The organism is Actinoplanes octamycinicus (assembly GCF_014205225.1).
GTDB lineage: Bacteria > Actinomycetota > Actinomycetes > Mycobacteriales > Micromonosporaceae > Actinoplanes > Actinoplanes octamycinicus.
Map to the genome: position 1 here is coordinate 4,175,624 of NZ_JACHNB010000001.1, position 230,686 is coordinate 4,406,309.

Annotated in this window: 120 protein-coding genes and 2 pseudogenes (2 of these 122 cut by a window edge); 66 read left to right on the top strand and 56 right to left on the bottom strand. The window is 72.5% G+C overall.

Going from position 1 to position 230,686, the window contains the following annotated elements; translation table 11 throughout:
* The 7 genes in view from BJY16_RS18710 to BJY16_RS18740 are tightly spaced (each overlapping or abutting the next) and all read right to left on the bottom strand, a layout consistent with a single transcriptional unit that may run on beyond the window.
* Positions 1-1,036 carry the start of an SWIM zinc finger family protein gene (locus BJY16_RS18710; RefSeq protein ID WP_185040692.1) on the bottom strand. The gene continues 1,055 nt to the left of window position 1, outside the view, so the window shows 1,036 of its 2,091 coding nt (coding positions 1-1,036); it begins with the start codon at positions 1,034-1,036; its stop codon lies off the left edge, out of view.
* The gene (locus BJY16_RS47220) at positions 1,033-4,884 is read right to left on the bottom strand and encodes a DUF5682 family protein (RefSeq protein WP_185040694.1); all 3,852 of its coding nucleotides are present in this window, start codon (positions 4,882-4,884) and stop codon (positions 1,033-1,035) included. The genes BJY16_RS18710 and BJY16_RS47220 overlap by 4 nt, the downstream gene beginning before the upstream one ends.
* Entirely contained in the window at positions 4,868-5,992 is a 1,125-nt protein-coding gene (locus BJY16_RS18720; RefSeq protein ID WP_185040695.1) for an ATP-binding protein, read from the bottom strand. The genes BJY16_RS47220 and BJY16_RS18720 overlap by 17 nt, the downstream gene beginning before the upstream one ends.
* On the bottom strand, positions 5,989-10,704 hold the full coding sequence (locus tag BJY16_RS18725; RefSeq protein WP_185040697.1) for a hypothetical protein: 4,716 nt from the start codon (positions 10,702-10,704) through the stop codon (positions 5,989-5,991). The genes BJY16_RS18720 and BJY16_RS18725 overlap by 4 nt, the downstream gene beginning before the upstream one ends.
* Positions 10,701-13,505, bottom strand: a complete 2,805-nt coding sequence (locus BJY16_RS18730; protein WP_185040699.1) for a hypothetical protein — start codon at positions 13,503-13,505, stop codon at positions 10,701-10,703. The genes BJY16_RS18725 and BJY16_RS18730 overlap by 4 nt, the downstream gene beginning before the upstream one ends.
* Positions 13,502-18,163 carry a hypothetical protein gene (locus tag BJY16_RS18735; RefSeq protein ID WP_185040701.1) on the bottom strand — a complete coding sequence of 1,554 codons (4,662 nt, stop codon included), beginning with the start codon at positions 18,161-18,163 and terminating at the stop codon, positions 13,502-13,504. Before BJY16_RS18735 ends, BJY16_RS18730 begins: the two co-directional genes overlap by 4 nt.
* On the bottom strand, positions 18,160-19,020 hold the full coding sequence (locus BJY16_RS18740) for a DUF4132 domain-containing protein (RefSeq protein ID WP_185040702.1): 861 nt from the start codon (positions 19,018-19,020) through the stop codon (positions 18,160-18,162). Before BJY16_RS18740 ends, BJY16_RS18735 begins: the two co-directional genes overlap by 4 nt.
* 120 nt (positions 19,021-19,140) lie before the next feature.
* Here BJY16_RS18740 and BJY16_RS48455 point away from each other — a divergent pair, with 120 nt between their 5' ends.
* Positions 19,141-21,420: a putative bifunctional diguanylate cyclase/phosphodiesterase gene (locus BJY16_RS48455; protein ID WP_185040704.1), complete on the top strand. Its 2,280-nt coding sequence runs from the start codon at positions 19,141-19,143 to the stop codon at positions 21,418-21,420.
* A gap of 9 nt (positions 21,421-21,429) precedes the next feature.
* Here the strand turns inward: BJY16_RS48455 and BJY16_RS18750 are convergent, their stop codons facing one another.
* The gene (locus tag BJY16_RS18750; protein ID WP_185040706.1) at positions 21,430-22,002 is read right to left on the bottom strand and encodes a hypothetical protein; all 573 of its coding nucleotides are present in this window, start codon (positions 22,000-22,002) and stop codon (positions 21,430-21,432) included.
* Between the two features lie 46 nt (positions 22,003-22,048).
* Between BJY16_RS18750 and BJY16_RS18755 the strand changes: the two genes are divergently transcribed.
* Positions 22,049-22,723, top strand: a complete 675-nt coding sequence (locus BJY16_RS18755) for a response regulator transcription factor (RefSeq protein WP_185046535.1) — start codon at positions 22,049-22,051, stop codon at positions 22,721-22,723.
* A gap of 1 nt (position 22,724) precedes the next feature.
* Here BJY16_RS18755 and BJY16_RS18760 read toward each other — a convergent pair whose 3' ends face one another.
* On the bottom strand, positions 22,725-24,083 hold the full coding sequence (locus BJY16_RS18760) for a HAMP domain-containing sensor histidine kinase (protein WP_185040708.1): 1,359 nt from the start codon (positions 24,081-24,083) through the stop codon (positions 22,725-22,727).
* 397 nt (positions 24,084-24,480) lie between these two features.
* Between BJY16_RS18760 and BJY16_RS18765 the strand changes: the two genes are divergently transcribed.
* Both BJY16_RS18765 and BJY16_RS18770 read left to right on the top strand, forming a co-directional pair.
* Positions 24,481-26,472, top strand: coding sequence for a M4 family metallopeptidase (locus BJY16_RS18765; RefSeq protein ID WP_185040709.1), 1,992 nt, complete (start codon positions 24,481-24,483; stop codon positions 26,470-26,472).
* A 22-nt stretch (positions 26,473-26,494) separates the two neighbouring features.
* A complete protein-coding gene (locus BJY16_RS18770; RefSeq protein ID WP_185040711.1) occupies positions 26,495-27,073 on the top strand; it encodes a hypothetical protein in 579 nt (192 codons plus the stop codon).
* A 59-nt stretch (positions 27,074-27,132) separates the two neighbouring features.
* Here the strand turns inward: BJY16_RS18770 and BJY16_RS18775 are convergent, their stop codons facing one another.
* Both BJY16_RS18775 and BJY16_RS18780 read right to left on the bottom strand, forming a co-directional pair.
* Positions 27,133-32,589: an ATP-binding protein gene (locus BJY16_RS18775; RefSeq protein WP_185040713.1), complete on the bottom strand. Its 5,457-nt coding sequence runs from the start codon at positions 32,587-32,589 to the stop codon at positions 27,133-27,135.
* Positions 32,590-32,755: 166 nt separating this feature from the next.
* Positions 32,756-35,923, bottom strand: a complete 3,168-nt coding sequence (locus tag BJY16_RS18780; RefSeq protein ID WP_185040714.1) for a penicillin acylase family protein — start codon at positions 35,921-35,923, stop codon at positions 32,756-32,758.
* A 204-nt stretch (positions 35,924-36,127) separates the two neighbouring features.
* Between BJY16_RS18780 and BJY16_RS18785 the strand changes: the two genes are divergently transcribed.
* From BJY16_RS18785 to BJY16_RS18840, 12 genes are all read left to right on the top strand, one after another.
* Positions 36,128-38,467, top strand: coding sequence for a nitrate- and nitrite sensing domain-containing protein (locus tag BJY16_RS18785; protein ID WP_185040716.1), 2,340 nt, complete (start codon positions 36,128-36,130; stop codon positions 38,465-38,467).
* On the top strand, positions 38,464-38,889 hold the full coding sequence (locus tag BJY16_RS18790; protein WP_185040726.1) for a roadblock/LC7 domain-containing protein: 426 nt from the start codon (positions 38,464-38,466) through the stop codon (positions 38,887-38,889). Before BJY16_RS18785 ends, BJY16_RS18790 begins: the two co-directional genes overlap by 4 nt.
* Before the next feature lie 49 nt (positions 38,890-38,938).
* Positions 38,939-39,274: a DUF742 domain-containing protein gene (locus BJY16_RS18795; RefSeq protein ID WP_185040728.1), complete on the top strand. Its 336-nt coding sequence runs from the start codon at positions 38,939-38,941 to the stop codon at positions 39,272-39,274.
* Positions 39,275-39,293: 19 nt separating this feature from the next.
* The gene (locus BJY16_RS18800) at positions 39,294-39,851 is read left to right on the top strand and encodes a GTP-binding protein (RefSeq protein WP_221502833.1); all 558 of its coding nucleotides are present in this window, start codon (positions 39,294-39,296) and stop codon (positions 39,849-39,851) included.
* Between the two features lie 62 nt (positions 39,852-39,913).
* A complete protein-coding gene (locus BJY16_RS18805; protein WP_185040732.1) occupies positions 39,914-40,192 on the top strand; it encodes a hypothetical protein in 279 nt (92 codons plus the stop codon).
* A 5-nt stretch (positions 40,193-40,197) separates the two neighbouring features.
* On the top strand, positions 40,198-41,844 hold the full coding sequence (locus BJY16_RS18810) for an alpha/beta hydrolase (RefSeq protein ID WP_185046536.1): 1,647 nt from the start codon (positions 40,198-40,200) through the stop codon (positions 41,842-41,844).
* A 14-nt stretch (positions 41,845-41,858) separates the two neighbouring features.
* Positions 41,859-42,374, top strand: coding sequence for a hypothetical protein (locus tag BJY16_RS18815; RefSeq protein WP_185040733.1), 516 nt, complete (start codon positions 41,859-41,861; stop codon positions 42,372-42,374).
* Between the two features lie 31 nt (positions 42,375-42,405).
* Positions 42,406-45,297, top strand: a complete 2,892-nt coding sequence (locus BJY16_RS18820) for an AAA domain-containing protein (RefSeq protein ID WP_185040735.1) — start codon at positions 42,406-42,408, stop codon at positions 45,295-45,297.
* Between the two features lie 67 nt (positions 45,298-45,364).
* A complete protein-coding gene (locus BJY16_RS18825) occupies positions 45,365-46,144 on the top strand; it encodes a peptidoglycan-binding protein (protein WP_185040737.1) in 780 nt (259 codons plus the stop codon).
* Between the two features lie 9 nt (positions 46,145-46,153).
* Positions 46,154-47,623 carry a hypothetical protein gene (locus BJY16_RS18830; RefSeq protein ID WP_185040739.1) on the top strand — a complete coding sequence of 490 codons (1,470 nt, stop codon included), beginning with the start codon at positions 46,154-46,156 and terminating at the stop codon, positions 47,621-47,623.
* Between the two features lie 77 nt (positions 47,624-47,700).
* Complete coding sequence (locus BJY16_RS18835; protein WP_185040741.1) at positions 47,701-49,086, top strand: LysM peptidoglycan-binding domain-containing protein; 1,386 nt, start codon at positions 47,701-47,703, stop codon at positions 49,084-49,086.
* Between the two features lie 19 nt (positions 49,087-49,105).
* A complete protein-coding gene (locus tag BJY16_RS18840) occupies positions 49,106-49,471 on the top strand; it encodes a hypothetical protein (protein ID WP_185040744.1) in 366 nt (121 codons plus the stop codon).
* A 228-nt stretch (positions 49,472-49,699) separates the two neighbouring features.
* Here the strand turns inward: BJY16_RS18840 and BJY16_RS18845 are convergent, their stop codons facing one another.
* Positions 49,700-51,307, bottom strand: coding sequence for a xylulokinase (locus BJY16_RS18845; protein WP_185040746.1), 1,608 nt, complete (start codon positions 51,305-51,307; stop codon positions 49,700-49,702).
* Complete coding sequence (locus tag BJY16_RS18850; RefSeq protein WP_185040748.1) at positions 51,308-53,521, bottom strand: aminotransferase class III-fold pyridoxal phosphate-dependent enzyme; 2,214 nt, start codon at positions 53,519-53,521, stop codon at positions 51,308-51,310. It abuts the gene before it with no gap.
* Between the two features lie 126 nt (positions 53,522-53,647).
* On the opposite strand from BJY16_RS18850, the gene BJY16_RS18855 reads away from it, so the two are divergent.
* Positions 53,648-54,814, top strand: coding sequence for a PucR family transcriptional regulator (locus BJY16_RS18855; protein WP_185040750.1), 1,167 nt, complete (start codon positions 53,648-53,650; stop codon positions 54,812-54,814).
* Here the strand turns inward: BJY16_RS18855 and BJY16_RS18860 are convergent.
* Positions 54,784-55,254: a hypothetical protein gene (locus tag BJY16_RS18860; protein WP_185040754.1), complete on the bottom strand. Its 471-nt coding sequence runs from the start codon at positions 55,252-55,254 to the stop codon at positions 54,784-54,786. The two genes, BJY16_RS18855 and BJY16_RS18860, sit on opposite strands and share 31 nt — an antisense overlap.
* A 125-nt stretch (positions 55,255-55,379) precedes the next feature.
* Here BJY16_RS18860 and BJY16_RS18865 point away from each other — a divergent pair, with 125 nt between their 5' ends.
* Positions 55,380-56,549, top strand: coding sequence for a cytochrome P450 (locus BJY16_RS18865; RefSeq protein ID WP_185046537.1), 1,170 nt, complete (start codon positions 55,380-55,382; stop codon positions 56,547-56,549).
* Between the two features lie 56 nt (positions 56,550-56,605).
* Here BJY16_RS18865 and BJY16_RS18870 read toward each other — a convergent pair whose 3' ends face one another.
* Positions 56,606-57,985, bottom strand: a complete 1,380-nt coding sequence (locus BJY16_RS18870) for a glycoside hydrolase family 6 protein (protein ID WP_185040756.1) — start codon at positions 57,983-57,985, stop codon at positions 56,606-56,608.
* 253 nt (positions 57,986-58,238) lie between these two features.
* On the opposite strand from BJY16_RS18870, the gene BJY16_RS18875 reads away from it, so the two are divergent.
* The gene (locus tag BJY16_RS18875; protein WP_185040758.1) at positions 58,239-58,430 is read left to right on the top strand and encodes a (2Fe-2S)-binding protein; all 192 of its coding nucleotides are present in this window, start codon (positions 58,239-58,241) and stop codon (positions 58,428-58,430) included.
* 54 nt (positions 58,431-58,484) lie between these two features.
* A complete protein-coding gene (gene bfr, locus BJY16_RS18880; protein ID WP_185040760.1) occupies positions 58,485-58,967 on the top strand; it encodes a bacterioferritin in 483 nt (160 codons plus the stop codon).
* Between the two features lie 90 nt (positions 58,968-59,057).
* Here the strand turns inward: bfr and BJY16_RS18885 are convergent, their stop codons facing one another.
* The 9 genes from BJY16_RS18885 to BJY16_RS18925 form a co-directional block, all read right to left on the bottom strand.
* Positions 59,058-59,729 (bottom strand): DUF6518 family protein, encoded by a 672-nt coding sequence (locus BJY16_RS18885; RefSeq protein ID WP_185040762.1) that lies wholly within the window; start codon positions 59,727-59,729, stop codon positions 59,058-59,060.
* A gap of 177 nt (positions 59,730-59,906) precedes the next feature.
* Positions 59,907-60,689 carry an OmpA family protein gene (locus BJY16_RS18890; protein WP_185040763.1) on the bottom strand — a complete coding sequence of 261 codons (783 nt, stop codon included), beginning with the start codon at positions 60,687-60,689 and terminating at the stop codon, positions 59,907-59,909.
* Positions 60,686-60,976: a hypothetical protein gene (locus BJY16_RS18895; RefSeq protein ID WP_185040765.1), complete on the bottom strand. Its 291-nt coding sequence runs from the start codon at positions 60,974-60,976 to the stop codon at positions 60,686-60,688. The genes BJY16_RS18890 and BJY16_RS18895 overlap by 4 nt, the downstream gene beginning before the upstream one ends.
* A 100-nt stretch (positions 60,977-61,076) precedes the next feature.
* Complete coding sequence (gene lexA / locus BJY16_RS18900; RefSeq protein ID WP_203759295.1) at positions 61,077-61,823, bottom strand: transcriptional repressor LexA; 747 nt, start codon at positions 61,821-61,823, stop codon at positions 61,077-61,079.
* 240 nt (positions 61,824-62,063) lie between these two features.
* Positions 62,064-64,289 carry a putative bifunctional diguanylate cyclase/phosphodiesterase gene (locus BJY16_RS18905; protein ID WP_239177938.1) on the bottom strand — a complete coding sequence of 742 codons (2,226 nt, stop codon included), beginning with the start codon at positions 64,287-64,289 and terminating at the stop codon, positions 62,064-62,066.
* Between the two features lie 230 nt (positions 64,290-64,519).
* Positions 64,520-65,308, bottom strand: a complete 789-nt coding sequence (locus tag BJY16_RS18910) for an SAM-dependent methyltransferase (protein ID WP_185040767.1) — start codon at positions 65,306-65,308, stop codon at positions 64,520-64,522.
* 29 nt (positions 65,309-65,337) lie between these two features.
* On the bottom strand, positions 65,338-66,618 hold the full coding sequence (locus BJY16_RS18915; protein WP_185040768.1) for an RNA polymerase sigma factor: 1,281 nt from the start codon (positions 66,616-66,618) through the stop codon (positions 65,338-65,340).
* A complete protein-coding gene (locus BJY16_RS18920) occupies positions 66,615-66,986 on the bottom strand; it encodes a YciI family protein (RefSeq protein ID WP_185040769.1) in 372 nt (123 codons plus the stop codon). Before BJY16_RS18920 ends, BJY16_RS18915 begins: the two co-directional genes overlap by 4 nt.
* Complete coding sequence (locus tag BJY16_RS18925) at positions 66,983-67,630, bottom strand: DUF998 domain-containing protein (protein WP_185040771.1); 648 nt, start codon at positions 67,628-67,630, stop codon at positions 66,983-66,985. The genes BJY16_RS18920 and BJY16_RS18925 overlap by 4 nt, the downstream gene beginning before the upstream one ends.
* Positions 67,631-67,739: 109 nt before the next feature.
* On the opposite strand from BJY16_RS18925, the gene BJY16_RS18930 reads away from it, so the two are divergent.
* From BJY16_RS18930 to BJY16_RS18940, 3 genes are all read left to right on the top strand, one after another.
* The gene (locus BJY16_RS18930) at positions 67,740-68,336 is read left to right on the top strand and encodes a sigma-70 family RNA polymerase sigma factor (RefSeq protein WP_203759287.1); all 597 of its coding nucleotides are present in this window, start codon (positions 67,740-67,742) and stop codon (positions 68,334-68,336) included.
* Positions 68,333-69,316, top strand: a complete 984-nt coding sequence (locus BJY16_RS18935; protein ID WP_185040775.1) for a maleylpyruvate isomerase family mycothiol-dependent enzyme — start codon at positions 68,333-68,335, stop codon at positions 69,314-69,316. Before BJY16_RS18930 ends, BJY16_RS18935 begins: the two co-directional genes overlap by 4 nt.
* Before the next feature lie 166 nt (positions 69,317-69,482).
* Positions 69,483-70,745, top strand: coding sequence for a cation:proton antiporter (locus BJY16_RS18940; RefSeq protein WP_185040777.1), 1,263 nt, complete (start codon positions 69,483-69,485; stop codon positions 70,743-70,745).
* 225 nt (positions 70,746-70,970) lie between these two features.
* Here BJY16_RS18940 and BJY16_RS18945 read toward each other — a convergent pair whose 3' ends face one another.
* The gene (locus BJY16_RS18945) at positions 70,971-72,464 is read right to left on the bottom strand and encodes a polysaccharide deacetylase family protein (protein ID WP_185040779.1); all 1,494 of its coding nucleotides are present in this window, start codon (positions 72,462-72,464) and stop codon (positions 70,971-70,973) included.
* A 178-nt stretch (positions 72,465-72,642) separates the two neighbouring features.
* Between BJY16_RS18945 and BJY16_RS18950 the strand changes: the two genes are divergently transcribed.
* Positions 72,643-73,527 carry an aminoglycoside phosphotransferase family protein gene (locus BJY16_RS18950; RefSeq protein WP_185046540.1) on the top strand — a complete coding sequence of 295 codons (885 nt, stop codon included), beginning with the start codon at positions 72,643-72,645 and terminating at the stop codon, positions 73,525-73,527.
* A 26-nt stretch (positions 73,528-73,553) separates the two neighbouring features.
* On the opposite strand, the gene BJY16_RS18955 is transcribed toward BJY16_RS18950, so the two are convergent.
* The 4 genes from BJY16_RS18955 to BJY16_RS18970 are packed head-to-tail and all read right to left on the bottom strand — an operon-like array spanning position 73,554 to position 77,805.
* The gene (locus BJY16_RS18955; RefSeq protein WP_185040785.1) at positions 73,554-74,519 is read right to left on the bottom strand and encodes a PfkB family carbohydrate kinase; all 966 of its coding nucleotides are present in this window, start codon (positions 74,517-74,519) and stop codon (positions 73,554-73,556) included.
* Positions 74,516-75,736: an AGE family epimerase/isomerase gene (locus BJY16_RS18960; protein ID WP_185040787.1), complete on the bottom strand. Its 1,221-nt coding sequence runs from the start codon at positions 75,734-75,736 to the stop codon at positions 74,516-74,518. The genes BJY16_RS18955 and BJY16_RS18960 overlap by 4 nt, the downstream gene beginning before the upstream one ends.
* Positions 75,737-75,781: 45 nt before the next feature.
* Positions 75,782-76,621 (bottom strand): LacI family DNA-binding transcriptional regulator, encoded by an 840-nt coding sequence (locus BJY16_RS18965; protein ID WP_239177937.1) that lies wholly within the window; start codon positions 76,619-76,621, stop codon positions 75,782-75,784.
* A gap of 26 nt (positions 76,622-76,647) precedes the next feature.
* A complete protein-coding gene (locus tag BJY16_RS18970; RefSeq protein ID WP_185040791.1) occupies positions 76,648-77,805 on the bottom strand; it encodes an ROK family protein in 1,158 nt (385 codons plus the stop codon).
* A 149-nt stretch (positions 77,806-77,954) separates the two neighbouring features.
* Between BJY16_RS18970 and BJY16_RS18975 the strand changes: the two genes are divergently transcribed.
* From BJY16_RS18975 to BJY16_RS19015, 9 genes are all read left to right on the top strand, one after another.
* Positions 77,955-79,268: an ABC transporter substrate-binding protein gene (locus tag BJY16_RS18975; RefSeq protein WP_185040793.1), complete on the top strand. Its 1,314-nt coding sequence runs from the start codon at positions 77,955-77,957 to the stop codon at positions 79,266-79,268.
* Positions 79,265-80,182 (top strand): carbohydrate ABC transporter permease, encoded by a 918-nt coding sequence (locus BJY16_RS18980; protein ID WP_185040794.1) that lies wholly within the window; start codon positions 79,265-79,267, stop codon positions 80,180-80,182. The genes BJY16_RS18975 and BJY16_RS18980 overlap by 4 nt, the downstream gene beginning before the upstream one ends.
* A gap of 5 nt (positions 80,183-80,187) precedes the next feature.
* The gene (locus tag BJY16_RS18985) at positions 80,188-81,078 is read left to right on the top strand and encodes a carbohydrate ABC transporter permease (protein WP_239177936.1); all 891 of its coding nucleotides are present in this window, start codon (positions 80,188-80,190) and stop codon (positions 81,076-81,078) included.
* Positions 81,075-83,429, top strand: coding sequence for a glycoside hydrolase family 2 protein (locus tag BJY16_RS18990; RefSeq protein ID WP_185040796.1), 2,355 nt, complete (start codon positions 81,075-81,077; stop codon positions 83,427-83,429). The genes BJY16_RS18985 and BJY16_RS18990 overlap by 4 nt, the downstream gene beginning before the upstream one ends.
* The gene (locus tag BJY16_RS18995) at positions 83,426-85,882 is read left to right on the top strand and encodes a cellulase family glycosylhydrolase (RefSeq protein WP_185040798.1); all 2,457 of its coding nucleotides are present in this window, start codon (positions 83,426-83,428) and stop codon (positions 85,880-85,882) included. Before BJY16_RS18990 ends, BJY16_RS18995 begins: the two co-directional genes overlap by 4 nt.
* 64 nt (positions 85,883-85,946) lie before the next feature.
* Positions 85,947-87,053, top strand: a complete 1,107-nt coding sequence (locus tag BJY16_RS19000; RefSeq protein ID WP_185040800.1) for a sugar ABC transporter substrate-binding protein — start codon at positions 85,947-85,949, stop codon at positions 87,051-87,053.
* Positions 87,054-87,339: 286 nt separating this feature from the next.
* Positions 87,340-88,518: a peptidase MATCAP family protein gene (locus BJY16_RS19005; protein ID WP_203759282.1), complete on the top strand. Its 1,179-nt coding sequence runs from the start codon at positions 87,340-87,342 to the stop codon at positions 88,516-88,518.
* Positions 88,515-89,507 (top strand): ATP-grasp domain-containing protein, encoded by a 993-nt coding sequence (locus BJY16_RS19010; RefSeq protein ID WP_185040804.1) that lies wholly within the window; start codon positions 88,515-88,517, stop codon positions 89,505-89,507. Before BJY16_RS19005 ends, BJY16_RS19010 begins: the two co-directional genes overlap by 4 nt.
* Positions 89,508-89,573: 66 nt before the next feature.
* Complete coding sequence (locus BJY16_RS19015) at positions 89,574-90,290, top strand: GH25 family lysozyme (protein ID WP_185040806.1); 717 nt, start codon at positions 89,574-89,576, stop codon at positions 90,288-90,290.
* 461 nt (positions 90,291-90,751) lie between these two features.
* On the opposite strand, the gene BJY16_RS19020 is transcribed toward BJY16_RS19015, so the two are convergent.
* Complete coding sequence (locus BJY16_RS19020; RefSeq protein ID WP_185040808.1) at positions 90,752-91,633, bottom strand: LysR family transcriptional regulator; 882 nt, start codon at positions 91,631-91,633, stop codon at positions 90,752-90,754.
* 69 nt (positions 91,634-91,702) lie between these two features.
* On the opposite strand from BJY16_RS19020, the gene BJY16_RS19025 reads away from it, so the two are divergent.
* Positions 91,703-92,587 carry an NAD(P)H-binding protein gene (locus BJY16_RS19025; RefSeq protein WP_185040810.1) on the top strand — a complete coding sequence of 295 codons (885 nt, stop codon included), beginning with the start codon at positions 91,703-91,705 and terminating at the stop codon, positions 92,585-92,587.
* A 182-nt stretch (positions 92,588-92,769) separates the two neighbouring features.
* Here BJY16_RS19025 and BJY16_RS19030 read toward each other — a convergent pair whose 3' ends face one another.
* The 3 genes from BJY16_RS19030 to BJY16_RS19040 form a co-directional block, all read right to left on the bottom strand.
* The gene (locus BJY16_RS19030; protein WP_185040812.1) at positions 92,770-93,741 is read right to left on the bottom strand and encodes an extracellular catalytic domain type 1 short-chain-length polyhydroxyalkanoate depolymerase; all 972 of its coding nucleotides are present in this window, start codon (positions 93,739-93,741) and stop codon (positions 92,770-92,772) included.
* Positions 93,742-93,804: 63 nt separating this feature from the next.
* Positions 93,805-94,800, bottom strand: coding sequence for a glycosyl hydrolase (locus BJY16_RS19035; RefSeq protein ID WP_185040813.1), 996 nt, complete (start codon positions 94,798-94,800; stop codon positions 93,805-93,807).
* A gap of 119 nt (positions 94,801-94,919) precedes the next feature.
* Positions 94,920-95,747: a LacI family DNA-binding transcriptional regulator gene (locus BJY16_RS19040; RefSeq protein ID WP_185040814.1), complete on the bottom strand. Its 828-nt coding sequence runs from the start codon at positions 95,745-95,747 to the stop codon at positions 94,920-94,922.
* A gap of 43 nt (positions 95,748-95,790) precedes the next feature.
* Here BJY16_RS19040 and BJY16_RS19045 point away from each other — a divergent pair, with 43 nt between their 5' ends.
* From BJY16_RS19045 to BJY16_RS19055, 3 genes are read left to right on the top strand one after another with little or no spacing between them, the layout of a single operon-like run.
* Positions 95,791-96,957 carry an ROK family transcriptional regulator gene (locus tag BJY16_RS19045; RefSeq protein ID WP_185040815.1) on the top strand — a complete coding sequence of 389 codons (1,167 nt, stop codon included), beginning with the start codon at positions 95,791-95,793 and terminating at the stop codon, positions 96,955-96,957.
* A gap of 53 nt (positions 96,958-97,010) precedes the next feature.
* Positions 97,011-97,583 (top strand): RNA polymerase sigma factor, encoded by a 573-nt coding sequence (locus BJY16_RS19050; RefSeq protein WP_203759280.1) that lies wholly within the window; start codon positions 97,011-97,013, stop codon positions 97,581-97,583.
* Positions 97,583-98,578, top strand: a complete 996-nt coding sequence (locus BJY16_RS19055; RefSeq protein ID WP_185040817.1) for a CU044_5270 family protein — start codon at positions 97,583-97,585, stop codon at positions 98,576-98,578. Before BJY16_RS19050 ends, BJY16_RS19055 begins: the two co-directional genes overlap by 1 nt.
* Here the strand turns inward: BJY16_RS19055 and BJY16_RS19060 are convergent.
* Positions 98,571-99,353, bottom strand: a complete 783-nt coding sequence (locus tag BJY16_RS19060) for an AraC family transcriptional regulator (protein WP_260418291.1) — start codon at positions 99,351-99,353, stop codon at positions 98,571-98,573. The genes BJY16_RS19055 and BJY16_RS19060 overlap by 8 nt on opposite strands.
* A 52-nt stretch (positions 99,354-99,405) precedes the next feature.
* On the opposite strand from BJY16_RS19060, the gene BJY16_RS19065 reads away from it, so the two are divergent.
* A complete protein-coding gene (locus tag BJY16_RS19065) occupies positions 99,406-99,915 on the top strand; it encodes a VOC family protein (protein ID WP_185040819.1) in 510 nt (169 codons plus the stop codon).
* 15 nt (positions 99,916-99,930) lie between these two features.
* On the opposite strand, the gene BJY16_RS19070 is transcribed toward BJY16_RS19065, so the two are convergent.
* Together BJY16_RS19070 and BJY16_RS19075 are read right to left on the bottom strand one after the other, a co-directional pair.
* Entirely contained in the window at positions 99,931-102,273 is a 2,343-nt protein-coding gene (locus BJY16_RS19070; RefSeq protein WP_185040821.1) for a thiamine pyrophosphate-binding protein, read from the bottom strand.
* A gap of 22 nt (positions 102,274-102,295) precedes the next feature.
* Positions 102,296-103,498: a trans-sulfuration enzyme family protein gene (locus BJY16_RS19075; protein ID WP_185040823.1), complete on the bottom strand. Its 1,203-nt coding sequence runs from the start codon at positions 103,496-103,498 to the stop codon at positions 102,296-102,298.
* A 122-nt stretch (positions 103,499-103,620) separates the two neighbouring features.
* On the opposite strand from BJY16_RS19075, the gene BJY16_RS19080 reads away from it, so the two are divergent.
* The 3 genes from BJY16_RS19080 to BJY16_RS19090 all read left to right on the top strand — a co-directional run bounded on the left by BJY16_RS19080 (position 103,621) and on the right by BJY16_RS19090 (position 106,827).
* On the top strand, positions 103,621-104,115 hold the full coding sequence (locus BJY16_RS19080) for an Lrp/AsnC family transcriptional regulator (protein ID WP_185040825.1): 495 nt from the start codon (positions 103,621-103,623) through the stop codon (positions 104,113-104,115).
* A 97-nt stretch (positions 104,116-104,212) separates the two neighbouring features.
* Positions 104,213-106,012 carry a CocE/NonD family hydrolase gene (locus tag BJY16_RS19085; protein WP_185040827.1) on the top strand — a complete coding sequence of 600 codons (1,800 nt, stop codon included), beginning with the start codon at positions 104,213-104,215 and terminating at the stop codon, positions 106,010-106,012.
* Between the two features lie 215 nt (positions 106,013-106,227).
* Complete coding sequence (locus BJY16_RS19090; protein WP_203759278.1) at positions 106,228-106,827, top strand: DUF4352 domain-containing protein; 600 nt, start codon at positions 106,228-106,230, stop codon at positions 106,825-106,827.
* Here BJY16_RS19090 and BJY16_RS46455 read toward each other — a convergent pair whose 3' ends face one another.
* On the bottom strand, positions 106,828-107,442 hold the full coding sequence (locus tag BJY16_RS46455) for a PH domain-containing protein (RefSeq protein ID WP_203759291.1): 615 nt from the start codon (positions 107,440-107,442) through the stop codon (positions 106,828-106,830).
* Positions 107,443-107,689: 247 nt separating this feature from the next.
* Between BJY16_RS46455 and gntF the strand changes: the two genes are divergently transcribed.
* The 3 genes from gntF to BJY16_RS19110 are packed head-to-tail and all read left to right on the top strand — an operon-like array spanning position 107,690 to position 109,741.
* A complete protein-coding gene (gntF, locus tag BJY16_RS19100) occupies positions 107,690-108,982 on the top strand; it encodes a guanitoxin biosynthesis pre-guanitoxin forming N-methyltransferase GntF (RefSeq protein ID WP_239177935.1) in 1,293 nt (430 codons plus the stop codon).
* 52 nt (positions 108,983-109,034) lie between these two features.
* The gene (locus tag BJY16_RS19105; protein ID WP_185040829.1) at positions 109,035-109,256 is read left to right on the top strand and encodes an SHOCT domain-containing protein; all 222 of its coding nucleotides are present in this window, start codon (positions 109,035-109,037) and stop codon (positions 109,254-109,256) included.
* Positions 109,256-109,741 carry a DUF6325 family protein gene (locus BJY16_RS19110; RefSeq protein WP_185040831.1) on the top strand — a complete coding sequence of 162 codons (486 nt, stop codon included), beginning with the start codon at positions 109,256-109,258 and terminating at the stop codon, positions 109,739-109,741. Before BJY16_RS19105 ends, BJY16_RS19110 begins: the two co-directional genes overlap by 1 nt.
* A gap of 27 nt (positions 109,742-109,768) precedes the next feature.
* Here BJY16_RS19110 and BJY16_RS19115 read toward each other — a convergent pair whose 3' ends face one another.
* Both BJY16_RS19115 and BJY16_RS19120 read right to left on the bottom strand, forming a co-directional pair.
* On the bottom strand, positions 109,769-110,185 hold the full coding sequence (locus BJY16_RS19115; protein ID WP_185040832.1) for a hypothetical protein: 417 nt from the start codon (positions 110,183-110,185) through the stop codon (positions 109,769-109,771).
* Between the two features lie 452 nt (positions 110,186-110,637).
* Entirely contained in the window at positions 110,638-112,959 is a 2,322-nt protein-coding gene (locus BJY16_RS19120) for a glycosyl hydrolase family 18 protein (RefSeq protein ID WP_185040834.1), read from the bottom strand.
* 92 nt (positions 112,960-113,051) lie between these two features.
* Here BJY16_RS19120 and BJY16_RS19125 point away from each other — a divergent pair, with 92 nt between their 5' ends.
* The 8 genes from BJY16_RS19125 to BJY16_RS19160 all read left to right on the top strand — a co-directional run bounded on the left by BJY16_RS19125 (position 113,052) and on the right by BJY16_RS19160 (position 122,579).
* Positions 113,052-113,900, top strand: coding sequence for a helix-turn-helix transcriptional regulator (locus tag BJY16_RS19125; protein ID WP_239177934.1), 849 nt, complete (start codon positions 113,052-113,054; stop codon positions 113,898-113,900).
* Positions 113,901-113,981: 81 nt separating this feature from the next.
* Positions 113,982-114,794 (top strand): dioxygenase family protein, encoded by an 813-nt coding sequence (locus BJY16_RS19130; protein ID WP_185040836.1) that lies wholly within the window; start codon positions 113,982-113,984, stop codon positions 114,792-114,794.
* A gap of 182 nt (positions 114,795-114,976) precedes the next feature.
* Positions 114,977-117,241 (top strand): glycoside hydrolase domain-containing protein, encoded by a 2,265-nt coding sequence (locus tag BJY16_RS19135; protein WP_185046548.1) that lies wholly within the window; start codon positions 114,977-114,979, stop codon positions 117,239-117,241.
* Positions 117,241-117,804 (top strand): hypothetical protein, encoded by a 564-nt coding sequence (locus tag BJY16_RS19140; protein ID WP_239177933.1) that lies wholly within the window; start codon positions 117,241-117,243, stop codon positions 117,802-117,804. The genes BJY16_RS19135 and BJY16_RS19140 overlap by 1 nt, the downstream gene beginning before the upstream one ends.
* A gap of 210 nt (positions 117,805-118,014) precedes the next feature.
* Entirely contained in the window at positions 118,015-118,338 is a 324-nt protein-coding gene (locus BJY16_RS19145; protein ID WP_185040838.1) for a PadR family transcriptional regulator, read from the top strand.
* Complete coding sequence (locus BJY16_RS19150; protein ID WP_185040840.1) at positions 118,335-119,264, top strand: hypothetical protein; 930 nt, start codon at positions 118,335-118,337, stop codon at positions 119,262-119,264. The genes BJY16_RS19145 and BJY16_RS19150 overlap by 4 nt, the downstream gene beginning before the upstream one ends.
* Positions 119,265-119,851: 587 nt before the next feature.
* Positions 119,852-121,132 carry a poly(ethylene terephthalate) hydrolase family protein gene (locus BJY16_RS19155; RefSeq protein WP_239177932.1) on the top strand — a complete coding sequence of 427 codons (1,281 nt, stop codon included), beginning with the start codon at positions 119,852-119,854 and terminating at the stop codon, positions 121,130-121,132.
* An 82-nt stretch (positions 121,133-121,214) separates the two neighbouring features.
* Positions 121,215-122,579, top strand: a complete 1,365-nt coding sequence (locus tag BJY16_RS19160; RefSeq protein WP_185040844.1) for an extracellular catalytic domain type 1 short-chain-length polyhydroxyalkanoate depolymerase — start codon at positions 121,215-121,217, stop codon at positions 122,577-122,579.
* Positions 122,580-122,778: 199 nt separating this feature from the next.
* Here BJY16_RS19160 and cspE read toward each other — a convergent pair whose 3' ends face one another.
* The 6 genes from cspE to BJY16_RS19190 form a co-directional block, all read right to left on the bottom strand.
* A complete protein-coding gene (cspE, locus tag BJY16_RS19165) occupies positions 122,779-122,982 on the bottom strand; it encodes a transcription antiterminator/RNA stability regulator CspE (RefSeq protein WP_185040846.1) in 204 nt (67 codons plus the stop codon).
* Positions 122,983-123,212: 230 nt separating this feature from the next.
* Positions 123,213-124,637, bottom strand: a complete 1,425-nt coding sequence (locus BJY16_RS19170; protein WP_203759276.1) for a polysaccharide deacetylase family protein — start codon at positions 124,635-124,637, stop codon at positions 123,213-123,215.
* A 37-nt stretch (positions 124,638-124,674) separates the two neighbouring features.
* Positions 124,675-126,096 (bottom strand): cellulose binding domain-containing protein, encoded by a 1,422-nt coding sequence (locus tag BJY16_RS19175; RefSeq protein ID WP_185040847.1) that lies wholly within the window; start codon positions 126,094-126,096, stop codon positions 124,675-124,677.
* Entirely contained in the window at positions 126,093-127,616 is a 1,524-nt protein-coding gene (locus BJY16_RS19180; RefSeq protein ID WP_203759274.1) for a glycosyltransferase, read from the bottom strand. The genes BJY16_RS19175 and BJY16_RS19180 overlap by 4 nt, the downstream gene beginning before the upstream one ends.
* A 113-nt stretch (positions 127,617-127,729) precedes the next feature.
* The gene (locus BJY16_RS19185) at positions 127,730-129,001 is read right to left on the bottom strand and encodes a nucleotide sugar dehydrogenase (protein ID WP_185040855.1); all 1,272 of its coding nucleotides are present in this window, start codon (positions 128,999-129,001) and stop codon (positions 127,730-127,732) included.
* 386 nt (positions 129,002-129,387) lie between these two features.
* Positions 129,388-130,923: a sigma-70 family RNA polymerase sigma factor gene (locus BJY16_RS19190; RefSeq protein ID WP_185040857.1), complete on the bottom strand. Its 1,536-nt coding sequence runs from the start codon at positions 130,921-130,923 to the stop codon at positions 129,388-129,390.
* Between the two features lie 387 nt (positions 130,924-131,310).
* On the opposite strand from BJY16_RS19190, the gene BJY16_RS19195 reads away from it, so the two are divergent.
* Both BJY16_RS19195 and BJY16_RS19200 read left to right on the top strand, forming a co-directional pair.
* A complete protein-coding gene (locus BJY16_RS19195; RefSeq protein WP_185040859.1) occupies positions 131,311-132,612 on the top strand; it encodes a glycoside hydrolase family 10 protein in 1,302 nt (433 codons plus the stop codon).
* Between the two features lie 38 nt (positions 132,613-132,650).
* Positions 132,651-134,129 (top strand): non-reducing end alpha-L-arabinofuranosidase family hydrolase, encoded by a 1,479-nt coding sequence (locus BJY16_RS19200; RefSeq protein ID WP_185040861.1) that lies wholly within the window; start codon positions 132,651-132,653, stop codon positions 134,127-134,129.
* A 454-nt stretch (positions 134,130-134,583) separates the two neighbouring features.
* On the opposite strand, the gene speB is transcribed toward BJY16_RS19200, so the two are convergent.
* Genes speB through BJY16_RS19230 form a run of 6 tightly spaced genes read right to left on the bottom strand, consistent with a single transcriptional unit; the run spans position 134,584 to position 142,626 of the window.
* Complete coding sequence (gene speB / locus BJY16_RS19205) at positions 134,584-135,576, bottom strand: agmatinase (protein ID WP_185040863.1); 993 nt, start codon at positions 135,574-135,576, stop codon at positions 134,584-134,586.
* Between the two features lie 30 nt (positions 135,577-135,606).
* Positions 135,607-137,364, bottom strand: a complete 1,758-nt coding sequence (locus tag BJY16_RS19210; RefSeq protein WP_185040865.1) for an acetyl/propionyl/methylcrotonyl-CoA carboxylase subunit alpha — start codon at positions 137,362-137,364, stop codon at positions 135,607-135,609.
* 28 nt (positions 137,365-137,392) lie between these two features.
* Positions 137,393-137,620, bottom strand: a complete 228-nt coding sequence (locus BJY16_RS19215; protein ID WP_185040867.1) for an acyl-CoA carboxylase epsilon subunit — start codon at positions 137,618-137,620, stop codon at positions 137,393-137,395.
* A complete protein-coding gene (locus BJY16_RS19220) occupies positions 137,617-139,194 on the bottom strand; it encodes an acyl-CoA carboxylase subunit beta (RefSeq protein WP_185040869.1) in 1,578 nt (525 codons plus the stop codon). The genes BJY16_RS19215 and BJY16_RS19220 overlap by 4 nt, the downstream gene beginning before the upstream one ends.
* Positions 139,184-140,959 carry a fatty acyl-AMP ligase gene (locus BJY16_RS19225; protein ID WP_185040871.1) on the bottom strand — a complete coding sequence of 592 codons (1,776 nt, stop codon included), beginning with the start codon at positions 140,957-140,959 and terminating at the stop codon, positions 139,184-139,186. The genes BJY16_RS19220 and BJY16_RS19225 overlap by 11 nt, the downstream gene beginning before the upstream one ends.
* Before the next feature lie 38 nt (positions 140,960-140,997).
* Complete coding sequence (locus BJY16_RS19230) at positions 140,998-142,626, bottom strand: flavin monoamine oxidase family protein (protein WP_239177940.1); 1,629 nt, start codon at positions 142,624-142,626, stop codon at positions 140,998-141,000.
* A 284-nt stretch (positions 142,627-142,910) separates the two neighbouring features.
* Here BJY16_RS19230 and BJY16_RS19235 point away from each other — a divergent pair, with 284 nt between their 5' ends.
* The 9 genes and pseudogenes from BJY16_RS19235 (at position 142,911) to BJY16_RS19275 (ending at position 223,142) form a co-directional block, all read left to right on the top strand.
* Positions 142,911-143,840 (top strand): ACP S-malonyltransferase, encoded by a 930-nt coding sequence (locus tag BJY16_RS19235; RefSeq protein WP_203759269.1) that lies wholly within the window; start codon positions 142,911-142,913, stop codon positions 143,838-143,840.
* 114 nt (positions 143,841-143,954) lie between these two features.
* Positions 143,955-164,258 (top strand): SDR family NAD(P)-dependent oxidoreductase, encoded by a 20,304-nt coding sequence (locus tag BJY16_RS19240; protein WP_446472254.1) that lies wholly within the window; start codon positions 143,955-143,957, stop codon positions 164,256-164,258.
* Positions 164,259-164,278: 20 nt separating this feature from the next.
* Positions 164,279-174,316, top strand: coding sequence for a type I polyketide synthase (locus BJY16_RS19245; RefSeq protein ID WP_185040881.1), 10,038 nt, complete (start codon positions 164,279-164,281; stop codon positions 174,314-174,316).
* Between the two features lie 65 nt (positions 174,317-174,381).
* Positions 174,382-179,859, top strand: a pseudogene (locus tag BJY16_RS19250) (type I polyketide synthase); the annotation flags it as partial.
* A 219-nt stretch (positions 179,860-180,078) separates the two neighbouring features.
* Positions 180,079-204,879 carry a type I polyketide synthase gene (locus BJY16_RS47230; protein ID WP_185040891.1) on the top strand — a complete coding sequence of 8,267 codons (24,801 nt, stop codon included), beginning with the start codon at positions 180,079-180,081 and terminating at the stop codon, positions 204,877-204,879.
* A 26-nt stretch (positions 204,880-204,905) separates the two neighbouring features.
* Positions 204,906-214,889, top strand: coding sequence for an SDR family NAD(P)-dependent oxidoreductase (locus BJY16_RS19260; protein ID WP_376698038.1), 9,984 nt, complete (start codon positions 204,906-204,908; stop codon positions 214,887-214,889).
* Between the two features lie 20 nt (positions 214,890-214,909).
* A pseudogene (locus tag BJY16_RS19265) lies at positions 214,910-221,107 on the top strand (type I polyketide synthase); the annotation flags it as partial.
* 127 nt (positions 221,108-221,234) lie between these two features.
* Positions 221,235-221,783: a CcdC protein domain-containing protein gene (locus BJY16_RS19270; protein WP_185040897.1), complete on the top strand. Its 549-nt coding sequence runs from the start codon at positions 221,235-221,237 to the stop codon at positions 221,781-221,783.
* A 150-nt stretch (positions 221,784-221,933) separates the two neighbouring features.
* Positions 221,934-223,142: a glycosyltransferase gene (locus BJY16_RS19275; RefSeq protein WP_185040899.1), complete on the top strand. Its 1,209-nt coding sequence runs from the start codon at positions 221,934-221,936 to the stop codon at positions 223,140-223,142.
* Positions 223,143-223,273: 131 nt separating this feature from the next.
* On the opposite strand, the gene BJY16_RS19280 is transcribed toward BJY16_RS19275, so the two are convergent.
* On the bottom strand, positions 223,274-226,093 hold the full coding sequence (locus tag BJY16_RS19280) for a helix-turn-helix transcriptional regulator (protein ID WP_275408074.1): 2,820 nt from the start codon (positions 226,091-226,093) through the stop codon (positions 223,274-223,276).
* 70 nt (positions 226,094-226,163) lie between these two features.
* Positions 226,164-226,946: a thioesterase II family protein gene (locus tag BJY16_RS19285; RefSeq protein ID WP_185040903.1), complete on the bottom strand. Its 783-nt coding sequence runs from the start codon at positions 226,944-226,946 to the stop codon at positions 226,164-226,166.
* Positions 226,947-227,452: 506 nt separating this feature from the next.
* Between BJY16_RS19285 and BJY16_RS19290 the strand changes: the two genes are divergently transcribed.
* Positions 227,453-227,698 (top strand): DUF5988 family protein, encoded by a 246-nt coding sequence (locus BJY16_RS19290; protein ID WP_221502000.1) that lies wholly within the window; start codon positions 227,453-227,455, stop codon positions 227,696-227,698.
* A gap of 110 nt (positions 227,699-227,808) precedes the next feature.
* On the top strand, positions 227,809-228,234 hold the full coding sequence (locus BJY16_RS19295) for a cold-shock protein (RefSeq protein ID WP_185040905.1): 426 nt from the start codon (positions 227,809-227,811) through the stop codon (positions 228,232-228,234).
* A 71-nt stretch (positions 228,235-228,305) separates the two neighbouring features.
* Here the strand turns inward: BJY16_RS19295 and BJY16_RS19300 are convergent, their stop codons facing one another.
* Positions 228,306-228,779, bottom strand: a complete 474-nt coding sequence (locus BJY16_RS19300) for a DUF1453 domain-containing protein (RefSeq protein WP_185040907.1) — start codon at positions 228,777-228,779, stop codon at positions 228,306-228,308.
* 68 nt (positions 228,780-228,847) lie between these two features.
* Here BJY16_RS19300 and BJY16_RS19305 point away from each other — a divergent pair, with 68 nt between their 5' ends.
* The gene (locus BJY16_RS19305; protein WP_185040909.1) at positions 228,848-229,498 is read left to right on the top strand and encodes a TetR/AcrR family transcriptional regulator; all 651 of its coding nucleotides are present in this window, start codon (positions 228,848-228,850) and stop codon (positions 229,496-229,498) included.
* Here the strand turns inward: BJY16_RS19305 and BJY16_RS19310 are convergent.
* Together BJY16_RS19310 and BJY16_RS19315 are read right to left on the bottom strand one after the other, a co-directional pair.
* The gene (locus BJY16_RS19310) at positions 229,441-230,274 is read right to left on the bottom strand and encodes a carbon-nitrogen hydrolase family protein (protein ID WP_185040911.1); all 834 of its coding nucleotides are present in this window, start codon (positions 230,272-230,274) and stop codon (positions 229,441-229,443) included. The genes BJY16_RS19305 and BJY16_RS19310 overlap by 58 nt on opposite strands.
* Positions 230,271-230,686, bottom strand: partial view of a class I adenylate-forming enzyme family protein gene (locus BJY16_RS19315; RefSeq protein ID WP_185040913.1) — the final stretch only. 1,003 nt of this gene lie beyond the right edge of the window; 416 of the gene's 1,419 nt are visible here — the last part of the coding sequence; its start codon lies off the right edge, out of view; it ends in the stop codon at positions 230,271-230,273. The genes BJY16_RS19310 and BJY16_RS19315 overlap by 4 nt, the downstream gene beginning before the upstream one ends.

The following is a 230,686-nucleotide window of genomic DNA, read 5'->3' on the forward strand; positions in this document are numbered from 1 at the left end:
GGCTGAGCCGGACCTCGCCGAGGTCGACCGACGTCCGGACGGTCGCCGTGGTGGCCGGGCTCTCCGCCGGCCTGACGTCGGCGACCACCCAGAGCCGCCCGGTCCGGTCGGCCAGGTAGGTCGCCGCCCCGGCGTGCCCGGTCACGGTCCGCACCGGTTCGCAGAAGAGCCCGTGCAGCCGCAGGTCACCGACCGGCTCGTAGTCGCGGCGGGCGACCCCGGCCGCGCCGCCGTCGCCGGACGTCAGCCGGTGGCAGGCGGTGAGCAGGTCGAGCAGGTCGTCGGTGAGATCGGCGAGACGGAACCACGGATCGTCGCGCCGCGCCGCCCGCAGCATCTCGACGACCCGGACCGCGGCGGCCGCCGGGCTGTGCAGGGCGACGGCGCGGGCCTGGTGGACGGCCCGCAGCAGATCGGCCTGGGCCACCGCACCGGCGCCCGGGATGCCGCCGGTCAGCACCGCGGCTCCGGCGGCCCACAGGTTCCGGGCCGCGTCCGCCTGCGCTGGTGACACCGGACCGCCGCGTGATGCCGGAGCGCCGGATGCGGGGCCGCTGGGTGGTGCTGGAGCGCCGGATGCGGGGCCGCTGGGTGGTGCCGGAGCGCCGGACGCGGGGCCGCCGGGTGATGCCGGACCGCCGGTCGCCGGACCGCCAGGTGATGCCGGAGCGCCGGATGACGCGGGGTTCTCCGATGACGCTGGGCCGACCAGCGTGGCGGGGCTGGCGGGGGACTCCGGAGCGTCTCCGGGTGGCGGGGTGGCGGTGTGGATCGGGGCGGCGCTCAGGACGGCGGCCCGGTGCAGGCAGCGGGGCGCGAGCAGGCAGGTGCAGACCGCGTCGGCGGCCGCGGTGACCGGCACGGCGAGGGTCACCGACGTCTGGTCGTCGGGCCGGACCGTGACCCGGTCGCCGTCCGGCGAGACCGGCCAGGTCAGTGCCTGCGGGATCAGGTCGTCGAGGCGTTTGCGCAGGCGGGCCGGGAGGGCCGCGACGGCCTCCGCGGTGACCGCCGGGTCGACCGGGGGCAGGCTCATCGGACCCGCTCCCCGATCCAGCCGGCCAGCTCCGACGGGCTCAGCGCGGCCACCGGCATCCCGGCGCCGGCCAGCTGCGACGCGATCCCGGTGCTGTAGCGGGGCCGGCCCTGGTCGTTCAGGCTGGCGCAGCCGAGCAGCGTCACCCCGTCGTCGACCAGGGCCCGGGCCGCCTCCAGGAGCCCGGCCACCGGATAGCCCTCCTCGAAGTCGCTGATCGTGATCACCAGGGTGCGGCTGGGCACGGTGGTGATCTGCCGCGCGTACCGCAGCCCGGCCGCGATGTGCGTCCCGCCGCCGACCCGGATCTCCAGCAGCAGCGACAGCGCGTCGGTGACCCGGTCGGTCAGGTCGATCACCTCGGTGGCGAAGGTGACGAAGTGCGTCCGCAGCGCCGGCACCCCGGCCAGCACCGACGCGGTGAGCGCCGCCCAGATCGTCGACTCCTCCATCGAGCCGGAGACGTCGACCAGCAGGATCACCTGCCAGTCGACGCTGCGCCGGCCGGGGCTCCGGAACACCGGCCGGTCCGGGATGATCCGGGGGCCTCCGGTCGCATCCTTGCGTACGGTGTGCAGGTTCTGCCGCACGGTGCCGGCCAGGTCGAGCCGCCCGGACGGTCGCCGGGTCGGCCGTGGCGTGCCGATCCCGGTCAGCGCCGGCCGGATCCGCCGGGCCAGCTGCGCGGTCAGCTCCGCGGTGAGCCGCGCGACCAGCGGCCGCAGCCGGGCCAGCCGGGCCTCGGGCAGCCCGCCGGCCATCGACAGCACCGCGTGCAGCAGGTCGATCGACGGCCGCACCCGCTCCGGGTCCACCGCCAGCACCGCGTCGAGCCGTCCCCGCTCCGCGGCCCGGGCCAGCACCTCGTCCCGCACCGTGGCGCCGAAGAGATCCTCCAGGTCGGTGAGCCAGTCCCGGATCTCCGGGTACGCCGGCTCGCGCCCACCGCCGCCTGCGCCGCCGGGGTCCACGCTGTACGCCCCTTCGCCCCGCCCGGCCCCGTAGAGCTCGTCCAGGGCCGTGGCCATCCGTCGCTGCTTTGGCGCCAGTCTCTCGGTCTCCCGGCCCAGCAGGAGCCGCCACCGCTGCACCGGCGAGATCCGGCCCCACCCGCCGCCGGTCCCGGTGTCCGACGTGGTCACCGCAGCGGCGGTCCCCGGCGTGGAAGGGGCGGTGATGGTGTCAGGCGTCGGAGGGGCGCCCGCGGCGTCTGGCGTCGGAGGGGCGCCGGTGGTGTCCGGCGCCGGAAAGGCAACAGTGGCTGGGGTGGGCGTCGCGGTGGTGGTGGCTGGGGTGGGCCGCGCGGTGATCGTGGCCGGCGCGGGAGGTTCGGTGATGCTGGCCGGCGTGGGCGTGGGCGTGGGCGTGGGCGTGGGCGTGGGCGTGGCGGTGGTGGCCGGCGCGGGAGGTTCAGTGGTGCTGGCCGGCGTGGGCGTGGCGGTGGTGGTGGCCGGCGCCGGAGGTTCAGTGGTGCTGGCCGGCGTGGGCGTCGCGGTGGTGGTGGCCGGCGCGGGTGCGGCGGGCTCCGCCGGGGACAGGCCGAGCGTGTGCAGGGCCGCCAGCCCGGCCCGGTCGGCGGCGATCCAGGCGGCCAGCGTGACCGCGTCGGCCGGCAGCCGGTCGTCCAGCGTGCCGTGGCGCTCGCCGACCGTCCGCAGCAGACGGTCCCGATCGGCCGGGCTCAGCACGTCGAAGCCACCGCGCAACCCGGGCAGCCGCCGGACGAACACGTCGTCCGGCATCCGCTCCACCGCGTCCAGCAGCGGCGCCAGGAAGTCGCCTCCGGACTGCAGCAACGCCCCGGCGACACCGAGCGCCCCACGCAGCCGATCGGCCGCCCGGGCGTCCGGCGCGTCGGCCCACGACCCGAGCCGGGTGCCGAACCCCTCCGCCGTCTCCTGCCCGAGCAGCACCCCGACGCCGCTCGCCGCCCCGCTGATCAGCGGTGACCCGTCCCGGACCAGGCCACGGACCGCCCGGCCGAGCCGCAGCCGCCGGCCCGCCTCGTCGGCGGACTGGACCAGGTCGAGCAGCGCCCGCGCGTCCTCGATCCGGTCCGACCCGGCGAGCCCGTCGACCGCCGCCACCGCGGCCGCGTGCAGCTCCTCGCGAGCCGTCGGCAGGCCGTCGAGCGTGCCGTCGAAGCCCGGGACGTGACCGCGCTCGATCCGGCTGAGCAGCTGCAACCCCGCGATGATCTGCTGGATGGCGCCGCCCCGGCAGACCGTTTCGCGTACGTCGGAAAGCCGGTGACCGGCCAGCTCCGGCAGACCGCAGGCCACCGCCTCCGCCAGGCCCGTCAGGGCCTGCTCCGGGGTCGATCCACCGGCCTGCCTTTCCCGGCGGCGGCGCGCGGCCAGCATCCCCTCGGCCGCCTGGGCCAGGGTGACGCCGTGCAGCCCGGCCAGCGCCAGTCCGGCGTCGGTGCTCGGCGTCCACCGCACCTGCCAGTTCGTGGTCAGCGTTTCGCCGCCGGCGACCGGCCCGGCCGGACCCGCCTCGCCGTAGGCCGCGCCGCATGCCGCGAGCCGCCGGATCGCCAGCTCGCGGGCCCGGTCGGTGGGGGAGCGCAGCGGATCGAGCCGGATCCGCCGGCCGGGCTGGCCGGGACCGGGAAGTCTCAGACCGGCGAGTTCCCGCTCGGCGGCCGGCCGCAGCCCGGTCACCGGCGCGCCGGCCGGCAGCCGCCCCCGCTGCCGGCCGACCAGCACCTCGGCCATGGCCTGCGCGACGGTCCGGCCGGCACCGGCCGGCGCGCCCTGGGCCAGCACCGTCTGCAGCGCCTCGACCAGCTCGCCGCGTCCGGGGGCGGGCAGGCCGCGCAGCCCGGCCAGGTCTCCGGCCAGCCGGGCCACCTCGGCCGCCTGGCCCGGACCGGCCGGCTGCTTGCGTTCCCGCAGCGCCCGGGTCACCTCGACGGCGAACCGGCCGGCCGCCGCCCGGATCCGTTCCGGCGCCGCGCCGCCCTCGAAGACAGCCTGCTGCCAGCGCGGATCGCGGATCCCGGCCGGGTACCCGGACCGGGCGTCGAGCAGGTCGAACGTGTAGGGGACCAGCGAGATCACCGGCTCCGGCCCGCGGAGCGCGGGCGGCTCGGCGCCGGGCAGCGACGGGTCGAGGAGGGCGGGCGCGTGGAAGGCGCCGATCACCGCGGCGACCCTTCCTCCGGTACGCCGCAGCGCACCCCGCATCCATGCCTCACGCCGCAGGTCGAGGGGCTCGACCCGGTCCCGGGCAGCGTCCTGACGCAGCGTCCACCCGGCCGCCAGCGCGGCCCGCCGCACCGCCTCCGGCGAACTGCCCGGCGCCGCCGCCTCGATCCACCGGTCCCACAGGTCGTCGCCGGCCCGCCCGGACACCGTCGCGTGCACCGCCGCCCCAAGACCGGGCCCCGGCCCGTGCCCGTCCCGCCCGGCCGCCGTGGCGCCTTGACCGGGCCCCGGCCCGTCGCCGACGGCCACCGGCGGGGTCCGGCCGGCGGTCCACGCCGGGTCGGTCAGCGGCAGGTCCGCGCAGACCACCGGCACGTCGTGGACCCGCGCCCAGCGGATCGCGGCCAGCTCCGGGCTGAAGTCGGCGAACGGGTAGAACGCCGGCGCCCCGTCCACCCCGGCCGCGGCGAGCGCGACCGGGGCCACCGTGCCCGGGTCGGCCAGCCACCGGATCCACGGTTGCGCCTCGGCCGGCAGCTCCACCAGGACGGTGGCCGGCCGGAACGCGTCCAGCAGGGCCGGCACGGCCGCGGCCAGCACCGGCGAGTGATGCCGCACGCCGATCAGCCGCACCCGCGGGTCCTCGGCGAGCGCGTCGACCGCCGCCCGCGGGTCCGGGTCAGTCCTGGAGGACATCGCGGTGCTCCCACAGCTGCCGCCACATCCGGGAGCCGGCCTCGGCGCGCCGCCGCAGCGCACCGTCCCAGTAGGCGAGCAGCCGCCCGGAGTCCGCCGGATCGTCCTTGCGCACCACCCCGAGCAGGTGCCCGGGCAGCAGCGACAGCGGATCCGGCCCGGGCAGGTACGCCGCCGCCAGCCCGATCGACGCCGCCACCGCCACCGCTTCGGCCGTGCTCATCACCGACGACGGCCGCTCCACCGCCCAGCCCTCGGCGCTCCGCCCGGTCCGCAGGTCCCGGAACGCGGTGACCAGCGTCTCCAGCACCGCCTCGTCCACCGCGAACCGGGCCCCGCCGCGCTCCACCGCGGCCCGCGCCTGCCGGCTGACCAGCGCGACCTCGGCGTCCAGGTCGGCGATCGGCGGCACCACCTCGAAGTTGAACCGCCGCTTGAGCGCCGCGGACATCTCGGACACCCCGCGGTCGCGCAGGTTCGCCGTGGCGATCAGGCAGAACCCGGGCACCGCGTAGCTGACCGCGCCGTCCTGCCCGGCCAGCTCCGGCACGCTGATCCGCCGCTCGGACAGGATCGAGACCAGGGCGTCCTGGATCTCCGGCAGGCAGCGGGTGATCTCCTCGACCCGGGCCACCGCGCCGGTGGTCATCGCGGTCAGCACCGGCGACGGCACCAGCGACTCCGGGGACGGGCCCTGGGCCAGCAGCAGGGCGTAGTTCCAGCCGTAGCGCAGCTGGTCCTCGGTGGTGCCGGCGGTGCCCTGCACGGCCAGCGCGCTGGTCCCGCAGATCGCCGCGGCGAGCAGCTCGGACAGCATCGACTTGGCGGTGCCCGGCTCGCCGACCAGCAGCAGCCCGCGCTCGCCGGCCAGGGTGACCACGCAGCGCTCGACCAGGGCCCGCTCGCCGACGAACTTCGGCTCGATCACCCGCCTGCCGCCCGGCCCGTCGACCGGCGCGCCGCCCGACCCGGCGATGAAGGTGACCACCGCGCGGGGCGTCAGCCGCCACCCCGGCAGGCGCGCACCGTCGTCGGCTGTGGCGAGGAAGGTCAGCTCCTCGGCGTACCGAAGCTCGGGTGGGTCGATCTGTCGGTGGGCGGCGGTCACGGTTTCTCCTGCAGCTCGTGGTAGCGGGGCGGGTCACCGGCGAGGACCCGGCCCCAGGCGGTGCGGAACAGCTCCGGCAGCGGCATCGGCACGATCCGGACCCGGCCGGCCTCGGCGTACATGGCCTGTTTCCAGCTCTCCACCGGCAGTCGCGGCGCCCGGGCCTCCTGCCAGCCACCGGGCAGGAACACCGGACGCCCGGCGCGGGCCCGCTTGGCGGCGACCACCAGCCCGGCCTCGGTCAGCGCCCGTTGCGCGGCCCGCAGGGCGGCGGTCTTCCAGCCGTTCCAGGCCAGCACGGCCCGGTCGGCCGGGTCCGGCAGGGCGAGCAGCTGCAGGTAGTAGGCGGCCGCGTCGGCGGCCAGGCGGTGCCGCTCAGCCACCTCGGCGACCAGGTCCGGAGCGCTGACCCGCGGATCATGCGGGTCGCCCACGACGCCGTCCGGGGTGCTGACCGCCCGATCGATCCAGTCGGACAGCACGATCCGCAGGGCGACCGCGTTCAGTACGCCGATGTGCTCCAGCGCCGGGTCGTCGGCCCCGGACAGCCAGGCCGGGACCAGGTGGTGCGCGACCTGGTCCCGCCAGCCGTGGCCCTCGACCAGCACCGGCCCGAGGTCGGGGAACCGGTCCGGCTCGTGGAAGCCGCCGCCGATCAGCAGGTCCGGGTTGCGCAGCCGCTCCCGGACCAGCCGCAGCGCCTCGGGCAGCGCGGCCCGCAGCGGGTCGCCCCACGGCAACCGGTAGGCCAGCCAGGCCAGCGCGGTGCCGGCCGCGCGGAGGTGCGCGCCCTCGAACGGCTCGCCCGCGCCGGACGTGGTGTGCAGCTGCCAGGCGTCCTGGGCCGTGGTGCGCCCGTCGGTGGTCAGCCAGTCCCCGGCGGTGGGCGCGGCGATCGCGGTCAGCACGCTCAGCGCGGTCACCGCCCGGGACTCGTCGAGGACCCCGGAGAACTCGGCGACCAGATCCTCGGAGACCGCCGCCTGCCGTCCGCGCAGCGCGATCCACCGCTCGGCGATCGCCGCCACGTCCGGCCCGTGGGTCCACAGGTCGGCCGGCTCGGCCGGCATCGCCGCGTCCAGCAGCGCGATCCGATCGGCGAAGGTCAGCTGTGTCAGGGTGATCCGGGCGGCCTTGGCGTGCGCCGCGGTGAGCCCGATCCGAGCGCGCTGCTGGGCGCCGAGCCCGTCCCGCAGCGCCGCGCCGGGCAGTCCGGCCAGCAACAGCACGGCCGTGGCCCGGGTCATCCCGGTGGCCGCGGCCAGCTCGTCGGCGGCCGCCGGGCGCCACGGCGCCGGTCCGCGCTCGGCGAGCAGGGCGAGGAAACCGCGCAGCCGGTCGCCGCCGAACCGCCCGGTGAGCGGGGTCTGGGTGCGCACCGTCAGCCCGGCCGGCTCCGGGAACACGCCGTCCGGCGCGACCTGAACGATGTCGCGCCGCCACTGGCTGCCCTCCCCGCGGCCGAAGTGCCGGGTGGGCGGGAGAAGCACGGTCAGGCACGGCCCGTCGCGGTGCACGTCCACGGTGTCCAGGCTCATGCTCTCCTGAGTGGCCGCCAGCACCCGGACCGGCGGCCCGGAGCCGTCCAGCGGGGTCCCGGCCACAGTGGCCAGGAAGTGCGCCAGAGCGGCCCGATCGGCGTCGCTGGTGATCGGCGAGGCGGCCCGCAGGGCGAGGCCGCCGAGGCCGGCCAGCAGGCTGACCCAGTGCGCGCTGAGCGCCGGGAGGTCGGCCGGGGTGTCGCTGCCCGGGTCAGCGAGCATCGCGCCGATCCGCTGGATCTGCGTGGTGATCTGGTGACGGCTGCTGGCCGGCGAGCCCGAGTAGTAGGTGGTGTCCGGGTCGCAGAGCCCGTCCCAGGACACCCGCAACGCGCTGTCGCCGACCGGTGGGCGGGCCGGCGCCGGATCCGGGCGCGGCGCCAGGTGCCGGGAGATCTCGGCGATCCGCCGGCGCAGCACCACCGTGCGGGCGACCAGGGCGCCGACCCGGGCCCGCAGCCGGTCGTCGGTGATCGCCGGGAGGTGGGCGGCGACCCGCGCGGCCGCCGCCTCGCCGAGCGCCACCGTGCCGGTCACCGCGTCGTCCACGGCGAGCAGCGCCGCCGCGGTCGTCTCGTCGACGGCCCGCAGCGCGGCCGACCCGGCCTCGTCCCGGGCCCGGAGCCCGTGCCACCAGTCCAGCGGCGGCAGGGTGGCGGTCAGCTCGACCTGGTCGTCCAGCGGGTGTTCGCCGCCGGCCGTCCAGATCCGCAGGCGCACGTCCGGGTACAGGTGCGCGCGAGTGACCGGCAGCGGCGCTGTCCCGCCCGGCAGCAGCACCGCGCCGAGCAGCAGCTCCTTGGTGCTCCGGTGCGGATCCCGGTCCGGGTCGAGGTCCGGGATCCGCACCCGGCGGCCGTCGATCCCCTCGCCGGTCTGCACGCCGCCGGGTCCGGCGGTCACCCGCCAGCCGGTCATCCCGTCCCGGACGCCCAGCGGCGAGCCGGCGAACCCGGCCGGGACCGGCCGCAGCGCGCACGCGGCCGGGACCAGGTCGCCGCCCGCCGCCGCGAAGAACGCCGGGACGCTGATCCGCCCGGCCTCCCCGGTCCGCGGATCGAACTCCTGCCACCGCCACTCCCACCGGCGCTCGGCCACCTCGTGCCGCTCGCAGCGCCAGAACGCCTGCCCGTCGGTGACCACCCGGTACGCCCGGTCCGGCGCCCGCATCTCACCGGCCCGCACCGGCCGGCTCCCGACGGTCAGCCCGCCGCCCGGGATCGGGAGCGGCACCGGCAGGTCACCGGACTCCCGCAGGCCGATCGCCCAGAGCCCGGTCACCACCTCGTCAGGGCGGGACGACCAGTACGTCCGATGACCACCAGCGCGGGAGAACCAACTCACCAGCAGGTCGCCGTCCACCCAGGCGCACCGCACGTGGTCGTGGTGGATCGGCTCCAGTCCGGCCGGGAACCGGAACACGTGCTCGGTGACCGAGCCGTCCGGCCGGACGATCTGCGCCGCCCGCACGTCGTGCAGCACCATCTCCGGCCACGCCGTCCCGGCTCGCGGCACCTCCAGCCGGCGGACCGCCTGCTCGTACGCCGGCCAGGTCAGCTCGGCGAGCAGCCCGCCACGCAGGTTGCGGGCGAGCACGGCCGCCAGATCGGTGGACCGCAGCCGGTGGAAGGCGTCCGCGGCGAGCGCCATGCCGTCCGGCGACCAGAGCGCGCCCAGCTCGGTCAGCACCTCGTCGAGGACCGCCACGGTGCCGGTGCCGGCCCGCTCGGCCAGCTCCCCGGCCAGCTCGGTCAGCATCGCCCGCGGGCCGGCCGCGCCGAACGCGGTCCGCAGCGTGTCGGCCGGCAGCGCCGGGCTGGTCAGCGCGGTGCCGGTGCGCAGCCGGCGGAGCATGCCGCGCACGCTGTCCCGCAGCAGCGGGCGCAGGACCGGGTCGGCGGCGATCGCGGTCAGCTCCCGGCGGCCGGCGCCGTCGTCGGCCACCCAGCGCTCCAGCCGGAAGCCGGAGGCGTGGTCCAGCGGACCCACCGTGGCCGGCACCCCGAGCGCCAGGCACAGATCGAGGACGTCCAGGTCGGTCCGGGGCGCGCCGGGGGCCGGCTGCACACCGCCCTCGGCGATCAGCCGGGGCGCGAGCCGCTCGACCAGCGCCAGCAGCCGGGTGCTGCGCCGGCCGCCGCGCCGCTCGTGGTGGCCGCGCAGGAGCCGCTGCAGCCACTGGCCGGCCGACCCGGGCCAGGCCGGGCCGGTGACCGCGACCAGGTCGTCCACGGCGCCGGCGTCCGCCAGCAGTTCCAGCCACTGGTCGGTGAAGCCGGCCTGGTAGCCGGCCGGATCGGGGGTGATCTCCAGGAGCCGGGCGCGGACCGCGGCGTCGCGCCGGCCGAGCCGGCTCAGACTCTTCCGGTACGCCTGCCAGACCGCCGGGTGCGCCCGGGCCATCGCCGGGAACCCGAGCAGCCGGCCGGCCACCTCGTCGGCCTCCGCCTCGGCGTCCAGCCCGGCCGCGGTCGCCAGCCGCGCCAGGTCGGCCGCCATCGACGCGTGCGGCAGCAGGCCACCGCCGACCCGGCGCAGCGACAGCGTCTTGACCAGCTGGTACGCCTCCGGCCCGGGGCGTCGCCCGGCCACCTCACGGGCGTACCCGCTGAGCATCGAGGCGGTCAGCGCCCCGGCGAAGGCGAACTCCAGGTGCACGTCCCGGACCCGGCTCTCGTCGACCGGGAGTCCGTGTACCTGCTCGGCCCGCCGGGCCTCGGTGAAGCAGGTGCCGGCGGACCGCTGGTTGTCCGCCGCCAGGAAGGCCCGCCCGGCCTGTTCCCAGAAGGTCGGCAGCAGCTGCGGCGCCGCCTCGCCGAGCCGCTGCGCCAGCGCCCGGTAGCCGTCCAGGGCCAGGCCCGGTTTCCGGCCGGCGGTCCGGGCGAGCCCGGCCATCTCGTGGACCAGGGCGAGCGCGTGCCGGGCGTGGGCCGGGTCGTGGACCAGCGCCCAGGCCGGGAAGCCCAGCGCCTGCCGGGGCCCGTGACCCACGGTGGCGACGCCGGTCCCGGTGAAGCCGAGGAACTCCATGGTCAGGTCCTCGGCCGGACCGACCGTCGCGCCGACCAGCCGGACCACCGTGCGGTCGGCCAGCGCCGGATGCCGGTAGGCGCGGGCGGTCACCGCGTCCTGGGTAGCGTCGGTGGCCGGGCCGGGCAGGACGGCGCTCATCGGGAACTCCTCCGGGTGCGGGTGGCGATCTCGGCGATCCGGCGGCGCAGCCGCACCGCGTGGGCCGCCACGTCGGCGATCCGGTCGGCCAGCACGGTGTCGGTGACCGCGGGCAGGTGCGTCCGGACGGTGGCGGCCACCGCCGCCCGCAGAGCGTCCGGATCGGCCACCGCGTCGTCGACGGCGAGCAGCGCCGCCGCGGTGGTCTCGTCGAGCCCGCGCAGCGCCGCCGACCCGGCCTCGTCCCGGGCCCGCAGCGCGTGCCACCAGTCCAGCGGCGGCAGCGTCGCGGCCGGCAAGTGGTGCTCCTCCAGCAGGTGCTCGCCATCCGAGGTCCAGATCCGCAGGTGCCGGCCGGCCCTCGTGATCAGCAGCGGCGCCTCGGCGGCGGGCAGCGACAACGCGCCGGCCAGCGTCCCGGGATACGGCAGGTCGGGGCTGCCGGACAGCACGGCCGCCCGGCCGTCGACCCCCATGCCGGCCTCGCTCCCGTCCGCGGTCCGGATCGCCCGCCAGCCGGCCAACCCGTCCCGGACGCCCAGCGGCGACCCGGCGAACTCGGCCGGGACCGGCCGCAGCCATGAGTCGCCCGGAATCAGGGCGTCGCCGGCCTCGGCGAAGAACGCCGGGAGGCCGGGTGGCCCCGCCCGGCCGGTCCGCGGGTCGAACTGCCGCCACCGCCAGGTCCGGTGCAGCACCCCGGCGTTCGGGTCGGCCGGCTCGTGCCGCCAGTACGCCCGGCCGTCACCGGCGAGGTGCCAGCCGTCCGCGGAGAGCACCCGGGTGTCCCCGGCGTGGACCGTCTGCTGCCCGGTGGTGAGCCCGCCACCCGGGACCGGCAACGGCGGCGACCAGAAGCCGTGCGCCGGGTGGAGTTGCCACTCGCCCTCGATCAACCGGTCCGGGCGGGACGACCAGTAGCCGGCCTGGACTCCGTCGCCGTGCCAATACACCAGCAGGTCACCGTCCACATACAGACAGCCGAGCTGGTTCCACGAGCGGCGCGGAGCGTGCCGCTGCCCGGCCGCCGGGAAGCGGAACACGTGCTCGGTGACCGAACCCTCCGGGCTGATCACCTGGGCCGCCCGGTCGTCGTGCAGCACCAGCTCCGGCCAGGCCAATCCGACGTCGATCCGGCTCAGTCGGCTGGCGGCCCGCTCGTATGCCGGCCAGGTCAGCTCGGCCAGCAGACCGGCTCGCAGGGTGCGGGCGAGCACGGCGGGCACGTCGACCTCCAGCAGCGCGCGGAAGGCGTCCGGGGCGAGCGCCATGCCGGCCGGCGACCAGAGCGGGGCCAAGCCGGTCAGGCTCCGGCTGAGCCCGGCGACCGCTCCGGCGCCGGCCCGTCCGACCAGGTCGTGAATCAGCTCGATCAGCACGGCCCGGATCCCGGCCGCGCCGAACACCTGGCCGATCACCGCGTCGCCGAACGGCGGGCTGGTCAGCGAGCCGTTGTCGGGGAAGCGGCCGAGGGCGCTCCGGACCCCGCGGCGCAGCAGCGGCCGCAGCCGCGGGTCGGCGGCGATCGCGGCCAGGTCGCGGCGGCCCGCTCCGGTGTCGTCGACCCACGCGGTGACCTCCAGCCCGTGCTGGTAGCCATCGGCCCCGATGTCGGCCGGCACACCGGTGGCCAGGCAGAGGTCGAGGACGTCGAGGTCGGCGGTCGACGGGTGGGTGGCGAGGACCACCTCGCCCTCGGTGACCAGGCGCGGGGCCAGCCGCTCGACCAGCGCGAGCAGCCGGGCGTTGCGCCTGCTGTCCCGGACGGCGAAGCGGCGCAGGTCGAGGAAGCGCTCCAGCCACCGTCTCGCCGGCGCGTCCGGCGCCGCCAGGTCGGCCGCCGCGCCGGTCGCCTCCAGCAGCTCCAGCCACTGGTCCCGGATGTCGGTCTGCCACCCCGGCGGGTCCGGCATGATCTCCAGCAGCCGGGCCCGCACCGTGGCGTCGCGCCGGCCGAGCCGGATCAGGCTGGTGCGCAGCGACTTCCACACCGCCGGGTGGGACCGGGCCATCGCCGGGTAGCCCAGCAGCCGGGCGACGACCTCGTCGGTCTCCCGGTCGGCGGTCCGCCCGGCGGCCCGGGCCAGGCGGGCCAGCTCGGTGACCATGCCGGCGTGCGGCGCCGAGCCGCCGGCGACCCGGCGCAGGGTGAGCGAGCGGACCAGCTCGAACGCCTCCGCCGGCGGTCGCCGCTCGGCGACACCCCGCGCGTACGCGGTCAGCATCGCCGCGGTCAGCCCGCCGGCCAGGGCGAACTCCAGGTGCACGTCGCGCACCCGGTCCTCGTCGACCGCCAGCCCGTGCACCTGCTCGGCCCGCCGCGCGTCGCTGAAGCAGGTCCCCGCCATCCGCTGGTTGCCGGCGGCCAGGAAGGCCCGCCCGGCTTGCTCCCAGAACGTCGGCAGCAACCGCGGCGCCGCCGCCTCGAGCCGGCCGGCCAGCGCCGCATACCCCTCCCGGGCCCGGCCCGGCTTGTGCCGCGCCGTCCGGGCCAGCCGCTCCATGTCCTTGACCAGGGCGAGGGCGTGCCGCCCGTGTGCCGGGTCGTGCACCAGCGCCCAGGCCGGGAAGCCGAGCGCGGACCGCCGGCCGTGCCCAACCGGGACCGCGCCGGCCGCGTCGAAGCCGAGGAACTCCATGCTCAGGTCCTCGGCCGGGCCGACGGTCGCGCCGGTCACCCGCACCACGGTCCGCCCGTCCAGCACCGGGTGCCGGTAGGCGCGGGCGGTCATCATGTCCAGGCCGGCGTCGGCCGGCGTCCCGGGCAGGATCGCGCCGGCCTCCAGCAGCGCCTCGCTCATCGCGGGCTCTCCCCGAGGTCGTGGTAGCGGGGGAGGTCACCCGCGACGACCCGGTCCCAGGCGGCGGTGAACAGCGCCGGCAGGGTCCGCGGGACCAGCAGGACCGGTCCACCGTCCACATAGAGCGGCAGTTTCCAGGTCTCCACCGGCAGCCGCGGCGACTTGGCGGCCTGCCAGCCGCCGGGCAGGAAGACCGGCCGGGCGGCCCGCTCGCGTTTGGCGGTGACCAGCAGACCGGCCTCGGTCAGGGCGGCCTGTGCCGTGCGCAGGGCCGGCGTCCGCCAGCCGGTCCACCCGGTCACCGCCTTGTCGGTCGGGTCCGGCAGGGCGAGCACCTGGAGGTAGTACGCCGCCGGGTCGGCGTCCAGCCCGAACCGCTCGCGCACCGCGTCGACCAGGTGCGGCACGCTGACCCGCGGATCGTGCGGATCGCCGGCCGCGCCCGGTGGGGTGGTCAGCACCTCGTCGATCCAGTCGGCGAGCAGCACCCGCAGGCCGGTGGCGGTCGGCTCGTCGATGAAGCCGAGCGCCGGGTCGTCCGGCCCGGTGAGGTGCGCCGGGGCGACATGGAAGGTGATCCAGGCGGCGTTGCCGTGCCCGTCGACCAGGGCCGGCCCGGCCTGCGGCCGTCTCGCCACCTCGCACGACCCGTGACCGACCCGCAGGCCCGGGTGCCGCAGCCGCTCCCGGACCAGCCGCAGCGCCTCGGGCAACCTGGCCCGCAGCGGATCGTCCCAGGTCAGTGAGTACGCCAACCAGGGCAGCGCGATCGCGGCGGCGGTCAGGTACCGCCCGTCGAAGGGGACGCCGCGGTCGGACTGCATCCGCGCGCCGTACCGGGCGTCGGACCGGCCGTCGGTGGTCAGCCAGTCACCGGCCGACGGCCCGGCGATCGCCTGCACCACGCTCGCGGTCAGGTCCCGGTCGATGACCCGGGCCAGGCCGGCGACCAGGTCCTCGGGCACCGCGGCCCGCCGCCCGCGGATCCGGATCCACGCCTCGGCGACCGCCGCCACGTCCGGCCCGTCGGTCCAGAGGGCGGCCGGGTCGGCCGGCATCGCCGCGTCGAGCAGGGCGACCCGCTGCGGCCCGGTCAGCTCGCGCAGGGCGGCGTGCGCCACCTTGGCGTGCGCGGCGCTCAGCCCGAGGGTGGCGCGCTGCCCGGCGGTCAGGAAGTTCGCCTCCCAGGAGGCGATCGACGGCAGCCCGGCCAGCAGCAGGACCGCCTCGGCCCGGGGCATCCCGGTGGCCGCGGCGAGCGTCTCGGCGGCCACCGGCCGCCACGGCGCCGGCCCGCGCTCGGCGAGCAGGGCGAGGAAAACGGTCAGCCGGTCGCCGGCCAGCCGTCCGCTGGGCCGCAACTCCTGGTCGACGGTGGCGCCGGCGGGCGGGGTGAACACCCCGTCGGCGGCGAACTGGACCGCCGTCCGCTCCTCCTGGTCGCCCGGCCGGAACCAGTGCGGGCCGACCGGCAGCACCATGGTGACCTGCGTGCCGTCGCGCCGCACCGGCTCGATCGAGGCGCCCCGCGGGTGGCTGAGCGCCAGCACCCGCAGCGGGACGTCGCCCGCCAGCGGGGTGCCGGCGAGCGCGCCGAGGAAGCCGGCGAGCGCCTGCCGGTCGTCGTCGCCGGTCACCGCGGACGCGGCCCGGATCGCGAGCGCGCCCAGCCCGGCCAGCGCCGGCGGCCAGATCGACGGGACCTCGGGCACCGACTCCGGCTCGCCGCCGGCCAGGACCGTGCCGATCGCGCCGAGCTGGGTCAGGACGTCGTAGCGGACCTCCGGCCGCCGCCCGTACCCGTGGTAGTGGTCGCGGTCGAATCCGCAGAGCCCGGCCCACGCCTGGTCCAGCGCGGTGTCGGTGACCGCCGGCGCCGGGGCGGACCCGGCCGCGGGCTGCTCCGCCAGGTGCCGGGTGACCTCGGCGATCCGGCGGCGCATCCGGACCGCTCGCGCCACCACCTCGGTGATCCGCTCCCGCAGCGTGGCGTCGGTGACCGCGGGCAGGCACGCCTCGACCCGCGCCGCGACGGCCGCCTTGACCTCGGCGGTGCCGGTGACCGTGGCGTCGACGTCGAGCAGCGCGGCCGCGGTCGGGTCGTCGAGGGAGCGCAGCGCGGCGGACCCGGCCGCGTCGCGTGCCCGCAGCCCGTGCCACCAGGCCAGCGGCGGCAGCGTGGTGGTGCCGTCCGGCAGCTCGGCGAGCAGGTGCTCGCCGTCGGCGGTCCAGACCTGCAGGTGGCCGCGCGGATGGCCGGCCAGCCGGGTGACCGGCAGCGGCGCGTCCGCGCCGGGCAGCAGGACGGCGGCGCTGAGCCGCGCCGTCCGGGTGCTCTGCCCGAACCGGACCAGGGTCCGCTCCGGCAGGATGACCCGGCGACCGTCGATGCCCTCGCCGGCCTGGTCACCGGCCGCGGTGACCTCGGCCCGCCAGCCGACCATCCCGTCCCGCCAGCCCAGCGGCGACCCGCAGTATCCCGCCGGGGCCGGGCGCAGCTGGCAGGCCTCGGCGACCAGCGGCCGGTCGGTGGTGAAGAAGGCGGGCACGCTGACCCGGCCCGGGTCGCCGGTCCGCGGGTCGAACTCCCGCCACTGCCACCGGTCGCCGGCCATGGTCCCGTCGACCGGCTCGCAGCGCCAGACCGCCTGCCCGTCGGTGGCCACCGGGTACACCGTGGACGGGCAGTGCTCGTCGCCGGGGTGGATCGGCAGGGTGCCGGTGGTGGCGCCACCGCCGGGCACCGGCAGCTGCACGGTCGCCACACCCCAGCGGGCCGGGGTCAGCCGCATCGTGGTCTCGAACACCCGGTCCGGCCGGGACGCCCAGTACGCCCGGCCGGTCTCCCAGTTCCACCCGGCGACCAGCAGGTCGCCGTCGACGAGCCGGCAGCCGGTCTCCTGGAACGGCCGGCCCACCAGCGGCAGCCGGAACGTGTGCTCGGTGACCGCGCCGTCCGGGGTGAGCAGATGCGCCGACCGGTGGTCGTGCACCACCAGCTCCGGCCAGGCGTCGCCGAACTGGGCGCGCAGCTTCTCCTTGGCCGCCGCCTCGTACGCCGGCCAGGCCAGCTCGACCGGCAGCCCGGCCCGGAGCGTGCGGGCCACCAGGGCCGGCAGATCGATGCCGAGCAGCCGGCGGAACCCGGCCGGGGCCAGCGCCATGCCGGCCGGGGACCAGAGCGCGGCCAGCTCGGTGAGGTCGTGGTCGAGGCCGGCGACGGTGCCGTCGGCGGCCCGGGCGGTCCGCTCGTCGATCATCTCGACCAGCACATCCCGCACGCCGGGCGCGCCGAACGCCTGGCGCAGCGTCTCGTCGGGCAGCGCCGGGCCGGTCAGCGAGCGGCCGTCGCGCAGCCGGCTGATCGCGGTGCGCAGGCTGCGGGCCAGCAGCTGCCGCCAGCGCGGGGCGGCGGCGATCGCGGTCAGCTCCCGGCGGCCCGGCCGGCTGTCCCGCACCCAGGCGTCGAGCGGCAGGTCGTGGTCGCGGTCCGGGTCGCCGAAGCTGACCGGCACCCCGGCGGCCAGGCACAGGTCGAGGACGTCGACGTCGACGCCCCAGGCGGTGTCGGCGAGCCGCACCCCGCCCTCGGCGGCCAGCCGGGGCAGCATCCGCTCGACCAGGCCGAGCAGCCGCTCGCTGCGGCCGTCGCGGGAACCGGAGCGCCGCATCCGCAGGAACCGCTCCAGCCACTGGGCGGCCGAGCCGTCCGCGGCATCGGTCGTGGTCAGGGCGGTCGTCGCGGTGGAGTCCTCGAGCAGCGCCAGCCACTGCTCGGTCGGGTCGGTGTCGTAACCCGGCGGGTCCGGGATGATCCGGAGCAGCCGGGCCCGGACCGCGGCGTCCCGCTTGCCGAGCCGGACCAGGCTCTTCCGATACGCCTTCCAGACCGACGGGTGCGACCGGGCCACCGCGGGATAGCCGAGCAGCCGGGCGGCGACCTCGTCGGCCTCCCGCTCGGCGTCCCGGCCGGCCGCCTTGGCGAGCCGGGCCAGGTCGGCCGCCATCGACGCGTGCGGCGGCAGCCCGCCCGCCACCCGCCGCAGCGACAGGGTCTTGACCAGCTCGTACGCCTCCAGCGGCGGGCGCCGGTCGACCACCTCCCGGGCGTGGGCGCCGAGCATCGCGGCGGTCAGCGCCCCGGCGAAGGCGAACTCCAGGTGCACCTCGCGCACCCGGTCCTCGTCGATGATCAGCCCGTGCACCTGCTCGGCCCGCCGCGCCTCGGTGAAGCAGGTGCCGGCCGTCCGCTTGTTGTCCGCGTCGAGGAAGGCGCGGCCGGCCTGCTCCCAGAAGGTCGGCAGGAACTGCGGCGCCGCGGCGCCGAGCCGGGTGGCCAGCGCCTGATAGCCGTCCATCGCGGCGCCGGGCTTGCTCCGGGCCGTCCGGGCCAGCCGCTCCATCTCCTTGACCAGGGCGAGCGCGTGCCGCCCGTTGGCCGGGTCGTGGATCAGCGCCCAGGCCGGGAAGCCGAGCGCCTGCCGGGTGCCGTGCCCCACCGCGGCCGCGCCGGCCGTCGCGAAGCCGAGGAACTCCATGCTCAGGTCCTCGGCCGGCCCGAGGCTCGCGCCGACCAGCCGGACCACCGTGCGGTCGTCCAGCACCGGATGCCGGTAGGCGCGGGCGGTCAGCACCTCCGGGTCGCCAGCCGTGCTCATCGGGCCGGCTCCTCCTCGACGACCCGGCCGGCGAACAGGTGGGCGGCCATCCGCAGGCCCTCGGACCAGGCCACCGGCGGCACGTCGGCGGTGGCCAGCTGCTCCCCGGCGGCGTCGGCGAAGGACAGCTCGGAGGTCTCCGCCTCGTAGCCCGGGTCGCCGTCGCCGATCCACACCGAGGCGACCACGCTGCGGCCGTCCTCCCAGATCCGGCAGACGGCGGTGCCACCCTGCACCCGGTAGCCGGCCGAGGTGGCCCGGGTCTGCGCGTGGCGCAGCTCGGCGAACCGGGCGCCGGCGTGCCGGGTCAGCTCGCGCCGCTGCTCGGCCGGGTCGGCCGGCTTGTGCCAGACCTCCCGGAACAGCTGCAGGGTGCCCTGCTCGACGCCGAGGTCGGCGGCGAACTCGCGCAGGTCGGCCAGGTCGGGCAGCCGGACCGGGTGCGGGATCAGGACCTGCTCGGCGGTGATCCGGGTGGACTCGCCGTCCAGGTCGACGACGCCGAGGCCCTTGTCCGCGTCGGCGTCGCGCAGCAGGGCCGCGGTGGACGGGTCCGCGCCGGCCGGGACCACCACCAGGTCGCGCAGCACCGCCCGCCACGCCTCGTCCGCCCACACCTGGGCGAGCAGCGCGACCGGGACCGGCAGCGACCGGATCATCCAGCGCTCCACCTCGGCCCGGCAGGTCTCCTCGTGCCGCTGCAGCCACTCGACCAGCTGGCGCAGGCCGACCACCGCCTCGTGGTCCTTGAGCGCCTTGGGCATGCTCTTGAGCACCTTGCCCCCGGCGGTGCGCGCGATCACCCGGCGCCCGTCGACGCTCACCTCGTAGCCGGCGCCCGCCGGAACCCAACCCATCTGGCACAACCCCCTCGCCGAAACGTGAGGCGGATTGTGCCAGTGGGCACCGACATTTTCTCAGGGTCCGGGCTCCTCGTTCCGATCTTTGAGGGGACCAGGACCGCGGTGGAGGTGGGAGTGTCGACGTTCAGCCGGCTGCGGCGCGACCCGGTCCTGCTCGCCCTGTGCGGGTTCACCCTGCTCGGGTGCCTGCTCTTCGTGCTGCTCGACGGCCGCACGATCGACCAGGTGCGCGTCTACTGGGCGGCGCAGGTGCCGCTCGACGCCGCCCTGGCCTACGGCGGGTGGCGGCTGCGGCAGCTCGCGCACGTCCGGTTCCGCCGGTTCTGGACCATGATCAGCTTCGCCGGGGCGTGTTTCACCGCCGGCGACAGCTTCCAGACGCTGAGCGTGCTGCTCGCCCCGGGCACGCCGTCGCTGTCCGGCGGCGCGGTGCAGACGGTGCTCTTCACGGTCGGGATGAGCAGCAACGTGGTGGCCTGCCTGATCTTCCCGCAGGGGCTGCACACGCTCCGCGAGAAGTTCGTCTTCTGGCTGGACGCCACCACGGTGCTGGCCGGCGGCGGCGTGGTCGCCTGGTGCTTCGCGGTCAACCCGGTGGCCGGCGCCGGGGACAGCCGGGTCAACGACAGCGTGACCGCGGCGCTGGTGCTGGTCGCGACGTTCTCGGCGACCAAGGTGGCGCTGGTCCAGGCGCCGCCGATGCGGCGGATCGCGGCCTGGCCGATGGTCAGCGCCGCGATGGTCCAGGGCGTCGCGACGTTCCTGCCCGGCGATTTCCAGACCCTCGATCATCCGTACGTCTTCGTGATCCGCCTGGCCCCGTCGTTGCTGATCGCCCTGGGACCGTGGATCCAGCAGGTGATCGTCCGTTCCGGCGAGGCGCACCAGCCGGTCCAGCGCCGCCCGTACAGTCTCCTGCCCTACGGCATGATCGCCGTGACCTTCGTGGTCTTCTTCCTGATGCTGCCGGAGCGGACCAGCTCGCAGATGTACGGCGCGACGATCGGCGTCGTGGTGATCACCTGTCTGGTCGCCGGTCGCCAGCTGGTCGCCTTCCACGACAACGCGCTGCTGATCTCCCGTCTCGACCGGGCGATGGACGAGCTGCGCGTCCGGGCCTCCGTCGACTCGCTGACCGGGCTGGCCAACCGGGCGCACTTCGGCGAGCTGACGCAGCGCTGCGACACCGGCGGCGCGCTGCTGCTGATCGACCTGGACGACTTCAAGACCACCAACGACACGATGGGCCATCTGGCCGGCGACGAGCTGCTGGTCGCGGTGGCGCACCGGCTGCGCGAGGCGGTCCGGGACGGCGACGTGGTGTCCCGGCTCGGCGGCGACGAGTTCGCGGTGCTGCTGCCCGGCGCCGACCAGGCCGGTGCCGGCCGGGTGGGCGAGGAGATCCTGCGGCGTCTCGCCGAGCCGATCGAGGTGCAGCAGCACATCATCGTCAGCCGGGCCAGCATCGGCGTCACCCGGGTCACGCCCGGCGACGACCCGCAGAGCCTGCTCAGCAACGCGGACATCGCCATGTACGAGGCGAAACGCCGCGGCAAGGGAATGTGGGTCGCCTACACCGAACAGATGGGCGCCCGGATCGGCGCCGAGGCGGTGCTCATCCGGGAGCTGGCCACCGCCCTGGAGGAGGACCAGTTCACCCTGGTCTACCAGCCGATCGTGCGGCTCGCCGACGAGCGGCTGACCGGGGTGGAGGCGCTGATCCGGTGGAACCACCCGACCCGGGGCCTGGTCTCGCCGGTGGAGTTCATCCCGGTCGCCGAACGGACCGGGCAGATCGTCGCGATCGGCCGGTGGGCGCTGCGCGAGGCGTGCCGGCAGGCCGCCGTGTGGCGCGCCGAGCTGCCCGGCGCCGAGCCGCTGACCGTCGGGGTCAACGTGGCCGGGCGGCAGCTGCGCGACGCCGCCCTGGTCGGCGACGTGGCGGCGGCGCTGTCCGGCAACGGGCTGCCACCCGGCTGCCTGAGCATCGAGGTGACCGAGACCGCGGTGCTCGACGACGAGGAGTCGCACGCCGCCATGCTGGCGTTGCGCGAGCTCGGCGTCCGGCTCGCGCTGGACGACTTCGGCACCGCGGCGTCCTCGCTCGGGCTGCTGCTCACCTGCCCGGTGACCACGCTGAAGCTGGACCGCTCGTTCGTCGAGTCGATCACCACGGTGGGCCGGCAGTCGGCGGTGGCGACCGCGGTCAGCCAGATGGCCGCGGCGCTGGAGTTCAGCTCGGTGGCCGAGGGGATCGAGACGGCCGAGCAGCGGGACCTGCTGCGCGATCTCGGTTATCGGTACGGCCAGGGCTACTACTGGTCGCGGCCGGTCCCGCCGTCCCGGATCACCGAGCTGCGCGCCGCCGGCCGGGCGACCGCCGCCGTCGCCTGACCGGGACGCTCAGCCGCCGTACTCCTCGACGATCTGGGCGCCCGGCCCGGCGTTCCAGTACAGCGTGATGACCGAGGCGTGCGACGGGCCGGCCAGCCGGGCGACGACCAGCGTGTCGCTGCGCCGGGTGACGGTCACCGCGTACCCGGGGAGTGGGTCGGCGCCGACCACGTCGATCCGGGTCGACGAGTAGGCGACGATCACGTCGCCGCCCTCCGACTGGACCCGGTAGCGCGGGCGCACGTCCGGCGCCGGCGGGGCCGGGCTCGGCGAGGGGCTGGCCGAGGTCAGGGACGGCGCCGGCCGCGGGGTGGTCGTCCGGGTGGCCGCCGCGCTGGACGGCTTCCGGCGCGGTCGCGGCGACGAGTGGCTGGGGCGCGGCGTGGCCGGCGCGGCCGACGACGGCAGGGCGTCGGCGACCCCGAACCGGACCTCGGTGTAGCGGCGGTTGGCGTCGATCGCCACCGGCGCCTCGTCGGTGATCGCGGGCGCGACGCCGAGCCGCACCCCGAGCCAGGAGACGGTGACGGCGGCGACCGCCGCGGACAGCCACGCGATGACGAAACGCCAGCTACGGCCCACGATGACGGCCCTCCTCGGTGATCGATAGATTGTCGCCATGGCGGACGTGCTGGTGATCGAGGACGATCGCGACATCCGGGAGGCGGTCGACCGGCTGCTCACCATGGCCGGGCACGACGTGCGGCTGTGCGGGACCGCGCTCGACGGGCTCCGCGAGCTGACCCGCCAGCGCCCCGACGTGGTGGTCCTGGATCTGAACCTGCCCGACCTGGACGGCGCGGCGGTGCTGCGCGGCATCCGGTCGACGTCCGCGGTGCCGGTGGTGGTGGCCACCGCCCGGGGCGCGGAGAGCGAGATGATCCGCCTGCTGCGGGCCGGCGCCGACGACTACGTGGTGAAGCCCTACTCCGCCGAGCAGCTGGAGGCGCGGATCGCCGCGGTGCTGCGGCGCGGGCCCGGGCCGGCCGCCGCGACGCTGACCGTGGGCGGGCTGGAGCTCGACCCGGAGGCCCGGACCGCCTCGCTCGACGGCGTGCCGCTGCAGCTCTCCCGGCTGGAGTTCGACCTGCTGGCGTACCTGATGCGGCGGGCCGGGAAGGTGGTCACCCGGCGTCAGGTGCTCGACGACGTCTGGGGCCCGGAGGGCCGCTCGCCGGAGACCGTCGACGTCCACGTGACCTGGCTGCGCCGCAAGCTCGGCGAGCGGGCCGCCGCGCCGCGCTACCTGCACACCGTGCGCGGCGTCGGCATCCGCCTCTCCGCCCCCGGCGAGACCAGCTGACTCAGCGCCGGGCATGCGCACCGCCGCCGAGACGTTTCCACAGGCCGGCGCGGGGTTCCGGGGCGGGCGCGTCGTCGTCGGCCACGCCGAGCGTGAGCACCACCTGGGCGCCGCCGAGATCGCTGCGGCCGACGGTGAGCCGGCCGCCGGTGTCGGCGGCGAGCCGCCGGGCGATGTCCAGCCCCAGCCCGGTGGAGTCGGCGCCGCTGGCGCCGCGGGCCAGGGCGCTCTCCGCGTCCCGGAAGCCGGGGCCGGCGTCGTCCACCACCACCGAGACCGTGGCGTCCGGGCCGCGCTGCACCGACACCCGGCAGGCGGCGGTCTCCGGGGTGTGGTGGAAGACGTTGCCGAGCAGCACGTCGAGAGCCTCGGCGACCATCGAGAAGGCGGCCGGCACGGTGATGCCGGCCGGCGGCGGCTGGGTCTGCCACGGCCGGCCCTGGTCCTCGGCGAGCGCGCCCCAGAACGCGGTCCGGTCGGTCACCACGGCGCCCAGGTCGCAGCGCAGCCGGGGCCGGGCCGCCAGCGGCCGGGCGGCCTCCACGATCACGGCGTTGATCTCCTGCTCCAGCCGGTCGACCATCCGCGCCTGGCGGTCCCGGTCCGGGCCGGCCGGCAGTGTCTCGGTGTTCAGCCGCAGCGCGGTCAACGGCACCCGGAGCCGGTGCGACAGGTTCGCGGCGAGGGCCCGCTCGGTGGCCAGCAGCTCGGTGAACCGGTCGGCGAGCACGTTCAGCGCGCCCCCGACGTCCTCGATCTCCCGGGGGCCGCTCGGCCGGACCCGGGCGTGCAGGCTGCCCGCCCCCAGCGCGGTGGCGGTCCGGGCCAGATCCCGGCTGGCTCCGACCACCCGGGCGGCGAGCCGGTCGGCCAGCACCGTGGAGACCCCGACCAGCACGATCGCCTCCCCGATCAGCACCAGCCAGGCCAGGCCGACACCGTCGCGCAGCGAGGCGGCCGGCACGTAGACCTCGATCACCGCGATCAGCCCCTCGGGCAGCGCCACCGGCCGCAGGTAGACCTGGCCGCCGGCCGCCTCGACCGTGGCGGCGACCTGCTGCTGGCGGACCCGCACGACCAGGTCGCCGCCGACCCGGGAGGTGCCCACCGTGCCGAGCGTGGGCAGGTGCGCCGCCAGCTGCCCGTGCTTGCCCGCCTCGGTACTCATGATCGAGTTCAGCACCAGGTCGCGGTCGGTCGCCACGACCAGCACCGCGGACAGCCCGAGGGCCTGCCGTTCCGCCTCGCGCAGCGCGCGGTCGCGGACCGCGGTGCGCACCAGCATCGCCAGCGGGATGACGAAGGCCAGCGCCACCAGCGTGGTCACCGCGAGGGCGACCCATACGTAACTGCGTCTCATTCCGTGACCACCGCTAATTGAAAGATCAGGAGCCGACCATAGCTGCCGGTGGTGATCCGCGCGATTCTCGCCCGCGTAACCTTAAGCGCACCGGAAGACCGGCTATCGGTGCGATCACGAACCGGTCCCGCGGTCTTGCCTGGTCGCCGGTGACGACACCGGTACCTCTCGTCGATGTCCGGCATCGGCTCGATAAAGCTTGGCGAAAGCCCACCGTAAGACGCTGAACCCCAGCCTTATCGAGGGTTAAGCATTTCTTAAGCGCATTGACGCGGTCATTCCCGCCACCGAAAACTGGCCCTCGCTCGGCACACGAGCCATTCCTCACTTCGCGACGGCGGGACGACCGGGCACAACCCGGACATCGGCGCCGCGACCATTCGCGCAAGGAGCACCGTTGAAGCACAAAGTCGCGCTGGCGAGCGGGATAGCGGCAGTCACCGTCGCCGGTTCCCTCGCCCTCACCATGCCGGACGGGAACGCGGCCACCTCCCCGGCGGCCGAGACCGCGCCCGCCACCGCCGCCGCGGTCCCGACGGCTGTCGCCACCTCCCGGGCGACGACGTCCGCCGCCGCGCTGGTGGCGAAGAAGCCGAAGCTGTTCTTCAAGAGCGGTCACGACCAGCTGGTGAAGCGTCAGGTGGTCAGCCAGTCGGGCCTGCAGTACGTCTCCTACACCCGGTCGTACCAGGGTCTGCCGGTCGAGGGCGGCGACGCGGTCGTGGTCACCGACGCGAACGGCGCGGTGCTCGGCAACTACGTGGCGCAGGACCAGGCGCTGTCGGTCGGCACCAAGGCGAAGATCTCCGCCGCGGCGGCCGTCAGGACCGCCCGCAAGCAGCTCGCCAAGGTGGACTCCGCGGACCGCGGCACGCTCAAGGTGGTCGCCCGCGAGGCCGGCGTCCTGGCGTACGAGGTGGTCCTCGACGGCCGGAAGCGGGTCGACGGCGCCCTGGTCCCCAGCCACCTGCACGTCTTCGTGGACGCCGGCACCGGCAAGGTGATCAGCGACCTGACCCGCGACGACGTCGTGGACGCCGCCGGGCACGGCGCCTACTACGGCGACGTCACGATCAACACCACCAACTCGGGCGGACGGTTCACCATGAGTGACCCGGCCCGCCCCGGGCTGCAGTGCGGCGGTCAGAACGGCGCCGCCTTCACCAGCACCACCGACACGTGGGGCACCGGCAACGCCACCGACCTGGTGACCGGCTGCGTCGACGCGATGTACACGGTCACGCAGGAGTGGAACATGCTGCGCGACTGGCTGGGCCGCGACGGCATCGACGGCAACGGCCGCGCCTTCCCGATCCGGCTGGGCCTGGACGACGTCAACGCGTTCTGGAACGGCTCGCGGGTCGAGATCGGGCACTCCAGCGACAACCGGCGGCTGCTCACCGTGATGGACGTGCTGGGCCACGAGTTCGGGCACGCCATCAACCAGTTCACCCCGGGCGGCTCGAGCAGCGGCAACGAGGCCGGTGGCCTGAACGAGTCGACCGGCGACATCTTCGGCGCGCTGACCGAGTTCTTCGCGAACGACGCCCGTGACCCGGGCGACTACACCGTGGGCGAGATGGCCAACCTGGCCGGCAGCGGGCCGATCCGGAACATGGCCGACCCGTCCAAGCTCGGCGACCCGAACTGCTTCTCCAGCGCCATCCCGAGCACCGAGGTGCACGCCGCGGCGGGTCCGCAGAACCACTGGTTCTACCTGCTCGCCGAGGGCAGCCGGCCGACCAACGGCCAGCCGGCCAGCCCGACCTGCAACAACAGCACGGTGACCGGGCTGGGCATCCAGAAGGCCGGCAAGATCTACATGGCCACGCTGATGCGCAAGACCAGCGGCTGGACGCACGCCAAGGCCCGGGCCGCCTCGGTGGCCGCGGCGGCACAGCTGTTCGGCAACGGCACCGAGTGCGCCACCGTCAAGGCGGCGTGGAACGCGGTCAGCGTCCCGGCCGCCGCGGGCGAGCCGTCCTGCACCGGCGGATCGACCACCAGCCCGAGCGCCACCGCGTCGCCGACGGCCACCGCCACGCCGACCGCCACCAGCTCGCCGACCGGCGCGCCGTCCGGTGACTGCCAGGCCGGCTTCTCCTCGCACGACAGCGGCGCCGTCGCCGCCGGCGCCACCGCGGTGACCGGCACCTTCACCGCGGGCAGCGGGCGGCACACCGCCTGCCTGGCCGGTCCGGCCGGCGCCGACTTCGACCTCTACCTGGACAAGAGTGTCAACGGGCGGTGGACCAACGTGGCCCGGTCCACCGGGGAGACGGCGCGGGAGAATCTCACCTACACCGGCACCGCCGGCAGCTACCGCTACCGGGTGGTCTCCTACGCCGGGTCCGGCAACGCCGTGCTCGGCTGGAACCTGCCCGGCTGATCGACCGGGCCGGATCGGAACGATGACGATGGAGGTGACCGGGGTGCGAGCGTTGCGCCTCCCCGTGGTCCTGGCGACGCTGCTGATCGGCGGCGTGGCCGGGTGCGCGGACAACATTCAGGGCGCCGCGCCGGCGGCCTCGGTCAGCCCGGCGGCACCGTCCGCCGCCGGGCCGGCCTCCGTTCCGGCGGCCACCGGCGCGGCCACCGCCACGGCGGCGGCCAGCGTCACGGCCACCGCCACGGCCGCGCCGGTGGGGAAGGCGTTCCCGCTGACCGTGACCCGCCGGGGTGGTTTCGCCGGGGTCGACGACCGGGTCGTCATCGCGGCCGACGGTTCGGCGGTGGTGACACATCGGGGGAAGGCGCCGGTGCGGACCTCGCTGTCCGCCGGCACCATGGCGGAACTGCGCCAGCTGCTGACGGCGCCCGAGTTCACCGGCCGGCGGACCCCTTCGGCGTCCCCGGCGGTCTGCGCCGACGGCTTCGAGTACGAGATCGTCAGCGCGTCGGTCGCCACCGCGGTGCACGGCTGCGACGCCGCGCACGCCATCGCGCAGAACCCGGTGCTGACCCTGGTCGCGGGTCTGTTCCAGGCCTGAGAACGGAGCGGCGGGCCACCTGAGACCTCAGGTGGCCCGCCGCTCTGCTGTCCATCAGGTCAGGACTGACGTCCCCGGATCGCCTCGATGATCCGCGGCCGCAGCTCGGCCGCCTTGATCACCGCGTCGACCGAGCCGACCTCGACGGCCCGCTGGATGCTGTGCACCCGGTCGAACTCGGCCGCCACCTCACCCAGCTTCTCCGCCCGGACCGACGAGCGCAGCTCGTCCAGCTCGGCCGCGAGCGCGCTGCGGTCGGCCCCGCTGGCCGCGGAGACCCGGGCCTCCATGGCGGTGATCCGCGGGTCGGTCGCGGTGCGCTTGTTGACGTCGCCGGTGAACACCACGGCCGCGGCCGGTGCGCCACCGAGGACCGAGGCGAACGAGCCTTCCAGGGCGAGGACGGTCATGTTCGGGTTGAGTGCCTTGGAGAAGACGACGAACGCGCCGCCGTGGTAGCGGGAGATCACGGTGAACACGATCGGGCCCTGGAAGTTGACGATGGCCCGGCCGATCTCGGCGCCGTATTCGAGCTGGAGTTTGCGCATCGATTCGGGGGAGCCGTCGAAGCCGGACAGGTTCGCCAGTACCACGAGGGGGCGGTTGCCGCTGGCGGCGTTGATCGCCCGGGCTGCTTTCTTCGAGGAGCGGGGGAACAGGGTGCCGGCGGTGTAGGTGTCCGGGCCGTCGGTGGGCGGGAACCCGCGGCGCGGGACCGAGCGGGACTCGATGCCGAGCAGGCAGACCGGCATGCCGCCGAGGTGGGCGTCCTGCACGACGGCGGTTTCCGCGTCGGCCATCCCGGCCCAGCGTTCCAGCACCGGGTGGTCCTGGTCGGCCAGGGCGCGCATGACCGTACGGATGTCGAACGGCTTCTTGCGGTCCGGGTTGGAGGTGGCCGAGAAGATCTCGCCGACCGTGGTGAAGTCGCTGCCGTCGACCACGTGCGGGAAGTCGGAGATGTCCCGGTCGACCGGGTCGGTGCTCTCGACCGGCCGCGGGCCGGCCTCGCCCGGCACCACGTAGGTGTGGTCGTAGTGCGACATGAGCACGTCGCGGGCGGCCATCAGGTTCGGCGCCCAGTACTGGGCCTGGCCGTTGGGTCCCATCACCCGGTCGTAGCCGCCGATGCCGAAGTTGTCCTCGGCCGACACGCCGCCGGAGAAGTCCAGGGACTGTTTGCCGGTCAGCACCATCGCCGAGTCCGGGGTCATCACCAGGATGCCCTTGGTGTGCATGAGCATGGTCGCTTCGGCGTTCCAGTACGGCTGGGCGCCCACGTTGATCCCCGCGACCACGATGTTGATCTCGCCGCCGGCCTGGGTGAACTCGACGATCCGCTTGAGCGCGGCGGCCACCCAGTCCATGTTCTCGGTACCGGAGCTCATCGAGATCCGCGCCCCGGAGGACAGCGCGTACCACTCCAGCGGCACCCGCAGCGACTCGGCCAGGTCGAGAGCCGCGATCACCCGGCGGCACTCCGGCTCGGACAACGCGCCCAGCGACTTGGTCGGGTCACCCAGCAGCACCACCCGGGTGATGCCCTCCGGATGCCGCGACGTGACCGTCCGGACCACGCCGGCGACCAGCGCGGACGCGTTCTTGCCCTTGGGTCGGTCGACCGGCACGAGTTGGTGCTGCTCGTTCAGGTCGTGCTCCTCGAACGAGCCGAGGAACTCGACCAGCTCGTACGGATAGACGGTGTTGCGGCTGCTGGCCCGGAGCACCTTCTGCCGGTAGCCGTCGAGCGGCTCGACCGGGTCGGTGGTCGGCTTGCCGAGGATCAGCTCGGTCCCGCCGGTCGCGCTGAACGTGATCCGCACGTTCACCTTGACCAGCTCGCCGGTCCGCTCGTCGCGCCGCCGGGCGATGAACAGGATCTCCTCCAGGCCGGCGCCCGCCGTGGTCGGCGACACCCGCCGGGCGATCATCTCCATCTCGGCGTGGGTGAGGCCGAGCTCCGGCCACACGTAGATGACGATCCGGTTGGTGTTGAACCGCTTGTCCGACGCCCGCCGGGACTGCGCCCGCCGGATGCCGTCCAGGCAGGTGCTGATGGTGTCCTCGGTGGTCGGCAGGGCGACCAGCCGGCCGTCCTGCTCGCGCAGCTCGGTCAGGTCGCGGATCTGGGCGAACGCGACGAGCCGGTCGTCGGCCGGGTTCTCCCGGGCGACGCACTGGAAGAGGTAGATCTCCTCGTCCGCCGACGGCAGCCGGGTCAGGTCGAACTTGCGCAGGCGCTCCAGCTGCATCCGCTGCGCGATGTACGGGTGCAGCCCGCGGATCAGCCGCTCCTCCTCCATCCCGGTGGTGGACGGCCGGAAGGTGAAGTGGTGGTGCATCACCGCGCCGCTGCGCCCGGCGACCGTGGCGGTGACCCGGCGCACCTGCGGCGGCATGGCAACCCCGCTGATCACCTCGTGCAGGGCGGTGGCCATCTCCTCGGTGTCGGCCGGCTGGCCCTCCCACGCGAGGTAGATGTCGGCGTCGATGGCGCCGTCCCCGCCGGCCAGCTCGGCCAGCCCGGCCAGGGTGCGGCCCAGGTTGTCGAAGCCCTCGGCGGCCGAGACGACCCGCGCACCCTCCTTCTCCGCGACGACGAACGAGACGCCGCCGGAGACGGTGGAGCGGACCGCGTCCAGCCCCTTGTTGCCGTAGTAGCGCCGGGTCAGCACCTCGAGCAGGACCGAGTTGTCCAGGTTGTGGCGGACCAGGCGCTGGCCGAGCAGCCGGACCAGCGGCTCGGTGCTGCGGACCATCGTGGCGATCCGGTCGGCGCGGTCCGGCGACTGCGGGAACTCGTCGAGGTGCCGCAGGTGCTTGCGGATCTCGGCGTAGACCCGGGCCCGGTTGCGGCGCAGCAGCGGCTGGCCGAACCAGGTGAAGACCACACCGCGGGCCAGGTCGGCGACCGCCGGGAAGCGCACCTGGGTCGCGGCGACCAGGCGCTCCAGGGCGAGACCGGCCGGCTCGTGCAGGGTGGCGTCCGGCGGCGGCTCCTGCAGCCAGGCGCGCAGCAGGGCGGCGACCACCGCGGCGTCGACGCTGCCGCGCTGCTGGGCCAGGAAGATGCGGAAGACCGCGGCCTCCAGGTCCGGGGTCCGCTCGAACTCGGTCACGCCGTAGTGGCCGAGCGCCTTGGCCAGCTTGGTCCGGAACGACTGCGGCAGGCCGGCCCGCTCCACGTCCAGGCTCTGCAGGTAGGTGTGGAAGAACTCGCGGGCGCTGTGCACGTGGGTGTCGCCCGGCTCCTCGCCGGCCGGCCGGTTGCGGCTCAGCTCGGCCAGGTCGGCGAAGACCTCGATCAGCGCGACCTCGCGGTCCAGCGGCCGCCGGCCCTCCTCGATCGCGACGGCCCGGGCGGCCAGGTAGTCGTCCAGCACCCGGCGCTCGTCGTGCGGGTCGACGTCGAAGCCGAGCAGCAGGCTGCGCAGGTCCTCCTGGCCGCGGGCGACGCGCTGCCGGGCCGGCTCCCCGTCCGGCGCGGCGGGCAGGTCGATCGGAGCGGCCGTGGTGGCCGCCGCCTCCTGGGCGTCGTCACCGCCGACCGGCTCCAGGCGCAGCAGCGCGGCGCCGGCGTCCACCTTGCTGCCGACCGCGACCAGCACCTCCTTGACCCGGGCCCGGAACGGCGCGCGCAGCACCGCCTCCATCTTCATGGCCTCCAGGACGAGCACCGGCGCGCCGGCCTCGACCTCGGCGCCGGCCTCCAGCGGGGTGGCCACCACCAGGGCGGGCATCGGGGAGCGCAGCACGCCGCCCTCGTCCCGGCTGATCCGGTGGGTGACGCCGTCCACCTCGACCAGGGTGATCGCGCCGTGCGTGCCGGTGAGCAGCTTGTGCCGCACGCCGTTGACCACGATCCGGCCGCTGTGCTCGTCGAACCGCTCCAGGATCACGTCGGCCAGCCGGACGTCGTCGCCGGCCTCCACGCCGACCCGGAACCGGTGCGCGCCGACCCGGGCCACCCGCACCCGGTACGTCGATCCGCGCAGCTTCAGGTCGAGCGGCGCCCCGCTCTCGTGCCGCACCTGCGGCCGCCCGCCGAACGCGGTGGAGAGCAGGCGCTGCTGCTCGACGTGCTCCTCGTCCTCGTAGGCCTCGATCGCGGCGGCCGCGAGGGCCACCCCGGAGTGCCGGTCGGAGACCAGCCGGCCCTCGCCGCGGACCCGGTCGATCCAGCCGGTGTCGGCGCTGCCGTCGATCACCTCGGGCTGGTCGAGCAGGTCGAGCACGAAGCTCTTGTTGGTGGCGCCGCCCTGGATCACGACGGTGGTCTCGGTCATCGCGCGGCGCAGCCGGCCGAGCGCCTCGTCCCGGTCCTTCCCGTACGCGATCACCTTGGCGATCATCGAGTCGAAGTCGCCCGGGATGCTGTCGCCCTCGCTGACCCCGGTGTCCACCCGGATGCCCGGGCCGGCCGGGAACTCCAGCCGGACGATCTTGCCGGGGGAGGGGGCGAAGTCGCGGTCCGGGTCCTCGGCGTTGAGCCGGGCCTCGATCGCGTGCCCGCGCTCGACCGGCCGCTCACCCTCCAGCCGGTTGCCGGAAGCCACGTGGATCTGCAGCTTGACCAGGTCGGTGCCGGTCACGTACTCGGTGATCGGGTGCTCGACCTGCAGCCGGGTGTTCACCTCGAGGAAGGCCAGCAGGTCCTCCCCGGGGTGGTAGAGGAACTCGACGGTGGCCGCGCCGCGGTAGCCGACCGCGACCGCGAGCCGCTCAGCGGACGCCTTGAGCTCGGCGGCCCGCTCGGCCGGCATCACCGGGGAGGCGGACTCCTCGATCACCTTCTGGTTGCGCCGCTGCACCGAGCAGTCGCGCACGCCGATCGCCCACGCGGTGCCCTGGCCGTCCGCGATGACCTGCACCTCGACGTGCCGGGCGCCGGTGACCAGGCGCTCCAGGAAGACGATGCCGCTGCCGAACGCGCGGGCCGCCTCCTGGCTGGTCCGCTCGTAGGCGTCGGCCAGCTCCTCGGCCGAGGCGACCTTGCGGATGCCGCGCCCGCCACCACCGGCGGTCGCCTTGAGCATCAGCGGGTAGCCGATCCGCTCGGCCGCCTCGAGCGCGGCCTCCAGCGTCTCGACCGGGCCGCGGCTCCATGCCGCGACCGGCACGCCGACCTCCTCGGCGATCAGCTTCGAGCCGATCTTGTCACCGAGCTTGCGCATGGCCTCCGCGCTGGGCCCGATGAACGTGATCCCGATCCGGTCGCACAGCTCGGCGAACGCCGGGTCCTCGGCGACGAAGCCCCAGCCGACCCAGGCGGCGTCCGCGCCGGTCTGCACCAGCGCGTGCTCCAGACCCTTGAGGTCCAGATAGGGCCGGGAGGCGGCGGGACCGAGATCGTAGGCGATGTCGGCCTCACGGACGAAGGTGGCGGTCCGGTCGACGTCGGTGTAAAGCGCGACGGTCTCGATCTGCGCGCCGGTCTCCGCGGCGAGCTCCCGGACGGCGTGGATGAGCCGCATCGCGGCCTCACCACGGTTGACGATGGCGATTCGTTTGAACACCCGATCGAGCCCTTACCTCAGCGAAAACCTTCGCCAGGAGACTACAGGTGGTAAAGCCGGATGACGGGTAACCGCCCTGCTCCGAATGCGTCTCGGGGTTACTCGTGAGTATTACCGAGCGGTAATTCAGCCTGGTCCGCCGAGGGTGGCGGACCAGGCTGTCACATCAATGTGAATAAATCTCCAGCTCAAATAGTGAGATGCCGTAACTGGTCGCCCGGGTCTGCCCGGTGAGCCGCACGTAGCGCGCGTCGGTCGGGGTCAGCACGACGTTGTCGACGCCGCCGTTTCCTCCGGTCACCGCGGCCACCTCGGTCCAGGTGGTCCCATTCGCCGAGGTCTCGATCCGGTACGCGGTCGCGTACGCCGATTCCCACGAAGTGACCACCCGGGCCACCCGCGTCGTGGCGCCCAGGTCCACCCGGATCGACTGGTTGTCCGACCAGGAACTGGCCCACCGGGTGCCCGGTCTGCCGTCGACCGCGTTGCTCGCCGGATAGCCGAGTTGCGTGCTCGACGCGCTGACGCTCTTCCCGCTCGCCAGATTGCTCACCGAGTCGCCCCGCTTCGCGGGGAAGGACACCACTTGCTGGTACGTCGGCCGGTTCTGCCACCCGATCAGGTCGTGGGTGATCCCGCCCAGCGGCGACTGCAGGATCGCGTCGGCGCACCACTGGTCACCCGCCGAGCAGTGCTCGTCGCCCGGGTAGGTGGTCCCGGCCGGCTCGGCCAGCGCGGCGCCGAGGCTGGTCAGCAGCGCGCTCCGGCAGGCGCTCACCGTCCCGCCGCCGCAGTACTTCGTCGACCAGTTCGGCACCGCGTCGCCGAGCACCGCGCGCAGGTCCTTGTCCACCCAGCCCCACCAGCCGTACTGGAACGCCGAGCCCTTGTGCGCCTGCGACTCGTTGGCCGAGGTGGGCAGGTCGGAGACCGGGCCGGTCTGTCCGCCGGACGGCGACTCGTTGATCTGCAGCGCGTCCACCAGGGCGTCGAACAGCCCGCTGCCCAGCCCGGCGGAGAACTGCGCCTGGACCAGCTTCGGCCACCACGCGTCGAAGAGCCGGATGGCGTCCGCGTCGGCGTACGCCTTGCTGCCCGCCGCGGTCTCCCGGCGCAGCGCGCCGTTGCTGAGCCAGGCGCGCAGCTTGGCGACCGCGGCCGCCTGCGCCGGGTCGGTGACCGCCGCGGTGTCGATCACCCGCAGGAGCACCGGCAGCACCTCCTTGCCGCGCAGGTCGGTCAGCCCGGCCTGCTCGACCAGCTTGAGCAGGGACGCCCGGTCGTACTTCGTGCCGGCCGCGATGCCCGCCTTGAGCGGCGCGTCGAGCAGGTCGCCGCGGTGCACCGAGCCGAAGCTGAAGTTGCCGTCCGCCGCCGAGAACCCGGCCGCCTGCTTGTTGTTCCAGCTGATGAAGTAGTCCTGGTTCACCGCCTGCGGGTGGGCGGTGCTGCCGTTCCAGCTCAGCCACTCGTTGGCGGGGTCGCCCCAGTTCGGCAGGTTCGGGTCGACGGTGCCCGGCCGGACCGGCTGAGCTCCCGAGGTGTACATCGCGTTCTGCGTGGAGTTGACGTAGAACCAGTTGAACGCGAACGGGATGTTCGACGCGGCGGTGGTGAAGCCGGCCGCGGTGCCCATCTGCTCCGGCTCGTTGAACATCTGGAACCCGATCGCCGAGTCCGCCTCGTGCCGGTACGTCGATCGTTGCCCGGTGAACGCCACCGGCGTCCCGCCCACCGTGCCCCGCCAGGTGACCAGGCCGTACCTGGTGCGCTGCACGGTCAGCCGGTAGGAGCCGGCCGCCGTGGAGTCGGCGACGGTCGGCTTCCACGAGTTGGTCCGGGTCAGGTTCTCCATCGCCGTGCACGTCCCGTGGTACAGGTACGACGTGGACGCCGTGGTCGGCGCGCTGCCGTCGGCGTTGCAGAGCCGCACCGCGTACGTGTCGGTGATGTCCTGAATGGAGGAAGTCGCGCTCCACGCGTAGTCCGGCCCGCGGCCGAGCAGCGTGTAGAGGTTCAGTCCGCTGAACGCGACGCCGCGGCTGCTGATCCCCGGACCCTGCAGCTCCTGGAGCATCAGCAGCTGCGGGGCGAAGTAGCCGGTCTGCGGGCCGAAGACGGCGACCGGGTGGCCGGTGGCCGAGTTCGCCGCGGACACCACGGCGGCGTTCGACATGCCGCGGCTGGCACTGTCCATGGTCAGCGTGCTCAGCGACTTGGCGATCGCGCTGCTCCCGCTCGTGCCACTGGCCGCGGAACCCGTCCTGTCGAAGACGATCTCCTGCGGGACCGCGCTGCCCGGGTCCGGCATGGCCACGCCGGCCGCGTTCGGGTTCCCCGCGCCGTACGGGAAACTCTGCCCGTCGTGCAGGGTCAGCACCGCCTCCGGGTCGTTCTGCGAGCGGAACTGCTGCCACACCCGGTCGCCGGCGGTCGCGCCGTACTTCGCCCGGGCGGCGATCCGGACCAGCGCGGACTGCATCTCGGTACCGCCGCCCCCGCCGAACAGGCCGCCGATCACGCCGGCCACCGCGATCAGGTCGGTCGGCACGAAGTCCGCCGGGCCGCCCTCGTTGGTGATCGCGTCCAGGTGCCCGGTCAGCACGTACTCGCCGGGGCAGTCCCGGGCCGCCATGCAGTCGTCGATGTACTTGTTGACGCCGGCCAGGTACTGCACCACGTCGTCGTAGAGCTGCGCGCCCCGGGCGCCGGACGCCCGCAGCGTGTCGAGCTGCGCCTGCAGGTCCGCCTCGGTGTACGGCGAGTTGCGCCAGACGCTCTGCTCCAGCTCCCGGTTGCCCGCGGCGCCCCCGGCGAACGAGGTGAGCGAGCCCCGCGCCACGTGCCGCATCAGGTCCATCAGGAACAGCCGGTCCTGCCCGCCGGCGTACCCGGCGCCGAACATCGTCCCGGCCCGGGTGGTGCCGGTGACGTGCGGGACGCCGAGCGCCTTGTCCCGCACGATCGTCACGTCCGCGCGCGGGGAGACCGTGCTGGCCACGTTGGTCGAGGCCACCCCGTACGACGAGTCGTTGAAGAAGGAGTTGATCTGGGAGGGGGTCAGCCCGGTGTAGCTGTACGCCAGGTTCGCGTACGGCCGGAGCTGATCGTCGGCGTGCGGCGGCTGGGTGCCGAGCACCTGGTGCGCCAGGATCTGCGCGAGATCGGCGTCCCCGTTCTGCCCGGGCGGCAGGATGTCGGAGCACTCGCCGAGGCAGTAGTCGTTGGTCGCGAACGCCGCGGTGGCCGGCTGTTCGCTCACCTGGACCAGGACTGCGGTGGTCAGGAGTGAGGCGGAGAGGGCAGCGGTGAGCTGCGAGAAGCGTCGGCGCATGGACGGTCCCTTCGGGGTCACGCTCGAACGCGAAAATCGTTCATAGATGTTAAAACGTCGATGTAACGCGGCGCCAGAGCGAACAGCGCGCCGCCGTCCCCCGAATGGGGGCGTTCCCCGATCGGGGTGTTGACCGGGCGTTGACGGACGCCAATCCTGGGCGGTCACGGAACGACTCCGAACCACCACTGGGGGGTACCGAGGATGCGGCGCAGCACCCGGCGCGACCACACCATCCGCGGGCGCGTCGTACGGATGCTGGCGCTGCCGCTGGCGGCCATGCTGACGCTGCTCACCGTCATCTACGTCAACGAGATCTCCCGCTACCGCGACGCGTCCGCCGCGGAACGCCGGATCACCCAGATCCTGGCCCTCCAGGGACTGATCCAGGAGCTGCAGAACGAACGCGGCCTGACCGTCGCGGTGCTCGGCGGCAACACCGCCTTCCGGGACCGGATCGCCCCGGCCCGGCAGCGGGTCGACGCCCAGCGCGCCGAGCTGGCCGCGGCGCTGGCCGGCGCCGACGACCAGCTGGACGGCCTGGCCCGGATCCGGGCGGCGGCCGACACCGGCGACGGGGAACGCGCCGAGACCTTCGACTTCTACACCGGCGTGATCGAGCACCTCGCCGACGACACCCGGCACCTGGAGATCGTCGACGACCTGGAGCTGCGCCGCGGCGCCGAGTCGCTGGAGATGCTCACCGAGGTCAAGGAGGCGACCGCGCAGGAGTGGGTGTTCCTGGACGGGGTGATCACCGCCGGCGGCTTCCGCAGCGGCGAGTTCTCCGAGCTGCTGAACATCGTCGCCGCCCGGGACCTGTCGCTCGGCGAGTTCGACGAGTTCGCCGACCCGGCCGCAGCAGCCGCCAAGACCACCCTGATGAGCAGCGACGCGGCCACCCGGGCGCACGCCGTGGAACGCGCCGCGCTGCGCGCCGGCGACCGGCAGAGCCTGCTCGCCGACTCGGCCGCCTGGTGGACCGCGGTGGCCACGATGCTCGACGACATGACCGGGCTGGCCCAGCAGATCGGCGCGCGCACCCTGGCCCGGGCCGAGGAACTGCGCGACCGGGCCACCCTGCGGCTGGCGCTGCTCTCCGCGGTGGTGCTGCTCTGCCTGGCCGGCTCGGCCTACCTGGCGATCGGCGCCACCCGCTCGCTGGCCGAGCCGCTCGCCGAGCTGGCCGGCGAGGCCGACCGGCTGGCCGGTGACCGGCTGCCGGAGGCGGTGCGCCGGGCCGCGGCCGGCGAGGACACCGGGCCACCCGGTGAGGTGCCGGTGGCCGGCGGCGCCAGCGCCGAGGTGCGCCGGGTCGCCGACGCCTTCGACCGGGTGCAGAAGACCGCGTACGAGCTGGCCACCGAGCAGGCCCGGCTGCGCCGCAGCACCGCCGAGTCGCTGGCCGACCTGGGCCGCCGCAACCAGAACCTGCTCCGCCGCCAGCTCGGCTTCATCACCCGGCTGGAACGCGAGGAGACCAGCCCGGGCGGCCTGGCCAACCTGTTCGAGCTGGATCACCTGGCCACCCGGATGCGGCGCAACGCGGAGAGCCTGCTGGTCCTGGTCGGCGCGGCCAGCCCGCGGCAGTGGCCGGAACCGCTGCCGCTGGCCGACGTGATCCGGGCCGCCGTCTCCGAGGTGGAGGAGTACCGGCGAGTGGTGCTGCGCCGCCTGGACGACGCGATGGTGCAGGGCGCGGTGGCCAGCGGACTGGCCCACATGCTCGCCGAACTGATCGAGAACGGACTCACCTTCTCCCCGCCGGACCTGGAGGTGGAGATCCACGGGCGGCGGGTCGGCGACGGCTACCTGATCGCCGTCTGCGACCAGGGCGTCGGGATGAGCGACGCCGACCTGGACCGGGCCAACCAGCGGCTGCGCGGCGAGGGCGACTTCATGGTCGGGCCGGCCAAGTTCCTCGGGCACTACGTGGTCGGCCGGCTGGCCGCCGAGATGCGTGCCGAGGTGCGGCTCACCCCGTCCGCGGTGACCGGGGTGACCGCCCGGATCAGCCTGCCCGCCGAGCTGCTCGCCGAGCCGCCGGAGATCGGCCCGGCGGCCCCGGCGCCGGAGCCGGTCCGGCTGGAGCAGCCGCGCACCGCGGACCCGATGCGGATCCGGCCACGAGCTCTGGAAGTCGACTACGTGGTGGTCACGGAGCGCCCGGCGATCGCCGGGCTGGACTCCGATCGTACGGCGAATGGTCTGCGAAAACGCATCCCTCGTGCGCGCCGGGCGGATCGTGACCCGGTGCCTGCCCCGCGCGGCTCGCATTCCTCGCGTGGCTCGCATGCCTCGCACGTCTCGCACGGCTCGCATGCCTCGCACGACGAGCCCACCGTCGCGGTCAGCGACGCCCCCGGCGCGGTGCGGGACCGTCTCACCGCCCTGCGCGCCGGCCTCGAACGGGGCGCCCGGCCCTTCGCCGAGACCGCCACCTCCTTCGGCGATACCGCCACCTCGTTGGGCGGCACCGCCACCTCCTTCGGCGATACCGCCACCTCGTTCGCTGAAGCCGCCACCTCCGAGGAGAACCGATGACCGTGGAAGCGCCCGCCGACCGGCACCAGTTCAACTGGATGCTCGGCAACTTCGTCCATCAGACCGACGGCGTGCGGGACGCCGTCGCGGTCTCCTCGGACGGGCTGCTGATCGCCGGCTCGGACGGGCTGAGCCGGGCCGAGGCGGACCAGTTGGCCGCGATCGTCTCCAGCATGGCCAGCCTGGCCCGGACCGCGTCGCGCCGCTACGACTTCGACGGGCTCAAGCTCGTCATGATCGAGATGCGGCGCGGCTTCCTGGTGATCTCGGTGATCCCGGGCGGCAGCTGCCTCGGCGTGGTGGCCGGCGGGGACAGCGACCTGGGCCTGGTCGGCTACGAGATCGCCCGGCTCGCCGAGCGCTTCGGCGACCTGCTCACCCCCGCGCTGATCGCCGAGTCGCGGCAGAGCCTACCGAGATGAGCGGGCTTGCGAGCGCCGGCCGCCGCCGGGGTGCGGCGGAGGTGGCGCGATGAACTCGGAAGACGGGCCGATGGTCCGGCCCTTCATGATCACCGGCGGGCGCACCGAGCCGATGCACGACGGGCTGCGGATCGAGACCCAGCTGTACGCCGCCCCGGCCGCGCTCTCCGCGCCGCTGCGGTTCGAGGCCCGGCGGATCGTCGAACTCTGCCAGTCGCCGCGATCGATCGCGGACCTGGCCTCGGCGCTGAGCGTGCCGCTCGGCGTCGTCCGGGTGATCGTCGCCGACCTGATCACCGAAGGCTTCGTGCTCGTGGACCAGAGGCCGGGGGAGCTGTCCACCACACTGATCGAGAGGATCCGGGATCGTGTTCGGGCGCTCTGAAACGGTCACCGCGTCACCACTGGTGGCCGTCAAAATCGTCATCAGCGGCGGTTTCGGGGTCGGCAAGACCACCTTCGTCGGCGCGGTCTCCGAGATCGAGCCGCTGGTCACCGAGGCGGAGTTGACCGAGAAGTCGATCGGCGTGGACGACACCTCGGCGGTCGCCCAGAAGACCACCACCACGGTCGCCCTCGACTTCGGCCGGATCACCCTGGACGAGGCGCTGCTGCTCTACCTGTTCGGCACGCCCGGCCAGGACCGCTTCGCCTTCCTCTGGGACGACCTGGTGGACGGGGCGCTGGGCGCGATCGTGCTGGTCGACACCCGGCGGATCGAGGACTGCTTCCCGGCCATCGACTACTTCGAGGACCACGACATCCCGTTCATCGTGGGCGTCAACACCTTCGACGGGGCGCGCCGCTTCGAGCACACCGAGATCCGCGAGGCGCTCGGCCTCACCGACGAGCTGCCGATGGTCGAGTGCGACGCCCGCCGCCGCGAATCGGTCAAGACCGTCCTGGTCACCCTCACCGAGCGCGTCCTGGCCCGCCGCCTGGAACGTGCCGCGTCGCTCTAGGCATTGAACTGCCGCATCGAAATCGGTGTACCTCCTGTCGAAGCGCACGAGGGGAGGGACCGATGCTCGGGGTGGACATTGAGGCCCTGCGCGGAATCGGCGCGGAGGTCGGCGCAGCCGCCACCACATTGCGGAAGCTGCCAGCTCAAGGTCTCGCGCCGGCCCCGCGCCCCGGTTCGTCCGCGGCCGTCGCCGCCCAGGCCGCCGCGAAGGCCTGGCTGGCGGACCTGCGGCGGCTCACCGCGGACGTCACCGGCTTCGGCGCCCGGCTGACCGACGCGGCCCGCGACCTGGAGACCACCGATCGGGAGAACGCGGGCGACCTCCGGGGGCCGCGATGAGCGAGATGACCCTGGCCGACCTGCTGGTCCTCGACGTGGCGCCCTGGCACACCGCCGCCGACCAGTGGCAGCGGTTGGCGCGGGGCGTCGACGACGCCGCGGAACAGCTGATCCGCGGCACCCGGGACCTGCCGCACGCCTGGCCGGAGGGCGCCGGGTCGGCCGCGGCGGCCGAGCGGGCGGCCGCCCTGCGGGCCGAGGTGAGCAACACCTGCAACCCGGCGAAGCGCATCTTCGACGCGATGGACCAGCATGCCTACGGGATGAGCGCGCTGCGCCAGCAGGCGGAGGGGATCGTGGCCGAGGCCCGGCGGGCCGGGTACTCGGTGGACCCGGCGACCGGCGGCATCACCGCGCCAGCCGCGGCCTACTCGGCGGGCCATCTCGAGCACACCGCGCGGCAGACCGGGTTGCTCCTCAACGACCTGCGGTCGGTCGTCGAGCGGGCGCGCGCCCTGGACGACTCCACCGCCAACGCCATCACGATCAACATTCCCACCCCGAGGACCGGTTTCGGTACGACCCAGCTGCAACCTGTTTCGCGTACCGACCTGGAGGCGCAAGCCCAGCGCACCCCGGCCCAGGTCCGGGCATGGTGGGAGTCGCTGACCCCGCAGCAGCAGGAGCAAGCGATCCTCGACTTCCCCGACCTGGTCGGCGCGTTGGACGGCATCCCGATCACCGACCGAGACCTGGCGAACCGGTCGGTCCTGCTGCGGGAGGACGGCGTGCTCAAGCAGGAACTGGCCACGTCCCAGGCGCGGAGCGACTATCTGCGGAGCATGTACCCGAGCCGGCTCGCGGAGGTGTATCCGCACGTCCTCGACCCGAAGGCGGCCTGGGAGACGGAGCTCATCAAGCTGCAGCGGCAGCAGGGCGAGCTGTCGGGCAAACTGCGCGGACTGAACGCGATCAGCTCCCGCCTCGCCGACCCGAACAAGCCGGACGCGTTCTTGGTCGGTCTCTCGACGGCGGATGACGGAAAGACGATCGTCGCGGTCGGCAACCCCGACACCGCGGACAATGTCGTCACCTATGTACCGGGGACCGGCGAGCAACTCTCGAAGGTCAGGGGCGGCATAGACCGAGCCGATGTCATGGCCGGGGATGCCAATGACCTCGATCCGAAGGCGAAGACTGCGGCGGTGTACTGGTTCGGCTACGACGCTCCGGACGACATCTTCAAGAATGCCGGCTCCAAATCGTATGCCGAGGCCGGCGGCCCCATCCTCGACAAGTTCCAGACCGGCCTGCGAGCCACCCATGAGGGCGAGGTCCCGTCGCACAACACTGTCCTGGGGCACAGCTATGGTGCGACCACCGTCGGTCATGCTGCGATGAGTTCCAGCATCAGTGCCGACAAGGTGGTCTTCGTCGGATCGCCGGGTGTGGACGTCAACCACGCCTCGGAGCTGACCGGCGTCCGGCCGGAACAGGTGTATGCGACGCGCGCGGCTCACGACATGATCCGGGCCGTCCCCGACTGGGGTGTGATCCACGGGAACGATCCGAGCGATCTGGACTTCGGTGCCCGGAACTTCGCCAGTAACCCGGGTAACCCGAACAACGAGGGCGCTACCCACTCGGCCTACTGGGACCCCGGCAATATCGCCCGGAAGAACATAGCAATGATCGTCACCGGCCAGCTGTAGCGAAGGAACGGACCGTGAAACTGGGAAGGCTCATCGGCGCAAGTCTGGTGGCGTGCATCGTTGCTGTGGTCGCCGCATGCGGAGAGGACAAAGCATTGCAGCCCACCGAGACGAACACGCAGGCATCTGAACGTGTGGAGAAGTTGATCCAGGAAGCGTTTGCGCAGTTGCCCCCGGGCAGCAGCCTCAAGCCTGGCATCGATGTGAAGTCTCTGCCGTGTGACGATCCCACCGATGGCGGCCCCGCAGGTCGCGTCATCGTCGAGAAGCGCTATTCGATTCTCCCGCCGGCTGATGGCGCCTGGCAGGCTGATCAGGTCATCCCCGTGCTGGCGGCGTTCTGGCAGCAGCAAGGCTACAAGGCCTACTCGGACCAGCGGTCCGACAAGCGCTACCCCGTCTACTCAGTCGAGACACCGGACGGATATCTGGTGACCGTCCAGGGCTGGGACCGAGAGGATCACCTCGACTACACGCTCGGTGGCGACTCGCCGTGCATCTGGGAGAACGGGACGCCGGACCCGCAGTAGCGCGAGCGGGTGCGCGGTAATCTCGCACGCGATGTTGCCGCCGACTGTGCTTGCCGTGCTGGCCGAGCTGGCGCCGGCCGCGGCTGAGCGGACCCTGGACGTGACCCGCGGGGCGCAGCCGCTGGTCTGGCTGGAGGTCGCGGAGAAAGCGCCGCGGCAGGCCGCCGTCGAGCGGCTCGCCGCGCTGGACGCGCTGCACCGCGAGGAGCGGATCCTGTACCGGGGCTGGGGGTTCCTGGCCGGCCAGGCCGAGATCGAGGGCAAGCCGCGGAAGGTCCGGGTGCCGCTGCTCAGCCAGCCGGTGCACCTGGAGCGGACGCTGCTCGGTTACCGGGTCGTCCCGGCCGGGGACGTCGAGGTGACGCCGCTGGTCGAGGACCGTGAGCTGGCCGCCGCGCTGGAGGCCGCGCCGGGGCTGGCCGCGCCGGGCTGGCTGGAGGCGCTGGGCAGCCGGGCATGGTTGCAATCGGTCGCGGACGCCACCGGCTTCACGGTCGGCGCGATCGTCGGCACGCACCGGGAGATCCCGGCCAGCGGCCTGGTGCTGGTCGCCGCCCCGGCGCTCTTCGTGGTCCGCGACGTCTTCGGCGTCGGTCTCGCGGACAGCCTGCGCAGCTGGGCCGGCCGCGACCTGTCCGGCACCGCGCTGGCCGCCGTCTACAGCAGCCCCGAGCCCACCGCCCGGGACCGCGATCAGCCCGGTGCCGATGCCCGCGGCAGGGCCCTCGATGAGAACCGCGACCAGGGCCGCGACGGCGCGGCGGACGAGGGCGGGGACGACCCGGTGATCTCGCCGCTGCCGCTGACCGGATCGCAGGCCAGGGTGGTGCGGCGGGCCAGGGCGGCGCCGATCACGGTGGTCTCCGGGCCGCCCGGCAGCGGCAAGAGCCACACGGTCGTGGCGGCCGCCCTGGAGGTGGTCGACCGCGGCGGGTCGGTGCTGGTGGCGACCCAGTCGCCGCACGCCGCCGAGGTGCTGGCCGGTCTGCTGGCCCGCTATCCGGGCCCGCCGCCGGTGCTGTTCGGCGACGCGACCGGCCGGGCCGGCCTGGAGGCCGAGCTGACCGCGGGCGCCGATCGAGGGGTCGAGGCATCGCTGATCCGTTCCGGTCAGGCGCGGGTGCAGGCCGCGGCGTCTTCGGTACGCGAGAAGCGCACCGCCGTGTGCCGCGCGCTGGAGCTGGAGCAGTGCGCCGCGACGCTCCCGGACTACCAGCCGCTCCTGCCGCGCCTCGCCGCCGAGGTCCCGGGCGCCTTCGACGACACCGTGGATCTCGACGAGGTGCGGGCGCTGCTGGCCGCCGGCCCGGGCGACGGCTGGTGGTCCCGGTGGCGGGCCCGAGCCGCCCGGCGCAAGGCGTTCCGGCTGCTCGGCGTGAGTGACGCCGCGAGAAGGGACGCCGCCGTGAGCGAGGCGCTCGCCGCGGCCACCGCGCAGCGTGCCGCTTCCCACCTCGCCGCGACCGGGGGCACCGACCTGGCCGCCGCCTGGTCCGCCCTGCACGACGCCGAGCACGACCTGCGCGAGGCGGCCGGCCGGGCGATGCGGGACGCCGCCCGGGGCGCGGACCGCTGGACCCGGGAGGCCCGGCGGGCGGCCGGCGCGCTGGCCACCGCCCTGCGCGCGGGCCGCAACCGGCGCCGCGAGCTGCTCGCCCGGATGGCCGCCGCCCCGTTGGTCCGCGCGCTGCCGCTGTGGATCGGCACGGTCGCCGACGTGGAGGACCTGCTGCCGCCCGAGCCCGGCCTGTTCGACCTGGTGGTGATCGACGAGGCGTCGCACGTGGACCAGATCCGGGCCGCCCCGGTGCTGGCCCGGGCCCGGCGCGCGCTGATCGTCGGCGATCCGCGGCAGTTGCGGTTCGTGTCGTTCGTCAGCGACGTCGACGTCACCCAGGTGCTGGACCGGCACGGCGCCGACGAGCGGCTCGACGTGCGCCGGGTGAGCAGCTACGATCTGGCCGCGGCGGCCGCCCCGGTGACCTGGCTGGCCGAGCATCACCGCAGCGTGCCGCATCTGATCGACTTCCCGGCGCGGCGGTTCTACGGCGGCCGGGTGTCGGTGCTGACCCGCACCCCGGCGGCCGACGCGATCGACGCCGTCGACGTGCGGCACGTGTCCGCCGCCGAGGTGGTCAAGGGCGTGAACCGGGCCGAGGTGACGGCCGCGCTGGCGGCGGTCGAGGAGCTGGCCGCGGCCGGGCACCGCGGGATCGGCGTGATCAGCCCGTTCCGCGCGCAGGCCGAGGCGCTGGAGGCGGCCCTGGTCGCGGCGGTGCCCGCGGAGCGGATCGAGGAGCTGCGGCTGCGGGTCGGCACGGTGCACGCGTTCCAGGGCAGCGAGGCCGACGCGGTGGTGGTCTCGCTGGGCCTGGTGGACGGCGACTCGGCGGGCCGGCGGCGGTTCGTCACCGATCCGCAGCTGTTCACCGTGATGGTCACCCGGGCCCGGCGCCGCTTGGTCGTGCTGACCTCGCTGACCGCGCCGACCGGCCTGCTCCGGGACTACCTGGCGCACGCCGAGGGCCCGCGCGCCGCCGAGCCGGGCCCGGCGCCGGCCGGCTGGGCCGCCGAGCTGGCCGCCGAACTGGACCGGCTGGACCTGCCGGTGCAGCCGGGCTACCAGGTCGGGCCGTGGACCGTCGACCTGTGTGTGGGCCCGGTCGGCGTGTTCACCGGGGTGCACCCGGACGGGCCGGCCGCGCACCTGGAGCGGCAGGGCGCGTTGCACCGGGCCGGCTGGCAGTTGATCGAGGCGTTCCCGAGCCGCTGGCAGGGCGATCCGCGCCGGGCCGCCCTGGAGATCGCCGAGGTGGCGGCCGGTCGGATCTGGGACATGGGGTTCAGCGAGACGCCGGGCAGCGGCACGATGTCGGTGAAGGCGCCGCGAGCCGATCGCGCCCGGCGCTCACCCCGCACCTGACGCCCGGCTCGGGCACACCATTCGTCGCGCCCATCGGCGCTCCGCACATCTGTCCGGGGAGGACCAGATGGCGAACATCTTCACGCAGAACACCAGTTCGTTGTCCAGCTTCATCCGTACCGAGGTCGAGTTCGGCGGCCCGGTCGCCAACGGCTCCCGCGGCACCGCGGTGCGCCGCGTCCAGGAGTGGCTCACCCTGCACGACCACGGCGTGGTGGTGGACGGGATCTTCGGCCCGGCCACCGGCCGCGCGGTCGCCGCCTTCCAGTCCGATCACGGCCTGGCCACCACCAGCACCGTCGACCAGCAGACCTTCGACCGGCTGGTGGCGCCGATGGTCGGCGTGCTCAAGCAGCGGGTCACCCGGTCGGTCCCGCTCGCCGAGGCGGTCGTCGAGTACGCCAAGGCCCACCTCGAACCGCACCCGCGCGAGGTCGGTGGCCCGAACAGCGGCCCGTGGGTGCGGCTCTACATGAGCGGCCGGGAGGGCGAGGCGTTCGCCTGGTGCGCCGGCTTCGTCACCTTCCTGCTCGACCAGGCCGCCCAGTCGCTGAAGGCCGGCAAGCCGATCACCGGCTCGGTCTCCTGCGACACCCTGGCCGCGCAGGCCACCCAGGCCGGTGTCTTCCTGGCCGGCAGCGAGGCGGCCGGCAAGCTCACCCCGGGCAGCATCTTCCTGGTCCGCCGGGTGCCCGGCGACTGGACGCACACGGGCGTCGTGACCGAGGTGCACGACAGCACCTTCGACACCATCGAGGGCAACACCAACGACGCCGGGCAGCGCGAGGGCTACGAGGTCTGCGCCCGGACCCGGTCGTACGACGACAAGGACTTCATCCTCATCTAGGGGGACACCATGCCGGATGCCTTCAAGATCCTCAGAGATCTCGAGATGAAAGCCGTCGGGGTGGATCCGCAGACCCAGAAGATGCAGGAGGGCTACTTCGTGTCCTTCCGCAACGTCGGCCTGCCGATCCGGACCGAGGACTACGCCAACCCGTTCAGCCCGGTCGGGGTGAACCTGAACAAGCCGCGACCGGAGACCGCGCCGGCCTCCCCGGCGGACGCCGAGAAGACCGGCAGCGAGCAGGCGAACATCGACGCCGAGCTGGAGGGGATCACCCGGGCGCAGCGCAGCTACCTGAACACCTTCCTGCTCACCGACGCCAAGCTGCGGATGAGCAACACCTATCAGGTGATGCCGACCAACCGGTCGATCGCCGACTCCTGGTGGGCGATCATGACGGGCGCCAACGGCATCCCGCCGAAGACCGACATCAAACCCGAGCTCAAGGCGGCGTACGACAAGGCGCGCGCGTTCCTGATGGACGCCGACGACAACCCGACCGCGAAGTACCAGAAGTACCTGGACTACCGGGAGAAGTACCGGACGGCGGTGAAGGCGTACAACCGGGCGTACAGCGCCGCGCTGACCGACCCGAAGAAGCTCGGCCGGTTCCCCCAGGAGGGCAAGCTCTACCAGGACGACGTGGACTCGGCGTTCGACGAGTGGCAGGGCTTCGGCGCCAAGAGCGAGGTGGAGAAGGCGCTGGCCACGCTGGCCGCGCAGGGCACCGACCCGGCCATCGCGCTGATCGCCCGGGCCAAGCGTCGCTGGGAGAACAGCCTGCTCAACTTCCCGAGCGTCGGCAACATCCCGTACGTGATCCTGAGCCCGGAGTCCTGGTGCGTCGCCGACGACGACACCGGCTGGTACGACTACACCAAGACCGACCTGCACAACGAGAGCCACAGCTCGTCGTCGAGCACCGCGATCAAGGCGGGCGGTGGCCTGAACCTGGGCTTCTGGAGTGTCGGCGGCTCGTTCTCCAACGAGAAGACCCAGAGCAACCTGAACATCCAGGGCGACTCCCTGGACATCCGGTTCAAGTACACGGTGGTCGACATCAACCGGGTCGGTGTCGACACCTCGCTGCTCTCGCTGAAGAACTGGTTCCTGTTCGGTGACTACCCGAAGCACACCATCTCCCGGGGCACCATGTCCCAGGAGCTGCCGGCGACCGGCCAGGAGGTGTTCCTGCCGTCGATCGTGACCAGCCTGATCCTGGTCAAGGACTTCGAGATCGGCTGGACGAACTGGAAGAAGGAGTGGGCCGACAAGACGTCGTCGACCTCGGCCAGCGCGTCGGTCGGCTACGCCTGCTTCGCCCTCAACGGCTCGTACGAGCACCGCAGCCAGAAGCACGACTTCGAGGCCGACTCCAGCGGCGAGCGGCTGAAGAGCCCCGGCATCCAGCTGGTCGGCTACGTGTCGGAGATCCTGCCGGCCTCGCCGGCGCACGACTCCTCGGAGTTCATGCAGTAATCGACCACCGGGCCGCGGGGCGACCTCCCTCCGCGGCCCGGTCCCTCTGTCTGGCCGATCTCCGGAAGGACATCGCCGTGGGTCTGCTCACCCAATCACTGCTCAAGCCCGTCCAGGACTGGGCCAAAGCCGAGTTCGGCACCCCGCCCGGCGCGCAGGTGGCGTTCCGCTTCGACCGGTTCGGCGTCACCCTGACCGAGGCGGACTTCATGGTGCCCGGCCACCCGGAGCTGGGCATCTCGCCGGAGATGGCGATCGAGCGGTTCTCCGATCTGGTCAACCGGGTGCCGATCGGGGTGGAGGACGGGGACGACGACGTCACGTTCTCCGAGATCGACATCGACACCACGTACTTCCACCGGCTGGTCGACGCGGCCGAGCCGTACCTGCCGGCGAGTCTGCCCGGTCCCGCCCGGGAACACCGGATCACCGCTGTCAGCGTGCTCAAGGCGGAGGCGACTGCGGTCTGGGAGAAGCACTCGGTCGCCTCGGTGACCGGACAGGGCGATTCGGTCCGGCTCTCCACCCCGGCTCCGATCAACTGGTACGACTTGGGCAACTCCGCCGGGTGGCAGTCGCGCTCGTTCCCCATCGCCGGCTCCGACCAGGCCCCGGCGGTGAAGACGTTCCAATGGCGGCTGGCGCCGGACGACGCGCAGATCGGCAAGGCGGTCCAGCTGCCCGCGGCGGAGGTGCGCAAGCTGCCCACCGCTGACGTGCTGCGCCGCGCCGCCCAGCTGCAACGTGGCGATCCGGTCGAGCCGGTGCAGTTCACCGCGGTTCCCGGCGCCGTGGCGAAACCCGTCCTGCGTCCGCTCCCGGCGGACCTGATCAAGGTGTCGATCGCCGACCGGATGCTGGCGAAACGGCGGCTGCTGGAGAACGCGCCGGTGAAGGCGGCCACCACCAGTGCGCAGACGACGGTCGCGTTCGACGCGTGCCTGGTCCGTATCGACCGGCCCTGGCTGTTCTGGCCCTTCCTGACCGATGTCACCTGGGAAGCCGTCGGGCTCAGCCGGGGCGGTCTCAGCGCGGCGAATGCGATCGGTTCGCTGGGCTGGCTGCCGACCGGCCTGCTCGCGATCCGCAACTTCACGATCACCAGCAACTGGTCGGCGCAGGACGTGGAGGCGTCGGCCACCGCGACCAGCTTCGGGCCGTTCGCGGTCGCCGGCAAGATCGCCAACGGGGTGCTCTCCGGGCCGCCGGGCAGCATCCAGGTGATCGGCTGGCTGCTCCAGCAGCTGCCGACCCTGCCGCCCAACGACGAGGTGCCCGCGGCGCCGGCGCCCACCCCGGCGCCCGTCCCGAAGCGGCAGTACACGGTGGCCAAAGGGGACACCCTGTGGAAGATCGCCCGGATGATGTACGGCGACGGGAAGCGGTGGAAGAAGATCGCCGACGCCAACCACATCACCGACCCGAACAAGATCAAGGTCGGGCAGCGACTGGTCATCCCGTGAAGGGGCGAACGTGGACGACATGGACAAGCTCCTCGACTTCGACCGGCGGCTGAGCGGGCTGGTGGCGAAGCCGGCCGGCTGGGACGACGAGTTCCGGCAACTGGTGAGCTCCGGGTTCACCCGCCGGTCGTGGGACCCGGAGACGCCGGTCCGGGGTGTCGACGAGGTGGTCGAGGAGATCGAGGCGGGTCCCGGCCGCCCGGTGCGGGTCTCCGCCGAGCACGGCTGGCTGCACAGCAAGCTCGGCGTGGTCACCACCACCTGCACCTGGGACGGGATCAGCGACGACGACGACGTGCAGGTGGTCCGGGTCTACACCCGGTACACCGAGACGTGGCGCTGCGAGTACTGGCAGGAGACCCGCGCCCACCGCCCGGCGGTCTGACCGCGACGGACAGCCGGACCCGCACGACGCGCGTAGCGGTCGTGCGGGGGCCGGGCCTCGCGGGCCGACTGGCACGGTGCGCCGAGTCGTACCGTGAAAATCGCACCACGGTCCGCATCGAAAAGCGAGCCGGACCGCATCGCGGCCTGGCGGGATGCGCTGACCGGTCGAGGCATCCGGTTCAGGCGCGGTCCGGGTCGGATGCGCTGACCGGTCGAGGCATCCGGATCAGGGGCGGTGCGGGCCGCCGGTCGCGCGGTGCAGCCGCTTGTAGACCGGCGCCAGCCGCTTGTGCAGCTGCGTGTAGACCTCGTAGATGTCGCTGTAGACCGCGCGGTCCGGGCCCGGCTCGAAGACCTCGTCGTTGCGGGCCAGGTCCGGGATGTCGGAGAAGGCGATCATGCCGGTGCCGACCGCGCCGATCCAGCCGGCGCCCCGCGCGTTCACCTGCACCGGGTTCGCGTCGCGGCGGATCTCGATGTCCAGCACGTCGGCGAAGATCTGGCACCACGAGCGGGACCGGGCCGCGCCGCCGGTGATCACCATCGACGACACCGGCGCGCCGAGGAAGCGGTCCACCGCCTTGGCCATCCACCGGGTGTTCAGCGCGACCCCCTCGAACACCGCCCGCAGCAGGTCGGACCGGGTCGTCTCCAGGGAGATGTTCAGGAAGCCGGCGCGCAGATGCGGGTCGTCGACCGGCGCCCGCTCGCCGTAGAGCCACGGCATGTAGAGCACGCCGTCCGCGCCGGCCGGCACGCTCGGGATGATCTTGTCGAAGGCGTCGAAGATGGTGCCCTCGTCCCGGCTGATGTGCCCGGCGGCGAGCAGCGGGTCGTCGTACTCCACGATCTTGTCGCGCAGCCAGGTGAGGTTCGCGCCGGCGGTGGCCTGCAGCGCGGTCATCAGGTAGCGGTCCGGCAGCGCGCACGGGATGGACGCGATCCCGCTGCCCACGTCGGTCTTCTTGGCCGGCACGTGCGCCGCGATCCACGACGAGGTGCCCAGGTAGAGGTGCGGCTCGTGGTCCCGCACAGTGCCGGCGCCGATCGCCGCCGCGGTGTTGTCGATCGCCCCGGCCACCACCCGGATCGAGGCGGGGAGGCCGAGGTGATCGGCAGCGCTGGGGGCGAGCGTGCCGATCACCTCGGTGCATGTCACGATCGGCGGGAACTTGTCCCGGTCGATCCCGCTGGCCGCGACCAGCGACGGCGCGTACCGGATGGCGGTCGCCTTGCGGTTGTCGGTGACCCACGAGGTGAGGATCGAGTCGACGGTGGCCACCGTCCGCCCGGTCAGCTTCAGGTTGATCCAGTCCAGGACGTTCAGGAAGGTCTTCGTCCGCGCGTACACGTCCGGCATCTCGTCGCGCACCAGCAGCATGTGCGCGGCCGGATCCTTGCCGGTGATCGACGGCATCCCCCCGGTCAGCCGCAGCCACCGGGCGATTCTCACGATCGAGATGCCGTCGTACGACGGGAAGCCGCCGAACTGGCGACGCAGGTGCGGCGCTCCGCGCATGTCCAGCCAGCTGATGCACGGGGTGAGCGGCTCACCCGCGGCGTCGACGGCGATCGTCCCCTCGCCCTGGGTCGACGAGCAGATCGTGGTGACCGCGCGCAGGTGCGCCGGGTGGTCCCGGCCGAGGTCGGCGACCACCTCGGCGAGGGCATCCCACCAGGCGAGCGGGTCCTGCTCGGCGCCGCCGCCGGGCAGCACCCGCAGCGGCACCGGGCGCTCGGCCCAGCCGGTCACCGTGCCGTCCGCGGCGACCAGGGCCGCCTTCATCCCGGAGGTGCCCAGGTCGATCGCCAGCACCTGCGGCGCGATCGCCATCTAGACCCCCTCGACCAGGGCGAAGACCTGGTCGAACCGGGCGAGCGCGTCGTCGATGACCTCGTCGGTGTCGGCCAGCGAGGTGTACATCCGGGAGCCGGCCAGGGTGATGATGCCGTGCGCCGCGTACGCCGCGCCCATCTGTTCCATCAGCGTCTTGCGCGCCTTGTTCTCCTTGAGCAGCTTGATCGGGCTGCGCATGTCGAGCAGCATCACGCCGCTGCACTCCAGGTGCACGATCGACCCCTGGTTGTACGCCACGTAGGGCAGCCCGTACTTGTCGATCAGCCGCTGCAGGCCCCGGGTGAGCCGGTCCCCGGCGCGGCCGGCGATCACCGGCGCGTTGGTCCGGGCCATCTCCTGGATCGCGAAGTACCCGGCCGCGCAGGACAGCGGGTTCGCCGACAGGGTGCCGCCGACCTGGATGTGCGCGCCGCTCTTGCCGTCCAGGCCGGAGCCGAACACGCTCATGATGTCGGCCCGCCCGCCGACCCCGCCGGCCATCGGGTAGCCGCCGGAGACGGCCTTGCCGAAGACGGTCAGGTCCGGGGTGACCCCGAAGTAGCCGGCCGCGCCGCCCATCCCGGTGCGGAACCCGGTGACCACCTCGTCGAAGATCAGCATCGCGCCGAACTCGGTGCACAGCTTGCGCACCGCCGCGTTGTAGTCGTGCGGGACCGGCCGGGTGCCGGACTCCGGCCCGAACGGCTCGACGATCACCGCGGCGGTGCCGCCGCGCAGCCGGTTCTCGATCAGCTTGCGCTTGAGCGTGCCCAGGTCGTGCGGGAACGCCTCGCGGGTGCGGCCGGTGGCGCCCCACGGGATGCCCTTGGCGTTCATCCGGAAGCTGCCCGGCACCCGCAGCCCGTAGACCACGGTGTCGGACCAGCCGTGGTACGCGCCGCCGACCTTGATCACCATCTTCTTGCCGGTCTTCGCCCGGGCCGCCCGGACCGCCGCCATCACGGCCTCGGTGCCGGAGCCCAGCGACCGGTACATCTCGATGTGCGGCATGTACTTGTTGATGATCTCGGCGAGCTTCAGCTCGTATTCGTGGAACAGGCCGGTGACCGGGCCGCTCTCCTTGATCACCGCGGCCACCCGCTCGTTCACCGGGCCGTAGTTGCTGCCCAGGATGGTCGGGCCGCCGGCCTGCAGGAAGTCGATGTAGACGTTGCCGTCCCGGTCGGTCAGGTGCGCGCCCTCGGCCTTGTCGATGGCGAGCGGGAACGGGTAGTTGAAGGCCAGGTTGTGCTGGACGCCGCCGGGGATCCGCTTCCTGGCCCGCTCGGTGATCTCCTTGCTGGCCCGGCACTTGGTCTCGAAGTAGTTCAGCGTGTCCAGCAGGGCGTCGTGCCGCAGCCCGCGCACCGGCTGGGCGACCAGGGCCTTGAGCCGGCGCATGGTGTCCGGGACGTCGAGGTACTCGCTGATCATGTAGCCGTGGTCTTCTTCCGGCGCCGTGTCCGGGACTTCGGACACGCTGGGAAGCGGCTCGTCGGAAGGGACCCGGATCGGTTCGACCGCGTCCACGATCTGCGAGGCGATCCGCTTCTCGTCCTTGCGAAGCTTGCCGAAAGCGATCTCCCGGATCGCCGCCGGAATCGTGTAGACCTTCCCGGCCTCCGAGGTCAGCGCCATCAGATAGGCGATCGACACCTTCTCCAGCAGCGCCATGGTGAACACCGCCCGCGACGGGTCGGTGCCCAGCGCCACCACGCCGTGGTTCGCGATGATGAACGCGTTGTCCCCGCTCGCCACCTTCTTCTGCACGTTCTTGGCGAGGAAGCCGGTGCCGGACGGCGCGTAGTCGATGATCGCCACCTCCTTGCCGAGGAAGCGCACCTGCTCGTCGGTGAGCGCCGGGATCGGCTTGCGGAGGAAGGCGAGTGCGGAGGCGTACGGCTGGTGGGTGTGCACGATCGCGTTGACGTCGTGCCGCTCGCGGTAGATGTTCGCGTGCATCCCGCACTCGATCGACGGCACCAGGCCGCCGGCGCCGTCCTCGTCCGGGACGTGCTTGCCCCGGAAGTCGACGATGCAGACGTCCTCGACGCGCATCTTGTCGTAGTCGTAGTTGCTCGGCGTGACGGCGTACAGCTCGTGGCCGGGGATCCGGACCGAGACGTTGCCCTCGGTCGCCTTCAGGTATCCACGGTCGAGCATCGTCCGGCACATGTCGACCACGTGCTGGCGGGACAGTCGGTGTTTCACGGCGGGTCCGATCCTGGTGCGTCGGGTGTGACCGACACCATCGTCGCCCCGGCCCGGGGAGGAGGCACCGTGTCCCGGCCAGCAATCTGCACCCCGGTTGTTATCACCGGGTGACAAAATTCGGCGATGACGACCCCGTGGCGGCGCGTGCCGGCTGACCTGGCGACCGCCATGCGGCCCCGCCTGCCGGACGCCGTCCCGGCCATCGCCGACGCGGTCACCGCGGCGAACCCGGCGCTCGCGGATACCTCGAAAGCCAAATTCGACCGCGATCTGCGTACGGCCGTGCAGGTCGCCATCGAGGGTTTTCTCGACCTGGCCGGCACCGACGAGCCGGCCCTGCCCCCACGGATCCGGGAGGTGTTCGTCGCCCTGGGCGCCGCCGAGGCCCGCGAGAACCGGGGCCCGGAGCTGCTCCTCGGCGCCCTGCGCACGGCCGCGCGGGTGCTGCTGCGGACCGCCTCCCAGTCCCTCGCCGAGTCCCGCCCGGTCACCGTCGACGAGATCATCGACCTGTCCGACGCGACCAGCGCGTTCGTCGACGAGCTCGCCGCGGCCTGTACCGACGGGCTGGCCCGGCAGCTGCGCGAGCAGGCCGGCGAGGGCGACCGGCGCCGCCGCCGGGCCGCCGACCTGCTGCTGCGCGGGGGCGTGCCGGCCGACGTGGTCCGCGAGGCGGTCACCGCGATCGGCTGGCCGGCCCCGGACCGGATCGTCCCGGTGCTGCTGCCGCCGGACCAGGCCCGGGACGCCCGGTTCCGGTTCGCCGCGGACGGCGTGGTCGCCGAGCGCGCCGGGGACGCCGTGCTGCTGCTCCGCTCCGGCCCGCGCGCCGAACGGTCCGCGCTGGCCGAGGCCCTGGCCGGCCGCGACGCCGTGGTCGGCCCGGTGCTCTCCTGGACCGAGGTGCCCGAGGCGGTCCGGCTCGCCGAGCGGGCCGCCGAGCTGATCGGCACCGGGCCGGCGCCGGTCTTCGTCGAGGACCACTTCGCCGCGCTGGCGCTGCGTGGCGAGCCGGGCGCGCTGGCCGCGCTCGCCGCCCGCCGGCTGGCCCCGCTCGGCGGGCTGCGCCCCGGCCAGCGCGACCAGCTGCTCGACACGCTGGCCTGCTGGCTGCGGCACTGGGGTTCGCGCGGCGCGGTCGCCGCCGAGCTCTACGTCCACCCGCAGACGGTCAGCTACCGGCTGAACCGGCTGCGCGACCTGCTCGGCCCGGACCTGGACGACCCGGCCGCCCGGTTCGAGCTGCTGCTGGTGCTCAGTCAGCGGTCGTACGCCACCAGGGCGCTGTAGAGCAGGGCGGAGACGGCCGCCAGCCCGAGCCCGCAGATCCACGGCCCGGCGGCCAGCAGCCGGGCCGTCTCCGGCTGCCCGGTCGCGTAGCAGATCCAGGCGGCGATCATCGACACCGTGCTCAGCACCGGCAACAGCGGCACCAGCCAGGCCAGGTAGAGCCGCCACGGCGCGGGCGACGGCACCTGGTCGCTGAGGACCATCCAGGCCACCAGCCCGGCGCCGGCGACCAGCACGGTCAGCCCGGCCAGGGTGCTCAGCACCAGCCAGCCGGCCCCGCCGGGCGGCCCGTCCAGCACCCCGCTCAGACTCGGCACCCCGGCCCCGGCCCAGCGCAGGATCACCCAGACCAGGGCGAGCGGCGCCGCGGTCAGCACCAGGATGACCACCCCGCACCCCAGCCCGGTCGCACACCCGAGCGCCTGCCGGCGCGCGCTCACCGGTGGCTTCCGTCCCGCATGCCGCCGACGCTACCAAGCCACCCGGCCCCGCAGCGGCATCCCGCTCGGGTGACGGCCGGTGGCCGGCCCGGGCGCTGGCCGGGTACGGCCATGATGACGGGGTGATGGACACCGCCTCGCGTCATGAGTTCCGGGTGCTTGCCGCCGCGCACCCGAGGTTGCCGATGCTGCTGACCGCCGGCCGGCTGGCCCGGCGGCTGCGGAAGGTGCCGCGGATCGGCTGGGTGACCGCCGACCCGCTGACCGCGCGGCGGATCCTCAACGATCCGGAGCACTTCACGCTGCTCGGCGAGGGCGGCGTCGGGCACCTGTGGGCGCAGGTGCTCGGCGACTGGGTCTACGAGATCTTCGACGGGCCCGGGCACCACCAGCTGCGGTCCCGGACCCGCGACCTGTTCACCGACGAGAGCGCCCGGCGGCTCACCGACCGGGTGATCGGCCCGCGGCTGGCGCGGGCCGGGGCGGAGCTGCGCGCCGGGCGCAGCGTCGACGTCGCCGACCTGGCCCGGGTCCTGGTCGGCCGGATCGTCGCCGACCTGCTGCTGTTGCCGGTGGCCGACCGCGACGAGTCGTACCGGGAGATCTTCGCCACCGGCGAGGAACTCGCCGCCCTGGCCCTCGGGACCACCGCGAGCACCCACCTCCCGCCGGAGACGATCGGGCGGGCCAAGGAGATCGTCGGGCGGCTGACCGCCAACGTGGCCGGCTCCTGGCGGACCGCGCCCGCGGAGACCGTCCTCGGCCGCTGCCGTGACCTGGGGCTGACCCAGCAGCAGGCGGAGGGGCTGGCCACCCTGCTGATGGTGGCCGGGACCGAGACCGCGGCCAGCGCGATGGCCCGGACCGTGGCGATCCTGCACGACACCGGCGCGCAGCACCGGCTCCGCGCCGAGCCGGACCTGCTGGCCGACGCGGTCCGCGAGGGCCTGCGGGTGACCACGCCGGCCCCGCTGATCGGCCGGGCGGTCGCCGCCGACGTCACCATCGACGGCCGCCGGCTGCGTGCCGGCGAGCGGGTGCTGATGCTGACCTGGACCGCGAACAACGCGGCCGGCGGCTTCGACCTGGACCGCGGCTACCTCCCGGAGCAGCGGCAGCTCTGGTTCGGCGCGGGCCGCCACCTCTGCCTGGGCGCGCCGGTCGCCCGCGCCGAGATCACCGGTCTGCTCCGCACCCTGCTCGACACCGGCCGCCCGTGGGCGATCCGCGGCCGCCGCTACCGCCGCGAGGTGCTGATCCCGTCCTACGACGCGCTGCCGGTCACCCTGGTCTAGGAATGGGGAAGGCCCGCCCCGCACCTCGCAGCGGGACGGGCCTTCGCGTCGGAGGGTCAAGCGGCGGTGCAGGTCACCGCCGGGGTGGTGACGGCGCCGCTGCCGATCAGGCCGAACTCGGCGGTGGCGCCGGCGCCCAGGGTGCCGTTCCACGACACGTTGCGGACCGAGACCGCGGAGCCGCTGGTGGTCAGCGTCCCGTTCCACACCTGGCTGATCGCCTGGCCGGTGCCCAGCGTCCAGGAGACGGTCCAGCCGCTGATCGCCTTGCCGGCGGTCACCGTGACGTTCGCCTGGTAGCCGCCGGACCACGAGCTGGTCACCTTGAACGCCGCCGTGCACCCGGCCCCGGACGGTACCGACGGCGACGAGGAGGACGGGGGCGGGTCGGACGGCATCGACGACGAGGCCGACGGCGACGGCGACGAGGGGGTCGGCGAGCTGGTCACCGGCGGGTTCGGCGCCCCGTTGGCCAGGCTGTAGGCCAGGTCGGGCTGGAACGAGCCGGCCGCGTACCGGCAGCCGTCCGCCTCGCCCGGCGGTTTCACCCAGAGGAAGGCGTCCACGTTGCCGTCGTTGGTGGTGGTGGTCGGGTAGTTCCCGATCCGCCGGTCGGTGTTGTCGTCGCCGCACCAGTCACCGGCCGCTCCGCCGTTCCGGCTGGTGTCCACCACCTGGCGCTTGCCGGTGATGCCGCGCCCGTTCAGCGCGTTGATGACCGCCCGGCCGAACGCCGTCTCGCTCGACGTCGGGTTGAAGTTGGAGACGTTGGTGTAGAACCCGTCGGCGTCCGCCACGCCCGCCGCGGCCAGCCGGTTGGCCTGCTCGGTGGCGCTGTTCCAGGTGGAGTGCCCGCCGTCCAGGTAGACCTTGGCGTTCGGGTTGCCCGCCTTCAGGGTGCGGGTGGCGGTGGCCAGCGTGTTGTCCCGGGCGGTGATCTCACTCGCGCTCAGGCAGGTCTGCAGCGCGATCGAGTCCGGTTCCAGGATCACGATCACGGTCCGGTTGCCCAGCGAGCGGGCGATCGAGGAGATCCAGGTCTGGTACTGGGTGAGGTCCGGCGCGCCGCCGGCGCTGGCGCCGCCGCAGTCGCGGTTGGGGATGCCGTACGCGGTCAGCACCGGGATCTGCCCGGCCGCGTTGGCCGCCCCGACGTAGCCGGACACCTCGGAGCCGATGGTGTTCAGGTTGAAGTTGCTGAGCCAGCGCGAGGCCGGCTGACTGGCGATCTTGTCGCGGATCGCCGCGGTCCGGTAGTCGTTGGGGTTGGCGGCCACCCACCGGGCGACGGCGGTGCCGTCCGCTTCCCGGTAGAGGGTGCCGCTGATCGTGCCGGCTTCGGCGGTACCGGCCGCGAGGAGCACGGCGCCGGTCGCCACGGTGGCGCCGGCGGCGGCCGCCGCCAGCCATCTGCGGTGCGGGGAAACGGGGGACATGGCTTCCTTCCGAAGGGGAGAAGGCCTACTGGGAGCGCTCCCAACGTAACGGCATCGACATCGGTTAGCAATCCGTACGACTCGATGTCCCGGCTTCCGTCAGTGGGACGGTGTGCTCCCGGCGCCTGGGAAGCGCCCCTCGGGTGCCGCCCGGTGACCGCTCGTGTGGCGGTCGCGACTAGATCGGCAATTGCGTGACCAGCACTTTTAGGGCACCCTAAGCTAGGTAAGCCTAACCATCAGAGGTCGCCCCGTGTACGTCTGTATCTGTTACCACGTCCGTGAGCGTGAAGTCCGTTCCGCGATCCAGTGCGGCGCCCGGACGGAGGAGTCGGTCGGCGACGCCTGTGGGGCCGGCACCGGTTGCGGCAGCTGCCTGGACCGGATCGGTGAGCTGATCGAGGAGGAGGCGACCGCCGACACGCTGCTACCCTCCGCTGCCTAGTCGTTACGGGAAGTAGGCTTACTCCCCAGATCGCCATATTTGGGGGTATTTGGCATGCAAGGTGACGCCCGTGTCATCGAGTTCCTCAACGAGCAGCTCACCGCGGAACTGACCGCGATCAACCAGTACTTCCTGCACGCCAAGATGCAGGACAACTGGGGTTACACCGTGCTGGCGAAACACACCAGGGCCGAGTCGATCGACGAGATGCGGCACGCCGAGGTGCTCACCGACCGGATCCTCTTCCTCGACGGCCTGCCGAACTATCAGAAGCTGTTCGCGCTGCGGATCGGCGAGACGGTCAAGGAGCAGTTCGAGTGCGACATGAAGATCGAGGTGGAGGCGGTCGACCGGCTGCGCCGCGGCCTGGAGTACATGCGCTCGGTCGGTGACATCACGTCCGCCCGGATCTTCGAGGACATCCTGGCCGACGAGGAGCACCATGTCGACTACCTGGAGACGCAGCTCAGCCTGATCGAGAAGCTCGGCGAGCCGCTCTACCTGCAGAACGTCACGGAGCACCCGGAAGCCGGCTGATCCGCCCGGCGGCGGCCTTCTCATGGCGGCTTCCTCATCAGCCGCGCGAAGGCGGTGTGGTGGGCCGTGGGGAGGCGGCCCGCCCGGAGATCAGCGGAAACCGGCGACGCTGAGCAGCGCGAACCCGGCGGCGGTCAGCGGCAGCGCGTAGATCAGGACCAGACCGCGGCGGCGCCAGGTGGGCGCCACCCAGGCGGTCACCCCGAGACCCAGAGTTACCAGTACGGCCATCGCCGCCGCCTGGCCACCGGTCGAGTAGTCGGGGTTGCCGATCCGGGTGGCCTGCAACCCGGCCTCGGCGAACAGCACCGCGCCGGGCAGCGCCAGCGCCACGTCCCGGAACGACTCGGGCAGCCGGCCCCGGCCGCGGGCCAGCGCGCCGCCGGCGCCGAAGACCAGCCCGGCCACCACCCCGAAGCCGGCCCAGAGCACCGCGTTCGCATCGTGCAGATTCGACCAGTCGTCGTGCTGGATCAGCGCCGCGGCCAGGTAGTAGCTCGGCACCGCGGTGACCAGCAGGACCACCGCGGCGAGCAGGCTGACCGGCAGAGTCCAGCGGGCCCGGAGGGTGAACAGGAAGGCGGCCACCGCCCAGACCGCGATCGAATTCCCCAGATCGCCGAGCGGGGCCGGGACCACCTTGATCCAGACGAAGTCCAGCGCGCCCAGCAGCACCCCGGCAGCCAGGGCCAGCAGGGTGGCGGAGGTGGCCCGGCGGGTCGGGGTGCCGGGCCGGGAGGCGGTGCGCTGGTCGATCGTCATGGCATCGAGCCTAGGAGCCGGACCGGCCCGGCACATCGCACCACGGTCGGACCCGCGCCGCCGGCGCCTCTGCCGAACGGCCGACCTTCCCCCTGGTCACGGCCGGCCCCGGCGGTTCCGGCCGCGGCTGGGCATCGGCCCGTCCCGCGGTTGGTTCCACCGGACGCGGCCGACCGGTCAGCCGGTGGCGATCGGCTCCACGCGGCGGTTCCGGGCACGGTGCGCCGGAGTGTCATCGGGGACCAGGGGGCGGGTCTCGCCGTAGGCGGCGACGGTCAGGCGGTGCGCGGCCACGCCGTCGGCGAGCAGGACGGCGCGTACCGCTTCGGCGCGTTGCCGGCTCAGCCGCAGGTTGGTCCGGCGGGAGCCGCGGGAGTCGGTGTGGCCCTCGAGCCGGAGACGGACGCTCGGGTTGGCGGCGAGCAGCGCGGCGATCCGGTGCAGCGACGCCCGCGAGGCGGCGGTCAGCTCGGCGCCGTCGGTGGGGAAGGTCAGCGGCGGCAGCGCGGACAGCTGAGCCCGGAAGTCGGCGGTCGACGGGGTGGGCGCCGACGCGGTGGGCGGGGTGCCCGCCGTCGGGGCGGGTGGGGTGCCGACCGGTTCGGTGGGCTCGACCTCGGTGCGGACCGGTGGGGTCGAGGCGACCTCGGCGCGGACCGTGCGGACGCCGTCGACCGCCGCGACGATCCGCTGGGCCCGGTCGGCGTCCGCTGCGGAGCCGACCACCACCACGCCGTCGCGGCCGGTGAAGGTCACCTCGGCGGCCGGCTGACCGGCAGCGGTCAGGGCCTGCGCGCAGCGGCGTTCGAGGTCGTTCTCGATGCGGTGCCGGTTCGGGCCGAGCTGGGCGGCGAGCAGGGCGGCCAGGCCGGCGACCGGGAGCAGGACGGCGAGGCGGCGGCGGGCCTTCCCGGACAGTCGCGGCCGGCGGCTGGGGCCCGGGCGGACCACCGCGATCATCGGGTCGTCTCCGGCCCGGTGTCGGCGGGAGTGGGGCGCGGTGACGGGCGGCGGCGCGGAACGGGAGCCGGATGCGCGACGGGTTCCGATCGGTCGTTTCCCGTGGTCGCATTCCCTGCTGGAATCGGCGATTCCGGCGGTTTGCCGGGAAGGAAACGCTTGTCGTCACGACTCGCGGTCAACCGCCCGGTGACCAGGCCGAGAAGGAACGCGAGCGCCAGGAAAACGAGCGACTGGCCGACGAACCAGGTCACCATGACCTCCCGGAACGGCCCTGTGATGATCATCGTATCGGCTCGTTTTGCCGCGCGCAAAATGCGCGGAGAAAATGCGGTGCGTGCCCCATCCACTACGGAATGGCGGCCATTTGTTTCCGCAATTTTGCGGTCACACGCTGCGCAGGACCGAGACCACCTTGCCGAGGATCACCGCGTGGTCGCCGTCGATGTCGGCGTAGGCCGGATTACGCGGTTCCAGGATCACGTGACCGCCCCGGCGGCGGAACACCTTGACGGTGGCCTCGTCGTCGATCATCGCGGCCACGATGTCGCCGTTGTACGCCTCCGGCTGCTGCTTCACCACCACCAGGTCGCCGTCGCAGATCGCCGCGTCGATCATCGAGTCGCCGCGGACCCGGAGCGCGAACAGGGTGCCCCGGCCGACCAGGTCCCGGGGCAGCGACAGCACCTCGTCGGCGGTCTCCTGGGCCGGGATCGGCGTGCCGGCGGCGATCTCGCCGAGCACCGGGACGCCGATCGTGGCCGGCCGGTCGCCGGTCCGCTCGGCGCGCGGCAGGAACATCCGGATGTCCACCGGCCGGGTGGCCCGGCCGCGGCGCAGCAGGCCGTACTCCTCCAGCACCCGCAGGTGCCGCGCCACCGTCGAGGTGGAGGCGAGCCCGAGCGCGTCGGCGATCTCCCGGGTGGACGGCGAGTAGCCGTGCCGCTGGGCGTGGTCCCGGATGACGGTGAGGATCCGGCGCTGCCGCTCGGTCAGGATCGAGTCGTCGAAGTCGTCATCCGCAAGCACCCGACGATCTTGCCTGATCGCCCCGGCGCCCGGCGAACGGGCTCGCCGGGCGCGCCTCTTTCGTGGTTCCGCCTCGTCCGCGGCAACGCCGGTTGCGTGGCTCAGCCGGGGTCATCCACATCAGCGCGTTGTCCACAGGGCCGCCTCGGACGAATCCGCTTCCGCGCCACACTGTCTTCGGGGCGGCCCCCTGGGTGGGCGGGGGCTGTCGAGTTGGCGGATCGAGCCGCCACCGGAGCGACCAGTTCGAGCGCGCGTGGCGGGCCGTGCCCCGAGCGGCCCGGCGGAGGGGTGGACGCGGGACTGCGCGCGGGGCGGGCGCTGCGGGCGTACCGGACAGGGGGTTCAGGCGGCGGCCGGGTGCGGCTGGGCGAGCAGTGCGTCGATCGCGGCCGGCGGCAGCGGGCGGGCGAACAGGAAGCCCTGCGCGTGGCGGTAGCCGAGTTCGAAGAGGCGGCGCGCCTGGTCGGCGGTCTCCACCCCCTCGGCGACGGTGCGCAGACCCATGGTCTCGGCGATCCCGGTCAGCGCGGTGACGATCGCCTCCTGCTGCGGGGTGCCGCCGAGCCCGTCGACGAACGACTTGTCCACCTTGATGGCGTTCACCGGGCAGGTGCGCAGCAGGCCGAGCGAGGAGTGCCCGGTGCCGAAGTCGTCCAGCGCGATGCTGACGCCGAGCTGGGCGAGGGCGGTCACGGTGGCCAGTGCCCGGCCGCCGCCGAAGACCGCGGTCTCGGTGATCTCGATGGTCAGCCGGTGGGCGGGGACCCGGTGCCGGGCGAGCGCGGCCGCGACGATGTCCGGCAGGGCCGGGTCGACCAGCTGCCGGGCGGAGACGTTGACCGCGATCGAGGTGAGCGCGTCCGGGCCGTGCCGCCGCTGCCACGCGGCGGCCTGGGCGCAGACCGCGTCGATGATCCAGGCGCCGAGTTCGACGATCAGGCCGGTGTCCTCGGCGACCGGGATGAACTCGGTCGGCGGGACGGTCCGGCCGTCCGGGCGGGTCCAGCGGATCAGCGATTCGACGCCGGTCATCCGGCCGTGCGGGAGTTCCACGATCGGCTGGTAGAGCAGGTGGAACTCGCCGTTCGCCAGGGCGCGGCGCAGCTCGGCGGCGACGGTGGCGCGCTGGGTGAGCCGGCGTTCCAGCGAGGCGTCGTACCGGACCAGGCGGATGCCGCCGGCGGCGGCCTCGCGCAGGGCGATCTCGGCCTGCCGGTAGAGGCCGGTGTCGCCCTCGGCGACGCCGATCGACAGGTCGACCAGGACGTCGTGGCCGGCCGCGTGCAGCGGCTCGGTGTTCACGGCGAGCAGCGGGCCGGACCGGTCGGTGCCGGGCAGCAGCACGCCGAACTCGTCGCCGCCGAGCCGGGCCACCACGGCGTCCTGGCCGGCGAGCGCGGTGAGCCGGTCGCCGAACGCGATCAGCAGGGCGTCCCCGGCCGCCGGGCCGAGGCTGTCGTTGATCTCGCGGAACTCCTTGAGGTCGAGCAGCACCACGGTGTGCGGCCCCTCGGCGGCGGCCACCGCCGCGGTGAACCAGCGGCGGCTGACCAGGCCGGTGAGTTCGTCGTGCATGGCCTGGCGGGCGACCGTGCGCAGCAGGGTGCCGTTCTCCGCCAGGGCGATCGCCTGCCGGGCCACCACCAGCAGGAGCAGCAGCGCGGTGCCGGTCACCTGGACGGTGCTGAGATGGCCGGTACGCAGCCGGACGACGACGAGCAGCACGGTCACCAGCACGGTGGCGACCAGCGGGACCGCGGTGCCGCGACGGTGACCGGCGAGGCCGACCACCCGGCGGGGGCGGGCGGTCGCCGCGTGCCGGTGCTGCGCGTGCGCGGCCAGCGCGCCGCAGAGGCCGACGAAGGGCAGCACCGCGGCGCTGCCGTTCAGGTGCGGCCACGGCTTGAGCAGCGTCATCAGGACGGTGGAGAGCGGTCCGGCCAGGCCGATCGGGGCCAGCCACCACAGCGCGGCCCGGGGGACCGGGCTCTGCCGGGCCGACATGATCTTCACGACCACCACCACGCCGGCGACCGCGATCGCCATCATCGCGATGTTCAGCCACCAGGCCTGGGCGGAGACGCCGAACCGGTCCACGAACCAGTCGACGTACTGGGAGGCGGCGATGCCACCGGTGACCGCGACCACCGCCACGTCCAGGACCGCGGTGGTCAGCTGGCGCCAGCTGCGGCCGCCGCCGGGCAGCCGGAGCAGCGCGGCGATGGCCAGGACCGTGCCGATCAGGTAGAGCAGCAGGGTGCGGGCGCCGAGCGGGGGCATCCCGGTGTTCGGCACGGTCAGCACGTCGACGGTCTGGCTGACCCCGGCGGCGAGCACCCCGCCCATCGCGAGCGCGACCCGGCGCCAGAAGGCGCGCAGCGGGCCGTCGGTGCCGGCCGCCGCGGCGCGGAACCCGGTGACCGCCATCGCCAGCCCGGTGACGGCCGGCAGCCAGACCAGCACCAGCGGCAGGCCGGTGTGGGTGCCGAGCAGCACCAGCAGCACCTCGGCCACCGCCATGACAACGGCGACCGGGGCGTACCAGGCTCGCCAACGCGCCGCCGTCACACTCGCCTCCCGTCCGTGCGTCCTACCGCATGTCGGGAGATCGGCCGGGACGCCGCCTAGTTGAGGACCGGGGCGAAATCCGCTCCAGGACGAGCGCCACGCCAGCCCGGTGTCGCCGAGGTCGTCGAGCACCCGCCCGGTCCGGAGCGCAGACGAGCGGGCCGCCGGCACCTCCGTGGAGGAGCTGACCGAGCTGGTGGTCGCCGAGCACCGGACCTCGCGGCGGCGTCCTACTTGATCGCGACGCCGCCGTACATGTAGACGTCGGCGTCGTCGACCTTGCGGTCCTCGGCGACCGGGTGCCAGTGGTGCACCGGGACCACGCCCGGCTCGATCAGGTCGAAGCCGGTGAACAGCGCCTCCACGCCGGCCCGGGTGCGGGCCACCACCGGGACGCCGTTCTGGTTGTAGGTGCGGACGGTGCCGACGCCGGCCGGGTCATTTTCCACGGTGACCGCGGAGATCGCCAGCGCGCTGCCGGCCGCCAGCGGGGCCATCAGCCGGGCGATGATGTCCCGGGCCTGGTCGTCGTCGACCACGTGCTGCAGCACCGCGATCAGGCTGACCGCGACCGGCCTGGTCAGGTCGAAGCCGTCGGTGACCGCGTCCGCGCCGAGGATGGTGTCCGGCTCGCGCAGGTCGGCGTCGAGGTAGGCGACCGTCCCGGTGCCGACCGGGGTGAGCAGCGCCCGGGCGTGCGCCAGCACCAGCGGATCGTTGTCCACGTAGATCACCGTGGCGTCCGGGGCGGTGCCCTGCGCCACCTCGTGCAGGTTCGGATGCGTCGGCAGGCCGGTGCCCACGTCGAGGAACTGCCGGAAGCCCCGCTCGGCCAGGTGCCGCACCGCCTTGACCATGAAGCGCCGGTTCGCGTTCATCGAGACCGGCAGTTTCGGGGTGTGTTTCAGCATCTCCTCGGCGGCCCGCCGGTCCGCCTCGAAATTGTCCTTGCCGCCCAGCAGGTAGTCGTAGATCCGGGCCGAGTGCGGACGATCCGTCTGCAGGTCGCGCGGTGGCATGCGAACTCCTAGAAACGTTCGTCGGGGCTTCAACCTGACACATCGGGCGGTGCCTCGGCTACCCCACCGGGCCAATCAGTACCGAGACGGTACGCGCGGCCGATCAGGTACCGCCGTTCCACCGTGTTCCCGGTCAGCCCGGCCGCCTCCCGGTAGAGCCCGGCCGCCGCCTCGCTGTCCCCGGTCATCTCCAGCAGGTGCGCCCGGACCGCCCGCTCCCGCTGCCGGGTCAGCTCCTGGGTGGACAGGCCGTGCCGCCGGTCCAGCTCGTCGAGCAGCGCCAGCCCGCGCTCCGGCCCGTACGCCTGGGCGACCGCGACCACCCGGCCGAGCCGCACCGGCGCGGTCGGGCTGACCCGCTCCAGGCCCCGGTAGAGCGCGGCGATCTGCGGCCAGTCGGTCTGCGCCGCGGTGCCGGCCGTGGCGTGCACCGCCGCGATCGCCGCCTGGATCCGGTACGGCCCGGCGTCCGGCTCGCCCCAGACCCCCTCGACCAGCGCGACACCCTCCCGGACCAGCCCGGCGTCCCAGCGCGACCGGTCCTGCTCGGGCAGCGGCACCAGCCGGCCGTCGGCGCCGGTCCGGGCCGGCCGCCGCGCCTCGGTGAGCAGCATCAGCGCCAGCAACCCGGTGGCCTCGGTGTCGGCTGGCGTGGCGGCGCGCAGCATCCGGGCCAGCCGGATCGCCTCGTGCGCCAGGTCGACCCGGCCGAGCTGGTCGCCGCGGGACACCAGGTAGCCCTCGTTGAAGATGAGGTACAGCACCTGCAGGACGGCGGCGTGCCGGGCCGCCCGGTCCGCGTCGACCGGCGGGGTGAACCGGGCACCGGCCGCCGCCAGCCGCTGTTTCGCCCGGCTGATCCGGGTCCGCATGGTGGCCTCGCCGACCCCGTAGGCGTGCGCGACCTCGGCGGTGCTCAGGCCGCCCACCGCGCGCAGCGTGAGCGCCACCCGGGCGGCCTGGTCGAGGGCCGGGTGGCAGCAGAGCAGCAGCAGGGTGACGCTGTCGTCGACCGCCGGGGCCGGTCCGGCCGGCGCGGTCGCGAGCACCGCGGCCCGGTGCTCGCGCTGCCGGCGGGCCTGGTCGGCGCGGAGCAGGTCGACCAACCGGCGGTAGCCGATCCGGATCAGCCAGCCGCGCGGATCGGCCGGGACCCCGGCAGCCGGCCACTGCCGGCTCGCCGCCAGCAGCGCCTCCTGCACCGCGTCCTCGGCCAGGTCGAAGTGGCCGAAGCGGCGGACCAGCGCGCCGAGCACCTGCGGCGCCTCGGTGCGCAGCAGGTGCTCCAGGGCCCGGCCGGTGCTGGTCACCCGGCCAGGTCCGCGCACATGATCGGGCGGATCTCGATCGGCTCACCCAGGATCGCGACGATCCGGCCGGCGATCTCGACGGCGCGTTCCTGACTGACGCAGTCGATCACCGCGTAGCTGGCGAGCACCTCCTTGAGCTCGGCGAACGGCCCGTCGGTGGCGATCACCCCGTCGTCGGTACGCCGCACCGTGGTGCTCACCACCGGATGGCCGAGCCCCTCGCTGCCGACGAACTCGCCTGTCTCGGTCAGCTCCTGCTGGAACTTCTGGTAGACGGCGAACGCCGCCATCGCGTCCTCGGAGCCGGCGCCGGCGTCCGCGGCGTCCCAGGCGTCGGCCGGGGTGTAGGCGAGCAGCAGGAACTTCATCGGACGGTCCTTCCGGTCAGCGCCGACAGGGCCAGCGCGGTGGTCCAGGCGAACGAGATCAGGCCGGTCACCGCGAGCTGCACGCTCGCGTGCGCGGCCGGCGTGGGCAGCAGCAGCACCAGCGCCACCAGGCCACTGAGGACCGCCGGCGCGACCGCCCGCCGCCGGATCGACCGGACGACGTGGACGACGCAGGCGCCGGCCAGGGCGGTGAAGGCGAGCACCGCCGCGGTGGCGTGCGCGACGGCGTGCCCGGACATCTGCTCGGCCCGGCCGGCCGGGGCGCCGGCCGGGAAGCCGTATTCCGGGTCCGGGGCGACCAGCCCGGCGACGACCAGCCCGGCGCCGAAGAGGCCGAGGAAGACGGCGAGCGTCCGCCGGCCCGGGGCGGCCAGGGCCACGGACAGCGCGACGATGCCCAGCCCGGTCAGCACGAAGGTGAGCGTCTGCAGCCAGCCGAGGTGGCCCAGCTGGAGCATGCTGAGCGGGTGCCGGCGCAGGTCGAAGCCGTCGCGGGTGAGCAGCTGCGCCAGCGACGAGGTGACGAAGAGCGGCCCGGCCCAGGCACCGGCGAGCAGCAGGGCACGGGTCCCGGGCCGGGTCCGGGTGATCGGTTCGGCGGTCGTTGCGGCGATGGCGGTCATGAGGTCCTCCCGGTGGGTTGTCTGCCGGTACCTCGAAGCCACTGCGGACATCATGACAACGCTGGCAAGTGACCTGGGTCACATACGTGGAGGGCTACAGTGGCCGGAGGTGGAGGTGAGCGCCGTGCTGGAGAAGCGTGCCACCGACGCGGCCGAGGACGACGCGCGGCTGCGTGACCGCCTCGTGTTCGGCGACCAGACCGCCCTCGCCGACCTGCACGACCGGTTCAGCGCCCTGGTCTACACGATCGCCGCCCGGGTGACCCGGGACGGCCCGGCCGCCGAGGACGTCACCCAGGAGGTGTTCCTGGCGGTCTGGCAGCACCCGCACGCCTTCGAGCCGGCCAAGGGCAGCCTGCGCGCCTGGCTGGCGATGCTCGCCCACCGCCGGGCGGTCGACCTGGTCCGCCGCGAGGAGGCGCAGCGCCGGACCGCGCGGGACGGCCGGCTGCACGCCGGGGCGGTCAGCGGCGGCGACCCGGTCGGCGACCAGGTGTCGGCGGCCGACACCAAGGCCCGGCTGGCCGCCGCGCTGCGAGAGCTGCCCGAGCACCTGGACCGCGCGGTCACCCTGGCCTACCTGGAGGGCCGCACCTACCGGGAGGTGGCCGCCGAGCTGGGCCTGCCCGAGGGCACCGCGAAATCCCGGCTGCGCGAGGCCCTGCGCCGGCTGGCCGAGGCGCTGCACGACGGGGAGGCGAGATGAACCGCCACGAGGAGGTCGCCGAGCTGCTCGGCGCGTGGGCGCTGGACGCCTGCCCACCCGACGAGGAGTTGCTCGTCGAGGCACACCTGGACAGCTGCCCGGTGTGCGCCCGGGAGGCCCGGGAGCTGCGCGAGGCGGCCGCCGCGATCGGGGGCGCCGAGTTCCGGCCGCCGCCCGGGTCGCTGGACCGGCTGCTGGCCACCGCCCGGGACCGCCGGCCGCCGGCGACCGCGACGGTCTCCGCCGCCGGGCCGTACGCCGCCCAGGTCGCCGCGCTGGACCTGCTGCTGTCCGGGCTGACCCCGGCGGAGTGGCGGCGGACGGCCTACGGCGAGCTCACCGTGCACGACCTGCTCGCCCACCTGGCCGCCGTGGACGGGCTGGTGGCCGCCGCGCTCGGGCTGCCGGTCGAGCCGCCGGCCCGGCCCGGCGAGACCTTGACCGTCCGCACCGAGACAGTGCTGCGCCGGGAACGGGACCGCCCGGCCGAGCAGACCCGCCGCTCCTGGCGCGCCCAGGCGGACGCGGTGTGCCGGTCCCTGGTGACCGGTCCCGAGGTGGCGGCGGTCTTCCTGGGCCAGCCGTTGCCGCTGGCCGACGCGATGACCGCCCGGGCGTACGAGACCTGGATCCACGGCGAGGACATCGCCGCGGCGACCGGCCGGCCGGTCGTCCCGCCGCTGCCGGAGCACGTGCACCCGATGGCCGACCTGGCCGCCCGGTTGCTGCCCCGGGTGGTCCGCCGGCGACCGGCCGCGGTCCGGCTGCACCTCACCGGCCCCGGCGGCGGCACGTGGACCGTCCCGCTGAGCCCGGTGGCGGTCCGGCCGGCCGCGGAGCTGACCCTGGACGTGGTGGAGTTCTGCCGGCTGGCCGGCGCCCGCCGCGACCCGGCCCGGCTCGACGTGCGGATCGACGGGGACGGCGCGCTCGCCCGCGAGTTCCTCGCCGCCGTGCCCGCCCTGGCCCCGGTGCCCTGAGGCCACGACATCGCCGGGTTCCCGGTCCGGCCGCCGCAGCCGGGTGCTCAGGGCGTACCGAAATCATCGCCTGGCGATCCGGACCGGACGGCGGACCGTGACCCGGCCGCGGTCCTCACCCGTCCGGGATGACGGCGACCCGCGGCGTCCGGCATAGCGTGACCGCATGGACGCGGCGGCGGTGGCTTCGGTCGCGCTGATCGTGTTCGTCTGGGGGCTGTTCTCGGTCCGGCTGGGCCGCGCCGACCTGAGCGCGCCGATCGTCTTCGTCGCCGCCGGGCTGGTGCTCGCCGAAGGGCTGCACGTCGTCGAGGTGGACGTCCCGCCGGAGGCGGTCAAGCTGCTGGCCGAGGTCACCCTGGTGTGGGTGCTGTTCGCCGACGCCTCCCGGGTCGGGCTCCGCGAGCTGCGCGCCGACCTCGGCGTCTACGTGCGCCTGCTCGGGGTCGGGCTGCCGCTCACCATGGTGGCCGGGACGCTGCTGGCGCTCGGGCTGTTCGGCGACACCGGGTTCTGGCTCGCGCTGCTGGTCGGGGCGGCACTGGCGCCGACCGACGCGGCGCTGGGCGCCTCGGTGATGACCAACCCCGAGGTGCCGGACCGAGTCCGCCGGCTGATCAATGTGGAGAGCGGGCTGAACGACGGCATCGCGACGCCGGTGGTGATGCTCGCGATCGCCGCCGAAGGCATCCACCAGCACGGCCTGAGCGCCGCGCTGATCGAGCTGGCGATCGGCGCCGGGGCCGGGATCCTGGTCGGCACGGTGGGCGGGCGCGGGCTGCGGCTGGCCCGGCGCCGCGGCTGGGCGTCCGAGGACTTCGCCGGGCCGGCCGTGCTGGCGCTGACGCTGGTCGCCTACGCGGGCACGCTGTGGCTGGCCGGCAACGGCTTCGTCGCCGCGTTCGTGGCCGGGCTGGCGTTCGGGCACGTGGCCCGGCGCGGCGAGGAACGGGAGATCTACTACGTGGAGCAGACCGCCGGGCTGATGTCGCTGCTGACCTGGCTGGTCTTCGGGGCGGTCGCGGTGCCGATCGTGCTCCGCGGCGCCGGCTGGGCGGACCTGCTCTACGCGGCGCTGAGCCTGACCGTGGTCCGGATGCTGCCGGTGGCGCTCGCGCTGATCGGCAGCCGGCTCCCGGCGCTGACCGTGGCCTTCCTCGGCTGGTTCGGGCCGCGCGGGCTGGCCTCGGTGATCTTCGCGGTGATCGCCCTGGAGGAACTGCCCGGCGAGGCCGGCCGGGCGGTCACCGTCATCGGGGTGACCGTGCTGCTCAGCGTGCTGGCGCACGGCTTGACCGGGAAACCCCTCGCCGATCGGTACGCGGCACGGATCGCCGGGGTGGAACATCCGCCGCCGGAGCGGCAGCAATCCGGGCCGTTGCCGGTGCGCGGGTTGCTGCCGCATCGCGTCGCGGAGAAGCGTCCCTGACCTGAGGGTGGTCGCTGCTGACTTATCCACATCAGCGCGCTGTCCACAGGCTGGCCTCGCTCGGCCGCCCCTCCGCGTCACACTGGTCTGGGGCGGCTCCCCCTGGGCGGGTGGGGGATCGGGAAGCAGCCGGATCGGTCCGCGAGCAGCGGCCGACGCCCTCCGCCGGCCACCCCTCATCGCGACCCCGCCGCCGGACAGCGGCCGGCGTCGGGCGCGGCGGTTCTACAAGGCGACGAACTGAAGCCCTCGGGCCTTCAGGGCCGGCAGGACCACGCTGAGCGCCTGGTAGGTCTGCGAGCGGTCGCCGCCGCCGTCGTGGCAGAGCAGGATCTGGCCCGGGCCGGCGGCCAGCATCCGGTGCTCGATCTTGGCGGCGCCCGGGCGGGTCCAGTCGCGCGGGTCGTTGCTCCAGTCCAGTGGGAGCAGACCGGCCTGCGCGACGCCGCGCAGCAACTGCGGGGACCAGTCGCCGCCGGGCGAGCGGAACAGTTTCGGGACGTACCCGGTGGTCTTATTGATCTTGTGCTGGGCCCGGTGGATCTCCTTCTCGACCAGCGCCGGCGGCTTCTTGCCCAGCTTGGTGGGGTGGCTCCAGGTGTGGTTGGCGAGCTGGTGGCCGTCGCCGATGACCAGCTTGGCGACCGTCTCGTGGCCGAGCACCTGGTTGCCGATCATGCAGAACAGCGCCGGGACGTGGTAGCGCTCCAGCAGCTTCAGGATCTTCGGCGTCCAGACCGGGTGCGGGCCGTCGTCGATGGTCAGCGCGATCGCGTCGGAGGGGAAGGCCGGCTTGCCGGTGGCCTTGGCGTACTCGGCCAGGGTCTTGATCGGTTTCCGCTGCACCGGCAGCGGGGGAGCGGTGACCGTGGTGCTCTCCGGGACCCGGGACCGGACGACCGTGGGCTGGCTCGGGATCGGCTTGGCGGTCCCGTCGGCCGAGGGGGACGACGAGGAGTGGACGGCCGCCGCGGTCGCCGCGGCCGCCACCCCGGCCACGCCGGACAGGCCGAGGAGCAGCCGGCGCCGGGTCAGCACGGGCCGGCCGGGAGAGGCCGGACGCGGCGGGGTGGCCTGCCCGGGGACCGCTGCGGGCGGTGCCGGTGGCTTCGTCGCGGCCGGGGGAGTGGGTAGCGCGATGGTGGCGTCGGCGGTCCGCTGAGCGGTGAGTGCGACGGTGGCGTCGGCGGGCGGCTGGGCGGTGAGTGCGATGGTGGCGTCGGCGGGCGGCTGAGCGGTGAGTGCGATGGTCGGGTCGGCGGGCGGCTGAGCGATGGTCGGGTCGGCGGTCAGGGCGACGGTGGCCTCATCGACGATCGGTTGCGCGGTCAGGGCGATCGTGGCCTCGTCCGCGGCCGGTTGACCGGTCAGCGCGATCGTCGCGTCGTCCGGAGCGGGCTGGGCGGTCATCGCGACCGTCGCCTCGTCCGCCGCACCGTCAGCGGGAAATGCCTCGGTCGCCTCGTCCGCTGAGATGCCGGCGGGAATCGCCTCGGTCTCCTCGTCGGCCGCCGGCTCGGCCGCTGTCGGCTCGGGCGCTGCCGGCTCGGTCGCCTCGTCGCCTGCTGCGATCAGTGCGGTGGTCTCGTCGCCCGGTGTCATCGGCACGGTGGGCTCGTCCGCCGCGGGTGTCACCGCGGTGGCTTCCTCGGCCGGCGCCGCGTCGGTCTGGTCGGATGTGGCGGCGCCAGGTGGTGTCACCCTGGGCTCGTCGGACATCGGGTTTCCTCCGCTTCGACGCTACCTGCCGACACGTCCGCAGGGCCCGTCGTTGAATTGATCGGCTTGCCAGCGCGCGAGGCTAGCACTCGCCGTCAATTTCGACCGAGATGGCGGACATCTGCTGGTAAATGACGTGCCGGAATCGGTCACCGATGCCACAGTCACTCCGGTGAAGATGCACCCCGATCAGGTCGACATCAGCGCCGGGACGGTCGCGGCCCTGGTCGCGAGCCAGTTCCCCGAGTGGCGGGCGCTGCCGATCGTGCCGGTCCCCTCCGACGGCACGGTGAACGCGCTGTTCCGGCTCGGTGACGACATCGTGCTGCGGTTCCCGCTGCGGCCGGCCGCCGGCGAGGAGCGCCGGCAGGAGCTGGCCGACGAGCAGGAGAACGCGCGCCGGGTCCGCCGGCATGTCCCGCTGCCGGTTCCCGAGCCGCTCGGGCTGGGCCGGCCCGGTCCCGGCTATCCCGGTTTCTGGTCGCTGTCCCGGTGGATTCCGGGACGGACGGTCACCCCGCGGGAGATGGGTGATCCGGACGTCTTCGCCGCCGATCTGGCCGGGTTCGTGACCGCCGTGCACGCGATCGACACCGAGGGCCGGGTCTGGAACGGGCGCAGCCGCGGTGGCCCGCTGCACCTCGCGGACGCCGAGGTGCGGCAGGCGCTGCGGGCGAGCGGCCGGCTCACCGACACCGGCCGGCTCGCCCGGATCTGGGACGAGTGCCGGGACGCGCCGGCCGGCGCCGGTCCCGGTGTCTGGCTGCACGGCGACCTGATGCCGGGCAACCTGCTGGTCCGCGACGGTCGGCTGGCCGCGGTCATCGATCTGGGCGCGATGGCGGTCGGCGATCCCGCCGTCGACCTGATGCCGGCCTGGAACCTGCTGCCGGCGAGCGCCCGGGAGACCTACCGGCGGGCGCTCGCCGTGGACGACGCGACCTGGCAGCGCGGCCGCGGCTGGGCGCTGGTCCAGGCGATCATGGCGCTGCCGTACTACGTCGACACCAACCCGGCGATGGCCGCGACTGCCCGGCACACCCTCGACGCCCTGCTCGCCTGACGCCCCGGGGAGACGACAAGGCCGGCTCAGGTGCGGGCGTCCAGCTCCACCCGGGTCGGCGGCGCGGCACCGGCCCGCGCCACGGTGAGTCCCGCGACCAGGGCGGCGTGGGAGAGCACCTCCCGGACCTCCGCCGCACCGATCGCCCGCAGCCGCTCCCGCGCCGCGACCCCGAGCAGCTTCCGCCCCTCCAGCGCGTCGAGCAGCCCGGACATGAAGGCGTCCCCGGCCCCGACGGTGTCGACCACGGTCACGGTCACCCGGGGCACCGACACCTCGGCGCCGGCTGTCACCGCGACCGCGCCCTCCGCCCCCAGCGTCACGCAGACCAGTGCCGGGCCCCGCTCCAGCAGAGCGCGGGCCGCGTCCCGCGCCGGCGTCCCGGGGTAGAGCCATGCGAGGTCCTCGTCGCTGGCCTTGACCACGTCACTGACCGCGGCGATCGCCTCCACCCGGGCCCGGCAGTGCTCCCGGTCGCCGACCAGCGAGGGCCGGATGTTCGGGTCGTAACTGATGGTCGTGGTGGCCCGCCGGGCGTGCACCAGCGACTCGACGTCGGTGCCGCCCGGCGCCATCAGCGCCGCGATCGACCCGGTGTGCAGGTGCGCGGCCGGCTCGTCCGGGGCCGGGCCGCCCGGCCAGCGCGGCCAGTCGACGGCGAAGTCGTACCGGGCGGAGCCGTCCGGCTGCAGCTCGGCGAGCGCCCGGGAGGTGACCCCGGTGATCGGCGCGAGCAGGTTCACGCCGGCGCCGGTGAGGTGCTCGCGCAGCAGGTCACCGGCCGGGTCGGCGCCGAGGTGGGTCCACAGGCCGACGTCGTTGCCGAGCCGGGCCAGGCCGACCGCCACGTTCGCCGGGCTGCCGCCGGGCAGTTCCCGGCGGGCGGTGCCGGGCAGTTCCCGGCGGGCGGTGCCGGGCAGTTCGGGGTCGGCCGTGCCGGGCACGGTGAGGACGTCCAGGATGGACTCGCCGACGACCAGGAAGCGCCTCATCGCACGGCTCCCATCGCGCAGGCCGCGGCCAGGCCGGGAGTGAGCGGGGCCCGCGGGATCAGGGTGGCCTGCACCGCGTGGTAGAGGTCCGGCTTGCCCGGCCAGGTCGACGCGGCCGGCCGGTTGGCGGTGTCCAGCTCGTGCCACCAGGAGCCCTGCTCGCGGTCCAGGAAGTGCTCGCGCACGTAGGCCGACCAGGTGTCGAACCACTCGGCGCAGTCCCGCTCGCCGGTGCGCCGGTGCAGGGCGGCGGCCGCGGCGAGCGCTTCGGCGGCGACCCAGTGCATCCGTTCCCGGACCACCGGGGTGCCGTCCCAGTCGGTGGTGTAGACGAAGCCGGGCGCGCCGTCGACCGCCCAGCCGTCCGCGACGGCCTGGTGGAACAGGGCTTCCGCGGCGGGCGACAGCCAGTCCGGAGCGGCCGTGCCGAGGGTCGCCTCCAGGTGCAGGATCAGCCGCGACCACTCCAGGGCGTGGCCGACCGTCGCGCCGAACGGCTTGAACGGGTCCCGCGGCCGGTCCCGGTGGTAGTCCAGCAGGGGCCGCCATCCGGCGTCGTAGTGTTCCGGCAGCCGCCAGCCGTGCGCGCGGCCCCAGCCGGTGGTCCGCTCGGTGATCGCCAGGGCGCGGTCCAGGCACTCCCGCTGCCCGGTCGCGTCGTAGGCGGCGAGCATCGCCTCGACCGCGTGCATGTTGGCGTTCAGCCCGCGGTAGTCGTCGAGCCGCTGCCACCGGGTGTCCCACTCGTCGGCGAACATCCGGTGCTCCGGTTCCCAGAACCGCCCGGTGAGCGTGCCGAGCGCCTCGGTCAGCAGCCGGCGGGCGCCCGGCCGGTGGGCCAGCGTGCCGGAGGCCGCGGCGAGCACCACGAAGGCGTGGTCGTAGCAGGATTTCCCGGTGGCCGGCACGCCGTCCGCGGCGACCGAGGGGTGCCAGCCGCCGTGCCGGTCGTCGTGCAGCACCCCGGTCAGGCCGGCCAGCGCGGTGTCCGCGAGGGTGTCGGCGCCGGGCACGCCGAGCAGGTGGGCCAGGCTGTAGACGTGCGCCATCCGGGCGGTGATCCAGGTCTGGACCGGGGCGTGCAGGTCCGGCGTGCCGTCGGTGCGCAGCCAGGCCGCGCCGCCCAGCGGGTGCGGGAACGCGCGCCCGAAGCCGAGCAGCCGCCCGGTCTCCTCGGGAAGCCAGCCGGTGTCCGGCGGGGGTGTGACCGAAGACATCAGTAGATCTCTTTCTCTCAGATCAACAACACGATTCGCGTACGGTCAGCCCGTGCTGTCCCGTTCCACGATGTGCGCCTGCGGGGCCTCGTACACCTCGTGCACGGAGTGTTCGCGCATCGCGTCGAGCACCGCGCCCGCGGCGATCTCGCCGATCCGGCCGACGTCGTGGCTCATCGCGGAGAGCGCCGGCAGCGCGAGCTGGCACTGCGCGGAGTCGTCCCAGGCCACCACCGAGAGGTCGCCGGGCACGCTGAGGCCGTGCTTGCGGATCGTCTCCATGCCGCTGAGCGCCATCACGTCGTTGTCGTAGACGATCGCGGTCGGCCGGACCGGGTGGCCGGCCAGCAGCTGGGCGGTGGTCACCCGGCCGGACTCCTGCGAGTAGTCGCCCTCGGCGCTGATCAGGGTGACCCCGCGGTCGGCCGCCTCGGCCCGGAAGCCGCCCAGCCGCAGCTGGGTGTGCGCCAGTGAGCGCGGCCCGCTGACGTGCCCGACCACGGTGTGCCCGCGGCCGGCCAGGAACCGGACCGCCTCCCGGGCCGAGCCGGCGTCGTCGGTCCAGACCGTGGGCAGCCCGTCCGCGGTGGACGGGTCGCCGACCACCACGGCCGGCAGGCCGAGCCGGCGGACCAGGTCGACGCGCTCGTCGCCGGGGCTGAGGTCGACCATGATCACCGCGCCGACCCGCTGCTCGGCCGACCACTGCTGGTAGGTGGCGCTCTCCGCCGTGTGGTCGGTGACCACCTTGACCAGCACCGAGATCCCGGCCGGGATGAGCAGCCGTTCCAGCCCCTCGATGAACTCGTGGTAGTACGGCTCCTCGCCGAGCACCTGGGACGCCCGGGCCAGCACGAGGCCGACCCGCCGTGGTCGTTGTGTCACCGGTTCCTCCCCTTCGGGTGGCTTTCTCACGAGGTCCGTCCCGGGGTGTGGCCGGGCGCCACGGCCGCCTGGACGACCAGCACCGCGGCGCCGATCCCGGCCGCGTCGCGGGGCTGGGCGGAGATCTCCACGGACACGCTGTGCCGGTGCCGGGAGTACGCCGCGCCGTCCAGCTGGGCGCGCAGCCGGCGGGCGAAGATCGACCCGGCGAGCGCGACGCCCGGGCCGGTGAGCACCAGCCGGCCCAGGTCGAGCAGGTTCACCACCGAGGTCGCCGCCACCGCCAGACAGGTGGCCGCCTGGTCCAGCACCGCGTAGGCGGCCGCGTCGCCGTTGACCGCGGCCCGGGCGATCGCCTCGTACGCGTGCGACTCGCCACCGTCCAGCGGCAGCCGGGACCGCAGCTCGGGGATCTTCCGGGCGGCCTGCACGGTGGCCCCGGTGGACGCGTACTGCTGCACGCAGCCCCGGTTGCCGCACGGGCACGACCGGCCCCGGTGGTCGATGGACATGTGCCCGAACTCGCCGGCGCCGAAGCCGGCCCCGCGGAACAGCGCGCCACCGAAGACCAGCCCGGCGCCGATCCCGGTGCCCAGGTAGAGGCACCCGAACGCCTGCTCGCGGGAGACCCGGCGGCTCCAGAACTCGCCCAGCGCCGCCGCGGCCGCGTCGTTCTCCAGCAGGACCGGCACCCCGATCCGGGCGGACAGCTCGGGGCGCAGGCCGGACGGCAGCGTGCCGGGGGCCACCACGGCCAGCCCCTCGATCCGCTCGCGGGGCAGGTCCAGGCCCGCGGTGAAGTGCTCGAACCGGTCGGCCAGCCGGTCCGCCCGGCCGTCGTCGCCGGGCAGCCGGGGGACCGCCTCGCGGCCGACCACGCCGCCGGTGAGGTCGACCGCGACGCAGGTGACGGTCTCCGGGCCGAGGTGGAACCCGATGCCGAAGCGGCTGGCCGGGTTGATCGCGATGAGCTTGCGCGGCCGGCCGTGCGCCGAGTCGAGCGAGCCGATCTCGTGGATGATGCCGTCCGCGATCAGCTCCCGGACGATGTTCGAGATCGACGGCTGGGTGAGGCCGGTCAGGTCGACGAGCTCACCGCGGCTGATCGCCACCGCGGACCGGATGACGTCGACGATGAGGGCGCGGCTGCCCGGCCCCGCCGCCGGCGCTTCTCGACGTGCCATGCGGTGCCACCTCCCTTTTCTGGCCTGTTCCGGATGGAGCCGCTGAGATTACAGCACCGGATAAATTAATAATCTAATCTTGACACCGTCGTAACGGCCGTCTCATGCTGGGCGCTCCACAGGGCTGAACAAGCAGGACGGATACCGGCATGATCAATAGAAGGACCTTCCTCGGCCTCGGCACGGCCGCGGCGCTGGCGCTCACCGCCGGCTGCACCGGCGGCGCGAGCGACGACACCGCCGACCAGGGCGACTTCTCCGGCGACATCAAGGGCACCATCACGGTGCTGACCAACCGCACCGACCTGGTCAGCACGACGCTGCCGGAGTACGCGAAGAAGTTCGAGGCCAAGTACCCGGGCACCAAGGTCACGTTCCAGGGCGTCACGAACTACGACGACGACGTGACCACCCAGCTCAGCGGCGGCGACTACGGCGACGTGCTGATGGTCCCGAACCCGGTCGCCATCGACCAGTACAGCCAGTTCTTCGAGCCGCTCGGCACCCAGGACGAGCTCAAGGCGAAGTACCGGTTCCTCAGCCCGGCGACCTACCAGGGCAAGGTCTACGCGCTGTCAGTGGGCGGCGTGGCCAAGGGCTTCGTGATCAACAAGCGGATCTGGGCGCAGGCCGGGATCACCGCGCCGCCGAAGACGCCGGAGGAGTTCCTGGCCGGCCTCAAGGCGATCGACGCCAAGACCGACGCCGTGCCGTACTACACCAACTACAAGGACGGCTGGCCGCTCGCCGAGTGGAACACCCACCGGGCGATCCTGGGCGACCCGGCGATCAACGACAAGTTCCCCGCCGACGCCAACCCCTGGCAGGCCGGGAAGATCCAGTACATCGAGGACGGCCTGCTCTTCGACATCGTGCACAACAAGCTCAGCGAGAAGGACCCGCTGACCACGAACTGGGAGAGCTCCAAGCCGATGATCGCCTCCGGCAAGGTGGCGACCATGCTGCTCGGCTCCTGGGCCGTCCCGCAGATGCAGGCCGCCGCGAAGGACTCCGGCGCCAACCCGGCGGACATCGGCTTCTGGCCGTTCCCCTACCAGACCGGCGGCAAGTTCCACGCCAACATCGACGGTGACAAGCTCGCCGCGGTCAGCAAGAACTCGAAGAACAAGGCGACCGCCAAGGCCTGGCTGGACTTCTTCGTCAACGAGTCCGGCTTCTCGACCGACCAGCAGGCCATCCCGCCGGCCATCGACCAGCCGCTGCCCAAGGGCCTGCAGGAGTTCACCGCCACCGGCGTCGAGCTGGTCGAGACCCCGGCCGCGGCCACGAACGCCGGCAAGGAGGACGAGATCATCAAGCAGTCGGAGATCGACCTGAAGGGCCCGATCTACCGGCAGAAGATGGTCGACGTCGCGCGCGGCGCGGCCAAGGGCGACAAGGACTCCTTCTTCGCGGACCTCAACAAGAGGTGGAGCGCCGCTCAGAGCTCGGTCATGAAGTGACGAGCCAGTCCACCGCCGTCCGGCCCGCCGTCGAGGCGGGCCGGGCCCGGCGGAAGATCCTGCACAGCCCCTGGTTCTACGTCGCGCCGGCCCTGATCCTGCTGATCACGTTCACCTACGTGCCGGTCGGCAACATGATCTGGTACAGCTTCCACAAGTGGGACGGCCTGGACGTCACCATGGACCCGGTCGGCCTGGACAACTACGTCCGGGTCTTCACCGACGAGCAGTACTGGCGGGTCTTCCTGATCAGCCTCTACTACTTCGTCGCGTCGTTCGCGCAGATCGCCATCGCCCTGTACTTCGCGGTCGTGCTCTCGTTCAGCGTCCGGTTCAAGAACCTGTTCAAGGGCATCCTGTTCTTCCCGTACCTGCTCAACGGCGTCGCGGTCGGCTTCGTCTTCCTCTACCTGTTCCAGCCGGACGGCACCCTGGACTCGCTGCTGTCGGCGGTCGGGCTGGGCGAGCACACCAAGCTCTGGCTGGGTGACCCGGACATCGCCAACATCTCGCTGGCCGGCACCTCGGTGTGGCGGTTCACCGGGCTCAACTTCGTGCTGTTCCTCGGCGCGATCCAGTCCATCCCGGGCGAGATCTACGAGGCCGCGGAGATCGACGGCGCGAACCGGTGGCACCAGTTCCGGCACATCATCGTGCCCGGCATCCGGCGGATCATCAGCCTCAGCTTCATCCTGGCGATCTCCGGCAGCCTCAGCGTCTTCGAGATCCCGTTCATCATGACCGGCGGCGCGAACGGCACCCGCACCTTCGTCGTGCAGGCCTACCAGACCGCCTTCCAGTTCCGGCAGATCGGCCTGGCCTCGGCCATGGCGGTGGTGCTGCTGCTGATCGTCCTGCTGATCACCTGGATCCAGCGCCGGGTCCTGCCCGACGAGGAGGTGACCCTCTCGTGACCACGATGACCCGTCCACCCCGGCACGCCGTCCGCCCCCCGGCCCCGCCGCACGGCGCCGGCCGCGTCCGCGCCCTGGCGGCCACCGCGAGCACCGCCAAGTACCTCTCGCTGGTGCTGGCCTCGCTGGTGGTGCTCATCCCGCTGGTGGTCGTGCTGTTCGCCTCGCTCAAGACGCACAGCGAGTACAACTCCACTGGCCCGCTCACGCCGCCGGAGAACTGGTTCAACTTCCACAACTTCGCGACCGCGTGGACCGCCGGCGACATGCTGCGCGGCTTCGGGAACACCACGGTCATCCTGGTGATCTCGCTGACCGGCACGGTCTTCATCGGGACGCTCGCGGCGTACGCGATCAGCCGTTTCGTCTTCCCCTTCAAGCGCGTGATCCTCGGCCTCTTCCTGGTCGCCGCGCTGGTCCCGGGCGTCACCACGCAGGTCGCGACCTATCAGATCGTCAAGTCGATGGGCCTGGTCAACACCTCGTGGTCGGCCATCGTGCTGTTCATGGGCACCGACATCGTGTCCATCTACATCTTCATCCAGTTCATGCAGTCGATCCCGCAGAGCCTCGACCAGGCCGCGATGATCGACGGCGCCGGCCGGTTCACCATCTATCGCAAGGTGATCCTGCCGCTGATGAAGCCCGCGATCGCCACCGTGGTGATCATCAAGGGCATCGCGATCTACAACGAGTTCTACATTCCGTTCCTCTACCTGCGCTCGCCGGACCTCAGCGTCATCTCCACCGCGCTGTTCCGGTTCAAGGGCCCCTACGGCGCGCAGTGGGAGACGATCGCCGCCTGCACGATGATCGTCATCGTTCCGACCGTGGTCATCTTCCTGCTGCTGCAGCGCTTCATCTACAACGGCATCACCGCGGGAGCGACCAAGTGACCTCTGTACAAGATCTGGCCGGCTCCTGGGAGCTGCGGGGTGCCGACCTCACCGTCCCGGCGACCGTGCCCGGCTGCGTGCACACCGACCTGCTGGCCGCCGGCCGGATCCCGGACCCGTTCCTGGACGACAACGAGAAGGCGGTCGCCTGGGTCGGTCGCGCCGACTGGTCCTACCGGCGCGAGGTGGCCTGGACCGGCCCGGCGCACGAGCGGATCGACCTGGTCTTCGAGGGCCTGGACACGGTGGCGACCGTGGAGCTGGCCGGCGCCACGCTCGGCAGCAGCCGCAACATGCACCGCGGTTTCCGGTACGACGTGACCGCCCTGCTCGGCGACGGCACCCCGCAGCCGCTGACCGTGCGTTTCGAGTCGGCGTACGCCGAGGCGGAGCGGGTCCGTGAGCTGCTCGGCGCGCGGGACAACGCGTACCCCGAGCCGTTCAACTTCATCCGCAAGATGGCCTGCAGCTTCGGCTGGGACTGGGGCCCCACCCTGGTCACCGCGGGCATCTGGCGGCCGGTGCGGCTGGAGGGCTGGAGCACCGCCCGGCTCGCCGAGGTCCGCCCACTGGCCACCTTCGACGACGGCACGGGACCCCTGGACCTCACCATCGGTGTGGAACGCACCCGCGAGCGGGACCTGCGCGCGCGGATTCTGCTCGACGGCCGTGAGCTGGGCGTACTGAAAATAGACGGTCGTGGGTCGGTCGCGTCAGCGACCTTGGACGCCGGCGGCGTGACGCCGTGGAATCCGCGCGGCTACGGGGAACCGGCGCTCTACGCACTGACCGTCGAGCTGCTCGACGGGGACATCGTGCTGGACCGCTGGGAGCGGCGCACCGGCTTCCGCAGCGTGGCGATCGACCAGACGGACGGCGGGTTCATCTTCCAGATCAACGGCGAGCCGGTCTTCGTCAAGGGCGTCAACTGGATCCCGGACGACATCTTCCCGTCCCGGATGACCCGCGAGCGGTACGAGCTGCGGCTGCGCGAGGCCGCCGACGCCGGGGTCAACCTGGTCCGGGTCTGGGGCGGCGGCATCTACGAGGACCGCGCCTTCTACGAGGTCTGCGACGAGCTCGGCCTGATGGTCTGGCAGGACTTCCTGTTCGCCTGCGCCGACTACCCGGAGGAGGAGCCGCTCTTCTCCGAGGTGGTCGCCGAGGCCCGGGAGAACGTCGCCCGGCTCGCCCCGCACCCCAGCCTGATCACCTGGAACGGCAACAACGAGAACCTGTGGCTGCACCTGGCCATGCCGTGGAACGCCGACGGCGCCTATGAGACCTGGGGTTCCCGCTATTACCTCGAGACGCTGCCCGCGATCGTGGCCGAGCTCGACCCGACCCGCCCCTACCAGGCCGGCAGCCCCTGGTCCGGCTCGTGGGAGCACGCGCCGAACTCCACCGAGCACGGCACCTTCCACTCCTGGGAGGTGTGGAACCGCGAGGACTACCTGAACTACCGGAACTCGACGCCCCGGTTCGTCGCCGAGTTCGGCTGGCAGGCGCCGCCCGCGTGGACCACACTGCGCGACGCCGTCTCCGACGAGCCGATGCTGCCGGACTCGCCGGGCGTGCTGCACCACCAGAAGGCCGAGGACGGCAACGGCAAGCTGGCCCGCGGCCTGGCCCCGCACTTCGGCTCCGCGGAGCGCAGCACCGAGGCCTGGCACTACCTGACCCAGCTCAACCAGGTCCGGGCCGTGCGCACCGGCGTCGAGCACTGGCGGTCGCACTGGCCGCACACCGCCGGCACCATCCTCTGGCAGCTCAACGACCTGTGGCCGGTCACCTCGTGGGCGGCGATCGACGGCGCTGGGCGGTACAAGCCGCTCTACTTCGCCCTGCGCGAGATGTACGCCTCCCGGATGCTCACCATCCAGCCCCGCGACGGCGGCCTGGTCGTCGCGATCGTCAACGACGACCCGGCCGAGTGGGCCGGGACGCTGGTCATCGCCGGCGAGTCCCAGCAGGTCTCCGTGGCGCCGCGCTCGGTGGCCCTGGTGCCGGCGCCCACTGCCGACTTCCTCTGCGCCCAGCTCGATGCGGCGCGGGCCATTCATTTCACCACCGATTTCTCGTACGACGATCCGGCGCTCACCATCGACGTCGAGTCCGTCCCGGGTGGACTGGACGTGCGGGTGCACGCCCTCGGGCTGGCCCGCGACGTGCTGCTGCAGCCCGACCGGATCCATCCGTCCGCGACCGTCGACCGGGGCTTCGTCACGCTGCTGCCCGGCGAGTCCGCGCTGTTCCGGGTCCGCGCCCCGCACGACCTAGACCCCGCGCTGGTCAAGGCGCCGTGGGTGCTCACCGACCTCTCCTCCGTCATGAACGGGACCACGAGATGAGACTGTTCCGTGCCGCTGCCATCGTCCTCACCCTCATGACCTCGATCGCCGTACCCTCCGCGGCGCACGCCACGACCACCACCAAGGGCTTCGTCACCCGGGCCGGCGCCGAGCTGCGGCTGAACGGGAAACCGTTCCGGTTCGCCGGCACCAACATCTACTGGCTCGGGCTGGACGAGAACGTCGGCGGGATCGACTACCCGACCGGCTTCCGGATCCGGGACGCCATCGACACCGCGAAGAGCATGGGGATGACCGTGGTCCGGTCGCACATGCTGGTGTCGTCCGGGCACCCGAAGACGCTGCTGCCGTCGAAGGAGGCCGGGTACCACGACGCGGCGTTCGCGACCATCGACTACGCGATCGCCTACGCCGGGCAGGCCGGGATCCGGCTGATCCTGCCGCTGACCGACAACTGGGCGTACTACCACGGCGGGCACGCCGACTTCACCGAGCCGTACGGGCTGCCGGACTCGGCGTTCTACACCGACCCGCGGGTGATCGCCGACTACCAGGCCTACGTCTGGCACGTGATGCGGCACGTCAATCCGTACACCGGCAAGCGTTACATCGACGACCCGACGATCATGGCCTGGGAGCTCGGCAACGAGCTGGAGGGCATGACGCCGGAGTGGATCGACACGAACGCGGCCACCTTCTCCGGGTGGGCGCCGCGGCAGCTGATCGCGGCCGGCCGCCGGTTCGACATCGACCCGGACACCCTGGCCGCCGCCGACGTGGACATCGTCGACGTGCACTACTACCCGCCGACCGCGGCGAAGGTGAAGGCCGACGCGGCCACCGTCGCGGCCGCCGGCAAGGTCTACGTCGCGGGGGAGTACGCCTCGAACGCCGCCTCCGGCGCGCTGCTCGACCCGCTGGTCGCCGACCGGAACGTCACCGGGATGCTGTCCTGGTCGCTCTTCGGCCACCACGACCGGTCCGGGTTCGTGCAGCACGACGACGGGTTCACCATTCACTACCCGGGGGACGACGCCCGGATGACGGCGGCGGGTCAGGCGCAGATCGCGTACGCGAAAGCCCTGGGCGGCTCGGTGCCCGCGCGACCGGCCGGCACCCCGCTGATCACCGCGATCGACAAGCGGGGCGGGCTCACCGTCCTGCGGTGGCGCGGCGCCGCCGGCGCCACCGGGTACCGGGTGGAACGCGCGCCCACCGCGCACGGGCCGTGGAAGCCGGCGCACACCGGCCTGCTCTCCGACAACGACACCCCGTGGACCGACCTGAGCGCGCCCGGCAACGCCTGGTACCGGGTGGTCGCCGGCACCACGAAGTCGGAGCCGCAGTTCGCCGGCGCCGCCGAGACGGTGCTGGTCGACCCGCTGGAGAGCTTCGGGCTGACCGCCGGCCAGGCCGGCGTCGCGATCCGGCCGGACGGCGACCACGCCGTGGTGCGGCCCACCGGCGCCGGACCCGCCTCGGTGAGCTGGGCGGTGCCCGGCGCGCGCCGGGTGCGGTTCGAGGTGACCGGTGGCCACCACAGCGACCTCGCCGTGCAGGTCTCGGCGGACGGCGTCACCTGGCGGACCGTCCCGTCGCACCGGGAGAAGGACGCGATCACAGCCGGCACGCCGGGCGCCGGGCACGTGCGCCTGGCCTGGACCGGGCGGTCGCACACCGGGGTCACCCGGGCCACCTTCTGGGCCGCCGACCCGGCGCCGGTGACCGGCCGGCCGGGGGCGTTCCCGGTGGTCGCACCGGCGGCCGGGGCGACCGGCGTGATCGGCCCGCAGTCGTTCAGCTGGGGGCCGGCCACCGGCGCGGGCTACTACACGCTCACCGTGTCGCGCCGTCCGGACCTCAGCGACCCGGTGCTCAGCGTGACCGGGCTGGACGCCACCACCTACACCCCGGCATCGGGCCTCGACCCGGCCACCACCTGGTACTGGGGCGTGCGCGCCAGCAACGCGGCGGGCAGCACGGCCACCCCGGTCGCCTCGTTCACCACCCGGTCGCTGCCGTCCGCGCCGACCACGATCGACGACTTCGACGGGTACCCGGACAGCGCCGCGCTGGCGGCCGCCTATCCGCGCAACACCGGCGGCGACGTCGTGGTCCCCACGCTGACCGGTGATCACGCCATGCAGCTCGACGTGACCGCGGGCAGCGCCGGATACGCCGGGGTGACCCGTACCTTCACCCCGCTCGACCTGTGGGGACAGCAGGGCCTGCAGCTCGGCCTGGACCGCTCGGCCACCCAGGCGAGCATCACCATCCAGTTCGTCGCGAACGGGGTGTACTGGGAGCACACGCTGCCGGCCGGGACCCCGTCCGGGACGGTCCGGGTGCCGTTCAGCTCGTTCGCCCAGCCGCCGTGGGCGCCGTCCGGCGCCCTCGACCTGACGAAGTTCACCCAGCTGTCGTTCTACCTGGGCGGCAGCGACTCCGGCCGGCTGATCGTCGACGACGTGGTGGCCTACCCGGCTCAGTGAACGCCGCGGCGCCCGGGCCGGCCGGCCCGGGCGCCGCACTCCTTTCCGAGAGGACCGATCTGCCGTGCGCAAGATCCTGTGCGCCCTCCTCGTCGCCGGTCTGACCATGGCGGCCTGCGACGAGGCTCCCGGATCCACCGGGGCCGCGTCGTCGTCGGTGACCTCGTCCGGCAACGGGAGGAACGGTGTCGGCGTGGTGCTGCCGGACAGCGCCAGCTCACCCCGCTGGAAGATCGACCACCCGCGGGCGCTGGCCGCGGCGTTCCAGGCGGCCGGGGTGCCCTACGAGATCCAGAACGCCGAGGGCGACAAGGCGGTGTTCCAGGCGATCGCGGCTCGGATGATCGACAGCGGCGTCAAGGTGCTGATGATCGCGAACCTGGACTCGGTCAGCGCCAAGGCGGTGATCGCCAACGCCAAGGCCCACCGGGTCCCGGTGATCGACTACGACCGGCTCACCCTGAACGGCGGCGCCGACTACTACGTCAGCTACGACAACGTGGCGATCGGCGTCCAGCAGGCGAACGGCCTGATCAGCTGCCTGCGGGCGAGGAGGACGGACCAGCCGGTGGTCGCCGAGCTGCACGGCTCGCCGACCGACAACAACACCACCCTGTTCAAGGACGGCTACGACTCGGTGCTGCGCGGCCGGTACGACAGCGGCGAGTTCGTGAAGGGCCCCGACCAGTTCGTCCCGGCCTGGGACCCGGACGAGGGCAAGGCGATCTTCACCCAGATGCTCCGGCAGTGGCCGAAGATCAGCGGGGTGGTGGCCGCCAACGACAACCTGGCCAACGCGGTGATCCAGGTGCTCCGGGCCGCGGGCCTGAACGGGAAGGTGCCGGTCACCGGCCAGGACGCCACCGTGCAGGGGCTGCGCAACATCCTGACCGGGGACCAGTGCATGACCGTCTACAAGTCGGCCAAGGCCGAGGCCGACGCGGCGGCCGAGCTGGCGATCGGGCTGGTCCGGGGTGAGAAGAAGCCGCTCACCGGGAAGGTCAAGGACCCCGGCTCGGGCGCCTACGTCCCGGCGGTGCTGCTCTCGCCGACCCTGGTGACCGCCCGCACCATCCGGAGCACCGTGCTGCGCGACCGGGCGGTCACCGCCGCCGAGATCTGCACCGGCGCCTACCTGGTCGCCTGCCGCGAGCACGGCGTGGTGGACTGACCGAAGGGTCTCCGGCCGGTTGGCCGAGGCAGTCCGACTAGGAATCGTCGAGTCTCGGCAGGACGGTCCCGGACGGGATCGGCGGAGGGAGACGGTCATGGACTGCCAGAAGTGTCACAAGCGGCTGCACACTTGCTCGTCCTGCAAGGGACAGACCTCGCGGAGCCTGCTCGGGGACCGGCTCACCTGCTCGACGTGCCAGTCGACCGGCAGCGTCTGCCCGGACCACGGCGGTCACTGGAAACGCTGAGGGTTGCCCGTCCCGCGTGGTGGGCAAGTGGGTCGGGTGACAGACGTGACGGCGCTGGGGCCCGCCCTGGCCATCGACGCCCGCCTGACCGAGCTGGAACGGCAGGTCGACCTGCTGCTCAACCTGACCCCGGTGAACGCGGCGGAGGCGTGGGCCGACTTCGAGCGCAGCGACTTCGGCGCGGTGCCCACGCTCCGGCTGCGGCCGCTGGAGTTCGAACCCGACCTGGTCCGGCGGGAGCTCTACGACCTGGAGGTGGAGCGGGTCGAGGATCCCGCCCTGCACACGCTGCTGCGCACCAAGCGGGATGAGATCGCGCGCCAGATCACCGCCCTGGAGGACCGCGACACCACCCGGTTCGTGCACGGGTCGCTGCAGCTCTACGGCGGGGTCACCCCGGCCCTGGTGGCGGCCGCGGAGCAACTGCTGGCGACCATCCCGGCGCTGTCCCCGAGCGCGCCGGCGGTCACCGCCGGCGCGTTCGCCGAGGCGGCGCGGGGCGAGTTCGAGCGGTACCGGGCCGTCTACCCGGACTTCCCGGTGCACGTCGACGTCCGGGACGACATCTCCGAGCTGATGGTGTCGTTCGGCCGCCTGTTGATCCCGTCGAACGCCACGTTCCGGGCGGACCGGGTCGAGCCGCTGCTGCACCACGAGGTCGGCACCCACGTGGTCACCTACCAGAACGGCGCGCGGCAACCGCTCCAGCTGCTGACCATCGGCCTGCCCGGTTACGACGAGACGCAGGAGGGTCTCGCGGTGCTCGCCGAGTACCTGACCGGCGGGCTGGATCCGCGGCGGCTGCGGGTGCTGGCGGCCCGGGTGGTGGCCGTCCACCGGATGATCTCCGGGGCCGGTTTCCTGGACATCTTCGAGTCGCTGCGCACCGAGCACCGGATCCCCCGCCGGACCGCCTGGATCATCGCGATCCGGGTGGTGGTCGCGGGCGGTTCCGCCAAGGACGCGATCTACCTGCGGGGTGTCAGCCGCCTGCTGGAGGCGTTCGCCGAGGGCGTCGACCTCGACGCGCTGCTGGTCGGCAAGCTCGCGCTCGATCACCTTCCGCTGGTCCAGGACCTGCTCGACCGCGGGGTGCTGCAGAAACCCTGGATCCGGCCGCGCTGGCTGGAGACGCCCGGGGCCCCGGAGCGCCTGGACCGGCTGCGCGCCGGTCTGTCCATCACCGACCTCTACGAGGGGGAGAAGTCCGCATGAGGCTCGCATTCTTCGTCAATGACGTCGCCGCCGAGATCGCCGAGTACGCGACCACCCGGCTGGCGCGGGCAGCGAGCCGGCGCGGCCACCAGGTCTGGTACGTCGGGGTCGGTGATGTCGAGCTGGGCGGGGGCGACGGGCGGCTCGTCGCCCGGGCCCGCCCCGCGCGGTACGCCGGCGACGACGGCCTGGAGGGCTTCCTGGCCGCCGTCCAGGGCGGCGACCCGGAGCCGGTGGTGCTGGACGACCTCGACGTGTTCTTCCTGCGCAACGAGTCGATCGACGATCTGCAGCAGCGGCCGTGGGCCAGCCCGCTCGGCGCGGTCTTCGGCCAGATGCTCAAGAACCGCGGGGTGACCGTGGTCAACGACCCGATGTCGCTGATCCGCGCGACCAGCAAGCTCTATTTGGAGGAGTTCCCGGAGAAGATCCGGCCCCGGTCGCTGGTCACCCGGGATCCGGCGGCGATCGAGCGGTTCGTCGCCGAGGTGGGCCGCTCGGTGGTCAAACCGCTGTACGGCGCGAAGGGCCGCAACGTCTTCCTGCTGCGCGACGAGTCCGAGCCGAACCTCGCGCAGATCCTCGAGGCCGTGCTGCAGGACGGCTACGCCATCGTGCAGGAGTTCGTCGACGGCGGCGAGCAGGGTGACGCCCGGATCTTCCTGCTCGAGGGCCGGCTGCTGGAACGCGACGGCCAGGCGGCCGCCTTCCGGCGGGTGCCGACCGGCAACGACCCGCGGGCCAACATCAGCAAGGGCGGCCGGATGGTGCCGTGGGAGATCGGCCCGGTGGAGCGCGAGGTGATCGACGCGATGAGCGCGAAGCTGGTCGCCGACGGCATGTTCTTCGTCGGCATCGACCTGATCGGCGACAAGGTGGTGGAGATCAACGCGGAGAGCCCGGGCGGGCTGCAGAGCATCGAGTGGCTCTACCGGATCGACGTGTGCGAGACCGTCGTGGACGCCCTGGAACGCCGCGCATCGCACTGACTGTTGACCTAATTAAATAGACATGCGTGAATGGACGGACCAGCTGTCTATACAGGAGGTCCACCCATGACCGTCCGCTCCCGCCTGGCCGTGCTGCTCGCCGCGCTCGGCCTGATCCTGCTCCCGGCCGCACCCGCGCGGGCCGCCGCCGTCACCTACGGCCAGGACGTCTCCAGCCACCAGGGGAACGTCAACTGGCCGGCGCAGTGGAACGCCGGCTCGCGGTTCGCCTACGTCAAGGCGACCGAGGGCGGCTACTACACCAACCCGTACTTCGCCCAGCAGTACAACGGCTCCTACAACGTCGGGATGATCCGCGGGGCGTACCACTTCGCCATCCCGAACGGGGCGGGCGGCGCGGCGCAGGCCGACTACTTCGTGGCGCACGGCGGCGGCTGGTCGCGGGACGGCCGGACGCTGCCCGGCGCGCTGGACATCGAGTACAACCCGTACGGCGCCACCTGTTACGGCCTGTCCCAGGCGTCGATGCGCAGCTGGATCTCCGCGTTCCTGAACCGCTACCACACGCTGACCGGCCGCTGGGCGGTCATCTACACCACCACCGACTGGTGGACCACCTGCACCGGCAACTACGGCGGCTTCTGGGCGAACTCCCCGCTCTGGCTGGCCCGCTACGCCGGCACGCCGGGCACCCTGCCGGCCGGCGCGCCGACCTGGTCGTTCTGGCAGTACTCCAGCACCGGCCCGTTCGCCGGCGACTCCAACCAGTGGCACGGCGCGCTGGACCGGCTGAAGGTGCTGGCCTGCGACGGGCCCTGCTGAGCGCACCTCTCTTGAACGACAGACCCGTCTCGCTGCCGCGACGCCGCCTGCCCTCTCGCGGATCATTTTCTGGTACGACCGGCAGCTCTGTGCGAGTCGGCCCGCGAGGCCGCGGCCCGCTCACGGACCGCTGCGCGTGTCGTGCGGGTCCGCCGGGGGCGGCGAGGCCACGGCCATACCGGCCGCGATGCGACCTGCAGTCGCGGCCGGACCGGGGGCGCGCGTCCCGCGGTCGTGGCCGGACCGGGCGCGCGTCGCGGCCGTGGGCGGGCAGGGCAACGCGGTGCGCCGGCGGACCCGCACGACACGCGCCACGGCCCGCGAGCGGGCCGCGGCCTCGCGCGCCGACTGCCACAGGGCTACCGGTCGTACCCGAAAAAGATCCGCAAGAAAGGGGCGATATCGCGGCAGCGATGATGGTCTGGTCCGGAAACGCGGCCGGGCCGGCGCTCAGCGGAGCCTCAGGCCGTTTGACGCGCGGTGTGCAGGGCGGCGACGTCGGTGGCGGCGCGGACGAAGGCGGCCACCGCCGGGGAGTGCGAGTCCTGCGGCCAGGCCACCACCAGGGTGGACGGTCCCAGATCGCGGACCGGCAGGTAGGCGATGCCCGGGCGGCGGTGGCGGCGGACCAGCGACAGCGGCGGGAACCAGACCACCGCGCCCAACTCGATCAGGTGAAGGATCTGTCCCAGATCCCGGCAGGGCGGCCGGTCGTGCTCCGGCAGCGGCGGGCCGGTCTCGTCGTCGGCGGGCACGCCGTCCGGCAGGATCCGCCCGGCCAGGTCGGCCAGCTGCAGCCCGGTCCGCGCGGCCAGCGGGTCGTCCGCCGCCAGCGCCACCAGCCGCGGCTCGGTGAGCAGCGGCTCGAAGTCGAGGCCCGACCCGGCGAACGGCGTCGGCAGGATCGCCACGTCGGCGCGCCCGTCCCGCAGCGCCGGCACCTGCTCGCCGCGGCCACCCATCAGCAGGTCCACCGGCTGGGCGGCCGGATCCCTCTGGTACTCGGCGAGCATCCGGGGCAGCAGGCCCGCGTCGTAGTCCGGTTTGAAGGCCAGCCGCAGGGCCGGCGCCGTGCTCCCGGCGTTGCGGGTCCGCCGGTCCGCGGCGGCCACCGCGTCCAGCGCCGTCCGGGCGTCCCGCAGCAGCACCCGCCCGGCGGCGGTGAGCGCCACCTGGCGGGTGGTCCGCTCCAGCAGCCGGACGCCGAGCTGCCGCTCCAGCTCGCGGATCGCCCGGGAGAGCGGTGGCTGCGCCATGCCCAGCCGCTCGGCGGCCCGGCCGAAGTGCAGCTCCTCGGCGACCGCGACGAAGTACCGGAGCTGGCGGACCTCCAGGTCACTCATACCGGCACGGTATCAATGCCGACCGGATCGGTCCTTCAGACAGCGCCGTGCCCGGCGTTGACTACCAGCATGTTCGTAGTCACCGCAGCCACCGGAAACATCGGCTCCCACGTCGTCCAGAACCTTCTCGACCGGGACGCACCGGTCCGCGTCGTGGTCCGCGACCCGTCCCGGCTGCCCGCCACGATCCGCGACCGGGTCGACGTGGTCACCGGATCGCACGCCGACCCTGAAGTGATCACCGAGGCCTGCGCCGGCGCGGACGCCGTCCTCTGGCTGGTGCCGCCCGACCAGCAGGTCACTGACCTGCGGCGGTACTACCTGGACTTCACCCGCCCGGCGGTCGGCGCGTTCGGCAAGCAGGGCGTGGCCCGGGTGGTCGGCGTCTCGGCGCTCGGCCGCGGCACGCCCTGGGAGCACGACGCCGGGCACGTGACCGCGGCGCTGGCGATGGACGACCTGATCGCCGCGAGCGGGGTGCCGTACCGGGCGCTGGCCAACCCGTCCTTCATGGAGAACTTCCTCGGCCAGCTCCCGTCGATCGTCCACCGGGGCGTCATCGCGTCGGTGGTCGCGCCCGACCGGCGGCTGCCCACCTGCGCCACCGCCGACATCGCCGCGGTCGCCACCCGGCTGCTGCTCGACGACGGCTGGACCGGACACGGCGAGGTGCCGGTGCTCGGCCCGGAGGACCTCTCCGGCGCCGACCAGGCCCGGATCCTCAGCGAGGTGCTGGGCCGGCCGGTGGCCTACCGTCAGACGCCGCCCGACGAGTTCGAGGCCACCCTGCGCACCTACGGCATGTCCGCGGAGGTGGCCCGGAACATGCGCCAGATGATGGTCGCCAAGGACGCCGGCCTGGACAACGCCGTCCGGCGCACCCCGGAGACCAGCACGCCCACCACCTTCCGCGACTGGTGCGAGCGGGTCCTCAAGCCGGCGGCCGCCCGCTAGAGCGCCGGCCGCGGCCTCCCGCCCGGGTCACGGTCGCTGCCGCGGCTCACGCCCCCGGCTGGCTCTCACGGGTGTCTCGGCCGTCTTGAGACACCCGTGAGGCCCAGCCGGGATCGCGAGCGGTGCGGCGACCGTGACCGACGGCTCCGGGCGCCGCCCGCGGCTCGGCGGCGGTCGGCGGGTCAGTGGCGGTGGCGCTGGAAGAAGTCCCACATCAGGGCGTTGGCGTCGATCTCCCGGGTGACCGTGCCGTTGCCGTTGTCGACCGGGGTGCCCGGCCAGGTGTGGCCGCCGTCCGCCACGGTGTAGAGCGTGACGTCGGCACGACCACGGCATTTCCGGTACGACGTCCGCGTCACGTGCGCGCTGACCGCGACCGTGCGGGCCCCGTCCCGGCACCCGTTCAGTTCGGCCCAGCGCTGCCGCGCCACCGCCACCGAGTACTGCCAGTAGGGCGACCCGCCACCCTGGTACGGGTTGGTCCCGTCCTGCTCGCCGTGAAAGGTGAGGACCGGCACCGGCCGGGACGGGCGGCACGACGCCGGATCCACCCTCGCCGGGTCGAGCGGGTCCGGCCGCCCGGCGCGCAGCCCGGCCACCGGCGCGATCGCGGCGAGCAGGTCGGCGCGGGCGCAGGCGAACGCCGAGATCATCCGGCCGCCGCCGGAGTAGCCGGTGCCGTGGACCCGGGCCGGGTCGCCGCACAGCGACCGGACCGCGGTCGTGACCACCTCGGCGAGGAAGGCGACGTCGTCCCGGGCGCCGGCCGGGGGAGTGCCCACCCCGGGCACGTTCCAGGCGAAGCCGGCGGCGGCCGGGATGTTCCCGCTCGGCGCGACGACCAGGAAGCCGTCCCGGTCGGCCGCGGACGCCATGTCGCTGTAGCGGAGCTGGTTGCCGCCGGTGCTCTGCGTGCCGTGCAGGTTGACGACCAGGGGCAGGCGCTTGGTGGTCCGCGCGCCGGCCGGGACGTAGACGGTGACCGGGTAGTCGACGCCGGCGAACGGGACGGTCAGCGTCTGCTCGCCCGGGCCGGCGGTCCGGCGGCATGCCGGGCCCGCCGCGGCGGGCGCCCCGAGCGAAGCCGCGGCGGGCGCCACGACCAGCAAGGACAGCGTCACGGTGCGCACCGCGTACGCGAACAGCTTGTTCATTCTTGCCCTTCTTGTGGGTGTGGCCGCCGGCTCCCGAGCCGGCGGCCACGGTCAGGGAGCGGGTCAGAAGCGGACTTCGCCCTGGTTGAGGACGCGCGGCAGGAAGTACGCCGTCTGGATCTCGGCGTTGGTGTTGCTGCCGCGCAGCTGCTCGGACCAGATCATGAACCAGGCCCACTTCGGCTGGCTGTTCAGCAGCGTGGCGGTCGGCACCTTGCCCATCTCGGCGATCGCGATCGGCTTGCCCGCCGCGATCGACTGGATCTGGGCGTAGTCCGAGGACGACGGGTAGCTCTTGTACCAGGCGTCGAGCGTCACCACGTCGACGTAGTTGCTGCCCGGGTAGTACTGCGCCCAGTTGGCGGTCGGGTTGTCCTGGACGTTCCACACCCAGATCAGGTTGTCCAGGCCCTGGCTGTCGAAGTAGTCCCGCATCTGCTGGTAGATCTTGGCGGAGCCGTTGGCGCCGGGCCGGTGACCCCACCAGTTCCAGCTCTCGTTCATCTCGTGGAACGGCCGCCACAGCACCGGGATCCCGGCGTCCTTGAGCTGCTTCAGGTAGGGCACCACGGCGGCCATCCGGCTGCGCCACGTGGTGTTGAGCGCGGTGCCGCCGGTGACGATCTGCTGGAACTGCGCGTCCGAGATGGTGGTCTTCACGCCGCCGTCGAAGTTGCAGGTGGCGCCGACGGTCGGCGAGCAGGCGTGCCAGGTGAGCGCGACCAGCGAGCCGTTCGCCCACTCGGTCTTCGCCTGGTTGATCACGCTCTGCCGGTTGGCGATGTCGGTGCTGGTGAACATCATGTCGCCGCCCCACAGGCCGGGGTACTGCCCGGTGATCGCCTTGACCTGCGCGGTGTACTGGCCGGGGTTGCTGGCCGGCTCCTTGTTGTGCTGGCCGGAGACGATCGACGTGCCAGTGATCGACTTCAGGTAGTTGATGACGGTGGACTTGGGGGTGGCCGCGAACGCCGACGCCTCCGGCGCGTTGTGGACCATGCCCGCGCCGAGCAGCGCGAGAGCGGCGCCGACGGCCCAGACGGGACGGGGGATTCTCATGATGGGGACCTCCGTTGAGGGACGGACTTCCTCGGTGCGCGGCCCAGCATGCGACCCGTGTCACATCGATGTCAAGATTAGATTAATAATTTAATCAGTCGTGAAACGCGGAAGACCCGCTAACTCGTGCTCTCCCGGGCCACCAGGTGGGCCAGCGGCGCCTGGTAGACCGCCGGGGGGCGGCCGTCCATCGCGTCCAGCATGGCGCGGGCGGCGATCTCGCCGATGCCGGCCACGTCGTGGCTGATCGCGGAGAGCGGCGGGGTGGCGAGCTGGCACAGCGGCGAGTCGTCCCAGGCCACCACCGACATCTCGGACGGGACGGCGAGCCCGCGCTCGCGCAGCGCGTCCAGGGCGGCCAGGGCCATCAGGTCGTTGTCGCAGACGATCGCGGTGGGTTTGCGGGCGAGCAGCTCGTCGACCGCGGCGCGGCCCGACTCGTACGAATAATCGCCCTCGGCCTGCACCAGCGTCACCTCCCGCTCCGCCGCCTCGGCCTGCGCGCCCTCCCGGCGCAGCCGGCTGTGCACGAAGGAGAGCGGCCCGCTGATGTGCCCGATCACCCGGTGCCCGCGCCCGGCCAGGAACCGGACCGCGTCCCGCGCGTAACCGGCGTCGTCGGTCCACACCGTCGGCAGCCCGGAGGCCGCGGACGGGGCGCCCAGCACCACCGCGGGCAGGCCGAGCCGGTCGACCAGGGCGACCCGGTCGTCGTCCGGCGCCAGGTCGACCAGGATCACGCCGTCGATCCGCCGGCGCCCGGCCCAGCGCTCGTACGTCTCGGTCTCCGCCTGCCGGTCGGTCACCACCTTGACCAGCACGGAGACCCCGGCCGGCGTCAGCACCCGCTCCAGGCCCTCGATGAACTCGTGGTAGAACGGCTCCTCGCCGAGCACCCGCGAGGCCCGCGCGAGAACCATCCCGACCCGCCGTTGCGCCTGTGTCACCGGTGCCTCCGTCCTCGATCCGCCGACAGGTACGGTATCGCTCATGGCGCGCCGAGAAACCTCCGTGGCCGGGCCGGGCAGTCGCGCCCTCGTCGTGGACGTGGTCCGCTCGGCGGTCTCGATCAGCCGGGTGGAGCTCGCCGAGCGCACCGGCCTCACCCAGCCGTCGATCTCCAACATCGTGCGCGACCTGATCGCCGACGGGGTGATCCACGAGACCGGATCGGCCGATTCGATCCGCGGCAAGCCGCGCAAGCTGCTCGCGATCACCGCGGCCAACCGGTTCGGCATCGGTTTCCAGCTCGGGCCGGAGACGGTGACCTGCGTGGCGATCGACCTGACCGGTGGCGTGGTGGGGCGTGAGGTGGTCCCGTTCGACGGCGGCGACCTGGCGGACCGGCTGGCCGAGCGGTTCGACGACTTCATCGCCGACCTGGACCTGCCCCGGGACCGGATCGAGGGGCTGGCCGTGGTGGCACCGACCGCCCGGCCGGGCGACGAGGACACCGGCCCGGCCTGGGCCGCCGTCCGGGCCGCGCTGACCGAGCGGCTGGGCGTCCCGGTGCTGGTGGAGAACGACGCGGCGGCCGCGGCGCTGGGCGAGTTCTGGAGCCGGCGGGTGTCCCGGGAGCAGGCGTTCGGCAGCGTCTACCTGTCCTCCGGGATCGGCGCCGGGCTGGTCTTCGGCGGGGCGCTGCACCGGGGCGCGAGCTTCGACGCCGGCGAGCTCGGGCACGTGTCGATCGCGTACGACGGCCTGCCCTGCCCGTGCGGCAACCGCGGCTGCGTCGAGCGTTACGCCTCGATGGCGGCCACCGTCGACGCGGCGCGCGCGGCCGGCCTGCCGGTCGAGCAGAAGACCGTGTTCAGCGCGTACGACGCGATCGCGCACGCCGCGGTCAGCGGCGACCCGGACGCCTTCGCGGTGATCGACCGGGCGGCCGGCTATCTGAGCGTCGCGGTCACCTCGATGGTGAACCTGCTCGACCTGGGCCGGGTGGTGCTGACCGGGCCGGGGATGGCGGTGGCCGGTTCGATCTACGCCCGCCGGCTGCGTGCCGCGCTGGCCGCCGGCGCGCACGCCCGGCACCGCCACGAGATCGTCGTGGAGCTGTCCGCGCAGCCCCGGGACGCGGCCGGGATCGGCGCGGCGGCGCTGGTGGTGCAGGCGTCGATCGCTCCCGGGCACACCGCCGCCGACGTGCTGTGAGAGCTGCGGCACACCGCCGCGAACACTTTGCGCCGCTGCGGCGAAGTACCCGTGTGAGAACTGACTGCGACACCGATGCGCGCCTCATCGAGGAGGCGAGCCAGGCGCCCGAGCGGTTCACCGCCCTGTTCGACCGGCACCATCAGGCGATCTACGCGTACGTGGCCCGGCGGCTCGGCCCGGACCTGGCCGAGGACGTCGCCTCGGAGACCTTCCTGATCGCCTTCGACCGGCGGCAGACCTTCGACGCGGAGCACGGGGAGGTGCGGCCGTGGCTGTTCGGCATCGCCTCCAACCTTGTCGCCCGGCACGTCCGCGCGGAAACGCGTCGCTACAAGGCTCTGGCCCGGGCCGGCGGGCAGGACCGCGGCACCGAGTACGGGCTGATCGACGGGGTCGCCGGCCGGCTCGACGCGGCCGCCGTCCGGGGCCGGCTCGCCGAGGCGTTGCGGAGGTTGCCGGAGCCGGTCCGCGCGGTGCTGCTGCTGGTCGCCTGGGCCGGGCTCAACCAGCAGGAGGCCGCGGCGGCGCTGGGGATCCCGGCCGGGACCGCCCGGTCCCGGCTGCACCGGGCCCGGCAGGCGATGCGGGAGGCGCTCGGCGCCGAGATCGAGATGGAGGAGTGATGGACGAGATGAGGGTGCTGCGCGAGGCTTTCGGCCCGGACGCCTCGCCGTCTCCGGAGGCGCGGCAGCGGGCCCGGGCGGCCCTCGCCGGCCGGATCGGCGGGCGCCGCCGGGCCGGGCGCCGCTTCTCCTTCCGGATCCCGATCGCGGTCGGGATGGCCGGCGCCGCGACCGTGGCGGTGGCCTTCGCGGTCGCCCACCGGACCGTCGCGCCGGTGACCCCGCCGGTGGCCCTGCCGTCGACGGCGCGCCAGGAGCCGGGCGGCGGCGGCATGCCCTACCTGCGCCCGGTCAGCGCCGCGCAGTACCTGGAGAACGCGGCGTGGACCGCCGAGCGGCAGCAGTGGACCGACCCGGCACCGGACCAGTTCATGTATGTCGAGACCCGCGAGCTGCGCAACCCGGCGGGCTACGAGAACGAGAACCCGAACGGCAGCCTGCTGCCCGGCCGGGCGAAGTACCGGACGATCCAGGAGTGGAACCGGCTGGACGGTGAGGTGTGGGCCAAGACCCGGAACACCGGCCGGATCGAGGTGCTCGAGAAGGGCAAGAACGGCATGAGCTGGGGCCGGATCGACTGGTCCCGGCTGACCGGCTTGACCACGCCGGAGAAGATCCAGGCCTTCTACGACGATCCCGGCCCGACCTCGATGGACCCGGAGGCGCTGGTCGGCCAGTACGTGCTGCCGCCGAAGGTCGAGGCGGCCTTCTTCCGCTACCTGGCCCAGCAGCCGGGCATGAAGGTGAACAACGACGCGGTCAACATCGACGGCCGGCCGGCGATCGGCATGGGCCGGATCGAGGAGGGCTACCTGTCCCGGGAGCTGCTCTTCGACAAGCAGACCTACCGGCTGATCGGGGACCGGCTGATCGCGGTGGCCGACGAGCGCGAGGGGCACGACGACGGCTTCCCGGCCACCCGCAAGGGCGACGTGCTGCGCCAGGTGATCTACACCAGACAGGTCATCGTCGACCGGCTTTTCGACACTAGGTGACCTGCTCGCGGTAACCGCTCAGGGTCAGGCCGAGCACCGACCGGAACTCGTTGGCGAGATGCGCGTGGTCGCTGTAACCGAGGTCGGCGGCGACCACGGCCAGCGTCGTCTCCGGCTCGGTGCGCAGCCGCTCGGCCGCCTCCTGCAGCCGCCGCCGGCGGATCATCATGGACGGGGTCAGCCCGACGTAGCGGTGCGCGAGCCGCTGCAGCGACCTGGCCGAGACCGCCAGCCGGGCGGCCGCGTCGGCGACCGTGCGGATCGCCGGATCGGAGTCGATCACCTCGGCCATCGTGTTCGCCAGCAGCCCCTCGTGGTCCGGCGGCGGCACCTCGGCGGCCAGCCAGGCACTGAACACCTCGACCGCCCGGCGACGCCGGTCCGGCCCGTCCCCGGGTCCGCTCATCACCTCACGGACCGCCGTGTGCAGGACCGCGAGATCCACCTGACGGTACGCGTCGCGCAGCCCCGCCGGGTCGGCGGCGAAGTGCGGCACCGCCGCCGGTCGCAGCAGGGCCCCGACCGCCCAGCCGGAGCCGGTCAGGTCCCGGAAGGACGTGCGGGTGGTCGGCCCGGCCAGGCCGACCCCGCCGGGCTCGACGACCAGGTTGCAGGCCGGGAAGGCGATCACCTGCTGACGCGACGTCCGGCCGGGCTGGATCCGCCACTCCGGGATCCAGAACCAGCGCACCAGCGACGCCACCGGCTCGGGCGCCGGGAGCCGGTCGAAGGTGGGCAGCCGCGCCGGGTAGAGCACGCCCCGGGGCTGCGGCATCTGTCGCGAATCTTCAAGCTGCTCCGGGCCGGACATCCCTAGATTCTGACCCATGACCGAGACGATTCCCGCAGCTGATGGCAAGTACACGACGAACGGCACGCCGCACGGCGCCACCCGCCTGACCCCGTTCCTGGTCATCCCGGAGGCCCGGGCCGCCCTCGACTTCTACCAGGAGATCTTCGGGGCGCGGCTGGTCGACGTGACCGAGTTCGGCGGCGCGGTGGGGCACGCCGTCCTCGACTTCGGTGACGGCCTGCTCCAGCTCGGCCAGCCGTCGCCGGAGTACGGCCTGGTCCCGCCGCCCGGCGGGGACCAGGACTGCTACTCGATCGGGCTGTACTGCCCGGATGTCGACGCGGTGGTGGCCCGGGCCGAGGCGGCCGGCGCGACGATCCGCGAGGCGCCGACCACCTTCGTGTCCGGTGACCGGTTCGCCAGCATCCGGGACCCGTTCGGGGTGCGCTGGTCGGTGATGACCCGGGTCGAGGACCTGTCCGAGGAGGAGAGCGCACGCCGGGTGGCGGACTGGGCCGCGCAGCAGACGCAGGCGGCCCAGTAGTCAGCGGCCCGGTGGTCAGCGGCCCACCACGGTGAGCGCGGCGTCGACGATGGAGCCGCTGTCGATGCCGTGCAGGCGGTAGGCGTCCGCGAGGCTGGTGGACTGGCCGAACGCGGTCACCCCGAGGCAGCGGATCCGGTCACCGCGGGCGGCGGCGAGGAAGGCCAGCGTGTGCGGATGGCCGTCGTGCACGGTGACCAGCGGAGCCGGCTGGGCGGCCGGGAACAGCTCGTCCAGGATGCCGCCGCCCACCCCGGCCGTCCGGCTGCCGCGCTGCTGGAACGAGCGGAAGACCAGGTCCGGGCTGGTCAGGCAGACCACCCCGGCCGGGACGCCCTGCTCGGCCAGCGCGTCCGCGGCGGCCAGCACCTCGGGCATGATCGCGCCGACGCCGACCAGGGTGACCTGCTCGTCGCCCGGCGCGTGCGCGGCGGGCAGCCGGTACCCGCCGGCGACGGCCTGCCGGCGCCGGCGTTCGCGCAGCGCCGGGTCGTCGGGCACCCGGGCGAGCCGCGGGTCGATCGGCCGGGTGGACAACCGGAAGTAGGCCGACGAGCCGCCCGCCACCCCGACCCCGCTCATCGCGTGCAGGAAGCACCACTCCAGATCCTGGGCGAACGCCGGCTCCCAGGCGACGCACTCGGGCTGCTCCAGGCCGATCGACGGGGTGGTGATCGACTGATGGGCGCCGCCCTCCGGCGCCAGGGTCACCCCGGACGGGGTGCCGACCAGGATCGACTGGCCGCCGGCGTAGATGCCGTAGGACCAGGGCTCCAGGGCGCGGGTGACGAACGGGTCGTAGAGGGTGGCGATCGGGATCAGCCGCTCACCCCAGCGGGACCAGGTCGCGCCCAGCTCGCCCAGCAGGGAGACCAGGTTCACCTCGGCGATGCCGAGCTCGATGTGCTGGCCGTTGCTGTTCTCCTGCCAGCGCAGCACCCGCTCGGCGTCGTCGGCGAACCAGTCGTGCCGGTCCTCCACCGACCAGACGCCGGTCTTGTTGATCCAGCCGCCCAGGTTGGTGGACGAGGCGACGTCCGGCGAGCAGGTGACGACCCGGGCCGCGGCCTCCGGAGCGTCGCGCGGCAGGTCGGCCAGCAGCCTGCCGAGGGCGGCCTGGGTGCTGGTCGGCTTGCGGTAGCCGTGGCCCAGCTCGGCCGGCACCGGGAGCGGCGCGGTGGGCGCGACCGGCTCGCGGCGAAGCACCTCGGCCCGCTGCCGGCACAGCTCGCCGGCGGCGGTGCCGGGCGCGAACCGCTGCCACGGCGCCTGCCGATCCATCCCGCAGGAGACCGCGAGGGCGTCCATCTGCGCCGGCGACAGCAGCGCCGAGTGGTTGTTCGGGTGGCCCTCGGTCGGCAGGCCCCGGCCCTTGACCGTGTAGGCGAACACCACGCTGGGCCGGTGCTGGTCGACGCCGCGGAAGGTGTCCACCAGCAGGCCCAGGTCGTGACCGCCGAGGTCGCGGACGGCGGCCGCGAGCTCGTCCGGCGGGATCTCGTCGAGCAGCGCCTTGAGCTCCGGGGAGTCGGCCGAGGGCGCGCCACCGGCCAGGATCCGGCCGGCGATCTCCGCGGGCTCGACCCGCAGCATCCGCTGGTACTCCTCGTTCGGCATCGCCTCCAGCCGGGCCCGCAGCGCCGGCCCGCCGGGGCGCTCGAACAGCCGGGAGATCACCCGGCCCCACTTGAGCACGACGACCTGCCAGCCCGCGGCGGCGAACATGCCCTGCAGCTTGGCGATCTGGATGTCCGGCACCACCCGGTCCAGCGACTGGCGGTTGAGGTCGACGACCCAGAGCAGCTCACCGAGCTTGGCGACGGCCGGGTCCATCACGGCTTCCCAGATCGCGCCCTCGTCCAGCTCGGCATCGCCGAGCAGGCTGACGAACCGGCCGCCGGCCGGCGCCTCGGTGAACCGGGAGCCGAGATAGCGGTGCGCCATGGCGGCCCACAGCGCGGCGGTCGCCCCGATGCCCACCGATCCGGTGGAGAAGTCGACCGTGCCGGGGTCCTTGCGCCGCGACGGGTAGGACTGCAGGCCGCCCTGGGCCCGCAGCCGCGGCAGGTAGGCCTCGTCCAGGTCGCCGAGCAGATAGTTGACGGCGTGCAGCACCGGCGAGGCGTGCGGTTTGACCGACACCCGGTCCCGGCTGGTCAGCTCGGCGAACCACAGGGCCACCATGATGTCCACCATCGAGGCGCTGGACGCCTGGTGACCGCCCACCTTGACGCCGGAGTCGTTGGGGCGGCCGGCGTTCGCGGCGTCGACGATCGACGCGGACAGCCACAGGACGCGGCGGGCGATCTCGCGCAGGGTGGCGGCGTCGGGGTGCTCGGCGGTCGGCCGGTGGTTCATCGGTGTCTCCGGTGGGTCGGTGCTAACGGGTGGCAGCGGTGACCGGCGCCCCGGCGGTGGCCGCGAGCGCCTGTTCCAGATCCTGCAGCAGGTCGTCGCAGTGTTCCAGGCCGACGGAGATTCTCACCAGCGCGGCGCACGGCCGGGCCTCGGCGGCGACCGGCCGGTGGGTGAGCGACGCCGGGTGCTGGATCAGCGAGTCGACCCCGCCCAGCGAGACGGCGTGGGTGAACAGCCGGGTCCCGGAGGTGAGCCGGGCGGCGGCGTCGAACCCGCCGCGCAGGCTGACCGAGAGCATCGCGCCGGTGCCGTGCATCTGGCGGCCGAGCAGGCCGCGGGGGTCGCCGTCCAGGCCGGGGTAGTGGACCCGGTCGACGGCCGGGTGCCCGGCCAGCCAGCCGGCGAGCCGGGCCGCGGTGGCCTGCTGGGCGCGGACCCGGACGGGCAGCGTCGCCAGGCCCCGGTGCAGCAGGTAGCCGCCGAGCGGGTGGAGCAGGCCGCCGGTGACCGCGCGGACCTGGCGCAGCCGGGCGGCGGTCTCCTCGGCGCAGGCGATCACCCCGCCGACCACGTCGCCGTGCCCGCCGAGGTACTTGGTGGCGCTGTGCAGCACCATCGCCGCCCCCAGCGTGGCCGGGTTCTGCAGCACCGGGGTGGCGAAGGTGTTGTCGACGAGCACCGGGACGGGGCCGGCCCGCTCGGTGACGGCCGCGATGTCGGCCAGGTCCAGGGTCGGGTTGGCCGGGGTCTCCAGGACGATCAGCCCGGTGTCCGGCCGGATGGCGTCGCCGACCTGCGCCTCGTCGCAGAAGCTCACCTCGGTGCCGAGCAGGCCGGTGGCCAGCAGGTGGTCGGTGCCGCCGTACAGCGGCCGGACGGCGACCACGTGGCGCCGGCCGGTCATCGTGGTGTGCGCCAGGATCGCCGCGGTCATCGCCGCCATCCCGGAGCCGAAGGCCACCGCGGTGTCGGTGTGCTCCAGGCGGGCCAGCGCGGTCTCGAACCGGGCCACCGTCGGGTTCCAGAGCCGGGCGTAGACCGCGCCGCCCTCCGGCACGGGACGGCCGCCGGTCGCCATCGCCTCGTAGGAGTCGCCGCCGCTCAGGATGTCCGGCAGCGGATTGGTCGAGGAGAGGTCGAGGGGCAGGGCGTGGACGCCGAGCGCGGTGAGGTCGTCGCGGCCGGCGTGCACGGCGAGCGAGTCGCGGTGCAGGGAGCTGGTCATGCGACGAGGTTTCCGGTTATCCCAACTTTTTCCTAGACTTCTTGCAAAATCCACAGGCCAGCCGGCAGATCCTGTCTTTTCCAGCGAGCGGCGGCGGATTGGGAGCGATTTCATTGCGGAATGTGCAACCGGACCGGGGCGCCGCGCCGGCCGGCCAGCTCGACGATCTCGACCGTCGCCTGCTGAGCGTCCTCGCCGAGGACGCCGCGGTGACCAACAAGGCGCTCGCCGACCGCCTCGGCCTGGCCGAGTCCACCTGCGCCTACCGGGTCCGGGCGCTGCGCGAGGCCGGGGTGGTCACCGGCACCCGGGCGCAGCTGGATCTGGCCCTGCTGGGCTACCCGCTGCAGGCGATCGTCAAGGTCCGGCTGGGCAGCCACACCATGGCCAACGTCAACCAGCTGTACGCGGCGCTGGCCGCCGCGCCCGGCGTCATCCAGGCCTTCCATCTGGCCGGCGCGGACGACTTCCACCTGCACGTCGCGGTCGAGGACGCCGCGGCGCTGCGCGACTTCGTGCTGCGGCACGTGACCACCCACCGGGTGGTCCGGCAGACCGAGACGCACCTGGTCTTCGAGGTGCGCCGGGGCGCGGGGGTGCTGGACCGGCCGGCGTGACCGGTGCGGCCGCGCCGGGACAGGGCCTCCACAAAGGACGCGGATCCGGCTAGCGTCAGGGCGTGCAGAGACACTGCTCTATGCCTTGGGAGGTCAGATGACCATACGCAGGCGGACCACAGCCGCTGCCGGCGCGCTGATCACGATCGCGGCCCTCGCGGTGGGCGGCCCAGCGGCGGCCGCCGCGGCGCCTTCGGCGGGCCCCGGTGGCGTCACCCACGAGGAGAACCCCCGGGTGCCGGAGGGCGCGGTGTGGACGGAGGCGTACTTCCCGTCCGCCGACGGCAGCGGCGTCGAGCTCCACGCCGACGTGCTGCGCCCGGCGCACCTGCCGGCCGGCGCCAAGACCCCGGTGATCCTCGCGGTCGGGCCCTACTTCGCGCACGCCGGCCAGACCGGCCCGGAGGGCTGGACGCAGACCGGCCCGTCCAGCCGGTTCGCCGACTTCACCACCGGCACGAACCTCTTCGCCCGCGGCTACACCTACGTCATGGTCGACCTGCGCGGCTTCGGCGGCAGCACCGGCTGCCTCGACTGGGTCGGCCCCGGCGAGCAGGCCGACGTGCGGGCGGCGATCCAGTGGTCGGCGAGCCAGCCCTGGTCGACCGGCAAGGTGGGCATGTACGGCAAGTCGTACGACGCGGTGACCGGCCTGGTCGGCAACAACCTGCGCCTCAAGCCGCTCAAGGCGGTGGTCGCCCAGGAGCCGGTCTGGAACATGTACAACTACCTGTTCAGCAACTCGGTGCCGCGGCCCAACGTGACCGGCACGCCGAACGCCTACAACAGCATCGCCACGCTGGCCCCGCTGCCCGACGACAGCGCCCGCTACCGGGCGAACGCGGCCTACGAGCAGAGTCACCCGGAGTGCCTCAGCGACAACCTCACCAACAACAACAATCCCGACCTGAGCTCGTCCTACTGGCGGGCCCGTAACCTCGCGGCGCAGGCCAAGGGCACCAACACCCCGCTCTTCGTCACCCAGGGCTTCATCGAGCCGAACACCAAGCCCGAGGACATGGACGAGTTCCTGGCCAACCACCACGGGGTCGAGCGGGGCTGGCTGGGGCAGTGGGAGCACGTGCGCGGCAACGAGACCAACAGCTCCGGGCAGTTGCTGATGGGCCGGGCCGGCTTCTTCGACGAGGTGATGCGCCTCTACGACTACTACCTCAAGGGCATCCGGCCGGCCGTGCACGACCCGGCGTTCGCCATCGAGGACAGCACCGGCGCCTGGCGGGCGCAGCCGACCTGGCCGATCGCGCAGTCGTACCCCACCCTGAAGCTGCCGGACGGGCAGTACGTGGACGACGGGGTCGCCTCGGCGCTGGCCGCGCCGGCCGCGTCCGGCGACCAGCAGTGGGACATGGAGCACTACGCCGACCCGGCGCCGCCGGCCGCGAAGGGGTTCGCCCCGCTCGCCGACGACGCGCACAGCTACTTCCGGTGGTCGGCGCCGGTGACGTCCCCGGTGCGGATCACCGCGACGCCGCGGGTCACGCTGAACGCGAGCGCGGCGGGCAACGTGCTGGTGCGGTTGTGGGACGTCGCTCCGGACGGGACCGGGGTGATGTTCGACGAGAACGTGGCGCTGATCGAGCGGGCCGGGCGGGTCGGCTTCGACCTGAAGTCGACCGACTGGACCTTCCAGACGGGGCACCGGCTCGCCGTGCAGATCGGCACCATCGGCAGCGGCAGCTGGCTGGACACACCCAGCGGCAACACGATCCAGGTCAGCCGGACGCGACTGAGCCTGGCGCTGCAGAACCCGCGGTACGACGTGCCGACCCAGGGGGACCGGTCGCCGTACCTGGACACCTATCTGCGGCAGTACACCCGGACCTTCCCCGAGGTGGGGGAGGGGACCTTCCGGCTGGCCGTCGACAAGCGGCGGTGACGCCGGGGGTGGCTCGGCGGGGCTGAAGTCGTACCGGAAACGGTGTGACGGCCTCCGGTCCGGAAGCGGACCGGAGGCCGTCGCCGCCGGGGGAATCGGAGTGACTTGTCCGATCAGGCGAAGAATGCCGCTGATCAGGCCGAATCACTGGTTCGTGACGGCGTGGTAGCTGACAGTGAGGGGAGTGAACCCGGCCCGGCCCCTGGAGTGGTCCGATGTCGCACGACCTCCGTCAGCACCGCCGCCCGATCCGGCCCGCCCGGCCCGTCTCCAAGACCAAGGTGTCGCTCGCGGTCCTGGTCGCGGTCGCCGCGGTGGTGGCGCTGTTCGCCGCTGGGATCGTGGCCGAGCAGTACAGCCGCAAGCAGCCGGCCGCGGCGACCGCCGACACGCCCGCGCAGGCCGGCGCGGCCCCGCCGGGACTCGGCGCCGCGGTGCGCGACGGACGGTTCGAATTCGTGGTCACCCGGGTGGACTGCTCGCACACCACGATCGGCGTCGAACACCTCAAGCGCACCGCCGCCGGAAAGTACTGCGTGGTGAGCCTCTCGGTCCGCAATGTCGGCGACGGCGCGAAGTATTTCGTCGGGCACGCGCAGAAGGCCTACGACGCGGCCGGCACCGAATACGGCAGCGACGAGCTGGCCGGCGTCTATGCGAACCGGGGCGCCGAGGCCTTTCTGCAGAAAGTCGAACCGGGCGAGAAGGCGACCGGCAAACTGGTTTTCGACGTGCCGAAGAAGGTCAAGCTGACCAGCCTCAGACTGCACGACTCGCTGCTCTCCGGCGGCGTCACGGTGGCCCTCGGCGGGTGACTAGGCCAGCAGCTTCGCTTTCGCCGCGGTGAACTCCTCGTCGGTGAGCAGCCCGGCGGTCTTCATCTCGCCGAGTTTGACCAGCTGGGCCATCAGGTCGCCGGAGGACGCGGCCGGCGCCGGCTCCAGCGCCGGCACCGGCTGTTGCGGCTGCTGCGGCACCACCGCCGGCACGACGACGTTGGTCGAGGCCGCCCCGGCCCGGCGCAGCTCGATGTCGCGCTGGTAGTGGTGCTGGGCCCAGTACTGACGCACCGCGTTCGCCTGGCGCAGGATCAGGTCACGCACCCCGGCGGGGTTCTCGATGGACCGGAGAATGAGCACATACTGCCCGAAGCGGCCGGCCCGCGACGGATCGAGACGCAGCGTCAGATCGCCGACCCCGCGCATTCGCTGCGCGATGTGCTGGGTGATGTCGGCATCGGTGATCAGCCAGAGCGGAATGGTTTCCTCGCGGGTCGAGATGAGGCCGGAAGCGAACCGGATCGCGTCCTCGGTCACCGTGTACGACCCGGTCTGCAGCCGCCCGCCGGTGGCCAGCGACGTGAGATCCTGCGAAACCCCCGCCCACAGGACCGTCGTGCTCGTCGGGTTCATGTCGGTCATGCCAGTCATCGGAATACCTCGGGGTCGAGCGAATCTCGCAGCGCACCATATCCGTTCCGGACGAGGCGATCCCGGCAGCGCCCTCAGCCTTTCGGCCGGATCCGGTCACGCTTTTGTCGGCGCTGTTCCCGCTGCGGATTCACCAGGTCCCCGCAGCGGGTCCGGAGCAGAGCGGACCACTCGATGTCGGCAAGGTGACGTACGCATCGGGCCTCCTCCGCCGTCTCCATCAGCACCGTGGAGTGGAGGAGGAGCGATGGACGCAGCGCACCGTCCGGCGATGTCGCCGGTGGCCGCCTGGGTGGTGAGCCTGGCGGCCACCGTGGCGTCGACGTACGCGCTGGACGCGGTCGCGGCGGCCACCGGCGCCGGTCTGGTCGCGTCCGGGATGCTCGGCGACCTCGGTCACCGGTCGGTGGTGGCGTTCCTCCTGGTCAGCTACGCGGCCTGGGCGTTCGGGCTGCGGGCCGGCCTGAGGGCGAACGGGAATCTGCTGGCGGCGACCGGGACCAGCAGCAACGTGCTGTCCAAACTGGCGTACGACCTCACCCGGCGCCGCTGCGGCGCCGGGTCCGCCGCCCGGCTGGCCGCCGCGGTGGCGTACACCGGCACCGAGATCGCCAAGGAGGTGCCGTACTACCTGGCCGCGTTCGGGGCCGCCGCCGCGACCGACGCCATCACCACCGACGAGGCGCTCATCTTCCTCGGCGGCGCCAACCTCGGCGCGGCCCTCTACGAAGGCGCGCTCGCCCGGCTCACCCGCACCGTCGTGGGCCGCGGGCACGCGTCCTTCGACACCGACTGGGTGCCGGCCGAGTACCTCACCGACTACTACCGGACCGTCGAGCCGGACGAGATCGCCACCATCGCGTTCCTGGTCGACGCGATGCGCCACGCCGAGCCCGATCAGCCGGTCCTGTACTTCGGGACCGGTCCCACCCTGCACCACGTGTTCGCCTGCGCCGAGACGGCCTCCGAGATCCATCTGGGCGACTATCTGCCGGAGAATCTGGCCGAGATCCAGCGGTGGATCGAGCGTGCCCCGGGCGCCCACGACTGGCGGCCGTTCGTCCGTTACACCCTGCGGTGCGAGGGCAACCCCTGTCCCACCGACGCCGAGGTGACCGCCCGCGAGGACCTCACCAGAGCGAAGATCACGACTATCGTACGGGTGGACGCGCGCCATCCTCGTCCGCTGGACCGGAGCTACCCGACCGTGGTCAGCGCCTACTGCGCGGACTCGGCGACCGGCGACCGCGCCACGTGGGAACTGTTCATGCGGCACATCACCGGCCTGGTCCAGCCCGGCGGCCTCTTCCTCACCGCGGCGCTGCGCCGGTGCCGCGGCTACACGGTCGGCGGCAAGACCTTCCCCGGCGCCGACATCGACGAGGGCGACCTCCGGGCGGCCCTGCGGCCGCACTTCACGCCGCTGCGCGAGGGGGTCGAGGTGGTGCCGACGGACCAGCACGGCGCCCACGGGTACGCCGGGATCCTGCTCTGCGGCGCCCGCCGCGCCCATCCGGCGGGCACCCTCCGCTGCGGATGAGGTGCCGCCCCGCCGGGCGGGTCAGACTGGCGGCACGTCGAGAGGGGGACCGATGCTGTTGGTGCCGAGGCAGTTGCGGCGTTCCGGGATGACCGGCGACGTGCCCTACTACGGTGGCCGGTTCACGCCGGCGCAGGCCTACGCGGCCTCGCACCCGGCCCGTCCGCGGCCCCAGCCGGCCGCCGACCCGCTGCCGGCGTTGCAGCACCTGCTCGACACCGGAGTGATCACCGCCGAGGAGTACCGGGACCTGCGCGCGCGGGTGAACCGCTGATGGGGCCGGTGCAGGTGCTCGTCGTCGGGTTCGACCACCCGGCGTTCTCCGGCGAGATCATCGCCGAGTTCACCCGGCTCCGCGAGGCCGGCATCGTCCGCTTGGTCGACCTGCTCCTGGTCGCCCGCGACGAGGACGGCGCGGTCGAGACGCTGCCCGTGCCACCCGGCACCGAGGCGGGTTTGGGGCACGTGACCGCCGCCCTCCTCGGCCAGCCGGACGGCGAGACCGGCGTGACCGCCGCCCTCCTCGGCCGGCCGGACGGCGAGACCGGCGTGACCGTCCCCGACGACGCGGCGTGGTCCCTGGCCGACGCCGTGCCGCCGGGCTCGGTGGCCGCGGTCGCCTTGATCGAGCACCTCTGGGCCGGCCCGCTGACCACCGCCATCCAGAAGGCGGGCGGCGTCCCGCTGGAGGAGACCTGGCTGGCCCCCGCCGACCTCGCGGCACTCGAGACCCTGGTGAGCCAGCGGCATCCGGGCTGACCCGAGGCGTTCCGGCCTGCCACCGGCTCACAGGCTGCTGAGCAGACCCTGAACCACCTGGATCGTCCAGTGCGCCTCGCCGGTCACGTGAACGTCGACGTGGTGCTTCTGACCGCCGGCATGCACCCGGTAGACCGACGGCACGCCGTCACACGGATACGGCTCGATGCGGTCCTCACCCGTCCGCTTGACCTCGATCGTCCCGCCGCCCGAGCACTGGATGACGAGCGTGTATCCCGTCCCGGTGTGGGTGAACTCCGGAAGAGCGGCATCGCCGTCCCCACTGGCCGGCGGAATGAGTTCGGGGAACTCCGCGGACAGGACCAGCTTCGCGGGTGCTCCCGCGGTCGCCGGTGACGCGGCCGCAGTAGAGGTCACGCCCGGCCGGGGCGGAACCGGGGCGGGATCGCCACCCGTCCCGCACCCGGACACGACGGCGAGCATGACGACAAGCGGACTGACACGCCGCACGGGCACTGAGGCTCCTCGGAGAGCTGTGCCCGTCACGCCGACTGCACCGGCGCAACGGGACTTCAAGACCAACGCGGGCGGCGGCTAGATCCTCTTCGAGGAGACGCGGAACCTCTCCTCGTAAGGCGCTGCGACCTTGCCTCCCTTGAAGGTTTTTGTAGCGCTACTGGGATACACCTGCCACTGGGTGCCGCCCGGCAACGTTAGCGCCCGCATGCGAAGAGAGGCCGATTGCCGCATACCAATTTTCGGCAACGGCCGCGGATTGACAGAATTATTTCCGATTCGCGGTCAGCGTGCTCATTCGCGGTCATCGTGCTCCGGGGATGCCAGCGACCCGTGCTCAAGGCATTACCATCGACGCCGACCACGGTGAGGTGCTCGGGGCGGCGGCCGGTCGCCCGGCCGCCGCGGCGGGAGCGGGGTCAGCGTGGTGCGGGCAGGCCCGTGTCGAGGGCGGTGATCAGGGTGCCCGAGGTGGTGTCACCGGACATCTCCCAGATCATGCCGCCGAGCAGGTTCCGGGTGCGGGCCCAGGCGGACTTCTGCGCGATGGACCAGGTGTCGTCGAAGGTCCACCACTGCCCGCCGTTGCCGGTGAAGCAGTACGTCGCCACCGACTGGGTGTCGTGGCGCACCGTGCAGCCGGGGACCATGGCCAGCAGATTCGAGTAGCCGCGGGTGCCGGCCTCCTCGGCGAACTGGCCGGGCGCCGCCCCGGTCGCGCTCTGCCACTCGCCGTACGCGGAGGTGCCGTCCGGCAGGGTGCCGGCGGTGACGCCCTGCCAGCCCCGGCCGTAGAAGGCGAAGCCGAGGGTGAGCTGGCGCGGGTTGACGCCGGCGTCGGTGTACGTCGTGATGGCGTTCTCGGCGCTGAAGTGGAACGGGTACGGGTCCTCGGCGTCGCCGCGCAGGTTGCCCTGGTGGCCGGTGCGGTTCGGTTCCCACGAGTTGTCACTGCCGGCGCCGTGGAAGTCGTAGCCCTGGACGTTCGCGAAATCCATGTAGTCGAAGACGCTGGGCGTACCGTCGGCCTTGCTGATGTCCCAGCCCGCCGCGATCTTGGCGGGGTCCGCGGGGGTGAACGCGGTGAGCAGGTAACGCTTGCCGGTGCTCCTGGTCAGCTCGTCCATCTGCTTGCGGAACTCGGCGAACAGGGCGAGGTTGTTCGCCTTGTCCTGGGCGCCCCAGTGGTTGCCGGCGTGTCCCTCGGCGCCCGGCCACTCCCAGTCGAGGTCGATGCCGTCGAAGATGCCGGCCGCGGTGCCCGGGCCGCCGGCGTTGCCGCTCACCGGCAGGTTCCCCTTGAGGTACATGTCGAGGCAGGAGCTGACCAGCTTCGCCCGGGCCGCGGGTGTCGCCGCCGCGTCGGAGAAGAACTTGGAGTACGTCCAGCCGCCGATCGAGATGAGCACCTTCAGATCCGGGTACTTCGCCTTGAGCTTCTTGAGCTGGTTGAAGTTGCCGCGCAGGTTCTCCCAGCCGGTGTCGGCGACGCCGTCGACGGACTGCGCGGCGCTGAACGGCCGGCCGTAATCGGCGTCGGCGTCGCCGGCTCCGGTGCCCTGGTCGGGGTCCTGCGGATTCGACGTGGTGCCCTTGGTGACGCCCTGCAGGCAGGTCAGGTTCTTCGGGTCCAGGTTGGCGAACGCGTAGTTGAGGTGGGTGAGCTTCGCCGCGGAGCCCGACGTGTCCAGGTTCTTGACGAAGTACTGCCGTCCGTAGATGCCCCACTGGACGAAGTAGCCGACCTTGGCGTACTTGCCGGCGCCCACCACGTCGTCGGTGGTGACGGTGACCGCGTTGCTCGGGGCGGAGCTGTTGTCGTACGTGTCCCGGGCCTTGATCGTGAAGGTGTAGGTCGTCAGCGGAGTGAGCCCGTCCACGGTGGCCGTGGTGCCGGTCGTGGTGGTGGCCAGCTGGCCGCCACGGTAGACGTCGTAGCCGGCGATGCCGCTCGGGTCGGTCACCGCGGTCCAGGCCAGGGTGGCGCTGGTGGCGGTCTTGCCGGTGGCGCGCGGGGCGCCCGGCGCGGGCGGTGGCGTCGTGTCGTCGGCCGGGTTGAGCGTGGTGACCGAGACGGTGGCGCTCACGGCGGACAGATTGCCGCGGGCGTCCTTGGCCCGGACCGCGAAGGTGTACGCGGTGTTCGGGGCGAGGCCGCCGACGGTGGCGGTCGTGCCAGTGACACCGGCGACGACGGTGTCACCGCGCAGGACCTCGTAGCCCGCGATCGGGAAGTCGGTGGCGGTGGCCGCGGTCCACTGGAGCGAGGCGCTCCTGGTCGTCTTGCCGGTGACCGCCAGGCCGGTCGGCGTGCCCGGCGCCCGGTCCGCGCTGCCGTCGCACTTGTTGCCGTTGATCCGGCAGTTCAGCGGCGGGGCGGCCGAGCCGGTGGCGATGAACCAGAAGCTGAACGGCTCGGTCGTGGCCCCTGCCGCGACGGTGCCGTTGTAGTGGGCGTTGACCACGGTGACGTGGTTGCCGGTCCGGGTCACCGTGCCGTTGTAGCTGTTCGACATGCTGACGCCGGCGGGCAGGTCGAACTCGAGCGTCCAGCCGGTGACGGCGCTCGTGGTCGGGTTGCTGATGACGTATTTGTCCTGGTACCAGGAGCCGTTGTCGGCGGCGGAGAAGGTGGCGGTGAGCCCGCTCGCGGCGGAGGCGGGGCTCGGTGCGGCGACGACCGCGGCGAGCAGCGCCAGTGCCGCCGCGGCGGCGGTCAGGGGCCGGATCCGTCTTCGCATGGGAAACCTCCTGTTAGTAAACTTTCCTAACAACGTTCATAGTCAGATGTCGATGCGTCAAGACCTGCCCCGGATGCGGTGAGGAGCGCGGCGTGGACCTGCCCCGCCATGACCTGGAGGTTCCCCAGCCGGACACCTTCCCGTTCGCCATGGGCACGTTCGACCGGATCGGCCCGCTGTCCCGCGCCGAGTTCGCCCACCGGCACACCTTCTACGAGATCGACTTCGTCACCGGCGGGCGCGGCAGCCACGTCATCGACCTCGACGAGCGCCCGCTGCGGCCGCCGCAGCTCTGCCTGATCGCTCCCGGCCAGGTTCATCGCTGGCGCCAGCGGTCCCCGGTGCAGGGTCACGTCATCCTGTTCACCGACGACTTCCTGCTGGCGCACCCCGGCGACCGCGCCGCGCTGCAGTCGCTGGCCCGGCGCCCGGCGCGCCGGCTGGCGGCCCCCGACGCGGGGCGGATCCGGGCGCTCGTCGCGAGCATGGACCGCGAGTACCGGCACCGCGATCCCGGCTTCGCGACCGTTCTGCAGGCCTACCTGCGCGTGCTCGTCGTCGAGATGGGACGGCTGCACCGCGAGCGCCCGGCCGGCGGGTCCGGTCCGGCCGGCGCCGTGGTGCTCCAGTTCCAGGAGTTGCTCGCCGACGAGGCGTTCGGTGAGTGGGCGGTGGCCGCCTACGCCGCCCGGCTCGGTGTCTCGGCGAGCACCCTGAACGAGGCGGTCCGGCAGGCGCTCGGCCGGTCGCCGGGGCAGGTGATCCGGCACCGGCGCGTACTGGAGGCCAAGCGGCTGCTGGCCGCCACGGACCTGTCGGTCGCCCAGGTGGCGCGGCGGCTGGGCTTCGCCGACGCGGCGTACTTCTGCCGGTACTTCCGCCGCGAGGCCGGGGTCACCCCGGGCGGCTTTCGTGGAAATCACCACGATCCCGGCGGTTAGTCCATCGCTGCTGATCGATGGCATTCGTAGTGTCGAGGCGATCCGGCGCCCCCTCCGGGCGCGAGAGGAAGGAGAGCCGACATGGCCGACGAGCCGATCGACACCCCACAACCCGGCGGCGGTGTCACCCGCAAGAGCCTGCTCAAGGCCGCGGCGATAGCGGTGCCGGCGCCGCTGTTGCTGGGCGCCGCCACCCGGGCCTGGGCCGGCTCGCTCGAACCCACGCCGTTGTGCGACGACGGCGACGAGGACACGCCCCCGCAGATGGAGGGGCCGTACTTCAAACCCTCATCGCCGCAGCGGACGTCGCTGCTGGACCCGGGCATGCCGGGCACCCGCCTCACGGTGAGCGGCTACGTCTTCGGCACCGGCTGCCAGCCGCTGGCCGGTGTGCTGCTGGACTTCTGGCAGGCCGACAACAGCGGCGCGTACGACATGAGCGGCTACAAGCTGCGCGGCCACCAGTACACCGGCGCGAGCGGCGCCTTCACGCTGACCACCATCGTGCCGGGGCTGTATCCCGGGCGTACCCGGCACATCCACGTCAAGGCGCAGGCGCCGAACCGTCCGGTGCTCACCACCCAGCTGTACTTCCCGGGGGAGCCGCGCAACAGCACCGACTCGCTCTACGACCCGCGCCTGCTGATGACCGTGCGCACCAGCGGCAGCGGCCGGGAGGGATCTTTCGACTTCGTCCTCGACGTGCCGGCCGGCCCGGGCACGCCGCCGACCAGCCAGCCCCCGGCGCCGGGCGGCACCTGGGCGCCGAACACGGCGTACCCGGCCGGCGCGCAGGTCACCTACGGCGGCGCCGGCTACCGCTGCCTGCAGAGTCACACCTCGATGCCGGGCTGGGAGCCGCCGAACGTGCCCGCCCTCTGGCAGCGCGCCTGACGCCGTACGCCTCCCGGCCCGGGCCCGCAGGCCCACGATGGCCGGCGCCCGGGGCGGGCGCCGGCCATCGTGATCTCCGGGAAGCCGGGCTCACCCCCGGCCCGCCGGCCGGAACGCCCGCTTCGCGGTGACCTGTATCGTGTCGTCCGGCCTGCAGTGACGACGATGAATCAGAGGTGCTGATGGACGCCGCCGTGCTGGCAGTGCAGCAATGGGTCAACGCCACATACGCCGGGGTCCCCGGCTATGTCGCGATCGCTGAGGACGGCAGCGCCGGACGCCAGACGATGGCCGCGCTGACCCGGGGTCTGCAGCACGAGCTGGGGATCACGGCGCTCTCGGACAACTTCGGCCCGGCGACGCTGGCGGCGCTGACCGCGCACGGCCCGATCGGCCCGGCCGAGACGAACCGGAACCTGATCAAGATCGTCCAAGGTGGCCTGGTCTGCAAGGGCTATGCCGCGTCCGGTCCCGACGGCGTCTACGGCCCGGCCGTGGCCGCCGCCGTCGCGGCCCTGATGACCGACGCCGGGCTCGCCGCCCGGATCGACGGCACCGTCGTCCCGAAGGTGTGCAAGGCACTGCTGTTCACCGACTCCTACCTGCTGGCGTCCGGCGGTTCCGCGCAGCTGCGCGCCGCCCAGCAGTGGCTGAACGACCGCTACCTGAACCGGTCGGCGTTCTTCGTGCTGGCCTGCGACGGCCGCCGCTCCCGCGAGTTCCTGACCGCGCTGATCTTCGCGGTGCAGTACGAGGGCGGCCTGACCGACGCGCAGGCCAACGGCAGCTTCGGCCCGCTCACCCAGGCCGGGGTGAAGCGGAACGGCCTGCTCCAGGCGGGGTCGTCCGGCCCGTGGGTGCGGTTGTTCTCGGCCGCGCTCACGCACTACCCGGCGGCGCCGATCTTCACCGGCGACTTCGACGAGCCGCTGGCCGCGGCCGCCCGCGCGGTCCAGGAGTTCTGCGGGCTCACCGTGACCGGCGCGGGTGACTTCGCGACCTGGGCGTCGTTGCTGATCAGCACCGGTGACCCGGCCCGCCCGGGCACGGCGGCGGACACCGTCGACGAGGTGACCGCGGCCCGCGCCCAGGCCCTGGTGGCGGCCGGGTACCGCACCATCGGCCGCTACCTGACCAACGTCGAGGGCAGCGACTTCGACAAGAAGATCAAGCCCGGTGAGCTGGCCACCCTGGCCGCGCACGGCCTGCGCCTGTTCCCGATCTTCCAGACGGCCGCGGACTCGGCCGCCTACTTCGGCTGGGCCCAGGGTTACGCGGACGCGCTGGCCGCCCACGACGCGGCGGCCGGGCACGGCATCGACGCGGGGGCGGTCGTCTACTTCGCCGTCGACTACGACGCGACCGACACCGAGGTGACGCAGCGGGTGATCCCGTACTTCCTCGGGGTCGACGCCGGGCTGCGCCAGCGCGGTGGCCGGTACTCGCACGGCGTCTACGGCGCTCGCAACGTGTGCAGCCGGCTCGCGGCCGAGGCGTTCCCGCGGTGGAGCTTCGTCAGCGGGATCACCTCGGGCTGGACCGGGAACGTGATCTACCCGCTGCCCGCCAACTGGGCGTTCGACCAGATCGCCACGATCGGCGTGGGCACCCTGGAGATCGACAAGTGCGTGCAGCGGACGGGTGCCGACGCGGGGGAGGGCGCCTTCGGCTCCGCCGCGACCGGCCTGGCCGCCTATCTCGACTGGATCGACCGGCTGCACGAGCTCGCGGTCGCCTACGGCGCCGGCGATCCGGGCGAGCGGGTTCTGGAATACCTGCGCGCGGGCCGCTACGACAACTGGCAGACCCGGAAGCTGGCCGGCGACACGGACACCGGATTCCTCCGGTACGTCGACCGCACCGGGCTGGCGCGCGTCCGCACCTACCGCGACCCGGTCGCCGGGGTGGACGTGGACGTCAGCCGGTGGGGTGCGGCGGCGCTCGCCGAGCTGCGCGGCCGCGGCGACGCCGGAGGCTGGGGCGGTGACCTGATCGCGTTCTACGGCGGATGGCGGTTCACCGCACCGGCCACCCCGGCCCGGGACTACTGCGCGGCGTACCTCGCCACCGGCGACAAGCCGGCGGCCCTCGACCTCGCCGCGCTGGTCGCGGACGTGGACGGGTACCTCGCCGCGACCGCCCTGCGCGCGGGCGCCACGCTCGGCGCCCACCTGCGCGGCGCCGATCGCGGTGTCCGGTTCAGCCTGTTCCACCGTGGCCGGTTCGGCGGCGACCCGGCCGCCGCGGCGACCGCGGCGCAGATCCTGCTCACCGGCACCGGCGACGACGTGGTGACGGCGTACCGCGCGCTGCTGCTGCGCGGCCTGGCCGGCACCCCGGTGACCGTGGACGACCAGCTGCGGCAGTTCTGCCGCGGCTTCGCGGACCGGCTGGTCGCGCTGACCGAGAACGAGCAGATCCAGATCCGTCGAGGAAAGGTGTCCTGATGCGGCGACGTACCCTGCTGGCCTCGGCCGGAGCGGGAGCCATGCTGACCGCTTCGGGACTGCCGGCGGCCCCGGCCGAGGCCGCTGTCAAACCCGTTGTGCGTACGTACGCCGTCCAGGGCACCGACCTCGCGGTGTCCTTGCTGCCCGGGCCGGCGGCGACGGTCCTGCTCTACGCGGCTCGGCGCTTCCACTACGAGATCGACGCGCTGCGGCCGGGCGACCTGGTCACCGATGCCTCGGGCACGGTTCTCGACATCCGGCCGGGGTGGTACCCGGCGGGGGCGCGGGACGGGTTCCTGCCGTACCAAAAGATCGTGATCCATGACATCGTCGCGCAGTGCGACGGGATGCTCGCCTGGGGCGGCGACGCGCGCACCCCGCGTGAGGGACGTTTCGCGATCGCGGTGCAGCCGGCCGACCGCCGGCTGCGGGTGCTGGCGAAGCGCCTGGACACCGATGCCGCGTCGCCGAGCCGCCGGGTGGGGGCGGGGACCGCGCTGCCGTTCACGACAGACCGGGTGCGGCGGGCGCAGTCGGTGCGTCGCAGCATGGCCCGGTAACGCGGGACGTTCCCGCGCCCGCGCCGCCGTGAGCCCGGCGCGCGCCCGGATTCCGTGCCGCCGTGAGCCCGGCCCACACTCGGTTTCCGTGCCGCCGTGAGCCCGGCGCACGCCCGGTTTCCGTGCCGCCGTGAGCCCGGCCCACACTCGGTTTCCGTGCCGCCGTGAGCCGGGCTCACACCCTATGTAGAGTTCGGATATAGTCGCTCGATGCGGATCACTGTAGCGACTGCCCGGCTCTTGGCCGTGCTGCTCACCGAGCCGGAGACCGACCGGTACGGCCTGGACCTGATCGGGGCGACCGGCCTGGCCAGCGGCAGCCTCTATCCGATCCTGCACCGGTTGCAGGACGCGGGCTGGCTGACCACGCGGTGGGAGGACGTCGACCCGTCCGAGCTCGGCCGACCGGCCCGCCGGTTCTACCGCCTGACCCCGGAGGGCGTCAGCGAGGCCCGGTCGGCGCTCGCCCGGCTGCGGGCACAGACCGCCGTGCCCGGGATCGTCGGCCTGGCGACGCGGAGCCTGGCGTGGTGAGCCGGCGGATCGCCGAGGCCCTGCTGCGGCTGGCCGCGCGCCGCTGGCCGGCCCGGCTGCGCGCCGAGATGCACCAGGAGTGGCTCGCCGAGCTGCACGTTCTGGCCACCGAACGCCGCGGCGCGGCGATGCTGCGGTACGCGGTGAGCCTCGCGGCCGCCCGGCCCGTGCGGGAACCGGTCGCCGTCGCGGTGCGCGCGGCAGCCCTGTGGCGGGCCGTGCGACTGTGCGTCCTGGCGCCGCTGGCCGCCGCCGTCCTGTTCACCGCCTGCCTGGTGGCCGCTCTGACCGTGCTGGATCCGCTGCTGGCCGCGCTGCCGTTCGGCGACCAGCCGCGGCAGTGGGTGGCGGCGCTGGCCACGGCCGCCGCCGCGGTCGTGCTCGCCCGGTCCGGCCGATGGTGGACGGCCGAGGGCGCCGGGCTCACCGCACTGGTGCTCGCGGTCACCGTCCCCGGCTTCGTCTTCGCCAGCCTGGCCTATCTGCTGCCGGCCGGGATGTCCGGCGTCTACGCCCTGCACTGGCCCGGATATGCGGTGTTCTTCGGCGGTCTCGCCGTGCTGCTGCACGCCGTCGACCGGCTGACCGCCACCGGCCGGCGCCGCCTGGCCTGGTGGACCGGCGCGGTCGGCGGGCTGGCGCTCGCCGACCTCGCGGTCACCCTTCCGGTCCTGCTGTCCAGCGGCGACGATCCGCCCCTCGCGTCGGCGCCGCTGTGGCTGTTCGCCGCACTCAACGGCGGCGGCCTCGACGGGATCCGACTGCCCGGCATGACCGCCGACCAGATCTGGACCGTCGGCGACACCACCGACTTCGACGCCTACCTGTTCCTGCTCTCCGCCGGCCTGGCTCTCGGCGTCATCATGACCAGGGCCGCGAGGGCTGTCCCGGCCGCGACACCCAGCCCGAACCCGGAACTCACCTGAGCGGGCGCCGCGCGTGCGTTCCAGCTCAGCGAGTCGATCGTGCCGCAGCGGGACTCGCGCACCATCGACGTGCCCAGGCCGCGGCCCTGACGCGGAACAGCCGGTGGCGCCCGCCGTCCTGAACAAAGGGACGACCGACCGCTACGGGATCGCATAACAATTTCCGCCGAAACTTCCGGAAGATCTTTTGGGCCTACGGTACGAACCTCCACAGTCGCGCCGTAGGCCTTTTCCGTGGATCCCCGAGCGGCGGGGAATCAACAGGTCAAACATTCTGCATGCCAGGCGCAAATTTGTTGCCCGATGTCCATCTTGTCGAGAGAAACTTCCGAAACATTTCCGAAACCTATTGTTCGCAGAAGTCGCCTGTGCCTAGCATCGCTCTACATCGAGCTGCATCCATATCGTGCTCAGGTCGTTGCCGCGTCGGCATCCCCCCTCCGCGTACGGGCGGCCCCTCCGCCTGCCGGTGTGCCCCACGGCCGCGATCCAGGCGCGGATTCGAGAAGGGAGAGGCCATGGTGGCGGGTAGCTCCTCAGTCCCCCTCGGCGGTACGCGCCGTAGACGGTCGTCGAGACTGCGGACCGTGGTCGGAGCCACGGTCGCGGCGGCCGCCGTCGCGCTGGGCATGATCGCGACGATCCCGGACGGGAGCGCGGCGGCGGCCGCCGATGACAACCCCTACCAGCGGGGACCGGATCCTACCGTGGCCAGCGTCGCCGCCCAGTACGGGCCCTTCGCCACCGCCCAGATCACGGTGCCGCCCGGCAACGGCTTCAACGGCGGCTTCATCTATTACCCCACCGACACCAGCCACACGTACGGCGCGGTCGCCATCGTGCCCGGCTACACCGCCCTGTTCGCCAATGAGGAAGCCTGGATGGGTCCGCGGCTGGCGTCCTTCGGGTTCGTCGTCATCGGTGTCGAGACCAACAGCCGCAACGACTACGACACCGCACGCGGTACCCAGCTGCTCGCCGCCCTGGACTACCTGACCAACTCCAGCGCGGTACGCGACCGCGTCGACCGCAACCGGCTGGCGGTCATCGGCCACTCGATGGGCGGCGGCGGCTCCCTGTACGCGGCCACCCAGCGCCCGTCGCTGAAGGCCGCCATCGGCCTCGCGCCGTTCAAGCCGTCCGGCAACCTGGCCTCGGACACCGTGCCGACGATGATCATCGGCGGGATCAACGACACCACGGTCACGCCGTCCTACCTCGACGGGCTCTACCCGACCCTTCCGGCGGCGACGCCCGGCGCATACCTCCAGCTCGCCAACGCCGACCACCTCTACTTCACCCGGCCCAACGACATCGAGCTGCGCAGCCAGATCGAGTGGCTGAAGATCTTCGTCGACAACGACGCCCGCTACACCCAGTTCCTCTGCCCCAGCATCAAGGACACCACCGGCATCGCCCGGTCGAACGTCAAGTGTTCGACCATCCCGAGCGGCGGTTCGACGCCTCCGTCCAGCCCGCCGCCGGTGCCGTCCGGGCCGCAGCGGATCCTCGCCGCTCAGTCGGGCCGGTGCGTCGACGTGCCCAACGCCACGCACAACAACGGCACCCGGGTGCAGCTCTACGACTGCAACGGCCAGGCCAATCAGCAGTGGACCTCCACCTCGAGCAAGCAGCTGACGGTGTACGGCAACGTGTGCCTGGACGCGGCCGGCTCCGGCAACGGGGCGGCGGTCCAGATCTACAGCTGCAACGGCCAGTCCAACCAGCAGTGGAACGTCAACGCCAACGGGACCATCACCGGCGTCCAGTCCGGCCGCTGCCTCGACGTGTGGGGCACCGGCAACGGCCAGCAGATCCAGCTCTGGGACTGCAACGGCCAGGCCAACCAGAGGTTCAGCCTCAGCTGACCGAGCCGGGTGTGGCGGCCACCTCGCCGTCACACCCGGCCCTCGCCCCGCGCCGCGTCCCGTCGTTCGAGAAGAAGGTCTGATGAAGCGCCTCCTGCACATCCTGCTCGCGGCCGGCACGGCGCTGGTCGCCGGCCTCGCCGCGATCCTGGTGTCCGGTTCCCCGGCGATGGCGGCGAGCCTGACCCGGGTGACCAACTTCGGCACCAACCCGACCAACCTCAACATGTACATCTACGTGCCGGCGAACCTCGCGCCCCGGCCGGCGCTGCTGGTGCTGGTGCACTACTGCAGCGGTTCGGCGAGCGCCGTCTTCAACGGCAACGGCCACGACTACGTCACCGCCGCCGACCGCTACGGCTACATCATGGTGGTGCCCGAGGCCACCCGCAGCGGCGGCTGCTTCGACGTGTCGACCGCTGCCGGGCTCCGGCGCAACGGCGGCAGCGACTCCACCGGCATCATGTCGATGGTCGACTACGCCCGCTCGCACTACCCGACCATCGACTCCTCCCGCATCGTGGTGTCCGGGTTCTCCTCCGGCGCCATGATGACCAACGTCCTGGCCGCCGAGTACCCGGACGTGTTCAGCGCCGGCTCGGCCTTCTCCGGCGTACCGGCCGGCTGTTTCGCCACCGGCAACGGGTCGATGTGGAACAGCCAATGCTCCGGCGGCACCGTCATCCGGACCGCCCAGCAGTGGGGCGACACCGCCCGCGCCATGTACCCGGGCTACACCGGCGCCTACCCGCGCATGCAGTTGTGGCACGGCACCACGGACACCACGCTCGCCTACCCCAACTTCGGCGAGGAGATCAAGCAGTGGACCAACCTGCGCGGCCTGTCGCAGACGCCGGCGTTCACCGACCATCCGCAGTCCACCTGGACCCGGACCCGTTACGGTGACACCGGCACCCAGGCGACCGTCGAGGGGATCAGCATCTCCGGCGTCGGCCACCAGCTTCCGATGAGCGGCCAGATCGCGTACGCCATCTCCTTCCTCGGACTCGACCAGCCGTCGACCCCGCCGTCGTCGCCCCCGCCGTCGTCGCCCCCGCCTTCGGGAAGCGCGAAGGAGATCGTGGGGACCCAGTCCGGCCGGTGCGTCGACGTGCCGAGCGCGTCGCGCACCAACGGGACGCGGGTGCAGCTCTACGACTGCCACGGCCAGTCCAACCAGCAGTGGACCTACACGGCGAGCAAGCAGCTCCAGGTGTACGGCAGCATGTGCCTGGACGCCGCCGGGTCCGGCAACGGGTCGGCGGTGCAGATCTACGCCTGCAACGGCCAGAGCAACCAGCAGTGGAACGTCAAGGCCAACGGCACCATCACCGGTGCCCAGTCCGGCCGCTGCCTGGACGTGTGGGGCACCGCCAACGGGCAGCAGGTCCAGATCTACGACTGCAACGGGCGACCCCATCAGCAGTTCACGCTCGTAGGCCTCTGATCGGGTAGCTGACCCGAGCGGGGAGCCACCCAGCGGTGATTCCGCGCGCGACAGGTCGGCACCGCCAAGGCTCCGTCAGCATCGTGCTGGCGGAGCCTGAGCTGATCGCCGGCTGTTGGCAGCGCTCGATCAGCTCGCCCGACTCGCCGTAACGGCGAACGGCGGCCCGTCCAGCGGGCCGCCGTTCGCCGACGGTGGATCAGAGCGGGCGGATGTTGGCCGCCTGCGGGCCCTTCTGGCCCTGGGTGATCTCGAACTCCACCTTCTGGTTCTCCTCCAGGCTGCGGTAGCCGCTGGCCGCAATGGCGGAGAAGTGGGCGAAGACGTCGGCGCCGCCGTCGTCAGGGCTGATGAAGCCGAAGCCTTTGTCCGCGTTGAACCATTTCACGGTGCCGGTAGTCATTCCTGCTCCTTTCCCAACCTTCGAAGACCCGTGGTGCGGATCTTCAGGCCGCCGCGTTGGTCGCCCGCGTCGGACGACGCGGGAACCGAAGGCGTGCGGTTGGATCTCGGTTACCCCTGTGGGCGCTGAGAAAACGTCAACCAAGATCAACGGCGTCTCGGTGCAGAACGTCCGGGCGCGGACCAGCCACTACCTGCACAGACTCCGGACCTGAAAGTGCGGCCGGAGTGCTACTGGAAGCGTTTGAGTGCCTCGGACACGGTGACGACCGGGATGCCCTTGGCAGCGATGGCGTCCATGACGGTGGCGAAGCCGGCTTGGCTGATTTGCGTGCTGGAGGTGGGCTTTCCGGCGGTGATGTCGTGGAAGGCGAGGATGAGCCAGTCACCGTTGCGTGCGCAGCGGTCGAGCTTGGCGCCGGGGGCGGTCAGATCGGCCAGTGCCGTTCCGCCGATGCGGGTCCCGTCGTTGAGCCCGGTCAACGCCTTGAGTCGATGCGGCATGGCGGGGATCAGGGACTCGACGGTTTCCGAGATGATCGACCGTGCGCTGGTGAAGTGACTGCTGGCGATCTGATCCACGGGCTTTCCGTCGGAGGTCGCCTGGAAGGAGCCGTGGGGATAGGCGAAATGCTCGCTGCTGAAACCGTTGGCTGCCAGCCAGCCGCGGAGGCGGCCGAAATCCTCGTCCACCTCCGCGGCGGTCAGCTTGTTGTATCCGGAGTTGTGGGCTGCGGTGGCGTAGGCGTGGCCGGCCATCTCCCAGCCGGCGGAGTCCTGCAGGGTGCGCATCTGCGGCAGGGTCAGGTATCTCTTGGTGCCGATGGCTTCGGCGATGTTGTACATGGTCCCGGCGAAGCCGTGTGCCTTCATGGCCGGGGCGGCCAGTTCGTACACCGACTGGTAGGAATCGTCAAAAGTGATCGAGACGGCTCCGTGCGGGTAGATGCTCCTGGTATCCGCCAACGCTTCGACGGCTTGCAGCCGGTAGGTGACCGGGCCGCCCGCATCGTCGTAGACCGCGAAAGACATCGCGGTGAATTTCGAGGTGGTCGACGGTACCCCGGCCGGCGAGATGCTGTAGGAACCTTCGGCGGCACGGACGTCGGCCCATTGCAGATGAACGGTGACCCATTCGCCGGACTGCACATAGCTGGCGCCGTCGCCGGTCTTGGCATGAACCTGCCAGACGAAGCTGTTGGCGAGGTTCTTGGTGCCGACATAGAACGCGATTTTATTGACGTGGGTCGTGTCATCGACGCGGAAGATGAGCCTGATCATCTTTCCGGTGAGGTCGAGGCGGGGCAGGTTACGGACCCGGATGGCGGACTGCCGTCCTGACCCGTCGGTCGTGCCACGGGCCGATTGAGTTCCTCGCGCGAAGAGCGAGGTGTCGTTCAGGTTCGCTGATGCGGTTCCGACTCCATCAGCGTGCCAACGGTGACCGGGTTGGAAGCTCTGCGACCATGCGGCCTTGACCCGGTCCAGCTTCAGCGCCTTCGGCGGGGGCGGCGTTCCGAGTTCGAACTGCGCTTCCGGGGAGTCCGACGTGCAACCAGCCAGGACCCCGCCTCCGGCCGCCATCAGGGTGCTGGTGCCGGCCAGACGCAGGGCGGCACGCCGGCTCATCATGGCGTCGCCGCCGAGACCGATCATGATCGAAGGCTCCTGGGATGAGAGTGGTTGTGGCGTTCTACAGCTTGGGCACGGTGTCGATGAAGTTCTGGCCGCTCGCGTAGTAGCCATCGACGGCTTTCTGCACGGCGGCGGCCGACATGGCCTTCTGCGTGTTGCAATAGAACCAGTTCACCTTCATGTTCCAGGTACGTTCGCCGGCGAACGGCAGGTCGATGAACCACGTGTTGAAGCTGACGTGCATGGCCTTGCTCGGGAAGAACTTGCCCTTGGCGCTGAACAGCTTGCGTTTGTCCGCGTAGTAGGTGACGACCCCATCGCTGGCGGTGATCACCATCGTGTGCCATCCCTGCAGGTTGATCCGGTGTCGGCGAGTCGTCTCCTTGCGCCAGTCGGGCGCGTAGAAGCTGGTGGTGTCCAGGAGAGGCCCCCGGTTGCCCCAGCCGCCGTTGGGCATGTACTCGTTGTCGAGCTCGCTGTACTTGGCGCCGGCCCCATCGTTGGTCGAGATCGTGTAGAACGACTGATTGATGTGGTCGCCGTCGCGGCCGCTGGCCGGGGCGTTGCTGAAGAAGATCCGCGCGGCGAAGGTGCCGGTGAGAAATTTGTCCTCAACGGTCTGTACCTGGGCCTGGGTGGTGCCTTGTTTGGTGCCGTCGGTCTTGGCCTGGAGCTGGAGCACCTGGCCCCCTTGCGCGGTGGGGTCGCCCGGGAAGCTGACACCGGCTTTCGACCAGGTGTCGGGAATGCCCGGGGAGCCCTTGCTGGTACGCACCAGCCAGCCGTGTTTGTAGAAGGCGGGGTCCTCGGGCGCGACGTAGTGGAAGTTGTCGAACACGATTCCGGGCGGAGCCGCTGCCACCGGGGGACCACTCACTGGCGCTTGCGCCGATCCGGCCGGTTCCTCGCCCCAGACCAGCCCCCCACGCAGATACGCGGTGACCTTTGTTGATTTGGTCCAGGTGGGCTGGGCGGCGAAGGAGTGATCGGTGGCCTGATTCAGCTGTTGGTGATCAGTGCGGTACAACTGCAGGGCGATACGCCCGGTGCTCTCGCCTGCCTGCAGTGCCGGAGCGCCGGTGGTGAAGCTGAGTTGCACGTAGTGGTCCGCGCCGGCGGCCTGCCCGGCGAGGGCGTTGATCGTCGTGGCGACAACGGAGCAGCCCAGTTTGTCGGCTGCCTCGCACCCGGTGCCGTACGAGGCAGCCGGGTCTGCGGCGAAGTAGTACCGGACCGTCGCGTCAGCCAGCGAGACGGCGTGGTCAGAGGTGTTGATGACCTCCAGCCAGGGTTGCGCCGCGGGAGCCTCGACGGGAGTGTTGTTGCGATAGCGGACCGTCAGCTCAGGTGTCGCGGGCTTGTCGTCCGAGTCGGAGCACCCGGCCACACCTGCACTGACCGCCGTGGCGAAGACCGCCAGCAGCACTTTCGCTTTGCGGGACAGACTCGGACGTGTGGACTGCACGACGATTTCTCTCACCTCACGGAGTCGCGTTCAGCGGAGGCCTCCAGGAACCTCCGGACCCGATCATCGACGATGCGGGGCAGAATGACGGTGTCGTCCTGCGCGGAGTCCCAGTCGATCCGTTGCAGAATGACAGTTTCCTCTTGCCAGATCTTCGAGAGGTCTTCCTCGTCCGTGCTGGAGTCGGCTCGAACAGCGACTTCCACCCCGCCCTGCCGCGTGCCCCATGTGCCACTGTGGAGGGTCAACAGGGCGTACAGACGCAGCGGGGTCAGGAGGAACAGCTGGATGACGCTGTAGAACGGCGCCAGAGCGAACATCCCGAACCGCTTCAGCAGGCCCATGTGCCGGCGCGGAAAGTCAAGGTAGCGCACATTGCGCAAGTACCCCATGAGCACCATGAAGAAGGCATAGTAGGCCGCGTGGGACGCGAACCCGGCAGGGTTCAAGATGGGGCTGATGAACAGCGAATACACCATCGCCGACCCGAACACCAGCCACATGCCCAGTTCCATGACCGTCAACCAGAACGCGGCACCGGCCTTGCGCTGGTTGCGCAGAGCCCACAGCGATTCCCGGAAGAACGACTTGTTCCAGCGGACCTGCTGACGCAGGAAGTGAGGCAGCCGCTCCGGTACCGCCGTGTAGCCGACGGCAGTCTCCTGGAACAGCACTCTGCCCTCGGTGAGGGCGTAGTTGGTCATGCGCCGGTCGTCGCCGAACACCGCGGGCTTGCCGAGGAACTGCTGGTTCAGGAAGTCCGGGAGGTACTTGCGCACCAACGCGCCCCGATAGACTGACAGCGCTCCACAGCAGCACAGCACCGAATTCAGTCTCGAATAGGCGGCGCGCTCGAACATGAACGAGTTGCCGTACCGTACGTCCTGCAGGCGGGTCAGCAGATTGGCGTTGTAATTGAGCGCCAGAACCATGCCCGTCGAGGCCATCACCCTGCTGTCCGCCAGCGGTTTGATCAGCTCGCGAACCGTGTCCTTGGTCAACACCGTGTCGGAGTCGACACACAGGAAGAGGTCCGCGTTCGGGGAGTCCAGGAAGCCGCGGGCCAGGGCCTCCCGTTTGCCCTTGTTCTCCGGCTGGGCACTCACCTTGAAGACGACGCCACGGGACCGGAATTCCCTCGCCAGCTTGCGGGCGATGCGCAGTCCACCCGGGTCAGCACTGGCATCGTCGATGATGTGGACCTCGTTGGGCAGCCGGCTCTGGGCCAGCAGGCTGCGCAAGCCCTGCTCGAACATCACCGGGTCTTCGTTGTAGATCGGCAGGACCGCCGTGATCCACATCGAATCCAACAGTTGCCTTCGCTTCGGCCCCGCACCCATCGGACGGTAGAAGAGCGCGAACAGCATCTTCGCGGTCAGCAGGCCGATGGCCGCCCACGCGTAGAAGTGCATCGACGTCGGATCCGTATTGACAGCGACGACGGCGACCAGGGCGGCGAAGACGACGTAGGAGACTTTCAGGCGCCGCGGACGGCGGTGACGCCGCAGATCGTCCCGCGGCTGCTCAGGTGGCAACGGTGGCGGCGGTACCGCACCCGGGACCCTGGGGGGATACCCACTCGCCGTCCCGTTGGCCCGGTTGTTCCGCTGGCCGGGAACCCGGATGGCGGAATCGGGCCGCCCGTAGCTCACAGCTGCACCGCCCGGTGATGCCCCGCAGTCGTGCCTCTCGTGTCGAACAGGAGATCCGCGCGATCGGCCAGCTCCACGACGTCGATCGCGCTGTGCGGCTGCAGCAGGATCGTCAGGTCGGCTCGCTCCGCCTCGTCCAGCAGATCGACGGCCGGCTCGACCCGGGCACCGGAGACCTGCCAGCTCGGCACGTGCGGGTCGAAGTAACGCAGCTCCGCACCCCGGCGCCGGAGCTCGACGGCCACCGCGGTCGCCGGCGTCTCACGCTGGTCAGCGATGTCGGGCTTGTACGTCACCCCCACCAGCAGCACTCGCGAGCCCTTCACCGCCTTGCCGCGATCGTTGAGAAGGTCAGCCGCCCGGTTGACGACGTGCAGCGGCATCCGGGAATTGATCTCCTGGGCCAGCTCGACGAACCGGAACGGAATTCCCAGCGACTTCACCTTGTACGACAGGTAGTTCGGGTCGATCGGGATGCAGTGTCCACCCACCCCGGGCCCGGGATAGAACGCGGCGAATCCGAACGGCTTCGTTGACGCACAGCGGATGGCATCCCACAGGTCGACACCGATCTCCCGGCAGAACATCGCCATTTCGTTGACCAACGCGATGTTGATGTGACGGTAGGTGTTCTCCAGCAGCTTGGCCATCTCGGCCTCACGAGTGCCCTTTGCCTCCACCACCTGGCCGACGAACTGTTCATACAACCGCCGCGCGGCCTTCGTGCACTGCTCGGTGTGGCCGCCCACCACCTTCGGCGTGTTCTCCAGTCCGAACTTCGGGTTACCTGGATCGATGCGCTCCGGGGAGAACGCCAGATGGAAATCGACGCCGGCCCGCAGTCCACCCGCCTCGAGCGCCGGCCGCACCACGTCGTCGGTCGTACCCGGGTACGTCGTGGACTCCAGAACCACCAGTGCGCCCGGCCGCATGTGCTCGGCGATCATGCCGACAGCGCTGGTGACGGCGCCGAGATCCGGTGCCCCGTGGTCGGTGAGCGGGGTCGGAACACAGATCACCACCGCGGCGGCGGAGCCGATCACGGAGCTGTCAGTGGTAGCGGTGAAACCGCTCGCCAGCATGGCGGCCACATCCGCGTCGGAGATGTCGTCGACATGCGAGCGTCCCGCGTTCAGACCGTCCACAACCAGTTGGGAACGGTCCAGCCCAACTACTCGCAGCCCTGCTCGCACGGCTCCCCGGACCAGTGGCAGTCCCACATAGCCGAGGCCGATCACGACCAGATCAGTCCCCCGTGCAGTACCCATCGCGCGTGCAACTCCCCGAAACGACAACCGGACACAACCCAGCGCACCCTCGGTCCATCGCACAACACGCCGTCCGCTTCGCTGGTTGGCGACCGCGCAACCCTGCGAAGGGACTGCGGTCCGGAGCCGGCGAAGGCCCAGGGGTCCAACTTGTCCGTTTTCGGCGGCTTGGCTAGGTCATCAAGCGCCCGAGGATACTTGCATGGCGACTCGTGAATTCCTATACGTGAACAGTCCAGATCTGAGCCTCTGTGAGTCAAAACACGCCGAATGATCACGAAGAGTAACGCCGCGGTATTGCCACGCCCGCGCCGTTGTCCAGGGCGACACAGGGGCGGCACTTGATTGCCACATAGCTGATGTTCCGTCCGGCTTCGCGCGCTCGGTCAGTCCGCGGCCAGGGGCGGGCGGATCCGGAAGGAACTCGCGGTCCGGAACTCGCGGGTGTCCTTGACGTAGCCGATGCCGAGCTGGGAGCCGGTCCAGCGCAGGTAGAAGTCCGGATAGTTGGCCGACTGCAGCATGACCGTGCCGGCGTCGACGCCGGGCTTCGGGCAGTAGGTGGCGTCGCCACGGAAGACCGCCGTGTCCTCCGGGGCGCTGGTGCGTTCGCGCAACTCGTAATGACGCAGGTAGCGGCCGTCGAGGGTGCGGAACGAGACGCAGGCCGGGTCGGCGAGACCGGCGACCGCGATGAACGTGGCGCGCCGGCGGCTGGAACCGCTGCTGCTCGTGCCGACGCCGGTCACGGCAGCCTGCTCGGTCCCGTCGCCGGCGGTCAGGTAGCCGCCGTTGATCCAGGCCAGGGAGAGGCGTCCGAGCGCGACGATCCCGGCCGGCCCCGCCGAGACGGGGGGCGACGTGGTAGTCGAGGGGGCGGACGACGTGGTGGTGGAGGGTGCGGGCGACGCGGCGGTGGACGGTGCGGCAGCCGGTGGTGCGGCGGGCGGCGCGGTGTTCGTCCGCGGCCGTTCCGGATTCGGCTGGCGGACGATCGGGACGGTGATCGCGGTGGCGGCGGCGATCGCTGCGACGGCCGCGGCGAGCGGGTGCGCGGCGATGATCTTGGTGGCGGCGGCGATCGCGCCGGTCGCGGGTGCGGCCCCGGCGGTGCCGACGGCGACCACCTTCGCCAGGGTCGCCTCGGCGAAGCCGGCCGGCACCGCGAGCGCGGGAAGGCCGGCCAACAGGCGCTCGGCGGGCACCCGGTTGCCGGCGACCGCCGCACACCGTCGGCAGGAGCGGACGTGCCGGGCGACGCGCTTGCGCCACAGCGGGCTCGGCTCGGCCTCCCAGCCGGTGACCAGGGCGGTCAGCTCCGGGCAGCGCGGCTCCGCCGACAGCGCGCCGACGACGCCGCGCGCCAGGTCGAGCTCGGTGCGCATCCGCTGGATGCGGACGCCGCAGTGGGCGACGCTGACGCCGAGGGTCTCGGCGATCTCGGCCCGGGTCATCCGGCCGGCGACCTCCTGCCACCAGAGCGCGAGCAGCGCCCGATCGCCGGGGTCGAGCCAGCGGGTGGCCTCGGCCACCTCGCGGCGTTGCCCGGAGAGGGCGAGGCGCACCGCGGTGACGTCTTCGAGGTCCGCGCCAGGGTCGGGCCGCCCGGCCGCCTCGTCCAGCAGGGCGGCCTGCTGGTGCACGCCGGCCTGGCGCTCCTGATGGGTCCCGACCTGCCGGACCGCGATGGCGGTCAGCCACGGCCGGAAGCTGGCCGGCTGCCGGAGCGCGGGAAGTTTCCGGACGGCGCGCAGCATGGTCTCCTGGACCACGTCGTCGGTGTCCTCCCGGCGCCCCAACGCCCGGCCGACCAGGTCGTAGACCAGGGGCAGATGCCGGGCCACCAGACGGTCCAGCGCGGCCCGGTCGCCCCGCTGCGCCGCGGTGACCAGGGCTGCCACCTCGTCGTCCACCGTCGTCATCGACACACATACCTCTGTCCGGTCACCGGGCTGCCCTGCTGGCGCGAAATAGTAACTCCGTCATCTCGTACTCGGCTACAAGTAGCTATCCGGGTCGGCGGCGAGAGTAATCTCAGACGAATTTAAGAATCGCATTTTCCAAAAGTTGTTATGTGGTCCAGGTGCTCCGGGTCGGCCCTTCTGGACGAGGCGACAGTGTCGCCCTGCGTAGCCTGAGCTGGTGTTATGTCGGCGCTTCCGGTCCGCCGCCGCCATTTTTTGATACGAACTTGAGTCTCGCAAAATGTTCTGGCAATATCCGTCAGCGGCTTGGGATCGCTCCCATTAATGGCGTTCCCGGCATGACCGCTCGGCTCACAGAAATCCCCCACCCCGGAAGGTTTCACCATGGCAAGTTCCGCATCCCCGCGGCGTCGCCTGCGCAAGTACCTGCCCGTCCTGCTGACCGGCGCGATCGCGGCGGGCGTCGCGATCGCCTTCGCCGGCACCTCGGATGCCGCCACCACGCTCGGCGCCTCGGCAACGGCCAAGAACCGCTACTTCGGCGCCGCGATCGCGGCGCCGAAGCTCGGCGACAGCACCTACGCCACCCTGTTGCGGACCGAGTTCACCTCGGTGACGCCGGAGAACGAGATGAAGTGGGACGCCACCGAGCCGTCCCGCGGCACGTTCACCTACACCGCCGGTGACCGGATCGTCAGCACCGCGCAGGCCAACCGTCAGCAGGTCCGCGGGCACACCCTGGCCTGGCACTCACAGATGCCGTCCTGGGCGCAGGCGCTGTCCGGCAGCGCGCTGCGCTCCGCCATGCTCAACCACGTCACCCAGGTCGCCACCCACTACAAGGGCAAGGTCTACGCCTGGGACGTGGTGAACGAGGCCTTCGCGGACGACGGCCGGGGCTCGCGGCGCAACTCGGCGCTGCAGCAGACCGGCAACGACTGGATCGAGGCGGCGTTCAAGGCGGCCCGGGCCGCCGACCCGAACGCCAAACTCTGCTACAACGACTACAACACCGACGGCGTCAACGCGAAGAGCACCGCCGTCTACACCATGGTCAAGGACTTCAAGGCCCGCGGCGTCCCGATCGACTGCGTCGGCTTCCAGTCCCACCTGACCAACACCGCGCCCAGCGACTACCAGGCCAACCTGCAACGCTTCGCCGACCTCGGCGTCGACGTCCAGATCACCGAGCTGGACATCTCCGGCAGCAACCAGGCCGCTGCGTACGCCGCCGTCACCAAGGCCTGCCTGGCCGTGTCCCGGTGCACCGGTATCACCGTCTGGGGCATCCGGGACAGCGACTCCTGGCGCACCGGCGCGAACCCGCTGCTGTTCGACGCCTCCGGCGCCAAGAAGGCCGCCTACACCGCGGTCCTGAACGCGCTCAACGCCGGCAGCGGCTCGAGCGGCAGCGGCTGCACCGCGACGACGAGCGCCGGCACCGTCTGGGGCGACCGGTACAACACCTCGGTGACCGTCACCGGCGCCGGCACCTGGTCCGTCGTCGTGGTGAGCACCGCGCCGCAGAAGGTCACCTCCGTCTGGAGCGGCACGGCGACCTGGGACAGCAGCGGAAACGTGATGACCGTGAAGTCGAACGGCTCCGGCAACACGTTCGGGTTCACCACCGCCTTCAACGGCAACACCACCGCCCGGCCGCAGATCCGGTCCTGCACCGCCGGCTGACCGTCGCACCTCCCCGAACCATCCCCAAGGAGCACATGATGGCAACTCGACCGGGACGCCGCCGCTGGTGGCGTATCGCTCTCGCCGCGGTCACCCTGGCCGCCGGCGGTGGCGCCGTCGCGATCACCGCCTCCCAGGCGTCCGCCGCCACGATCAACACCAGCGCCTCGTACGTGCTGGTCAACCGCAACAGCGGCAAGGCTCTGGACGTCTACAACCTGGCCACCACGGACGGCGCCAAGATCGTTCAGTGGGCCCGTAACGACCAGACGCAGCAGCAGTGGCAGTTCGTCGACTCCGGCGGCGGCTACTACCGGCTCAAGTCGAAGCTGTCCGGCAAGGTCCTCGACGTCCTCAACCTGTCGACCGCCGACGGCGGCGCGATCGTGCAGTGGACCGACAACAACACCACCAACCAGCAGTTCAGCGTCCAGGACGTCGACGGCTACCTCCAGCTGATCAACCGCAACAGCGGCAAGGCCCTCGAGGTGCAGGGCGCGTCCACCGCCGACGGCGGCGCCGTCGTCCAGTACACCGACTGGAACGGCGCCAACCAGCAGTGGCAGCTCGTCCAGGTCGGCTCCACGACACCGACCACCTCGACCGGCAGCTGTGCGCTGCCGTCGACGTACCGGTGGTCCTCGACCGGGCCGCTGGCCACCCCGAAGTCCGGCTGGGCCTCGCTCAAGGACTTCACCACCGCGCCCTACAACGGCAAACAGCTGGTGTACGCCACCACGCACGACACCGGGTCGTCGTGGGGCTCGATGAACTTCGGCCCGATCACCAACTGGCCGGACCTGGGATCGGCGAGCCAGAACACGATGACCGCGGCCGCGGTCGCGCCGTCGCTGTTCTACTTCGCGCCGAAGAACATCTGGGTGCTCACCTACCAATGGGGCGGCGCGGCGTTCTCCTACCGCACGTCGAGCGACCCGGCCAACGCCAACGGCTGGTCCGCGGCGAAGACGCTGTTCTCCGGGAGCATCTCCGGCTCCGGCACCGGGCCGATCGACCAGACGATCATCGGTGACGGGCAGAACATGTACCTGTTCTTCGCCGGCGACAACGGCAAGATCTACCGGGCGAGCATGCCGATCGGGAACTTCCCCGGCAGCTTCGGCAGCACCTCGACGGTGGTCATGAGCGACACGACGAACAACCTGTTCGAGGCGCCGCAGGTCTACAAGGTGCAGGGCCAGAACCAGTACCTGATGACGGTGGAGGCGGTCGGCGCCAACGGGCGCTACTTCCGGTCGTTCACCGCCACCAGCCTCGGTGGCACCTGGACGCCGCAGGCCGCGACCGAGAGCAACCCGTTCGCCGGCAAGGCCAACAGCGGCGCCACCTGGACCAACGACATCAGCCACGGCGAACTGGTCCGGGTCAGCGCCGACCAGACGATGACCGTCGACCCCTGCCACCTGCAGCTGCTCTACCAGGGGCGGTCGCCGAGTTCCGGCGGTGACTACGGACTCCTGCCCTATCGGCCGGGGCTGCTGACCCTGATCCGCTGACGCCTCGCGCAGCGCCCACCGCGATCCGGTGGGCGCTGCGCCCTGACCCGCCGTGTCCGGTCAGCGCCTCGAGCGCCGAGGCGCGCCGCCGGGCGTGGCATGACCACCATTGCCCGCGGCCTGACCCAGGACGGCATTCTGTGCCCCTCCGCCCACGACCGCGCTCGGAACTCCCACCGGATGACTGAGGTCTGGGAAGTGTCGGCTGTATGCATGACGAACGATTTCGACGGAGAGCGCGGGTCTTCGGCGAGCGCGCCGGGGCATCGGCTTCGACGCCGAGCACCGGGAAGAGTTGCCACTCAATGATGAGCAGGCGTGCCCGCCGATCGCTTCGCGATGGTGGCTCCTCCCGCCTGGCTTTGGAAGCCTGGGTGCACGGGTGGATGACCTTCGTGTCGCCAACGAGTGAACGGTGTCAGGCCGGCCCGCGCCGTACCGGCCTGACGAGGACTCAGCCGTTCAGCTTGCGCCAGCGCAGCGGTGCGCTCAGCTTCGACATGATGGTGATCAGCTCGTACGCGGCGTGCGACGCGGCGACGCTGGTGATGTCCGCGTGGTCGTAGGCCGGGGCGACCTCCACCAGATCGGCCGAGACGAGCTGGCAGCCGGCCAGACCGCGGAGGATCTCCAGCAGCTCGCGCGAAGTGAGACCGCCCGCCTCCGGTGTGCCGGTGCCTGGAGCGTGTGCCGGGTCCAAGACGTCGATGTCGATCGAGACGTAGAGCGGGCGGTTCCCGATGCGTTCCACGAGCTGCTGGACGACCTCGTCGACGCCGCGCCGCATGACGTCGGCCGAGGTGACGATGCCGAAGCCCATCGCCTCGTTGTCCTTGAGGTCCTTCTCGCCGTAGATGGGGCCGCGGGTGCCGACGTGCGAGAGAGCCGAGGTGTCCAGGATGCCCTCCTCGACCGCGCGCCGGAACGGCGTCCCGTGCGTGTACTGCTCGCCGAAGTAGCTGTCCCAGGTGTCCAGATGGGCGTCGAAGTGCAAGAGCGCCACCGGGCCGTGCTTGCGGGCGACGGCCCGCAGCAGCGGCAGGGCGATGGTGTGGTCGCCACCCAGCGTCATCAGACGTGCGCCGCCGTCGAGCAGTTCGCCGGCAGCCGCCTCGATCGTCTCGATCGCCTCGTTGATGTTGAACGGGTTCGCGCTGATGTCGCCGGCGTCAGCGACCTGCGAGTAGTGGTATGGGTAGATTCCCTGGGCCGGGTTGTACGGCCGGAGCATCCGGGACGCCTCGCGGACGGCGTTCCCGCCGAACCGGGCGCCCGGCCGGTAGGACACCCCCGAGTCGAAGGGGACGCCCACCACCGCCACCTCGGCTGAGTCGACCTGGTCGAGCCGGGGGATCCGGCCGAAGGTGGCCGGCCCCGCGAAGTGCAGGGTGCGGTCGCTCTCCTCGGGTGCCAGCGGCTGATTTACGCCGCCTGGTGCCTCCGTCATGGTTGTTCACTCCTCCTGGTTCCGGTGACTTCAGTCTTTGATCTCGCAGATCAGCGCCCCGCTGTGCACGTTCGTGCCGACCTCGGCGGTCATGCCCTTGATGACGCCCGCGCGGTGGGCCTGCAGCGGCTGCTCCATCTTCATCGCCTCGAGGACGACGATCAGGTCGCCGGCCGCCACCCGCTGACCGTCGGCGACGGCGACCTTCGTGATGGTTCCGTGCATCGGGGAGGTCAGCGCCTCGCCGCCACCGGTGCCGCCCCCGGCCGAGGCGGCTCGGCGCTGCGGCGGCCGTTTGGCCTGACCGGCTGTCGGGGTGGCCCCGCTCAGGCCGGCCGGGAGGGTGACCTCGACCCGCTTGCCGCCCACCTCGACGATCACGGTCTCCCGTTCGGCCGCGACGGCCGTTTCGCCGGCCGGCGCCGGATACGGATCGATCCGGTTGTCGAACTCGGACTCGATCCAGCGGGTGTGCACGCCGAAGGGGCTGTCGTCCTCGGGGGCGAACGCCGGATCGGTGACCACCGCCCGGTGGAACGGCAGTGTGGTGGCGATCCCGTCGACCTGGAACTCGGCCAGGGCGCGGCGGGCCCGCTGCAGCGCCTGGCGCCGATCGCGGCCGGTGACGATCAGCTTGGCCAGCATCGAGTCCCACGCCGGTCCGATCACCGCACCGGTCTCGACGCCGGTGTCCAGGCGTACCCCGGGGCCGGCCGGCGGCGCGAACCGAGTCACCGTGCCCGGCGCGGGCAGGAACCCCCGGCCCGGGTCCTCGCCGTTGATCCGGAACTCGATCGAGTGGCCTCGGGCGGGCGGGTCGTCGTACCCGAGGTGTTCGCCGGCGGCCAGCCGGAACATCTCCCGGACCAGGTCGATGCCGGTCACCTCCTCGGTGACCGGGTGTTCGACCTGCAGCCGGGTGTTGACCTCCAGGAAGGCGATGGTGCCGTCCCGGCCGACGAGGAACTCGCAGGTCCCGGCGCCGACGTAGCCGGCCTCGCGGAGGATCGCCTTGGACGCGCGGACCAGGGTGTCGCGCTGCCCGGGCGTCAGGTACGGGGCCGGGGCCTCCTCGACCAGCTTCTGATGCCGGCGCTGCAGGGTGCAGTCGCGGGTGGACACCACCACCACGGCGCCGTGCCGGTCGGCCAGGCACTGCGTCTCGACGTGCCGGGGCCCCTCCAGGTAGCGCTCGACGAAGCACTCGCCACGGCCGAACGCGGTGACCGCCTCGCGGACCGCCGAGTGGTACAGCTCGGGGATGTCGGCCAGGTCGCGGGCCACCTTCAGGCCGCGGCCGCCACCGCCGTACGCGGCCTTGATGGCGACCGGGAGACCGTGCTCGGCGGCGAACGCGATCACCTCGTCGGCGTCGGCGACCGGGTTCGGTGTGCCAGGGGCGAGCGGAGCGCCGACGCGTCCGGCGAGGTGCCGGGCGGTGACCTTGTCGCCGAGGGCCCGGATCGCCGCCGGGGGCGGGCCGATCCAGGTCAGTCCGGCGTCCAGGACGGCCTGGGCGAAGTCGGCGTTCTCCGACAGGAACCCGTATCCCGGGTGGACCGCGTCGGCGCCGGACTCGGCCGCGGCTCGCAGCACCTTGGCGATGTCCAGGTAGCTTTCCGCCGGGGTGTCCCCACCCAGGGCGTACGCCTCGTCGGCGACCCGCACGTGCAGGGCGTCGCGGTCCGGCTCGGCGTACACCGCGACCCCGATCAGCCCTTCGTCGGAACAGGCCCGCGCGATGCGGACCGCGATCTCGCCGCGGTTGGCGATGAGTACCTTGCGCACGACAGCTCCTCGGTTTGTCCGGTGACGGTCATCGGGTGGGCGGGGGCAACCAGCCCGCGGCCCGCCAGGCGCCCGGCCCGAGCTCGGCTGGGCGGCCGGTCATGTGCCGGGCGGGCGCCGCCCATGTCCCGCCGGCCGCCTGCCCGGGCTCGATGCTGGGCGTCCGGGACCGCAGCACGATGGCGACCACGACCGCGGCCAGTTGTTCGGCGCTCGGCTCTCCGGTCACGACGAGGTGCGTCCGCGCCGTGCTCACAGCGGGATGTTCCCGTGCTTGCGGGAGATCCGGGTGCTGCGCTTGTCCCGGAGGGCGTCCAGGGCGCGGGTGACGGCGAGCCGGGTCTCGTGCGGCATGATCACCTCGTCGACGTAGCCACGTTCGGCTGCGACGTACGGGTTGCACAGGGTGCGTTCGTACTCGGCGCGCAGGCGACGCCGTTCGGCCGCTGGGTCGTCGGCCTCGGCGACCGCGCGCCGGTGCAGGACGGTCACCGCGCTCTCGCCGCCCATCACCGCGATCTCCGCGGTCGGCCAGGCCAGATTGATGTCGACGCCCAGGTGCTTGGAGCCCATCACGCCGTATCCGCCGCCGTAGGCCTTGCGGGTCACCACGGTGACCATCGGGACGGTCGCCTCCGCGTACGCGTAGATCAGCTTGGCGCCACGCCGGATGATGCCGTCGGTCTCCTGCTCCAGGGCCGGCAGGAAGCCGGGCACGTCGACGAAGCTCAGGATCGGCACGTGGAACGCGTCGCACATCCGGATGAACCGGGCGGCTTTCTCGCACGCGTCGATGTCCAGGGCGGCCGCGGCGACCATCGGCTGGTTGGCCACCACCCCGACGCTGCGCCCGGCTACCCGGCCCAACCCGCAGATGATGTTGCGGGCGAACAACTGCTGGGTCTCCAGCAGCTCGCCGTCGTCGAGCACGGTGCGGATCACCTGCTGCATGTCGTACGGCTGATTGGGCCGATCCGGAATGATCGTGTCCAGCCGGCGGTCGCCGTCGGTGACGTCGGTGGCCACCGGGGTGTCGAAGACCGGCGGTTCCTGCATGTTGTTCGACGGCAGGTGGCTGAGCACCAGCCGGACGTACTCGAACGCGTCCTTCTCGTCCTGGGCCAGGTAGTGCGACGAACCCGAGACGGTGTTGTGCCGCATCGCGCCGCCCAGCTGCTCCCGGTCGACCCGCTGGCCGGTGACGGTGTGCAGCACGTCCGGGCCGGTCACGAACATGTGCGAGATGTTCTCCACCATCACCACGACGTCGGTGACCGCCGGCGCGTACACCGCGCCGCCCGCGCACGGACCCACCATCAGGGAGATCTGCGGGATCACCCCAGACGCGGCGACGTGGCGTTTGACCAGCTCGGCGTAGTACGCCAGGGAGACGACACCCTCCTGGATCCGGGCGCCGCCGGAGTCGTTGATCCCGATGATCGGGCAACCGGTCCGCAGCGCCAGGTCCATCACCTTGACGATCTTCTCGCCGTACACCTCACCGAGGCTGCCGCCGAAAACGGTGAAGTCCTGGGCGAAGACGCAGACCCGCCGGCCGTCGATGGTGCCGTACCCGGTGACCACGCCGTCGCCCAGCGGCCGGTGCCGGTCCATCCCGAAATCCCGGCTGCGGTGCCGGGCGAAGGCGTCCAGCTCGACGAACGAGCCCGGGTCGAACAGTGCGTCGATCCGCTCGCGCGCTGTCATCTTGCCCTTGGCGTGCTGGCGTTCGGCGGCATCGGTCGTGGCCCCGGCGGCCAGTTCCGCGCGGCGGCGGCCCAGTTCGGCGAGCCGGTCCGCGGTGCTCGCCGAGATCTCGTCAGCGGACATCGGCGGCACCTGCCCGTACCGGCTGGACCGGCTCGGCCGCGGTGAGCTGGCCGTCCAGGTACAGCGAGCGGCAGGCGCGGCGCTGGACCTTGCCGCTGGAGGTGCGGGGCACGGTGCCGCGCTGAACCAGCAGGATTTGGTCGGCGTCCAGCCGTACGCCGTCGCGGATCGCGGCGTGGATCCGGTCGCGCAGCTGAGCCGGGCCGGTCGCCCGCAGCACCCGGCCATCGGCCTCGACCACGACGATCAGCTGCTCGGTTCGCCCGTCGTCGACCGAGAAGGCGGCGGCGCAGTTGGTGCGCAGTCCCTCGGCGGCGGACTCGGCGAGCAACTCGATGTCCTGCGGGTAGTAGTTGCGGCCGCTGCGGATGATGACGTCCTTGAGCCGGCCGGTCACATACAGCTCGTCGTCAACAAGAAAACCTAGGTCACCGGTACGCAGGTAGGCCGCGTCCGTCGGATCGCCGGCGATCCGCGCGGCGAACGTCTCGGCGGTCTCCCCGGCACGGTCCAGATAGCCCAGGGCGACGCACGGCCCGTGGATCCACACCTCACCGACGACGCCGGGCGGGCAGAGCGCGCGGGTCTGCGGGTCGACCACCCGCACCCGGGTGCGCCCGGCCGCCCGGCCCGACCCGACCAGCGGCTGCACGTCGGCGGCGCCGGCGACCGCCGGCTCGGCCCGTCCTTCCCGCAATGCGCGGCTCGACACCCACCGCACGCTGGGCAGCTCGCTCTCCACCGAGGCGGTCGCCTTGAGGGTGTTCTCGGCGAGGCCGTATCCGGCGCACATCGCCTCCGCGGCGAACCCGGCCGCGGCGAATCGTTCGGTGAACGCCTCGATGGTGTGCCAGCGCACCGGCTCCGCGCCGTTGGCCGCGACCCGCCAGCAGGACAGGTCCAGAGCGTCGCCGGGCGCCGTCTCGGCGGCACGCACGCACAGGTCGTAGGCGAAACTGGGCGCCGCCGCATGCGTGCCCCGGAACCGGGAGATGGCCCGCAGCCAGCGCTGTGGACGGCGGATGAACGCTTCGGGCGCCATCAGATAGGCCGGGATGCCGGCGCACAGCGGCAGCATGATGCCGAACAGCATGCCCATGTCGTGAAACAGCGGCAGCCAGGACACCACCACGTCATCGGTACGCAGCGGCCACGACTCCTCGGTCTCGGCGACGTTGGCGACGAAGTTCGCGTGGGTGACCATCACCCCCTTCGGGTCACCGGTGGAGCCCGAGGTGTACTGCAGCAGCGCGATGTCGCCGGGCTCCGGCGCGGCGCCGGACCACCCGTCGGCCGGCGGCACGAGCGACTCGGTGTCGATCAGCACCAGCCCGTGCAGTTCGGGGGCGTCCGCGAAGTCCGCCTCCAGGCGCTGCTTGATCGCGCCGGTGGTCAGCACCGTCGTGGTGCCGGCGTCGTCGGCGATCCGGCGCAACCGTCGCAGGCTGCTGCGCCGGTTCGGCACCTGCACCGGCGCGGCCGCGATCCGGGCGTGCAGGCAGCCCAGCAGCGTACGGATGAACTCCAGCCCGGACGGATACAGCAGCACCGCTCGGCCCCCGGCCAGCCCGGCCCCGGCCAGCGCCGCGGCCCGCGACCGCGCGTCGTCGTCCAGCTCCCGGTAGGTCAGCGTGTCACCGGGCTCCTCGCCGTCCCGCAGGAAGATGTAGGCGGCCTCGTCCGGCTGCTTCTCCCGCCGCAGCCGTAGCGCGTCGGTCACGGTGCTGAACGCGGTCGCCCGCGCTTCGAATCCCGTGCTCGTCATGGTGTGTCCTCTCTTCGGCGTTCGACGCGACGGCCGGCTCAGGTGTACGGAAGGTCCAGCGGCGCCAGGCTGTGGAACAGGTCGCCCGGGCCGGGATTGGCCGGATCGGTCGTCCCGCCCAGGTGGTCGAGCACGCCCCAGACGGCGTTGAGGGCGGTCGTGACCGCCCCCTCGGCGAAGCCCGCAGTCCACGACACGTCGTCGCCGCAGAGGAAGAAGCCGCGGTGTTCCTCGGCCATGTCGTGCTGCATGAACTGGGTGAACAGCCGGCGCTGATAGCGGTAGTGGCCGGGCAGGTTGGCCTTGAAAGCCCCCATGAAGTGCGGCTCGTTCTCCCAGCTGACCGCGATCGGCTCACCGATTACGTGCGCCCGGATGTCCACCCCGGGATAGATCGCGGCGAGCCGTTCGAGCAGCACGTCCAGCCGTTCCGAGGCGGACAGGGTGGCCACCTTCTGGGAGTCGTCGTTCCAGGTGTACGACAGGCACATCACCGCCGCGTCCTGCGGACCCTCGTCGAACAGGTAGAGACCACGGACGATCCGGTCGCTCAGCGTCATGCTGAGCACCTCACGGCCGGTCACCGGGTCGACATCCCGCCAGAACGGGCGGTCGACCAGGACGAACAACTTCGACGACCCCATGTAGTGGGTGCGTTCCACCGCCGTCCACAACGGGGTCGGCATCAGCGCCTCGTCGCAGCGCACCCGGTTGAGAAGCGTCCAGACGTGCGGGGTGTAGACCACCGCGGGGTAGCGGCGCACCTCACCGTCGGCGGCCTCGACCAGGATGTCGCGGCCGGACCGGCGTAGCCCGGTCACCCCCGGCCGGGGCGCCCCGCCGTGCAACGATGCCAGCGAGGTGCCGGCCGGCCAGTACGCGAGATCCGCCGGGGAGTGCTCCCACAGCCGGCGGGGCAGCTGCTGCGAGCCGCCGGCGATCGCCACGTGGTTCTCGTCGGCCTCGGTCGACACCACCCGGAAGATCTCCAGGATCGAGTTCGGGAAGTCGGTATCCCAGCCCCCGGTGCCGAACCCGACCTGGCCGAACAGCTCCCGGTGGCGGAACGAGTCGAAGCCGGGGCTGGTCGCCAGGAACCCGTAGAACGACTCGTCGTCGTACTGCTCGACCAGCCGGTTCCAGATTGTCTTGAGCGTGGTCAGGTCGCGATCGCGCAACGCGCTGCGGAGGGTGGACAGTTCGGCCCGCTCCTGCAGCGCCTTGGTCCACAGTTCGGTCACCGCCTGGTACTGCGGTGGCAGGTCGTCCCCGGTGCGGGCGAACTCCCGCTCGCCGTTCAAATCGATGACCGTGCTCGGCGTGCTCGGCGCCAGCGGGTTCGGGAACGGGCGGGTGGGCAGGCCGAGCAGCTCGATGTAGTGGAACAGCGAGCGCGCCGACACCGGGAACCGCATCGCGCCCATCTCTGCCACCTGCCCCGGATGGCCGGGGAACGGCACGGAACGCATCCGGCCGCCGATCTGGTCCGCCTCGTACACCACCGGCCGCAGGCCCAGGCGCATCAGCTCGTACGCGGCGGTGAGGCCGGCCATCCCACCGCCGACCACGGCCACCGGGGTACCGGCCCGCTCCGGTGGAAGCGTGCCGAGTCCGGCGGGGTGGCCGAGCCAGCCGTCGTAGGAGAACGGGAAGTCCGGCACGAGCATCGTCACCGGAGGGGAATCGGCTGCAGTCATCGCATACGCCCTTGATTGCTTAGTCGGCAATACGGGTGGGATTCGGAACCGTTAGGCCCGGTCGGGCACGTTGACCGACGCTATTTTTGGCCGTCCTCGGCGAACAACCCCTACCCGCCGGGCGAAGAGCCCCTTAGTCGAGGTCGCGACGGCCAGGTGGGGGGCGGGCTAGGGGTTGGTGGGGGTGGCCCCGCGACCGGCGCCGGGCCTAGCGTCGGCCACGCTGTCCGCCGGCCGACTGTGGGTGAATATCGATGAACGAGAAGGAAGCCGTCGTTTTCCCGGGAATGGGACCGTCGAATTTCGCCGCAGTCGGGAGGTTCATGGTCCTCGACCCGTTCGCCAGGCGTCGAATAGCGATCGCCGACAAGGTGCTGGGATACAGTCTCCTCGACCGCTTCTATGAAGCTGACGACGACTATGCAGAATGCGTCCAGGTGGCATTCATGGTCAATTCGGTGGCGCTCGCCGACCGGGCGGCCGCCGAGGGCGGCATGCGCGCCGACGTCTGCGCCGGGCCGAGTTTCGGGCAGAAGGCGGCGGCCTACTGGGCCGGCTCGATGGACTTCGCCGATGTCGTCCGGATGACCGCCGAGCTGGCCCGCTGCGAACGGGAGTACTTCGCCGTCCAGCACACCGACGTCGTCACCCACTCGTTTGTCCGGGTTCCCGAGGACCGGTTCCAGGAGTACCTGGACACCCTCACCGTCCGGGGGCAGTGGTACGACGTCTCCGGCCGCCTGGACCGCGGCTTCCTCATGCTGTCGATCGACGCGAGCCGGCTGGACGAGCTGAAGCAGGCGATCAGCGACATGGGTGGCTATTCGATGTACACGATGCGGCCGCCGGTGCACGCCGCGATATTCGACGGGCTGCGCCGCCGGGCCGAGGAGACGGTATTCACCCGATACTCGATCGAAGCGCCCCAAATTCCGGTGATCGCCGATCAGGACGGCCGCCTCGTGACCACCGCCGAAGGCATGCGGGAAATGTTGCTCGACACCTTCGACCGGCCCATCGACTGGCCGGCCGTGGTCGCCGGGCTACTCACGGAGGGCGTCAAGAAAATGTTCATCACCGGGCCGGAGAACCTCTTCCGTCGGGTCGAGTGCACGCGTCGCAATTTTGACGTCGTGAATGTCGACCCGAAATCAGCCCTGCGTGCGTTGTTGACGCCCGCCTGACCCGATCGCGGTGGGGTTCGTAGGGGTGTGTTCCGTTTCCGGGGTCCCCGTAACGTCGCCGCGAGTCGCGTTCTCTTTCAGGGCCGTGTCGGCGGAGTTGTGGAGCGGATAAACATGGGGCAGCACGGGGAAAACGGTTCGCGGACGGACGTCGCGATGCTCGATCTGGTGACCGCGGTGACCGCTCGGGTCCGGCAGGCCGCTGAGCTCGGCGACGGGCCCGTGGACGCCGACGTCTCCTTCATGGACCTCGGCTTCCACTCACTCGCCGCGGTCGAACTGCACAGCCGCCTGACCGGCGAGACCGGCCTGGACCTGCCGGTGACCATGCCGTTCGACTACCCCACCCCGCGAGCGCTGGCCGGCTACCTGCGCAGCCGCCTCGCCGGCGACCACGACGAGCCGGCCGTCGCCGCGGTCGAGCGGGTGTCCGGGACGGCCGCCGACGATCCGATCGTGATCGTCGGCATGGGTTGCCGGCTCCCCGGCGGCATCGCCTCGCCGGCCGACCTCTGGCGGCTGCTGCACGCCGGCGGCGACGCCATCGGCCCGTTCCCGGCCGACCGGGGCTGGGACCTCGCCGCGCTCTACTCGGACGACCCCGACGAGCCCGGCACCGCGTACACCCGGCACGGCGGATTCCTCCAGGACGCGGCCGGCTTCGACGCCGAATTCTTCGGCGTGGCCCCGCGCGAGGCGGTCGCGATGGACCCGCAGCAGCGACTGCTGCTGGAAACCACCTGGGAGGCGTTCGAGCACGCCGGCATCGACCCCCGCTCGGTCCGCGGCCAGCAAGCCGGCGTCTTCGTCGGCGTGGAGAACCAGGAGTACGGGCCCCGCCTGCACGACGCCACCGACGGCCTGGAGGGCTACCTGCTCACCGGCACCGCCGCCAGCGTCGCGTCCGGCCGGATCGCCTACACCTTCGGGTTCGAGGGTCCGACCGTCACCGTCGACACCGCCTGCTCCGGCTCCCTGGTGGCGTTGCACCTGGCCGCCCAGTCCCTGCAACGGGGCGAATGCTCGCTGGCGGTGGCCGGCGGCGCCGCGGTGATGTCGAGCCCCGGCGGCTTCATGGCGTTCAGCCGGCAGCGTGGCCTGGCCCCGGACGGCCGGTGCAAGGCGTTCGGCGCCGGCGCGGACGGCACCGGCTGGTCCGAGGGCGCCGGCATGCTGGTCCTGGAACGGCTCTCCGACGCGCAGCGCAACGGGCACCCGGTGCTGGCCGTGGTGCGCGGCACCGCGATCAACTCGGACGGGGCGTCCAACGGCCTGACCGCCCCGAACGGCCCGTCGCAGCAGCGGGTGATCCGGCAGGCGCTGGCGAACGCCGCCCTGACGCCGTCGGAGGTGGACGCTGTCGAGGCGCACGGCACGGGGACCCGGCTCGGCGACCCGATCGAGGCGCAGGCGCTGCTCGCGACGTACGGCCAGGATCGGTCGGAGCCGCTGTGGCTCGGCTCGATCAAATCGAATCTGGGTCACACCCAGGCCGCCGCGGGCGTGGCGGGAGTGATCAAGATGGTGCTCGCACTCCGGCACGAACAGCTGCCCCGCACCCTGCACGCGGATCAGCCGACCGAGCACGTCGACTGGTCCGCCGGAGCCGTCGCCCTGCTCACCGAGCCCCGCCCGTGGCAGCGGACCGGACGGCCGCGCCGGGCCGGCGTCTCGTCGTTCGGCATGAGCGGCACCAACGCTCACGTGATCCTCGAGGAGCCGCCCACGCCGGAACCGGTGCCTGAGCCCGCCGGCGCCCTACCGGCCACGCCGTGGATCCTCTCCGCCCGCACCGAGCCGGCCCTGCGCGAGCAGGCGTCCCGGCTGCTGACCCGGCTGGCCGCCGACCCGGGACTGCCCGCCGCCGACGTCAGCCTGTCCCTGGCCGTGAGCCGCGCGACCTTCGAACACCGCGCGGTGGTCCTGGGCGACGACCGGGAAACACTCGTCGCCGGCCTGACCAGCCTGGCCGACGGCACGGCCGACGCCAACGTGATCGTCGGCGCGGCCGCCCGCACCCCTCGGCTCGCGGTGATGTTCACCGGTCAGGGCAGCCAGCGCGCCGGCATGGGCCGCCGGCTGTACGCCACCGAGCCGGTCTTCGCGGCCGCCTTCGACGAGGTCTGCGCCCGACTCGACGTCCAGCTCGGCACCGCGATCCGGGAGATCGTCTTCGGCGACGAGCCGTTCACCGGTGACCTCGACGACACCGTGTACGCCCAGGCCGGCCTGTTCGCCCTGGAAGTCGCCCTGTTCCGGCTGGTCGAGTCCCGGGGCGTGCACCCCGACTACCTGATCGGCCACTCGGTCGGCGAACTCGCCGCCGCGCACGTCGCCGGCGTCCTCTCGCTGACCGACGCGTGCATCCTGGTCGCGGCCCGGGGCCGGCTGATGCAGGAGCTGCCGCGCGGCGGGGCGATGGCCGCGGTGGCCCTGGACGAGGCCACCGTGCGAGCCGCCCTCGACGACCGGGTGTCGATCGCTGCGGTCAACGGCCCGTCCTCCGTGGTGATCTCCGGCGTCGAAGCGGCCGTCGCCGGACTCGTCGAACGCTGGCGCGCCGACGGCGTCCGGGTCCGGCAGCTACGGGTCAGCCACGCGTTCCACTCCGCGCTGCTGGAACCGATGCTGCAGGAGTTCCGCTGGTACGCGCGGGTGATGGAGTACGCCGCGCCGCGCATCCCGATCGTCTCCAACGTCACCGGACGCCTGGCCACCGCCGAGGAGTTGTGCTCACCCGACTACTGGGTCCGGCACGCCCGCGAGGCGGTCCGCTTCGCCGACGGGATCGCCACCGTCCTCGACCGCGGCGCGACCGTCCTGCTGGAGCTGGGCCCGGACGGCGTGCTGGCCGGCATGGCCCAGCAGAGCCTCGGGGACACCCCGGTCACCGTGCTCACCGCGCTGCGCGCCGGACGCGACGAGGCGCACACCTTCGCCACCGCGCTGGCCGGGCTGCACACCGCCGGTGTCACCGTCGACTGGGCCGGTCCGCCGGCCCTCGCCGGCGCCCGGGTGATCGAGCTTCCGACGTACGCCTTCCAGCGCCAGCGGTACTGGCTGGACCCGCGCGCCGCCACCGGCGACCCGGCCGGCCTGGGCCTGGGCGGGCTCGACCACCCCCTGCTCGGGGCGGCGATCACCCTGCCGGACAGCGAGACCGTGGTGCTGACCGGCCGGCTTTCCGCCGCCGGCCACCCGTGGCTGGCCGGGTACCGGTCCGGCGACCTCGTCGTCGCCCCGAACAGCGTCCTGGTCGAACTGGCCGTCCGCGCCGGCGACCAGGCCGGCTGCGGCACCCTGGAACACCTGGACGTGCACGCGCCCCTGGCCGTCGAGCCGGACGGCGCTGTCGCGTTGCGGGTCACCGTCGATCCGCCTACCGGCGGCGGCCGGCCGGTGACCGTGTATTCCCGGTCCATCGGCGCCCCGGCCGAGACTCCCTGGACCCGGCACGCCACCGGCACTCTCGCCGGCGCCGCGCCGGCCGCGCCGCCGTGGACCGGCAACGGCCCGGTCGTCGAGATCGACCTGCCGGTCACCGGGTACGGCCTGCATCCCGTGCTGCTCGACGAGGCGGTCCGCGGGGACGGCGTGCCGCTGCGGTGGGAAGGCTTCACCCTGTACGCCGAGGGAGCCACCGCGGTACGGGCACGGCTCACCCCGGTCGAGGGCGGCACCACCGTCCTGCTCGCCGACGCGGCGGATGAGGTGGTCGCGGCCATCGACCGGGTCGTCCACGGCGAAGCCGCCACGATCGCCTCCGGCCGGGCACACGATTCGCTGTTCGGCGTGGAGTGGCGGGAGGTCGCGGGCGGGTCGGCGGCTGGTGTTGGTGGTGTTGAGGTGTTTTCGGTGGTTGAGGATCCGGCGGTCGGTGTGGTGGCGGCGGTGCATGGTGGTGCGGCGGCGGCGCTGGTGGCTGTGCAGCGGTGGTTGTCCGATGGTGGGCGGGTTGACGCGCGGTTGGTGTTTGTGGCGCGGGGGCCTGGTTTGGTGCAGGCGGCGGTGTGGGGTTTGGTGCGTTCGGCGCAGAACGAGAATCCGGATCGGTTTGTGCTGCTGGATGTGGGTGGGGAGGCGGTGGGGGCGGAGCTGCTGGCGGGTGCGGTGGCTTCGGGTGAGCCGGAGTTGCGGTTGCGTGAGGGTGTGTTGTGGGCGCCGCGGCTGGTGCGGGCGGCTGTCGCAGCGGAGTTGGTGGAGTTGGCCGGGACGGTGTTGGTGACCGGGGGTACCGGGGCGCTGGGTGGGTTGGTGGCGCGGCATCTGGCGGGTGTTCACGGCGTACGCGAGCTGGTGTTGACCAGCCGTCGCGGCCCGGACGCGCCGGGTGTGCCGGAGCTGGTCGCGGATCTCGCGGAGCTCGGCGCGCAGGCGCGGGTGGTGGCCTGTGATGTGGCCGATCGGGCTGCGGTGGCCGCGTTGCTGGGCGGGATTGGTGATCTTTGTGGGGTGGTGCATACCGCGGGTGTGGTGGATGACGGTGTGGTCACGTCGTTGACGCCGGAGCGGTTGGGTGCGGTGTTGGCGCCGAAGGTGGATGCGGCTCATCATCTGCACGAGTTGACCGTGGGTCTCGACCTGGCCATGTTCGTGGTGTTCTCGTCGTCGGCGGGTTTGTTCGGTGATGCGGGGCAGGGCAATTACGCGGCGGCCAACAGTGTGTTGGATGAGTTGGTGCGTCGGCGCCGGGCGTCAGGTCTGGCCGGGCTGTCGTTGCAGTGGGGTTTGTGGGAGCAGTCGTCGGGGATCACCGGTCATCTGAGCTCGGCGGACATCGATCGGATCCGGCGGGCCGGTATGCGGCCGCTGGCCTCGGCGCAGGCTCTGGCGTTGTTCGATGCCGCGCTCGGCGGCGACCAGCCGGTCCTCGCGCCGATGGCTCTTGACTTCACCACCCTGCGCGACAACCGGTCACCGCTGCTGCGCGCCTTGATCGGTGCCCCCGTGCGGCGCACCGCGAACGCGGGTGGCGACGCCACCCTGACCGGGCGGCTGGCCGCCCTGACCCGCGCGGACCAGGCCCAGACGATCACCGGCCTGGTCCGGGGCGAGGTGGCCGGGGTGCTCGGGTTCGCCGGCGGTGACCAGGTCCGTACTGACCGGTCGTTCCGGGAGCTGGGCTTCGACTCGCTGACCGCTGTCGAGTTGCGGAACCGGTTGGCGGTGGTGACCGGGCTGCGGTTGCCGGCGACGGTGGTGTTCGACTATCCGTCGGTGGCCGCGTTGGTCGATTTCCTGCTGGTGGAGCTGGTCGGCGGGGCGGCGCCGGTGGTGCAGCAGGTGCGGGCCGGGTCGGTCGGGGACGAGCCGGTGGTGATCGTCGGGATCGGATGCCGGTTCCCGGGTGGGATCGCCTCCGCGGACGACCTGTGGCGCGTGGTCGCCGACGGTGTGGAGACCAGCTCCGCGTTTCCGGACAACCGTGGCTGGGATCTCGATCGTCTGGTGGACCCGGCGCTGTCGCGGCCCGGCACGACGTATGTCGGCGTGGGCGGGTTCCTGCCCGACGCGGGTGCGTTCGACGCGGGCTTCTTCGGGATCTCGCCGCGGGAGGCCCTGGCGATGGATCCGCAGCAGCGGCTGCTGCTGGAGGCGTCCTGGGAGGCGCTGGAGTCGGCCGGCCTCGACGTCACCGGCCTGCGCGGCTCCCTCACCGGGGTTTTCGCCGGGGTGATGAGCACCGATTACTTCCCCGGGATCGGATCGGTCCCGGAGGAGCTCGAAGGCTATTTGAGTACGGGGACGTCGGGCAGTGTGGCGTCGGGGCGGATCTCGTATTCGTTCGGGTTCGAGGGTCCGGCGGTGTCGGTGGACACGGCGTGTTCGTCGTCGTTGGTGGCGTTGCATCTGGCGGCGCAGTCGCTGGCCAGTGGGGAGTGTGATCTGGCGCTGGCCGGTGGGGTGACGGTGATGGCCAGCGCGGACACGTTCGTGGACTTCTCGCGGCAGCGGGGGCTGGCGCCGGACGGGCTGTGCAAGGCGTTCGCCGGTGCGGCGGACGGGACGGGCTGGTCCGAGGGTGTCGGCATGCTGGTGCTGGAACGTCAGTCCGATGCCGAGCGCAACGGGCATCGGATTCTGGCGGTGGTGCGGGGTTCGGCGGTCAACCAGGACGGCGCGTCCAATGGCCTGACCGCCCCGAACGGCCCGTCGCAGCAACGCGTCATCCGGCAGGCGCTCGCGAACGCTGGACTGAAGCCGGCCGACGTCGGTGCGGTGGAGGCGCATGGCACCGGGACGCGGTTGGGTGACCCGATCGAGGCGCAGGCGCTGCTGGCTACTTATGGGCAGGATCGGTCGGAGCCGCTGTGGCTCGGCTCGGTCAAATCCAACATCGGGCACAGCCAGGCCGCTGCGGGCGTGGCGGGGATCATCAAGATGATCCAGGCTTTCCGGTACGAGGTGCTGCCGCGCACTCTGCACGTGGACGAGCCGACTCCCGAGGTCGACTGGTCCGAGGGCGCGGTCTCGTTGCTGACCGAGCAGCGGCCGTGGCCCCGCGGTGAGCGTCCGCGGCGGGCGGGTGTCTCCTCGTTCGGGATCAGCGGCACGAATGCGCACGTGATCCTGGAGGAGCCGCCTGCTGCGGACCTTCCGGAGGCGGTGGTTACGGCTCCGGTGCCGTTCATCCTGTCCGCGAAGTCGGAGGCGGCCCTGCACGATCAGGCCGCTCGGCTGACCGCTTATCTCGCCGAGCATCCGGAGATCCCGGATGTCGATGTCGCATGGACGTTGGCGACGCGGACCCGGTTCGAGCACCGGGCGGTGCTGCGGGATGGCCGGATCGATCCGCAGGTTGCGGGCGATGTGCGGCTGGGGGTGATGTTCACCGGTCAGGGCAGTCAGCGTCTGGGTATGGGCCGGGGTTTGTATGAGACGTTCCCGGTGTTCGCCGCCGCGTTTGACGAGGTGTGTGCCCTGCTGCCGGGTGACCTCAAAGCGGTGGTCTTCGGTGCTGACGCCGAGCTGTTGAACCAGACCGGACAGGCGCAGCCGGCGTTGTTCGCCGTTGAGGTGGCGTTGTATCGGCTGGTCGAGTCGTGGGGTGTGCGGCCGCAGGTGCTGCTCGGTCATTCGGTCGGCGAGATTGTCGCCGCGCATGTTGCCGGGGTGCTGTCGCTGGCGGATGCGTGCACGCTGATCGCCGCTCGGGGCCGGTTGATGCAGGCGTTGCCGGCGGGTGGGGCGATGGCCGCGGTCAACCTGGACGAGGCCACGGTCGCGGCGGCGCTGGATGATCGGGTGCAGATCGCGGCGGTCAACGGTCCCACCTCGGTGGTGATCTCCGGTGCCGAGGACGCGGTCGATGCGCTGGTCGAGGGGTGGCGTGCCGACGGGGTGCGGGTGCGGCGGCTGGCGGTCAGTCACGCGTTCCATTCGCATTTGATGGAGCCGATGCTGGCCGAGTTCGCTCAGGTGCTGGCAGGTTTGACGTTCCATGCCCCGCAGGTGCCGGTGATCTCGAATGTGACCGGCCGGGTGCAGGAGCAGGGCACGGTCGAGTATTGGGTGCGGCATGTGCGCGAGGCGGTCCGGTTCGCTGACGGTCTGGCCACGGCATCCGAGTTGGGCGTGACCGCGCTGTTGGAGCTGGGCCCGGATGGGGTGTTGTCCGCGATGGCCGGCGACACTCTTGCTGTTCCGGTGTTGCGGGAGGGCCGGGACGAGGCGTCAACGTTCACCGCCGCCCTGGCGCGACTGCACGAGGCCGGGATGGAGCTGGACTGGGCCGGGGTGTTCGCCGGCCGGGGTGCGAAGTTGGTCGATCTGCCCGGCTACGCCTTCCAGCACGAACAGTTCTGGCTGCGCGGCACCGGCGGCACCGGCGACGCGACCGGCCTCGGCCTCGACGAGAGCGACCACCCCCTGCTCGGCGCCGTCATCGCGCTACCCGGCAGCGACACCCTGATGTTCTCCGGCCGGCTGTCCACCCAGGCCCAGCCATGGCTGGGCGACCACCGGATCGACGGCCGGGTCGTGGTGCCCGCGACCGCGCTGCTCGACCTGGCGATCCACGCCGCCGACCAGGCCGTGGCCGGCACGATCGACCACCTCACCCTGCACACCCCGCTGGTGCTGCCGGACCACGGTGGCCTGGCCCTGCGGATCGCCGTCACCGAGGGCAACCGGATCGCGGTGCACGCCCGGCCCGGCGACGCGCCCGCCGACGAGACCTGGACCCAGCACGCAACCGGTGCGCTGACCGCCGCCTCCACTCCGGCCGGGCCGGGCCTCACCAGCTGGCCGCCAACCGGCGCGGACCGCCTGGATCTGGACAGCCTGCGGGCGGAGCTCGCCGAGGCCGGCATCGAGCACGGCCCGGCGTTCCAGGGGCTTCGCACGGTGTGGAGCAGGGGCGGCACGGTCTGGGCGGAGGTCGCCGTCCCGGAGCGGACGACACTGGCCGCCGACGGATTCCGCCTGCACCCGGCCCTGCTCGCCGCTGCCGTGGACGCTCTCGCCGCGCACCGGTTCGGCACCGGCGACCGGCGCATCCTGGTCCCGGAGCACTGGGCGGAGGTGACCCTGCACGCCGAGGGCGCCACCACACTGCGGGCCGAGCTGAAACCGGCCGGTGACGACACCGTGTCGCTCACCGTGGCCGACGCCGCTGGGGTCCCGGTACTCACCGTACGGTCGCTGCGGCTGCGCCCGATCACACCCGGCGAGCTTTCCCCGACCGGGCACCTGACCCGGGACGCCGTCTTCCGGGTGGACTGGGTGACCCCGGCTGCCGGGGCGCCGCTCGACGCCCGGCCGGTCCTGGCCTCGGACGGCCTCGACGGGCTCCCGGCCGGCTCGGTACCCGAGACCGTCCTGCTGCCGTGGACCGTCGACGAGCCCGGCAACGTCGCCGGCGGCCTCGCCGACGCGACCCGGAAGGCCACCGCCGGCGCGCTGGCCCTGGTGCGGCGCTGGCTCGGCGATGACCGGTGGGCCGGTTCCCGCCTGGTGGTCGTGCTGCGCGGAACGGGACCGGTGGCCGCCGCGGTCGCCGGGCTGCTGCGCACGGCACAGAACGAGAACCCGGACCGGTTCGCCCTGGTCGACGCGGGCATCGACCCGATCGACGAGGAGACCCTGGTGGCGGCTGTCGCCGGTGGCGAACCGGAGATCCGGGTCCGGGACGGCGTGCCGACGGCGCCCCGGCTGGTCCGGACGGGTTTGCCGGCCCGTCCCGACCGGGCGGAACTCACCGGAACCGTGCTGGTCACCGGCGGCACTGGGGCGCTGGGTGCGCTGGTGGCGCGGCATCTGGCGGGTGCCTACGGCGTACGCGAGCTGGTGTTGACCAGTCGTCGCGGTCCGGACGCGCCGGGTGTGCCGGAGCTGGTCGCGGATCTCGCGGAACTCGGCGCGCAAGCGCGGGTCGTGGCCTGCGACGTCGCCGATCGGACCGCACTGGCCGCGCTGCTCGACGGCATCGACGACCTGTGCGGGGTGGTGCACGCCGCCGGCGTCCTGGACGACGGCCTGGTCACCTCACTGACCCCGGACCGGCTCGACCGGGTGCTGGCGCCGAAGGCCGTGGCCGCCGCCCACCTGCACGAGCTGACCCGCGACCGCGACCTCGCGATGTTCGTGCTCTTCTCCTCGGCGGCCGGCGTGTTCGGCGACCCGGGGCAGGGCAACTACGTCGCCGCCAACCGGTTCCTCGACGCGCTCGCCCGGCACCGGCGTGACCTCGGGCTGCCTGGCACGTCGCTGGCCTGGGGCTTCTGGGAACAGCGCAGCGGCATCACCGGGCACCTGTCGGACGCCGACGTCGACCGGATGCGGCGCGGCGGCATGCTGCCCCTGGACACCGCCCGCGGTCTCGCCCTGTTCGACCTGGCCTGGGCGGCGGACGAGCCGGAACTCGTCCTGATGCCGCTCGACCTGCCCGCGCTGCGGTCGGCCGGCACTCCGCCGGCGCCGCTGCTGCGCGGCCTGGCCGGCGGCCCGGCCCGGCGCACCGCCACCGAGGCCACGGCGCCGACGCTGGCCGGCGCCCTGGCCGCCCTTCCGCCCGCCGACCGCGAGGCCCACCTGCTCGACCTGGTCCGAGTCCACGTCGCGGCGGTGCTCGGGCACGGCGACCCGGCGGCGATCACCGCCCGCGCGGCGTTCCAGGACCTTGGTTTCGACTCGCTCACCGCCGTCGAGCTGCGCAACCGGCTCGGTAACGCCACCGGGTTGCGGCTGCCCAGCACGCTGATCTTCGACTATCCGAGCCCGGACGCGCTGGTCCGGCACCTGCTGGACGCGGCGCTCGGGCAGGCCGCCGGGCCGGGATCGACCCGCCAGCGGACCGGCGCCGACGTGGCGCGGGACCCGATCGTCATCGTCGGCATGGCCTGCCGCTATCCCGGCGAGGTCGCCTCTCCGGAGGACCTGTGGCGGCTGGCCGCCAGCGGCCGGATCGGCCTCACCCCGTTCCCGGAGAACCGTGGCTGGGATCTCGATCGTCTGGTGGACCCGGCGCTGTCGCGGCCCGGCACGACGTATGTCGGCGTGGGCGGGTTCCTGCCTGACGCGGGCGCGTTCGACGCGGGCTTCTTCGGGATCTCGCCGCGTGAGGCGCTGGCCATGGATCCGCAGCAGCGGCTGCTGCTGGAGGCGTCCTGGGAGGCGCTGGAGTCGGCCGGCCTCGACGCCTCCGGCCTACGGGGTTCGCCGACCGGTGTCTTCGCCGGCGTGATGGCCACCGACTACTTCCCCGGATTGGGGTCGGTGTCGCCGGAACTCGAAGGCTATTTGAGTACGGGGACGTCGGGCAGTGTGGCGTCGGGGCGGATCTCGTATTCGTTCGGGTTCGAGGGTCCGGCGGTGTCGGTGGACACGGCGTGTTCGTCGTCGTTGGTGGCGTTGCATCTGGCGGCGCAGTCGCTGGCCAGTGGGGAGTGTGATCTGGCGCTGGCCGGTGGGGTGACGGTGATGGCCAGCGCGGACACGTTCGTGGACTTCTCGCGGCAGCGAGGGCTGGCGCCGGACGGGCTGTGCAAGGCGTTCGCCGGGGCCGCCGATGGCACCGGCTGGTCCGAGGGTGTGGGCATGCTGGTGCTGGAACGCCAGTCCGATGCCGAGCGCAACGGGCATCGGATTCTGGCGGTGGTGCGGGGTTCGGCGGTCAACCAGGACGGCGCGTCCAATGGCCTGACCGCCCCGAACGGCCCGTCGCAGCAACGCGTCATCCGGCAAGCCCTCGCCGATGCTGGTCTCTCCGCCGCCGAAGTCGACGCGGTCGAGGCGCACGGGACCGGCACCCGGCTCGGCGACCCGATCGAGGCGCAGGCGCTCCTTGCCACTTATGGGCAGGATCGGTCGGAGCCGTTGTGGCTGGGGTCGATCAAATCCAACATCGGGCACAGCCAGGCCGCTGCGGGCGTGGCGGGGATCATCAAGATGATCCAGGCTTTCCGGTACGAGGTGCTGCCGCGCACTCTGCACGTGGACGAGCCGACTCCCGAGGTCGACTGGTCCGAGGGCGCGGTCTCGTTGCTGACCGAGCAGCGGCCGTGGCCCCGCGGTGAGCGTCCGCGGCGGGCGGGTGTCTCCTCGTTCGGGATCAGCGGCACGAATGCGCACGTGATCCTGGAGGAGCCGCCTGCTGCGGACCTTCCGGAGGCGGTGGTTACGGCTCCGGTGCCGTTCATCCTGTCCGCGAAGTCGGAGGCGGCCCTGCACGATCAGGCCGCTCGGCTGACCGCTTATCTCGCCGAGCATCCGGAGATCCCGGATGTCGATGTCGCATGGACGTTGGCGACGCGGACCCGGTTCGAGCACCGGGCGGTGCTGCGGGATGGCCGGATCGATCCGCAGGTTGCGGGCGATGTGCGGCTGGGGGTGATGTTCACCGGTCAGGGCAGTCAGCGTCTGGGTATGGGCCGGGGTTTGTATGAGACGTTCCCGGTGTTCGCCGCCGCGTTTGACGAGGTGTGTGCCCTGCTGCCGGGTGACCTCAAAGCGGTGGTCTTCGGTGCTGACGCCGAGCTGTTGAACCAGACCGGACAGGCGCAGCCGGCGTTGTTCGCCGTTGAGGTGGCGTTGTATCGGCTGGTCGAGTCGTGGGGTGTGCGGCCGCAGGTGCTGCTCGGTCATTCGGTCGGCGAGATTGTCGCCGCGCATGTTGCCGGGGTGCTGTCGCTGGCGGATGCGTGCACGCTGATCGCCGCTCGGGGCCGGTTGATGCAGGCGTTGCCGGCGGGTGGGGCGATGGCCGCGGTCAACCTGGACGAGGCCACGGTCGCGGCGGCGCTGGATGATCGGGTGCAGATCGCGGCGGTCAACGGTCCCACCTCGGTGGTGATCTCCGGTGCCGAGGACGCGGTCGATGCGCTGGTCGAGGGGTGGCGTGCCGACGGGGTGCGGGTGCGGCGTCTGGCGGTCAGTCACGCGTTCCATTCGCATTTGATGGAGCCGATGCTGGCTGAGTTCGCTCAGGTGCTGCAGGGTTTGACGTTCCGTCCGGCGCGGGTGCCGGTGATCTCGAATGTGACCGGCCGGGTCGAGGAGCAGGGCACGGTCGAGTATTGGGTGCGGCATGTGCGCGAGGCGGTCCGGTTCGCTGACGGTCTGGCCACCGCGGCTGGGCTGGGCGTGACCGCGCTGCTGGAACTCGGCCCCGACGGGGTGTTGTCCGCGATGGCCGGCGACACTCTTGCTGTTCCGGTGTTGCGGGAGGGCCGGGACGAGGCGGAAACGTTCACCGCCGCCCTGGCCCGACTGCACGAGGCCGGGATGGAGCTGGACTGGGCGGCCGTGTTCGCCGGCCGGGGTGCGAAGCTGGTCGACCTGCCCGGCTACGCCTTCCAGCACGAACAGTTCTGGCTGCGCGGCACCGGCGGCACCGGCGACGCGACCGGCCTCGGTCAGTCCACGACCGGGCATCCGCTGCTCACCGCGGCCATCACCATCCCGGACAGCGGCACGGTGGTGCTGACCGGCCGCGTCACCGCCGCAGCGCACCCGTGGCTGCCGGCCGACGGCACGTTGATCGAGCTGGCGATGCACGCCGCCGACCAGGCCGGCGCGGCCGCGGTCCGGGAACTGACCGTCCACACCCCGCTCACGCTGCCGGAACGGAACGCCCTGGCGCTGCGGGTGACGGTGGACGCGGCCAGCGCGGTCACGGTGTACTCGCAGCCCGAGGGCTCGGCCGCCGACGACCCGTGGACCCGGCACGCGAGCGGGTTCCTGACGACCGAGCAGCCGCCCGTGGCCGGTCCGGCCGAGGACCCGGCCGTCGAGGTGACGCTGCCGGAGGGCCTCACGGCTGACGGTTTCGGACTGCATCCGGCGCTGCTCGACGCGGCCCTGCGAACGCTGCCCACCGACGGGGCGCCGGTGCGGTGGCACGGATTCACCCTGCACGCGCAGGGCGCGACGGTGCTGCGGGTGCAGGCGTCGCCGTCCGGCGACGGGTGGACGCTGCGGCTGGTCGACGCCGAGGGTCAGCTCGTCGCGGCAGTGGACCGGGTCGTACTCGGCGTGCCCGAGGGCGATGCGGCAGGCCGGGCCGACGAAGCCCTGTACAGGCTGGACTGGCGGGAGGTCGGCACCGAGGCGGTGGCCGTACCGTCCTGGACCGTGCTCGGACCGGACCTGGACCGGCTGCTCGACGACGGGGCACCCGAGGTCGTCGTGGTGGTGCTCGACGACGACCCGGCCATCGAGGTGGCCGCCGCGCTGCGCGCCGGGACCGCCCGGGTCCTGGAGCTGCTGCAGCGCTGGGTCACCGACGAACGCTGCGCCGACGCCCGACTGGTCTTCCTGACCGGCGAGGACGGGCTGGTCCGTGCGGCCGCCGGGGGACTGGTGCGCTCGGCACAGAGCGAGAACCCGGACCGGTTCCTGCTGCTCGACGCCGATCCGGCCACGGTCACCGGGGAGTTGCTGGCCGCCGCGATCGGCGCCGGTGAACCGGAGCTCCGGGTACGCGACGGCCGCCTGCGGGCGCCACGCCTGGTCCGGGCGATGGCCGCGGACCCGGTGACTCTCGACCCGGACGGGACGGTGTTGGTCACCGGCGGCACCGGGGCGCTGGGCGCGCTGGTGGCGCGACATCTGGTGAGTGCTTACGGCGTACGCCAGCTGGTGTTGACCAGTCGTCGCGGTCCGGACGCGCCGGGTGTGCCGGAGCTGGTCGCGGATCTCGCGGAACTCGGCGCGCAAGCGCGGGTCGTGGCCTGCGACGTCGCCGATCGGACCGCACTGGCCGCGCTGCTCGACGGCATCGACGACCTGTGCGGGGTGGTGCACACCGCCGGCGTCCTGGACGACGGCCTGGTCACCTCACTGACCCCGGATCGGCTCGACCGGGTGCTGACCCCGAAGGCCGTCGCCGCTCATCACCTGCACGAGCTGACCCGCGACCGCGACCTCGCGATGTTCGTGCTCTTCTCCTCGGCGGCCGGCGTGTTCGGCGAGGCCGGACAGGGCAACTACGTCGCTGCCAACCGGTTCCTCGACGCGCTCGCCCGGAGCCGGCACGCGGCCGGCCTCCCTGCGGCATCGGTGGCCTGGGGCTTCTGGGAACAGCGCAGCGGCATCACCGAACACCTGTCCACGGCCGACCGGGAACGCATGCGCCGGGCCGGCACCGTGCCGCTTTCGGCGGAGCGGGGTCTGGCCCTGTTCGACGCGGCCGCGTCCGGTGCCGAGCCGCTGCTCGTGCCGATCGCCCTCGACCTGGCCGTGCTCCGGGCCGGCGGCGCGGAGATCCCGCCGCTGCTGCGCACCCTGGCCGGCCGGCGCGCCCGGCGGGTCGCCTCCGCCGGAACCCGCGACGCGGCCTCATCGGCGCTGGCCGACCGGCTCGCCGCGATGCCGGCGCCGGACCGCGCGAACGAGCTGCTCCACCTGGTCCGCAAGCAGGTCGCCGCGGTGCTCGGCCACCCGGATCCGGCGGTCGTCGAGGCGGCCCGGCCGTTCCACGAGACCGGTTTCGACTCGCTCACCGCGGTCGAGCTGCGCAACCTGCTGCAGACGGCGACCGGCCTGCGGCTGAGCGCCACACTGATCTACGACTTCCCGACCCCGGCTCTGCTGGCCGGGCACCTCGGGGAAGCGCTTCTCGGCCCGGACCCGGCGAGCGCCGACCGGAGCGTGACCCTGCGGCCGGCCGACGGCGAGCCGATCGCGGTGGTCGGCATGAGCTGCCGGTACCCGGGCGGGGCGGGGTCACCGGAAGACCTGTGGCGGCTGCTCGTCGAGGAACGGGAAGGCCTGTCGCCGTTCCCGGCCGACCGCGGCTGGGATCTCGGCCGGCTGATCGATCCGGACGCGATCCGGCCCGGCACCAGCTACGCGGGTGTTGGCGGCTTCCTCAGCGACGCCGGCGACTTCGACCCGGGCTTCTTCGGCATCTCGCCGCGCGAGGCGCTGGCCATGGATCCGCAGCAGCGTCTCCTGCTGGAGGCGTCTTGGGAGGCGTTCGAGTCGGCCGGCATCGACCCGATCACGGTACGGGGCAGCCAGACCGGCATGTTCGCCGGCGTGATGAGCTCCGATTACCACGCCGGTCGTGACCAGCTGCCCGAAGGCGTCGCGAGTTACCTGGTGACCGGCAACTCGGGCAGCGTGGCGTCCGGGCGGGTGTCCTACACGTTCGGGCTGGAGGGGCCGGCGGTCACGGTCGACACCGCGTGCTCATCGTCGCTGGTGGCGATGCACCTGGCCGCGCAGGCGCTGCACCGAGGCGAGTGTGACCTGGCGCTGGCCGGCGGCGCGACGGTGATGGCCAGCCCGGACACGTTCGTGGACTTCGCCCGGCAGCGTGGCCTCGCCGCGGACGGCCGGTGCAAGGCGTTCGCCGGTGCCGCCGACGGGACCGGGTTCTCCGAGGGCGTCGGCATGCTGGTCCTGGAACGGCTCTCCGACGCGCGGCGCAACGGTCGCCGGATCCTGGCGGTGCTCCGCGGCACGGCGGTGAACCAGGACGGCGCCAGCAGTGGTCTGACCGCGCCGAACGGCCCGTCGCAGCAGCGGGTGATCCGGCAGGCGCTCGCCGACGCCGGACTGTCGCCGGCCGACGTGGACGTGGTCGAGGCGCACGGCACCGGGACGCGGTTGGGTGATCCGATCGAGGCGCAGGCGCTGCTGGCGACCTATGGGCAGGATCGGTCGGAGCCGCTGTGGCTGGGCTCGGTCAAGTCGAACATCGGGCACAGCCAGGCCGCCGCGGGTGTGGCTGGTGTGATCAAGATGATCCAGGCGATGCGGCATGAGACCCTGCCGCGCACCCTGCATGTGGATGAGCCGACGCCCGAGGTGGACTGGTCGGCGGGTGCGGTGTCGTTGCTGACCGAGCAGCGGCCGTGGCCGCGCGGTGAGCGTCCGCGCCGGGCGGGTGTGTCGTCGTTCGGGATCAGCGGCACGAATGCGCACGTGATCCTGGAGGAGCCGCCGGTTGGGGAGGAGCCCGCGTCGTCGCTGGTCGCTCCGGTGCCGTGGATTCTGTCCGCGAAGTCGGAGGCGGCTCTGCGGGATCAGGCTGCTCGGCTCACGGAATATGTTGCCGCGCATCCGGAGATCTCGGATGTCGATGTGGCGTGGACTCTGGCGGCGCGGGCTCGGTTCGAGCATCGGGCGGTGCTGCGGGATGGCCGGATCGATCCGCAGGTGGCGGGCGATGTGCGGCTGGGGGTGATGTTCACCGGTCAGGGCAGTCAGCGTCTGGGTATGGGCCGGGGCCTGTATGAGACGTTCCCGGTGTTCGCCGCCGCGTTTGACGAGGTGTGTGCCCTGCTGCCGGGTGACGTGAAGTCGGTGGTGTTCGGCGACGAGGCTGGTCTGCTGGATCAGACCGGACAGGCGCAGCCGGCGTTGTTCGCGCTTGAGGTGGCGCTGTATCGGCTGGTCGAGTCGTGGGGTGTGCGGCCGCAGGTGCTGCTCGGTCATTCGGTCGGCGAGATCGTCGCCGCGCATGTTGCCGGGGTCCTGTCCCTGGCGGATGCGTGCACGCTGATCAGTGCTCGGGGCCGGTTGATGCAAGCCCTGCCCGTGGGTGGCGCGATGGCCGCGATCAATCTCGACGAGGCGACCGTCGCGGCGGCGCTGGATGATCGGGTGCAGATCGCGGCGGTCAACGGTCCCACCTCGGTGGTGATCTCCGGTGCCGCGGACGCGATTGACGCGCTGGTCGAGGGGTGGCGTGCCGACGGGGTGCGAGTGCGGCGGCTGGCGGTCAGTCACGCGTTCCATTCGCATCTGATGGAGCCGATGCTGGCCGAGTTCGCCCAGGCCCTGGCAGGTTTGACGTTCCATCCGGCGCGGGTGCCGGTGATCTCGAATCTGACCGGCCAGGTCGAGGAGCAAGGCACGGTCGAGTACTGGGTACGGCATGTGCGCGAGGCGGTCCGGTTCGCCGACGGTCTGGCCACCGCGGCCGAGTTGGGCGTGACCGCGCTGCTGGAACTCGGCCCCGACGGGGTGCTGTCCGCGATGGCCGGCGATGTGCTTGCTGTTCCGGTGTTGCGGGAGGGCCGGGACGAGGCGGAAACGTTCACCGCCGCCCTGGCCCGACTGCACGAGGCCGGGATGGAGCTGGACTGGGCGGCCGTGTTCGCCGGTCGGGGTGCGAAGCTGGTCGATCTGCCCGGCTACGCCTTCCAGCACCAGCGCTACTGGCTCGACGCGCCCACCACCGCCGGCGACCCGACCGGCCTCGGCCTGGGCCGCAGCGACCACCCGCTGCTCGGCGCGGCGATCGCCCTCCCGGACAGCGACACCGTCCTGCTCACCGGCCGCCTCTCCGTGCAGACCCAGCCCTGGCTGGCCGACCACCGGATCAACGACACGATCGTGGTTCCCGGCGCGGTGCTGGCCGACCTGGTCCTGCACGCCGCGGCCGGGGCCGCCGTCGAGGAACTCAACCTGGCCACCCCGCTCACCCTCGACGACGACGGCGCGGCCGACCTGCGGGTCACCGTGACCGGCGGGGCGATCACCGTCCACTCCCGGCCCGCCGGCGCCCCCGCCGACCTCCCGTGGACGGGCAACGCCGAGGCCCGGATCGGCACCGCCGAGCCCGGATCACCCGACCGGCTCACCACCTGGCCACCGGCCGGGGCCCGGCCGGTCGACGTCGACGGCGTCTACCACCGCCTCGCCTCCGCCGGCGTCCAGCACGGGGAGACCTTCCAGAGCCTGCAGGCCGCCTGGCGGCTCGACGACACCGTGTACGCCGAGGTGATTCTCCCCGAGACCACCACGGTGACCGGGTTCGGCCTGCACCCGGCCCTGCTCGACGCCGCTCTGCACGCCGTGCTGGCCGACCGGTACGACGACGGCCGGGTCGCGGCGCCCGCCGGCTGGCACGGCCTCACCCTGCTGGCCGAGGGCGCCACGGCGCTGCGGGCCAGGATCTCACCGGCCGCCGACGGGGCGGTCTCGGTGCTGCTCGCCGACGCGGACGGGGAGCCGGTCGCGACCGTCCGGTCGCTGTCCTGGCGGCCGCTGCCGGAAAGCGCGGCGCTGCGCGGGCCCGCCCGGGACCTCGACTCGCTGTTCCGATCGGACTGGGTGGCAGTGGAACCGGCTGCCGCCTCCCGTCCGCACGCCGCCGTGCTGCTCGGCGCGCCAGGATCGCTGCCGGAGGAGTTCGGGGCGCTCGCCGCGTACGGAACTCTTGCCGCCCTGGCCCGTGACATCGCCACCGGGATGCCCGTCCCCGACTTGGTCCTCGCCCCGCTCACCGGTGAATCCGCCGAGGACGACGCGGCGGCCCGGGTGCACGCCGCGACCGGGGAGGCGCTGCTCCTGGCCCAGGACTGGTTGAACGACGACACGCTGGCCGGCTCGCGGCTGGTCCTGGTCACCCGCGGCGCGGTGGCAACCCGGCCGGACGAACCGCTGCCCGACCTGGCCCACGCCGCGCTCTGGGGCCTGATCCGGTCGGCCCAGCGGGAGAACCCGGGCCGCTTCGGGCTGCTCGACCTGGGCCCGGAAACCGCTGTCCCGCATCTGGGAGCGATCCTGGCCGACGGCGCCGAACCGGAGTTGGCCGCCCGCGGCGACACGCTGTACGCCCGCCGCCTGGCCCGCCACCTCCCGGCCCGGCCCGGCGTCCTCGATCCGGACCACCCGGCAGGGTCCGGCGTCCTGGACCCGAACGGCACCGCTCTGATCACCGGCGGCACCGGTACTCTGGGCGCGCTCGTCGCTCGTCACCTGGTCGCTGAGCACGGCGTCCGGCACCTGGTGCTGGCCAGCCGGCGGGGCCGGGCCGCGGCGGCATCGGCCGGCATCGAGGCCGAACTGGCCGCCCAGGGCGTCACCGTCGACGTGGTGGCCTGCGACGTCACCGACCGCGACGCCGTCGAACTGCTGATCAAGGGCATCCCGGCGGCGCATCCGCTGACCGCTGTCGTGCACACCGCCGGCGTCATCGACGACGCCACCATCGGGTCACTCACCGCCGAAAGCCTCGACCGGGTCCTGCGTCCCAAGGTCGACGCCGCCCTGCACCTGCACGAGCTGACCGACGGGCAGCCGCTCGCCGCGTTCGTGCTGTTCTCCTCGGCGGCTGCCACGTTCGGTGAGGCCGGGCAGGGCAACTACGTCGCCGCCAACACCTTCCTGGACGCCCTCGCCCAGCACCGGCACGCCCTCGGCCTGGCCGGGACCGCTCTGCAGTGGGGGTTCTGGCAGGAACGCAGCGGCATCACCGGCCATCTGACCGATGCCGACGTACGCCGGATGGAACGCGGCGGGATGCTGCCGATCACCGCCGAGACCGGGATGGCGCTGTTCGACCGGGCGCTGGCGTCCGGACAGCCGGTGCTCGCGCCGATGCGCCTCGACCTGCCCGCGTTGTGGGCCGGCGAGGACGGCGACTCGGCGCTGCTGCGGGTGCTGCGCCCGGCCCGGGCCCGCCGTACGGTCCGGGTGACCGGTGCCGGGGACCAGCCGGACAGCCTGGCCGACCGGCTGGGCCGGCTCACTCCGGCTGACCGCGAGCGGGCTCTGCTCGACCTGGTCGGGGAGAACGTCGCCACCGTTCTCGGGCACGACGGCACCGCCGAGGTGCAGCCCGGCCGGCCGTTCAAGGAGCTGGGATTCGACTCGCTGACCGCGGTGGAGCTGCGCAACCGGCTCAACGCCGCCACCGGGCTCCGGCTGACCAGCACCACGGTCTTCGACTACCCGACCCCGCTGGCGCTGGCGCGGCACTTGCGTACCGCGCTCGGCACCGACCTGCCGGAGCCGGACGGCGATCCGGAGGAGCAGCGGATCCGGTCCGCTCTCGCCGCCCTGCCGCTGTCCCGTATCCGCGAGGCCGGCCTGCTCGACCTGCTGCTCGACCTGACCGGCGAGGCCGCGACGGTCACCACCGAGGACACCGTCGCGGACAGCGACGGCGCCCTTGAATCCATCGACGCCATGGACCCCGAGCACCTGATCCGCATGGCGCTCGGCGACTCCGACTCCTGAACCGACACGGGGAGCCCAGAATGACTACGTCCCAGGCCCAGCTGGTTGAGGCGCTGCGTGCTTCCCTCAAGGAGACCGAGCAGCTTCGGCAGCAGAACCGGCAACTGATCAACAGCAGCACCGAGCCGATCGCGATCGTCGGGATGAGCTGCCGGTATCCCGGTGCCGCCGACCCCGACCAGCTGTGGCGGATCGCCGCCGAGGGGATCGACGCGGTGGCGCCGTTCCCGGAGGACCGCGGCTGGGACCTGGCGGCGCTGTACGACCCCGATCCGGATCGGCCCGGCACGGTGGCGTGCCGCGAGGGCGGGTTCGTGGCCGGCGCCGGGGACTTCGACGCGGCGTTCTTCGGGATCTCGCCGCGTGAGGCGCTGGCGATGGATCCGCAGCAGCGGCTGCTGCTGGAGGCGTCCTGGGAGGCGTTCGAGTCGGCCGGGATCGACGTGACGACCCTGCGGGAGAGCCGGACCGGCGTGTTCACCGGCGTGATGAGCTCGGACTACCTGGCCAACCTGGCCGGCGCGCCGGACGGCATCGAGGGCTACGTGAGCACCGGCAACTCGGGGAGTGTGGCGTCCGGGCGGGTGTCCTACACGTTCGGTTTCGAGGGCCCGGCGGTCAGCGTCGACACGGCCTGCTCGTCGTCGCTGGTCGCCCTGCACCTGGCGGTGCAGGCACTGCGCCGGGGCGAGTGTGGCCTGGCGCTGGCCGGCGGGGTGACGGTGATGGCCGGCCCGGACACGTTCGTCGAGTTCTCCCGGCAGCGGGGGCTCGCCGCGGACGGCCGGTGCAAGGCGTTCGCGGGCGCCGCCGACGGCACCGGGTGGGCCGAGGGCGTCGGCATGCTGCTGGTGGAACGGCTCTCCGACGCGCGCCGCAACGGTCGCCGTGTCCTGGGAGTGATCCGTGGGACGGCGGTCAATCAGGACGGCGCGTCGAACGGCCTGACCGCCCCGAACGGTCCGTCGCAGCAGCGTGTCATCCGGCAGGCCCTGGCAAACGCGGGCCTGTCGCCAGCCGATGTCGATGTGGTCGAGGCGCACGGCACCGGGACGCGGTTGGGTGACCCGATCGAGGCGCAGGCGCTCCTGGCCACTTATGGGCAGGATCGGTCGGAGCCGCTGTGGCTCGGCTCGGTCAAATCCAACATCGGGCACACCCAGGCCGCGGCGGGTGTCGCCGGGATCATCAAGATGATCCAGGCTTTCCGGTACGAGGTTTTGCCGCAGACGCTGCACGTGGATGAGCCGACGCCGCACGTGGATTGGTCCGAGGGCGCGGTCTCGTTGTTGACCGAGTCGCGTCCGTGGCCGGTGTCGGAGCGTCCGCGCCGGGCGGGTGTCTCCTCGTTCGGCATGAGCGGCACGAATGCGCACGTGATCCTGGAGGAGCCGCCTGCTGCGGACCTTCCGGAGGCGGTGGTTACGGCTCCGGTGCCGTTCATCGTGTCCGCGAAGTCGGAGGCGGCTCTGCGTGATCAGGCTGCTCGGCTGAGCGCTTATCTGGCCGAGCATCCGGAGGTCTTGGATGTCGATGTGGCGTGGACGTTGGCGACGCGGGCTCGGTTCGAGCATCGGGCGGTATTGAAGGATGGGCGGATCGATCCGCAGGTCGCGGGCGATGTGCGGCTGGGGGTGATGTTCACCGGTCAGGGTAGTCAGCGTCTGGGTATGGGCCGGGGTTTGTATGAGACGTTCCCGGTGTTCGCCGCCGCGTTTGACGAGGTGTGTGCCCTGCTGCCGGGTGACGTCAAAGCGGTTGTCTTCGGTGCTGACGCGGAGCTGCTGAACCAGACCGGACAGGCGCAGCCGGCGTTGTTCGCCGTTGAGGTGGCGTTGTATCGGCTGGTCGAGTCGTGGGGTGTGCGGCCGCAGGTGCTGCTCGGTCATTCGGTCGGCGAGATCGTTGCCGCGCATGTTGCCGGTGTCCTGTCCCTGGCGGATGCGTGCACGCTGATCGCCGCGCGGGGCCGGTTGATGCAAGCCCTGCCCGTGGGTGGGGCGATGGCCGCGGTCAATCTGGACGAGGCGACCGTGGCGGCGGCGCTGGATGATCGGGTGCAGATCGCGGCGGTCAACGGTCCCACGTCGGTGGTGGTCTCCGGTGTCGTGGACGCGGTCGATGCGCTGGTCGAGGGGTGGCGTGCCGACGGGGTGCGGGTGCGGCGTCTGGCGGTCAGTCACGCGTTCCATTCGCATCTGATGGAGCCGATGCTGACCGAGTTCGCCCAGGTGCTGCAGGGTTTGACGTTCCGTCCGGCGCGGGTGCCGGTGATCTCGAATGTGACCGGCCGGGTGCAGGAGCAGGGCACGGTCGAGTATTGGATGCGGCATGTGCGCGAGGCGGTCCGGTTCGCCGACGGTCTGGCCACCGCGGCTGGGCTGGGCGTGACCGCGCTGTTGGAGCTGGGCCCGGATGGGGTGTTGTCCGCGATGGCCGGCGATGTGCTTGCTGTTCCGGTGTTGCGGGAGGGCCGGGACGAGGCGGAAACGTTCACCGCCGCCCTGGCCCGACTGCACGAGGCCGGGATGGAACTGGACTGGGCGGGCGTGTTCGCCGGTCGGGGCGCGAAGCTGGTCGATCTGCCCGGCTACGCCTTCCAGCACCAGCGCTACTGGGTGACCTCCGCAGCCGGTCAGGGTGATGCCGCCGGGCTGGGCCTGGACGTCACCGGCCACCCCCTGCTCGGCGCCGCCGTCACCGTTCCCGGCGCCGACACGGTGATCCTCACCGGCCGGGTCCCCGCCGGGACGCAGACCTGGTTGTCCGGGGGTAGCGCGCTCCTGGATCTGGCGGTGCACGCCGGCGACCAGGTCGGCTGCGGCACTGTACGGCAACTGACCATCGAGGCGCCGCTGGCGCCCGCTCCCGGCCGGGCGCTCGCGGTCCGAGCGGTCGTCGACGGCCCGGACCCGGACGGCGCGCGCCCGGTGACGATCTTCTCGCGGCCGGCCGCCGACCTCCCGTGGACCCGGCACGCGCGCGGCACGCTGGTATCCGCTCCGGCCACGACGCCGGCCTGGCCCGGCGACGACGGAGCGGTCGAGGTGACCCTGCCGGAGCCGGTCACGGCGGACGGGTTCGGACTGCACCCGGCACTGCTCGACGCGGCGCTGCCCGGCCCGGCGGTCGAATGGCGCGGCTTCACCCTGTACGCGGTGGGCGCGACCGAACTCCGGGCCCGCATCACCTCGGTCGACGGCGGGCTGTCGCTGCTGCTGGCCGATCGGACCGGCGCCGTGGTGGCGTCGGCCGACCGCGTCGTCCTCGGTGACCTGCGTCCGGTCGCGCCGGTTGCCGACTCGCTGTTCGGCGTGGAGTGGCGGGAGGTCGCGGTCGGGTCGGCGGCTGGTGTTGGTGGTGTTGAGGTGTTTTCGGTGGTTGAGGATCCGGCGGTCGGTGTGGTGGCGGCGGTGCATGGTGGTGCGGCGGCGGCGCTGGTGGCTGTGCAGCGGTGGTTGTCCGATGGTGGGCGGGTTGACGCGCGGTTGGTGTTTGTGGCGCGGGGGCCTGGTTTGGTGCAGGCGGCGGTGTGGGGTTTGGTGCGTTCGGCGCAGAACGAGAATCCGGATCGGTTTGTGCTGCTGGATGTGGGTGGGGAGGCGGTGGGGGCGGAGCTGCTGGCGGGTGCGGTGGCTTCGGGTGAGCCGGAGTTGCGGTTGCGTGAGGGTGTGTTGTGGGCGCCGCGGCTGGTGCGGGCGGCTGTCGCAGCGGAGTTGGTGGAGTTGGCCGGGACGGTGTTGGTGACCGGGGGTACCGGGGCGCTGGGTGGGTTGGTGGCGCGGCATCTGGCGGGTGTTCATGGCGTACGCGAGTTGGTGTTGACCAGTCGTCGTGGTCCGGACGCGCCGGGTGTGCCGGAGCTGGTCGCGGATCTGGCGGAGCTCGGCGCGCGGGCGCGGGTGGTGGCGTGTGATGTGGCCGATCGGGCTGCGGTGGCGGCGTTGCTCGACGGGATCGGTGATTTGTGTGGGGTGGTGCATACCGCGGGTGTGGTGGATGACGGTGTGGTCACGTCGTTGACGCCGGAGCGGTTGGGTGCGGTGTTGGCGCCGAAGGTGGATGCGGCTCATCATCTGCACGAGTTGACCGTGGGTCTCGACCTGGCCATGTTCGTGGTGTTCTCGTCGTCGGCGGGTTTGTTCGGTGATGCGGGGCAGGGCAATTACGCGGCGGCCAACAGTGTGTTGGATGAGTTGGTGCGTCGGCGCCGGGCGTCAGGTCTGGCCGGGCTGTCGTTGCAGTGGGGTTTGTGGGAGCAGTCGTCGGGGATCACCGGTCATCTGAGCTCGGCGGACATCGATCGGATCCGGCGGGCCGGTATGCGGCCGCTGGCCTCGGCGCAGGCTCTGGCGTTGTTCGATGCCGCGCTCGGCGGCGACCAGCCGGTCCTCGCGCTGATGGACTTCGACCCGGCGATCGCCGGCGGAACGGGCGGCGGCCTGCTGGCCGGGTTCGCCACGCGGCCCGGCCGCCGTGTGGTCGTCGCCGGGACCACGGCCGGCGACGACACCCTCGCCGCGCGGCTGGCTGTGCTACCGGGGCCCGCCCAGCAGGAGGCGGTCTCCGGGCTGGTCCGCACCGAGGTGGCCGGCGTACTCGGGTTCGCCGGCCTCGACCAGGTGCCGGCCGGACGCTCGTTCAAGGAGCTCGGTTTCGACTCGCTGACCGCTGTCGAGTTGCGGAACCGGTTGGCGGTGGTGACCGGGCTGCGGTTGCCGGCGACGGTGGTGTTCGACTATCCGTCGGTGGCCGCGTTGGTCGATTTCCTGCTGGTGGAGCTGGTCGGCGGGGCGGCGCCGGTGGTGCAGCAGGTGCGGGCCGGGTCGGTCGGGGACGAGCCGGTGGTGATCGTCGGGATCGGATGCCGGTTCCCGGGTGGGATCGCCTCCGCGGACGACCTGTGGCGCGTGGTCGCCGACGGTGTGGAGACCCTCGGCGGTTTCCCGGACGACCGCGGCTGGGACCTCGACCGGCTGTACGACCCCGACCCGGACCACTCCGGAACGACCTACGTGACGGTCGGCGGGTTCGTCGAAGCCGGCGCGTTCGACCCCGGCTTCTTCGGGATCTCGCCGCGGGAGGCGCTGGCCATGGACCCGCAGCAGCGGCTGCTGCTGGAGGCGTCCTGGGAGGCGTTCGAAACGGCCGGGCTCGACGTGACGACGCTGCGCGGCAGCCGCACCGGGGTTTTCGCCGGCGTGATGAGCTCTGACTACTACTCCGACTTCGGCTCCCTGCCGGAAGGGCTTGAGGGGTACCTCGGCGTCGGCAACGCCGGCAGCGTCGCCTCCGGCCGGATCTCGTATTCGTTCGGGTTCGAGGGCCCGGCGGTGTCAGTGGACACGGCCTGTTCGTCGTCGTTGGTGGCGCTGCATCTGGCGGCGCAGTCGCTGGCCAGCGGGGAATGTGACCTGGCGCTGACCGGCGGGGTCACGGTGATGGCCAGCCCCGACACGTTCGTGGACTTCTCGCGGCAGCGGGGGCTGGCGCCGGACGGCCGGTGCAAGGCGTTCGCCGGTGCGGCGGACGGGACCGGCTGGTCCGAGGGTGTCGGCATGCTGGTGCTGGAGCGGTTGTCCGACGCGCAGCGCAACGGGCATCGGATTCTGGCGGTGGTGCGGGGTTCGGCGGTCAACCAGGACGGCGCGTCCAATGGCCTGACCGCCCCGAACGGTCCGTCGCAGCAGCGGGTGATCCGGCAGGCGCTGGCCAATGCCCGTCTCTCCGCCGCCGATGTGGACGTGGTGGAGGCGCATGGCACCGGGACCCGGCTCGGCGATCCGATCGAGGCGCAGGCGCTCCTCGCTACCTATGGGCAGGATCGGTCCGAGCCGCTGTGGCTCGGCTCGGTCAAATCCAACATCGGGCACAGCCAGGCCGCTGCGGGTGTCGCGGGGATCATCAAGATGATCCAGGCTTTCCGGTACGAGGTTTTGCCGCAGACGCTGCACGTGGATGAGCCGACGCCGCACGTGGATTGGTCCGAGGGCGCGGTCTCGTTGCTGACCGAGCAGCGGCCGTGGCCGCGCGGTGAGCGTCCGCGGCGGGCGGGTGTGTCGTCGTTCGGGATCAGCGGCACGAATGCGCACGTCATCCTGGAGGAGCCGCCCGCGGCCGACGCGCCGGTGGCCTCGGTGACCGCTCCGGTCCCGTTCATCCTGTCCGCCAAGTCGGAGGCGGCCCTGCACGACCAGGCCGCCCGGCTGACGGAATATGTCGCCGCGCATCCGGAGATCTCTGACGTCGACATCGCATGGACGTTGGCGGCGCGGGCCCGGTTCGAGCATCGGGCGGTGCTGCGGGATGGCCGGATCGATCCGCAGCTCGCGGGCGATGTGCGGCTGGGGGTGATGTTCACCGGTCAGGGCAGTCAGCGTCTGGGTATGGGCCGGGGCCTGTACGAGACGTTCCCGGTGTTCGCCGCCGCGTTTGACGAAGTGTGTGCCCTGCTGCCGGGCGACCTCAAAGCGGTTGTCTTCGGTGCTGACGCCGAGCTGCTGAACCAGACCGGACAGGCGCAGCCGGCGTTGTTCGCCGTTGAGGTGGCGCTGTATCGGCTGGTCGAGTCGTGGGGTGTGCGGCCGCAGGTGCTGCTCGGTCATTCAGTCGGCGAGATCGTCGCCGCGCATGTGGCCGGGGTCCTGTCCCTCGCCGATGCGTGCACGCTGATCGCCGCTCGGGGCCGGTTGATGCAAGCCCTGCCCGCGGGTGGGGCGATGGCCGCGGTCAACCTGGACGAGGCCACGGTCGCGGCGGCGCTGGATGATCGGGTGCAGATCGCGGCGGTCAACGGTCCCGCCTCGGTGGTGATCTCCGGTGCCGAGGATGCCGTTGAGGCGCTGGTCGAGGGGTGGCGTGCCGACGGGGTGCGGGTGCGGCGGCTCACCGTCAGTCACGCGTTCCATTCGCATCTGATGGAGCCGATGCTGGCCGAGTTCGCCCAGGTCCTGCAGGGTTTGACGTTCCATGCCCCGCAGTTGCCGGTGATCTCGAATGTGACCGGCCAGGTCGAGGAGCAAGGCACGGTCGAGTATTGGGTGCGGCATGTGCGCGAGGCGGTCCGGTTCGCCGACGGTCTGGCCACCGCGGCTGGGCTGGGCGTGACCGCGCTGCTGGAGCTGGGCCCGGACGGAGTGTTGTCCGCGATGGCCGGCGATGTGCTTGCTGTTCCGGTGTTGCGGGAGGGCCGGGACGAGGCGCAGACGTTCACCGCCGCCCTGGCCCGACTGCACGAGGCCGGGATGGAGCTGGACTGGGCGGCCGTGTTCGCCGGCCGGGGCGCGAAGCTGGTCGACCTGCCCGGCTACGCCTTCCAGCACGAACAGTACTGGCTGCCCCCGACCGCTCCGGCCGGGGACGCGACCGGCCTCGGGCTGACCGTCAGCGACCACCCCCTGCTCGGCGCGATCGTCCTGGCTCCGGACGGCGACGCTGTTCAGCTGACCGGCCGGCTCACCGGCCCGGCGGTGCCGTGGGCGGCCGGCAACCGGATCGGCGACGCCGTGGTGGTTCCCGTCGCGACCCTGATCGACCTGGTCGTCTACGCCGGTGACCAGGTCGGTGCGGGCACCGTCGACACGCTGACCGTCGAAACGCCACTGGTGCTGCCGGAGAACGGCGGTCTGGCCCTGCGGGTCGCGGTCGGCGCTGACCGCCGCGTCACCGTGCACTCCCGCGCCGACGGCGTGGAGGCTTGGACCCGGCACGCGAGCGGCGTGGTACGCCCGAGTCCGGCCGCGCCCACGGCCGCCCCCGCGGTGTGGCCGCCCGCCGGTGGTGCCGAGATCGACGTCGAGGACCTGTACGCCGCCCTCGCCGAGACCGGCGTCGAGCACGGCGCGGCGCTGCGGGCCGTGCGTGCCGCCTGGCAGGTCGGCGCCGACCGATACGCCGAGGTCGCCCTGCCGCCGTCGGTGGAGCCGGGTGGTTTCGCTCTCCATCCGGCCCTGCTCGACGCGGCCCTGCACCCGGTCCTGCTCGACGCCGGGCGGTCCACTACGGGCGTGCGTCTACCGGCCGAGTGGACCGGGTTCACGCTCACCGCCCGGGACGCGACCAGTTTGCGGGTGCGGATCAGCCCGGCCGGCGACGGTGTCACCCTGCAGATCACCGACGGCGCCAGCGCCCCGGTGGCCACCGCCGAGCGGATCCGGTTCGCCGACGTCCCGTGCGGCGGCCCCCGTCGTACCAGCGACTCCTTGTTCGCCGTCGACTGGATCGGCGTGGCGGACCTCGGGACGGCTCCGGCCGGAACGTGGGCGATCCTTGGCACCGACCCGCTGGAACTGCACACCGCCCTGAAGGAGGCGCGCGTCGAGGCCACCGTGCATGCCGACCTCGACGCGCTGGTCGAGCTCCCGGTGCCCGGCACGGTCGTGGCCCAGCTGATCGCGGAGCCCACCGGTGACATCGTGACAGCGGCGCACACGGCGGCGGCCCGGGCGCTGAGGCTGGTCCAGCGCTGGCTCAGCGACGACCGCTGCGCCGACTCCCGGCTCCTGCTGGTGACGCGGCGCGCGGCCGGCCCGGACCTCGACGACCTGGCGCATGCCGCAGTGTGGGGTCTGGTGCGTTCCGCGCAGAACGAGAACCCGGATCGGTTCGTGCTGCTCGATGCCGGCACCGAACCGGTTGACGTCGACCTGCTGGCGGCCGCGGTCGCTTCGGGGGAATCGGAGCTGATCGTCCGGGATGGTGTGTTGTCGGCGCCGCGGCTGGTTCGGGCGGCTGTCGCAGCGGAGTCGGTGGAGCTGGCCGGGACGGTGCTGGTGACCGGGGGTACCGGGGCGCTGGGTGGGCTGGTGGCGCGGCATCTGGTGAGTGCTCACGGCGTACGCGAGCTGGTGTTGACCAGCCGTCGCGGCCCGGACGCGCCGGGCGTGCCGGAGCTGGTCGCGGATCTCGCGGAGCTCGGCGCGCAAGCGCGGGTGGTGGCCTGTGATGTGGCCGATCGGGCTGCGGTGGCCGCGTTGCTCGACGGGATCGGTGATCTCTGTGGGGTGGTGCATACCGCGGGTGTGGTGGATGACGGTGTGGTCACGTCGTTGACGCCGGAGCGGTTGGATGCGGTGTTCGCGCCGAAGGTGGATGCGGCTCATCATCTGCACGAGTTGACCGCGGGTCTCGACCTGGCCATGTTCGTGGTGTTCTCGTCGTCGGCGGGTTTGTTCGGTGATGCCGGGCAGGGCAACTACGCGGCGGCGAACGTGTTCCTGGACGGGCTGATGGCGCGGCGCCGGGCGTCAGGTCTGGCCGGGCTGTCACTGCAGTGGGGTCTGTGGGAGCAGTCGTCGGGGATCACCGGTCATCTGACCTCGGCGGATATTGATCGGATCCGGCGGGCCGGCATGCGGCCGCTGGCGTCGGCGCAGGCGTTGGCGTTGTTCGATGCCGCGCTCGGCGGCGACCAGCCGGTTCTCGCCGCCATGGACCTCGACCTCGGCACCCTGCGCGCCTCCGGACCGGGCGCCCCGATCTTGCGCCGCCTCGTCGGGTCCGGCGTCCGACGCGCGGCCTCGGGGGCCACCGCCGCCGGTCCCGGGCTGGCCGAGCGGCTCGCCGCGATGTCTCCGGCGCAACGCCACGCCGCACTGCTCACCCTGGTCCGCACCCACGTGGCCGCGGTGCTCGGCCACCCGGACGTGGCGGCGGTGCTGCCCGAGCGGGCCTTCCGGGAGCTGGGCTTCGACTCGCTGACCGCGGTCGAGCTGCGTAACCGGCTCAATGCCGAGACCGGGCAGCGGCTCACCGCCACTCTCGTCTTCGACTACCCGACGCCGCTGGCCCTGGCCGAACACCTCGGCGCCGAGCTGCTCGGCGCCGAGGCCGGCGGAACCATTCCGGTGCTGGCCGAACTCGACCGGCTGGAGACCCTGCTGGGCGGAGTGGACTCGGACGGCGCCGACGCCGACGCGATCACCGGCCGGCTGCGGGCGCTGCTGGCCGGATGGACCGAGAGCCGTAATGACACCCCGCAGGACGACTCCGACGATCTCGCGTCGGCGAACGCCGACGAACTGCTCGACATCATCCAGCGGGAATTCGGCCGGTCCTGAGACCGCCACCCGCTCCCTGACATGACTGAACGAACCCGATTGGTGGCCTGACCATGGCGCAGGACGACAAGCTGCTGGAAAACCTGAAGTTCGTGACCACCGAACTGCGCCGGACCCGGTCCCGGCTGGCCGAGGCCGAGCAGGCCGCGCGTGAGCCGATCGCGATCGTGGGGATGGCCTGCCGGTTCCCGGGCGGGGTGCGGTCGCCCGAGGACCTCTGGGACCTGGTGTCCGGCGGCGGCGACGCGATCGGCGAGTTCCCGTCCGGCCGCGGCTGGGACGTCGAGGGCCTGTACGACCCGGACCCCGACAAGCCCGGCACCAGCTACGTGCGGGAGGGCGGCTTCGTCGACGACGCCGACGGTTTCGACGCCTCGTTCTTCGGCATCTCGCCGCGCGAGGCCCTGGCGATGGATCCGCAGCAGCGGCTGCTGCTGGAGACGTCCTGGGAGGCGCTGGAGCGGGCCGGCATCGACCCGTCCACGCTCAAGGGCAGCTCCACCGGCGTCTACGTCGGCATGATCCACAACGATTACGGCTGGACCGTGCCCGCCGTGCCCGCCGACATCGAGCCGTTCCTGTCCAACGGCAACATCAGCAGCGTGGCGTCCGGGCGGGTGGCGTACTGCCTGGGCCTGCAGGGCCCGGCCGTCACGATGGACACCGCCTGCTCGTCGTCGCTGGTCACTCTGCATCTGGCGGCGCAGGCACTGCGCACCGGCGACTGCGACCTCGCCCTGGCCGGCGGCATCACGATCATGTCGATGCCGGTGAACTTCACCGACTTCAGCCGCCAGCGCGGTCTGGCGCAGAACGGCCGGGTCAAGGCGTTCGCGGCCGCCGCCGACGGCACCAACTGGGGTGAGGGCGTCGGCATGCTGGCCCTGGAACGGCTCTCGGTGGCACGCCGCAACGGGCGCCGGGTGCTCGGGGTCCTGGCCGGTTCGGCGATCAACCAGGACGGCGCGTCGAACGGCCTGACCGCACCGAACGGCCCGTCACAGCGCCGGGTGATCCGGCAGGCGCTGTCCGACGCCGGGCTGTCGCCGTCGGACGTGGACGTGGTCGAGGCGCACGGCACCGGGACCCGGCTGGGCGACCCGATCGAGGCGCAGGCGCTGCTCGCCACCTATGGGCAGGACCGTCCGGACGGCCGTCCGTTGTGGCTCGGCTCGATCAAGTCGAACATCGGGCACGCGCAGGCCGCGGCCGGCGTGGCCGGGGTGATCAAGATGGTGATGGCGCTGCGGCACGAGGAGCTGCCCCGAACGCTGCATGTGGACGAGCCCACCTCGCAGGTCGACTGGACGGCCGGCGCGGTGTCGCTGCTGACCGAATCACGCCCGTGGCCGAAGGCCGAGCGGCCGCGCCGGGCCGGCGTGTCGTCGTTCGGGATCAGCGGCACCAACGCGCACGTGATCGTCGAGGAGGCGCCGGCCGCCGCCGTGCCGGACCCCGCGCCGGTCGAGCACTCGCCGGTGGGCACGTCCGTCGTGCCGTGGGTGCTCTCGGCCCGCTCCGAGCCCGCGCTGCGCGCCCAGGCCGAGCGGCTCGCCGGTTACGTCGAGCGGCGCCCCGACCTGGACGCCGCCGCGATCGGCCGGGCCCTGACCGGCACCCGCGCCGCCCTGGAGCACCGTGCCGTGGCGGTCGGCGCCGACCGCACCGAACTGCTCGCCGGGGTGCGGGCGCTCGCTTCCGGCCTGCCGTCGTCGGGTGTGGTGTCGGGTGTGGGTGGTGGGGTTCCTGGGGTGGTTTTTGTGTTCCCGGGTCAGGGGTCGCAGTGGGTGGGGATGGCGGTGGAGTTGTTGGAGTCGTCGTCGGTGTTTGCGGGGGCGGTGGCGGAGTGTGAGGCGGCGTTGTCGGAGTTTGTGGATTGGTCGTTGGTGGAGGTTTTGCGGGGGGTGGTGGGTGCGCCGTCGTTGGAGCGGGTGGATGTGGTGCAGCCGGTGTTGTGGGCGGTGATGGTGTCGTTGTCGCGGGTGTGGGGTTCGTTGGGTGTGGTGCCGTCGGTGGTGGTGGGTCATTCGCAGGGGGAGATCGCGGCGGCGGTGGTGGCGGGGGTGTTGTCGTTGCGGGATGGGGCGCGGGTGGTGGCGTTGCGGTCGCGGTTGTTGGTGGGGTTGTCGGGTGGTGGGGGGATGGTGTCGGTGGTGGCGCCGGTGGCGGTGGTGGAGGGGGTTTTGGGTCGGTGGGGTGGTGGGTTGTCGGTGGCGGTGGTGAATGGGCCGTCGTCGGTGGTGGTGTCGGGTGAGGTGGGTTTGTTGGGGGAGTTTGTGGCGTGGTGTGAGCAGGAGGGGGTTCGGGCGCGGTGGGTGCCGGTGGATTATGCGTCGCATTCGGCGCAGGTGGAGGTGTTGGAGTCGGAGTTGGTGGGGTTGTTGGGGTCGGTGGTGGGTGTTTCGGGGTCGGTGGCGATGGTGTCGTCGGTGTCGGGTGGGTTGGTGGATGGGGTGGAGTTGGGTGGGTCGTATTGGTATCGGAATTTGCGGGAGCGGGTGGATTTTGAGGGTGCGTTGAATGTGGCGTTGGGGGTTGCTGGTGCGGGGTGTGTGGTGGTGGAGGTGTCGGCGCATCCGGTGTTGGTGATGGCGGTTCAGGATGTGGTCGAGGGTGTGGGTGGCGGGGTGTCGGTGGTGGGTTCGTTGCGGCGTGGTGAGGGTGGGGTTGGGCGGTTGTTGTTGTCGGCGGGTGAGGTGTTCGCGGCGGGTGTGGGGGTGGATTGGTCGCGGGTGCTGGGTGCCGGTGGTGCTGGTGCTGTGGTGGATCTGCCGACGTATGCGTTCCAGCACCAACGCTTCTGGCTCGACGGACCCGCTACGGTCAGCGACGCCAACGACCTCGGCCTGGACGCCGTGGACCATCCGCTGCTGAGCGCCGCCGTCACCCCGGCCGACTCGGACAGCCTCGTGGTCAGTGGCCGGATCTCGCTGCGCACCCATCCCTGGCTCGCCGAGCACGCCGTGCTCGGCAGCGTGCTGGTTCCCGGCACCGCGTTCGTCGACTTCGCCCTGCACGTCGGCGACCGCCTCGGTTGCGGCACGGTCGAGGAGCTCACCCTGCGCGCACCGCTGGTGCTGCCCCCGGCCGGCGGGGTCAGGCTGCAGGTGGTCGTCGAGGCCGCCGACAGTGAGGGGCGGCGCGCGATCGCCGTGCACTCCCGCCCGGACGACGACTCCGATCCGGCCTGGACCTGCCATGCCTCCGGGACCCTCGCCTCCGGGACCCTCCCCGCCGACGACTTGATCACCTGGCCGCCGGCCGGCGCTGAACCGCTCCCAGTCGACGGCATGTACGACCGGCTCGCCGACCACGGCTACCAGTACGGGCGGGCGTTCCAGGGGCTGCGCGCGGCCTGGCGGCACGACGGTGACCTGTACGCCGAGGTGGCCCTGCCGGACGCCGGGACCGCGGCCGGATTCGTGCTGCACCCGGCGCTGCTCGACGCCGCCCTGCACACCGTCCTGGTGGCCGCCGAGACCGGCCCGGACCAGGACGTGCGGCTGCCGTTCTCGTGGAACGGGGTGAGCGTGCACGCGGTCGGCGCCGCCCGGCTGCGGGTCCGCCTGCACATCGACGACGCCGGGCTGATCTCGCTGACCGCCGCCGACACCACCGGCGCGCCGGTCGCCGTCGTCGAGGGGCTGTCCACCCGCCCGGTCACCGCCGGACGCCTCGCCGCGGCCGGGGTCAACCCGCACGACTCACTGTTCCGGGTCGACTGGACCGCCCTGCCGGCGGCCCCGGCCGCCGGGTCCCCCCTGATCCTGGACGCCGGCACGGCGCCGGAGACGGGTCCCGCCCCGGACGCCATCTGCCTGACCCTGGAGCCGGCGCCGGCCGAGCCGTTCGCCGCCCTGGCGCCGCAGGTCCGGGCCGCCACCGCGACCGTGCTGCGGACGGTCCAGGCGCTGCTCGACGACGACCGGCTCGCCACGGCCCGGCTCGTGATCCTGACCAAGGGCGCGGCCGGCCCGCAGACCGGCGACCTGCCCGACGACCTGGTCCACGCCCCGGTGTGGGGTCTGATCCGCTCGGCCGAGTCGGAGAACCCCGGCCGGTTCCTGCTGCTCGACGCCGACACCGGCCGCCCTGACGACGACCAGCTGGCCGCCGCGCTGGCCAGCGGCGAACCCGAGCTGGCCCTGCGCGGCGGCGTGCTGTACGCACCCCGGCTCGCCCGGACGGCCGCCGCCGAGCCGCCGGCCCTGGACCCGGCCGGCACCGTGCTGATCACTGGCGGCACCGGAACCCTCGGCGCGCTGGTCGCCCACCGCGCGGTCACCGAGTACGGTGCCCGGCGGCTGCTGCTGCTCAGCCGCCGCGGCCCGGCCGCGGACGGGGCCGCCGAGCTGACCGCCGAGCTGGAGGCGGCCGGTGCCGAGGTCACCGTGCTGGCCTGCGACACCGCCGAGGAGAGCGCGCTGGCCGCGGCGCTGGCCACCATCCCGGCCGACCGGCCACTGACCGCGGTCATCCACACCGCCGGCGATCTCGACGACGGGGTGCTCGGCTCGCTCACCCCGCAGCGCCTGGAACGGGTGCTGCGCCCGAAGGTCGACGCCGCGGTCCACCTGCACCGGCTCACCCGTGACCTCGACCTGCGCGGATTCGTGCTGTTCTCCTCGGCGGCCGGTGTCCTCGGCGGCCCGGGCCAGGGCAACTACGCGGCCGCGAACACGTTCCTGGACGCGCTGGCCCGGCACCGGCGGCGAGCCGGGCTGCCCGCGGTGTCACTGGCCTGGGGGCTGTGGGAGCAGCGCAGCGGGCTCACCGGCGATCTCGGCGAGGACGACCGGCGGCGGATCGCCGAGTCCGGGGTGGGCACGCTGCCGACCGCGGAGGGGCTGGCGCTGCTGGACGCCGGGTGGAACTCGGAACAGGCGGTGGTCGTACCGGTCAAGCTCCAACCGGCCCGGCTACGGATCCTGGCCGATCGCGGCGACCTCGCCCCGCTGCTGCGCGGGCTGGTCCGCACCGCGGCACGCCGCGCCGCCGCCGGCGACGGCGCCGCCGAGCCGGACGGCAACGCGCTCGCACAGCGTCTGGCCGGGCTGGCCGACGCGGAACGCGCGGCGATGCTGCAGGAGTTGCTGCGTACCCATGTCGCCGCGGTGCTCGGCTTCGCCGGGCCGCAGGACGTCCTGCCCACCCGGGGCTTCCTCGACCTCGGCATCAACTCGTTGACGGCGCTGGAGCTGCGCAACCGGCTGAACGCGGTGACCGGACTGCGCCTGCCGGCCACGCTGATCTTCGACTACCCGTCCACCGACGTGCTCGCCAAGTATCTGGACGGGCAGCTGGTGGCCGGCGACGGCGACCGGGGCCGGACGGTGCTCCGCAAGGATCTGGACCGTCTGGAGCGTGCCCTGGCCGGCGCCGAGCTGAGCGCCGACGACCAGGCGGAGATCGCCCGGCGGCTGCAGGCGATCCTGGGCGGCCTGACCCGCACGGACACCGACGGCGACGTGGCCGCGCAGCTCGAGTCGGCCACCGACGACGAGATGTTCGCGCTGATCGACAACCAGCTCGGGGTGCTCTGACCGGTGGGCCGATCCTCGGGTGCGTAGGGGTGTCGGCCCTCCCAACCCCTACCTTACGGTCGCATAGGACAGTGGGCAGGCCCACCGTTTCCCCGGTCTGACCGGGGGATTCGCCGGGGTCTGTCCACTGTGTTTATTCGGGGAGCCCGCATTGGCGGCGGCTCCCGTTGACCTGAGTCCAGCGCGGTCGTGCTGCCCGTATCGAAGAGGTTGCCGTACATGCAGAATGAGCAGAAACTTCGCGAATACCTCAAGCGCGTCACGGCCGACCTGCAGCAGACCAAGCAACGGCTGGACGAGGCGGACGAGCGGCGGCACGAGCCGATCGCGATCGTCGGGATCGGCTGCCGCTACCCGGGCGGCGCCGGCTCGCCCGAGGACCTGTGGCGCATCGTCGCCGACGAACGGGACGTGGTCTCGGCGTTTCCCACCGACCGCGGCTGGGACTTCGATGCGCTCTACCACCCGGATCCGGACCAGCCGGGCACCTTCTACACCCGGGAGAGCGGCTTCCTGTACGACGCCGCCGACTTCGACCCGGCGTTCTTCGGCATCTCCCCGCGCGAGGCGGTGGCGATGGACCCGCAGCAGCGGCTGCTGCTGGAGGTCGCCTGGGAGTCGCTGGAGCAGGCCGGGATCGACCCGCAGACGCTGCGCGGTACTCGTACCGGCGTCTTCGCCGGCGTGATGTACCAGGACTACGCGGCCCGGCTCGACACCATCCCGGCCGACATCGAGGGCTACCTCGGCGTCGGCAACGCCTACAGCGTCACCTCCGGGCGCATCTCCTACACCCTGGGCCTGGAGGGCCCGGCCGTCTCGGTCGACACGGCCTGCTCGTCGTCGCTGGTCACCCTGCACCTGGCCGCCCAGGCGCTGCGGGACGGGGACTGCACCCTGGCGCTGGCCGGCGGCACGACGGTGATGTCCACGCCGGACACCTTCGTCGATCTGGCCCGCCAGCGCGGCCTCGCGCCGGACGGCCGGTGCAAGGCGTTCGCGGACGCCGCGGACGGCGCGGGCTTCGCCGAGGGCGTCGGCATGCTGGTGCTCGAACGGCTCTCCGACGCCCAGCGCAACGGGCACCGGGTGCTCGCCGTCGTACGCGGTTCGGCGATCAACCAGGACGGCGCCAGCAGTGGCCTGACCGCCCCGAACGGCCCCTCCCAGCAGCGGGTCATCCGGCAGGCGCTGGCCAACGCCCGGCTGACCGAGGCCGACGTGGACGTGGTCGAGGCGCACGGCACCGGCACCACCCTCGGCGACCCGATCGAGGCGCAGGCGCTGCTCGCCACCTATGGGCAGGACCGTCCGGACGGCCGTCCGCTGTGGCTCGGCTCGATCAAGTCGAACATCGGGCACACCCAGGCCGCGGCCGGCGTGGCCGGGGTGATCAAGATGGTGATGGCGATGCGGTACGGGATGATGCCGCGCACCCTGCACGTCGATCAGCCGTCGGCCAAGGTGGACTGGACGGCCGGCGAGGTCGCCCTGCTGACCGAGGCGCAGCCGTGGCCGGCCTCCGAGCGGCCGCGCCGGGCCGGTGTGTCGTCGTTCGGGATCAGCGGCACCAACGCGCACGTCATCCTCGAGGAGGCGCCCCCGGCGGCGGCCGAGGCGGTCCCGCCTGTCGTCCCGCGGCGCAACCTGGACGGCCCGGCAGTGCCGTGGGTGCTGTCCGCCAAGACCCCGGACGCGCTGCGCGGGCAGGCCGAGCGCCTCGCCGCGTGGGTGACCGAACGCCCCGACCTGGACCCGGCCGGCATCGGCCGTGCCCTGCTGTCCTCGCGCTCGCTGTTCGACCACCGCGCCGTCGTGGTCGGCGACAGCCGGGACGAGCTGCTCGGCCACCTCACCGACTTCAGCCGGGGCCTGCCGTCGTCGGGTGTGGTGTCGGGTGTGGGTGGTGGGGTTCCTGGGGTGGTTTTTGTGTTCCCGGGTCAGGGGTCGCAGTGGGTGGGGATGGCGGTGGAGTTGTTGGAGTCGTCGTCGGTGTTTGCGGGGGCGGTGGCGGAGTGTGAGGCGGCGTTGTCGGAGTTTGTGGATTGGTCGTTGGTGGAGGTTTTGCGGGGGGTGGTGGGTGCGCCGTCGTTGGAGCGGGTGGATGTGGTGCAGCCGGTGTTGTGGGCGGTGATGGTGTCGTTGTCGCGGGTGTGGGGTTCGTTGGGTGTGGTGCCGTCGGTGGTGGTGGGTCATTCGCAGGGGGAGATCGCGGCGGCGGTGGTGGCGGGGGTGTTGTCGTTGCGGGATGGGGCGCGGGTGGTGGCGTTGCGGTCGCGGTTGTTGGTGGGGTTGTCGGGTGGTGGGGGGATGGTGTCGGTGGTGGCGCCGGTGGCGGTGGTGGAGGGGGTTTTGGGTCGGTGGGGTGGTGGGTTGTCGGTGGCGGTGGTGAATGGGCCGTCGTCGGTGGTGGTGTCGGGTGAGGTGGGTTTGTTGGGGGAGTTTGTGGCGTGGTGTGAGCAGGAGGGGGTTCGGGCGCGGTGGGTGCCGGTGGATTATGCGTCGCATTCGGCGCAGGTGGAGGTGTTGGAGTCGGAGTTGGTGGGGTTGTTGGGGTCGGTGGTGGGTGTTTCGGGGTCGGTGGCGATGGTGTCGTCGGTGTCGGGTGGGTTGGTGGATGGGGTGGAGTTGGGTGGGTCGTATTGGTATCGGAATTTGCGGGAGCGGGTGGATTTTGAGGGTGCGTTGAATGTGGCGTTGGGGGTTGCTGGTGCGGGGTGTGTGGTGGTGGAGGTGTCGGCGCATCCGGTGTTGGTGATGGCGGTTCAGGATGTGGTCGAGGGTGTGGGTGGCGGGGTGTCGGTGGTGGGTTCGTTGCGGCGTGGTGAGGGTGGGGTTGGGCGGTTGTTGTTGTCGGCGGGTGAGGTGTTCGCGGCGGGTGTGGGGGTGGATTGGTCGCGGGTGCTGGGTGCCGGTGGTGCTGGTGCTGTGGTGGATCTGCCGACGTATGCGTTCCAGCACCAACGCTTCTGGCTCGAGGAAGCCGACGACCGTCCCGGCCCGGGCACCCACGAGATCGCCCCCGAGGAGTTCCGGTTCTGGGACGCCGTCGAACGGCAGGACGCCTCCGCCCTCGCGGCCGCCCTCGACGCCGGCGAGCAGCAATGGGTCGACTCCGCGCTGCCCGTGCTGGCCACCTGGCGCCGGCAGTACCAGGACCGGTCCACGATCGATCGCTGGCGCTACCGGGTCACCTGGAAGCCGCTGCCGTCGCGGCCCCCGGCACTCACCGGCACCTGGCTGCTGGTCACCCCGGACGGCGTCACCGACGACTGGATCGACGGCGCCGAGACGACCATCGCCGCCCACGGCGGCCAACCGGTCCGGCTGCCCGTCGACACGGCCGGCGCCGACCGGGCCGGCCTCGCCGACCAGATCCGCGAGCTCGTCGGCGACACCCCGCCGACCGGTGTGCTGTCCCTACTCGCCCTGGACGACGACGCGCACCCCGACCACGCGGCCGTGCCCCGCGGCCTGGCCGGCAACCTCACGCTCGTCCAGGCGCTCGGCGACGCCGGACTCGGCGCCCCGCTCTGGATGACCGCCCGCGGCGCCGTCGCGACCGGCCGCACCGACCCGGCCGCCGTCCCCGCCCAGGCCCAGATGTGGAGCCTCGGCCGGGTCGCCGGACTGGAACACCCGGACCGCTGGGGCGGCCTGATCGACCTGCCCGCCGCCACCGACCAGCGCACTCTCAACCAGCTCGCCGCGGCCCTGGCCGGGGCCGGCGACGACGACGAGATCGCGGTGCGCCCCAGCGGCCTGTTCGGCCGCCGCTTCCAGCGCGCCTCGCTGGCCGACTCGGCCGGCGGCGACTGGACGCCGCGCGGCACCATCCTGATCACCGGCGGCCTCGGCGCCCTCGGTGGGCACGTCGCCCGCTGGGCGGCCGGCAACGGCGCGACCCATCTGGTGCTGTGCAGCCGCCGCGGCCCGGACAGCCCGGGCGCTGACGAGCTGACCGCGGAACTGACCGCCCTGGGCGCCCGCGTCACCGTCGTCGCCGTCGACACCGCCGACCGTGCCTCGCTGGCCGCCGTCCTCTCCGCCGTCGCCGCCGAAACCGACCAGGGCATCAGCGACCCGCTGACCGCTGTCGTGCACGCCGCCGGCGTGGGCGACACCGCGGCGCTGGCCGACACCGACCTCGACCAGACGGCTGCGATCATCACCGCCAAGGCCGCCGGCGCCGCGCACCTCGACGAGCTGCTCGGCGACACCCCGCTCGACGCGTTCGTGCTGTTCTCCTCGAACGCCGCCGTCTGGGGCGGCGCCGACCAGGGCGCCTACGCCGCGGCCAACGCCGCCCTCGACGCGATCGCCGAGCAGCGCCGGGCCCGGGGACGCACCGCCACGTCGATCGCCTGGGGCCTCTGGGCCGGCGGCGGCATGGGCGGCACCGGTGACGAGATCGCGGTGCTGCGCCTCGGGCTCAAACCGATGGACCCCCGACTCGCCGTGCTGGCCATGGTTCAGGCCGTCGAGCACGAAGAGACCACCGTGTCGATCTGCGACATGGACTGGGAACGCTTCGCCCCGGCGTACACCGCCGCCCGGCCGCGGCCGTTCATCAGCGACCTGAGCGAGGTCCGGCAGCAGAACCGGGTGCAGCAGCAGGCGCCCTCCGCCGAAGAGGGCACCGAGCTGGCCCGCCGGCTGGCCGCGCTGTCCACCGGCGAGCGCCGCGACGTGGTCTTGGAGATCGTCCGGGCACAGGCCGCGGCGGTGCTCGGGCACTCCGGCACCGACGCGATCCAGCCCGGCTCGGCCTTCCGCGAGCTCGGCTTCGACTCGCTGACCGCGGTCGAGGTGCGCAACCGGCTCAACGCCGCGACCGGGCTGCGCCTGCCGTCCACCCTGGTCTTCGACCACCCCACCGCGTACGCCGTCGCCGACTTCGTGCTGGCCCAGGCCCTCGGCGGGCACGACGCCCCGGCCCCGGTGGTGACCAGCACGGCGGCCGCCGACGACGAGCCGATCGCGATCGTGGCGATGAGCTGCCGGTTCCCGGGTGACGTGCGTACCCCGGAACAGCTCTGGGAGCTTGCCGTCGAGGGCCGCGACGCGATCGCGGCGTTCCCGGCCGACCGCGGCTGGACCGAGGGCGAGGACGAGTCGTACGCCCGCGACGGCGGTTTCGTCTACGACGCCGGCGACTTCGACGCCGCGTTCTTCGGGATCAGCCCGCGCGAGGCCATCGTCACCGACCCCCAGCAGCGCATCCTGCTGGAGATCGCCTGGGAGGCCTTCGAACGAGCCGGGATCGACCCGCACTCGCTGCGCGGCACCCCGGCCGGCGTGTTCGTCGGCGCCACCGCCCAGGGGTACGGCTCCGAGGCGTACGAGGCGCCGGAGGGCTCCGAGGGCTACTTCATCACCGGCAGCCAGACCGCCGTCATCTCCGGCCGCGTCTCGTACGTGCTCGGCCTGGAGGGCCCGGCCATCACCATCGACACGGCGTGCTCGTCGTCGCTGGTCGCCATGCACCTCGCGGCCCAGTCGCTGCGCCGCGGCGAATGCACTCTGGCCCTGGCCGGTGGCGTCACCGTGATGGCCTCGCCGGGCGCGTTCGTCGAGTTCTCCCGGCAGCGCGGCCTGGCCGGCGACGGCCGTTGCAAGGCGTTCGCGGGCGCCGCCGACGGCACCGGCTGGGGCGAGGGCGCCGGTCTGGTGCTGCTGGAACGCCTCTCCGACGCCGAACGCAACGGTCACCAGGTGCTGGCCGTGCTGCGTTCGTCGGCGGTCAACCAGGACGGGGCCAGCAACGGCCTGAGCGCCCCGAACGGGCCGTCGCAGCAGCGGGTGATCCGGCAGGCTCTCGCGAACGCCGGGCTCTCGCCGGCCGACGTCGACGCGGTCGAGGCACACGGCACCGGCACCCGGCTCGGTGACCCGATCGAGGCACAGGCGCTGCTCGCCACGTACGGCCAGGACCGATCCGAGCCGTTGTGGCTCGGCTCGATCAAGTCCAACATCGGGCACACCCAGGCCGCCGCCGGCGTGGCCGGCGTGATCAAGATGGTGCAGGCCATCCGGCACGGTGTGTTGCCCCGCACCCTGCACGTCGACGAGCCCACCCCGCAGGTGGACTGGGCGGCGGGCGCGGTCGAGCTGCTCACCGAGGCCCAGCCGTGGCCGAGCCTGGCCCGCCCGCGCCGGGCCGGCATCTCGTCGTTCGGGGTCAGCGGCACCAACGTGCACACCATCATCGAACAGGCCCCGGCACCCGCCGCGGCCCCCGCTCCGGACGCACCGGTCATCCCGGACGGCGCGGCCGTGCCGTGGCTGCTCTCCGCCCGCTCCGAGGCGGCCCTGCGCGACCAGGCGACCCGCCTCGCCGAGTTCGTCACCGCCACGCCGGACGCCGACCCGGCCTCGGTCGGGCTGTCGCTCGCCGTGACCCGTTCGCACTTCCCGCACCGCGCCGTGGTGCTCGGCGCCGACCGCACCGAACTGCTGCACGGCCTGACCGACCTGGCCGAGGGCCGGCCCGGCCCGGGCACCGTCACCGGTCTGGCCCCGGCTGCCGCCCGCGTCGCCGTCATGTTCACCGGCCAGGGCAGCCAGCGGGTCGGCATGGGGCGCCGGCTGCACGCCACGTTCCCGGTCTTCGCCGCCGCCTTCGACGAGGTCTGCGAGCTGCTCGACGCCGAACTCGGCACGTCCGTCCGGGACGTGGTGTTCGGCGCCGACCCGGCCGCCGGCGACCTCGATGACACGGTCTTCACCCAGGCCGGGCTGTTCGCGCTCGAAGTGGCCCTGTTCCGGCTGGCCGAGTCGTGGGGTGTCGTGCCGGACTGCCTGATCGGGCACTCGGTCGGGGAGATCGTCGCCGCCCACGTGGCCGGCGTGTTGTCGCTGGCCGACGCGTGCGTGCTGGTCGCTGCCCGGGGCCGGCTGATGCAGGCGCTTCCGGCCGGCGGCGCGATGGCCGCGGTCGCCCTGGACGAGGCCACCGTCACCGAGGCGATCGCCGCCAGCGACGGACGGGTCTCGATCGCGGCTGTGAACGGCCCCGCCTCGGTCGTCGTCTCCGGTGACGCCGAGCTGGTCGAGACGCTGGTCGAGACGTGGCGGGCCGAGGGCGTACGGGTCCGCCGGCTGCGGGTCAGCCACGCGTTCCACTCCGCCCGGATGGACCCGATGCTCGCCGAGTTCGGCCGGATCCTGGCCCACCTCGACTTCGGGGCGCCGCGCATCCCGGTCGTCTCCAATCTCACCGGCGCGCCGGCCACCGCCGACGAACTGGGCTCACCGGACTACTGGGTGCGCCACGTCCGCGGCACCGTCCGGTTCGCCGACGGCATCACCGCGGTCCTCGCCCGGGGCGTGACCGCCCTGCTCGAACTGGGCCCCGACGGCGTGCTGTCCGGACTGGCCCGGGAGAGCGCCGGGGACACTCCGCTCGCGGTCGCCGCCGTGCTGCGCAAGGGCCGCGACGAGACCACCGCGTTCACCGCCGCGCTGGCCGGGCTGCACGCCGGCGGTCTCGACCTGGACTGGCGCGGAGTGTTCGCGGGCCGCGCCGCCGCCACCATCGACCTGCCGACCTACGCCTTCCAGCGCCAGCGGTACTGGCTGCGGGCCGCCCCGGCCTCCGGCGACGCGGGCGGCCTCGGCCAGTCGGCGACCGGTCACCCGCTGCTCGGCGCGGCTGTCGCCCTGCCCGACAGCGACACCGTCGTGCTCACCGGACGGATCTCCGCACACACCCAACCGTGGCTCGCCGACCACCGGGTGGCCGGCGCCGTCCTGCTGCCCGGCACCGCCCTGGTCGACCTGGCCGTGCACGCCGGCGATCAGGTCGGCTGTGGCACCCTGCAGGAACTCGTCATCGAGTCGCCCCTGGTCCTGCCGCCACGCGCCGCGATCGTGCTGCGGGTGACCGTCGACGGGCCGGCCGGCGCCCCGGCGCGCCCGGTCGCCGTCTACTCCCGCGCGGCCGACGCGGTCCTCGACGATCCGTGGACCCGGCATGCCACCGGCACGCTCAGCGCCGAGACCCCGGCCCCGCCGGCGGCGTTCGAGCAGTGGCCGCCGGCCGGCGCGCAGCCGGTCGACGCGGCCGGGCTCTACGACGACCTGGCCGCGGCCGGGTTCGGCTACGGCCCGATGTTCCAGGGCCTGCAGGCCGCCTGGCGGCGGGGCGACGAGGTGTACGCCGAGGTCGAACTCCCGGAGACCGCGTCGGTCGCCGGCTACGGACTGCACCCGGCGCTGCTCGACGCTGCCCTGCACGCCGACGCGCTCGGCGCCCCGGCGACCGCGACGGACGCGCCCCGGCTGCCGTTCGCCTGGACCGGCGTGACCCTGTACGCCCGGGACGCCACCGCCCTGCGGGTCGCGCTCACCCGTACCGGCGACGGCCTGGGCATCACCGTCACCGATGGCACCGGCGCCCCGGTCGCGACCGTCGACCGGCTGGTCTTCCGCACCGTGGACACCGGCCGGCTGGCCCCCGGCGCCGCCGTCACCGACGCCCTGTACCGGCTCGACTGGGTGCAGCTGCCAGTCACCGTCACCACCCAGCCCTCCTGGGCGGTGCTCGGCCCGGTCATCCCCGGCGTCGAGGCCACCGTGCACCCGGACCTGGAATCCCTGCTCGCCGCCGGTGCGCCGGAGACGGTGCTGGCGGCGTTCCCGCCGATCCCGGACGCCGAACTGCCTGCCGCGACGCACACCGCGACCGCCCGGGCGCTGACCCTGGTGCGGCAGTGGCTCACCGACGAGCGGTGCGCCGGGTCGCGCCTCGTGCTGATCACCTCGGGCGCGGCCGGCGACGACGTCACCGATCTGGCACACGCCCCGGTCTGGGGACTGATCCGCTCCGCGCAGAGCGAGAACCCGGGCCGCTTCGTCCTGGTCGACGTGGCCGGCGGGGACGCGGCCGGGGGACTGCTGGCCGCCGCGATCGAGACCGGCGAACCCGAACTGACCGTACGCGACGGCGTGCTGCGCGCCCCGCGACTGGTTCGCGCCGCAGTGTCCGAGACCGTCCGTCCGGCCCTCGACCCGGCCGGCACGGTGCTGGTCACCGGCGGCACCGGCGCACTGGGCGCGCTGGTGGCCCGGCACCTGGTGACCGCGTACGGCGTACGTGATCTGGTCCTGACCAGCCGCCGCGGCCCGGCCGCCCCCGGCGCCGACGGCCTCGTCGCCGAACTGACGGCTCTGGGCGCCACCGTCGAAGTGGCCGCCTGCGACGTCGCCGACCGCCCGGCGCTGGCCGCGCTGCTGCGGCGCCTCCCGGCGCTGACCGGTGTCGTGCACACCGCCGGCGTCATCGACGACGGCCTGGTCACCTCGCTCACCGAGGACCGCCTGGCCGCCGTGCTCGCCCCCAAGGCGGACGCCGCCCTGCACCTGCACGAGCTGACCCGCGACCGGGACCTCGCGATGTTCGCGCTGTTCTCCTCCGCGGCCGGCATCCTCGGCAGCGCCGGCCAGGCCAACTACGCCGCCGCCAACACGTTCCTCGATGCGCTCGCCCAGCGCCGCCGCGCCGACGGCCTGCCCGCCGTCTCGCTGGCCTGGGGCCTCTGGGCGCAGTCCGAGGGGATGGGTGGCAGCCTGGACGACTCGGGCCGGTCCCGGCTGCAACGCGGCGGCGCCCGTGGCCTCGACGACGCCGAGGGACTCGCCCTCTTCGACGCCGCCCAGCTCGCCCCCAACGCCGTCGCCCTGCCGATGCGCCTCGATCTCGCGTCGCTGCGGCGCACCGCGACCGAGGTGCCGCACCTGTTCCGCGGCCTGGTCCGGACCGCCGGCCGTAAGGCGGCCCGCCGCGGCGCCGGCGCCGACGGCTGGGCTCAGCAGCTCGCCGCGCTCAGCGAGACCGACCGGCACGACGAGATCCTGCGCCTGGTCCGGACCCAGGTCGCCGCAGTCCTCGGCCACGCCGGCCCGGACGCGGTACAGCCCACTTGGGCGTTCAAAGAGCTCGGCTTCGACTCGCTGACCGCGGTCGAGCTGCGCAACCAGCTGGCCGCCGTGACCGGCCTGCGGCTGCCGGCCACGCTGGTCTTCGACCACCCCAGCACCCTCGCGGTGGTCGAGTACCTCCAGGCCGAGCTCCTCGGCGAGGCCGCCACCCCGATCCGTACGGCGGTGGCCGCCGCCCGGACCGCCGACGACCCGATCGCCATCGTCGGTCTGGCCTGTCGTTACCCCGGCGGCGTGACCGGTCCGGACGACCTGTGGCAGATGCTGCTGAGCGGCCGGGACGGGATGACCGCGTTCCCGTCCGACCGGGGATGGGACCCGGCCGACCGGTTCGTCGCCGACCCGGAGCGACCGGGTGGCGAACGGACGATCGAGGGCGGCTTCCTGCACGACGCGCCCGCCTTCGACGCCGGCTTCTTCGGCATCTCGCCGCGCGAGGCGCTGGCCATGGATCCGCAGCAGCGGCTTCTGCTGGAGGCGTCCTGGGAGGCGTTCGAGTCGGCCGGCATCGACCCGGCCACCATGCGGGGCAGCCAGACCGGCGTGTTCGCCGGCGTGATGTACCACAACTACGCCGCCCGGCTCACCGAGGTGCCCGATGGTGTCGGGGCCTTCCTCGGCACCGGCAACTCCAGCAGCGTCGTCTCCGGCCGGGTGTCCTACACGTTCGGCTTCGAGGGCCCAGCGGTCACCGTCGACACGGCCTGCTCGTCGTCGCTGGTCACGCTGCACCTGGCCGGACAGGCCCTGAGCCGCGGTGAGTGCGACCTGGCACTGGCCGGTGGTGTCACGGTGATGCCGACGCCCGACACCTTCCTGGACTTCGCGGTGCAGGGTGGGCTGGCCTTCGACGGCCGGTGCAAGGCGTTCGCCGGTGCGGCGGACGGGACCGGCTGGTCCGAGGGTGTCGGCATGCTGGTGCTGGAGCGGTTGTCCGACGCGCAGCGCAACGGGCATCGGATTCTGGCGGTGGTGCGGGGTTCGGCGGTCAACCAGGACGGCGCGTCGAACGGCCTGACCGCCCCGAACGGTCCGTCGCAGCAGCGGGTCATCCGGCAAGCCCTTGCGAACGCCCGTCTGAACCCGGCCGACATTGATGTGGTCGAGGCGCATGGCACTGGCACCCGGTTGGGTGATCCGATCGAGGCGCAGGCGCTGCTGGCTACTTATGGGCAGGATCGGTCGGAGCCGCTGTGGCTGGGGTCGGTCAAGTCGAACCTGGGTCACACGCAGGCCGCCGCGGGTGTGGCTGGTGTGATCAAGATGGTGCAGGCGATGCGGTACGAGGTGCTGCCGCGCACTCTGCACGTGGATGAGCCGACGCCGCACGTGGATTGGTCCGAGGGCGCGGTGTCGTTGTTGACCGAGCAGCGGCCGTGGCCGCGCGGTGAGCGTCCGCGGCGGGCGGGTGTGTCGTCGTTCGGGATCAGCGGCACGAATGCGCACGTGATCTTGGAGGAGCCGCCCGCGGTCGACGTGCCGGTGGCCTCGGTGACCGCTCCCGTGCCGTTCATCCTGTCCGCCAAGTCGGAGGCGGCTCTGCGGGATCAGGCTGCTCGGCTGAGCGCTTATGTCGCCGAGCATCCGGAGATCTCTGACGTTGACATCGCATGGACGTTGGCGACGCGGGCTCGGTTCGAGCACCGGGCGGTATTCAAGGATGGCCGGATCGATCCGCAGCTCGCGGGCGATGTGCGGCTGGGGGTGATGTTCACCGGTCAGGGCAGTCAGCGTCTGGGTATGGGCCGGGGCCTGTACGAGACGTTCCCGGTGTTCGCCGCCGCGTTTGACGAGGTGTGTGCGCTGCTGCCGGGTGACGTTAAGGCGGTGGTGTTCGGCGACGAGGCTGCTCTGCTGGATCAGACCGGACAGGCGCAGCCGGCGTTGTTCGCGGTTGAGGTGGCGTTGTATCGGCTGGTCGAGTCGTGGGGTGTGCGGCCGCAGGTGCTGCTCGGTCATTCAGTCGGCGAGATCGTGGCCGCGCATGTGGCCGGTGTCCTGTCCCTGGCGGATGCGTGCACGCTGATCAGTGCTCGGGGCCGGTTGATGCAAGCCCTTCCCGTGGGTGGGGCGATGGCCGCGGTCAACCTGGACGAGGCCACGGTCGCGGCGGCGCTCGATGGTCGGGTGCAGATCGCGGCGGTCAACGGTCCCGCCTCGGTGGTGGTCTCCGGTGTCGTGGACGCGGTCGATGCGCTGGTCGAGGGCTGGCGTGCCGACGGGGTGCGGGTGCGGCGTCTGGCGGTCAGTCACGCGTTCCATTCGCATTTGATGGAGCCGATGCTGGCCGAGTTCGCTCAGGTGCTGGCAGGTTTGACGTTCCGTCCGGCGCGGGTGCCGGTGATCTCGAATGTGACCGGCCGGGTGCAGGAGCAGGGCACGGTCGAGTATTGGGTGCGGCATGTGCGCGAGGCGGTCCGGTTCGCCGACGGTCTGGCCACGGCATCCGAGTTGGGCGTGACCGCGTGGCTGGAACTCGGCCCCGACGGGGTGTTGTCCGCGATGGCCGGCGACACTCTTGCTGTTCCGGTGTTGCGGGAGGGCCGGGACGAGGCGCAGACGTTCACCGCCGCCCTGGCCCGACTGCACGAGGCCGGGATGGAGCTGGACTGGGCCGGGGTGTTCGCCGGTCGGGGCGCGAAGCTGGTCGATCTGCCCGGCTACGCCTTCCAGCACCAGCGCTACTGGCTCGACGCGCCCACCACCGCCGGCGACCCGACCGGCCTCGGCCTGGGCCGCAGCGACCACCCGCTGCTCGGCGCCGCGATCGCCCTCCCGGACAGCGACACCGTCCTGCTCACCGGCCGCCTCTCCGCGCAGACCCAGCCCTGGCTGGCCGACCACCGGATCAACGACACGATCGTGGTTCCCGGCACCGCGCTGATCGAGCTCGCCGTCCACGCCGGCGACCAGGCCGGCTGCGGCACCCTGTCGGAGCTGGCCATCGAGGCGCCGTTGGCGCTGCCCGAGCACGGCGCGATCACGCTGCGGGTCACCGTCGACGGGACCGGCCACACGGTGGCGATCCACTCCCGGCCGGCTGACAGCGACGCCCCGTGGACCCGGCACGCCCACGGCACGGTGTCTCCCCGGCACGCCGCCGCCCCGGAGGACCTGACCGAGTGGCCCCCGGCCGGTGGCACGGCGCTGGACGTCGACGACCTGTACGACGCGCTGACCGTGGCCGGCCTCAACTATGGCCCGGTGTTCCAGGGCGTGCGCGCGGCCTGGCGTACGCAAGATGCTGTTTTCGCCGAGGTGGCCCTTCCGGACGGGACCGCGGTGAGCGGTTTCGGTCTGCACCCCGCCCTGTTCGACGCGGCCCTGCACGCGGTCGCCCTCGGTGGTGTCGTCGACACCTCCGGCGAGGACGGGCCATGGCTGCCGTTCGTGTGGAGCGGCGTCAGCCTGTACGCCACCGACGCCGCGGTGCTCCGAGTCCGGCTCACCCCGGCCGGCGCCGGCGCGGTGTCGGTGCTGGCCGCTGACGCCGCCGGATCCGCGGTGCTCTCCGTCGAGTCGCTGGCGCTGCGACCGCTCGCGTCGACTGCGCTCACCACCGTGCACGACGCGATGTTCGGCCTGGACTGGGCTGAGGTTGGCGGCGGGGTCTGGACCGGTGACTGGCGGTTGCTCGCCGATCTCGGTGAGGGTCCGGTGCCGGGTGCGGTGGTTGTGCCGGTTCTGGCTGATCCGGCGGGTACCGCTTATGAGGCTTCTGTGGCCGCGTTGTCGTTGCTGCAGCGGTGGGTGTCTGATGATCGGTTCGCCGAGTCGTTGCTGGTTTTCGTCGGTACCGGTGCTGGTCCGGTCGAGGCCGCGGTACGGGGTTTGGTGCGGTCGGCGCAGAGTGAGAATCCGGACCGGTTCGTCCTGCTCGACCTGGGCGGCGCTGAGATCACCACGGAGTTGCTGGCCGAGGCGCTGGGCGCTGGTGAGCCGGAGCTGCGGTTGCGGGACGGGGTTTGGCAGGCGCCGCGTCTGGTCCGGGTCGCGACATCGGTGATGCCGGTGCCGGCCGGCGGCACGGTGTTGATCACTGGTGGGACGGGTGCGCTGGGTGCGCTGCTGGCTCGGCATCTGGTGGCCGAGCATGGGGTGCGAAGTCTGGTGCTGACCAGTCGTCGTGGTCTGCAGGCGCCGGGTGCGCGGGAGCTGGTCGCGGAGTTGGACGCCACGGTTGAGGTGGTGGCCTGTGATGTGGCGGATCGAGACGCGGTCGCCGAACTTCTGGCCGGGATCCCGGATCTGCGCGGGGTCGTGCACACGGCCGGGGTGTTGGATGACGGGTTGATTTCGTCGTTGACGCCGGAGCGGCTCGATCGGGTGTTCGCGCCGAAGGTCGACGCGGCTCACCATCTGCACGAGCTGACCGCCGATCTCGACCTGGACATGTTCGTGGTGTTCTCGTCGGCGGCCGGTGTGCTCGGCAGTGCCGGTCAGGGCAACTACGCGGCGGCGAACAGCTTCCTCGACGAGCTGATCCGGGAACGCAACACCGCTGGTCTGGTCGGAACGTCGCTGGCCTGGGGCCTGTGGGAGCAGGCCGACGGGATGGGCGGGGCCGTCCACCGGGGCGGCGGCGTCCTCGGGCTCGCCGAGGACGACGGGCTGCGCCTGTTCGACGCCGGATGGGCGGCCGGTGGCCTGCTCGTGCCGATCCGCCTCGACCTTGCCACGCTGCGACGGACCCCGGGCGAGATCCCGCACCTGTTCCGCTCGCTGGTCCGGGTCACTGGGCGGCGCGCCGCCCGGCGCGACGCCGGTGGCTGGGCGGAGCGGCTCCTCGCCATGCCGCCGGCTGACCGTGCCGAGTCCGTGCTGACCGTGGTCCGCACCGCGGTCGCCGAGGTTCTCGACTACGCCGGCCCGGAGGCGGTCGGCCCGCACGCGGCGTTCAAGGAGTTGGGCTTCGACTCGCTGACCGCGGTCGAGCTGCGCAACCGGCTGGCCTCGGTCACCGGGCTGCGGCTGCCGGCGACGCTGGTCTTCGACTACCCGACCTCGGCGGCGGCCGCGGATTTCCTGCTCGGCCTGGTCGTCGGCGCCGGCGCGGCGGCCGCTCCGGTGGCGGCGACCGCGGTGGCCGGCGATCCGATCGTGGTGGTCGGGATGGCGTGCCGCTACCCGGGTGGGGTGAGTTCGCCGGAGCAGCTGTGGGATCTTGTCGCCGCGGGTGGTGACGGGATCGGGGCGTTCCCGGAGGATCGTGGCTGGGATGTCACGGATCTGCTGGACACCTCGGTTTACGAGTTGGCCGGTGGTTTCCTGTACGACGCGGCGAAGTTCGACCCGGGCTTCTTCGGGATCTCGCCGCGTGAGGCGCTGGCGATGGATCCGCAGCAGCGGCTGCTGCTGGAGGCCTCCTGGGAGGCGTTCGAATCGGCCGGCATCGACCCGGTGTCGGTGCGCGGTAGCCAGACCGGTGTCTTCGCCGGCGTGATGTACCACAACTACGCGGCCGGCGTCGTTGGCGTCCCCGAGGGCGTCGAAGCCTTCCTCGGCACCGGCAGCTCCACCAGCGTGGTCTCCGGCCGCCTCTCCTATACGTTCGGTTTCGAGGGTCCGGCGGTCACTGTCGATACGGCCTGCTCGTCGTCGCTGGTGACCATGCATCTGGCGGCGCAGGCACTGGCGCGTGGTGAGTGTGATCTGGCGCTGGCCGGCGGGGTGACGGTGATGCCGACGCCGGACACGTTCGCCAGCTTCGCGCAGCAGCAGGGTCTGGCGCACAACGGCCGGTGCAAGCCGTTCGCCGGTGCGGCGGACGGGACCGGCTGGTCCGAGGGTGTCGGCATGCTGGTGCTGGAACGCCAGTCGGATGCGCAGCGCAACGGGCATCGGATTCTGGCGGTGGTGCGGGGTTCGGCGGTCAACCAGGACGGTGCGTCGAACGGCCTGACCGCTCCGAATGGTCCGTCGCAGCAGCGGGTGATCCGGCAGGCGCTCGCGAACGCCCGTCTGAACCCGGCCGACGTGGACGTGGTCGAGGCGCATGGCACCGGCACCCGGCTCGGCGATCCGATCGAGGCGCAGGCGCTCCTCGCTACCTATGGGCAGGATCGGTCCGAGCCGCTGTGGCTCGGCTCGATCAAATCCAACATCGGGCACAGCCAGGCCGCGGCGGGTGTCGCGGGGATCATCAAGATGATCCAGGCGATGCGGCACGAGTCCCTGCCGCGCACCCTGCACGTGGACGAACCAACCCCGCAGGTCGACTGGACCGCGGGCGCGGTCGCGCTGCTCACCGAGCAGCAGCCGTGGCCGGTGTCGGAGCGTCCGCGCCGGGCGGGTGTCTCCTCGTTCGGGATCAGCGGCACGAATGCGCACGTGATCTTGGAGGAGCCGCCTGCTGCGGACCTTCCGGAGGCGGTGGTTACGGCTCCGGTGCCGTTCATCGTGTCTGCGAAGTCGGAGGCGGCTCTGCGTGATCAGGCCGCCCGGCTGACGGAATATGTCGCCGCGCATCCGGAGATCTCGGATGTCGATGTGGCGTGGACTCTGGCGGCGCGGGCTCGGTTCGAGCATCGGGCGGTGCTGCGGGATGGCCGGATCGATCCGCAGGTCGCGGGCGATGTGCGGCTGGGGGTGATGTTCACCGGTCAGGGTAGTCAGCGTCTGGGTATGGGCCGGGGTTTGTATGAGACGTTCCCGGTGTTCGCCGCCGCGTTTGACGAGGTGTGTGCCCTGCTGCCGGGTGACCTCAAAGCGGTGGTGTTCGGTGCTGACGCGGAGCTGTTGAACCAGACCGGACAGGCGCAGCCGGCGTTGTTCGCCGTTGAGGTGGCGTTGTATCGGCTGGTCGAGTCGTGGGGTGTGCGGCCGCAGGTGCTGCTCGGTCATTCGGTCGGCGAAATTGTTGCCGCGCATGTTGCCGGTGTCCTGTCCCTGGCGGATGCGTGCACGCTGATCAGTGCTCGGGGCCGGTTGATGCAAGCCCTGCCCGTGGGTGGGGCGATGGCCGCGGTCAATCTGGACGAGGCGACCGTGGCGGCGGCGCTGGATGATCGGGTGCAGATCGCGGCGGTCAACGGTCCCGCCTCGGTGGTGATCTCCGGTGTCGTGGACGCGGTCGATGCGCTGGTCGAGGGCTGGCGTGCCGACGGGGTGCGGGTGCGGCGGCTGACCGTCAGTCACGCGTTCCATTCGCATTTGATGGAGCCGATGCTGGCCGAGTTCGCTCAGGTCCTGCAGGGTTTGACGTTCCATGCCCCGCAGTTGCCGGTGATCTCGAATGTGACCGGCCGGGTCGAGGAGCAGGGCACGGTCGAGTACTGGGTGCGGCATGTGCGCGAGGCGGTCCGGTTCGCCGATGGTCTGGCCACGGCATCCGAGCTGGGCGTGACCGCGTGGCTGGAACTCGGCCCCGACGGGGTGTTGTCCGCGATGGCCGGCGATGTGCTTGCTGTTCCGGTGTTGCGGGAGGGTCGGGACGAGGCGGAAACGTTCACCGCCGCCCTGGCGCGACTGCACGAGGCCGGGATGGAGCTGGACTGGGCGGGCGTGTTCGCCGGTCGGGGTGCGAAGCTGGTCGATCTGCCCGGTTACGCCTTCCAGCACGAACAGTTCTGGCTGCGCGGCACCGGCGGCACCGGCGACGCGACCGGCCTCGGTCAGTCCACGACCGGGCATCCGCTGCTCACCGCGGCCATCACGATTCCGGACAGCGACACCCTGGTGCTGACCGGCCGCCTGTCGCTGCAAAGCCACCCGTGGCTGGCCGACCACCGCGTCGGTGACCAGGTGATCCTGCCCGGCGCCGCACTCGCCGAACTGGCCGTTCACGCCGGCGACCAGGTCGGCTGCGACACCGTCGACGAGCTGACCGTGCACGCACCGCTGGTGCTCCCCGCGCGGGGTGCCCTCGCGCTGCGGGTCACCGTCGACGACAACCGCGCCGTCGCGATCCACACCCGCCCGGACACCGCGGCTGCCGACGACCCGTGGACCCGGCACGCCAGCGGCACGGTCGTACCGACCGAGCCGGTCAGCACGGCCGGACTCGCGGTGTGGCCGCCGGCCGACGCCGAACCGCTGGAGATCGGCCATCTCTACGATGACCTCGCCGACACCGGCCTGCACTACGGGCCGATCTTCCAGGGTCTGCACGCCGCTTGGCGCGCGGGCGACGAGGTCTACGCCGAGGTCACCCTTCCGGACACCACCCCGGTGGCCGGTTTCGGCCTGCACCCCGCCCTGTTCGACGCGGCCCTGCACGCCGCAGCGTTCGGCGGGTTCACCGGCCCGGCTGAAGCCGGCCGGACCCGGCTCCCGTTCGCCTGGAACGGGGTGAGCCTGCACGCCGTCGGCGCCACCGCGCTGCGCGTCCGGCTCGCACCGGCCGGCCCGGACGCGGTCTCGCTGACCTTCGCGGACAGCACCGGGACCCCCGTGGCGCAGGTCCGGAAGCTGCACTTCCGGGCGATGGACACGAGCGCCCCAGGGGACGCCCTGTTCGCCGTCGACTGGGTGGACGTCGCTGTGACCGGTTCAGACGCAGGCTTCGAGGTCGTCGACAGCGTCGACCTGCCCGAGGCGCTGACGCGGCTGCAGGCGGCGGGCGACGAGCGGCTGGTGTTCGTCGCTCACGGCATGGATCCGGCAGCGGCGGCGGTGTTCGGTCTGGTCCGGTCGGCGCAGAGTGAGCGCCCGGACCGGTTCCTGCTGCTCGACGCAGGCTCGGAACCGGTGACGAAGGAGCTGGTGGCGAGCGTCCTGGGCGCTGGTGAGCCGGAGTTGCGGTTGCGTGATGGGGTTTGGCAGGCGCCGCGTCTGGTTCGTGCCGGGGGTGAGCCGGCGCCGGTGCCGAACGGCGGCACGGTGCTGATCACCGGCGGGACCGGTGCGCTGGGCGCGCTGCTGGCCCGGCATCTGGTGGCCGAGCATGGGGTGCGGAGTCTGGTGCTGACCAGTCGTCGTGGTCTGCAGGCGCCGGGTGCGCGGGAGCTGGTCGCGGAGTTGGACGCGGCGGTTGAGGTGGTGGCCTGTGATGTGGCGGATCGGGATGCGGTCGCCGAGCTTCTGGCCGGGATCTCTGATCTGCGTGGGGTCGTGCACACGGCCGGGGTGTTGGACGATGGGTTGATTTCGTCGTTGACGCCGGAGCGGTTGGATCGGGTGTTCGCGCCGAAGGCGGACGCGGCCAGGCATTTGGGCGAGCTGACCGCCGATCTCGACCTGGACATGTTCGTGGTGTTCTCGTCGGCGGCCGGTGTGGTGGGCAATGTCGGTCAGGGCAACTACGCGGCGGCGAACAGCTTCCTCGATGAGCTGATCCGGGAACGCAACGCGAACGGTCTGGTCGGAACCTCACTGGCCTGGGGGCTGTGGGAGCAGCCCGACGGGATGGGCGCCGGCATCGCGGAGGTCGCCGGGTTGTCCGAGGCCGAGGGTCTGGCGCTGTTCGACGCGACCTGGGCACGCGGTGGGGTCCTCGTACCGATGCGGTTGGACCTTCCGGCGCTGCGCCGGAGTGGTGACGTGCCTCAGCTGTTCCGGTCCCTGGTCCGGACCCGGCCCCGGCGGGTCGTCGCGCAGGGCGGATGGGCCGAACGGCTGCTCGCCGCCGCGCCCGACGAACGCGCCCCGCTCATCCTGGACCTGATCCGCACCGCGGTCGCCGAGGTTCTCGACTACGCCGGCCCGGACGCGGTCGGCCCGCACGCGGCGTTCAAGGAGTTGGGCTTCGACTCGCTGACCGCGGTCGAGCTGCGCAACCGGCTGGCCTCGGTCACCGGGCTGCGGCTGCCGGCCACGCTGGTCTTCGACTACCCGACCTCAGCGGTCGCGGCCGAGTTCATCCTCGGCCTGGCTGTCGGCGCCGAGACGGTCACCACAGCGGTCACCTCCACCGCGGTGGCCGGCGACCCGATCGTGGTGGTCGGGATGGCCTGCCGCTACCCGGGTGGAGTGAGCTCGCCGGACCAGCTGTGGGACCTTGTCGCCGCGGGTGGTGACGGGATCGGGGCGTTCCCCGAGGATCGTGGGTGGGACCTCGACGGCCTGTTCGACGCCGACAGCGACAAGGCCGGCTCGTCGTACGCGCTGGCCGGCGGCTTCCTCTACGACGCCGCCGACTTCGACCCGGGCTTCTTCGGCATCTCGCCGCGTGAGGCGCTGGCCATGGACCCGCAGCAGCGGCTGCTGCTGGAGGCGTCCTGGGAGGCGTTCGAGTCGGCCGGCATCGACCCGGCCACGACGCGCGGTAGCCAGACCGGTGTCTTCGCCGGCGTGATGTACCACAACTACGCGTCCCGGCTGCCCGCGATCCCGGACGAGGTCGAGGGCTTCCTCGGCACCGGCACCTCGGGCAGCGTCGCCTCCGGCCGGATCTCCTACACGTTCGGGTTCGAGGGGCCCGCAGTCACCGTCGACACAGCCTGCTCGTCGTCGCTGGTCACGCTGCACCTCGCGGCGCAGGCGCTGGACCGGGGCGAGTGTGAACTGGCCCTGGCCGGCGGCGTCACGGTGATGCCGACGCCGGACACGTTCGCCAGCTTCTCGCGTCAGCGCGGCCTCGCCCGCGACGGCCGGTGCAAGGCGTTCGCCGGTGCGGCGGATGGCACGGGCTGGTCCGAGGGTGTGGGCATGCTGGTGCTGGAGCGGTTGTCCGACGCGCAGCGCAACGGGCATCGGATTCTGGCGGTGGTGCGGGGTTCGGCGGTCAACCAGGACGGCGCGTCCAATGGCCTGACCGCCCCGAACGGTCCGTCGCAGCAGCGGGTGATCCGGCAGGCGCTCGCGAACGCCCGTCTGAACCCGGCCGACGTGGACGTGGTCGAGGCGCACGGCACCGGCACCCGATTGGGTGACCCGATCGAGGCGCAGGCGCTCCTCGCCACTTATGGGCAGGATCGGTCGCAGCCGCTGTGGCTCGGCTCGATCAAATCCAACATCGGGCACACCCAGGCCGCAGCGGGTGTCGCCGGGATCATCAAGATGATCCAGGCGATGCGGCACGAGTCCCTGCCGCGCACCCTGCACGTGGACGAACCAACCCCGCAGGTCGACTGGACCGCGGGCGCGGTCGCGCTGCTCACCGAGCAGCAGCCGTGGCCCCGCGGTGAACGTCCGCGCCGGGCCGGTGTCTCCTCGTTCGGGATCAGCGGCACCAACGCGCACGTCATCCTCGAGGAGGCGCCGACCGCGCCGGCCGGCACGGTCGCCCCGGCCGGCGTCCCGGCACCGTGGCTGCTGTCGGCGAAATCCGAACCCGCGCTGCGGGACCAGGCCGCCCGCCTGGCCCGGTTCCTGGCCGAACGCCCGGACACCGCCGACGAGAGCATCGCCCGGGCCCTGCTGACCCGGACCCGGTTCGAGCATCGCGCCGCGGTGCTCGGCGACGATCGGGCGACCCGGCTGGCCGGTCTGGCCGCGCTGGCCGCGGGGGAGCCCGCGGCGACCGTGGCCACCGGTGTGGCCGGACCGGTCCGGACCGCGATCATGTTCACCGGGCAGGGCAGCCAGCGGCTCGGCATGGGCCGCCAGTTGTACGACGCCTTCCCGGTCTTCGCCGCCGCCTTCGACGAGGCCTGCGATCTGCTGCCCGGCGACGTCCGGACGGTGGTCTTCGGCGACGACGCCGCCCGCCTGGACGCGACCGAGTTCGCCCAGGCCGGCATCTTCGCGCTGGAAGTCGCGCTGTACCGCCTGGCCGAGTCGTGGGGTGTCGCGCCGGATTGCCTGATCGGCCACTCGGTCGGCGAGATCGCCGCCGCGCACGTGGCCGGGGTGCTGTCGCTGGCGGACGCGTGCACCCTGGTCGGCGCCCGGGGCCGGCTGATGCAGGCGCTGCCGGCCGGTGGCGCGATGGCGGCGGTCGCCCTGGACGAGGAGACCGTACGGGCGGCCCTCGACGATCGGGTGTCGATCGCGGCGGTCAACGGGCCGGCCTCGGTGGTGATCTCCGGCGCCGAACCGGTGGTGCTGAGCCTGATCGAGGCGTGGCGGGCCGAGGGCGTACGGGTCCGCCGGCTCACCGTCAGCCACGCGTTCCATTCGCCGCTGATGGAACCGATGCTGGCCGAGTTCGAACGGGTCCTGAACGGGCTGACGTTCGCCCGGCCGCAGCTGCCGGTGATCTCCAACGTGACCGGGCGCCTCGCCCTGCCCAGCGAACTGGCTTCGCCTGGCTACTGGGTCCGGCACGTCCGGGAGGCGGTCCGGTTCGCCGACGGCGTCGCCACGATGCTCGGCCGCGGCGTGACCGCGCTCCTCGAACTCGGCCCGGACGGCGTGCTGACCGGGATGGCCGAGCAGAACTTCGCCGACGCCACCGACGTCCGGGCCGTCGCGGCCCTGCGCAACGGGCGTGACGAACCCACAACCCTGCTCGCGGCCCTGGCCGCCCTGCACACCATCGGCGTCGAGGTGAACCTGCCGGCCGGTCCGGCCCAGGCGGCCGACCTGCCGACCTACGCCTTCCAGCACGATCGGTACTGGCTGGAGGCGCCGGCCGGCGCCGCCGCGGACGCCGCCGGCCTCGGCCTCGGCGTGACCGGGCATCCGCTGTTGGGCGCCACCATCACGGTGCCGGACAGCGACACCGTGATGCTGACCGGCCGGCTTTCTGTATCGGCCCATCCCTGGCTGGCCGAGCACCGGCTCGGCGACACCGTGCTGGTCCCCGGGGCGGCACTCGTCGAGCTGGCGATTCACGCCGGCGACCAGATCGGCTGCGGCAGGGTCGAGGAACTGACCATCGAGGCGCCGCTGGTGCTGCCGGCCCAGGGCGCGGTGACACTGCGGGTGACCGTCGACGAGTCCCATCACAAGGTCGCGGTCTACTCCCAGGCGGATGCCGCCGAGACCTGGACCCGGCACGCATCGGGCCTCGTCACTCAGCAGGTCCCCGCCGAGCCGGCGGACCCGGTGGCGTGGCCGCCGGCCGGTGCCGACCAGGTCGACGTCGACGGCCTGTACGACACCCTGGCCGATGCCGGCCTGCTCTACGGCCCCACCTTCCAGGGCGTGCGCGCGGCTTGGCGTACCGACGACGAGGTGTGCGCCGAGGTGGCGCTGCCCGATGGCGTCGCCGTCGACGGGTTCGGCCTGCACCCGGCGCTGTTCGACGCGACCCTGCACGCGGTCGCGTTCAGCGGCTTCGTGACCGGCGACGGCACCGCCCCGGCGCTGCCGTTCGCCTGGACCGGGGTCAGCCTGTTCGCCACCGGCGCCACCACCCTGCGGGTGCGGATCACGCCGGCCGGCGACAACGCGATCGCGCTGGCCGTCACCGATGAGGCCGGATCACCGGTCCTAGACGTACAGCGGCTGGTGCTGCGTGCGGCCGCTACTGCCGCGGACGCCCCGGACGCGATGTTCCGCCGGGACTGGATCGCCGTTCCGGCCGTGACCGGGACCGCATCGGCCTCGTGGGCCGCTCTGGGGGAGGCGCTGCCCGGGGTGCCGGCCAAGGTGTACGAGAACCTGGCTGACGTCCCCGAGGCGGATGCCCTGCTGGTCGCGCTACCGGCCGCGCCGGGTGCGACCGTCCCGGCGACCCACGCGCTGGCCGCGTCCGCGCTCGCCCTGCTGCGGCAGCGGCTCACCGCCGATCTGGACCTCGACTCCCGTCTGGTCTTCGTCGCCGCCGACGCCGGCCCGGCCGAGGCCGCGGTGTTCGGCCTGGTCCGTTCGGCACAAGCGGAGAATCCGGACCGGTTCGTCCTGCTCGACCTCGGCGGCGCCGAGATCACCACGGAGTTGCTGGCCGAGGCGCTGGCCACTGGTGAGCCGGAGTTGCGGTTGCGTGATGGTGGCTGGCAGGCGCCGCGTCTGGTCCGGGCCGGGGGTGAGCCGGTGCCGGTGCCCGCTGCCGGCACGGTGTTGATCACCGGTGGGACGGGTGCGCTGGGTGCGTTGGTGGCCCGGCATCTGGTAGCCGAGCATGGGGTGCGAAGTCTGGTGCTGACCAGTCGTCGTGGTCTGGCGGCGCCGGGTGCGCGGGAGCTGGTCGCGGAGTTGGACGCGGCGGTTGAGGTGGTGGCCTGTGATGTGGCGGATCGGGACGCGGTCGCCGAACTTCTGGCCGGGATCCCTGATCTGCGCGGGGTCGTGCACACGGCCGGGGTGCTGGACGATGGGTTGATCTCGTCGTTGACGCCGGAGCGGCTCGATCGGGTGTTCGCGCCGAAGGTCGACGCGGCTCACCATCTGCACGAGCTGACCGCCGATCTCGACCTGGACATGTTCGTGGTGTTCTCGTCGGCGGCCGGTGTGGTCGGCAACCCGGGCCAGGGCGCCTACGCGGCGGCGAACAGCTTCCTGGACGAGCTGGTCCAGCGGCGCAACGCGGCCGGGCTGGCCGGTACGTCGCTGGCCTGGGGCCTGTGGGAGCAGGCCGACGGGATGGGTGGCGACCTGCACCGGGCCGGCGTCGCCGGACTCAGCGACACCGACGGCCTGCGCCTGTTCGACGCCGGATGGGCGGCCGGTGGCCTGCTCGTGCCGATCCGCCTCGACCTCGCCGCGCTGCGCGGCCAGGCCGGGACACCGCATCTGTTCCGGGCCCTGGTCCGAGGCGGCACCCGCCGCCGAGCCCAGCGGGACACCGGACCGAACAGCCTGGCCACACGGCTCACGGCGATGAGCTCCGGCGAACGGCGGGACGCCCTGCTGGACGCGGTACGTCGGCACACCGGCTCGGTGCTCGGATTCGCCGGCGCCGAACAGGTCCTGCCGCAGCGCGGCTTCCTGGAGATCGGCATCGACTCGCTGACCGCGGTCGAGCTGCGCAACCAGCTGGGCGCGTACCTCGGCCGCAAACTCCCGGCCACGCTCATCTTCGACTACCCGACACCGGCGCTGCTCGCCGACCACCTGGCCGGGCAGTTCGGCCAGGAGAACGCCGCGACCTCGCTGACCGCGTACGCGGAGATCGACCGGCTCGAAGCGCTGCTGAACGCGTTGAGCGGTGAGATCGACGACCGCTCCGGCATCACCGCCCGGCTGCGCGACGTCATGGCCAAGTGGAGCGCGACGCGGGACGGCGGCGAACAGAGCGCCGACGACGACCTGCGAACCGCGACCGCTGACGAGCTGTTCGACATGCTCGACAGCGAACTCGGCCAGTCCTGATTCCTTCTGCCGCAGACCCACCAGGAGTGGCCGACATGACGAATGAAGAAAAGCTCGTCGACTATCTGAAGCGCGCGACGGCGGACCTGCGCGACACCCGGCGCCGGCTGCGCGAGGCCGAGGAGAAGGACGCGGAACCGATCGCCGTGATCGGTATGAGCTGCCGCTACCCCGGCGGGGTCGCCTCGCCGGAAGACCTCTGGCAGCTGGTCGCGTCCGGCGGCGACGGGATCGCCGGGTTCCCCACCGACCGTGGCTGGGACCTGGACGATCTCTACGACCCCGACCCGGATCGAGCCGGCACCGTTTACAACGTCCAGGGCGGATTCCTGCGCGGCGCGGGCGACTTCGACCCGGGCTTCTTCCGGATCTCGCCGCGGGAGGCGCTGGCGATGGATCCGCAGCAGCGGCTTCTGCTGGAGGCGTCCTGGGAGGCGTTCGAGTCGGCCGGCATCGACCCGCACGGAGTCGGCGGCAGCCGGACCGGCGTGTTCGCCGGCCTGATGAACAACACGGACTACACGCCGTCGCTGGACGCGGTCCCGGAAGGGATCGAGGGCTTCCTCGGCACCGGCAGTTCCGGCAGCGTCGCGTCCGGGCGGGTGGCCTACACCTTCGGGCTGGAGGGGCCGGCGGTCACGGTCGACACGGCCTGCTCGTCGTCGCTGGTCACGCTGCATCTGGCAGCGCAGGCGCTGCGCAGCGGGGACTGCACGCTGGCCCTGGCCGGCGGCGCGACGGTGATGGCCACGCCCGGCACCTACCTGGAGTTCTCCCGCCAGCGCGGCCTCGCCGCGGACGGCCGGTGCAAGGCGTTCGCGGGCGCCGCCGACGGGACCGGGTTCTCCGAGGGCGTCGGCATGCTGGTGCTGGAGACGCTGTCCGACGCGCTGCGCAACGGTCGCCGGATCCTGGCGGTGGTGCGGGGTTCGGCGGTGAACCAGGACGGCGCCAGCAGCGGTCTGACCGCCCCGAACGGTCCGTCGCAGCAGCGGGTGATCCGGCAGGCGCTGGCCAATGCCCGTCTCTCCGCCGCCGATGTGGACGTGGTCGAGGCGCACGGGACCGGGACCCGGCTCGGCGATCCGATCGAGGCGCAGGCGCTGCTGGCCACTTATGGGCAGGATCGGTCGGAGCCGCTGTGGCTGGGGTCGATCAAATCCAACATCGGCCATAGCCAGGCCGCTGCGGGTGTCGCGGGGATCATCAAGATGATCCAGGCTTTCCGGTACGAGGTTTTGCCGCAGACGCTGCACGTGGATGAGCCGACGCCGCACGTGGATTGGTCCGAGGGCGCGGTCTCGTTGCTGACCGAGCAGCGGCCGTGGCCGCGCGGTGAGCGTCCGCGCCGGGCGGGTGTGTCGTCGTTCGGGATCAGCGGCACGAATGCGCACGTGATCTTGGAGGAGCCGCCCGCGGTCGACGTGCCGGTGGCTTCGGTGACCGCTCCGGTGCCGTTCATTCTGTCCGCGAAGTCGGAGGCGGCCCTGCACGATCAGGCCGCCCGGCTGACCGCCTATCTGGCCGATCATCCGGAGGTCTCGGATGTCGATGTGGCGTGGACGTTGGCGACGCGGGCTCGGTTCGAGCACCGGGCGGTATTGAAGGATGGGCGGATCGATCCGCAGGTCGCGGGCGATGTGCGGCTGGGGGTGATGTTCACCGGTCAGGGCAGTCAGCGTCTGGGTATGGGCCGGGGCCTGTATGAGACGTTCCCGGTGTTCGCCGCCGCGTTTGATGAGGTGTGTGCCCTGCTGCCGGGTGACGTGAAGTCGGTGGTCTTCGGTGCTGACGCCGAGCTGTTGAACCAGACCGGACAGGCGCAGCCGGCGTTGTTCGCGCTTGAGGTGGCGCTGTATCGGCTGGTCGAGTCGTGGGGTGTGCGGCCGCAGGTGCTGCTCGGTCATTCGGTCGGCGAGATCGTCGCCGCGCATGTTGCCGGGGTCCTGTCCCTCGCCGATGCGTGCACGCTGATCGCCGCGCGGGGCCGGCTGATGCAAGCCCTGCCCGCGGGTGGGGCGATGGCCGCGATCAACCTGGACGAGGCCACCGTCGCGGCGGCGCTCGATGACCGGGTGCAGATCGCGGCGGTCAACGGTCCCACCTCGGTGGTGATCTCCGGTGCCGCGGACGCGATTGACGCGCTGGTCGAGGGGTGGCGTGCCGACGGGGTGCGGGTGCGACGGCTGGCGGTCAGTCACGCGTTCCATTCGCATCTGATGGAGCCGATGCTGACCGAGTTCGCCCAGGCCCTGGCAGGTTTGACGTTCCATGCCCCGCAGTTGCCGGTGATCTCGAATCTGACCGGCCGGGTCGAGGAGCAGGGCACGGTCGAGTATTGGGTGCGGCATGTGCGCGAGGCCGTCCGGTTCGCCGACAGTCTGGCCACGGCATCCGAGCTGGGCGTGACCGCGTGGCTGGAGCTGGGCCCGGACGGGGTGTTGTCCGCGATGGCCGGCGATGTGCTTGCTGTTCCGGTGTTGCGGGAGGGTCGGGACGAGGCGGAAACGTTCACCGCCGCCCTGGCCCGACTGCACGAGGCCGGGATGGAGCTGGACTGGGCGGCCGTGTTCGCCGGCCGGGGCGCGAAGTTGGTCGATCTGCCCGGCTACGCCTTCCAGCACCAGCGCTACTGGCTCAAGTCCTCGACAGCCTCCGGCGACCCTGCCGGCCTGGGCCTTGGAGCCACCGGCCATCCACTGCTCACCGCGGCTGTCGCCCTCCCGGACAGCGACACGGTGGTGCTGACCGGCCGCCTGTCGATCCAGAGCCACCCGTGGCTGGCCGAGCATCGCGTCGGTGAGCAGGTGATCCTGCCCGGCGCCGCACTCGCCGAGCTGGCGGTTCATGCGGGGGACCAGGTGGGCGCGGGGTCGGTCGCGGAGTTGACGATCGAGGCGCCGCTGGTGCTGCCGGTCCAGGGCGCGGTGGCGTTGCGGGTGACCGTGGACGAGGGCACCCAGGCGGTGGCGATCTACTCGCGACCGGTCGACGGTGACGACTCCTGGACGAGGCATGCCCGTGGCATGGTCTCGTCGCAGCCGGCGGTCGTCTCGGCGGGTGCGACGGTGTGGCCGCCCGCCGACGCTGAGCCGATCCAGATTGATGGGCTTTACGAGACGCTTGCCGACGCCGGGCTCGATTACGGGCCGGTGTTCCAGGGCGTGCGCGCGGCGTGGCGTACGCAAGATGCTGTTTTCGCCGAGGTGGCCTTGCCGGACGGGACCGCGGTGACCGGTTTCGGTCTGCACCCGGCGCTGTTCGACGCGGCCCTGCACGCCATCGCTCTCGGTGGGTTGATCGAGGCGACCGGGACCGGTCCGATGTTGCCGTTCGTGTGGAGTGGCGTCGACCTGCACGCTACCGGCGCCTCGGCGCTGCGGGTCCGGCTGACGTCGGCCGGTCCGGACACGGTTTCGCTGACGATCACCGACCCGGCCGGTGCTCCGGTGCTGTCGGTGGGCTCGCTCGTGTTGCGCGCGGCCGACTTGAGCCAGGCCTCGCGGGTCGGCGACGCGCTGTTCGCACTCGACTGGGCTGAGGTTGGCGGCGGGGTCTGGACCGGTGACTGGCGGTTGCTCGCCGATCTCGGTGAGGGTCCGGTGCCGGGTGCGGTGGTCGTGCCGGTTCTGGCTGATCCGGCGGGTACCGCTTATGAGGCGTCTGTGGCCGCGTTGTCGTTGCTGCAGCGGTGGGTGTCTGAGGGTCGGTTCGCCGAGTCGTTGCTGGTTTTCGTCGGTGCCGGTGCTGGTCCGGTCGAGGCCGCGGTGCGGGGTTTGGTGCGGTCGGCGCAGAGTGAGAATCCGGACCGGTTCGTGCTGCTCGACCTGGGCGGCGCTGAGATCACCACGGAGTTGCTGGCCGAGGCGCTGGGCGCTGGTGAGCCGGAGTTGCGGTTGCGTGATGGTGTTTGGCAGGCGCCGCGTCTGGTTCGTGCCGGGGGTGAGCCGGTGCCGGTGCCGAACGGCGGCACGGTGTTGATCACCGGTGGGACGGGTGCGCTGGGTGCGCTGCTGGCTCGGCATCTGGTGGCCGAGCATGGGGTGCGGAGTCTGGTGCTGACCAGTCGTCGTGGTCTGGCGGCGCCGGGTGCGCGGGAGTTGGTCGCGGAGCTGGACGCGGCGGTTGAGGTGGTGGCCTGTGATGTGGCGGATCGAGACGCGGTCGCCCAGCTTCTGGCCGGGATCTCTGATCTGCGCGGGGTCGTGCACACGGCCGGGGTGTTGGATGACGGGTTGATCTCGTCGTTGACGCCGGAGCGGTTGGATCGGGTGTTCGCGCCGAAGGCGGACGCGGCCAGGCATTTGAGCGAGCTGACCGCCGATCTCGACCTGGACATGTTCGTGGTGTTCTCGTCGGCGGCCGGTGTGGTGGGCAATGTCGGTCAGGGCAACTACGCGGCGGCGAACAGCTTCCTCGATGAGCTGATCCGGGAACGCAACACCGCTGGTCTGGTCGGAACGTCGCTGGCGTGGGGGTTGTGGGAGCAGCCCGGCGGGATGGGCGCCGGTGTCGAGGGGCTCGCCGGGTTGTCCGAGGCCGAGGGTCTGGCGCTGTTCGACGCGACCTGGGCACGCGGTGGGGTCCTCGTACCGATGCGGTTGGACCTGCCCGCACTCCGCAAGAGCGGAGACGTGCCGCCGATCCTCAGCTCCCTGGTCCGCAAGCCGCGCCCGGCGGCCCGACGCGGCAACTCGGCCTCCGGCTGGAGCGAGCAGATCACGGCGATGGCCGCCGTCGATCGCCGCGACGCGGTGCTGACTCTGGTGCGGGCGACCGCGGCCGGAGTGCTCGGCCACGCCGGCCCGGACGCGGTCGGCTCGCAGGCCGCGTTCAAGGAGTTGGGCTTCGACTCGCTGACCGCGGTCGAGCTGCGCAACCAGCTCGCCGCGAAAACCGGGCTACGGCTGCCGGCGACGCTGGTCTTCGACTACCCGACCTCGGCGGCGGCCGCGGACTTCCTCCTCGGCCTGGTCGTCGGCGACGACGCGCCGATGGCGACCGGCGTCGTGCGACCGCGAGTCGAGGACCCGATCGTGGTGGTCGGGATGGCGTGCCGCTACCCGGGTGGGGTGAATTCGCCGGAGCAGCTGTGGGATCTTGTCGCCGCGGGTGGTGACGGGATCGGGGCGTTCCCGGAGGATCGTGGCTGGGATGTCACGGATCTGCTGGACACCTCGGTTTACGAGTTGGCCGGTGGTTTCCTGTACGACGCGGCGAAGTTCGACCCGGGCTTCTTCGGGATCTCGCCGCGCGAGGCGCTGGCGATGGATCCGCAGCAGCGGCTGCTGCTGGAGGCGTCCTGGGAGGCGTTCGAATCGGCCGGGATCGACCCGGTGTCGGTGCGCGGTAGCCAGACCGGTGTCTTCGCTGGCGTGATGTACCACAACTACGGCGCTCGCATGGTCGACGTACCGGACGGAGTGGAGGCGTTCCTCGGTATCGGCAGTTCCAGCAGCGTGGTCTCCGGCCGGGTGTCCTATACGTTCGGTTTCGAGGGTCCGGCGGTCACTGTCGATACGGCCTGCTCGTCGTCGCTGGTGACCATGCATCTGGCGGCGCAGGCCCTGGCGCGTGGTGAGTGTGATCTGGCGCTGGCCGGCGGGGTGACGGTGATGCCGACGCCGGACACGTTCGCCAGCTTCGCGCAGCAGCAGGGTCTGGCGCACAACGGCCGGTGCAAGCCGTTCGCCGGTGCGGCGGACGGCACGGGCTGGTCCGAGGGTGTGGGCATGCTGGTGCTGGAGCGCCAGTCGGATGCGCAGCGCAACGGGCATCGGATCCTGGCGGTGGTGCGGGGTTCGGCGGTCAACCAGGACGGTGCGTCCAACGGCCTGACCGCCCCGAACGGCCCGTCGCAGCAACGCGTCATCCGGCAGGCGCTCGCGAACGCTGGACTGAAGCCGGCCGACGTCGGTGCGGTGGAGGCGCATGGCACCGGGACGCGGTTGGGTGACCCGATCGAGGCGCAGGCGCTGCTGGCTACTTATGGGCAGGATCGGTCGGAGCCGCTGTGGCTGGGGTCGGTCAAGTCGAACCTGGGTCACACGCAGGCCGCCGCGGGTGTGGCTGGTGTGATCAAGATGGTGCAGGCGATGCGGTACGAGGTGCTGCCGCGCACTCTGCACGTGGATGAGCCGACGCCGCACGTGGATTGGTCCGAGGGCGCGGTGTCGTTGTTGACCGAGCAGCGGCCGTGGCCGCGCGGTGAGCGTCCGCGGCGGGCGGGTGTGTCGTCGTTCGGGATCAGCGGCACGAATGCGCACGTCATCTTGGAGGAGCCGCCCGCGGTCGACGTGCCGGTGGCCTCGGTGACCGCTCCCGTCCCGTTCATCCTGTCCGCCAAGTCGGAGGCGGCCCTGCACGACCAGGCCGCCCGGCTGACGGAATATGTCGCCGAGCATCCGGAGATCTCTGACGTAGACATCGCATGGACGTTGGCGACGCGGACCCGGTTCGAGCACCGGGCGGTACTGCGGGATGGCCGGATCGATCCTCAGGTGGCGGGCGATGTGCGGCTGGGGGTGATGTTCACCGGTCAGGGCAGTCAGCGTCTGGGTATGGGCCGGGGCCTGTATGAGACGTTCCCGGTGTTCGCCGCCGCGTTTGACGAGGTGTGTGCGCTGCTGCCGGGTGATGTGCGGTCGGTGGTGTTCGGCGACGAGGCTGCTCTGCTGGATCAGACCGGACAGGCGCAGCCGGCGTTGTTCGCGGTTGAGGTGGCGTTGTATCGGCTGGTCGAATCGTGGGGTGTGCGGCCGCAGGTGCTGCTCGGTCATTCAGTCGGCGAGATCGTGGCCGCGCATGTGGCCGGTGTCCTGTCCCTGGCGGATGCGTGCACGCTGATCAGTGCTCGGGGCCGGTTGATGCAAGCCCTTCCCGTGGGTGGGGCGATGGCCGCGGTCAACCTGGACGAGGCCACGGTCGCGGCGGCGCTCGATGGTCGGGTGCAGATCGCGGCGGTCAACGGTCCCACCTCGGTGGTGATCTCCGGTGCCGAGGACGCGGTCGAGGCGCTGGTCGAGGGCTGGCGTGCCGACGGGGTGCGAGTGCGGCGGCTGGCGGTCAGTCACGCGTTCCATTCGCATCTGATGGAGCCGATGCTGACCGAGTTCGCCCAGGCCCTGGCAGGTTTGACGTTCCATGCCCCGCAGTTGCCGGTGATCTCGAATGTGACCGGCCGGGTGCAGGAGCAGGGCACGGTCGAGTACTGGGTGCGGCATGTGCGCGAGGCGGTCCGGTTCGCCGACGGTCTGGCCACGGCATCCGAGCTGGGCGTGACCGCGTGGCTGGAACTCGGCCCCGACGGGGTGTTGTCCGCGATGGCCGGCGATGTGCTTGCTGTTCCGGTGTTGCGGGAGGGTCGGGACGAGGCGGAAACGTTCACCGCCGCCCTGGCCCGACTGCACGAGGCCGGGATGGAGCTGGACTGGGCAGGCGTGTTCGCCGGCCGGGGCGCGAAGCTGGTCGATCTGCCCGGTTACGCCTTCCAGCACGAACAGTTCTGGCTGCGCGGCACCGGCGGCACCGGCGACGCGACCGGCCTCGGTCAGTCCACGACCGGGCACCCGCTGCTCACCGCGGCCATCACCATCCCGGACAGCGACACCCTGGTGCTGACCGGCCGCCTGTCGCTGCAAAGCCACCCGTGGCTGGCCGAGCATCGGGTCGGTGACAGCGTTCTGTTTCCGGGTGCGGCGCTGGTCGAGTGCGCGGTTCATGCGGGGGACCAGGTGGGTGCGGGGTCGGTCGCGGAGTTGACGATCGAGGCGCCGCTGGTGCTGCCGGTTCACGGCGCGGTGGCGTTGCGGGTGACCGTGGACGAGGGCACCCAGGCGGTGGCGATCTACTCGCGGCCGGCCGACAGTGACGACCCCTGGACCCGGCACGCCCACGGCCTCCTCAGCCCGGATGCTCCCGCCCGGTCGACCGACCTGGCCGTCTGGCCGCCGGCCGACGCGGAACCACTGGACGTGAACGGCCTCTACGACACGCTGGCCGATGCCGGCCTCGACTACGGCCCGGTGTTCCAGGGCGTGCGCGCGGCCTGGCGTACGCAAGATGCTGTTTTCGCCGAGGTGGCCTTGCCGGACGGGACCGCGGTGACCGGTTTCGGTCTGCACCCCGCCCTGTTCGACGCGGCCCTCCACGCGGCGTCCCTCGGCGGATTCGTCGACGCCGACCAGCCCGGCCCATGGCTGCCGTTCGCGTGGACCGGGGCGAGCCTGCACGCCGTCGGCGCCACTGCGTTGCGGGTCCGGCTCACCTCGGCGGGAAACGACGCGATCGCCTTGCTGGCCGCGGACGCCTCCGGCGCTCCGGTGCTGTCGGCCGACTCGCTGACGCTGCGCGCGGCCGATCTGACCCGGATGGCGGGCAGCGACAAGCTCTTCTCGGTCGACTGGGTGGAGGTGTCGCCGGTCGACGCGGATGTGGCGTTCGAGGTGGTGGACAGCATCGATGTGTACGAGGTGCTGGGCCGGTTGCAGTCTGCTGGTGACGACCGGTTGGTGTTCGTCGCTCACGGCATGGATCCGGCAGCGGCGGCGGTGTTCGGTCTGGTCCGGTCGGCGCAGAGTGAGCGCCCGGACCGGTTCGTGCTGCTGGACGTGGGCTCGGAGTCGTTGACGGACGATCTGGTGGCCGGTGTTCTGGGCGCTGGTGAGCCGGAGTTGCGGTTGCGTGATGGTGTTTGGCAGGCGCCACGTCTGGTTCGTGCCGGGGGCGAGCCGGCGCCGGTGCCGAACGGCGGCACGGTGCTGATCACCGGCGGGACCGGTGCGCTGGGCGCGCTGCTGGCCCGGCATCTGGTGGCCGAGCACGGGGTGCGGAGTCTGGTCTTGACCAGTCGTCGTGGTCTGCAGGCGCCGGGTGCGCGGGAGTTGGTCGCGGAGTTGGACGCGGCGGTTGAGGTGGTGGCCTGTGATGTGGCGGATCGGGATGCGGTCGCCGAACTTCTGGCCGGGATCTCTGATCTGCGCGGGGTCGTGCACACGGCCGGGGTGTTGGATGACGGGTTGATTTCGTCGTTGACGCCGGAGCGGTTGGATCGGGTGTTCGCGCCGAAGGTGGACGCGGCCAGGCATTTGAGCGAGCTGACCGCCGATCTCGACCTGGACATGTTCGTGGTGTTCTCGTCGGCGGCCGGTGTGGTGGGCAATGTCGGTCAGGGCAACTACGCGGCGGCGAACAGCTTCCTCGATGAGCTGATCCGGGAACGCAACACCGCTGGTCTGGTCGGAACGTCGCTGGCGTGGGGGTTGTGGGAGCAGCCCGGCGGGATGGGCGCCGGTGTCGAGGGGCTCGCCGGGTTGTCCGAGGCCGAGGGTCTGGCGCTGTTCGACGCGACCTGGGCACGCGGTGGGGTCCTCGTACCGATGCGGTTGGACCTGCCCGCACTCCGCAAGAGCGGAGACGTGCCGCCACTGTTCCGCTCCCTGATTCGTAGTCGTCCCCGGAGGGCCGCGCAGGATGCGGACGCCGCCGACTGGGCGCGCAAGCTCGCGCCGATGACTCCGGAGGAGCGCTACGACACCCTGCTGCGACTGGTCCGCACGGCTGCGGCCGGAGTGCTCGGCCACAGCGGCGCGGAGGCGGTCGGCCCGCACGCGGCGTTCAAGGAGCTGGGCTTCGACTCGCTGACCGCGGTCGAGCTGCGCAACCAGCTCGCCGCCGCCACCGGCCTGCGGCTACCGGCCACCCTGGTGTTCGACCAGCCGAGCCCGGCCGAGCTGGCCGAGCACCTGATCCCGGCCCTGCTGGGCGGCGCGGCCGGCCCCGACCTGGAGGTCGAGATCGACGCGCTGGAGGCGTTGCTCGACGCCGCGGACGTCGACAGCGGACAGCGATCCCGGATCACCACCCGCCTGCAGACGCTGCTCAGCCGCTGGGCCGATCAGGGTCGCCCGGAACCGGCCGGGGACGGCGAGACGACCGTCTCCGAGCACCTGGAGCAGGCCAGCGACGACGAGATCTTCCAATTCATCGGGCGCGAATTCGGTATTTCCTGACTCGCTAGGAGAACACAGACATGTCCAACGAGGACAAGCTGCGGCATTTCCTCAAGCAGCTGACCAGTGATCTGCACCAGACCCGGGAGCAGCTGCGAAAAACTGAGGCCGACGCGCACGAGCCGATCGCGGTGATCGGTATGAGCTGCCGGTACCCCGGCGACGTGGACTCGCCCGAGGCGCTCTGGGAGATGGTGCGGGACGGCCGGGACGGGGTGTCCCAGGTTCCCGGCGACCGCGGGTGGGACCTACCCGAACCGGAGGACGGCTCGCCGCCGGGCGGCAGCGGCGGATTCCTGCGCGGCGCGGGCGACTTCGACTCGGCGTTCTTCGGCATCTCGCCGTGGGAGGCGCTCGCCATGGAGCCGCAACAGCGGCTGTTCCTCGAATCGGCCTGGGAGGCGATCGAACACGCGGGCCTCGACCCGGCCCGGCTGCGTGGCAGCTCGACCGGTGTCTTCGCCGGTCTGATGAACAACACCGACTACCTGGCCCAGGGCCCGCAGCTGCCGGAGGGCATCGGCGGATTCCTGAGCACCGGCACGTCGGGCAGTGTCGCCTCCGGCCGGATCGCGTACACCTTCGGCCTGGTCGGGCCGGCGCTGACAGTCGACACCGCCTGCTCGTCCTCGCTGGTGACGTTGCACCTGGCGGTCCAATCGCTGCGTCGCGGCGAGTGCAACCTGGCGCTGGCCGGCGGCGTCACGGTGATGTGCGCGCCGGGAACGTTCATCGAGGTCAGCAAGCAGCAGGGGCTGGCCGCCGACGGCCGGTGCAAGGCCTTCTCGGACGACGCCGACGGCGCCGGGTTCGCCGAGGGCGCCGGCATGCTGATGCTGGAACGGCTCTCCGACGCGGTTCGCAACGGTCGGCGGATCCTCGCCGTGGTCCGCGGCAGCGCGGTCAACCAGGACGGCGCCTCGAACGGGCTCACCTCTCCGCATGGGCCGTCGCAGCAGCGTGTCATCCGCGACGCGCTGGTCGACGCCCAGCTGACCGCGAAGCAGATCGACGCGGTCGAGGCGCACGGTACCGGCACACCGCTGGGCGACCCGATCGAGGCGCAGTCACTGATCGCGACGTATGGCCGGACCCGCGACTCCCGGTCACCCCTGTGGCTGGGCTCGTTCAAGTCGAACGTCGGTCACACCCAAGCCGCGGCCGGCGTCGGCGGCGTCATCAAGATGGTGATGGCGATGCGGGCCGGCGTCCTGCCGCCGACCCTGCACGTCGCTGTCCCGTCCACCAAGGTGGACTGGGAGGGCAGCGGGGTCGCGCTGCTCACCGAGACGCGGCCGTGGCCGGAGACCGGCGAGCCGCGCCGGGCGGCGGTCTCCTCGTTCGGCGTCAGCGGCACCAACGCCCACGTGCTGCTGGAGCAGGCCCCCGAACCGGTGCCGGCACCGCGTAAGCCCGGTACTCCGGAGCCGGCGCTGCCGGGCGGGCCGCTGCCGTGGATGCTCTCGGCCCGGACCGCCAAGGCCCTGCGCGCTCAAGCCGAGCGGCTGCACGGATTCCTCACCGCGCAGCCGGAGTTCGATCCGGCCGCCGTCGCCGCCACCCTGCTGACCCGCCGGGCCACCTTCGAGCACCGGGCCGCGATCACCGGTGGCGACCGCGAGTCGCTGCTGGCCGGCCTGGCCGGGCTGGCCGCCGGCGCCGACGCCGACAACCTGGTCCAGCACGAGGCGACGACCGAGGTGAAGACCGCGTTCGTCTTCCCCGGGCAGGGCTCGCAGTGGGCCGGCATGGCGGCCGAGCTGCTGGACACCTCACCGGTGTTCGCTCAGTCGGTCGCCGAGTGCGATGCGGCGCTGCGCGAGTTCCTCGACTGGTCGGTCGAGGACGCCCTGCGCGGCGTGCCCGGTGCGCCGACCGTCGAGCAGGTCGACGCCCTGCAGCCGATGCTGTTCGCCACCATGGTGTCGCTGGCCGAGCTGTGGCGCAGCTGCGGCATCCGGCCGTCCGCGGTGGTCGGGCACTCGCAGGGTGAGGTGGCCGCCGCGTACGTGGCGGGGATCCTGTCCCTGCGCGATGCCGCCCGGATCGTCGCGCTGCGCAGCAAGGCCCTGCTCGCCCTGATCGGCACCGGCGCGATGGCCTCGGTGCTCGCCCCGGCGCCGTCGGTGCGGGAGCGGATCGCCGCCTGGGACGGCCGGCTCTCGGTCGCCGTCGTGAACGGCCCGGGTGCCTGCGTGGTGGCCGGTGAGACCGAGGCGATGGACGAGTTCATCGCCGCGCTGGAGGGCGACGAGGTCCGGGTGCGTCGCATCCCGGGCGCCCTCGGCGCCGGGCACTCGGCAAGTGTCGAGGTGCTGCGCGACCAGTTGCTGGCCGACCTGGCGCCGGTCCGGCCGGGCCCGGCTGAGATCCCGCTCTACTCGACCGTCACCGGCGAGCTGCTGGACACCCCGATGGATGCCGACTACTGGTACCGCAACATGCGGCAGACCGTTGAGTTCGAGCAGGCGGTCCGCGCGCTGCTGGCCGACGGCCACAACCTCTTCCTGGAGATGAGCGCCCACCCGGTCCTCACCGTGCCGGTACAGGGCATCCTCGACGACGCCGGATCGGCCGCCGGGGTGCAGGGCACGCTGCGCCGTGACCAGGGCGGCCCGCTGCGTTTCGTCGCCGCGCTGGCCGAGGCGCACGCCCGCGGCGCCGACCCGGACTGGACCGCCGCCCTGGACCTGACCGGGGCGGGGTGGGCCGATCTGCCGACCTACGCGTTCCAGCGCAGCCGGTACTGGCTGGAGCCGGCCGTGGTGACCGGTGACGTCACCTCGGCCGGACTGGTGCCGGCCGGTCATGCCCTGCTGGCGGCGGCGGTCGAGCCGGCGCACTCGGGCGGGCTGATCCTCACCGGCCGGCTGTCCCTGCAGACCCATCCCTGGCTGGCCGACCACGCCGCGCTGGACACTGTGCTGCTGCCCGGCACCGCCTTCGTCGAGCTGGCCCTGCACGCCGGTGCGATCGCCGGGCATCCGCGGCTGGTCGAACTCACCTTCGAGACGCCGATGGTGCTTCCGGCGGAGGGTGGCCTGGCCGTGCAGGTGGCGGTCGGTGAGCCGGACGACACCGGGCACCGGCCGATCGAGATCTACGCGCGTCCCGACGACCAAGACGTTTCCCAGCCGTGGACCCGGCACGCCGGCGGCACGCTGGCCACCGGCTCGGCTCCGGCCGCCGCCGATCTCTCCGCCTGGCCGCCGCCCGCGGCCGCTCCGGTCGACGTCAACGGGGTCTACGACCGATTCCACGCCGCCGGCATCGGGTACGGACCGGCGTTCCAAGGTCTGCGCCGGGTGTGGCGGCGCGGCGAGGAGATCTTCGCCGAAGTGGAGCTGCCGGCCGGCCAGCGCGACGACGTGGACGGCTTCGGCCTGCACCCGGCGCTGCTGGACGCGGCCATGCACGCGGTCGCAGCCGGCGCCGACACGGGTGACGGCGCCGACGGCACCGGGGGAGGGCTGTGGCTTCCGTTCTCCTGGCGTGAGGTGAACCGGTACGCGACCGGGGCCACCACGCTACGGGTCCGGTTCGCCCCGGCCGGCCCGGAGGCGATGTCGCTGGTTGTCGCGGACGACACCGGCGCGCCGGTGCTCTCGGCCGAGGGTCTGGTCGTCCGGCAGATCTCCGCCGACCGGCTCAGCGCCGCCGGCGGCCGCCACCGGCAGTCGCTGTTCCAGCTCGACTGGCCGCGGCAGCCGCTGCCGGCCGCCCCCGCGACGGCCGGGCACGCGGTGCTCGGCGAGGGGCTGGGTGCGATCGGGACCGGCTATCCGGACCTGCGCTCGCTGGTCGCCGCCCTCTACACCGGGACGCAGCCGCCGGCGGTGGTCTTCACCGCGCTCGGCTCGGCGGCCACCGACGCGAGCCAGGAGCCGTCGGTGGAGCGTACGCACACCGCCGCCCAGGAGGCACTCGCCCTGGTGCAGGCCTGGCTGGGGGAGCGCCGCCTGGCCGACACCCGGCTGGTGGTGGTCACCCGGGGCGCGGTCTCCACCGGCCCGGACGACGCGGTCACCGACCTCGCCTACGCACCGGTCTGGGGTCTTCTGCGCTCGGTGCAGTCGGAGAGCCTGGACCGGTTCGTCCTGGTCGACCTCGACGGCAGCCCGGCCTCGCTGGCCGCGCTGCCGGCCGCGGTGGCCACCGGCGAACCCGAGCTGGCGCTGCGCGACGGTGTCCCGCATGCCCCGCGGCTGGCTCGGGCCAGTGTGCCGGTCGGCGCCCCGGCCGGGCTGGACCCGGACGGCACGGTTCTGATCACCGGTGGCGCCGGGACCCTGGGCGCGCTGGTGGCCCGGCGTCTGGTCACCGGGCACGGTGTGCGCCACCTGCTGCTGACCAGCCGGCGCGGTCCGGCAGCCGAGGGCGCCGAGGCGCTGCGGGCCGAGCTGACCGAGCTGGGCGCGACGGTCACCGTGGTGGCCTGTGACGCCGCCGATCGGTCCGCGCTGGCCGCGGTCCTCGCCGACATCCCGGCCGAACACCCGCTGACCGCGGTCGTGCACAGCGCTGGTGTCCTGGACGACGGGGTGGTCGAGGGGCTCACCCCGGCCCGCCTGGACCGGGTGCTGCGCCCCAAGGTGGATGCCGCGCTGAACCTGGACGAGCTCACCCGAGACCGGGACCTGGCGGCGTTCGTGCTGTTCTCGTCGGCCGCCGGAGTGCTGGGCAACCTGGGCCAGTCGAACTACGCGGCGGCCAACAGCTTCCTGGACGCGTTCGCCCAGTACCGCCGTGACCGGGGCCGCCCCGCCGTCTCGCTGGCCTGGGGACTGTGGCTGGACAGCCTCGGCGCGATCGGCTCGATGGCCGGCGCGGCCGCCGGCGCACGGACCGCCGCACACATCCCCGGCCTGACCGCCGAGGAAGGGCTGGATCTGTTCGACGCCGCCCTGCGCGGCGACCGGGCGGTGCTGCTGCCGATGCGCCTGGACCTGGGCGGCCTCTCGGCCGACGGTGCCACCCCGCACAAGCTGCGCGACCTGATGCCGAAGCCCCGCCGCGGGCCGGCGCAGGCCGAGCAGCAGTCGATGGCCGAGAGGCTCGCCGCCCTGCCGGTGGCCGAGCGCACCACGATGCTGGTCGAACACGTGCGGGTGCAGGCCGCGTCGGTGCTCGGTTACCCGGACACCGAGACGATCGGCTCCGGTACGCGGTTCCTGCAGATGGGCTTCGACTCGCTGACCGCACTCGAGCTGCGCAACCGGCTCAGCAAGGCCACCGGGGTCCGGCTGCCGGCCACGGTGGCGTTCGAAAACCCGACGCCGCAGGCGCTGGGAGCGTACCTGGCGACCGCGATGGCCGTGGCGCCGTCCGCGCCGGAGCCGGCCGAGACCGGCGCCGAACCCCTCCTGGACGAGGACGGGGGGCAGACGCTGGGCCGGATGCTGGGCGAGGCCGGGCGTACCGGCCGGGTCCCCGAGTTCCTGCACCTGCTGACCGCGGTTGCCGGCTTCCGGCCCACGTTCAGCGGACCGGCGGACGCCGGCGGCGCATTGGACGTGGTCCGGCTGGCCAAAGGCGACGCCGGCCCCGGCCTGGTGTGCATCCCGTCGGTCCTGCCGATGTCCGGAGCGCACGAGTACGCCCGGTTCGCCACCGCGCTGCGGGATCGCCGGGACGTGGCGGTACTTCCCGCGCCCGGATTCGGCCGCGGCGAACTGCTGCCGGCCGACCTCGAGGCACTAGCCGCCGCGCAGGCCGAGTCGCTGCTGGCATACGCCGACGGTCGCCCGTTCGTGCTGGTCGCCCACTCGTCCGGCGGGCTGCTGGCACACCACCTGACCAGCCGGCTGGCCGAGCGCGGGATCCGTCCGGCGGCCCTGGTGCTGATCGACGTCTATCCCCTCGGTGACGAGGCCTTCTCCGGCGTGCGTGGCCGCATCGAGGGCCCGGGGCAGGGGAGCGGGACGGACGACGGCACGGGCACCGTGCTGGGCCCGCCGGACGACAACCGGCTGACCGCGATGGCGGGCTACTTCCGGCTGTTCAGGGAGTGGGCGCCGGAGCCGATCGAGACGCCGGTCCTGCTGGTCCGCGCCTCCGAGCCGCTGCCGTCCTGGCGGGACAAACAGGACTGGCGGTCCACCTGGGCACAGCCGCACAGCGAGCTGGACGCGCCCGGCGACCACTTCACCATGATGGAGACGCATGCCGGGGAGACCGCCCGGCTGATCCATGACTGGGTCGGCGGCCTGGCCCGCTGACGAGTCGGTAAAGGGGTGGACACGGCCCGCGCCGTGTCCACCCCTTTCTCCATCCATCGGCCCAGGCGTGCCCCGGGTCGGTCCACCTAATCTGGCATTCAGACCTGAATTGACAGGAGAAGTTCGCATGAGCGATCCGATGCGCGATGCGTTAATTTTCAGCGCCATCCTGATGACAATCGTGCTGTTCACTCAGGTAGGCCGGCACCGATTCGGTTTCATCAAGCTCACCCTTCCGCTGGTCCTGGTCGTACTGGTGGCCTTCCAGATGCTCAGCAGCCTGGAATTCACTGCGCCGAACATGACCGCGGCCGGCACCGGCATCGCCATCGGCGCGGTGATCGGCATCGGCCTGCTGCGGACCATGCGGCTGGAGCGCGACGACAAGAACGGCCGCATCTACACCCGGGCCGGCCTCGTCTACCTGGCGATCTGGCTGACGGTGCTGGTCGGCCGCCTGATTTTCATCTGGTCGCTGGAGAACGTCGACGGGTTCGCCGTCGACTTCGGTAAGTGGATTATGGAGAACGAGATCGACCCGGACGGGGTGACCGCCTTCTTCGTGCTGATGGCGATGGCCATGGTGCTGACCCGCACGGTCGGTGTCGCGATTCGCTGGATCAAGGCGCTGCGGGCCGGGAAATCCGCACCGGCCACGGTTGCCGTCAAGGCCTGACGTCCACGATCCGGCGCCGGTCAGGGATATTCCCGAGAATTCCTGCGAATGCAATTCCAGGGGCGGGTAGGGGTTTCTCCGCATCGGCACCGGGTCGAAAATGGCAGGCGAGTCGCTGTGGTGACAATGACGATTCTCCGGGAGTTCTGAATGCGAATCTTCTGTACTATCACCGGCACCCAGGGACACGCGAACGAGGTGCTGCCGATCGCCCGGGCCCTGCTGCTGGCCGGGCACGAGGTCGCGGTCGCGGTCCCGGAGGCGCTGACCGGGGTGTTCGACGGTACGCCGGTGCGACTGCATCCGGTGATGCCGAGCATCCCCGAGGTGATGCAGTCCATCTTCTCGATGCGTTTCGAACGGGAGCCGGGCGCCCCCGAGCCCGTGCTCGACAATCGGATGGAAATGATCCTCTGGGGCGGCGGGCCGCACATCACCGGCACCTTCCACACCGTGCTGCCGCTGGCCCGGGAGTTCCGCCCCGACCTGATCCTGCGCGACGGTGGCGAGGTGACCGGCGTGCTGATCGCCGAGGCGCTCGGTGTCCCGCATGTGTCCTGCCCCTCCGGGCCGACCAACGTGATCGACCCGCAGGGCCTGCTCCCGCTGCTCAACAAGCGGCGGGCCGAGGTCGGGCTGCCGGCTCAGGACGACCCTTGGTCGATGTACCGGCACGGCCGGGTCGACTGTATGCCGGGCGCGTACTCTTTCGCTCGCTACCCGGTGCCGGAGGCGTTCGCCTACCGGCAGCCCGCCGCGCTCAACGAGGCTGAGGGCCTCCCGCCCGAGCTGGCCGCCCTGTCCGGTGACCGGCCGCTGGTGGTCGCCTCGGTAGGCAGCTCGCTGCCCACCGTGATGGCCATGCAGCAGATGGGCATTGACCCGCCGGAGGGGATGATGCACCCGTCGGAGACGTTGCGGGCCATCGTCGGCGGCCTGTCCGCCCTGGACTGCCACGCCGTGGTCAGCACGGCCGGGTTCCCGGTCGAGGGCGTCGAGATCGGTCCGCACGTGCACGTCATGGACTGGATCCCGCAGATGCTGTTGCTGCAGTGCGCCCAGCTGTTCATCACCCACGCCGGATACAACAGCGTGCGGGAGTCGGTACGCCAAGGCGTACCGATGGTCTCCCTGCCGCAGTTCGGCGACATGCACCACAACGCGGTCCGGATCGAGGAACGCGACCTCGGCCGCACGGTCACCGAGGTCACCGCGGAAGGCGTGGCCACGGCCTGCAAGCAGGTGCTCAACGACGACCGGATCACCGCCGGCATACGAGCCGCACACCGGCAGATGCTCGGGTTGCCCGGTGTCGAGGCGGTCGTCGGACTGCTGGAACGGACCGTCGCCGCGCACTGACCCCGGGGCTGGCTGGGCCCCGGCCGGTTCGTGTCTTTCCCCCGTGAGGCACGTTCCGGAAGCAGAGGTACGGAGGGCCGCCGCGGTTGCCCGCCGGTGGCCCTCCGTACCCGAGTCGCAACCGTCGCCGATCAGGCGGCCGCCCACGAGTCCACGGCCGACAGCTTCGCCGGAAGATCGCGGCGCCGCCGGACGTCGAGCTTGCGATAGATCCGGGTCAGGTGCTGCTCGACCGTACTGACGGTGACGAACAACTGGGCTGCGATCTCGCGGTTGGTATGGCCCTCGGCGGCCAGCGTGGCCACCCGAGCCTCTGCCTCGGTCAGCGGCTCGGACTCCGGCACCTGCCGAATCGTGGCCCGCGCCGACGGGGCCGCCTCGGTCTCCGAGTACCCGGGAATCAGCTGCTCGCACACCGGTTCCGCGCCGCACGACTTGGCCAGGTGCCAGGCCTTGCGGACCAGCATGCGCGCCTGGTTGACGTCCCCGGCGGCCTGCTGGCAGCGGCCCAGTTCACCGAGAGCGATCGCCAGCTGCAGCCGGCTGCCGTGGTCCTCGAGGATCTTGACCGCCTCACGCAGCATCGGCAGCCGCCGCGGCCCGGTCTCGACGGCGCCGAGAATCCGCAGCAGCACTGCGCGGCGCCGGCGGGAGCCGGGACCGGAGCGGTTCAGCTGCGATTCGGCCAACTCCTTCGCCCGCTTCGGCTCGCCGAGCGCCAGCCAGGCCTCGGCGGCGTCGATGTGCCACGACACGACCTGAGGGTTGTCGGTCCCGAAGGCCTCCATCGACTTGCCGATCGCGAGGAAGGTCTCCAACGCGGCGTGCGGCCGGCCGGTCGCCAGGTACCACCGCCCACGGGCCTGCCGGTAGTGCAGCCCGGCGATGGTGTGTGGCATCGCCGGCGGCACCGCCTGGTCCAGCAGCCGACCGGCCTCCTCGTAGCGGCCCATCATGGTGCAGGCCTGCACGAGGATCGCCAGCGGATGGGCGATGGCGATGCCCCAACTCTGTACCGACATCTGGTCCAGCGCGGCCCGGGCGTGGCTCTCCGCCCCACCGAGGTCGCCCTGGCGCAGCGCGATCTCGGCCCGCACCACGGTCAGCAGGGCCCGCCAGGACGGGGTGTCGCGGCTCGAGCACTCGTCGAGCAGCCGCTCGCACCAGGACAGCGCCAGGTCCAGCCGGTCGGCGTAGATCAGCGCCCAGAGCACCGACACCAGCGGCTGAACGGCACTGTCGGTGAGGTGGTAGCGCTGCAGGATCCGAATCGCCTCGTCGACCGGCGCTTCCGCCTCCGAGTCACCGGTGACTGCCGCGGTGTAGGTCGCCGCCGCGTGCAGGTAGGGCAGAGCTTCGGACGCGCCGGCGACCGCCCCGGCCGGCTCCGGCTCCGGTTCGGTCTCCGGCGCCGTGCCCGCCGCGTCCGGGCCGTGCAAGCGCGGTCGCAGATGCGGGATGAAGGCGGTCAGCCAGTTGCGCGCCGCCGCGATCGCGGTCAGGTCCGACGGCTCTGACGTCTGCGGGGTCTCGGTCAGCTCCTCGACGATGCCGGCTGCGCGGTCCACCTGGCCGTCCCAGGCCAGGTAGGCCACCGACATCGGGAGATTCCGGTACACCGCGCGGTCCGGCGCCGCCTCGGCGGTGAGCCGGGCCAGGTAACCGCCGGCCGCGGCCGGCGCGGTACGCCACGTCGCCAGGATCAGCTGGCTGTTGATCTCGGCACGTTCCCGTTCGTCGGCACACACCCGGTAGGCCAGCTCCAGGCACCGGCGGGCGAAGGTGTTGTCGTCGTTGACCATGGCGTACTCGGCCGCTTTGCGCAGCACCGGCAGGGTCCACGCGTCGGCCTCGCCGCCGCGCGCCACGACCTGCTGGGCCACCTCGGTCGCCGAAGCGCCCGAGTCGAACAGCAGCCGGGCCGTTCGGTCGCGCAGGCGCACGACGACGTCGGCCGGGGCGTGGTCGAGGATGGCGGTCCGTGCCGCCGGGTCCCTGAACTGCCCGTCGCTGAGCAACCCGCTGTGCCCGAGGTCCTCGATCGCCTGCAGCACGGTGCGTGCCGGCAGGTCCACCAGCTGGCTGATCGTCTGGGGCGTGGCGGCCGGACCGAACGCCGCGATGGCCCGGGCCACGGTCAGCATCTCCGAGTCGCCGCGGTGCAGGCAGTCGAGCACACCCTGGATGTACGTCTCGGCACGCACCAGCGGCACGCCGCTGGCCGCGGTGCTCTCCGCGGTGGCACGCGCGTCGTCGATCAGGGCCTGGACCAGCATCGGGTTGCCGCCGGTGACCGTGTGCACCTCGTCGGCGAGCCGGTTCGCGGCGTGCGGGCTCAGCTGTCCGCTGATCAGATGGCTGGTTCCGGAGCGGGACAGCAGTCGTAACCGCAGCCTGGTGTGGTGTGGCTGGCGCTGCAACTCGGAGTAGAAATCGGTCTGGTCGCGTGGTGTTCGATTCGACGTGGTGAGCAGCAGCAGCACCTTGGCCCGCCGGGTCCGCCGGGCCAGATGCAGCAGGAACTGCTTGGACGCGGGATCCGCGCGGTGCACGTCGTCGACCGCGATGACCACCGGTTGCCGCTCCGCCAGGCGCAGCAGCGTGGTGGACAGACAGACCATGAAGCCGACCCCGGCGCTGGCCGGATCACCGGCCTCCTCCATGAGGCGCAGGATCATCGCGGTGGCCTCGGGAGCGATCGGGAGGCTCGCGATGATTTTTCGTACGATGCCGAAGCGCACCCCGTGCTCGGCTCGTGAGGCGACGGCGTCCACTACCACGGCGCCGCCGGCGACCGCCCGGTCCGAGGCGGTCACGAGCAGTTCGGACTTGCCGCTGGCCACCGCTCCACTGATGGTGGCGATCCGGCCGTTTCCCTCTGCTGTGCTGTTCAGCAGGTCTTCCAGTACTGCCAAGTGGTTTTCACGCTCGATCAGCGTCGTTGTCGACACGGCTTGTCCCCGTTCGTTGCCATACTCGACTTCCTGTCCCAAGCTCAGGTGTCAGCGGCGCGGATGCGCATCACCTCGCCATCCGGGGCGGAGCGCCGGCCGCGTCGGCGCCGGTCAGCCGATCCGCCACCAGGTCGTTGATCGCGTTCTGATGGTTCGCCAGGAAGAAGTGCCCGCCGGCGAAGGTGTGCAGGGTGAACCGGCCGGTGGTGTGCGCCTGCCAAGCGGTGACTTCGGCCAGGCTCGACCGCGGGTCGGCGTCGCCGGTCAGCGCGGTGATCGGGGCGTCGACGACGGCGCCGGGCTCGGCCCGGTACCGCTCGATCGCGGTGTAGTCGCTGCGGATCGCGGGCATCGCCATGCGCAGCAGCTCCTCGTCGGCGAGAATGCGGGCGTCGGTGCCGCTGAGCTCGCGCATCTCGGCGACGATGCCATGGTCGTCCCGCCGGTGCACGTTCTCGTCGCGCGTGGTCGACGGGGCCCGCCGGCCGGAGACGAACACCTCGGACACCGGCACGCCGTGTTTCTCGAGTCGCCGGGTCACCTCGAAGGCGAGCACGGCGCCCATGCTGTGGCCGAACAGCGCCACCGGGCCCCGCAGGCGGGGCCGCACTGCGGCGGTGATCTCGTCGGCCAGCTCACCGATGTCCTCGATCCGCGGGTCGGCGCGTCGGTCTTGTCGTCCGGGGTACTGCACCGCCAGCACGGCGATCCGCGGCGCCAGGGCGCGCGACACCGGGAAGTAGAACGACGCCGACCCGCCCGCGTGGGGCAGGCAGACCAGCTGCACGGCGTCCGGGTCGGCGGGGTGGTAGGTGCGAATCCAGATGTTGTCTGCTGACGTCTCACTCACGGCGGTTCCGTTCTGCTGCGTCTGGCCAAATCGGACTGAACCGGGCCCACGATAGGCAGTAGGGGTTCGGGCGGAGCACCCCTATTTCGCCGCTAGGTAGGGGTTCCGGTGTCGGCGATCCGACGCGGTTGTCCGGAGTCCGGAAGTAGGTGAACACGCAAATTCCAATAGGTGTGCCAATGGCTGCCCGGATGAACCTCGGGTAATTGGTTGCATCGAAGATAATCTATCGTAAATGTTTGACAATGATCCCCGGCGGCTCGCTGTGCGCGCTGTGCGTCCTGAGTCGGTCCGCGCGGTAGCCGGAGCGCCGATGCGCTGGCACATCGTCGTCTGACCCCCGTCCTGGTCCGCCGGGCCGGATCCATTCGAGGTTCCGGATCCCCCTAATGAGCCGGGCGCGGGAAGCGTCCGTGCTTCGGGATCTAGGGGCGGTTAAGGGTGTCGTGTCGAAAAACTCGTCAATAGCGTTGCGTGACGACGAGTCTTTCGTATTGGAGGGCGTCATGAGTGATACGACCAGCAGGCTGCCGCAATCCGCCCGCAACGTTGCGGGCGAGGCCTTTCTCCAGGCCCGGCTCGAGGGCGGCCCGGCGGACTTCCCCGCCGATCTGCGCGACCAGGCGGTGCCTCGCGACCAGGACCGGGTCAAGGTTCCGTACTGCGGCGGGTACGAGCACTTCGAGCGGAGCGCCGGCGACGTCGAACCCGTCGCGTTCCGCTGGGTCGGGCGCACCTGGGTCGCCGAGTAGTCAGAGGTGTCGACCGGTTTGCCCGGGGAGATCCCGGGCCGGCCGGTACCGTGCGCAGAGCGCGTGACGGAAGTGGCGTTGTTGGGATGGGGTTTCGGTAGGTGGGGGCTATGGCGTCGGTGGGCAAGGTCATTCGGTACGACGAGGTCCGTGGGTACGGATTCATCGCGCCGGCGGAGGGTGGCGAGGACGTCTTCGTCCATGCCAACGACTTCGGAGACCAGCGTGGTCTGGTGCATTCCGGGATGCGGGTGGAATACGAGGTGGAGGTCGGTGATCGCGGTCTGAAGGTGGCCTCGTTGCGGGTCTTGGAGCCGGCCACGCCGGCTCGGTCCGAGCGGGACGCGGCCACGGTCCGGGCCGGCGTGCCCGGCGACGACGAGGGCATGTGCGACGTGCTGTCCGGCCGCGAGCTGATGGTCGAGGTGACCGAGGCGCTGATCGGCAAGGTCCCGGCGCTGACCGGGGCGCAGATCGCCGCGATCCGGCAGACCGTGGTCGACCTGGCCCGGTCGCACGGCTGGGTGGAGAGCTGACCCGGTAACACGAGCGGAGGGCTCGTCGTCGCGCCGTGACCGGTGCGACGGCGAGCCTGTTCGCTGTGCGATCACCGGCGCTCCGGCGCGAACCGGACGCCGAGCGCGAGGCCCTGGCGGGTGACGGCCAGAGCCTCGCCGATGAAGCTGATCCCGATGGAGAGCTGGATCGGGCGCGCCTCGGGTCGCATCCCGAGCTTGTCGGCGAGCAGCGCGTAGGCGAACATCACCAGCAACGAGCCGATGATCGCCACGAAGGTCCGGCCGCGGTAGCGCTGCCAGAGGAAACCGCGCTTCTCGTACACCACGACGAACGAGCCGCGCAGGTAACCGAGGGCGAGACCGAGGATGATGCCGCCGGCCAGCCAGGCGTAGTCGCCGGGACGGAGGCCGTCGGTCTTCCAGAGGGTGTAGCTGCCGATGGCGGTCAGGATGACCGGCGCCGCCCACAGGTCGCGGCCGTTGAGTGGCTCGCCGAGCAGCCGTTTGACCACAATGACGACCAGGACCACCGCGATGATCGACGCCAGGACCCAGCTGTTCACTGCCGTACCTCCCGTATTTGGCATTGCCGTGCCAACTTATCATGGCATAGCTGTGCTATAAAAGCCGCATGCCAAAGATCGTTGATCCGTTGGAGCGGCGCCGCGCTGTGGCCGACGCCGTCCACGCCGTCGTCGCCCGGGAGGGTCTGGAGGCGGCGTCGCTGCGCAACGTCGCCGAGGAGGCCGGCCTCGCGATCGGATCGATCCGGCACTACTTCGCCGGCCACGACGAGCTGATCATCTTCGCGCTGCAGGAGCTCGGCCGGCGGGTCGGCGAGCGGGTCTGGGCGCACGCGGAGCGGCTGCTGGAGGAGCCCGGCGGCAGTCGCGAGGACCGGCGCCGGCGCACCGAGGACCTGCTCGCCGAGTTCCTGCCGCTGGACTCGGTGCGCCGGGACGAGCTGGTGCTCTGGCACGAGTTCGCGGTCGCAGCCCGGACCCACCCGTCGTTGTTCGGGCACGCTGACGCGATCCAGCAGACCCTCTACGGCTTGGTGTTGCGTACCCTTCAGGGCGCGCAGCAGGCCGGCGGCCTACCCGCGGCCCTCGACGTGGAGCTGGAGAGCATCCGGCTGCGTGCCCTGCTCGACGGGCTGGGCATGCAGGCCGCGCTGTTCGCCGAGCGGTTCCCGGTGGAGTTGCAGCGTGCGGTGGTCCGCCGTCATCTGGACTCGCTGGTGGGCGCGGTCCCCGCCGTGCCGGCGGCGGACGCGCCGTAAAGGCCGGGCCGCAGGTCACTCAGATAGGTGGTTTCCCGGCGCGCCGCGGCGATGATCTCCGGATAGATCTCGCCGGTCAGCAGGGTCTCCACCCCCGGTTCGGCGACGATCGTACGGCCGTCCGGCGCGGCGATCGTGCTCAGGCCGCAGAACCGCAGCGCCTGCCGGTCGCCGATCCAGTTCGTGTAGGCGATGTAGAGCTGGCTCTCGAAGGCGCGGGCGGGCACCAGAGTACGGGCGACGATCTGCCACGGCTCCATCAGCGCGGTCGGCACCACCAGCAACTGCGTCCCGGCCAGCGCGTGTGCCCGGACCAGCTCGGGGAACTCGACGTCGTAGCAGACCAGCAGGCCGATCCGGAGGCCGTCCACGGCGGCCTGCACGACCGGGACGTCGCCCGCGGTGAACCAGGCCCGGTCGATCTCGCCGAACAGGTGTGTCTTGCGGTAAACGACCTCCTCCCGGCTCTGCGCCGAGACGAGGCGCACCGAGTTGTAGACGGTCTCGGCGTCCCGTTCCGGCCAGCCGTAGACGATGGCCACGCCGGTGCGCCGGGCGATGCTCCGCACCGCTTCGTGCCAGCGGCCGTCGACCGGCTCGGCGGCCTCGGCCAGGCCGGCAGCGTGCAGCGGGTAGCCGGCCAGCGACATCTCCGGGGTCACCAGCAGCCGGGCGCCACCGGCCGCGGCCCGATCCGCGGCCGACTCCAGCCGGCGCAGGAAGTCCGGCACCCCACCCGGGCGGCAGGCCGCCTGCCAGCACGCGATCCGGGTCATGGCGCCGCCGGCCCGGACGCGGCCAGCTCCGCCATCCGCCGCTTGTCCGGCTTGCCGTTGCGGTTCAGCGGAAACTCCGGCAGGACCAGCACCCGATTCGGACGCTCGTACTGCGCGAGGGCGTCGTTGAGCCGGCTCCACCAGTACGCCGGATCGCGCTGCTCCTCGTCCTCGACGAAGAACACCAGGCGGGCCTCGAGGCGCTCGTCCTGCTGCGCCACCACACGTACTGAGCAGCCGGCCGCGGCCGCCTTGCGCTCGATCAGCTCCGGATAGAGGGTGTAGCCCAGCCGGTGCACCGCGAGCTTGCGGCCCAGCACGGTGAGGTTGCCGTTCTCGTCCAGATGTCCCAGGTCACCGGTCTGCTGCCAGCCGCCGGGCAGCGGGATCAGCGTGCCGTCCTCGGCCAGGT

Coding starts and splice junctions, on each gene's coding strand:
- BJY16_RS47220 (WP_185040694.1), bottom strand. CDS start 4,884: ATGTCCTCCAGGACTGACCCGGACCCGCGGGCGGCGGTCGACGCGCTC.
- BJY16_RS18725 (WP_185040697.1), bottom strand. CDS start 10,704: ATGAGCGCCGTCCTGCCCGGCCCGGCCACCGACGCTACCCAGGACGCG.
- BJY16_RS18730 (WP_185040699.1), bottom strand. CDS start 13,505: ATGAGCGAGGCGCTGCTGGAGGCCGGCGCGATCCTGCCCGGGACGCCG.
- BJY16_RS18735 (WP_185040701.1), bottom strand. CDS start 18,163: ATGAGCACGGCTGGCGACCCGGAGGTGCTGACCGCCCGCGCCTACCGG.
- BJY16_RS18740 (WP_185040702.1), bottom strand. CDS start 19,020: ATGGGTTGGGTTCCGGCGGGCGCCGGCTACGAGGTGAGCGTCGACGGG.
- BJY16_RS18760 (WP_185040708.1), bottom strand. CDS start 24,083: ATGAGACGCAGTTACGTATGGGTCGCCCTCGCGGTGACCACGCTGGTG.
- BJY16_RS18770 (WP_185040711.1), top strand. CDS start 26,495: ATGACGATGGAGGTGACCGGGGTGCGAGCGTTGCGCCTCCCCGTGGTC.
- BJY16_RS18780 (WP_185040714.1), bottom strand. CDS start 35,923: ATGCGCCGACGCTTCTCGCAGCTCACCGCTGCCCTCTCCGCCTCACTC.
- BJY16_RS18785 (WP_185040716.1), top strand. CDS start 36,128: ATGCGGCGCAGCACCCGGCGCGACCACACCATCCGCGGGCGCGTCGTA.
- BJY16_RS18790 (WP_185040726.1), top strand. CDS start 38,464: ATGACCGTGGAAGCGCCCGCCGACCGGCACCAGTTCAACTGGATGCTC.
- BJY16_RS18795 (WP_185040728.1), top strand. CDS start 38,939: ATGAACTCGGAAGACGGGCCGATGGTCCGGCCCTTCATGATCACCGGC.
- BJY16_RS18805 (WP_185040732.1), top strand. CDS start 39,914: ATGCTCGGGGTGGACATTGAGGCCCTGCGCGGAATCGGCGCGGAGGTC.
- BJY16_RS18810 (WP_185046536.1), top strand. CDS start 40,198: ATGACCCTGGCCGACCTGCTGGTCCTCGACGTGGCGCCCTGGCACACC.
- BJY16_RS18820 (WP_185040735.1), top strand. CDS start 42,406: ATGTTGCCGCCGACTGTGCTTGCCGTGCTGGCCGAGCTGGCGCCGGCC.
- BJY16_RS18825 (WP_185040737.1), top strand. CDS start 45,365: ATGGCGAACATCTTCACGCAGAACACCAGTTCGTTGTCCAGCTTCATC.
- BJY16_RS18830 (WP_185040739.1), top strand. CDS start 46,154: ATGCCGGATGCCTTCAAGATCCTCAGAGATCTCGAGATGAAAGCCGTC.
- BJY16_RS18840 (WP_185040744.1), top strand. CDS start 49,106: ATGGACAAGCTCCTCGACTTCGACCGGCGGCTGAGCGGGCTGGTGGCG.
- BJY16_RS18845 (WP_185040746.1), bottom strand. CDS start 51,307: ATGGCGATCGCGCCGCAGGTGCTGGCGATCGACCTGGGCACCTCCGGG.
- BJY16_RS18855 (WP_185040750.1), top strand. CDS start 53,648: ATGACGACCCCGTGGCGGCGCGTGCCGGCTGACCTGGCGACCGCCATG.
- BJY16_RS18865 (WP_185046537.1), top strand. CDS start 55,380: ATGGACACCGCCTCGCGTCATGAGTTCCGGGTGCTTGCCGCCGCGCAC.
- BJY16_RS18870 (WP_185040756.1), bottom strand. CDS start 57,985: ATGTCCCCCGTTTCCCCGCACCGCAGATGGCTGGCGGCGGCCGCCGCC.
- bfr (WP_185040760.1), top strand. CDS start 58,485: ATGCAAGGTGACGCCCGTGTCATCGAGTTCCTCAACGAGCAGCTCACC.
- BJY16_RS18885 (WP_185040762.1), bottom strand. CDS start 59,729: ATGACGATCGACCAGCGCACCGCCTCCCGGCCCGGCACCCCGACCCGC.
- BJY16_RS18890 (WP_185040763.1), bottom strand. CDS start 60,689: ATGATCGCGGTGGTCCGCCCGGGCCCCAGCCGCCGGCCGCGACTGTCC.
- BJY16_RS18895 (WP_185040765.1), bottom strand. CDS start 60,976: ATGATCATCACAGGGCCGTTCCGGGAGGTCATGGTGACCTGGTTCGTC.
- BJY16_RS18910 (WP_185040767.1), bottom strand. CDS start 65,308: ATGCCACCGCGCGACCTGCAGACGGATCGTCCGCACTCGGCCCGGATC.
- BJY16_RS18920 (WP_185040769.1), bottom strand. CDS start 66,986: ATGAAGTTCCTGCTGCTCGCCTACACCCCGGCCGACGCCTGGGACGCC.
- BJY16_RS18925 (WP_185040771.1), bottom strand. CDS start 67,630: ATGACCGCCATCGCCGCAACGACCGCCGAACCGATCACCCGGACCCGG.
- BJY16_RS18935 (WP_185040775.1), top strand. CDS start 68,333: ATGAACCGCCACGAGGAGGTCGCCGAGCTGCTCGGCGCGTGGGCGCTG.
- BJY16_RS18940 (WP_185040777.1), top strand. CDS start 69,483: ATGGACGCGGCGGCGGTGGCTTCGGTCGCGCTGATCGTGTTCGTCTGG.
- BJY16_RS18945 (WP_185040779.1), bottom strand. CDS start 72,464: ATGTCCGACGAGCCCAGGGTGACACCACCTGGCGCCGCCACATCCGAC.
- BJY16_RS18950 (WP_185046540.1), top strand. CDS start 72,643: ATGCACCCCGATCAGGTCGACATCAGCGCCGGGACGGTCGCGGCCCTG.
- BJY16_RS18955 (WP_185040785.1), bottom strand. CDS start 74,519: ATGAGGCGCTTCCTGGTCGTCGGCGAGTCCATCCTGGACGTCCTCACC.
- BJY16_RS18960 (WP_185040787.1), bottom strand. CDS start 75,736: ATGTCTTCGGTCACACCCCCGCCGGACACCGGCTGGCTTCCCGAGGAG.
- BJY16_RS18970 (WP_185040791.1), bottom strand. CDS start 77,805: ATGGCACGTCGAGAAGCGCCGGCGGCGGGGCCGGGCAGCCGCGCCCTC.
- BJY16_RS18975 (WP_185040793.1), top strand. CDS start 77,955: ATGATCAATAGAAGGACCTTCCTCGGCCTCGGCACGGCCGCGGCGCTG.
- BJY16_RS18985 (WP_239177936.1), top strand. CDS start 80,188: ATGACCCGTCCACCCCGGCACGCCGTCCGCCCCCCGGCCCCGCCGCAC.
- BJY16_RS18995 (WP_185040798.1), top strand. CDS start 83,426: ATGAGACTGTTCCGTGCCGCTGCCATCGTCCTCACCCTCATGACCTCG.
- BJY16_RS19010 (WP_185040804.1), top strand. CDS start 88,515: ATGAGGCTCGCATTCTTCGTCAATGACGTCGCCGCCGAGATCGCCGAG.
- BJY16_RS19015 (WP_185040806.1), top strand. CDS start 89,574: ATGACCGTCCGCTCCCGCCTGGCCGTGCTGCTCGCCGCGCTCGGCCTG.
- BJY16_RS19020 (WP_185040808.1), bottom strand. CDS start 91,633: ATGAGTGACCTGGAGGTCCGCCAGCTCCGGTACTTCGTCGCGGTCGCC.
- BJY16_RS19025 (WP_185040810.1), top strand. CDS start 91,703: ATGTTCGTAGTCACCGCAGCCACCGGAAACATCGGCTCCCACGTCGTC.
- BJY16_RS19030 (WP_185040812.1), bottom strand. CDS start 93,741: ATGAACAAGCTGTTCGCGTACGCGGTGCGCACCGTGACGCTGTCCTTG.
- BJY16_RS19035 (WP_185040813.1), bottom strand. CDS start 94,800: ATGAGAATCCCCCGTCCCGTCTGGGCCGTCGGCGCCGCTCTCGCGCTG.
- BJY16_RS19045 (WP_185040815.1), top strand. CDS start 95,791: ATGGCGCGCCGAGAAACCTCCGTGGCCGGGCCGGGCAGTCGCGCCCTC.
- BJY16_RS19055 (WP_185040817.1), top strand. CDS start 97,583: ATGGACGAGATGAGGGTGCTGCGCGAGGCTTTCGGCCCGGACGCCTCG.
- BJY16_RS19060 (WP_260418291.1), bottom strand. CDS start 99,353: ATGCCGCAGCCCCGGGGCGTGCTCTACCCGGCGCGGCTGCCCACCTTC.
- BJY16_RS19065 (WP_185040819.1), top strand. CDS start 99,406: ATGACCGAGACGATTCCCGCAGCTGATGGCAAGTACACGACGAACGGC.
- BJY16_RS19070 (WP_185040821.1), bottom strand. CDS start 102,273: ATGAACCACCGGCCGACCGCCGAGCACCCCGACGCCGCCACCCTGCGC.
- BJY16_RS19075 (WP_185040823.1), bottom strand. CDS start 103,498: ATGACCAGCTCCCTGCACCGCGACTCGCTCGCCGTGCACGCCGGCCGC.
- BJY16_RS19085 (WP_185040827.1), top strand. CDS start 104,213: ATGACCATACGCAGGCGGACCACAGCCGCTGCCGGCGCGCTGATCACG.
- BJY16_RS19090 (WP_203759278.1), top strand. CDS start 106,228: ATGTCGCACGACCTCCGTCAGCACCGCCGCCCGATCCGGCCCGCCCGG.
- BJY16_RS46455 (WP_203759291.1), bottom strand. CDS start 107,442: ATGACTGGCATGACCGACATGAACCCGACGAGCACGACGGTCCTGTGG.
- gntF (WP_239177935.1), top strand. CDS start 107,690: ATGGACGCAGCGCACCGTCCGGCGATGTCGCCGGTGGCCGCCTGGGTG.
- BJY16_RS19105 (WP_185040829.1), top strand. CDS start 109,035: ATGCTGTTGGTGCCGAGGCAGTTGCGGCGTTCCGGGATGACCGGCGAC.
- BJY16_RS19110 (WP_185040831.1), top strand. CDS start 109,256: ATGGGGCCGGTGCAGGTGCTCGTCGTCGGGTTCGACCACCCGGCGTTC.
- BJY16_RS19115 (WP_185040832.1), bottom strand. CDS start 110,185: ATGCTCGCCGTCGTGTCCGGGTGCGGGACGGGTGGCGATCCCGCCCCG.
- BJY16_RS19120 (WP_185040834.1), bottom strand. CDS start 112,959: ATGCGAAGACGGATCCGGCCCCTGACCGCCGCCGCGGCGGCACTGGCG.
- BJY16_RS19130 (WP_185040836.1), top strand. CDS start 113,982: ATGGCCGACGAGCCGATCGACACCCCACAACCCGGCGGCGGTGTCACC.
- BJY16_RS19135 (WP_185046548.1), top strand. CDS start 114,977: ATGGACGCCGCCGTGCTGGCAGTGCAGCAATGGGTCAACGCCACATAC.
- BJY16_RS19140 (WP_239177933.1), top strand. CDS start 117,241: ATGCGGCGACGTACCCTGCTGGCCTCGGCCGGAGCGGGAGCCATGCTG.
- BJY16_RS19145 (WP_185040838.1), top strand. CDS start 118,015: ATGCGGATCACTGTAGCGACTGCCCGGCTCTTGGCCGTGCTGCTCACC.
- BJY16_RS19160 (WP_185040844.1), top strand. CDS start 121,215: ATGAAGCGCCTCCTGCACATCCTGCTCGCGGCCGGCACGGCGCTGGTC.
- cspE (WP_185040846.1), bottom strand. CDS start 122,982: ATGACTACCGGCACCGTGAAATGGTTCAACGCGGACAAAGGCTTCGGC.
- BJY16_RS19170 (WP_203759276.1), bottom strand. CDS start 124,637: ATGATCGGTCTCGGCGGCGACGCCATGATGAGCCGGCGTGCCGCCCTG.
- BJY16_RS19185 (WP_185040855.1), bottom strand. CDS start 129,001: ATGGGTACTGCACGGGGGACTGATCTGGTCGTGATCGGCCTCGGCTAT.
- BJY16_RS19190 (WP_185040857.1), bottom strand. CDS start 130,923: ATGACGACGGTGGACGACGAGGTGGCAGCCCTGGTCACCGCGGCGCAG.
- BJY16_RS19195 (WP_185040859.1), top strand. CDS start 131,311: ATGGCAAGTTCCGCATCCCCGCGGCGTCGCCTGCGCAAGTACCTGCCC.
- BJY16_RS19200 (WP_185040861.1), top strand. CDS start 132,651: ATGGCAACTCGACCGGGACGCCGCCGCTGGTGGCGTATCGCTCTCGCC.
- speB (WP_185040863.1), bottom strand. CDS start 135,576: ATGACGGAGGCACCAGGCGGCGTAAATCAGCCGCTGGCACCCGAGGAG.
- BJY16_RS19220 (WP_185040869.1), bottom strand. CDS start 139,194: ATGTCCGCTGACGAGATCTCGGCGAGCACCGCGGACCGGCTCGCCGAA.
- BJY16_RS19225 (WP_185040871.1), bottom strand. CDS start 140,959: ATGACGAGCACGGGATTCGAAGCGCGGGCGACCGCGTTCAGCACCGTG.
- BJY16_RS19230 (WP_239177940.1), bottom strand. CDS start 142,626: ATGCTCGTGCCGGACTTCCCGTTCTCCTACGACGGCTGGCTCGGCCAC.
- BJY16_RS19235 (WP_203759269.1), top strand. CDS start 142,911: ATGAACGAGAAGGAAGCCGTCGTTTTCCCGGGAATGGGACCGTCGAAT.
- BJY16_RS19240 (WP_446472254.1), top strand. CDS start 143,955: ATGGGGCAGCACGGGGAAAACGGTTCGCGGACGGACGTCGCGATGCTC.
- BJY16_RS19245 (WP_185040881.1), top strand. CDS start 164,279: ATGACTACGTCCCAGGCCCAGCTGGTTGAGGCGCTGCGTGCTTCCCTC.
- BJY16_RS47230 (WP_185040891.1), top strand. CDS start 180,079: ATGCAGAATGAGCAGAAACTTCGCGAATACCTCAAGCGCGTCACGGCC.
- BJY16_RS19270 (WP_185040897.1), top strand. CDS start 221,235: ATGAGCGATCCGATGCGCGATGCGTTAATTTTCAGCGCCATCCTGATG.
- BJY16_RS19275 (WP_185040899.1), top strand. CDS start 221,934: ATGCGAATCTTCTGTACTATCACCGGCACCCAGGGACACGCGAACGAG.
- BJY16_RS19290 (WP_221502000.1), top strand. CDS start 227,453: ATGAGTGATACGACCAGCAGGCTGCCGCAATCCGCCCGCAACGTTGCG.
- BJY16_RS19295 (WP_185040905.1), top strand. CDS start 227,809: ATGGCGTCGGTGGGCAAGGTCATTCGGTACGACGAGGTCCGTGGGTAC.
- BJY16_RS19305 (WP_185040909.1), top strand. CDS start 228,848: ATGCCAAAGATCGTTGATCCGTTGGAGCGGCGCCGCGCTGTGGCCGAC.
- BJY16_RS19310 (WP_185040911.1), bottom strand. CDS start 230,274: ATGACCCGGATCGCGTGCTGGCAGGCGGCCTGCCGCCCGGGTGGGGTG.